Source organism: Achromobacter spanius (genome assembly GCF_029637605.1).
In the GTDB taxonomy this organism is placed as follows: Bacteria; Pseudomonadota; Gammaproteobacteria; order Burkholderiales; family Burkholderiaceae_B; genus Achromobacter; species Achromobacter spanius_E.
Map to the genome: position 1 here is coordinate 1942378 of NZ_CP121261.1, position 226247 is coordinate 2168624.

Annotated in this window: 213 protein-coding genes and 1 tRNA gene (2 of these 214 only partly in view); 91 read left to right on the plus strand and 123 right to left on the minus strand. The window is 64.1% G+C overall.

Translation table 11 applies throughout. The annotated features are described in order from the left end of the window. The 6 genes from P8T11_RS08410 to P8T11_RS08435 all read left to right on the plus strand — a co-directional run. Window positions 1-837, plus strand: partial view of a hypothetical protein gene (locus P8T11_RS08410; protein WP_268077376.1) — the 3' portion only. The gene continues 108 nt to the left of window position 1, outside the view; the window shows 837 of its 945 coding nt (coding positions 109-945); the start codon falls outside the window, past its left edge; the stop codon is at window positions 835-837. Continuing rightward, window positions 819-2519, plus strand: coding sequence for a single-stranded-DNA-specific exonuclease RecJ (gene recJ / locus P8T11_RS08415; protein ID WP_268077375.1), 1701 nt, complete (start codon window positions 819-821; stop codon window positions 2517-2519). The genes P8T11_RS08410 and recJ overlap by 19 nt, the downstream gene beginning before the upstream one ends. Window positions 2520-2849: 330 nt before the next feature. Then, a protein-coding gene (gene prfB / locus P8T11_RS08420; protein WP_100856261.1) for a peptide chain release factor 2 occupies window positions 2850-3954 on the plus strand; the annotation gives its coding sequence in 2 pieces (ribosomal slippage) (window positions 2850-2930 and window positions 2932-3954; 1104 coding nt in all). A gap of 43 nt (window positions 3955-3997) precedes the next feature. Continuing rightward, a complete protein-coding gene (locus P8T11_RS08425) occupies window positions 3998-4753 on the plus strand; it encodes an SDR family oxidoreductase (protein ID WP_268077374.1) in 756 nt (251 codons plus the stop codon). A gap of 10 nt (window positions 4754-4763) precedes the next feature. Then, window positions 4764-6287, plus strand: a complete 1524-nt coding sequence (gene lysS / locus P8T11_RS08430; RefSeq protein ID WP_268077373.1) for a lysine--tRNA ligase — start codon at window positions 4764-4766, stop codon at window positions 6285-6287. A 24-nt stretch (window positions 6288-6311) separates the two neighbouring features. After that, complete coding sequence (locus P8T11_RS08435; RefSeq protein ID WP_268077372.1) at window positions 6312-6629, plus strand: preprotein translocase subunit TatB; 318 nt, start codon at window positions 6312-6314, stop codon at window positions 6627-6629. Here the strand turns inward: P8T11_RS08435 and P8T11_RS08440 are convergent. From P8T11_RS08440 to P8T11_RS08475, 8 genes are all read right to left on the minus strand, one after another. Then, window positions 6616-7269 carry a TetR/AcrR family transcriptional regulator gene (locus P8T11_RS08440; RefSeq protein ID WP_268077371.1) on the minus strand — a complete coding sequence of 218 codons (654 nt, stop codon included), beginning with the start codon at window positions 7267-7269 and terminating at the stop codon, window positions 6616-6618. The two genes, P8T11_RS08435 and P8T11_RS08440, sit on opposite strands and share 14 nt — an antisense overlap. 6 nt (window positions 7270-7275) lie before the next feature. Next, window positions 7276-8430, minus strand: a complete 1155-nt coding sequence (locus tag P8T11_RS08445) for a thiolase family protein (protein WP_268077370.1) — start codon at window positions 8428-8430, stop codon at window positions 7276-7278. Next, window positions 8427-10268 (minus strand): AMP-dependent synthetase/ligase, encoded by a 1842-nt coding sequence (locus P8T11_RS08450; RefSeq protein ID WP_418910240.1) that lies wholly within the window; start codon window positions 10266-10268, stop codon window positions 8427-8429. Before P8T11_RS08450 ends, P8T11_RS08445 begins: the two co-directional genes overlap by 4 nt. A gap of 11 nt (window positions 10269-10279) precedes the next feature. Further along, window positions 10280-11074 (minus strand): ABC transporter ATP-binding protein, encoded by a 795-nt coding sequence (locus P8T11_RS08455; RefSeq protein ID WP_230695378.1) that lies wholly within the window; start codon window positions 11072-11074, stop codon window positions 10280-10282. Window positions 11075-11150: 76 nt separating this feature from the next. Then, window positions 11151-12332, minus strand: coding sequence for an ABC transporter substrate-binding protein (locus P8T11_RS08460; RefSeq protein ID WP_050445304.1), 1182 nt, complete (start codon window positions 12330-12332; stop codon window positions 11151-11153). Between the two features lie 60 nt (window positions 12333-12392). Beyond that, complete coding sequence (locus tag P8T11_RS08465) at window positions 12393-13430, minus strand: branched-chain amino acid ABC transporter permease (RefSeq protein WP_268077368.1); 1038 nt, start codon at window positions 13428-13430, stop codon at window positions 12393-12395. A 3-nt stretch (window positions 13431-13433) separates the two neighbouring features. Beyond that, window positions 13434-14312 (minus strand): branched-chain amino acid ABC transporter permease, encoded by an 879-nt coding sequence (locus P8T11_RS08470; protein ID WP_277550902.1) that lies wholly within the window; start codon window positions 14310-14312, stop codon window positions 13434-13436. Further along, window positions 14312-15136: an ABC transporter ATP-binding protein gene (locus tag P8T11_RS08475; RefSeq protein WP_268077367.1), complete on the minus strand. Its 825-nt coding sequence runs from the start codon at window positions 15134-15136 to the stop codon at window positions 14312-14314. Before P8T11_RS08475 ends, P8T11_RS08470 begins: the two co-directional genes overlap by 1 nt. A 266-nt stretch (window positions 15137-15402) precedes the next feature. On the opposite strand from P8T11_RS08475, the gene P8T11_RS08480 reads away from it, so the two are divergent. Continuing rightward, window positions 15403-16206, plus strand: a complete 804-nt coding sequence (locus P8T11_RS08480; RefSeq protein ID WP_268077366.1) for an enoyl-CoA hydratase/isomerase family protein — start codon at window positions 15403-15405, stop codon at window positions 16204-16206. A gap of 12 nt (window positions 16207-16218) precedes the next feature. Here the strand turns inward: P8T11_RS08480 and P8T11_RS08485 are convergent, their stop codons facing one another. The 3 genes from P8T11_RS08485 to P8T11_RS08495 all read right to left on the minus strand — a co-directional run bounded on the left by P8T11_RS08485 (window position 16219) and on the right by P8T11_RS08495 (window position 19255). Next, on the minus strand, window positions 16219-16998 hold the full coding sequence (locus P8T11_RS08485; protein ID WP_268077365.1) for an enoyl-CoA hydratase/isomerase family protein: 780 nt from the start codon (window positions 16996-16998) through the stop codon (window positions 16219-16221). Beyond that, window positions 16995-18215, minus strand: coding sequence for a CaiB/BaiF CoA transferase family protein (locus P8T11_RS08490; RefSeq protein ID WP_268077364.1), 1221 nt, complete (start codon window positions 18213-18215; stop codon window positions 16995-16997). The genes P8T11_RS08485 and P8T11_RS08490 overlap by 4 nt, the downstream gene beginning before the upstream one ends. Before the next feature lie 68 nt (window positions 18216-18283). After that, window positions 18284-19255 (minus strand): Bug family tripartite tricarboxylate transporter substrate binding protein, encoded by a 972-nt coding sequence (locus P8T11_RS08495; protein ID WP_268077363.1) that lies wholly within the window; start codon window positions 19253-19255, stop codon window positions 18284-18286. Window positions 19256-19381: 126 nt separating this feature from the next. Between P8T11_RS08495 and P8T11_RS08500 the strand changes: the two genes are divergently transcribed. Continuing rightward, window positions 19382-20353, plus strand: coding sequence for a LysR family transcriptional regulator (locus tag P8T11_RS08500; RefSeq protein WP_278072169.1), 972 nt, complete (start codon window positions 19382-19384; stop codon window positions 20351-20353). Window positions 20354-20361: 8 nt separating this feature from the next. Here the strand turns inward: P8T11_RS08500 and P8T11_RS08505 are convergent, their stop codons facing one another. From P8T11_RS08505 to uvrB, 11 genes are all read right to left on the minus strand, one after another. Next, complete coding sequence (locus tag P8T11_RS08505; protein ID WP_268077360.1) at window positions 20362-21252, minus strand: methylglyoxal synthase; 891 nt, start codon at window positions 21250-21252, stop codon at window positions 20362-20364. Window positions 21253-21381: 129 nt separating this feature from the next. Then, window positions 21382-21576, minus strand: coding sequence for a Fe-S cluster assembly protein IscX (iscX, locus tag P8T11_RS08510; protein ID WP_100856274.1), 195 nt, complete (start codon window positions 21574-21576; stop codon window positions 21382-21384). Further along, window positions 21576-21917: an ISC system 2Fe-2S type ferredoxin gene (fdx, locus tag P8T11_RS08515; RefSeq protein WP_006225293.1), complete on the minus strand. Its 342-nt coding sequence runs from the start codon at window positions 21915-21917 to the stop codon at window positions 21576-21578. Before fdx ends, iscX begins: the two co-directional genes overlap by 1 nt. 9 nt (window positions 21918-21926) lie before the next feature. Beyond that, window positions 21927-23789 (minus strand): Fe-S protein assembly chaperone HscA, encoded by a 1863-nt coding sequence (gene hscA / locus P8T11_RS08520; protein WP_268077359.1) that lies wholly within the window; start codon window positions 23787-23789, stop codon window positions 21927-21929. Window positions 23790-23862: 73 nt separating this feature from the next. Continuing rightward, the gene (hscB, locus tag P8T11_RS08525) at window positions 23863-24375 is read right to left on the minus strand and encodes a Fe-S protein assembly co-chaperone HscB (protein ID WP_268077358.1); all 513 of its coding nucleotides are present in this window, start codon (window positions 24373-24375) and stop codon (window positions 23863-23865) included. 3 nt (window positions 24376-24378) lie between these two features. Then, a complete protein-coding gene (gene iscA / locus P8T11_RS08530; RefSeq protein ID WP_050445294.1) occupies window positions 24379-24702 on the minus strand; it encodes an iron-sulfur cluster assembly protein IscA in 324 nt (107 codons plus the stop codon). Between the two features lie 2 nt (window positions 24703-24704). Further along, the gene (gene iscU, locus P8T11_RS08535; RefSeq protein WP_006220174.1) at window positions 24705-25109 is read right to left on the minus strand and encodes a Fe-S cluster assembly scaffold IscU; all 405 of its coding nucleotides are present in this window, start codon (window positions 25107-25109) and stop codon (window positions 24705-24707) included. A 33-nt stretch (window positions 25110-25142) separates the two neighbouring features. Then, window positions 25143-26354, minus strand: a complete 1212-nt coding sequence (locus P8T11_RS08540) for an IscS subfamily cysteine desulfurase (protein WP_268077357.1) — start codon at window positions 26352-26354, stop codon at window positions 25143-25145. Between the two features lie 21 nt (window positions 26355-26375). Next, the gene (iscR, locus tag P8T11_RS08545; RefSeq protein ID WP_050445292.1) at window positions 26376-26918 is read right to left on the minus strand and encodes a Fe-S cluster assembly transcriptional regulator IscR; all 543 of its coding nucleotides are present in this window, start codon (window positions 26916-26918) and stop codon (window positions 26376-26378) included. 191 nt (window positions 26919-27109) lie between these two features. Then, window positions 27110-27601, minus strand: coding sequence for a low molecular weight protein-tyrosine-phosphatase (locus P8T11_RS08550; RefSeq protein ID WP_006225301.1), 492 nt, complete (start codon window positions 27599-27601; stop codon window positions 27110-27112). A 249-nt stretch (window positions 27602-27850) separates the two neighbouring features. Then, window positions 27851-29980, minus strand: a complete 2130-nt coding sequence (gene uvrB, locus P8T11_RS08555) for an excinuclease ABC subunit UvrB (protein WP_268077356.1) — start codon at window positions 29978-29980, stop codon at window positions 27851-27853. A gap of 76 nt (window positions 29981-30056) precedes the next feature. On the opposite strand from uvrB, the gene P8T11_RS08560 reads away from it, so the two are divergent. Together P8T11_RS08560 and lexA are read left to right on the plus strand one after the other, a co-directional pair. Continuing rightward, complete coding sequence (locus P8T11_RS08560) at window positions 30057-31256, plus strand: amino acid aminotransferase (RefSeq protein ID WP_268077355.1); 1200 nt, start codon at window positions 30057-30059, stop codon at window positions 31254-31256. A 156-nt stretch (window positions 31257-31412) separates the two neighbouring features. Then, the gene (gene lexA / locus P8T11_RS08565; RefSeq protein WP_268077354.1) at window positions 31413-32066 is read left to right on the plus strand and encodes a transcriptional repressor LexA; all 654 of its coding nucleotides are present in this window, start codon (window positions 31413-31415) and stop codon (window positions 32064-32066) included. A 113-nt stretch (window positions 32067-32179) separates the two neighbouring features. Here lexA and lon read toward each other — a convergent pair whose 3' ends face one another. From lon to P8T11_RS08590, 5 genes are all read right to left on the minus strand, one after another. Beyond that, window positions 32180-34630 (minus strand): endopeptidase La, encoded by a 2451-nt coding sequence (lon, locus tag P8T11_RS08570; RefSeq protein ID WP_268077353.1) that lies wholly within the window; start codon window positions 34628-34630, stop codon window positions 32180-32182. Window positions 34631-34836: 206 nt separating this feature from the next. After that, the gene (gene clpX, locus P8T11_RS08575) at window positions 34837-36135 is read right to left on the minus strand and encodes an ATP-dependent Clp protease ATP-binding subunit ClpX (RefSeq protein ID WP_268077352.1); all 1299 of its coding nucleotides are present in this window, start codon (window positions 36133-36135) and stop codon (window positions 34837-34839) included. A 101-nt stretch (window positions 36136-36236) separates the two neighbouring features. After that, a complete protein-coding gene (gene clpP / locus P8T11_RS08580) occupies window positions 36237-36890 on the minus strand; it encodes an ATP-dependent Clp endopeptidase proteolytic subunit ClpP (protein ID WP_050445287.1) in 654 nt (217 codons plus the stop codon). 4 nt (window positions 36891-36894) lie between these two features. Then, window positions 36895-38205, minus strand: coding sequence for a trigger factor (tig, locus tag P8T11_RS08585; RefSeq protein ID WP_100856284.1), 1311 nt, complete (start codon window positions 38203-38205; stop codon window positions 36895-36897). Window positions 38206-38369: 164 nt separating this feature from the next. Then, complete coding sequence (locus tag P8T11_RS08590) at window positions 38370-39125, minus strand: M48 family metalloprotease (protein ID WP_268077351.1); 756 nt, start codon at window positions 39123-39125, stop codon at window positions 38370-38372. 265 nt (window positions 39126-39390) lie between these two features. Here P8T11_RS08590 and P8T11_RS08595 point away from each other — a divergent pair, with 265 nt between their 5' ends. Beyond that, window positions 39391-39936, plus strand: coding sequence for a TIGR00645 family protein (locus tag P8T11_RS08595; protein ID WP_268077350.1), 546 nt, complete (start codon window positions 39391-39393; stop codon window positions 39934-39936). Between the two features lie 114 nt (window positions 39937-40050). Here the strand turns inward: P8T11_RS08595 and P8T11_RS08600 are convergent, their stop codons facing one another. The 5 genes from P8T11_RS08600 to P8T11_RS08620 all read right to left on the minus strand — a co-directional run bounded on the left by P8T11_RS08600 (window position 40051) and on the right by P8T11_RS08620 (window position 42650). Then, entirely contained in the window at window positions 40051-40257 is a 207-nt protein-coding gene (locus P8T11_RS08600; RefSeq protein ID WP_006225311.1) for a cold-shock protein, read from the minus strand. 304 nt (window positions 40258-40561) lie between these two features. Beyond that, the gene (locus P8T11_RS08605) at window positions 40562-41125 is read right to left on the minus strand and encodes a DUF924 family protein (RefSeq protein ID WP_268077349.1); all 564 of its coding nucleotides are present in this window, start codon (window positions 41123-41125) and stop codon (window positions 40562-40564) included. 135 nt (window positions 41126-41260) lie between these two features. Continuing rightward, entirely contained in the window at window positions 41261-41464 is a 204-nt protein-coding gene (locus P8T11_RS08610; protein ID WP_006220190.1) for a cold-shock protein, read from the minus strand. 371 nt (window positions 41465-41835) lie between these two features. Further along, window positions 41836-42156, minus strand: coding sequence for a hypothetical protein (locus P8T11_RS08615; protein WP_050445282.1), 321 nt, complete (start codon window positions 42154-42156; stop codon window positions 41836-41838). A 95-nt stretch (window positions 42157-42251) separates the two neighbouring features. Next, entirely contained in the window at window positions 42252-42650 is a 399-nt protein-coding gene (locus P8T11_RS08620) for a hypothetical protein (protein WP_268077348.1), read from the minus strand. 124 nt (window positions 42651-42774) lie between these two features. Between P8T11_RS08620 and P8T11_RS08625 the strand changes: the two genes are divergently transcribed. Next, window positions 42775-43077, plus strand: coding sequence for a DUF2513 domain-containing protein (locus tag P8T11_RS08625; protein ID WP_268077347.1), 303 nt, complete (start codon window positions 42775-42777; stop codon window positions 43075-43077). A 15-nt stretch (window positions 43078-43092) separates the two neighbouring features. On the opposite strand, the gene P8T11_RS08630 is transcribed toward P8T11_RS08625, so the two are convergent. Together P8T11_RS08630 and P8T11_RS08635 are read right to left on the minus strand one after the other, a co-directional pair. Continuing rightward, a complete protein-coding gene (locus P8T11_RS08630; protein WP_268077346.1) occupies window positions 43093-43365 on the minus strand; it encodes a hypothetical protein in 273 nt (90 codons plus the stop codon). Between the two features lie 115 nt (window positions 43366-43480). Next, entirely contained in the window at window positions 43481-44635 is a 1155-nt protein-coding gene (locus P8T11_RS08635; protein ID WP_268077345.1) for a DSD1 family PLP-dependent enzyme, read from the minus strand. Window positions 44636-44756: 121 nt separating this feature from the next. Between P8T11_RS08635 and P8T11_RS08640 the strand changes: the two genes are divergently transcribed. After that, complete coding sequence (locus P8T11_RS08640) at window positions 44757-45668, plus strand: LysR family transcriptional regulator (protein ID WP_268077344.1); 912 nt, start codon at window positions 44757-44759, stop codon at window positions 45666-45668. A 23-nt stretch (window positions 45669-45691) separates the two neighbouring features. Here the strand turns inward: P8T11_RS08640 and P8T11_RS08645 are convergent, their stop codons facing one another. After that, window positions 45692-46090, minus strand: a complete 399-nt coding sequence (locus P8T11_RS08645) for a RidA family protein (protein WP_268077343.1) — start codon at window positions 46088-46090, stop codon at window positions 45692-45694. Between the two features lie 67 nt (window positions 46091-46157). Beyond that, window positions 46158-47345: an MFS transporter gene (locus tag P8T11_RS08650; protein ID WP_418910337.1), complete on the minus strand. Its 1188-nt coding sequence runs from the start codon at window positions 47343-47345 to the stop codon at window positions 46158-46160. A gap of 96 nt (window positions 47346-47441) precedes the next feature. Here P8T11_RS08650 and P8T11_RS08655 point away from each other — a divergent pair, with 96 nt between their 5' ends. The 3 genes from P8T11_RS08655 to P8T11_RS08665 all read left to right on the plus strand — a co-directional run bounded on the left by P8T11_RS08655 (window position 47442) and on the right by P8T11_RS08665 (window position 49963). Further along, window positions 47442-48035 (plus strand): TetR/AcrR family transcriptional regulator, encoded by a 594-nt coding sequence (locus P8T11_RS08655; RefSeq protein ID WP_268077341.1) that lies wholly within the window; start codon window positions 47442-47444, stop codon window positions 48033-48035. 48 nt (window positions 48036-48083) lie between these two features. Further along, window positions 48084-49505, plus strand: a complete 1422-nt coding sequence (locus tag P8T11_RS08660) for an MFS transporter (protein WP_268077340.1) — start codon at window positions 48084-48086, stop codon at window positions 49503-49505. Window positions 49506-49654: 149 nt separating this feature from the next. Then, window positions 49655-49963, plus strand: a complete 309-nt coding sequence (locus P8T11_RS08665; RefSeq protein ID WP_268077339.1) for a hypothetical protein — start codon at window positions 49655-49657, stop codon at window positions 49961-49963. Window positions 49964-50079: 116 nt separating this feature from the next. Here the strand turns inward: P8T11_RS08665 and P8T11_RS08670 are convergent, their stop codons facing one another. Then, complete coding sequence (locus tag P8T11_RS08670) at window positions 50080-50328, minus strand: hypothetical protein (RefSeq protein WP_268077338.1); 249 nt, start codon at window positions 50326-50328, stop codon at window positions 50080-50082. 129 nt (window positions 50329-50457) lie between these two features. Next, entirely contained in the window at window positions 50458-52089 is a 1632-nt protein-coding gene (locus P8T11_RS08675; protein ID WP_268077337.1) for an intermembrane transport protein PqiB, read from the minus strand. Window positions 52090-52187: 98 nt separating this feature from the next. On the opposite strand from P8T11_RS08675, the gene P8T11_RS08680 reads away from it, so the two are divergent. Next, window positions 52188-52682, plus strand: coding sequence for a GNAT family N-acetyltransferase (locus P8T11_RS08680; protein ID WP_268077336.1), 495 nt, complete (start codon window positions 52188-52190; stop codon window positions 52680-52682). Here the strand turns inward: P8T11_RS08680 and P8T11_RS08685 are convergent. Beyond that, window positions 52679-52987: a carbohydrate isomerase gene (locus tag P8T11_RS08685; RefSeq protein ID WP_268077335.1), complete on the minus strand. Its 309-nt coding sequence runs from the start codon at window positions 52985-52987 to the stop codon at window positions 52679-52681. The genes P8T11_RS08680 and P8T11_RS08685 overlap by 4 nt on opposite strands. A 69-nt stretch (window positions 52988-53056) precedes the next feature. Continuing rightward, window positions 53057-53914, minus strand: coding sequence for a 3-deoxy-8-phosphooctulonate synthase (gene kdsA / locus P8T11_RS08690; RefSeq protein WP_050445270.1), 858 nt, complete (start codon window positions 53912-53914; stop codon window positions 53057-53059). A 221-nt stretch (window positions 53915-54135) separates the two neighbouring features. Between kdsA and P8T11_RS08695 the strand changes: the two genes are divergently transcribed. Then, window positions 54136-55353, plus strand: a complete 1218-nt coding sequence (locus P8T11_RS08695; RefSeq protein ID WP_268077334.1) for a hypothetical protein — start codon at window positions 54136-54138, stop codon at window positions 55351-55353. 77 nt (window positions 55354-55430) lie between these two features. On the opposite strand, the gene P8T11_RS08700 is transcribed toward P8T11_RS08695, so the two are convergent. From P8T11_RS08700 to P8T11_RS08720, 5 genes are read right to left on the minus strand one after another with little or no spacing between them, the layout of a single operon-like run. Next, the gene (locus P8T11_RS08700; protein WP_268077333.1) at window positions 55431-56015 is read right to left on the minus strand and encodes a glycerol-3-phosphate responsive antiterminator; all 585 of its coding nucleotides are present in this window, start codon (window positions 56013-56015) and stop codon (window positions 55431-55433) included. Between the two features lie 2 nt (window positions 56016-56017). Continuing rightward, window positions 56018-57574 (minus strand): FAD-binding oxidoreductase, encoded by a 1557-nt coding sequence (locus tag P8T11_RS08705; RefSeq protein WP_268077332.1) that lies wholly within the window; start codon window positions 57572-57574, stop codon window positions 56018-56020. Further along, window positions 57571-59250 carry a glycerol-3-phosphate dehydrogenase/oxidase gene (locus P8T11_RS08710; RefSeq protein ID WP_268077331.1) on the minus strand — a complete coding sequence of 560 codons (1680 nt, stop codon included), beginning with the start codon at window positions 59248-59250 and terminating at the stop codon, window positions 57571-57573. Before P8T11_RS08710 ends, P8T11_RS08705 begins: the two co-directional genes overlap by 4 nt. Next, entirely contained in the window at window positions 59247-60788 is a 1542-nt protein-coding gene (locus P8T11_RS08715) for an FGGY family carbohydrate kinase (RefSeq protein WP_268077330.1), read from the minus strand. Before P8T11_RS08715 ends, P8T11_RS08710 begins: the two co-directional genes overlap by 4 nt. Further along, complete coding sequence (locus P8T11_RS08720; RefSeq protein WP_268077329.1) at window positions 60785-62242, minus strand: MFS transporter; 1458 nt, start codon at window positions 62240-62242, stop codon at window positions 60785-60787. Before P8T11_RS08720 ends, P8T11_RS08715 begins: the two co-directional genes overlap by 4 nt. Window positions 62243-62572: 330 nt before the next feature. On the opposite strand from P8T11_RS08720, the gene P8T11_RS08725 reads away from it, so the two are divergent. Continuing rightward, window positions 62573-62809: a toluene tolerance protein gene (locus P8T11_RS08725; RefSeq protein ID WP_268077328.1), complete on the plus strand. Its 237-nt coding sequence runs from the start codon at window positions 62573-62575 to the stop codon at window positions 62807-62809. Window positions 62810-62975: 166 nt separating this feature from the next. On the opposite strand, the gene P8T11_RS08730 is transcribed toward P8T11_RS08725, so the two are convergent. After that, a tRNA-Leu gene (locus tag P8T11_RS08730) sits at window positions 62976-63062 on the minus strand. 47 nt (window positions 63063-63109) lie between these two features. On the opposite strand from P8T11_RS08730, the gene dapC reads away from it, so the two are divergent. The 5 genes from dapC (at window position 63110) to P8T11_RS08755 (ending at window position 69208) form a co-directional block, all read left to right on the plus strand. Then, window positions 63110-64306: a succinyldiaminopimelate transaminase gene (gene dapC / locus P8T11_RS08735; RefSeq protein WP_268077327.1), complete on the plus strand. Its 1197-nt coding sequence runs from the start codon at window positions 63110-63112 to the stop codon at window positions 64304-64306. Window positions 64307-64330: 24 nt separating this feature from the next. Next, window positions 64331-65152, plus strand: a complete 822-nt coding sequence (gene dapD, locus P8T11_RS08740; protein ID WP_268077326.1) for a 2,3,4,5-tetrahydropyridine-2,6-dicarboxylate N-succinyltransferase — start codon at window positions 64331-64333, stop codon at window positions 65150-65152. Beyond that, entirely contained in the window at window positions 65152-66291 is a 1140-nt protein-coding gene (gene dapE, locus P8T11_RS08745) for a succinyl-diaminopimelate desuccinylase (protein ID WP_268077325.1), read from the plus strand. The genes dapD and dapE overlap by 1 nt, the downstream gene beginning before the upstream one ends. 89 nt (window positions 66292-66380) lie before the next feature. Next, a complete protein-coding gene (gene prmB / locus P8T11_RS08750; protein WP_268077324.1) occupies window positions 66381-67277 on the plus strand; it encodes a 50S ribosomal protein L3 N(5)-glutamine methyltransferase in 897 nt (298 codons plus the stop codon). After that, on the plus strand, window positions 67274-69208 hold the full coding sequence (locus tag P8T11_RS08755) for an ABC-F family ATP-binding cassette domain-containing protein (RefSeq protein ID WP_268077323.1): 1935 nt from the start codon (window positions 67274-67276) through the stop codon (window positions 69206-69208). The genes prmB and P8T11_RS08755 overlap by 4 nt, the downstream gene beginning before the upstream one ends. A 43-nt stretch (window positions 69209-69251) precedes the next feature. Here the strand turns inward: P8T11_RS08755 and P8T11_RS08760 are convergent, their stop codons facing one another. From P8T11_RS08760 to P8T11_RS08770, 3 genes are read right to left on the minus strand one after another with little or no spacing between them, the layout of a single operon-like run. Then, complete coding sequence (locus tag P8T11_RS08760) at window positions 69252-69557, minus strand: chorismate mutase (RefSeq protein WP_259246280.1); 306 nt, start codon at window positions 69555-69557, stop codon at window positions 69252-69254. Window positions 69558-69559: 2 nt separating this feature from the next. Then, window positions 69560-71854, minus strand: a complete 2295-nt coding sequence (locus P8T11_RS08765) for a UvrD-helicase domain-containing protein (RefSeq protein WP_268077322.1) — start codon at window positions 71852-71854, stop codon at window positions 69560-69562. After that, window positions 71851-73059: a DesA family fatty acid desaturase gene (locus P8T11_RS08770; protein ID WP_050445253.1), complete on the minus strand. Its 1209-nt coding sequence runs from the start codon at window positions 73057-73059 to the stop codon at window positions 71851-71853. Before P8T11_RS08770 ends, P8T11_RS08765 begins: the two co-directional genes overlap by 4 nt. A gap of 386 nt (window positions 73060-73445) precedes the next feature. On the opposite strand from P8T11_RS08770, the gene P8T11_RS08775 reads away from it, so the two are divergent. Continuing rightward, entirely contained in the window at window positions 73446-73841 is a 396-nt protein-coding gene (locus P8T11_RS08775; RefSeq protein WP_268077321.1) for a hypothetical protein, read from the plus strand. Window positions 73842-73863: 22 nt separating this feature from the next. Here the strand turns inward: P8T11_RS08775 and P8T11_RS29135 are convergent, their stop codons facing one another. Together P8T11_RS29135 and purN are read right to left on the minus strand one after the other, a co-directional pair. Next, window positions 73864-75321, minus strand: coding sequence for an RsmB/NOP family class I SAM-dependent RNA methyltransferase (locus P8T11_RS29135; RefSeq protein WP_326494533.1), 1458 nt, complete (start codon window positions 75319-75321; stop codon window positions 73864-73866). A gap of 1081 nt (window positions 75322-76402) precedes the next feature. Further along, window positions 76403-77068 carry a phosphoribosylglycinamide formyltransferase gene (gene purN / locus P8T11_RS08785; RefSeq protein WP_268077319.1) on the minus strand — a complete coding sequence of 222 codons (666 nt, stop codon included), beginning with the start codon at window positions 77066-77068 and terminating at the stop codon, window positions 76403-76405. Between the two features lie 164 nt (window positions 77069-77232). On the opposite strand from purN, the gene P8T11_RS08790 reads away from it, so the two are divergent. The 4 genes from P8T11_RS08790 (at window position 77233) to coaBC (ending at window position 82946) form a co-directional block, all read left to right on the plus strand. Further along, window positions 77233-78198, plus strand: a complete 966-nt coding sequence (locus P8T11_RS08790; RefSeq protein ID WP_268077318.1) for a bifunctional riboflavin kinase/FAD synthetase — start codon at window positions 77233-77235, stop codon at window positions 78196-78198. Next, on the plus strand, window positions 78188-81049 hold the full coding sequence (gene ileS / locus P8T11_RS08795; RefSeq protein ID WP_268082285.1) for an isoleucine--tRNA ligase: 2862 nt from the start codon (window positions 78188-78190) through the stop codon (window positions 81047-81049). The genes P8T11_RS08790 and ileS overlap by 11 nt, the downstream gene beginning before the upstream one ends. Before the next feature lie 2 nt (window positions 81050-81051). Beyond that, window positions 81052-81585, plus strand: a complete 534-nt coding sequence (gene lspA, locus P8T11_RS08800; RefSeq protein ID WP_259246274.1) for a signal peptidase II — start codon at window positions 81052-81054, stop codon at window positions 81583-81585. A gap of 164 nt (window positions 81586-81749) precedes the next feature. Further along, window positions 81750-82946 (plus strand): bifunctional phosphopantothenoylcysteine decarboxylase/phosphopantothenate--cysteine ligase CoaBC, encoded by a 1197-nt coding sequence (gene coaBC, locus P8T11_RS08805; protein ID WP_100856331.1) that lies wholly within the window; start codon window positions 81750-81752, stop codon window positions 82944-82946. Between the two features lie 202 nt (window positions 82947-83148). Here the strand turns inward: coaBC and P8T11_RS08810 are convergent, their stop codons facing one another. From P8T11_RS08810 to P8T11_RS08825, 4 genes are all read right to left on the minus strand, one after another. Further along, window positions 83149-84066 (minus strand): DUF1177 domain-containing protein, encoded by a 918-nt coding sequence (locus P8T11_RS08810; RefSeq protein WP_268082284.1) that lies wholly within the window; start codon window positions 84064-84066, stop codon window positions 83149-83151. Further along, window positions 84063-84767 carry a dipeptidase PepE gene (gene pepE, locus P8T11_RS08815; RefSeq protein ID WP_268082283.1) on the minus strand — a complete coding sequence of 235 codons (705 nt, stop codon included), beginning with the start codon at window positions 84765-84767 and terminating at the stop codon, window positions 84063-84065. The genes P8T11_RS08810 and pepE overlap by 4 nt, the downstream gene beginning before the upstream one ends. Window positions 84768-84801: 34 nt before the next feature. Next, window positions 84802-85569, minus strand: coding sequence for an IclR family transcriptional regulator (locus P8T11_RS08820; protein ID WP_268082282.1), 768 nt, complete (start codon window positions 85567-85569; stop codon window positions 84802-84804). Between the two features lie 156 nt (window positions 85570-85725). After that, a complete protein-coding gene (locus tag P8T11_RS08825) occupies window positions 85726-86766 on the minus strand; it encodes a metal-dependent hydrolase (RefSeq protein WP_268082281.1) in 1041 nt (346 codons plus the stop codon). Between the two features lie 119 nt (window positions 86767-86885). Here P8T11_RS08825 and P8T11_RS08830 point away from each other — a divergent pair, with 119 nt between their 5' ends. The 3 genes from P8T11_RS08830 to P8T11_RS08840 all read left to right on the plus strand — a co-directional run bounded on the left by P8T11_RS08830 (window position 86886) and on the right by P8T11_RS08840 (window position 88804). Beyond that, complete coding sequence (locus P8T11_RS08830) at window positions 86886-87524, plus strand: DedA family protein (RefSeq protein ID WP_268082280.1); 639 nt, start codon at window positions 86886-86888, stop codon at window positions 87522-87524. Between the two features lie 13 nt (window positions 87525-87537). Beyond that, window positions 87538-88059 carry a hypothetical protein gene (locus tag P8T11_RS08835; protein WP_268082279.1) on the plus strand — a complete coding sequence of 174 codons (522 nt, stop codon included), beginning with the start codon at window positions 87538-87540 and terminating at the stop codon, window positions 88057-88059. Between the two features lie 94 nt (window positions 88060-88153). Further along, window positions 88154-88804 (plus strand): dUTPase, encoded by a 651-nt coding sequence (locus P8T11_RS08840; RefSeq protein ID WP_268082412.1) that lies wholly within the window; start codon window positions 88154-88156, stop codon window positions 88802-88804. Between the two features lie 91 nt (window positions 88805-88895). Here the strand turns inward: P8T11_RS08840 and P8T11_RS08845 are convergent, their stop codons facing one another. The 6 genes from P8T11_RS08845 to P8T11_RS08870 form a co-directional block, all read right to left on the minus strand. Further along, entirely contained in the window at window positions 88896-90008 is a 1113-nt protein-coding gene (locus tag P8T11_RS08845; RefSeq protein WP_050445231.1) for an NADH:flavin oxidoreductase/NADH oxidase, read from the minus strand. A gap of 91 nt (window positions 90009-90099) precedes the next feature. Next, window positions 90100-90870, minus strand: coding sequence for an ectoine/hydroxyectoine ABC transporter ATP-binding protein EhuA (gene ehuA / locus P8T11_RS08850; protein ID WP_268082278.1), 771 nt, complete (start codon window positions 90868-90870; stop codon window positions 90100-90102). Next, complete coding sequence (gene ehuD, locus P8T11_RS08855) at window positions 90867-91538, minus strand: ectoine/hydroxyectoine ABC transporter permease subunit EhuD (protein WP_268082277.1); 672 nt, start codon at window positions 91536-91538, stop codon at window positions 90867-90869. Before ehuD ends, ehuA begins: the two co-directional genes overlap by 4 nt. After that, window positions 91535-92188, minus strand: coding sequence for an ectoine/hydroxyectoine ABC transporter permease subunit EhuC (gene ehuC, locus P8T11_RS08860; RefSeq protein ID WP_268082276.1), 654 nt, complete (start codon window positions 92186-92188; stop codon window positions 91535-91537). The genes ehuD and ehuC overlap by 4 nt, the downstream gene beginning before the upstream one ends. 9 nt (window positions 92189-92197) lie before the next feature. Continuing rightward, window positions 92198-93112, minus strand: a complete 915-nt coding sequence (gene ehuB / locus P8T11_RS08865) for an ectoine/hydroxyectoine ABC transporter substrate-binding protein EhuB (protein ID WP_268082275.1) — start codon at window positions 93110-93112, stop codon at window positions 92198-92200. A 177-nt stretch (window positions 93113-93289) separates the two neighbouring features. After that, a complete protein-coding gene (locus P8T11_RS08870; protein WP_268082274.1) occupies window positions 93290-94444 on the minus strand; it encodes an ABC transporter substrate-binding protein in 1155 nt (384 codons plus the stop codon). Between the two features lie 259 nt (window positions 94445-94703). Here P8T11_RS08870 and P8T11_RS08875 point away from each other — a divergent pair, with 259 nt between their 5' ends. Together P8T11_RS08875 and P8T11_RS08880 are read left to right on the plus strand one after the other, a co-directional pair. After that, complete coding sequence (locus P8T11_RS08875) at window positions 94704-95129, plus strand: OsmC family protein (protein WP_268082273.1); 426 nt, start codon at window positions 94704-94706, stop codon at window positions 95127-95129. Window positions 95130-95258: 129 nt separating this feature from the next. Further along, the gene (locus P8T11_RS08880) at window positions 95259-96548 is read left to right on the plus strand and encodes an Nramp family divalent metal transporter (protein WP_268082272.1); all 1290 of its coding nucleotides are present in this window, start codon (window positions 95259-95261) and stop codon (window positions 96546-96548) included. Window positions 96549-96627: 79 nt separating this feature from the next. On the opposite strand, the gene P8T11_RS08885 is transcribed toward P8T11_RS08880, so the two are convergent. Further along, window positions 96628-96849, minus strand: coding sequence for an XRE family transcriptional regulator (locus P8T11_RS08885; protein WP_268082271.1), 222 nt, complete (start codon window positions 96847-96849; stop codon window positions 96628-96630). Here P8T11_RS08885 and P8T11_RS08890 point away from each other — a divergent pair. Next, window positions 96848-97000, plus strand: a complete 153-nt coding sequence (locus P8T11_RS08890) for a hypothetical protein (protein ID WP_164741270.1) — start codon at window positions 96848-96850, stop codon at window positions 96998-97000. The genes P8T11_RS08885 and P8T11_RS08890 overlap by 2 nt on opposite strands. 31 nt (window positions 97001-97031) lie before the next feature. On the opposite strand, the gene P8T11_RS08895 is transcribed toward P8T11_RS08890, so the two are convergent. Then, window positions 97032-97673 carry a TetR/AcrR family transcriptional regulator gene (locus tag P8T11_RS08895; protein ID WP_268082270.1) on the minus strand — a complete coding sequence of 214 codons (642 nt, stop codon included), beginning with the start codon at window positions 97671-97673 and terminating at the stop codon, window positions 97032-97034. 116 nt (window positions 97674-97789) lie between these two features. Between P8T11_RS08895 and P8T11_RS08900 the strand changes: the two genes are divergently transcribed. Continuing rightward, window positions 97790-99073, plus strand: coding sequence for an MFS transporter (locus P8T11_RS08900; RefSeq protein WP_268082269.1), 1284 nt, complete (start codon window positions 97790-97792; stop codon window positions 99071-99073). 84 nt (window positions 99074-99157) lie between these two features. On the opposite strand, the gene P8T11_RS08905 is transcribed toward P8T11_RS08900, so the two are convergent. The 13 genes from P8T11_RS08905 to clpS all read right to left on the minus strand — a co-directional run bounded on the left by P8T11_RS08905 (window position 99158) and on the right by clpS (window position 122232). Next, window positions 99158-99898 (minus strand): ABC transporter ATP-binding protein, encoded by a 741-nt coding sequence (locus tag P8T11_RS08905; RefSeq protein ID WP_268082268.1) that lies wholly within the window; start codon window positions 99896-99898, stop codon window positions 99158-99160. Then, window positions 99895-100698 carry an ABC transporter ATP-binding protein gene (locus P8T11_RS08910; protein ID WP_050445217.1) on the minus strand — a complete coding sequence of 268 codons (804 nt, stop codon included), beginning with the start codon at window positions 100696-100698 and terminating at the stop codon, window positions 99895-99897. The genes P8T11_RS08905 and P8T11_RS08910 overlap by 4 nt, the downstream gene beginning before the upstream one ends. Continuing rightward, window positions 100695-101783 (minus strand): ABC transporter permease subunit, encoded by a 1089-nt coding sequence (locus tag P8T11_RS08915; protein ID WP_127185008.1) that lies wholly within the window; start codon window positions 101781-101783, stop codon window positions 100695-100697. Before P8T11_RS08915 ends, P8T11_RS08910 begins: the two co-directional genes overlap by 4 nt. Continuing rightward, window positions 101780-102709: a branched-chain amino acid ABC transporter permease gene (locus P8T11_RS08920; protein ID WP_050445214.1), complete on the minus strand. Its 930-nt coding sequence runs from the start codon at window positions 102707-102709 to the stop codon at window positions 101780-101782. Before P8T11_RS08920 ends, P8T11_RS08915 begins: the two co-directional genes overlap by 4 nt. 156 nt (window positions 102710-102865) lie before the next feature. After that, window positions 102866-104011, minus strand: a complete 1146-nt coding sequence (locus tag P8T11_RS08925) for a branched-chain amino acid ABC transporter substrate-binding protein (RefSeq protein ID WP_268082267.1) — start codon at window positions 104009-104011, stop codon at window positions 102866-102868. A 274-nt stretch (window positions 104012-104285) separates the two neighbouring features. Next, the gene (gene putA / locus P8T11_RS08930) at window positions 104286-108107 is read right to left on the minus strand and encodes a trifunctional transcriptional regulator/proline dehydrogenase/L-glutamate gamma-semialdehyde dehydrogenase (protein WP_268082266.1); all 3822 of its coding nucleotides are present in this window, start codon (window positions 108105-108107) and stop codon (window positions 104286-104288) included. Window positions 108108-108251: 144 nt separating this feature from the next. Further along, on the minus strand, window positions 108252-108899 hold the full coding sequence (locus P8T11_RS08935; protein WP_268082265.1) for a PqiC family protein: 648 nt from the start codon (window positions 108897-108899) through the stop codon (window positions 108252-108254). 6 nt (window positions 108900-108905) lie between these two features. Next, window positions 108906-110570: an intermembrane transport protein PqiB gene (locus P8T11_RS08940; RefSeq protein WP_268082264.1), complete on the minus strand. Its 1665-nt coding sequence runs from the start codon at window positions 110568-110570 to the stop codon at window positions 108906-108908. 42 nt (window positions 110571-110612) lie between these two features. Continuing rightward, a complete protein-coding gene (locus tag P8T11_RS08945; RefSeq protein ID WP_268082263.1) occupies window positions 110613-111950 on the minus strand; it encodes a paraquat-inducible protein A in 1338 nt (445 codons plus the stop codon). Further along, complete coding sequence (gene clpA / locus P8T11_RS08950) at window positions 111950-114262, minus strand: ATP-dependent Clp protease ATP-binding subunit ClpA (protein ID WP_268082262.1); 2313 nt, start codon at window positions 114260-114262, stop codon at window positions 111950-111952. Before clpA ends, P8T11_RS08945 begins: the two co-directional genes overlap by 1 nt. A gap of 55 nt (window positions 114263-114317) precedes the next feature. Next, window positions 114318-116537 carry a penicillin-binding protein 1C gene (gene pbpC, locus P8T11_RS08955; protein ID WP_418910317.1) on the minus strand — a complete coding sequence of 740 codons (2220 nt, stop codon included), beginning with the start codon at window positions 116535-116537 and terminating at the stop codon, window positions 114318-114320. Next, window positions 116534-121771 (minus strand): alpha-2-macroglobulin family protein, encoded by a 5238-nt coding sequence (locus tag P8T11_RS08960; protein WP_418910316.1) that lies wholly within the window; start codon window positions 121769-121771, stop codon window positions 116534-116536. Before P8T11_RS08960 ends, pbpC begins: the two co-directional genes overlap by 4 nt. 146 nt (window positions 121772-121917) lie before the next feature. Beyond that, a complete protein-coding gene (clpS, locus tag P8T11_RS08965; RefSeq protein WP_006383989.1) occupies window positions 121918-122232 on the minus strand; it encodes an ATP-dependent Clp protease adapter ClpS in 315 nt (104 codons plus the stop codon). Between the two features lie 227 nt (window positions 122233-122459). Between clpS and P8T11_RS08970 the strand changes: the two genes are divergently transcribed. Further along, window positions 122460-122705, plus strand: coding sequence for a cold-shock protein (locus tag P8T11_RS08970; protein ID WP_006220277.1), 246 nt, complete (start codon window positions 122460-122462; stop codon window positions 122703-122705). Between the two features lie 90 nt (window positions 122706-122795). After that, window positions 122796-123308: a DUF192 domain-containing protein gene (locus P8T11_RS08975; protein ID WP_268082261.1), complete on the plus strand. Its 513-nt coding sequence runs from the start codon at window positions 122796-122798 to the stop codon at window positions 123306-123308. 111 nt (window positions 123309-123419) lie between these two features. Here P8T11_RS08975 and pcaF read toward each other — a convergent pair whose 3' ends face one another. The 5 genes from pcaF to xseA all read right to left on the minus strand — a co-directional run bounded on the left by pcaF (window position 123420) and on the right by xseA (window position 130339). Further along, a complete protein-coding gene (pcaF, locus tag P8T11_RS08980) occupies window positions 123420-124625 on the minus strand; it encodes a 3-oxoadipyl-CoA thiolase (protein WP_268082260.1) in 1206 nt (401 codons plus the stop codon). A 159-nt stretch (window positions 124626-124784) separates the two neighbouring features. Next, window positions 124785-126209 carry a chloride channel protein gene (locus tag P8T11_RS08985; RefSeq protein WP_268082259.1) on the minus strand — a complete coding sequence of 475 codons (1425 nt, stop codon included), beginning with the start codon at window positions 126207-126209 and terminating at the stop codon, window positions 124785-124787. A gap of 78 nt (window positions 126210-126287) precedes the next feature. Next, entirely contained in the window at window positions 126288-127922 is a 1635-nt protein-coding gene (locus P8T11_RS08990; protein ID WP_268082258.1) for a methyl-accepting chemotaxis protein, read from the minus strand. 283 nt (window positions 127923-128205) lie between these two features. Next, window positions 128206-128784: a superoxide dismutase [Fe] gene (gene sodB / locus P8T11_RS08995; protein WP_050445200.1), complete on the minus strand. Its 579-nt coding sequence runs from the start codon at window positions 128782-128784 to the stop codon at window positions 128206-128208. A gap of 187 nt (window positions 128785-128971) precedes the next feature. Next, window positions 128972-130339, minus strand: coding sequence for an exodeoxyribonuclease VII large subunit (gene xseA, locus P8T11_RS09000; protein WP_268082257.1), 1368 nt, complete (start codon window positions 130337-130339; stop codon window positions 128972-128974). 351 nt (window positions 130340-130690) lie between these two features. Here xseA and P8T11_RS09005 point away from each other — a divergent pair, with 351 nt between their 5' ends. From P8T11_RS09005 to lpxK, 3 genes are read left to right on the plus strand one after another with little or no spacing between them, the layout of a single operon-like run. After that, on the plus strand, window positions 130691-131314 hold the full coding sequence (locus tag P8T11_RS09005; RefSeq protein WP_268082256.1) for a MotA/TolQ/ExbB proton channel family protein: 624 nt from the start codon (window positions 130691-130693) through the stop codon (window positions 131312-131314). Beyond that, the gene (locus P8T11_RS09010; RefSeq protein WP_268082255.1) at window positions 131311-131736 is read left to right on the plus strand and encodes an ExbD/TolR family protein; all 426 of its coding nucleotides are present in this window, start codon (window positions 131311-131313) and stop codon (window positions 131734-131736) included. Before P8T11_RS09005 ends, P8T11_RS09010 begins: the two co-directional genes overlap by 4 nt. Beyond that, window positions 131733-132776 carry a tetraacyldisaccharide 4'-kinase gene (gene lpxK / locus P8T11_RS09015; protein WP_268082254.1) on the plus strand — a complete coding sequence of 348 codons (1044 nt, stop codon included), beginning with the start codon at window positions 131733-131735 and terminating at the stop codon, window positions 132774-132776. The genes P8T11_RS09010 and lpxK overlap by 4 nt, the downstream gene beginning before the upstream one ends. On the opposite strand, the gene P8T11_RS09020 is transcribed toward lpxK, so the two are convergent. Beyond that, window positions 132773-135004: an IgaA/UmoB family intracellular growth attenuator gene (locus tag P8T11_RS09020; RefSeq protein ID WP_268082253.1), complete on the minus strand. Its 2232-nt coding sequence runs from the start codon at window positions 135002-135004 to the stop codon at window positions 132773-132775. The genes lpxK and P8T11_RS09020 overlap by 4 nt on opposite strands. A 190-nt stretch (window positions 135005-135194) precedes the next feature. Between P8T11_RS09020 and P8T11_RS09025 the strand changes: the two genes are divergently transcribed. The 7 genes from P8T11_RS09025 (at window position 135195) to rpsT (ending at window position 141204) form a co-directional block, all read left to right on the plus strand. After that, on the plus strand, window positions 135195-135374 hold the full coding sequence (locus P8T11_RS09025) for a Trm112 family protein (RefSeq protein ID WP_100857804.1): 180 nt from the start codon (window positions 135195-135197) through the stop codon (window positions 135372-135374). Between the two features lie 10 nt (window positions 135375-135384). Beyond that, entirely contained in the window at window positions 135385-136149 is a 765-nt protein-coding gene (gene kdsB, locus P8T11_RS09030) for a 3-deoxy-manno-octulosonate cytidylyltransferase (protein WP_268082252.1), read from the plus strand. A 90-nt stretch (window positions 136150-136239) separates the two neighbouring features. Next, window positions 136240-136896 carry an adenylate kinase gene (adk, locus tag P8T11_RS09035; protein ID WP_268082251.1) on the plus strand — a complete coding sequence of 219 codons (657 nt, stop codon included), beginning with the start codon at window positions 136240-136242 and terminating at the stop codon, window positions 136894-136896. A gap of 134 nt (window positions 136897-137030) precedes the next feature. Further along, on the plus strand, window positions 137031-137789 hold the full coding sequence (locus P8T11_RS09040; RefSeq protein WP_268082250.1) for a 3-hydroxyacyl-CoA dehydrogenase: 759 nt from the start codon (window positions 137031-137033) through the stop codon (window positions 137787-137789). 108 nt (window positions 137790-137897) lie between these two features. Beyond that, window positions 137898-139457 (plus strand): murein biosynthesis integral membrane protein MurJ, encoded by a 1560-nt coding sequence (murJ, locus tag P8T11_RS09045; protein WP_268082249.1) that lies wholly within the window; start codon window positions 137898-137900, stop codon window positions 139455-139457. Between the two features lie 192 nt (window positions 139458-139649). Continuing rightward, window positions 139650-140621, plus strand: coding sequence for a FecR domain-containing protein (locus tag P8T11_RS09050; protein ID WP_268082248.1), 972 nt, complete (start codon window positions 139650-139652; stop codon window positions 140619-140621). A 319-nt stretch (window positions 140622-140940) separates the two neighbouring features. After that, on the plus strand, window positions 140941-141204 hold the full coding sequence (gene rpsT, locus P8T11_RS09055; RefSeq protein WP_025135824.1) for a 30S ribosomal protein S20: 264 nt from the start codon (window positions 140941-140943) through the stop codon (window positions 141202-141204). 127 nt (window positions 141205-141331) lie between these two features. Here rpsT and P8T11_RS09060 read toward each other — a convergent pair whose 3' ends face one another. Next, window positions 141332-142255, minus strand: coding sequence for a LysR family transcriptional regulator (locus P8T11_RS09060; RefSeq protein WP_268082247.1), 924 nt, complete (start codon window positions 142253-142255; stop codon window positions 141332-141334). A gap of 117 nt (window positions 142256-142372) precedes the next feature. Between P8T11_RS09060 and lysA the strand changes: the two genes are divergently transcribed. Beyond that, on the plus strand, window positions 142373-143605 hold the full coding sequence (lysA, locus tag P8T11_RS09065) for a diaminopimelate decarboxylase (protein ID WP_268082246.1): 1233 nt from the start codon (window positions 142373-142375) through the stop codon (window positions 143603-143605). Between the two features lie 100 nt (window positions 143606-143705). Here the strand turns inward: lysA and garL are convergent, their stop codons facing one another. From garL to P8T11_RS09090, 5 genes are all read right to left on the minus strand, one after another. Beyond that, entirely contained in the window at window positions 143706-144473 is a 768-nt protein-coding gene (gene garL, locus P8T11_RS09070) for a 2-dehydro-3-deoxyglucarate aldolase (protein ID WP_268082245.1), read from the minus strand. A 76-nt stretch (window positions 144474-144549) separates the two neighbouring features. Continuing rightward, window positions 144550-145551, minus strand: a complete 1002-nt coding sequence (locus tag P8T11_RS09075; protein ID WP_268082244.1) for a Bug family tripartite tricarboxylate transporter substrate binding protein — start codon at window positions 145549-145551, stop codon at window positions 144550-144552. Window positions 145552-145661: 110 nt separating this feature from the next. Beyond that, window positions 145662-146774 (minus strand): Ldh family oxidoreductase, encoded by a 1113-nt coding sequence (locus tag P8T11_RS09080; RefSeq protein ID WP_268082243.1) that lies wholly within the window; start codon window positions 146772-146774, stop codon window positions 145662-145664. 53 nt (window positions 146775-146827) lie between these two features. Continuing rightward, window positions 146828-147559, minus strand: coding sequence for a FadR/GntR family transcriptional regulator (locus tag P8T11_RS09085; protein WP_268082409.1), 732 nt, complete (start codon window positions 147557-147559; stop codon window positions 146828-146830). Between the two features lie 146 nt (window positions 147560-147705). Continuing rightward, window positions 147706-148635 (minus strand): dihydrodipicolinate synthase family protein, encoded by a 930-nt coding sequence (locus P8T11_RS09090; protein ID WP_268082242.1) that lies wholly within the window; start codon window positions 148633-148635, stop codon window positions 147706-147708. Window positions 148636-148824: 189 nt separating this feature from the next. Here P8T11_RS09090 and P8T11_RS09095 point away from each other — a divergent pair, with 189 nt between their 5' ends. The 3 genes from P8T11_RS09095 to P8T11_RS09105 all read left to right on the plus strand — a co-directional run bounded on the left by P8T11_RS09095 (window position 148825) and on the right by P8T11_RS09105 (window position 151941). Continuing rightward, window positions 148825-149826: a Bug family tripartite tricarboxylate transporter substrate binding protein gene (locus P8T11_RS09095; RefSeq protein ID WP_268082241.1), complete on the plus strand. Its 1002-nt coding sequence runs from the start codon at window positions 148825-148827 to the stop codon at window positions 149824-149826. Between the two features lie 73 nt (window positions 149827-149899). After that, window positions 149900-150871 (plus strand): Bug family tripartite tricarboxylate transporter substrate binding protein, encoded by a 972-nt coding sequence (locus P8T11_RS09100; protein WP_268082240.1) that lies wholly within the window; start codon window positions 149900-149902, stop codon window positions 150869-150871. A 113-nt stretch (window positions 150872-150984) separates the two neighbouring features. Then, the gene (locus P8T11_RS09105) at window positions 150985-151941 is read left to right on the plus strand and encodes a 2-hydroxyacid dehydrogenase (protein WP_268082408.1); all 957 of its coding nucleotides are present in this window, start codon (window positions 150985-150987) and stop codon (window positions 151939-151941) included. A 151-nt stretch (window positions 151942-152092) separates the two neighbouring features. On the opposite strand, the gene P8T11_RS09110 is transcribed toward P8T11_RS09105, so the two are convergent. The 3 genes from P8T11_RS09110 to radA form a co-directional block, all read right to left on the minus strand. Continuing rightward, window positions 152093-152329: a hypothetical protein gene (locus P8T11_RS09110; protein WP_268082407.1), complete on the minus strand. Its 237-nt coding sequence runs from the start codon at window positions 152327-152329 to the stop codon at window positions 152093-152095. Window positions 152330-152559: 230 nt separating this feature from the next. After that, entirely contained in the window at window positions 152560-153387 is an 828-nt protein-coding gene (locus P8T11_RS09115; RefSeq protein ID WP_268082239.1) for a sulfite exporter TauE/SafE family protein, read from the minus strand. A gap of 49 nt (window positions 153388-153436) precedes the next feature. Next, entirely contained in the window at window positions 153437-154798 is a 1362-nt protein-coding gene (gene radA, locus P8T11_RS09120) for a DNA repair protein RadA (RefSeq protein WP_259246228.1), read from the minus strand. A 181-nt stretch (window positions 154799-154979) separates the two neighbouring features. Here radA and P8T11_RS09125 point away from each other — a divergent pair, with 181 nt between their 5' ends. Then, complete coding sequence (locus P8T11_RS09125; RefSeq protein WP_268082238.1) at window positions 154980-155531, plus strand: hypothetical protein; 552 nt, start codon at window positions 154980-154982, stop codon at window positions 155529-155531. A gap of 121 nt (window positions 155532-155652) precedes the next feature. Further along, the gene (gene hpaR / locus P8T11_RS09130) at window positions 155653-156129 is read left to right on the plus strand and encodes a homoprotocatechuate degradation operon regulator HpaR (protein WP_268082237.1); all 477 of its coding nucleotides are present in this window, start codon (window positions 155653-155655) and stop codon (window positions 156127-156129) included. Between the two features lie 7 nt (window positions 156130-156136). Here hpaR and hpaD read toward each other — a convergent pair whose 3' ends face one another. Together hpaD and hpaE are read right to left on the minus strand one after the other, a co-directional pair. Beyond that, window positions 156137-156988 carry a 3,4-dihydroxyphenylacetate 2,3-dioxygenase gene (gene hpaD, locus P8T11_RS09135; protein ID WP_268082236.1) on the minus strand — a complete coding sequence of 284 codons (852 nt, stop codon included), beginning with the start codon at window positions 156986-156988 and terminating at the stop codon, window positions 156137-156139. 22 nt (window positions 156989-157010) lie between these two features. Then, on the minus strand, window positions 157011-158477 hold the full coding sequence (gene hpaE / locus P8T11_RS09140; RefSeq protein WP_268082235.1) for a 5-carboxymethyl-2-hydroxymuconate semialdehyde dehydrogenase: 1467 nt from the start codon (window positions 158475-158477) through the stop codon (window positions 157011-157013). 197 nt (window positions 158478-158674) lie between these two features. Here hpaE and P8T11_RS09145 point away from each other — a divergent pair, with 197 nt between their 5' ends. The 4 genes from P8T11_RS09145 to hpaI are packed head-to-tail and all read left to right on the plus strand — an operon-like array spanning window position 158675 to window position 162148. Beyond that, complete coding sequence (locus P8T11_RS09145; RefSeq protein ID WP_268082234.1) at window positions 158675-159727, plus strand: fumarylacetoacetate hydrolase family protein; 1053 nt, start codon at window positions 158675-158677, stop codon at window positions 159725-159727. A gap of 25 nt (window positions 159728-159752) precedes the next feature. Beyond that, complete coding sequence (locus P8T11_RS09150) at window positions 159753-160508, plus strand: fumarylacetoacetate hydrolase family protein (RefSeq protein WP_268082406.1); 756 nt, start codon at window positions 159753-159755, stop codon at window positions 160506-160508. A gap of 20 nt (window positions 160509-160528) precedes the next feature. Then, a complete protein-coding gene (hpaH, locus tag P8T11_RS09155; RefSeq protein ID WP_268082233.1) occupies window positions 160529-161332 on the plus strand; it encodes a 2-oxo-hept-4-ene-1,7-dioate hydratase in 804 nt (267 codons plus the stop codon). Between the two features lie 15 nt (window positions 161333-161347). Continuing rightward, complete coding sequence (gene hpaI, locus P8T11_RS09160; protein ID WP_268082232.1) at window positions 161348-162148, plus strand: 4-hydroxy-2-oxoheptanedioate aldolase; 801 nt, start codon at window positions 161348-161350, stop codon at window positions 162146-162148. Window positions 162149-162203: 55 nt separating this feature from the next. On the opposite strand, the gene P8T11_RS09165 is transcribed toward hpaI, so the two are convergent. Next, complete coding sequence (locus P8T11_RS09165) at window positions 162204-162923, minus strand: SDR family oxidoreductase (RefSeq protein ID WP_259246220.1); 720 nt, start codon at window positions 162921-162923, stop codon at window positions 162204-162206. 174 nt (window positions 162924-163097) lie between these two features. Further along, the gene (alr, locus tag P8T11_RS09170; RefSeq protein WP_268082231.1) at window positions 163098-164225 is read right to left on the minus strand and encodes an alanine racemase; all 1128 of its coding nucleotides are present in this window, start codon (window positions 164223-164225) and stop codon (window positions 163098-163100) included. Window positions 164226-164353: 128 nt separating this feature from the next. Here alr and hpnC point away from each other — a divergent pair, with 128 nt between their 5' ends. From hpnC to hpnE, 3 genes are read left to right on the plus strand one after another with little or no spacing between them, the layout of a single operon-like run. Further along, the gene (gene hpnC, locus P8T11_RS09175) at window positions 164354-165184 is read left to right on the plus strand and encodes a squalene synthase HpnC (RefSeq protein WP_268082230.1); all 831 of its coding nucleotides are present in this window, start codon (window positions 164354-164356) and stop codon (window positions 165182-165184) included. A 16-nt stretch (window positions 165185-165200) separates the two neighbouring features. After that, window positions 165201-166064: a presqualene diphosphate synthase HpnD gene (gene hpnD / locus P8T11_RS09180; RefSeq protein WP_268082229.1), complete on the plus strand. Its 864-nt coding sequence runs from the start codon at window positions 165201-165203 to the stop codon at window positions 166062-166064. Then, complete coding sequence (gene hpnE / locus P8T11_RS09185) at window positions 166061-167383, plus strand: hydroxysqualene dehydroxylase HpnE (protein ID WP_268082405.1); 1323 nt, start codon at window positions 166061-166063, stop codon at window positions 167381-167383. The genes hpnD and hpnE overlap by 4 nt, the downstream gene beginning before the upstream one ends. A 15-nt stretch (window positions 167384-167398) precedes the next feature. On the opposite strand, the gene crcB is transcribed toward hpnE, so the two are convergent. Then, window positions 167399-167791, minus strand: coding sequence for a fluoride efflux transporter CrcB (gene crcB / locus P8T11_RS09190; RefSeq protein WP_268082228.1), 393 nt, complete (start codon window positions 167789-167791; stop codon window positions 167399-167401). A 243-nt stretch (window positions 167792-168034) separates the two neighbouring features. On the opposite strand from crcB, the gene P8T11_RS09195 reads away from it, so the two are divergent. From P8T11_RS09195 to P8T11_RS09215, 5 genes are all read left to right on the plus strand, one after another. Continuing rightward, the gene (locus P8T11_RS09195) at window positions 168035-168661 is read left to right on the plus strand and encodes a PepSY-associated TM helix domain-containing protein (protein WP_268082227.1); all 627 of its coding nucleotides are present in this window, start codon (window positions 168035-168037) and stop codon (window positions 168659-168661) included. A 28-nt stretch (window positions 168662-168689) separates the two neighbouring features. Further along, on the plus strand, window positions 168690-169205 hold the full coding sequence (locus P8T11_RS09200; protein WP_259246213.1) for a DUF2271 domain-containing protein: 516 nt from the start codon (window positions 168690-168692) through the stop codon (window positions 169203-169205). 31 nt (window positions 169206-169236) lie between these two features. Further along, window positions 169237-170037: a DUF4198 domain-containing protein gene (locus P8T11_RS09205; protein ID WP_268082226.1), complete on the plus strand. Its 801-nt coding sequence runs from the start codon at window positions 169237-169239 to the stop codon at window positions 170035-170037. A gap of 82 nt (window positions 170038-170119) precedes the next feature. Beyond that, on the plus strand, window positions 170120-171124 hold the full coding sequence (locus P8T11_RS09210) for an FAD:protein FMN transferase (protein WP_418910336.1): 1005 nt from the start codon (window positions 170120-170122) through the stop codon (window positions 171122-171124). A gap of 4 nt (window positions 171125-171128) precedes the next feature. Continuing rightward, a complete protein-coding gene (locus tag P8T11_RS09215; protein WP_268082224.1) occupies window positions 171129-172502 on the plus strand; it encodes a sulfite reductase subunit alpha in 1374 nt (457 codons plus the stop codon). A gap of 34 nt (window positions 172503-172536) precedes the next feature. Here the strand turns inward: P8T11_RS09215 and P8T11_RS09220 are convergent, their stop codons facing one another. Further along, window positions 172537-173496, minus strand: a complete 960-nt coding sequence (locus P8T11_RS09220) for a tripartite tricarboxylate transporter substrate binding protein BugE (protein WP_268082223.1) — start codon at window positions 173494-173496, stop codon at window positions 172537-172539. Next, window positions 173493-174968 carry an N-acyl-D-amino-acid deacylase family protein gene (locus P8T11_RS09225; RefSeq protein WP_268082222.1) on the minus strand — a complete coding sequence of 492 codons (1476 nt, stop codon included), beginning with the start codon at window positions 174966-174968 and terminating at the stop codon, window positions 173493-173495. Before P8T11_RS09225 ends, P8T11_RS09220 begins: the two co-directional genes overlap by 4 nt. Window positions 174969-175057: 89 nt before the next feature. Here P8T11_RS09225 and P8T11_RS09230 point away from each other — a divergent pair, with 89 nt between their 5' ends. Further along, complete coding sequence (locus P8T11_RS09230) at window positions 175058-176065, plus strand: LysR family transcriptional regulator (RefSeq protein ID WP_268082221.1); 1008 nt, start codon at window positions 175058-175060, stop codon at window positions 176063-176065. A 14-nt stretch (window positions 176066-176079) separates the two neighbouring features. Here P8T11_RS09230 and P8T11_RS09235 read toward each other — a convergent pair whose 3' ends face one another. Then, window positions 176080-176910 carry a phosphoenolpyruvate hydrolase family protein gene (locus P8T11_RS09235; RefSeq protein ID WP_268082220.1) on the minus strand — a complete coding sequence of 277 codons (831 nt, stop codon included), beginning with the start codon at window positions 176908-176910 and terminating at the stop codon, window positions 176080-176082. An 11-nt stretch (window positions 176911-176921) separates the two neighbouring features. Continuing rightward, on the minus strand, window positions 176922-178142 hold the full coding sequence (locus P8T11_RS09240) for a Tm-1-like ATP-binding domain-containing protein (RefSeq protein WP_268082219.1): 1221 nt from the start codon (window positions 178140-178142) through the stop codon (window positions 176922-176924). A 177-nt stretch (window positions 178143-178319) separates the two neighbouring features. On the opposite strand from P8T11_RS09240, the gene P8T11_RS09245 reads away from it, so the two are divergent. Then, window positions 178320-178967, plus strand: a complete 648-nt coding sequence (locus P8T11_RS09245) for a TetR/AcrR family transcriptional regulator (RefSeq protein WP_268082404.1) — start codon at window positions 178320-178322, stop codon at window positions 178965-178967. A 162-nt stretch (window positions 178968-179129) separates the two neighbouring features. Then, on the plus strand, window positions 179130-180788 hold the full coding sequence (locus P8T11_RS09250) for an S-layer protein (protein WP_268082218.1): 1659 nt from the start codon (window positions 179130-179132) through the stop codon (window positions 180786-180788). Window positions 180789-180897: 109 nt separating this feature from the next. Here P8T11_RS09250 and clpB read toward each other — a convergent pair whose 3' ends face one another. Next, on the minus strand, window positions 180898-183504 hold the full coding sequence (gene clpB / locus P8T11_RS09255) for an ATP-dependent chaperone ClpB (protein ID WP_268082217.1): 2607 nt from the start codon (window positions 183502-183504) through the stop codon (window positions 180898-180900). Between the two features lie 101 nt (window positions 183505-183605). On the opposite strand from clpB, the gene P8T11_RS09260 reads away from it, so the two are divergent. From P8T11_RS09260 to P8T11_RS09290, 7 genes are all read left to right on the plus strand, one after another. Continuing rightward, window positions 183606-184121: a gamma-glutamylcyclotransferase family protein gene (locus tag P8T11_RS09260; protein ID WP_326494527.1), complete on the plus strand. Its 516-nt coding sequence runs from the start codon at window positions 183606-183608 to the stop codon at window positions 184119-184121. Window positions 184122-184220: 99 nt separating this feature from the next. Beyond that, a complete protein-coding gene (locus P8T11_RS09265; protein ID WP_268082216.1) occupies window positions 184221-184949 on the plus strand; it encodes a helix-turn-helix domain-containing protein in 729 nt (242 codons plus the stop codon). 113 nt (window positions 184950-185062) lie between these two features. Beyond that, window positions 185063-186178, plus strand: coding sequence for a hypothetical protein (locus P8T11_RS09270; RefSeq protein ID WP_268082402.1), 1116 nt, complete (start codon window positions 185063-185065; stop codon window positions 186176-186178). 65 nt (window positions 186179-186243) lie between these two features. Then, window positions 186244-186717: an ArsR/SmtB family transcription factor gene (locus P8T11_RS09275; RefSeq protein WP_268082215.1), complete on the plus strand. Its 474-nt coding sequence runs from the start codon at window positions 186244-186246 to the stop codon at window positions 186715-186717. Then, window positions 186639-187067 carry an SRPBCC family protein gene (locus P8T11_RS09280; RefSeq protein WP_268082401.1) on the plus strand — a complete coding sequence of 143 codons (429 nt, stop codon included), beginning with the start codon at window positions 186639-186641 and terminating at the stop codon, window positions 187065-187067. Before P8T11_RS09275 ends, P8T11_RS09280 begins: the two co-directional genes overlap by 79 nt. A 116-nt stretch (window positions 187068-187183) precedes the next feature. Next, complete coding sequence (locus tag P8T11_RS09285; RefSeq protein ID WP_268082214.1) at window positions 187184-187885, plus strand: DUF899 domain-containing protein; 702 nt, start codon at window positions 187184-187186, stop codon at window positions 187883-187885. Window positions 187886-187931: 46 nt separating this feature from the next. Beyond that, on the plus strand, window positions 187932-188300 hold the full coding sequence (locus tag P8T11_RS09290; RefSeq protein ID WP_268082213.1) for a hypothetical protein: 369 nt from the start codon (window positions 187932-187934) through the stop codon (window positions 188298-188300). A gap of 92 nt (window positions 188301-188392) precedes the next feature. Here the strand turns inward: P8T11_RS09290 and P8T11_RS09295 are convergent, their stop codons facing one another. From P8T11_RS09295 to P8T11_RS09305, 3 genes are all read right to left on the minus strand, one after another. Further along, window positions 188393-188725, minus strand: a complete 333-nt coding sequence (locus P8T11_RS09295; protein WP_268082212.1) for a 2Fe-2S iron-sulfur cluster-binding protein — start codon at window positions 188723-188725, stop codon at window positions 188393-188395. A gap of 24 nt (window positions 188726-188749) precedes the next feature. Further along, window positions 188750-189346, minus strand: a complete 597-nt coding sequence (locus P8T11_RS09300) for an NUDIX domain-containing protein (RefSeq protein WP_268082211.1) — start codon at window positions 189344-189346, stop codon at window positions 188750-188752. Window positions 189347-189438: 92 nt separating this feature from the next. Continuing rightward, the gene (locus P8T11_RS09305; RefSeq protein WP_268082210.1) at window positions 189439-190692 is read right to left on the minus strand and encodes an Hsp70 family protein; all 1254 of its coding nucleotides are present in this window, start codon (window positions 190690-190692) and stop codon (window positions 189439-189441) included. 389 nt (window positions 190693-191081) lie between these two features. Here P8T11_RS09305 and P8T11_RS09310 point away from each other — a divergent pair, with 389 nt between their 5' ends. Together P8T11_RS09310 and P8T11_RS09315 are read left to right on the plus strand one after the other, a co-directional pair. Beyond that, on the plus strand, window positions 191082-191702 hold the full coding sequence (locus P8T11_RS09310) for a type VI secretion system-associated protein TagO (RefSeq protein WP_268082209.1): 621 nt from the start codon (window positions 191082-191084) through the stop codon (window positions 191700-191702). Next, window positions 191690-194014, plus strand: coding sequence for an ImcF-related family protein (locus P8T11_RS09315; RefSeq protein ID WP_268082208.1), 2325 nt, complete (start codon window positions 191690-191692; stop codon window positions 194012-194014). The genes P8T11_RS09310 and P8T11_RS09315 overlap by 13 nt, the downstream gene beginning before the upstream one ends. Before the next feature lie 9 nt (window positions 194015-194023). Here the strand turns inward: P8T11_RS09315 and P8T11_RS09320 are convergent, their stop codons facing one another. Then, the gene (locus tag P8T11_RS09320; RefSeq protein WP_418910315.1) at window positions 194024-194362 is read right to left on the minus strand and encodes a hypothetical protein; all 339 of its coding nucleotides are present in this window, start codon (window positions 194360-194362) and stop codon (window positions 194024-194026) included. Window positions 194363-194572: 210 nt separating this feature from the next. Further along, window positions 194573-194809, minus strand: coding sequence for a DUF3820 family protein (locus P8T11_RS09325; protein WP_268082207.1), 237 nt, complete (start codon window positions 194807-194809; stop codon window positions 194573-194575). 134 nt (window positions 194810-194943) lie between these two features. Between P8T11_RS09325 and P8T11_RS09330 the strand changes: the two genes are divergently transcribed. After that, window positions 194944-195369: a copper resistance protein NlpE gene (locus P8T11_RS09330; RefSeq protein ID WP_268082206.1), complete on the plus strand. Its 426-nt coding sequence runs from the start codon at window positions 194944-194946 to the stop codon at window positions 195367-195369. 72 nt (window positions 195370-195441) lie between these two features. Then, window positions 195442-196179 (plus strand): ABC transporter substrate-binding protein, encoded by a 738-nt coding sequence (locus P8T11_RS09335; RefSeq protein ID WP_268082205.1) that lies wholly within the window; start codon window positions 195442-195444, stop codon window positions 196177-196179. 75 nt (window positions 196180-196254) lie between these two features. On the opposite strand, the gene P8T11_RS09340 is transcribed toward P8T11_RS09335, so the two are convergent. Beyond that, window positions 196255-196587, minus strand: a complete 333-nt coding sequence (locus P8T11_RS09340; RefSeq protein ID WP_268082204.1) for a zinc ribbon domain-containing protein — start codon at window positions 196585-196587, stop codon at window positions 196255-196257. Between the two features lie 11 nt (window positions 196588-196598). Continuing rightward, on the minus strand, window positions 196599-197828 hold the full coding sequence (gene fmdA / locus P8T11_RS09345) for a formamidase (protein WP_268082203.1): 1230 nt from the start codon (window positions 197826-197828) through the stop codon (window positions 196599-196601). A 235-nt stretch (window positions 197829-198063) separates the two neighbouring features. On the opposite strand from fmdA, the gene P8T11_RS09350 reads away from it, so the two are divergent. Next, the gene (locus P8T11_RS09350; RefSeq protein ID WP_268082202.1) at window positions 198064-198432 is read left to right on the plus strand and encodes a hypothetical protein; all 369 of its coding nucleotides are present in this window, start codon (window positions 198064-198066) and stop codon (window positions 198430-198432) included. Between the two features lie 49 nt (window positions 198433-198481). On the opposite strand, the gene P8T11_RS09355 is transcribed toward P8T11_RS09350, so the two are convergent. Continuing rightward, complete coding sequence (locus P8T11_RS09355) at window positions 198482-199969, minus strand: aminotransferase class V-fold PLP-dependent enzyme (protein ID WP_268082201.1); 1488 nt, start codon at window positions 199967-199969, stop codon at window positions 198482-198484. Between the two features lie 92 nt (window positions 199970-200061). Between P8T11_RS09355 and P8T11_RS09360 the strand changes: the two genes are divergently transcribed. After that, complete coding sequence (locus P8T11_RS09360; RefSeq protein ID WP_268082200.1) at window positions 200062-200547, plus strand: Lrp/AsnC family transcriptional regulator; 486 nt, start codon at window positions 200062-200064, stop codon at window positions 200545-200547. A 177-nt stretch (window positions 200548-200724) separates the two neighbouring features. Further along, entirely contained in the window at window positions 200725-202467 is a 1743-nt protein-coding gene (locus P8T11_RS09365; protein ID WP_268082199.1) for an ATP-binding cassette domain-containing protein, read from the plus strand. Between the two features lie 929 nt (window positions 202468-203396). On the opposite strand, the gene P8T11_RS09370 is transcribed toward P8T11_RS09365, so the two are convergent. The 7 genes from P8T11_RS09370 to P8T11_RS09400 form a co-directional block, all read right to left on the minus strand. Next, window positions 203397-203834: an acetyltransferase gene (locus P8T11_RS09370; RefSeq protein ID WP_268082198.1), complete on the minus strand. Its 438-nt coding sequence runs from the start codon at window positions 203832-203834 to the stop codon at window positions 203397-203399. A 14-nt stretch (window positions 203835-203848) separates the two neighbouring features. Next, on the minus strand, window positions 203849-205588 hold the full coding sequence (locus P8T11_RS09375) for a peptidase M14 (RefSeq protein WP_268082197.1): 1740 nt from the start codon (window positions 205586-205588) through the stop codon (window positions 203849-203851). 72 nt (window positions 205589-205660) lie between these two features. Then, on the minus strand, window positions 205661-206530 hold the full coding sequence (locus P8T11_RS09380; RefSeq protein WP_268082196.1) for an ABC transporter permease: 870 nt from the start codon (window positions 206528-206530) through the stop codon (window positions 205661-205663). A 5-nt stretch (window positions 206531-206535) separates the two neighbouring features. Beyond that, window positions 206536-207459, minus strand: a complete 924-nt coding sequence (locus tag P8T11_RS09385; RefSeq protein ID WP_268082195.1) for an ABC transporter permease — start codon at window positions 207457-207459, stop codon at window positions 206536-206538. A 46-nt stretch (window positions 207460-207505) separates the two neighbouring features. Further along, complete coding sequence (locus P8T11_RS09390; protein WP_268082194.1) at window positions 207506-209038, minus strand: ABC transporter substrate-binding protein; 1533 nt, start codon at window positions 209036-209038, stop codon at window positions 207506-207508. A gap of 54 nt (window positions 209039-209092) precedes the next feature. After that, the gene (locus tag P8T11_RS09395; protein WP_268082193.1) at window positions 209093-210946 is read right to left on the minus strand and encodes an ABC transporter ATP-binding protein; all 1854 of its coding nucleotides are present in this window, start codon (window positions 210944-210946) and stop codon (window positions 209093-209095) included. A 9-nt stretch (window positions 210947-210955) separates the two neighbouring features. Next, the gene (locus tag P8T11_RS09400; RefSeq protein ID WP_268082192.1) at window positions 210956-211468 is read right to left on the minus strand and encodes a winged helix DNA-binding protein; all 513 of its coding nucleotides are present in this window, start codon (window positions 211466-211468) and stop codon (window positions 210956-210958) included. Window positions 211469-211750: 282 nt separating this feature from the next. Between P8T11_RS09400 and P8T11_RS09405 the strand changes: the two genes are divergently transcribed. Next, the gene (locus tag P8T11_RS09405) at window positions 211751-212419 is read left to right on the plus strand and encodes a class I SAM-dependent methyltransferase (RefSeq protein WP_268082191.1); all 669 of its coding nucleotides are present in this window, start codon (window positions 211751-211753) and stop codon (window positions 212417-212419) included. A 646-nt stretch (window positions 212420-213065) separates the two neighbouring features. Here the strand turns inward: P8T11_RS09405 and P8T11_RS09410 are convergent. The 5 genes from P8T11_RS09410 to P8T11_RS09430 all read right to left on the minus strand — a co-directional run bounded on the left by P8T11_RS09410 (window position 213066) and on the right by P8T11_RS09430 (window position 216744). Then, window positions 213066-213248 carry an oxidoreductase-like domain-containing protein gene (locus P8T11_RS09410; protein ID WP_268082190.1) on the minus strand — a complete coding sequence of 61 codons (183 nt, stop codon included), beginning with the start codon at window positions 213246-213248 and terminating at the stop codon, window positions 213066-213068. Window positions 213249-213257: 9 nt separating this feature from the next. Further along, window positions 213258-213908 (minus strand): GNAT family N-acetyltransferase, encoded by a 651-nt coding sequence (locus P8T11_RS09415; protein WP_347404735.1) that lies wholly within the window; start codon window positions 213906-213908, stop codon window positions 213258-213260. Window positions 213909-214008: 100 nt separating this feature from the next. Continuing rightward, window positions 214009-215352 carry a lytic murein transglycosylase gene (locus P8T11_RS09420; RefSeq protein ID WP_268082188.1) on the minus strand — a complete coding sequence of 448 codons (1344 nt, stop codon included), beginning with the start codon at window positions 215350-215352 and terminating at the stop codon, window positions 214009-214011. A 288-nt stretch (window positions 215353-215640) separates the two neighbouring features. Further along, window positions 215641-216003, minus strand: a complete 363-nt coding sequence (locus tag P8T11_RS09425) for a sel1 repeat family protein (protein ID WP_268082187.1) — start codon at window positions 216001-216003, stop codon at window positions 215641-215643. Between the two features lie 93 nt (window positions 216004-216096). Beyond that, window positions 216097-216744 (minus strand): hypothetical protein, encoded by a 648-nt coding sequence (locus P8T11_RS09430; RefSeq protein WP_268082186.1) that lies wholly within the window; start codon window positions 216742-216744, stop codon window positions 216097-216099. Between the two features lie 230 nt (window positions 216745-216974). Here P8T11_RS09430 and P8T11_RS09435 point away from each other — a divergent pair, with 230 nt between their 5' ends. The 5 genes from P8T11_RS09435 (at window position 216975) to P8T11_RS09455 (ending at window position 222383) form a co-directional block, all read left to right on the plus strand. Continuing rightward, a complete protein-coding gene (locus P8T11_RS09435) occupies window positions 216975-217910 on the plus strand; it encodes a LysR family transcriptional regulator (RefSeq protein ID WP_268082185.1) in 936 nt (311 codons plus the stop codon). Between the two features lie 76 nt (window positions 217911-217986). Then, entirely contained in the window at window positions 217987-218937 is a 951-nt protein-coding gene (locus P8T11_RS09440) for an adenosine deaminase (protein ID WP_268082184.1), read from the plus strand. A 136-nt stretch (window positions 218938-219073) separates the two neighbouring features. Next, window positions 219074-220345, plus strand: coding sequence for a carboxylesterase family protein (locus P8T11_RS09445; protein ID WP_268082183.1), 1272 nt, complete (start codon window positions 219074-219076; stop codon window positions 220343-220345). A 75-nt stretch (window positions 220346-220420) separates the two neighbouring features. Further along, window positions 220421-221380 carry a Bug family tripartite tricarboxylate transporter substrate binding protein gene (locus P8T11_RS09450; RefSeq protein WP_268082182.1) on the plus strand — a complete coding sequence of 320 codons (960 nt, stop codon included), beginning with the start codon at window positions 220421-220423 and terminating at the stop codon, window positions 221378-221380. Window positions 221381-221579: 199 nt separating this feature from the next. Then, window positions 221580-222383 carry an aspartate dehydrogenase gene (locus P8T11_RS09455; protein ID WP_268082181.1) on the plus strand — a complete coding sequence of 268 codons (804 nt, stop codon included), beginning with the start codon at window positions 221580-221582 and terminating at the stop codon, window positions 222381-222383. 6 nt (window positions 222384-222389) lie between these two features. Here P8T11_RS09455 and P8T11_RS09460 read toward each other — a convergent pair whose 3' ends face one another. Beyond that, window positions 222390-224222, minus strand: coding sequence for an ABC transporter ATP-binding protein/permease (locus P8T11_RS09460; RefSeq protein WP_268082180.1), 1833 nt, complete (start codon window positions 224220-224222; stop codon window positions 222390-222392). A gap of 159 nt (window positions 224223-224381) precedes the next feature. Here P8T11_RS09460 and P8T11_RS09465 point away from each other — a divergent pair, with 159 nt between their 5' ends. Beyond that, window positions 224382-225119 carry an immunity 52 family protein gene (locus tag P8T11_RS09465; protein WP_268082179.1) on the plus strand — a complete coding sequence of 246 codons (738 nt, stop codon included), beginning with the start codon at window positions 224382-224384 and terminating at the stop codon, window positions 225117-225119. A 29-nt stretch (window positions 225120-225148) separates the two neighbouring features. On the opposite strand, the gene P8T11_RS09470 is transcribed toward P8T11_RS09465, so the two are convergent. Then, window positions 225149-226036, minus strand: coding sequence for a LysR family transcriptional regulator (locus P8T11_RS09470; RefSeq protein WP_268082178.1), 888 nt, complete (start codon window positions 226034-226036; stop codon window positions 225149-225151). A 116-nt stretch (window positions 226037-226152) separates the two neighbouring features. Between P8T11_RS09470 and P8T11_RS09475 the strand changes: the two genes are divergently transcribed. After that, window positions 226153-226247: the 5' end (the start) of an amidohydrolase family protein gene (locus P8T11_RS09475; RefSeq protein WP_268082177.1), read on the plus strand. 742 nt of this gene lie beyond the right edge of the window; 95 of the gene's 837 nt are visible here — the first part of the coding sequence; it begins with the start codon at window positions 226153-226155; its stop codon lies off the right edge, out of view.

Genomic DNA, 226247 nt, shown 5'->3' on the forward strand with positions numbered 1-226247 from the left:
ACCGCACGCGCCACGCCGTTTGATGTGCGCGCCCACGGCTGTACCGCATTTGAATCCTGGCAACTGAACCGCGCGGGCTACCAGGCCGAACCCGGCCTGCTGCAAGGCGCGGGGCTGGGGCCGCTGCTGGCGGGCGACCACGCCCCGGCTGGCCAGGCCGTGTGGCTGGCCGAGTTGGTCCACCTGGCATTGGGCGCCGACCAGGCCAATCTGCTGGACCCCGGCCAAATGGAATTGCGCGCGCAGGAATCCGACGCCTTGCTGGACACGGCGCGCCCGCTGTTTGACGGCACGGGCTTCGCCGTCCACGCGCTGTCACCCCAACGCTGGCGCCTGAGCTTGCCCGAGGGCTTGCGTCCGCAGACCGCGTCGCCGCTGGTGGTGGCTGGCCACCGGCTGAACGAATGGTGGCGCCAAGACGCCGAAACCCGTCCCTGGCGCAAGCTGCTCAATGAAATTCAGATGGCGTGGCACGAACACCCCGTCAACGACGAGCGCGCCGCGCGCGGCCTGCCCCCGGTCAATGCCTTGTGGCTTTATGGCGGCGGCACGCCGTGGGCGGCCGCGCCTGCCGGTGCCGAGTACGTGCTGACCGGGCTGGACGCCCCGCAACGGACGGGCGACTGGTCCGGCTGGCTGGACGCCTTGGCCGAACTGGATGCGCAGCACCTGCGCCCGCTGGCCGGCAAGCATGGCCTGCCACCCGCCCCCACCGAACTGCTGCTGCTGGGCGACGACCGCCAAGCCGCGCTGACCCTGAAACCGCGCGGGGGCCTGCTAGGCTTGCTGCCCGCGCCCAAGAAAAACTGGAGCGCCTGGTGGTCTCACCCCGCTTAACGACCCGACCCGCCGCCCTGGAAGCCTGCCGCATCCTGGAAGCGTCCGGCATCCACCCGCTGCTGGCCCGCCTGTGGGCCGCGCGCGGCGTCACGCATCCTGATCAAACCAAGCTGGCCTGGCCGTCGCTGCTGCCGCCCGCCGGCCTGACCCATTCCGCGCACGCGGCCGGCGTGCTGGCCGACGCCATCCAGGCCGGCAAGAAGCTCTTGATCGTGGCCGACTACGATTGCGACGGCGCCACCGCCTGCGCGGTCGGCCTGCGCGCCCTGTCCGCCATGGGCGCTGACGTTGACTTCCTGGTGCCGAACCGCTTTGAAACCGGCTATGGCCTGTCGCCCGCCGTGGTCGACCTGGCCGTGCGCCACCGCAGCGGCAAGCCCGACATCATCATCACCGTGGACAACGGCATCGCCAGCGTCGACGGCGTGGCCGCCGCCAACGATGCCGGCATCGGCGTGGTCATCACCGACCACCACTTGCCCGGCGACACCCTACCCGACGCGCTGGCCATCGTGAACCCGAACCAGCCCGGCTGCGGTTTCCCGTCAAAGAATCTGGCGGGCGTGGGCGTGATCTTCTACATGATGCTGGCCTTGCGCGCCGAGCTGCGCCGCCGTGGCGTCTACCCGGCCGATGGCGGCCCGCGCCTGGATGCGCTGTCAGACCTGGTGGCCTTGGGCACCGTGGCCGACGTGGTCAAGCTGGACGCCAACAACCGCCTGCTGGTCACGCAAGGCCTGCAACGCATGCGCAGCGGCCGCCTGCAACCGGGCCTGCGCGCGCTGTTCGCCGTGGCCGGCCGCGAGCCGCGCAGCGCCAATGGTTTCGACCTGGGCTTTGCCCTGGGCCCGCGCATCAACGCCGCGGGCCGCCTGGCCGACATGAGCCTGGGCATCGCCTGCCTGACCACCGACGATGAGGCCCAAGCGCTGGAAATGGCGCGAGAGCTCGACAACATCAACCGCGAACGCCGCACCATCGAAGCCGAAATGCGCGAGCAGGCGCTGGCCGCCATGGAAGAACCCAACGCATCGGCGGGCGCCACGGTCTGCGTGTTCGACCCCGGTTGGCACCAGGGCGTGGTGGGCCTGGTGGCCTCGCGCCTGAAAGAGAAATTCTGGCGCCCCACATTGGCCTTCGCCCCCGCGGGCGACGACGAAATCCGGGGCTCGGGCCGTTCGATTCCCGATGTGCACCTGCGCGACGCACTGGACCTCGTGTCCAAGCGCCACCCCAACCTGATCCGCAAATTCGGTGGCCACGCCATGGCCGCCGGCCTGACGCTGGGCCGCGCCGACTTCCCCGCCTTCGCCCCCGCGTTCGACGCGGCAGTGCGTGAACTGACCGGCCGCGACACGTTTGAACCCGTCATCGAAACCGATGGGTCACTGGAATCCGGCTATGCCAACGCCGAAGTCGCGGGCATGTTGCAGCAGCAAGTCTGGGGCGCGGGCTTTGCCGCCCCCTTGTTCCTGGACGAATTCACCGTGCGCAACCAGCGTTTGGTTGGTGAAAAGCACTTGAAGCTGTCATTGGAACGCGGCCACCAGCGCTTTGACGCCATCTGGTTCGGCCACGATCAATCGTTGCCGGAACATATACAGGCGGCGTACCGGCTGGAACAGAACGTGTGGAACGGGATGGTGTCGGTACAGTTGGTAATCGAACACGCGGGGTAAAGCTGCCGCGCAGATCGTAGGATGGGTGAAGCGCGGCAAAGTCCGGGCAAGAACGCAGGTGTAGAACGCGCGCAACCCATCAAACAACGCCGAATTCTCATGGGCAGTACCTAAATCCTCATGGGCCGTACCTATACGGTGGCGGCCGGCTGATGGGTTACGCGCGTTCCGCACCTGAATTCTTGCCGACGCCTTCCCGCGCTTCACCCATCCTACGAGCTGCGCATCCGCTCTATCCCTTCCGTCCCCCCGTCTTACAAACCCCGCCCGCGCTATTGCCTCATCCACGCTAAAATGCCAGGTTTCGCACAAAAGTCATCAGGAATCATCATGGAAGCCGAACGTCAGAACCAGCTCGCAGCCCGCCTCGCCGATTACGCGGAGCGCGAACAGGCTCTACGGAGGTATCTTTGACTACGATGCCAAAGCTGAACGCCTGCACGTTGTAAACGCCGAGCTTGAAGACCCGGCGGTCTGGAACGACCCGAAGCACGCCCAGGACCTGGGCCGTGAAAAGAAAGCCCTGGAAGACGTGGTGGAAACGCTCACCGGTCTTGGCACGGGCTTGGCCGACGCCAACGAATTGTTCGAACTGGCCGAGGCCGACGACGACGATTCCACGCTTGAATCCATCGAAAAAGACGCCGACGCATTCCAGGAAAAGCTCGAAAACCTGGAATTCCGCCGCATGTTCTCGAATCCGGCCGATCCGCTGAACTGCTTCCTGGACATCCAGGCGGGCGCGGGCGGCACGGAAGCGCAGGACTGGGCCTCGATGCTGCTGCGCCAGTACCTCAAGTACGCCGAGCGCAAGGGCTTCAAGGTTGAAGTGCTGGAAGAATCCGAAGGCGACGTCGCCGGCATCAAGTCGGCCACCATCAAGATGGAAGGCGAATACGCCTTCGGCTACCTGCGCACCGAAACCGGCGTGCATCGCCTGGTCCGCAAGAGCCCGTTCGATTCCTCCGGCGGCCGCCACACGTCATTTGCCAGCGTGTTCGTGTACCCCGAAGTCGACGAATCATTTGAAGTTGAAGTGAACCCCGCCGACCTGCGCGTGGACACCTACCGCGCGTCCGGCGCGGGCGGTCAGCACATCAACAAGACCGATTCCGCCGTGCGCCTGACCCACATCCCCACGGGCATCGTGGTGCAGTGCCAGAACGACCGGTCGCAGCACCGCAACCGCGCCGAAGCCATGCAGATGCTGAAGTCCAAGCTCTACGAACTGGAAATGCGCAACCGCATGGCCGAACAGCAGAAGCTGGAAGACTCCAAGACCGATGTGGGTTGGGGCCACCAGATCCGTTCCTACGTGCTGGACCAGAGCCGCATCAAGGACCTGCGCACGAACGTTGAAATCTCCAACACGCAAAAAGTGCTGGACGGCGACCTGGATCCCTTCATCCAGGCCAGCCTGAAGCAAGGCGTTTAAGTTTGTCGCAGTACTTCCGCTAACCGCACCCAGAGGTCCACGAATGTCTGACACCATCGCAATCCTTACCGGCGCTTCGCGCGGCATCGGCGCCGCCATGGCGCGCGGCCTGCTCAAACCGGGCACCCGCCTGATCACGCTGGCGCGCCGCGAAGACCCTGAACTGGCCGCCTACGCGCGGTCGCAGGATGTGCAACTGGAACAACTGTCCGTGGACCTCTCGGACCTGAAGGCGGCGGAAGCCGCGGCCGAACGCATCTGCTCGGCCCTGCCGCGCGATGCCAAGCGCTACCTGTTGATCAACAACGCGGGCACGGTGCACCCCGTGACCGGCACCGACGCCCTGATCGACAGCGCGGCCATTACCGCCGCGTTCAATCTGAACGTCACCGCCGTCATGCTGCTGACCGCGCGCTTCCTGGCCGCCGTAGAAGACCTGAAGGCCGACCGCCGCGTGCTGAACATCTCGTCCGGCGCGGGCCGCAATCCGAACGCCGGCTGGGGCGTCTACTGCGCCACCAAGGCCGCGCTGGATATGTATTCGCGCGTGGTCAAGCAGGAACAAGGCGATGACGGCGCGCGCATCGTTGCGCTGGCCCCCGGCATCGTCGACACCGACATGCAGGTCGCCATCCGTTCCAGCGACCCCGACAGCTTCCCGGCGCTGGCCAAGTTCCAGGACTTCCACGCCACCGGCAAGCTCGCTTCGCCCGCCAACGTGGCCGCCCGCATCCTTGCCTACCTGGATCGCGAAGATTTCGGCACGACCGAAATCGACGACATCCGCAATTACGACTGATCCCCTTACCATGACCGACCACTCGACCACTCCGGCACCCGCCCAGGATGAAAACCGCTTGATCGCCGAACGGCGCGCCAAGCTGGCCAAACTGCGCGAAGCCGGGGTCGCGTACCCCAACGATTTCGTTCCGGACGCCCGCGCCGCCGCGCTGCACGACAAGTACGACGGCGAAGAACAGGAAGCCCTGGCCGCCGCCGCCGTCACCGTCAAGGTCGCCGGCCGCATGATGCTCAAGCGCGTCATGGGCAAGGCCAGCTTCGCCACGCTGCAAGACAGCACCGGCCGCATCCAGATCTACCTGGACCGTGGCACGCTGGGCGAAGACCACTACGCCGCGTTCAAGCAATGGGACATCGGCGACATCATCGCGATCGAAGGGTCGGTCTTCAAGACCAACAAGGGCGAACTGTCGGTGCACGCCGCCACGGCTCGCCTGCTGTCGAAGTCGCTGCGCCCGCTGCCGGACAAGTTCCACGGCGTGGCCGACCAGGAACTGCGCTACCGTCAGCGCTACGTTGACCTGATCATGACGGACGCCACGCGCCGCACGTTCGAAGCGCGCAGCAAGGCCGTGGGCAGCATCCGCCAGTTCATGCTGAACGCCGGCTTTCTGGAAGTGGAAACGCCCATGCTGCATCCGATTCCGGGCGGCGCGGCGGCCAAGCCCTTCGTCACGCACCACAATGCGCTGGACATGGAAATGTACCTGCGCATTGCGCCCGAGCTCTACCTGAAGCGCCTGATCGTCGGCGGCTTCGAGCGCGTGTTCGAAGTCAACCGCAACTTCCGCAACGAAGGCGTCAGCCCGCGTCACAACCCTGAATTCACGATGATGGAGTTCTATGCGGCCTTTGCGGAATACCGCTGGCTGATGGACTTCACGGAAGAACTGATCCGCCAGGCCGCCATCTCGGCCACCGGCAGCGCCGTGCTGACGTATCAGGAACGCGAGCTGGACCTGTCCAAGCCGTTCGACCGCCTGACCATCTGCGAAGCCATCCTGAAGTACGCGCCGGGCTACACCCAGGAACAACTGGACGACCCCGCCTTCGTACGCGCCGAATTGAAGAAGCTGGGCGCGGATGCCGACGGCCCCGTGCTGTCGCGCGCCGGCCTGGGCGCGCTGCAACTGGCGCTGTTCGAAGAGACGGCCGAAGCCAAGCTCTGGAACCCCACCTACATCATCGATTACCCGGTTGAAGTGTCGCCGCTGGCGCGCGCTTCCGACACGCGCGAGGGCATCACCGAGCGCTTCGAACTGTTCATGACGGGCCGCGAAATCGCCAACGGCTTCTCGGAATTGAACGACCCCGAAGACCAGGCCGAACGCTTCCGCTCGCAAGTGGAAGCCAAGGACGCCGGCGACGAAGAAGCCATGTTCTACGACGCGGACTACATCCGCGCGCTGGAATACGGCATGCCTCCGACGGGCGGCTGCGGCATCGGCATCGACCGCCTGGTCATGCTGCTGACCGACAGCCCCAGCATCCGCGACGTCATCCTGTTCCCGCACCTGCGTCGTGAAGACTAAAGGCGGCTTGCCCAAGGCGGCATCATGATCTTCAAGATCCTGATGCTGCTGCTGATCGCGGCGGGGCTGATCTACTGGATCAAGCAACCGCGCCGCGCTCTGCCGGCTTCGCCCTACGTCTCCGCGCGACCGCGCCGGCCGGTGTTCATTGCGCTTTGCATCGCCGCGGCGATCTCAGCGGTGGCATCGCTGCTGTCCGCGCTGCTGTGGATGGGTGGTGTGGCGGGCGGCGTCACCGGAGGCGGGTATCACGGCGAAGCCGACTTCCTGCTGCCCGTGGCCGGTTGTTTGCTGGCGCTGGCCGTGGCCTGCGCCGTGGGCGCCTATCTCAAGCGTCGGTAGCCTGACCCGGCAAGGGCCAAGCGCCCGCGCCCGTGGGCAAGGCCGGCAACGACGCCAGCAACATCGCATCAATGAACTCGGCGGGCGCCAGGCGCCCGCCCGGTTTGTACCACTGCACCGTCAGGTTCATCGCCCCCAGCACGCAACGCTTGATGACGCGCGCATCGCCCTTGATCATGCCCGCCTCCACCGCGCCGGCCACCACGGACTGCCACATCGCCTCGTAGCGATCACTTAACGCCTTGACCGCCGACTGGCTGGGCGCGGACAGGCTGCGCCATTCGTACACCAGCGCGTTCATGGCGTCGCCCCCCGCCCCTTGCAGCATGCTCCACATGTGGACGCGAAACAGCGCGGCCAGCCGGTCGGCCGGCGCGTCGTAATGCGCCAGCGCCCGTTCGCCGCCGTCGATCACTTCCTGGATGCCGTTGTTCATCACGGCCACCAGTATTTCTTCCTTGCTGCGGAAATGGTGGAACAGGCTGCCGGACTGCAAGCCCACGGCGCGGGCCAGTTCGCGCACGGTCGTGCGCTCGTAGCCATGCTTGCAGAACAGCCGGCCGGCCGTCAGCACCAGCTCGCGGCGGCGCTCGGACTCCGTGCCTTCATCGCGCGGCGCGACGACCGCGGTCTTGTTCATGGCGCTTCACAGTCTCTGGATGATGGTCGCCGTGGCCATGCCATGGCCGATGCACATCAGTTGCATGCCAATCTCGCCCTCGGTCGCTTCAAGGCCGGCCAGCATCTTGGCCATCAAGCCCGCGCCGGTCGCGCCCAGGGGATGGCCGTGCGCAATCGCGCCGCCCCAAGGATTGACGCGCGACGGTTTGGCGTCCAGCTCGCGTTGCCAGGCCAGCACCACGCTGGCGAAGGCCTCGTTGATTTCGATCCAATCGATGTCTTCCAGGGCCAGGCCGGCGCGCGCCAAGGCCATGCGCGCAGCCGGAATCACGCCCGTCAACTGCATCACGGGGTCCGACCCGACCACCACCCGCGCCAGGAATCGGGCGCGCGGACGCAGCCCGTCTGACAGCGCCGTATCGTGGTCGGCCAGCAATACCGCCGCCGCGCCGTCGGCCAATTGGCTGGCGTTGGCGGCGGTAACACCACCCTGCCCTGCCGGCCGCATCGCCGGCGCCATGGCCGCCATGCGCGCCGGGTCGGTGGTCTCGCGGATGCCTTCATCGCGATGCACGGCCGCCTGCGGCCCCGGCAGCAGTTCCGCGTGCAGCCCGGCGCGCGCGGCGACCCAGGCGCGTGCATGACTTTCGCGCGCCCACTCATCCATCTCGGCCTGCGACAAACGCCAGTGGTCGGCAATGCGTTCCGCGCTTTCAATCTGGTGGATCAGGGCATGGCGTTCCAGCAGCGCAGGGTTCAGCGATTCAAAGCCCTTGAATTCGCTTTGCCCCAAGGTCACGTCCAGGAACATCGGCACGCGGCTCATGCTTTCAACGCCGCCCGCCACCACATAGCGCATGTCGCCCGCGGCGATCGCCTGCGCGCCGAAATGCACCGCCTGCTGGCTGGATCCGCACATCCGGTTCAGCGTCACACCTGGCACGCTTTCCGGCAAGGTCGACAGCATGGCCGCCAAGCGCCCCACGTTCGCCCCCTGCTCGCCCGCCTGGCTGACGCAGCCCGCGATCAGGTCCTCGACCTTCTCGCCCGGCAAGCCGGCACGCGCCAGCAAGCCGTCTACGGTTTGCGCCAGCAGCGTATCGGGCCGCGTGTCGGACCACCATCCGCCGCGCCGGCCGAACGGCGTGCGCACCGCTTCCACGATCACGGCTTCGTTCATGCCATCGTCTCCTCAACGTAGAGCATTTCAATTTCCTTGGCGTAGGTGCGATAGATGCTGGCACGGCGCACTTTCATCGTGGCCGTCACCTCGCCATCGTCATGATCCAGTTCCTTGGTCAGCAGGTGAAAGCGCTTGATCTGGGACACGGGCGCAAGCCCGGCGTTGGCGCGCGACACTTCCTGCTGCACCAGTTCGCGCACCTCCGCCGTTTCGGCCAACGACCGGAAATGCGTGAACGCAATGCGGCGCGACTCGGCCCACTTGCCCACCGTGTCGAACTCAAGCTGGATAAGCGCCGACACGAACTTGCGGCCATCGGCAATAACGATGCATTCCTTCACATACGGGCTGCCCTTGACGGCGTTTTCAATTTCGGACGGCGTCAGGTTCTTGCCGCCCGCGGTGATCATGATGTCTTTCAGGCGGTCTACGATGCGCACGCGCCCGTCTTGTTCCGCCACCACGTCGCCCGTGTACAGCCAGCCATCACGCACCGTATCGGCCGTGGCGTCCGCGTTCTTGTAGTAGCCCTGGAACACCATGTCGCCGCGCACCAGCAGTTCGCCGGCGTCACCCATCTTCCATTCCACGCCCAGAATCGGTTCGCCCACCGTGCCTACTTTCACGCGGTCGGGATGCTGGCCGAAGATCATGCCGGCCGATTCCGTCAGGCCATACACCTCCAGCAGCGGCACGCCCAGGTTGCGGAAATAGCGCACTACGTCGGGCGGGATGGGCGCGGCGCCGGTCATGGCCACGCGCACGCGCCGCAAGCCAATGAAGTTCTGCAAGGCGCGCAACACCAGCCAATACCACAGCGCATGTGTCAGTCGTTCGCCCATGCTGTACTGCGCGGGCGACTTTTCCAGGAAGGGTGCGCAGCGCGCCAATGCCTGCCGGTACAGCCACTGTTGCAGCCGCCCCGCTTCCTGCATCTTGATCGAAATCGATGCGTGCAGCTTTTCCCAGATGCGCGGCACGCCCAGGAAGATCGTCGGCGCGACTTCGCGCAGGTCTTCCTGCACCGTGCGGATGGATTCGCCAAAATTCACCTGCGAACCCAGGTATAGCGGCACGAAGGTGGACAGCATTTGCTCGGCCACGTGGCACAGCGGCAGGTACGACAGATGCACGCTATGCGCATCCATCGACAGCCGGTCGGCAATACCCGGCGCCACGCCCCGCATGTTGCGGTAGCTGAGCATCGCGCCCTTGGGCTTGCCGGTGGAGCCGGATGTATAAATCATCAAGCCGGTTTCATCCAGGCGCTGCGTATCCAGGGCAGCATTCAAGGCCGCGAACTCCGCGGACTCGCGGCGCGCGCCGTCGGCTTCTACCTCGGCAAAGCTCACGATGCGCTCGCGCTCGGCCGGCGCGTAGGAACGCAGGCCCTTGGTTTCGATCATCACAATGCGGCGCAACAGCGGCAAGCGGTGCGCCACCTGCAGCACCTTGTCGGTCTGCTCCTGGTCTTCACACACCACCAGTTCAACGTCGGCGTGCTCCAGCACATAGCCCATTTCCTCAGCCGGGCTGGTGGGGTACACGCCCACCGCCACGCCGCCCACGGTGCCCGCGCCCAGTTGGGTCAGTAGCCACTCCACGCGGTTCTCGGACACGATGGCAACCCGGCCGCCCACACTCAAGCCCAGGGCGCGCAGCCCCAGCCCTACGCGGCATGCCCGCTGCCAGTAGCCCGCCCAGGTCAGCGGCTTCCAGATGCCAAAGTCTTTTTGCCGGATGGCTATGGCCTCGGGCTGCCGCCGCGCCTGCTCGCGCAGCATCTGCGGCAAGGTCAGTTCGGGCCAAACGGCGGGGTCAATCAACGCAACCATGGCCTTGTCCTTCATGACAGCCAGCGCTTGCGGCGCTTGTAATGCTTGATGTCGCGAAAGCCGCGCGCGTCACCCGTGCCGCCCACGCCCAGATAGAACTCGCGCACGTCGGGGTCGGCGGCCAGCTTGTCGGCCGAACCGTCGATCACCACCTTGCCGGTTTCCATGATGTAGCCGTAGTGCGCCACGGCCAGCGCCACCGATGCATTCTGCTCAACCAGCAGCATCGACACGCCCTGCTCGGCGTTGATGCGCGCGATGATGGAAAAGATATTCTCCACCAGCATTGGCGACAAGCCCAGCGACGGCTCGTCCAGCAGCATCAGCCTGGGTTGCGCGATCAGCGCACGGCCAATGGCCAGCATCTGCTGTTCGCCCCCGGACAAGTAGCCCGCCAAGCCGCGCCGCCGTTCGAACAGGCGCGGAAAATAGCCGTACACCAGGTCGAAGTCCACGCGCGCGTCGGGCCGCCCCGTCAGCGCGTAGGTGGCCGCCACCAGATTTTCTTCCACGGTCAGGTCTTCGAACACGCGGCGGCCCTCCATGACATGCGCCAGGCCGGCGCGCACCAAGTTCTGCGGCTTGGTGCCCGCGGTGTCACCGCCGTTGAAGGCAATATGCCCGCGCACCAATTCCCCGTCCTCCAGGTCCAGCAATCCGGACACGGCCTTAAGCGTGGTGGACTTGCCCGCGCCGTTGCTGCCCAGGAGCGCCACGATGCTGCCGGCCGGCACCGACAGGGACAAGCCGCGCAGCACCTGCACCGCCTTGTTGTAGACGACCTCGATATTGTTGATGTCCAACACCGCCGCGGGCGCGGCGGCGGTGGTCGATGCCGATGTCTGTGCCAACCGCGCGTCTTGTCCCAGGTTCACGGCCGCCTCACTTCAGCACGATCCAGTCTGACGCCGGCACCATCTGCTTTTGCTTCACATCGGCGCGGTAGATGCGGCCCACCGGAATGGAATTGCCCTTGATCGTGACCGGCACGCCGATCAGACCGCCCGTGTCAAAGTCCTTGATGCCGTCCAGCGCGGCCTTCATGTTGGCGCTGGTCAGTTCCTTGCCGGCGTCCAGCGTGCGCTTGGCCACTTCCGAAAACAGCATCGCCGCCAGGAAGCCCTGCATGTAGCCGGTGCTTTGGTATTGCGGACGCATTTCACGGATCTTCTTCAACATCGGCGCATCACCCTCGGTGTCGTAGTAGTAGCGATAAGGCATCACGCCCATGAAGCCCTCCGCGTCTTCACCCATCTGCATCACGGTGGAGTTATCCATGGTCCAGAACGTGCCCATGTAGCGGGTCTTCAGGCCCATGCGCTTGCCCTGTCCGACGAATTCCGGAATAGGCGCCAGCACATAGCCGTGGAAGATCGTGAAGTCCGGATCGGCCCGGCGCAGCTTGATCACTTCGGTCGACACGTCCACGCTGCCCGGTGGCGTCATGATTTCGGTGGCGACTTTCAGCCCCAGCTTTTCCGCCACGGCGCGCGAGCTGGCGATGGGATCGCGGCCGAACTCGGTGTCGGAATACACAAACGCCACTTTCGCGCCCGGTTGCTCCTTGGCGATGTAGCGCAGCAGGATGCCGAACATCTCGGTGTAGTCCGGCCCCAGCATGAACTGCGCCGGATACTTGGCGGGGTCGTTCAGTTCAGTGGCGAACGACGCGCCGGTCATCAGGATGTCGCCGGTGCGGTTCAATTCCGCGTTGATGGTCTTCGAAAACCCGGTTGAATCGCCGTAGTAGAAGTTCACCTTGTTCTGGCTGGTGATTTTCTTGAAGGCGGCCACCGATGCATCCACCTTGTAGGCCGTGTCTTCCGGCACATACCGCAGCTTGCGGCCCTTGATGCCGCCTTGCTCATTGATGATCTTCACGTAATCGGAAATGCCGGCGTGGATGCCCTGCCCGGCAAAGGCGAACACGCCGCTTAAGGGAATGGACCCGCCCAGCACCAGGTCGTCCGCGGCCTGCGCGGCAGGCGCCGCCGCCAATGCCGCCGCCAGGCCCAACGGGGCCAACAACTTCGATAAACCGCTGCCTATCCGGATGCGCTTCATGATGTGTCTCCTTGGGTCTTGTAGGTGTTGCAATGCGTTTTGCAATCGGCCAGTCAGCGTTCAGGTCCGGAATGGCCACAGGTGGAAGAAGCGGCGCACGCGCCGCCAGATTTCCGCGAGCCCATGCGGCTCGAAGATCAAAAAGCCCACGATCAGCAGGCCGAAAACAATGGTGCGCACGGGCGACACGAGGCGCAGCGCGTCGCCGCCCACGGGCAGCCAGCCCACGATGAGCTTGAGCAGTTCGGGCACCATGGTCATGAACACCGCGCCCAGAATGGCCCCCAGGATCGAGCCCATGCCGCCCACGATGATGGCGGCCAGGAAGAAGATGGACATGATCAGCGGAAAACTCTCGGGCGTGACCACGCGAAAGAAGTACGCCCACAGCCCGCCCGCCACACCCGCATAGAACGACGACAGGCCGAACGACAGCAGCTTGTAGCGCAGCAAGTGGATGCCCAGCACTTCGGCCGAAATGTCGCGGTCGCGGATGGCGATGAAGGCGCGCCCGATGCGGGTGCGAAACAGGTTCGCCGCGCCCAGCACCATCAGCACCGTCACCGGCACGATCAGCCAATAGATCTTGAAGGATGTATCCAGGTCCACGCCCAGCACGCGCGCGGGCGGCACCTGCAAGCCGCTGGTCCCGCCGGTGAATTCCCAGTTCGCAAAAATGAAGTGCGCGATGAACGAGGCGGCAATGGTCGAAATCGCGAGGTACAAGCCCTTGACCCGCAGCGACGGAATGCCCACCAGCAGGCCGCCCAGCATCGCCACCACGCCGCCACCCAACAGGTTGACCACCACCGGCGTGCCCAGCCGCAGCTCCATCACCGCCACGGTGTACGCGCCCAGCCCCATGAATGCCGCCTGCCCCAGGCTGACCAGTCCGGTGTAGCCCGTCAGGATGTTCAAGCCGGTGGCGCTCGCGATGTTGATGGCGACCAGGCACGCCAGGTACAGCCAATAGGCGTCCGCCACGAAGGGAAACAGCACCAGCGACGCCGCCAGCAAGGCCAGCCACACATGCTGGGTGCGCGTGTCGAATAGGGCTTCGTCGGCCAGGTAAGTCTGCTTCGCGGTTGCGATACGCATGGGTCAAAGCCTCTCGATTTCACGGGTGCCGAACAGGCCATAGGGCCTGACCATCAGCACCACGACCAGCACGATGAAAGTGGCCAGCAGCTTGTATTCACCGCCCAGGTAGGCGCCCGCCCAAGCCTCCAGCAATCCGATGAACACGCCGCCCACCAGTGCGCCCGCCACGCTGTCCAGCCCCCCCACGATCACCACCACCAGCACCGACAGGCCAAACACGCCCATCGACGAGGAAATGCCGCCGATGGCGCCCACGATCACCCCAGATACGGCGGCCAATGCGCCGGCAGCGACCCACGCCAGCGAGAACACGCGCGGCACGTTAATGCCCATTGCGTAGGCCGCGCCCTGGTCGGATGCTGTCGCCCGCAGCGCGACGCCGCCGCGCCAGTAGCGAAACACCACCAGCACCAGCAGCGCCAGCACCACCGCCACCCAGAATCCGTAGAACACCTTGGGCGCGACGAACGCCTCGCCGATGATCACGGGCGAACGCGGCATGAACTCCGGCAGGCGGCGCTGATCGGCAGTCCAGATCAGTTCCACCGCGCCCACCAGAATCGACGCCAGCCCCACCGTCACCATGAAGACCGAGATCGGGGCCTCGCCCAGCATTGGCCGTATGGTCAAGCGCTCAACCAGCGCGCCCAACACACCCGACACCACCACCGCGCCAACGATGGCCAGCCATATCGGCCACGCCATGCTCGTTGCGAAGGCATAGAACACGTACGCGCCCAACATCAGGAATTCGCCGATGGCGATGTTCACGACCCGCGTCGCCTTGTAGACGATGACGAAAGCCAAGGCCGCCAGCGCATACAGGCCGCCGCTGCCCAAACCCGCCAGGCTGACTTCCACAAAGAACAGCACGTCCATCACGCGGCCTCCCGCAGGCGGCGGCGCAGGTCACCCACGTCGCCCGCGCCCAGATAGGCCTTGATGACGTCTGGGTTCGCTTGAACCTGGGCGGGCGTGCCGTCAGCGATCACCTGACCGAAGTTCAGCACCACAACGTGATCGGACAGGTCCATCACCATGCCCATGTCGTGCTCCACCATCAGCACCGTCACGCCCCATTCGGATCGCGCATCCAGGATGAAGCGCGCCATGTCGTCCGTTTCTTCCCGGTTCATGCCGGCCACGGGCTCGTCCAGCATCAGCACCTTGGGCTGCATCGCCAACGCGCGCGCCAGCTCAACGCGCTTGCGCAAGCCATACGACAAGGCCGCCACCGGGGCGTGCCGGATATGGTCGATTTCAAGAAAGTCGATGATGCGTTCTTCGATGTCGGCCCGCAGCGCCATCTCTTCGCGGCGCGCCCGGCCCAGGTAGAACAGGGCGTCCAGCACATTGGTGCGCAGGTGCGCGTGCCGCCCCAGCTTGATGTTGTCCAGCACCGTCATGCCGCGAAACAGCGCGATGTTCTGGAAGCTGCGCGCCAGGCCCAGCCGGGCGCGCTCAGGCGCCGCCACGCGAGTGATGTCCTGGCCTTCAAAGCGGATCTGGCCCGCGGCCGGTTTGTAGAAGCCGGAAATGGTGTTGAACAGCGAGGTCTTGCCCGCACCGTTCGGGCCGATGACCGTGGTAATGGTGCCGGGCGCCACGCGGAGCCCTACGCCGGTCAGCGCCTTGACGCCACCAAACGCCAAGGTAACCCCATCCACCTCCAGTAAAGGAGCGTGCTTGGACTGATCCACCATTTGTCTCCTCGCTGATTGATCGCGAAGTTTTTTTGCCGCCTTGGGCGGACATTTTTTAAACGATGAATCGGCGACCCGCGAGCCAGGAGATGCAACGAACCTGTCTTTACCTACGCCAATCCAGCGCTGGAAAATCGTTCTATGCGGTAGCACTATGCGTTACGCTAGGTCTGCTTAAAACAAAACCAAGCAAGCGCTCGGTTCAGACCATAGCATCGCGGTTTTTGGATCGACAGTTGGTACTTACCCGATAACGGAGACACGCCATGACCCAGGAACTTCCCGCGTTTCAAACGCTGCTGTTGACTGCCGATGACGCCATCGCCACGCTGACGCTGAACCGCGCTGACACCCTCAACGCCATCGATGTTGCCATGGCGCGCGACCTGCAACGCGCCGCGCAGTGGATCGAAACGCAGCCCGCTATCCGTGTCGTGCGCCTGTGCGCGGCGGGCAAGGCATTCTGCGCGGGTGGCGACATCAGCATGTTTACCGGCGAGCCCGCGCAGGTGCGCGCCACCTTGCAGGATCTGTTCACGTCGCTTAACGATTTTGTCGCGCGTATCGCCCGCATGAACAAGCTGTGGCTGGCGCAGGCACACGGCGTGGCGGCGGGCGCGGGATTGTCGTTGGTGCTGGCGTGCGACTTGGCCATTGCCGAGGACGACACCCGTTTCATGACGGCTTATCTGAAGTTGGGAGCCACGCCCGACGCAGGCATGACTCACGGTCTGGCCCGCGTGTTGGGGCCCAAGCGCGCCCTGGACCTGCTGCTGCGTCACGACGCTTTCACCGCGCGCGACGCGCTGGCCTGGGGCATCATCACCCGCAGCGCGCCGGCCAGCGAGTTTTCCCAGGCCGCGGAACGCTATGCCGAGGATTTGGCGCGCCACGCGCCTCACGGCATCGCGGGCGCGAAAGACCTGCTGCGCTCAGCCGAGCATGCCTCGCTGGAAACGCAGTTGGCCAATGAAACGGCGCGCTTTCTGGACTCGGCAGGGCGCGCGGACTTTGCCGAAGGGGTGCAGGCATTTCGTGAAAAACGCGCGCCCGTGTTCAAGGGGCAATAACGCAATCGCGGGCTACCCTTGCGGATCGCTCCAGACCGGCGCACGCTTGTTCACAAAGGCCGCCAGGCCCTCGGCAGCGTCAGGCGTGGCGGCGGCGTTGCAGAACACCTCGACCGCTGTGGCAAGTTTGCGGCGGTAGTCGTTATCGTTGGCGAAGACAAAGGCGCGCCGCCCCATCGCCAGCACCTGTGGCGGTTTGCCCGCCAAGGACTGCGCCAGCAGTCGCGCGCGCTCCAATAATTGCCCTTCGTTTTCCACGCGCGCCACCAGACCCAGGCCGTGCGCTTCCTGCGCACTGAATGTCCTGCCGGTGAAGAGCAGGTCAAACGCACGGTGCTTGCCCACGATGGCAGGCAGATGGGCATAGTGGATCGCCGGCAACACGCCCACATCGATTTCGGGATAGCCGAAAGAGGCGGTGTCCGCGGCGACGATCATGTCACTGGAAATGGCGACCGTCATGCCGCCGCCCCGCACCGCGCCGGCCACCACCGATATCGATGGCTTCGTCAGATTGAACTGCGCGTCGTAAAGCTTGATGTACAGCCGGGTCAGCAGCGCATGCACTTGTACCGGCGAACTCGCCAGCAGCTTCTTCATGTCCAGCCCGGCGCAGAACCTGCCGGGCAAGTCGCTGGCCAACAGCACCGCGCGTACTTGCGTGTCGGCGTTGGCGCGATCAAGCGCGGCGATCAGCGCGTCCAGCATGTCCACGTCCAACGCATTGACTGGCGCGTGGCACAGATGAATTTCCGCGACCCGGTCGCGGACGTCGTAGCGTAGATAGGTCAAGACGATTCTCCTGCTGCGGATGGACGCGTCGTCGCCTGCACGCAGCCGGCGGCAAGCATGGCTTCGATCTCTTCGGACGCGTAGCCCAAGTCGGCCAGAATCTCGCTGCTATGCTCGCCCAGCAGCGGTGCGGGCAACATCGCTTGCCGCGCCTGCTTGCCGAACCGCACCGGCAGCCCGACATTGCGCACTTCTCCCAACACCGGATGCTGGCTGGTCACGATCAGGTTGCGCGCCGCCACTTGCGGATGCGCCAGCGCTTGGTCCAGGGTATGAATGGCCGAGCAGGCGATGCCAGCGGGTTTCAAAGTGGCGATCCATTCATCCACCGTCCGCGTTTCGATCCGTGCCTGCACCAACGCCACCGTGGCGTCAAAGTTGCGTACCCGGGAGGCATTGCTGGCAAACGAGGCTGCATCGGCTTGGTCTTGCAAGCCCGCCACCGCGCAAAACCGTTGCCATTGCGCGTCGTTGCCCACCCCCAGCATCAGGTCACCGTCCGCCGCGCGAAACGCCTGATACGGGCACATCGCCGGGTGCCCCGTGCCCATGCGCTGCGGAACCTGCCCGGTACGCCAGTAATTCTGCGCCATGTACGACATCAGGCCCAGCGACGTATCCAGTAGCGATACGTCCAGGTACTGGCCTTGCCCGGTTTGGCTGCGCGCCAGCAGCGCCGCCAGAATGCCACTTAGCGCAAAAGAACCGGTGCCCAGATCAACAGGCGAAAAGCTGGCTCGGGCAAATTTGCCGCCGGGTTCGCCCATGGTGCTGATCATGCCGCTGAACGCTTGCAGCATCACGTCGTACCCGGGTTCGTCACCCATGGGGCCTTCACGGCCGTAACCCGAAATCTCGCAATAGATCAACGCGGGATTCAAGCGGCTGAGCGTATCGTAATCGACCCCCAGCCGAGCAGCCGTCTTGCCGCCGAAGCCCTGCAACACCACATCAGCCTGCTTGGCCAAGCGGTGCACCACCGCCCTGCCCGCCTCGGTTTTCAGGTCCACGGCCAGGCTGCGCTTGTTGTGATTCACCGCCAGGAAGGTGGCGGACTGGCCGGCATCCTGCGGCAACCAGGCACGCGTATCGTCACCCGTGCCAACAGGTTCCACCTTGATCACCCGCGCACCCAGTTCACCCAGATATTGCCCGCACAAGGGGCCCGCCAGAACCTTGCTAAGGTCCAGAACCGTTATGTGCTTAAGCGGCGTCATGTTGGCAAAAGTCGTATTTGCCGAAGGCGTGGTGGTGGAAGGCGTGGTCGCAAAAGTCGGCAAGTTCATCATTCAGCCTTCAAGCCCACGGTGTTCGCGGCATCGGTCCATTGGGCTGTTTCGCGCTTGAAGAAGGCGTCCAGTTCAGCCGGCGCAACGGATAGCGCTTCCGCACCACGCTCTTGCATGGCCTTGCGGTAAGCCTGGCTTGCCACCACGTTCGCCACGGCCGAACGCAGCTTGGCCACCACCTCGGGCGGTGTGCCCGCCGGTGTCTGTAGCGCAAACCAGAACTTCAGGTCCAGCCCGGCGTAACCGGCTTCCTTCAATGTGGGTACGTCAGGCAGCATCGGCGAACGCGCAGTTGAGGTGATCGCCAGTGCGCGGAGCCTGCCGGCCTGCACTTGGCCAAGACTGGTGGACATGCTGTCGAACAAGAAGTCGACCTGCCCGCCGATAACGTCGGTCACGGCATTGGCGCTGCCCTTGTAGGCCACGCCCACCGCTTGGAACTTGGCCAACTTTTGCAGCAACGCGCCATACACATGCGGCGAACTGCCCGGCCCAAACGTCGCAAAGCTCAAGCCGTGGGGCGCCTCGCGGCCTTGCTTGACCAGCTCTGCCAAGGTCTTGGCCGGCGTACGCTCAGGATTCACGACCAGCAGGTTCGGCATGGCGCCGGTGGTGCCGATCGGTACATAGTCCGTCAGGGGATGCATCTTCGCGTTGGGATACATCAGCGGGTTGATGGCCTGCATGCCCACCGTGTTGTGCATCAACGTGTAGCCGTCGGCGGGTCCATTCAGCACGCTCTGATAGCCGACATTGCCACTGGCCCCAGGCTTGTTCTGCACGATGACCTGCTGGCCCAGTTCCCGCGATAGCGGCTCGGCGACCAGGCGCGCAATGAAATCCGTCGGCCCGCCGGCCGAGAACGGCACCAGCAAGGTAATCGGTTTAGTGGGCCAGGTGTCCGCGACCGCGGGCGATCCCAGAACGGCCGCGGCAATCGCGGTGGCCAGTGCTTTCATGAGCGCCATGATGTCTCCTTGTGTTTTTCGGTGGTGGCGGCTGCATTATGCAAATCGGTCTGATATATGAGAAATACCGTTTTTGTATGCCGGCTATCATAAAATTGTTATATCAAGCTTTGATCAGGATCCGTCATGTCAATGTCGATTCGTGCCATGCAGTGCTTTATCGCCGTGGTGTCCACCGGCTCGATCAGCCGCGCCGCGGCTGCACTACACGTGGCCCAGCCCGCGCTGAGCCTGTTGATTCGCAACTTGGAAGAAGACCTGGACGTAGTGCTGCTGCACAGAACGTCGCGAGGCGTCACGCCAACCACGGCGGGTACGCGGCTGCTGGCGCACGCTCGCGAAATCCTTGGTCGCATCGATGCGGCGCGCGCCGACGTGCGCGAGGACCAGGCCGCGCCACGCGGCACGGTGTCCCTGGCAATGTCGATGTCCATGGCCAAGCTCGTGGCGGTGCCCTTGCTACGTTTCAGCTTGCGGAACTGGCCGGGTGTCTATCTGAAGATCGTTGAATCCAGCACCGGATACATCCCGGGCTTCGTCAGCTCGGGCCATGCCGATCTGGGCCTGACCTTCAGTGACGATGCAGCCGTTGACCTGCGGTTTCAGCATCTGATCGACGAGGAATTGGTGCTGGTGTCGCCCCCGGGAAAACCGGGGGGGCTGCCGGCCGAAGGGCAAGCCAGGCTGCAGGGTGGCCTGCCGGCCAAGGCGGCGGAATTGAACGCTCTGCCCACGATCGGGCTTGGCGCGCTGGCCAAGCTGCCCCTGGTGCTGCCGGGCAATCCCCACAGCCTGCGGCGCCTGCTTGACCACTATCAACAACAAGAAGGCGCGGCGTTCCGGGTCATTGCCGAAGCCAACGCCATTCCGCAGTTAATAGAACTGGTTCAGGCAGGCCTGGCCCATACGATTCTCTCGTATGAGGCCGTACGGGGGGAAGCGATGCGGGGCGATGTGGCGCTGCGCCGCATCAAGAAGCCCCGCATGACCCGTCCGGTATTCCTGTGCCGCTCGGATGTGCTGCCGCTGTCCATGGCGGCAACCGCGGTCGCGGATCGCGTAAGCCGAATCATCATTGACGGCCGATTATCCGCGTAGTCAGCGCATCAGATAAGCCCCATTCGCTTTTCCACCGCCTGCGCCCAGCGCCGCGCCACGGTGGGCGATGTCGCGCAGGTAGCCGATTCCGTCACCACGCGCACGGCGCGCTCCAGCAATTGGATGTCGGCCTCGTGTTGGCGCGCGACATGTGGGTCTTCGAAGAAGATCACGCGCTGGCATTGATGCTCAAGCACCAGCTCGGCAATCTGGGCGTCGCCGCCCAGCGGTCCGCTCAGGTAGCGATGCACCCAAGGCTTGTCTTTCGGCCACCCGCGTGACCAGGCCAGGTCATTCAGCCTCCCGCCCGTCGTGCCCGTCGCCACGCGGCGTGCAAATTGCGACAGCACATCGAAATGCTCGCTCGCAAACGCAACCATCTCGTCCTTGAGCGCATCGTGGGCAATCATGGCCAGGGTCTGACCAGAGAAATTGAAGAAGCGCGACACGGACGCATCCGGCGCCAGTCCGGCATGCAGGCGTTCGACTTCCATCCATTCGATCGCGCCCGCCAAGGTCGAGATGAACGGTCGGCCGTGGGTGATGCACTGCCGCTTCAACGCCAGCGCCTCGGGAAAAATCGACGACGGATCCACGGGGTCGATCAGATAGATTGCCCCGTCAAAAGGAGCTTGCCCATCACGCCCTTCGGTCACGCGGGCTACCAGCTTCATCAGCCCGCCTTCGCGTCCGTAGGGGTAGCGAACCAGGCCGCTATAGCCTTGCAGCATGCCTTCGCGAACGATGGCGTCATGCGTGCGGCCAACGGTGTGCAGTTGCACGCCAAGCTCGCGTATGGTGGACGAACACGCGCGTAGCCAGGTGAACAAGGCGGCGTCGGGGGTTTCGTGGTGCAGACGGTTGGCGGCCAGGCCAAAGCGCAGTTGGGCAGCGGGCATCAGTAGACTCGAACAGTAGGATGGTCACAACGTGCGGACCCTTGATGATACCGTGGCCGCCCTTGCCGCGGCATGACGGCCGCGCAAACAAAAACGCTCCCATTTGGGAGCGTTGTTCGTGTCGGCGGGTCAGTCCGCTTCGTCGATCCAGGCCATCTGGATGGCCTCAAGGATTTTCTCGCCACAGTGGGCGGGGTCATCGTTGAATTCAGGCAATGCCATGACCCATTCGCGTAGCTGCGTAAAACGCAGCGTCTTGGGGTCGACGTCGGGGTGCGCGTCGACCAGGGCGGCGGCTATGTCGTAGGTATCGGTCCACTTCATCAATGGCCCTCTTTGGCGTGGTTGATGGTGTACTTCGGAATTTCTACCGTCAGGTCCGTGTCGGTCACCAACGCCTGGCACGACAAGCGCGACGTGGGCGTCAGGCCCCAGGCCTTGTCCAGCAGGTCTTCTTCGTCGTCCGTTGCGTCTTCCAGCGCGGAATAGCCTTGCTTGATGACCACGTGACAGGTCGTGCACGCGCACGACAATTCGCAGGCGTGCTCGATGTCGATGTGGTTATCCAGCAATACGCGGCAGATCGACACGCCCTTGGGCGCGTCTTCAATCACGGCACCTTCCGGGCAGTAGTCGGGATGAGGCAATACAGTCAGTTTCGGCATAACGTCTTTTCAGGCAATCTCATCAAGTTTGCGGCCCGCCAACGCAGCGCGAATGCTGCGATCCATGCGGCGCGCGGCAAAGTCGTCGGTGGCGGCCGACAAGGCTTGCACCGCAGCTTTCACCGCTTCCACATCGTCGACAGTCTGTGCACCGATGGCAGCCTGCAGGCATTCGTCGACGCGCTTGCGTTCGTCAGCGTCCAGCAAGTCACCATCCACAGCCAGCGCGGCCTGCACCGATTCCACCAGTTGGCGGGCGTCCACTTGCTGCTCGCGCAACATGCGCGCGCGGGCATCCGTATCCGCCTGCGACACACTGTCGGCCAGCATCTGCGCAATTTCGTCGTCGCTCAGTCCGTAGGACGGTTTGACGGAGACCGCGGCCTCGACACCCGTGCTTTGCTCACGAGCGGTCACGCTGAGCAGTCCGTCGGCATCAACCTGGAACGTCACGCGGATACGTGCCGCGCCAGCCACCATGGGGGGAATGCCGCGCAATTCAAACCGCGCCAACGAACGGGAGTCCGCCACCAGGTCACGTTCGCCCTGCACCACATGAATGCTCATGGCCGTCTGGCCGTCCTTGAACGTGGTGAACTCTTGTGCGCGTGCCACGGGGATGGTGCTGTTGCGAGGAATCACGCGCTCAACCAGCCCGCCCATGGTTTCCAGGCCCAACGACAGCGGAATCACGTCCAGCAGCAACCAGTCTTCGCCCGGCGCACGGTTGCCCGCCAGCAAATTCGCCTGCAACGCGGCGCCCAGCGCCACCACTTGGTCGGGGTCCAGATCGGTCAGCGGCTCGGTACCAAACACCTGGCCGACCGCGGCGCGCACTACGGGCATGCGCGTTGCGCCGCCCACCATCACCACGCCGCGCACGTCGGCCGGCTTCAGCGACGCATCGCGCAAGGCTCGGCGCGCGCAATCCAAGGTGCGTTCAATCAGCGGCTGCGCCAACGCTTCGAACTCAGCGCGCGTCAACACCAGGTCAACGTCACGGCCGTCCGACAGCGCCAGCTTCAGCGTGGCGCTATCGGCAGTCGACAAGGCTTCACGCGCGGTGCGTGCGGCCATCAACAGGCCACGGCGGTCGGCGGGTGAAAATTCACCAGCGGCCAGCTTGGCCACCGCGTGGTCGGCGATCAAGGCATCGAAGTCATCCCCACCCAGCGCCGTGTCGCCGCCAGTCGAAATCACTTCAAACACGCCCTGCGTCAGACGCAAAATGGAAATGTCGAACGTGCCGCCGCCCAGGTCGTAAACGGCATACACCCCTTCCGAGGCATGATCCAGGCCATAGGCAATGGCCGCGGCCGTCGGCTCATTCAGCAAGCGCAGCACGTTCAGGCCAGCCAGGCGGGCGGCATCGCGCGTCGCCTGGCGTTGTGCGTCGTCAAAATAAGCGGGCACGGTAATCACCGCACCGACCAGATCGTCGCCCAGTACGTCTTCGGCACGCTGGCGCAACACCGCCAGAATCTGCGCCGACACTTCAACCGGGCTCAAGTCGCCCTGCACCGTGCGGATACGCACCATGCCGGGCGCCTCCACAAATTCGTAAGGCGCCCGCGTGGCGCGCGCCTCTTCCAACGAGCGGCCCATGAATCGCTTCACGGACACCACGGTGTTCAAGGGGTCTTCAGCCTGCTGCGCAAGCGGCTCGCGGCCGGTCGTGACTTTGCCACCAGCAAAATAGCGCACCGCCGACGGCAGCAAGGCGTGGCCTTGCGCATCAGGCAGCACTTCAGCCACGCTGCTGCGCACAGCGGCAACAAGGGAATTGGTCGTGCCCAGATCAATGCCCACCGCCAGCTTGCGCTGGTGCGGCGCGGGCGACTCACCGGGCTCGGATATCTGCAATAAGGCCATGATTGTGTTCTTCTGGTCAGTGAGCGGCGGTGTGCTGGCGCCCGCTATGGCGGGTGCCCCAACACAGGGTTCGCTATCCGGCGGGCTGGGCGTCTGCCAGCTCTTGAGCCAGCTTTTCCACGAACATCCATTCCCGCACTTTCAGGCCCGCGGCCGCGTAATCGCGCTCGTCGTCAAGCAGGCGCTTCAGCGTGGCGCGCATCGACACACGCGCCTCTTCCAACTCTGCACGCAAGGCCACCAAGGCATCAGTATCGTCGCGCGCTTCATCCAACATCTCGCGCCACGTCATCTGCTGCATCAGGAAAGCCGTGTCCATGGACGTGTTGCTCTCGGTCTGCAAATCCACGCCTGCCTGTTCGCACAAGTAGCGCGCCCGCAGCAAGGGGTCTCGCAATACGCGGTAAGCCTCGTTGGCGCGCGCCGCCCATTGCATGGCGACGCGACGTTCCGCGGCGCTCGCTGTGGCGTAGCGATCAGGATGCACCTGCGCGGCGACAGCGCGCCACGCGGTGTCCAAGGCTTGCGCGTCCAGGTCAAAACGAGCGGGCAGGCCGAACAGCGTGAAATGGTCGTCTACAGCCAAGACTTACACCGTGAACGACTCGCCGCAGCCGCAGGTCGCCTTCTCGTTGGGGTTGCGGAACTTGAAACCTTCATTCAGGCCTTCGCGGGCATAGTCCAGCTCGGTGCCATCCAGGTAAGCCAGGCTTTTCGGGTCAATGAAGACCTTTACGCCAAAGCTCTCGAACACGACGTCTTCCGGCGCCGAGTCGTCCACGTATTCCAACTTGTAAGCCATGCCGGAGCAGCCCGTCGTCCTAACGCCGAGCCGCAGGCCAATCCCCTTTCCGCGCTTTTGCAAGTAGCGGCCGATGTGGTTGGCTGCCTGTTGGGTCAGGGTGACGGACATGATCAGCCTGCCACCGCTTCAGCCGGCGCCGAGTGCTTTTCTTTGTAGTTCTGCACCGCGGCCTTGATCGCGTCTTCGGCCAGGATGGAACAGTGCACCTTCACCGGCGGCAGGGCCAGCTCTTCGGCAATCTGCGTGTTGCGGATATTCATGGCTTGGTCCAGCGTCTTGCCCTTGACCCATTCGGTCACGAGCGAGCTGGACGCGATGGCCGAGCCGCAACCGTAGGTCTTGAAGCGCGCGTCTTCGATCACGCCAGCTTCATTCACCTTGATCTGCAGCTTCATGACGTCGCCACAGGCGGGCGCGCCGACCATGCCGGTGCCCACCGACTCGTCCGACTTGTCGAACGAACCAACATTGCGCGGGTTTTCGTAGTGATCCAGAACTTTGGTGCTGTAAGACATGTTATTTCTCCACGAATTTCTTGGCGCGGGCGCTTAGTGCGCGGCCCACTGCACGGTGTTCAAGTCAATGCCTTCCTTGGCCATTTCCCACAGCGGCGACATATCGCGCAGCTTGCCAACGCGGCTCTTGAGCAATTCAATCGCGTAATCCACTTCCTTTTCGGTCGTGAAACGGCCCAGGGTAAAACGGATGGAACTGTGCGCCAACTCGTCGTTTCGGCCCAATGCGCGCAGCACGTAAGACGGCTCCAGGCTGGCCGACGTGCAAGCCGAACCGCTGGACACGGCCAGTTCCTTGATCGCCATGATCAGGGACTCGCCTTCGACGTAGTTGAAGCTGACATTCAGGTTGTGGGGCACGCGCTGGTCCATGTCGCCGTTCAAATAGACCTCTTCGATCTGCGACAGACCGTTCCAGAGACGGTCACGCAGCATGCGGATCCGTTCGTTCTCGGTACCCATTTCTTCGCGAGCCAGGCGGAACGCCTCACCCATGCCCACGATCTGATGCGTGGCCAGCGTGCCAGAACGGAAACCACGTTCGTGACCACCGCCGTGCATTTGCGCTTCGATGCGGATACGCGGCTTGCGACGCACGTACAACGCGCCGATACCCTTGGGACCGTAGGTCTTGTGCGCCGAAAACGACATCAAATCGACTTTCAGCTTTTGCAGATCGATTTCCACCTTACCGGTCGCCTGAGCAGCGTCCACATGGAAAATGATGCCCTTCTCGCGGCAGATCTCGCCCAGCGTTTCGATATCCTGGACGACGCCGATCTCGTTGTTCACCATCATGACCGATACCAGCACCGTGTCGGGGCGCAGTGCCGCCTTGAAGGTGTCCAGATCAATCAGCCCGTCGTCCTTTACGTTCAAGTAAGTGACTTCGAAGCCTTGGCGCTCCAATTCACGACAGGTATCAAGCACGGCTTTGTGCTCGGTCTTGACGGTGATGATGTGCTTGCCGCGTTCCGCGTAGAAATTCGCGGCGCCTTTGATTGCCAGATTGTCGGATTCCGTTGCGCCGGAAGTCCAGACGATCTCACGCGGGTCGGCGTTGACAAGTTTGGCGACTTCTTCGCGGGCGCGCTCAACGGCTTCTTCGGAATCCCAGCCAAACGCGTGGCTGCGCGACGCCGGATTGCCGAAATTCTCGTACAGCCAAGGCACCATCTTGTCCACGACGCGCGGATCAACGGGTGTCGTGGCCGAATAATCAAAATAAATTGGACGGGTGGTCATTTCTACAACTCCTGATACTGCTTATACGGTGGCGTTGGCCGCAACGGCCGTGGTCGGGGAATTGGCGGCGGCATTGGCGCCCCCCACCCGATTGACACGCACCGCGCAGGCCTGCGCTTGATTGCTGGCTTCCTGCAATTGGCGCACGCGCTGCTGATCCACCAGATCTTGCAGGGACACCGAATCCAGGTAATCGACCATCTTGCGATTCAACGTCGCCCAAAGCTCATGCGTCATGCACTTGCCCGGCTTGCCGTCATTGCCGCTCGTACAGTCCCGTTTGCCACCACAACTGGTGGCGTCCAGCGGTTCATCGACCGCAAAGATAATGTCAGCAACGGTCACGTTGCGCGCAAGACGCGCAAGCGAGTATCCGCCGCCCGGGCCGCGCACGCTGTCCACGAGCTCGTGGCGACGCAGTTTCCCGAAGAGCTGTTCCAAATAGGAAAGCGAAATGTTCTGACGCTGGCTGATGGCCGCAAGAGTGACCGGGCCGCTATGCTGGCGCATAGCGAGATCGATCATGGCAGTCACGGCGAAACGCCCTTTGGTAGTTAGCCGCATGGTGGGTTCCCTGTGATTCGGCAATGGCCGCCAGCGAATCCAGCGGTCAATACCCGAGTAATTGGGTCAAGTATAGCCTATTCCCGACTAATTTGGTATGGCTCCAGGCCAGAAAAAACCGCGCTGTTGCGCGGTTTTTTCACTGCCATGCACCCCAAGAGCCGCACTGCTGGCGGCTCTATAAAAAGCGATCAAGCCGCCTGGTACTGGGTAGCGCGCTTGCGGACCAATTCCAAGACCCCCTGGCAGGCGTCTTCCAAATAATCGAGCACCTTGCCAAAGCCATCAGCGCCGCCGTAGTAAGGATCCGGCACAGTGGCCTCCTCGAACTCATTGGCGAAACGCATCAACAACATCAACTTGTGCTGATAGGTTTTGGGGCACTGTTGCTGCATGGCGGACAGATTATCCCAATCCATGGCAAGGATAAGATCAAAGTCGCGGAAATCTTCCGCGGTGACCTGACGCGCCTCACAGTGCGTGATCTCGTAGCCGCGCTTACGCGCCGCAGCCTGCGCCCGGGCATCAGGCGCCTCGCCAATGTGAAACGCGTGCGTGCCCGCGGAGTCGATGCGAACCACATCGCCCAAACCCGCGTCGTTCACCAAATGGCGAAACACGCCCTCTGCGCTCGGCGAGCGACAGATATTGCCCATGCAAACGAAAAGTACCTTGGTCATCATGGAAGTAAGTGTGCGGGAAAACCCGAGATAAGGCAAGCTTTTTTTGCAAATGAACAATTGGCCACAGGCAACTATTCATTTGCATTTTATTCAGCATAATCAATCAGTTACGCAGAATACTCAAAGTCAAAGCTCACCAATGAAACACACTGGCCGTGTGCATTGCGAAACTGTCGCCATCTGGCCGCCGGGTTTCATCCTTTTCAGCTTTTCGTAAGCAAAAAGAGCGCTCGCGTTGGGGCCAAATGGTCATACCGCCCCATCCAGAAGTACCCGCTGCTTCAGCGCGGTAAGCGCATCGCGCGCGGCGGCAGCCTGCTCGAATTCCAAGTTTCGGGCATGGTCCATCATCAGCTTTTCAAGGCGCTTGAGTTCGCGAGCCAGCGCCTTTTCGTCCTTCAGAAACTCGGCCGGAACCGCCGCTTCCAACGCATCATGCTGCACGGGCGCTACGATGCCATCAATCAGCTCACGCACTGCCTTGCGAACGCCCCGCGCCGTAATGCCGTTGTCGATGTTGAACTGTAGTTGCTTGGCGCGCCGGCGACTGGTTTCCTCCATGGCGCGCTGCATCGAATCCGTGATGCGATCCGCATACAGAATCGCGTGGCCATTCAGGTTGCGCGCCGCCCGGCCGATGGTTTGAATCAGGCTGCGCTCGGACCGCAGGAAGCCTTCCTTGTCCGCGTCCAGAATCGCCACCAACGACACCTCAGGAATATCCAGGCCTTCACGCAACAGGTTGATCCCAACCAGCACGTCGAATGTCCCGAGCCGCAAATCGCGCAGAATCTCCACGCGCTCCACCGTGTCAATGTCGGAATGCAGATACCGAACCTTGACGCCATGCTCGCTCAGGAAGTCAGTCAGATCTTCGGCCATGCGCTTGGTAAGCGTTGTCACCAGAACACGCTCGCCTAGCGATACCCGAGCCTTGATCTGGCCCAGCAAATCGTCCACCTGCGTGCGGGCTGGCAACACTTCCACCAACGGATCGACCAGGCCGGTGGGCCGCACAACCTGCTCGACCACATTGTCGGCATGCTCTTTCTCGTACGCAGCGGGAGTGGCGGACACGAACACGCACTGGCGCATCCGCACCTCGAATTCCTCGAGTTTGAGCGGCCGGTTGTCCAGCGCGGACGGTAGCCGAAACCCATACTGCACCAGCGTTTCCTTGCGCGACCTGTCCCCACGATACATGCCGCTGAGCTGGCCGATGGTCACGTGACTTTCATCAATGAACATCAAGGCATCGGAAGGCAGGTAGTCAATCAGCGTGGGCGGAGGCTCCCCCGCTGCCGCGCCCGACAAATGGCGGGAGTAGTTTTCGATGCCCTTGCAAAAACCCAGTTCCTGCAGCATTTCCAGGTCGAACCGCGTCCGCTGTTCCAGCCGCTGCGCCTCGACAAGATGACCATCGTCGACAAACCGTTTTACCCGTTCGCGCAGCTCTTCCTTGATGGTTTCAATCGCACGCAACACGGTGTCGCGGGGGGTGACATAGTGCGAACCGGGGTAGACGGTGAAACGGGGCAACTTCTGGCGGATGCGCCCGGTCAGCGGATCAAAAAGCTCCAGACTTTCGATCTCGTCATCAAACAGGGTCAGGCGCAGCGCCAACTCGGCACTTTCCGCGGGAAAAATATCGATGGACTCGCCCCGCACCCGGAATACGCCACGGGTGAACTCAGCGTCGTTACGCGTATATTGCATCGCCACCAGGCGCGCGAGGATTTCCCGCCGCGAGATCTGATCCCCGCTGCGCAGAATCAACACCATTGCATGGTAGTCGCCCGGGTTACCGATACCGTAGATGCACGACACCGTACCCACGATGATCGTATCGCGCCGTTCGAGCAGGCTCTTGGTGGCCGACAGCCGCATTTGCTCGATGTGTTCGTTGATGGACGAATCCTTCTCAATGAACAGATCGCGCGTGGGCACATAGGCCTCAGGCTGGTAATAGTCGTAGTAGGAAACGAAATACTCGACCGCATTCTTGGGGAAGAACTCACGCATTTCAGCGTAGAGCTGTGCCGCAAGGGTCTTATTTGGTGCCAGCACCAATGCGGGACGCCCCAGACGGGCGATCACGTTGGCCATGGTGTAGGTTTTACCCGAGCCCGTGACGCCCAAAAGCGTCTGGAACATCAGGCCGTCTTCTATCCCTTGTTGCAGACCATCAATGGCGGCAGGCTGGTCGCCCGCTGGGGGATAGGGTTGGAACAGCTGATACGGGCTGCCCGGATACTCGACGAAACGCGGTTCAACGCTTGTTCCGGGCACGGATTCAGCCGCTGCCGGCGCCGCAGAATCCGTAGCGAGATTCTGAGCCAGATCTCCCGCGCCGCTTGGGTCTATTGGGCTGTTTGGCATGCTAGACTGTTCCAGGGTAAACCCCCCATTATCCACAGCACCTCGTACTGCGTCCACCCATCCTCATCAGAGTCCCATGAGCAACCTTTTCGATTCCGTCGAACTCGCGCCGCGCGACCCCATTCTTGGTCTGAACGAACAATTCAACGCGGATACGCGTCCGGGTAAAGTCAACCTGGGCGTGGGCGTGTACTACGACGATCAGGGACGGATCCCCTTGTTGGGCGCCGTTCGCAAAGCCGAAACCGCCCGCATTGAAGCCGCCGCCGCTCGCGGCTATCTGCCTATTGAAGGTATCGCTGGCTACAACCAGGGCGCGCAAGCGCTGCTGCTGGGCAAAGACTCCGCGCTGGCCGCCGCCGGGCGCGTGTTGACCACCCAAGCGCTGGGTGGCACCGGCGCGCTGAAGATCGGCGCCGACTTTCTGCGCCACCTGCTGCCCTCCTCCAAGGTGCTGATCAGCAACCCCAGCTGGGAAAACCACCGCGCGCTGTTCGAGCGCGCCGGCTTCGAAGTCGGTACGTACTCGTACTACGACGCCGCCACCCGCGGCCTGAATTTCGATGCCATGTTGGCCGATCTGAAGGCAGCGCCGGCGCAGACCGTCGTCGTGCTGCACGCATGCTGCCACAACCCCACCGGCGTGGACCCCACGACCGAACAGTGGAAGCAAATCGCTGCGGTCGTGAAAGAAAACAACCTGGTCCCGTTCCTCGACATCGCCTATCAGGGTTTTGGCGAAGGCCTGACCGAAGACGCTGCCGTCGTGCGCATGTTCGCCGATCTGGACATGACCATGTTCATCAGCTCGTCATTCTCGAAGTCGTTCTCGCTGTACGGCGAGCGCGTCGGCGCGCTGACAGTCGTCGCCGGCAGCAAGGATGAAGCGGTCCGCGTGCTGAGCCAACTGAAGCGCGTCATTCGCACCAACTACTCCAACCCGCCCACCCATGGTGGCACGGTGGTGTCGACGGTTCTGAATACGCCTGAACTCTTCGCCATGTGGGAAGAAGAACTCGCGGGCATGCGCGACCGCATCCGCCTGATGCGCAAGCAGTTGGTCGAGAAAATCAAGGAACACGGCGGCAAGCAGGACTTCAGCTTTGTTCTGCAACAGCGTGGCATGTTCTCGTATTCGGGCCTGACGTCGGCACAAGTCGACCGGCTGCGCGAGGAACATGGCGTGTACGCCGTGTCCAGCGGCCGCATCTGCGTGGCCGCGCTGAATAGCGGCAACATTGACAAGGTCGCCGCGGGCATCGCTGCTGTGCTGTAACCTCGCCCACCAGCGGGTTCCTGCGACCCCTGCGTGACAAGACGGAGCCCTCGGGCTCCGTTTTGCATTACGGCAGGCATCGGCTTGCTTTTTTGCGCTGCGTCCCCCAGAATGGCGCTGTATATATGTACAGTCCGCTCGCACCGGATCATCGCCATGGCCAGCAAACTTACAGATCGCCAGCAACAAATTCTGGACCTCATCCGGCAAACCGTCACGCGCACGGGGTTCCCACCCACACGCGCCGAAATTGCACAGGCATTGGGTTTCCGCTCGCCCAATGCCGCGGAAGACCACCTCAAGGCACTGGCCCGCAAGGGCGCCATCGAACTCACCGCTGGCGCTTCCCGTGGCATCCGCCTGAAAGATAGTGGCTCAGAGTCCCCACAAACCTCTTCACCTCTGCTGCCATCGCTGTCGCAATTGCTACTGCCATTGGTAGGACGCGTAGCGGCAGGCAGCCCTATTCTTGCGGCCGAGCACGTGGAACGTGAAGTTGGCGTTGACCCTCACCTGTTCGCGCAAACGCCTGACTACCTGTTGAAGGTGCGCGGCATGAGCATGCGCGACGCCGGCATCCTGGAAGGCGACTTGCTCGCCGTAAAGAAAGCGTCCGAAGCCCGCAACGGTCAAATTGTGGTGGCCCGGATTGGCGATGAGGTCACGGTCAAGCGTCTGCAGCGCATTAACGGTCATATCGAGCTTCTGCCCGAGAACCCCGACTTTCAAACCATCGTGGTTGAAGCCGACCAGGAATTTGCGCTGGAAGGAATAGCCGTCGGCTTGATTCGTACGCACGCATTGCACTGAGCAAGCGCCGAGCATCCGTCTGCTCAATAAAAAACCCCGACACTCTGAACGTGTCGGGGTTTTTGTTTGGCCGCCCTCGTCTACATCCAAGGGCGGCCAAATCCAAGCAGCAATCAATGCTTGAGGACAGGGTCGGTCGAGCCCGGCTCCGCCGGTTTCGCCACCAGCGGCTCCTTCACCGCTTCTTCCTCTGACAGCGGCTCCGGCAGACGCTCCAAGGCCAGTTCCAGAACCTTGTCGATCCAGCGGACCGGAACGATCTCAAGATGGTTTTTGACGTTGTCCGGGATCTCCGCCAAGTCCTTGACGTTTTCCTCCGGGATCAAGACCGTCTTGATGCCGCCACGATGGGCCGCGAGCAGCTTTTCCTTCAAGCCGCCGATCGGCAACACTTCACCGCGCAGCGTGATCTCACCGGTCATGGCGACATCGGCACGCACGGGAATGCGTGACAACGCCGAAACCATGGCCGTGGTGATCGCGATACCGGCAGACGGCCCGTCCTTCGGCGTCGCCCCTTCCGGGACGTGCACGTGCATATCGTGCTTTTCAAATACGCTATCGGCAAAGCCCAGACGACGTGCCCGTGAACGGACAACCGTGCGAGCAGCCTCAACGGACTCCTTCATCACATCGCCGAGCGAACCCGTGCGCTGGATGACGCCTTTACCCGGCATGTCCGCGACTTCGATGGTCAGCAAGTCGCCACCCACCTCAGTCCACGCAAGTCCAGTCACTTGGCCGATCTGGTTTTCCTTTTCGGCCATACCGAAGGTGTAACGGCGCACACCCAGGTAGTCGCTCAGGTTGTCGCCCGTGACATTGACCGGCTTGGCCTCAAGGGTTTTACCTTCGGCCTTGGCGCGATCATTCTGGGTCAGCAATTGCTTGATGACCTTGCGGCAGATCTTGCCCACTTCGCGTTCGAGAGCCCGCACACCGGCTTCCCGGGTGTAGTAGCGCACGATGTCACGCAATGCGCTGTCGTCAACGGTCAGCTCGCTATCTTTCACGCCGTTGTTCTGCATCAACTTGGGCAGCAGATGGTCGCGGGCGATATGGATCTTTTCCTCTTCCGTGTACCCGGACAGGCGGATCACTTCCATGCGGTCCAACAGAGCCGGCGGAATATTCAGCGTGTTGCTGGTCGCCACGAACATGACGTCGGAGAGGTCGAAGTCGACTTCGATGTAGTGGTCCTGGAACGTGTGGTTTTGTTCCGGATCCAGCACTTCGAGCAACGCCGACGAGGGGTCACCGCGGAAATCCATGCCCAGCTTGTCGATTTCATCGAGAAGGAACAGAGGATTACGCACGCCGACCTTCGACATGTTCTGGACTATCTTGCCTGGCATCGAACCGATATACGTACGACGGTGGCCGCGGATCTCGGCTTCGTCGCGCACACCGCCCAGCGCCATGCGCACGAACTTGCGGTTCGTGGCCTTCGCGATGGACTGGCCGAGCGAGGTCTTGCCCACACCCGGAGGGCCGACCAGGCACAGGATCGGCGCCTTCACCTTGTCTACGCGCTGTTGCACGGCAAGATATTCAAGGATGCGTTCCTTGACCTTTTCCAGACCGTAATGGTCGTTGTCCAGCACCGTCTCGGCGTTGGAGATCGAGTTGTTGATCTTGCTCTTCTTCCTCCAGGGGAGGTTGATAAGCGTATCGATATAGTTGCGCACCACCGTGGCTTCGGCGGACATCGGCGACATGAGCTTGAGCTTCTTGAGCTCGGCGTCGGCCTTTTTGCGCGCCTCTTTAGGCATGTGCGCAGCGATGATCTTCTTTTCAAGCTCTTCGATGTCCGCGCCTTCTTCGCCCTCGCCCAACTCTTTCTGAATGGCCTTGACCTGCTCATTCAGGTAGTAGTCGCGCTGGCTCTTTTCCATCTGCTTCTTCACGCGGCCACGAATCCGCTTTTCGACCTGAAGAATGTCGATCTCGGTTTCGAGCTGAGTAAGCAGACCTTCAAGGCGCTCGGAAGTGCCAACGATCTCGAGCATCTTTTGCTTTTGCTCGAGCTTCAGCGGAAGATGCGCGGCGATCGTGTCAGCCAGGCGGCCCGCATCATCGATGCCAGCCAACGAGGTCAGGATCTCAGGGGGGATCTTCTTGTTGAGCTTTACGTACTGTTCGAACTGGGCGACGATCGCGCGGCGCAGGGCCTCGGTCTCGGAGCCTTGCATGGCGTCCGGCTCGATAGGCGTCACCTGGCAGGTGAAGTGCGAGTCGGCATCTTCAATGCTGTTGATGCGGGCACGCTGGGTGCCTTCGACCAGCACCTTTACGGTGCCGTCGGGCAGCTTGAGCATCTGCAGGATGCCGGCAACGCAGCCGATCTCGTAGACGTCTTCAGGGGTGGGGTCATCCTTGCCGGCGGACTTTTGGGCCACGAGCATGATGCTTTTGCCCGCTTCCATCGCAACCTCGAGCGCGCGAATAGAGCGCGGACGGCCGACGAACAGCGGGATGACCATATGCGGAAACACCACGACATCACGAAGTGGGAGCAGGGGCAGGTCGATCGGGTCGGAAGGCAGGGTCTGGCTGGCAGACATAGGAGGTTCCTCGGTATGACTCGGCGTATCGGGGACAGGGTGCCCGGGGTGTCCCCGAGCTATCCACGTCAGTTACGTCTGTTATGGGAACAATAGCCGAAAATTCAAGATCCCGGCTGCCGGATAGTCTAAAGGCCAAAAAAAATGCCCCGAAGGGCAGTCCTACGGCAAAAAAACCCGTTACAGGAACGGGCTTTTTTGAAATATCAGGCGGCTGCGTCGCGGACTTCACCACGTTCGGGCTTGTCCTTTTCGCCGGCTTCGTCAGCGTATATCAGCAAGGGCTTGCCCTCGCCTTCAATCGCGCCCTCATCAACGACGACGCGCTTGACGTTACCTTGCGACGGCAATTCGTACATGGTGTCCAGCAGCGTTTGTTCGATGATCGAACGCAAGCCTCGAGCACCCGTCTTGCGCTTGAGCGCCTTGCGAGCAATGGCCTTCAATGCCGCCGGCCGCAAGTCCAGCTCGGCGCCTTCCATGGCGAACAGCTTCTGGAACTGTTTGAGCAAGGCGTTCTTGGGCTCAGTCAGGATCTGCACCAGGGCCGCTTCGTCCAGTTCGTCCAGCGTGGCAACCACGGGCAGACGTCCGACGAGTTCGGGGATCAAGCCAAACTTGATCAGATCCTCGGGTTCGACTTCAGAGAACAGTTCGCCCACGCCGCGCTCGGACTTGGCTCGCACCGACGCCGAGAAACCGATGCCCGATTTCTCGGTACGGTCGCGGATGACCTTTTCCAATCCGTCGAAGGCGCCGCCCACGATGAACAGGATATTGGTCGTATCGACCTGGACGAAGTCCTGGTTGGGATGCTTGCGACCACCCTGCGGCGGCACGGAAGCCACCGTGCCTTCGATCAGCTTCAACAAAGCCTGCTGCACGCCCTCGCCCGACACATCACGGGTGATGGACGGGTTGTCGGACTTGCGGGAAATCTTGTCGATTTCGTCGATGTAGATGATGGCGCGCTGCGCCTTATCGACTTCGTAGTTGCAGTTCTGCAGCAACTTCTGAATGATGTTCTCGACGTCTTCACCGACATAGCCGGCTTCGGTCAGCGTCGTGGCGTCAGCCATGACGAAAGGCACATTCAGCATGCGCGCCAGCGTCTGCGCCAAAAGCGTCTTGCCGGAGCCCGTGGGGCCGATCAGCATGATGTTGCTCTTGGAGAGTTCGACTTCGTCACCCTTGATCTCGCCGTGACGAATGCGCTTGTAATGGTTGTAGACCGCCACGGCCAGCATGCGCTTGGGCGAATTTTGCCCAATGACGTACTGATCGAGGAAAGTCTTGATTTCGGCCGGAGTGGGCAGTTCGGAACGAATCGCCGCGCGCGCGGTAGCCTGCGCTTCTTCGCGGATGATGTCGTTGCACAGATCTATGCACTCATCGCAGATGAATACCGACGGACCCGCGATCAGCTTGCGGACTTCATGCTGGCTTTTATTGCAAAACGAGCAATGCAGCACTTTTGCGTCTGCCGATCCCTTTTTTTCAGGCATATTTGTTTCGTATCTCAGGTAAAGATGCGCCAGACCGGTAACGAGTCCGGCGCATGCGCTTACTCAAACTTGATGGCAGCGGGTTCAGATCAACCGGGAAGTCAGCCTTCCGAACGGGAGTTCATTACCTTGTCCACCAATCCATACGATACCGCATCTTCGGCGGACATGAAGTTGTCACGTTCCGTGTCCAGGCCGATTCGCTCCATCGACTGACCGGTGTTGTCGGCCAGAATCCGGTTAAGACGTTCGCGCAGGTCCAGGATCTCGCGAGCCTGAATCTGGATATCGGACGCCTGCCCCTGGGCGCCACCGGACGGCTGGTGGATCATGATCCGCGAGTTGGGCAACGTGAAACGCTTGCCCTTCTTGCCAGCCGCCAGCAGGAAAGCACCCATGCTGGCCGCAAGGCCGGTGCACAGGGTGGATACGTCCGGCTTGATGAACTGCATGGTGTCGAAAATGGCCATCCCCGCGTACACCGACCCGCCGGGCGAGTTGATGTACAGGGAAATGTCCTTGTCAGGATTCTCCGATTCCAGGAACAGCAACTGCGCCACAACCAAGTTGGCCGTTGCGTCATTGACCGGACCCACCAGGAAAATGAGCCGTTCGCGGAGCAGACGCGAATAGATGTCGTAGGCGCGCTCGCCGCGCCCCGACTGCTCGATAACCATGGGAATGTAGCCCAGGCCGGTGGGGGTCACCGAAGACCCGCCATTCATTGCCGCATAGAAATCGGTGAATCTCTGCATAGTGTTACGCCATCCCCATCAACTGATCGAAAGGCACCTTTTCGTCGGTGACCTTGGCCTTTTCCAGCACGTGCGCGACGACATTGTCTTCCAGCACGATAGCCTCGATTTCAGCACGACGCTGGCGGTCAGCCAGGTAATAGCTGACAACCTGAGCGGGTTGTTCGTAGTTTTCCGCGAATTCTTCAATGCGCGCACGAACTTGCTCGGGCTTGGCTTGCAGTTGAGCTTGCTTGACCAGTTCCGACACCAAGAGGCCCAGGCGGACACGGCGTTCGGATTCGGTCGAGAAGGCTTCAGCCGGGATCGGCACGGATTCAGCGTTGGGAATACCACGCTGCTTGAGTTCTTCGCGGGCGGCGGCGACACGGCCTTGGACGTCGTTGTCGACCAGTGCCTTCGGCACGTCGAACTTGCCGGCTTCGACCAGGGCGTCCATGACGCTGGACTTGGTACGGCCAGCCGAACGGACCTTGACTTCGCGCTCGATGTTGCTGCGGATGTCGGCCTTCAGCTTTTCAACGTCGCCTTCGGCTTGGCCGAGCGACTGGGCGAATTCGCTGTTCAGTTCGGGCAGGACGCCTTCAGCCACTTCCTTGACGGTGATGGTGAATTCGGCGGTCTTGCCGGCCACTTCCACGCCTTGGTAGTCATCCGGGAACTTCAGTTCGAAGACCTTGGTTTCGCCAGCCTTCAAGCCGCGAGCAGCTTCTTCGAATTCCGGCAGCATGCGGCCTTGGCCGAGCACGAACGGGAAGTCTTCGGCCTTGCCGCCTTCGAACGGCACGCCGTCGATGGTGCCGGCGAAGTCCAGCGTGACGCGGTCGCCGTCTTGCGAGGCGCGGCCTTCACGGGCTTCGAACGTGGCGCGCTGCTTGCGCAGGACGTCCAGGGTTTGTTGAACTTCGGCGTCGGTGACGGCGGTTTCGTAGCGGGTGACGGCAAGCGCCGACAGGTCCGGCACGGCGACTTCGGGGTACACCTCGAACGTGGCGGTGAACGCCAGCGTGTCGTCGGTGACGCCTTCAGTCTTGGGTTCCAGGTTCGGGGCGCCAGCGACGCGCAGCTTCGCGCCGTCGATAGCTTGTTCGAACGCACGGCCAACTTGGCTGTTGATCACGTCGTAGCGGATGCTGGGGCCATGGCTGCGCTCGAGCATGGCGAGCGGAGCTTTACCCGGGCGGAAGCCGGGGACCTTGGCGGTGCGAGCCACGCGCTTCAATTGCGCCTGGACTTCCTTTTCGACGTCGGCCACCGAGACGGCCAGATCAACACGGCGCTCCAGGCCGGAGAGGGTTTCAACCACAGGCTGCATTAAAAGACCTATTTTCCGAGAGATGAGATTACGGGCGGATAAACGCGCCATTTTACCGGAAACTTCCGGAACCCTGACGCAAAGGGGCGCGAGCCCCGGATTTGCCCGGATACTCGCGCCCCGTTTTCCACCCGAAAAGGGAGGGCAAACGTCGTTTCGACGCCTTATTTCGCCTTGGCGATGCGGTCTTCGATGTGTTGAGCGCGCTTGGCCGAGGACGGGTGCGAGCTCATCATATCGCTCTTGCCGCCATCCAGCTCGGCAAGCTTCTGGAATGCCGTCACCAAACCACGGGTATTGAGCTTCTTGGCCTGCAGTTGGTCGAACGAATAGTCGTCCGCCGCGCTTTCCTGCGATTGCGAGAACTGGGCGTTGATGAACTTCTCGGTCAGGTCACCCAACTGCGACGAATTCAACGCGGCAACCGTGGCACCACCCGCAGCACCTGCCGCATCGCGCGCGGCCGACACCGTATAGGCGGTCTGCATGGCCTTCTTGCTATGGCCCAGCGCGACGTGGCCGATCTCATGGCCCACCACGCCCATGACTTCGTCGTCCGTCATCATATCCATGAGGCCGCTGTAGACACGGATGCAGCCGTTGGCCATGGCCCAGGCATTGACGTCCTTGGTGACGTAGACCTTGTAGCTTGCCTTCTGGCCGTTAATAGTGCCACCCAGTGCCTTGGCGATCTTCTGCAGGCGCGCGTCGTACTTGCTGCCCGGCGCGGCGATCTTTTCCTGTGCATCGCTTTGCGCGCAGGCCTTGTCAGACAGCGTCTTGATTTCGGCATCGCTCAGCGTGGCGGCTTGCACGACCTTGCTGCCGGCGCCCACCAGGCCGCCGATGTCGAAGGCGTGCGATGTGGAAAAAGGGGCAAGCGCAACGGCCAACGCGGCAACGGTGTAGCGGATCTTCATGGAAACAAACTCCTCTTGGGTGACTCTATGCGAGCAAGGCGGCAATTCTATATATGCCGAAAGCGCTCAAAGCGTTTCGCCACAGAGTTTCGCAAATGCCAGTTTCGCTTACATAAAAGCCAGGCAAGCGTGGCGCGGGCGTGCTAACGGCGCTGTCATGCGCGGCGGCGAACCGTCATAAAAATCTGCTGCCTGGCGGGCGTCGGGATTGTTAGAATTGCCGCCGCACTTTTTATTGCACAACAACATACGGCTCGCACCCAAAATGATTGAAAATCCCCCTCCCCGCTTGGGCATGCTGCCCAGTCTGATCTTCAGTTCCCGCTGGCTGCAACTGCCGCTGTACCTGGGCCTGATCGTGGCGCAAGGCGTCTACGTCATGCTCTTTCTGAAAGAGCTGTGGCACCTTGTGACGCATGCCAGTAGCTTCGGCGAAATGGAGATCATGCTGCTGGTGCTGGGACTGATCGACGTGGTCATGATCTCGAATCTGCTTGTCATGGTGATCGTTGGCGGCTACGAGACGTTCGTGTCGCGACTGCGCCTGCAGAATCATCCGGATCAGCCGGAGTGGCTGAGCCATGTCAATGCCAGTGTGCTCAAGGTGAAACTGGCGATGGCGATCATCGGCATTTCGTCGATCCATCTTCTACGTACTTTCATCGAGGCAGGCACGATCGGCACTCCCAACGCACGCTTCACCGAAGCGGGCGTGATGTGGCAGACCATCATCCACGCGCTGTTCATCCTGTCCGCGCTGGGCATCGCGCTGGTGGACAAACTGTCGACCTCGCCAACCCAGAAGCACTAGGACGCTTGAGACGGCGCCTGGCGCCGATTGCAAAAAAAGCCTCCACACGTTGCGTGTGGAGGCTTTTTCATGGGTCGAACACCGGGGTGCGCCCGGAACGCCACCCCAAAATTATCAGGCGGCGACCTTGATGTTCTTGGCGCTTGGACCCTTGGGACCGGTACCGACCTCGAAGGTGACGCGCTGATTTTCCTGCAGCGACTTATAGCCTTCGCTGCGGATTTCGGAGTAATGGGCGAAAAGGTCTTTGCTGCCGTCGTCGGGCATGATGAAGCCGTAACCCTTTTCGGCGTTGAACCACTTAACGATGCCGGTTGCCATGGAGTGTCCTTGAACCTAAAGATGCGATTGCTCGCGGGGCGCCAGATCATCAAGGATGGGAGAGGAAGCAACCGCAGCACCACTGACGGCGACAAGTTGACGCAGACCGCGTCGCTTGAAAATCTCGCTAAACCCAGTGTATTGGTGAACCCTGAAAAACGTCAAACACGCGAATGGTCGACACGCGATGGCGTCATGGCCTCCACCGATCGCAAAAAATTGACGAATATTTTCACCTTGGCAGGATTGGATACACGTGGCTACCGGACTGGGCGACAGAAGCGGGACTATGCCCCGGTTTGCGTCAACCGGCGAAGCCGCCCGAGGCAAGGAACTCTTGTTCGGCCTGGGTCGTCTGCCTGCCCAGCGCGGCATTGCGATGCGGAAAGCGGCCAAAGCGCTTGATGATGTCGCGATGCAGAATGGCCCAGCGCAGCGTATCCGCGTCCAGCGGTTCCATCAAAGCCACGCCGCGATTTTGCATGGCAAGGCTTTCCGAGTGTTCAAACGGCATATAGAAGAACTGACGCAGCGGACGAGCCACCGCCAGATCGTGGCCCGCGGCGATTGCGCGCTCCGCGAAGTACTGGGCTAAAGGATCGGTGGCAAACATATGCGCCGTGCCACGAAAGGCATTGCGCGGAAACTGATCCAGCAAGATCATCAAAGCCAGCGCGCCGTCGGCATCTTCCTGCCAGGCATCCAACTTCCGAGAAGCGGCCGCCCAATGCGCGGATTCGAAGCGCTGACGAAACTCCGCATCAAACGCATCGCTCTTGCTGTACCACTGCTGGGGGCCCGCGTCGGTCCAGAAAGCCACCACATCTTGGGGCTGCGGCATAAGGGGCATCGGCGTGGAAGATGTCATGAGGAACGATCCTGGAGGGTCTACGGCGCGGCACTGGTCACACGGGCGCGGGCCTGCTGCTTGAACGTGCAAAGCATAGCGCGCGCAAAAACAAAAAAAGCCCCCGAAGGGGCTTTTTTGCGAAAAATCAGACCTTTACAGGACCTGAATCTTCGTGGCTTGCGGGCCCTTGGGGCCATTGGCCGTCACAAAGCTGACGCGCTGGTTCTCTTCCAGAGATTTGAAGCCAGAACCCTGGATTTCGGAGAAGTGAGCGAACAGATCCTTACCACCCGCTTCCGGGGTGATGAAGCCATAGCCTTTTTCCGAATTGAACCACTTAACGACGCCGGTTTCCATACTGTATTTCCTAGAGATAATGGGCAAATGCCCGGAGGTCACGAATCAATCAAGGAGGGGACAGTAGAACAATAACGCTGAGCCGGAAAAGGCACGGCACTGAACGAAAATCGCAACGCTTGTGATCGTGTGCCGACACTATCGTTATGTTCCCCTCACAAGTCAACATAATCCTAAAAAATACGTGCCAATAATGCAACAAAGAGAAACTGCGTTGAAAATTTGCACGTTTTCATAGGCAAAACTTGTCCCTGCATAGGTGTAAACACCCATACAACATAAAAAAACAATCGGGGCTTATTTAAATGCTGTCTTTAACGCGCATGTCATTCATACGCCTTTTAGATCAGCACTTTGGTTTGCCATCAGGCTTACTGATCGATAGGTAAACCCAACAGATCGAGAGCCGCGCCAAAAGCATCGGAACCCGAGCAAAGGAAAACCGCCACGTCGCCGGGATTCATATTCTCCAGGACCTGGTCGATTTGTTCTTGCGCATTATCAACATTGTCGACATTTGAAGCGTGTATGTCCGCTCCTGCCTCGACTTTTTCGATGGGGACGATGTCAGCGATCGCATTGAGATCGGTTACGCCCACCACTACATAGACGCTGATGGGCTCGCCATCCAGCGTCGTGAGCAGCTCGACGCCGCCCGCTACGTCGGCAAGGTGCCGACTTACTATTTCCATGTTCACTCTTCCTTGATCAGCGGGCCAGGCCCGCTTGGACGCACGCACCGTGAAGGTGCAATCTCACGCCCAGGCGCGACTATAACAGCCTTAGCCTAATGTTTTTTGACATTCGGGCCCAGCGACTGCCGCGCAGCCCCGGACGTGGCGGCCACGCGACGGCAGCGCACCCCGGCGCTGGTCAGCACGGCGATGAGCGGCTTCTGGGCAGCCAGGAAGGCGTCTTTTTCGTCGCCAGCCAGCTTGCAGATAAACATCTGCGCCTGCAACTGGGTCCGGCGCGCACGCCGGTTGTCGGCCTCTTGGGCCAGCCAGTCGCCGATCCAGGCGGAAGCGGCCTCGGGGTCGGCCTGCAGTTTGACGTGGCCCAGCAGGTCGAAAATTGTCACGCCGTCGATGCGTTCGTCTTCACCGCGCGTAAGGTAAAGCTTGGCAGCCTGGCCCGAGTAACCGGGGACCACGGCAAGGCAATCGCGTTCAGCGGGTTTCTTCATAAAGTTCTGTACTTAGGTGTCGGTTGTCTAGAACCATGGACTGTAACCCGGCCTTGCGCCCCGTCGCATTGGCGCCAAGGAACTCTGCTATCGTCGGCCTACTATTTTCCTTACGGTGAACATCATGCAACGCGATTTCGATCTGGTCGTCACGATTTTGGGCGCCCTGCGCGACGCGCCTGGCCCCAACCTGAGCACGCACGACATCAAGAACGCCGCACTGGCCCCGCACCCGGAAGAACAGGGCTTGCAGGTCATTGCGCATCACCTGGACCTTTTGGCCGATGCCGGCCTGGTCAAGCAGGTGAGCGAAACGGCAGCCAATGCGGGTGCGGCGCGGTGGCGCATTACCTGGAAGGGTTACGACGCGCTTGAGCAGGACGAAGATGACGAGGACGACGGCGAGATTTTCGACGCCGAAGAGTAAGCAGAAAGCCTGGGCTCAGCGGCGCTGCAAGATGCGCCGCGTGAGCAAGGATGCGGCCGTGCCGATCACCAGGCTGAACATGAAGGCGGCAATGGCCAGCATGACCGCCAGGTCGCTGAAGCCGCCTTGGCGCGCCAGCACCACCACGGCGATGCAGACCGTCGTGGCCAGCGCGATCACCCCCAGAAGCACCTGCTTGACCGAGCGCAAGCGGCCGCAGAGCGAGCCGCCCACCAGCGCGGCCGCCACCATCGCGGCCATGAACCAGAACAAATATTCGTACTGCATCAGGCGACTCCCCTGGGACGTTGAGGCGCCCGCATTATAGGCGCGCGCCTTGCGCCCCGACGGCCCTCAGGGACCCATGCTGACTTCCCTGCCCTGCACCTGGCCAAGCCAAGGCTTACCAGCCACGAAAGCGGTCCCAGCGGGCCACCACACCCTGCTCGCCGGCCCGCACGACGTGGTAGGCGTCATGTTGGGCGCACGTGGCGCAGGCGTGATTCGGAACGATACGCAGCTTGGTGCCCAAGGGTAGGTCCGGCAAGCTGGCGCCGCTGCCCGCGCGCAGCTTGATAATGCCCTGCTCCTGGTTGGTTTCCGCCAACAGCAGATCAGGATAGACCTTGCCCTGCGCATCGCACACCAAGCCGTACAACTGATCGACCGGCTGTTTGGCGGTGCCACGATCGCGGGACATGGCCATCCAGCCTGCGTCGACCAGAATCCAGCCTTTGTCTGGCTGGTGTCCGATGACGGTGGTCAGCACGGTGGCCGCGATGTCATCCACGGAACAGACGCCCAGGCCGGCCATCACCAGGTCGAAAAAGACGTAGACGCCCGCGCGCACTTCCGTCACGCCCGCCAGGCTGCGGGCAAAATGCGCGGTGGGCGTGGACCCTACGCTGACGACGGGGCACGGCAGCCCGGCTGCGCGGATGGCGTCGGCGCAACCGACCGCCGCGGCGCGCTCCTGCTCGGCCATGTCGGCGATCGCCTCAAGGCTGCGGCAGCCATAGGACTCGCCGGCGTGGGTCATCACGCCGCGCAGGCAATCCGCCTGGGCAAGCACCTGGGCAATCGCCAACAGGTGTTCGTGGTTGTCGGGTTGCACGCCGGCGCGATGGCCGTCACAGTCGATTTCGATCAGCGCGGGCAGACGCACGCCGGACGCCTTGGTTTGCGCGGCCACCATCTCGGCCGCATCGATGCTGTCGACCACAATCGTCACATCCACGCCGCGCCCGCGCAGAGCCAGCACTCGTGCAAGCTTGCCCGGCGACACGCCCACCGCATAGAGCAGATCAGTAACACCGGCGGCGGCGAACTGCTCGGCTTCCTGGAGCGTGGACACCGCGGCCGGCCCCTGCGGGCTGCTCATGACGCGGCGCGCCACGTCGATGGACTTGGGTGTTTTCAGATGTGGCCGCAGTTGCACGCCGTGCTTGGCCATCAGCGCCTTCAAGCGCTGAATGTTGTGCGTCATACGCGTTTCGTCCAGCAGCAGGCACGGGGTGTCCAGGCTGTCGAGCGGAGTTGGATTGCTGGCGGAAGTCATGGGCGAGCCTCGGAGAATGCGCAGAAGATTCGGAAAGTTCTGAATTGATGTCTCGAAGTATGGCGCGCTACTGGCTCAGCATGTTTAATGAGATCTTAATTTTTAATTAATTTAAAACTAAATGATTACCAGCGACGACCTGCGCTTTTTCCTGAGCTTGGCCGCCACCCAGTCGCTTGCGCAGGCTGCGCGCGCCCTGGACGTGACGCCCCCCGCCGTTACGCAACGGTTGCATGCCCTGGAGAAGCGTCTGGGCGTCCGGTTGGTGAACCGTTCCGGGCGGGGCACCGCCCTGACCGACGAGGGTCGATTGCTGGCGTTGCGCGCGGGGCAGATTTGCGGCGAACTCGGCAATTTGGCCGATGAGTTGGCAGGCCGGCGCGGTGTTGTGGCGGGACATTTGCGCGTCGTTGCGCCCTTGGGCTTCGGCCAGCGTTACATGGCGGGCCTGGTGGCCAGTTTTCGCACCAACAGCGAAAACATCACGGCCAGCCTGGTGTTGTCGGACGGCCCGCCCAGGTTGGCCACCGACAACTGGGATGTCATGGTGCACATCGGCGAACTGCGCGATTCCACGCTGGTGGCCTACCCCTTGGCGCCCAACCGCCGCATTTTGTGCGCGTCACCCGCCTATCTGGGCCGCCACGGCGCCCCCGCGAAACCGGAAGACCTGCGGGACCATGATTGCATCGCCTTGCGCGAAAACGATGAAGACGTAACGCTGTGGCGCTTCAAACGCGGCCGAGGCCCGGCCGTTGGCGTTCGCATTACCCCTGTCCTGTCCAGCAATACGGGTGCCGCCGCCCTGGAATGGGCCTTGGCTGGCCACGGCATCGTGGCGCGGTCTGAATGGGATGTCGCCCAGCACTTGAAGGCGCGTACGCTGGTGCCGCTATTGGCGGGTTGGAATTTGCCGGATGCCAATGTGGTGGCGCTGGTGAAGTCGCGCCAGGAACAGTCGGCCCGAACCGCGGGCTTCTTGGCGTATCTGCGCGAGGCCTTCGCCACGGTTCCCTGGCGCGACCAGCCCTAAGGGCTGCAAAGCACCGCGCAAAGCTAATCCAGCATGGCTTCCGCTTCGATTTCGATCAGCCATTCCGGCAGCGACAAGCCGCTGACGATCACCCACGACGACGGCGGCGGGTCGGCCGGAAAGCGGTCGCGCAGCGCTTGGGCAATGACTTCCTGATCCTCGCGCGCTGTTTCGCAAATGTAGATGCGCAGCATGATCACCTGCGCCATCGTGCCGCCCGCGGCCGCCAGCACGCGCGCGATATTGTCGAGCGCGGCCTCGGTTTGCTCTTGCAGGCCGGGGCCGACGGTGCGTTCATTGATGTCAACGCCGACCTGACCCGACAGCAGCATCCTGCGCTGCCCGGTGACGATCACCGCCTGGCTGAACCCGTATTGAACGGTGTTGAAAACGGTATCGGGATTGACGACGGTTCTGGACATGCTGCGCTCCTGTGAACGGCGCGCCCCGCAGCGCGCCAAAGCGGCCATTCTAGCGATAGGCCTGTCGCTACGCCGCGCTTGCCGCCGCGCGCGCACGCCCGCCAGGCAGCGCCACCAACAGCACGACCGCCCCCGCCCCGACCGCCGTCCAAAAGCCCGCTTGCACGCCGTAGTGGTCGACCACCCAACCCGCCATCGCCGCGCCGGCCGCCACACCCGCCCCCAGCCCTGTCACCAGCCAGGTCAGCCCTTCGGTCAGGCGCTGGCCCGGCACGCTGGTTTCGACAAGTGCCATGGCGATGATCATGGTCGGTGCAAATGACAAGCCGGCCAGCAACACGCCCAACGACAACGTGATCAGGTCGTCCACCCACAGTAGCGGCACGGTCGTGAACGCCGTTACCGCCGCCGCGATCGACAGCATGCGGGCAAGCGGCATCTGGAACTTCATGACGCCGAACACCAGCCCCGCCACGCAAGACCCCAGCGCATAGGCCGACAGCACAAGGCTGGCGCCCGCCGGCACGCCTTGTGCGCGCGCGAAGGCAACACTCAACACGTCTATGGTGCCGACGATGACGCCCATGGCCGACATCATGGCCACCAGCGCGCGCATGGATGGCATGCGCAGCACCGATGCCTCGCGCCCTGCCTGCCGGACCTGCACCGACGGGGCCGTGGCGCGCTGCAGCACGAAGGCCGTCACGCCCAGGGCCAGCAGCAAGGCGGCTGCAAGCGGCCCTGCCTGCGGAAAGAGCGCCACGCTAAGCCCCACGGCCAAGGGCGGCCCCAGGATGAAGCTGAGTTCGTCCGCCACCGACTCCAGCGCATAGGCCGTGCGCAGTTGAGGTTGATCGCGGAAGATTTCGGTCCAGCGCGCGCGGATCATGGCGGGCATGCTGGGCAAGGTGCCGGCCAAGGCGGCGAATAGGAACAGCGTCCAGTCGGGTGCACTCCATTGCACGCAAGCGGCCAGGCAGATCAATGCGGCAACGCAGATGGTCGCCGCGATTGGCAGCACCCGGCCTTGCCCGTGGCGATCTACCAAGCGTGAAATACGGGGCGCCAGCAAGGCGGTGGCCAAGGCGAAGGTCGCGGCCACGGCGCCGGCCAGCGCATAAGAACCGCGAACCTCGGAGAGCATCGTGATGATGCCAATGCCGATCATTGGCAAGGGCAGACGCGCAATGGCGCCCGCCAGAACAAAACCGGTTGCGCCAGGCGCTTTGAACAACTCGCGATACGGATTGGGCACCGATAACCTTTTGAACATTGAGTAGACGGGCAGATCGTATTCACATACATTGCGTATGTCAATTAAGATACGCGCCGTATGTCACTGGAGATCCGCATGCCCCGCACCCGCGCAGAAATGATCGAGTCCACTCGCAGCAAGCTGCTGGCCACCGCCAGACGGGCGTTTGAGCGTGAGGGCTATGCCGCGACGTCCATGGATGACTTCACCGCGGCGGCAGGATTGACGCGGGGAGCGTTGTATCACCATTTTGGTGACAAACAGGGCTTGCTTGCGGCCGTGGTCGAACAGATTGACGATGAAATGGACCAGCGGCTGAACGCCATTTCCGACAAGGCTCCCGATGCCTGGACTGCGTTGCGCGAACGCTGCAGGGCCTATCTGCGGATGGCCGCGGAGCCCGACATCCGGCGCATCGTACTGCAGGATGCCCGGGCAGTCCTGGGCGTGGCCCCCTACGCGGCGCAACAGCACTGCGCCACGTCTTTGGCTGCGTTGCTGCAGCGCTTGATCGACGAATCCGTGATCGAACCTGCCGATCCGCACGCGCTGGCGCAACTGATCAACGGCGGCCTGACGGAAAGCGCGTTGTGGATTGCCGACGCGGATGCAACATCGGGTTCGCAGCGACTGGATCGCGCGTTGCACGCGTTGGACCTGCTCTTGCGTGGCTTGCTGGGGCGCACCTAAAGCACTTATTATCCAAGCTTAAACTTGTTTAAATAATCCGGAGAGCCTGTGACCACCACCCCGACCCTAGAGTCCAGCGCGTCCTGGGGCGACTTGCTGCACGGCGCCAATGCGCTGCGATCGATCGCCCTGGCGGGTGGCGTGGCCTTGCATGCCATCAACGTCTACATCGTCACCACCATCCTGCCCAGCGTCATCAAGGACATTGGGGGGCTGGAGTACTACGCCTGGAACACGACCCTGTTCGTGGTGACCTCCATCATCGGGTCGGCACTGTCCGCCAAGCTGATCGAAACGCTGGGGCCGCGCAATGCCTATCTCTTTGCGGTTGCCGTGTTCAGCGCGGGCGCGATCATCTGCGCGCTGGCGCCCGGCATGCCGGTGCTGTTGGCGGGGCGCAGCGTGCAGGGATTGGGCGGCGGCATACTTTTCGCCTTGAGCTATGCGCTGATCCGGTTGGTATTCGACGCCCCGCTTTGGTCGCGCGCCATGGCACTGGTGTCATGCATGTGGGGCGTGGCAACGCTGTCCGGCCCCGCAATCGGCGGCATTTTTGCGCAAGCGGGGTACTGGCGGCTGGCATTCTGGGCACTGCTGCCGGTGGCGGCCGCGCTGGCCTTGATCGTCGCCTTCAAAGTCGGCGGACGGGCCTCGGTGCCACCTGCGCCTCCCTCGTCCTTGCCGCTGCGCACGTTGGCGTTGCTGGTGGCTTCGGTGCTGGCCGTCACGCTGGCCAGCCTGTCGACACAGTGGGGCTGGAACGCGGCGGGCATCGCGGTGGGGTTGGCCATCGCCGCGGCGGTCGCTCGCGTCGATTCGCGCGCCCGCAACCGCTTGCTGCCCACGGGCGCCTATTCAATCGGTGCGCAGCTAGGCGCCTTGTATGCCGTGATGTGCCTGGTGGTGGCGGCCATCGCCACCGAGATATTCGTGCCCTACTTTCTGCAGGTCATCCACGGCATGACACCCTTGACCGCCGGCTACATGACGGCGGCAATGGGCGCGGGCTGGACACTTGCCGCCATGCCCAGCGCCACCCGCTCGGGACCGGCCGCCGACCGCCTGGTTCGCGTCAGCCCCGTCGTGATCCTGGCTGCGTTGATCGGCTTGTCGGTGATGACGCCGCAAGCGTCCATCCTGGCGTCCACCGCCGGCCTCGCCGCCTACATCGTTGCCCTGATGGGCGTGGGTTTCGGCATTGGCCTTGCCTGGCCGCATCTGCTGACAAAAGTGTTCACGGTCGCCCCCAAGGGCGAAGAAACGCTGACGTCGTCGTCAATTACCACCGTGCAGCTTTACGCCGCCGCGCTGACCGCGGCGCTGGCGGGAGTGGTGGTCAATAGCGCCGGCCTGGTCGACCCGGGTGGCGTCGAGGGGGCTCGGCACGCGGCACGCTGGCTGTTTGCCGCCTTTGCGCTGGCGCCCGCGTTGGCGCTGACGCTGTTGCCCAGAGTGACTCGCGTGGCCTGACGCGCCCCAAAGCGGCGCCCCAAGCGGCGCCCCGCGACCGCCATCACCGTCAAATTTTGGACTATTCGGACCGGAAATACAGCAAAGGCGGTATGGAACGTCACACGGGTCTTTGCTACGCTCACAGGCACCTGAAGAAGGTGGCGCCCATGAGCAACAAGATCCGAGTCCTTTGCGTTCAACCGTCGTCTGTATCCGCGCGATTCGCATTCCTGGCGATCGCGCTGCGATGGTCTTTAGGCGCTACCCCGCGCCCTGCTCGACTGATGATCGGGCCGCACGACCTTGAACTGATCGGGTCGGAATCGGCCTTCTGGCGTTTCGCGGCGCGGCATGCGCTGTTGGGCCAGTCGTTCCTGGTAACGCGCGGCGGCCACTGGGATGTGGCGGCGTCGGTGGACGGTGACGAAGTCCACGCTTTTGGGCGCAAATTTGCCCTTAGCCAATGCCTGTATTAGGCATTTTTGAATGACGCGGCCCGGATTCGATTGATGCTCGGGATTGAAGCCCGGCGTTGATGGCTGACGTTGATATCTGGCATTGATGGCCCGGGCCTATGCCTTGTTCTCAACCATCAGCCTGGCTTGCGTTGAAAGGTCGCCATTTCCTCAGCGGTCCAACGCTGCCGGGCCTCGTCCTGGCAGCACGAGCGAAAAACCAGAGCGCCTACGCCCAGGAACCGGTCGACGTCCGCATCCGTCAGCTTGCCCTGCACCTCCAACAGGCAATCCGCATACGCGGACAACACCCCATCCCAGCCGTCCAGTCGGTCGGGCGCTACGGGCTGAGAAATCATGCGCGCCATCATTTCACTATGGTCCATTCGATGTCTCCCCTCGGATACCGCACTGACGCCGCAATGCGGCAACTTTGTCCGCGCGATATCCAGCAAGTGGCATGCCCAAGCACCGCCCACCCTAGTAGGCATCGGGTCAGGAAGATATTCCGGCGCCTACCGTCGTGGCGTTACATCCGGCGCCCTGCCTCGCAATAGCGCGTCGGGGTTCGTCTGAAGATAATCGGACAATTCCCGCAATGAGCGGGCCGCGCGGCCAAGCTCACGCAGGGCGGTATCGGTGCTTAATGGCAAGCGCGAATCCGGAGCCAGCAGCGCGCTCAAGGCAACCAGCGACCGGTTGGCTTGGCGCAGCATGGCCTGCGCCTCGGGAGCCAGTTGCGTATCCAGCCGCTTGACCAGGCGGGACGCGCCACGCAGCGCGCCCGCCAGCTCCGAGCCGATGGCATCAAACGGCACCTTGTCCAGCTTCGTCAAAATGCTGTTCAACTGCTGCTGCAACTGGTCCAGATTATTTGGCACGGTGGGGATGAACGGTCGATCTTCCATCTTGAACGTCACCGGCGGTGCGTCGGGAAACTCGGCCAGCGCCACATACAGTTGCCCCGTCAACAGATTGCCGATGCGCAACTGCGCCCGCGTGCCGCGCGCCACCATCGCCGTCAGCAATCTGCCGCTGGGGTGGGCGGTGTCGGCGCCCGAGAATTCCCTGATACGTCGGAATGTCTGTCCGCCCAGGCGTTCGGGATACACCGTGGCGGAAACTTCCGCAAAGAACTGTTTGGTGGCGTCGTCGAAATCCAGGTTGATCGCATCGACCTGCCCGATGAGCACCCCGTAGGCGTCAATGGGCGCGCCGACCGCCAAGCCGCGCACCGACTGATCAAAACGCATGCGAATACGCAGTGGGACGCCATCTGGCTGGGCACGGGCAGCCGCTTCATTGGGAAAAATGGTGTAGGTTGCGCCGTCCGCGGCGGCCTGGGGGCCGTCCTGGTCCAAGGTATCAAAGGCCACACCGCCGATGAACACCGACACCAGGGATTGCGACCGCATTTGCAGGCCGCGCGAGTCGACGCTGAAATCCACGCCGCTTGCATTCCAGAAGCGCGTGCTGGGGTTGACGTAGGCGTCATTGGGCGCGTCGATAAAAACTTGCACGTCGACGCCACCGCCGCCCTTGGATAGCCCGTAGTTCACCACCTGCCCCACGGGAATGCGGCGGTAATAAACGGGCGAGCCGATATCCAGGGACCCCAGATCCGTCGCGTGCAGCGTGAAACGCTTGCCGGCGCGGTCCTGAGCCACTTCAGGCGGCACTTCCAGGCCCGTGAATTCGGTTTTCCGTTCGCCCTGCGCGCCTTTTTTTTCCTGGTCACCAACCGGGTCCAGGCCAATGTAGGAACCGGACAGCAGCGTGCCCAGGCCGGAGACGCCGCTGAGGGTCAGGCGCGGCCGTACCACCCAGAACACGGTGCCCTCCCGCAGCAGGCTGGCGGCGTCATTGTCAACGCGGATCGTCACCACCACGCCGTTGCGTTCCGGATTCAGGCTGACGCGCTCCACCAGTCCCACCGTGACTTCCTTGTACCGGACCTGCGTCTTGCCGGCCTCCAGCCCCTCGGCGGTCTGGAAGTGGATGGTAGCCGTGGGGCCGGCGTTGAGCCAGGCCTGCACCACCAGCAGCAATCCACCGATCACGGCAATCACGGGCACCAGCCATATCCAGGATATGCGGCGTGCCTTGCGCGGCGGAATTGTGGGTGCTGCGGAACCAGACTCGGCCATCGAGGATATCTCCTTCGTGTACGCAGCAGACCCGAACGCCCGCCAGCAAGCGCCTGGAATAGCAGGTAGCATGGCCCTCCTATTTGGAGGAAGTCAACGTGAATATCGCCATCCGCCCCGCAGCCCCTTCGGACGCGGCCCAGATCTACGCCTTCATCACTGAACTGGCCGTCTACGAACGCGCCGCGCATGAAGTGATCGCGAGCGCCGACGACGTCGCCCGCACCCTGTTCGCCCCCGGGGCGCCAGCCAAGGCCTTGATGTGCCTGGCGGACGGCAAACCCATCGGGTACGCCGTCTATTTCTACAGCTATTCCACCTGGCTAGGCAAGAACGGTATTTACCTGGAAGACCTGTACATCACCCCCGAGCACCGCGGCATTGGCGCCGGGCGCGACCTGTTGCGCCACCTGGCACAGGAAGCCGTGGCCAACGATTGCGGCCGGCTGGAATGGAGCGTGCTGGACTGGAACCAGCCGGCTATCGACTTCTATGTGTCGATCGGCGCGCGGCCGCTGGATGAATGGGTGCGCTACCGCCTGACCGACGATGCGCTGAAGCAGTTCGCCGAAGGCCGTCGCCAGCCCGCCTAGAATTCGGGCAGATCGAACAGTGTGTGCAGCGTAGAGCTGGGGGCGGGCACGGACGCAAGCAGCTCGCGTCCGTCGTCAGCCACCAACACCCGGACGGGTCGCAGCGCCACGCTGGTGCCGTCCACACTGATGGCGGTTTCCACGTCCACCCCCGCCTTGATCGCGTCGATCACCTCGGATGCCGACGCGGTGCCGGGTTCGGTGACCCAGCCCGGTACGCCGCGCTCGGCCTGGCCCCAGCGTACATAGGTGATGTGCCCGCTGACGGGCTCTTTTCGAACGGCGACGATCACGTAAAAAGACATCCAGGCCTCCCTGAAGTGGTGTGGCCAGGATCGTATAGCAAGTTGCCGGTGATGGCATACCCGCCCGCGTCAGGGTTCGATATCGATGGCCGCAAAGGATTTCACCAGATCGTCCAGTTGCTTAAGCTGGGTCAGGAAAGGTTCAAGCTTGTCCAGCGGCAACGCGCTGGGGCCGTCGCACTTGGCGTTCTTGGGGTCGGGATGGGCTTCCAGGAACAAGCCCGCCAGGCCAACCGCCATGCCGGCGCGCGCCAACTCGGCCACCTGTGCGCGTCGGCCGCCGGACGCCGCGTCCAGCGCCGAGCGCTGCTGCAAGGCGTGGGTCACGTCGAAAATCAGCGGACGGTTGTTCGTCACCTTTTTCATGACGCCGAAACCCAGCATGTCGACCACCAGGTTGTCGTAGCCGAAGCTGGTGCCACGGTCGCAGAGAATCAGCTTGTCGTTGCCAGCCTCGGTGAACTTTTCAACAATGTTCAGCATCTGGGTCGGGCTGAGGAACTGCGGCTTCTTGATGTTGACCACGCGCTGGGTCTGCGCCAGCGCCACCACCAGATCGGTCTGACGAGCAAGGAAGGCCGGCAACTGCAGGATGTCGGCCACTTCCGCGACCGGCGCGGCCTGCCAGGGTTCGTGCACATCGGTAATAACGGGCACGCCGAATTCCTTCTTTACCGCTTCGAAGATCTTCATGCCCTCTTCCAGGCCCGGCCCCCGGTAGGAATGGATGGAGGAGCGGTTGGCCTTGTCGAACGAGGCCTTGAACACGTACGGGATGCCCAGCTTGCGGGTTACGCGTTGATATTCCTCGCACGCGCGCAGCGCCAGATCCAGGGATTCCAGTACGTTGATACCGCCAAATAGCACGAAGGGGCGATCATTGGCGCAGTGGATCGACGAGGAAATAGCAACTTCTGGGGCGGTCATGATGGGCGAATCCTGTAAAAATTTTGCGGGTGACAGTGCGTAATGTACAACTAGCCCAAGCCGAAAAACGCGCTTGCGGCCCAAGCCGGCCGTGCCGCGCTGGTCATCGCCCTGCCAGCCATGTGTGGCGTTATCGCTGGACGCGGTGGATATCCCTGTCCACAATGACCCGTCGCGGCCCGGCCATTGCGCCGGCCAGCATTTGAATCAAAGGCGGGCTCATGGGTTTCTTAGACACACTGTTCCGGCGCACGCCCTCGCCGGACCAGTTCGCCAAGCTGTTCGTGGCGGCGGCGCGCAAACAAGGCTTCGAGGGCGATGTGGCGTACAAGGCCGACGAATTTCGGTTATTGCTGGGTGAAGGCTCGTACTTCAACCTGCATAACGCCTACCACGCCTACTGCAACACGCAGGGGGCGCAGCAAAAGCGCGCCTTACAGGGTTTCGTGTCGGCCTTGGCAGGCAGCAAGCAGGCAACGCCGCAGCAGGCCACGGTGATCAGGCCGATGCTACGCGCCGTGATCCGCAGCCGTACCGCGCTGGAAGACGTGCGCCTGCATCACGTTCGCACCGAAGGCGACGACAGCTCCTTCCACCCCGCCTTTCAGCCGTTTGGCGACGATTGCGTGGTGCTGCTGGCGCTGGACCACCCGGACGCGATCTCCACCCTGACCAACGGCCCCGAGGCCGCCTGGCAACTGACGTACGACGAGGCCCTGGCCATTGCCATCGACAACCTGCGCGACACCCCCGACAACTTTACCGAGCTTGCGCCAGGCGTCTACCGTGGCGGATGGGGCGACGGCTACGACATCAGCCGCGCCCTGCTGCCCGACATGATCGAGCGCGTACCGGTGCGCGGCCGGCCGGTCTTCATGATGCCCACGCGCGACGTGCTGCTTGTTAGCGGTGACAACGACCACAACGGCATGACCATGATGGTTGAACTGTGCCACCAGGCGCTGACGCAAGGCCGTTCGGTCAGCGCGCACATGTACCACTACGAAGAGCGGCAAGCACTGCGCTATGTGCCCAAGGATTCATCGCTTGCGCAACGCCAGGCGCATCTTGCCCGCCTGCTCGACAAGTCCGACTACGACGCGCAGAAGGCCACGCTGGACCATATCCACGAAGAACAGGGCATGGATATCTATGTGGCCAACTACAACCTGTTCACGGCGGACGACGACCCGGTCATGTCGTTCTCGTTGGCGTCATGGACGCGCGGGGTCGACACGTCGCTGCCCAAGGTTGACCGCCTGGCCCTGGTGCGCCCCGAGGCCGAAGACGAGCTCGGCGAAGTGAGGGTGGTGTCATGGGAACAGTCGGCGCATCTGCTGGAGCCCTTGCTGACCAAAGAACCGGGGTACCCGGTCCGGTATCGCACTCGCGGCTTTCCCGAAGACTCCCAGCTTGCCGAATTGGACGAAGTGCCGTAATCGGCAGTGAAGGCTCTGATCAGTAACGCCCGAGGACGCTGCCTACGCAAGGACGGCGGCGGTCCCCCGGGCATATCTCAACCCTTGAGCTGCCGAGCCTCCAGGCTCCACAACACCGGATCGCTTGTGGATACCCCCACCGCCCCGTGCTTCATGGCGATGCCGATGTCCGTCTGGTTGCAGACGAACCCCGAGGCAACGATGGGCGGCAGCGCTTGCAAGTCTTGCTTGGCCATGTGCGTCAGCATGGGTGCGGGCATCAACTGAACCAGGTTGGGGTCGCTTTGCTCCAGCGCCTTGACGCTGCGCGGCCAGGTCGAACGGTCGGTCACGAACACCTTTTGCATGGTGACCATGCCCGCCCGGTTGGCACGTTGAATGGTGGCCACGCGGGTGGATACCAGGCTGGCCACGCCGATATCGGCCAGGTATTCCACCCCGCCCTTGTCCTGCGACAGGCCCTCGCAACTGTCGATGTTGACGATGGCGAACTTGCCCGCGCGCTTCAAGGTGGCGATGACGGGCGCCAGCTTGCGCAGTTCGACGTTGGCGACGATACCGATTTCGGCCACGCTGCCCACGAAGGTGTTGATCTGCTCAAGCCCGTACAAGGTCGCAATGACCGGGTGACGCGCCAGACATGCCCCAAATGACCTATCCATGGTTATCGATCTTCCTGACCGTAAAAGCGCTGATCGCTCAAGCCCAGCTTGCCCGGGTTCAGCAGGTTTTGGGGATCCAGCTGGCGCTTGACGGCAAGCATCAGATTGAACGCGCCGCCCAGCGATTCCTGCATGTACGGCGCCCGCAACAAGCCCACGCCATGATGGTGGCTGAGCGCGGCATTATATTTAATCAGCACGGCGTTGGCGGCATCCCAGGCGGTGCGATACCACGTGGCGCGCTGCTCCACCGCGACGTCGCCGCGCAACGAAAAATACAGGCAGGCGCCGTCCACGTAAGCATGCGACTGGTGCGCGGACCCCGCCAGCGTGCCGGGCACCGCATTCACCGCCGCCACCACCTCGTCGTAGATGGCGGACAGGTCGCTCCAGCGCCCCGACATTTCCAGCGTATCGGCCACGAAGCCCGGGCTGCGCTTGAAGCCTTCGGCGCTTTTTCCGGTCAGGTAGCGCGTTTCCAGCCAGCGTTCGAAGATGGCCTCGCCGTCGAGCTTTTCGCCCAGTTCCTCGCAGACGCCTTCGCTGATCTGCATGACGGCGTCCACCATCTGGCGCGCGCCCTCATCGGCCACCAGCAACACGTTCAGGTCAGGCCGGTTGAACTGCACGCCGCTTTCCAATTCGTCGTACAGGCGCAGCGCCGCGGGGTTTGCGCCGCGCTGCATGATCTCGCGGCAGGCATCCAGGCCGATGGCAAAGGTCTTGAAACCGTAGGCGATGGCGCGGCCATAGTCGGGCAGCCTATGCAGCTTCAAACGCAGCCGCACGATCACGCCCAGCGTGCCTTCCGACCCGATGAACAACTGCTGCAGGTCCGGCCCCACCGCCGCGCGCGAGTAGCCGCCCACCGTGACCAAGCTGCCGTCCGCCAGCACCACGTCCATGCCGAACACCATGTCTTCGATCTTGCCGTAGCGCGTGGACAGTTGCCCTGCCCCGCGGCAGGCAGCCCAGCCGCCCACGGTGCTGATGCCGAACGACGACGGCCAATGACCCATCGTCAACCCGTATTCCTTCTGGATGGTCTCTTCGAAGACATCGCCGAACATGCCGGCTTCCACGTCCACGATCTGGCTGTCGCGGTCCACGCCGATCAGCTTGTTCAATTGGCAAACGTCCAGCACGATGCCACCGCGCACGGGCAAGGCCGCGCCCGTGACGTTGCTGCGTCCGGCGGACACGGTGACCGGAATCGCCGCGGCATGCGCGATGCGCATGACCGCCTGCACCTGCTCCACCGACGACACCGCCACGATAACCGCGTGCGGCGTGGCGGGCTTGCCGCCCGTCTCCGACACCATCGATCCGGCCCACCAGTCGCGGGTCCAGGCCACCACATCGCCCGTGGCGGTCAACACGTTGTCGGCCACATGGCGCAAGGAGTCCAGCTGCGCGTCAGACACGCGCACGGGGTCGCGCTGCAAGCCGGCTTCACCGCCGGTGCCTGTCAAGGTGGCGGCATAGGCCGGCGGCGTGTGTGCGCCCACCACGTAATTGCCCCGGTTATAGCCGCGCTTGATGGCTTCTTTACTGATCATTGTTCATCTCCCATGAGTATGGATTTTTCGTGCTTGATAGCAGCCAGGTATTCGTTGACCTGCTGCGCGATGGTGGCGGGCGGCACTCCGAGTTCCGCCTGCAAGATCTGTCCCACGCGGACGGCTGCTTGCGCCGAAGCGTCGCGCGCCATCAGGCGGGAGCGCATGCGCCGGGCCAGTACGTCTTCGACGGTGCCCGCCATTTCATGGCGCACTGCGTAAAGCACTTCGGCTTCGGTGTACGGCAGGCCGTGAACAATGGGCGCCAGCAAGGCCGGCGATGCCTGCATCAGGTCACTGACAAAGCGCGCCTCGGTGCCGTAGCGTTCGCCCAGATGCGCCGACATGCCGCCAGACGCCACGATGGCTTGCGGGTCGTAGCCCGCCGCCCCCAGCAGATAGGCCTTCTTGGTCTGGCAGGCGTTGCGCTGCCCCAGCACCTGCTGCGCGGCGTCGATGGTTTGCTCGGCCATATGCCGCGACGTGGTGAGCTTGCCGCCCACGATCGTGACCAAGCCGTCGGCCGACACGCGGATCTCGTGGTTGCGTTTGATCTCCAGCGTCTTGCCGCCCGGCGGCGCCACCAGCGGCCGGCAGCCCGCGATGCTGCCCACCACGTCTTCGGCTTGCAGGTCGGTCTTCAGTGCCGAGCGCGCGCCTTCCAGCAGGAAGTCGAGCTCTCGCCGCGTGCAGTACACGTCATCCAGATTGCCGTCGTAGTCTTCATCCGTCGTGCCCAGGTAAGACACGTCGCCCCAGCGCGTGATGGTGGCGCGGCGGCTGCGGCCAGGTACGGGAATGGTGACGGTACAGTCGTTGCGAATCTTCATCCACGGCACGGCCACGTGCACGCCCTTGGCCGGACGTACATGCAAGGCGGGCTCGTCGCCTTTTTTCGCGCCGGTCCAGTCGCGCAGCCACACCCCCGTAGCCATGATGACCACACGGGCGCGGGCGCGGATTTCGCGCCCGTCCGCGTGCACGATCACGCCATCGACCTTGCCTTGCGCGTCGCGCGTTACCGCGACCGCCTTGGCGTGGTTGGCCACCGCCGCGCCGTGAAAGGCGGCGGTGCGCGCAACCGTCAACGTCAGGCGCGCGTCGTCCACCCGCGCGTCGTAGTAAAGAAAGCCGCCCAGCAGGCCGTCGGCTTTGAAGGTTGGGCAATGCGACAGGACTTCCGCCGCCGTCAGCTTCTGGTGCAGGATGCCTTCGCGCCAGCCGCCGGCCATGTCGTAGGTCCAGAGCAGGCTTTCAAAGGCCTTGGACAAGCGCTTGTCAAACACCCCGTCGCGTTCCAGGATGGGAAACAGAAACGGCAGGCGCTGCACCAGATGCCGCGCATTGCGCCGCAAGCGCTGGCGCTCGTGCAGCGAATGGCGCACCAGGCCCAGGTTGCCCTGCTCGATGTAGCGCAAGCCACCATGCACCATCTTCGAAGATTTGGACGAGGTGCCCGAAGCGAAGTCGTCTTTCTCGATGACAGCGACACGGTATCCGCGCAAGGCCGCATCCAAGGCGGCATAAGCGCCGGTAATCCCGCCCCCCACGATCAACATGTCGAATTGTTCACTGCCCAACCGGTCCAAGTGTTCCTGCCGATTCAGGCGTAATGGCTCGGTGCTGGTCATGTCGGCCCGATCCTTTCTGGGCTTTCTGGATAGCCACCCGATCATTTCTGCAATGCCTCCTGGTTGTCTTGCTTGAACTGTTTTACGTGCCCCAATTCCGACCCGACCCGGGCGTGCCATAGGGCGCGGCGGCGCGCGCGTTCGTCGGCATCCACGGCGGGTTCGAACACGGCGTCGGTCACGATGGTCTTGCGGGCGTCGTGCAGCGAGGGCCATAGCAAACCGGACGCGCCCGCCAGGTAGGCGATACCGCGCAGGCTGGCGCGGTCCGCCTCTTGCATGCGGCGTATGGGAATGCCGATCAGATCGGCCTGGATCTGCAGCAAGGGGTCGCTGCGCGACAAGCCTCCGCCTACCACCAATTCCGAAACCCGAACGCCCGACGCTTCCTCATCCGCCTCGATGCAACTGGCGACCGAGTGCGCAATGCCTTCCAGAATGGCGTAGGCCACTTCGGCTTGCGTGGTGGCCATCGACACGCCGGTCAGCGAGGCGCGCGCGGCGGCTTCCATGCGCGGCACGCGCAGGCCGGTCAGGGCCGGCACGAACGTCACGCCGTTTGACGAGTCCACGGTTTGCGCCAGCGCGCTGATCTCGTGCGCGTCCTTGAACCACTTCAGCTTTTCGCACACCCAGTTCAGCGCCGACCCGGTCGTCGCCACAAAGGTCTCCACCGCAAAGTGCGACACCCCGCCCTGGCGGCGCGCCGTCATCGTCAGCGACCCGTCGGACATGCCTGCATTCGCGGGCGGCTCCGTGCCGATGATCAAGTCCACAAAGCTGCCCGTTCCATGCACACACATCGCCTGTCCCCGGTCCAGGCAGCCCAGGCCGATGGCGCCCGCGTGCTGGTCGCCGGCCGATGCCAGGATCGGCACGTCGATGCCAAGGACCTCGGGGCGGGTGCGCCCGAAATCATCCGCGTCCTGACGCAGCGTGGGCAGCAGTTCGTGCGGGAAGCCCAGTTCCTGCGTCCATTCCAGGTAATAGCGATGGTCGGCCAGCACGTAGGCGCCGGCGGACGTGGCGTTGGTGGGCGTGGTCACGCATTCGCGCCGTTGCGAAAAGTGCCACAGCAACCAGGTGTCCACGGTGCCGAACGCCAGCCGCTTGTCGCGCCACGCCTCCGCTACCTGTCGTGTATCCCGCAGATGACGCGCAGCCCACAGATACAGCGATCGCACGCCCACCGGCCGGCCGACGCGCTCGCGCAGCCGCGCATCCCATTCCGGCGCCAGCAGCTCCAATTCATCCACAAAGCGGGTGTCTTGCCAGACCATGGCCGGCACCAGCGCGCGACCCGTGTGCGTATCCCACAACACCGCGGTGGCGCGCTGCGTGGCCAGCGCCAGCGCAACGATTTCCTGGCCGGCGCGCTGGGCCTCCGCGATAGTGGCGCGGCAGACGTCGATGGTGCGGTCCAGGATGTCGTTGGCATCCTGCTCCACGACGCCCGGCCTGGGCGAGTCCACCTGCAAGGCCGCGTACTGCAGGCAAGACACCTGCCCATCGGCAGACACCGTGGCGGCGCGCGTGCCGGACGTGCCCTCGTCTATGGCCAGAATCACATTCTTGTTTGTCATCGCGAGGCTTTCCCAATGGCGGGGTCCAGGGCGGGAAGCACGACGTCGTCCTTGAACTGCGGCGCGCCGGCTTCGTTGTCGGGGTTGATGGCGGTGCGGGTGGGATCCCACTTGATCACGAAGCAGATGATGCTGGCGACAAGCGGCACGATCGACAGGATCAGGAAGGTGTTTTCCAAGCCGTAGTTTTCGCGAAACAGCGGAAACACCAACAGCCCGATTGCGGCGCCCGTCGAACCCAGCGCGCCGATGATGCCGTTGGCGCCCGCCCGCAATTCGCTGCGAAACGACAGCGACGACAGGCTCTTGCCATTGGCGCCCGGCCCGCCGGAGTGAAACAGGATGAACAGCGACGGCACGATGACGGCCACCCACAGCGGCATCTTGCCGTGGAAGGTACCCAGGATCAGCAGCATCAGGAACACCGCGGCGAAACCGAACGCCGACGCGCGCCGCAGCCCCAGCTTGCGGCCGATGTACGGCGACAAGAAGCCGCCAAAGATGCCGAACACGTTGAACACCAGGGCGCCGATGGTGGCGAAGATGAAGTCCTTGCCGAACAAGGCAGCGCTGATCAACGGCAAGTACCAGCCCACGGCGAAATACTGGATGGACTGACCAATCTGGACCGTGGCCGCCAGGATCGTGCGCGGCAGGTAGACGCCGCGAAAGATCAGCAACACGTTGGCCATGCCGCGCCTGGCCTGGTTGGTCACCGGCACCCGTTCATGCACCGGCGCGGCGACGAAGGCTTGCCCATAAATGCGGGTCATGGCGCGCGCCGCCTGTTCGACTCGCTCTTTGCGCGCCAGCCAGATCGGGCTTTCGATCATGTAGCGCAGTTGCAGCACCAGGATGACGACGGCGAAGACAGCGGTGGCTGCCACGGAATAGCGCCAGATCGAATCGCCCACGTCCCAAGAGAAGAACAGCATGGCCAGCAACAGGTTCGTGCACACGGCCGTGTACCACATGCCTTGCCACGTGTTCAGCCGGCTTTTGAATTTCAGCGGCGTGAACTCGGCCAACACGGCCATCGCAATGGCGAAGTCGATGCCGTAAGCCGCGCCGACAAAGAAGCGGCCAACCAGGATGACTTCGAAACTGGGCGCAAACATCACCAGCAGCGCGCCGATGACGGCCAGGAACTTCGCGATGATCAAGGGCCGGATGCGGCCCCAGCGGTCAGCCATCCACCCGCCGATGGGGTTGAAGGCGATAGCGACCCACGCCGCGAACGACGTCATCAGCGCTACCTGACCGGCGGTCAAACCCAGGTCGCGCGTCATGGGGCCTAATGCCGCGCTCAGGGCGGAATTGGCGAAGGCATCCAGAAACAGTCCGCCCAGCGCCAGCCACCAGATAAGGCCGGCCCGGCCAGTAATACCGGGGCGTGAATCGATATAAGCGATGACATCGTCGATGCCACGTATTTTTACAGTCGATGATTGCACAGTCGTCTCCTCTTGGAATTATTTCTGTAAGAGGTCGACGCAAACTGCGCGCAATAAAAGACCACCCTACAGATGGTCTTTTATCTAAATCTGTGCGGTGACTTTATGGGCTGCGCAAAAGGGTGTCAAGAAGAAGGCGTATCGGGATAAACCCTATTTTCCGACGTTTTCGCGGGCTAAAAGAAAGTATCCAAAGCGCCAGAAAAGTATAAGGAACGCGATTAATTTATATGTTTTTTTCTTTATTTTTCAATGACTTGCATTAATATTTCAAGCAGGCAAACTACGCGCATTCTGAAATTCCACCCACCAAGCAGAAAGAGGAATCCCATGCGCTTAATTACCGATCAAGAACTCAGCAATATGTCGACCGAGAACAAGCGTCGTCGCCATTTGGAACTGGACAAGAAGCTTGAAGTGGCGGCCAGCCGTGGCTGGGCCTGCGCCCACCGCATTGAAGCCACCCGCGCCAAGGTGCATGCGGCGATTCAGTCGGACGTGGAATTGGGCCGCGATGTTGAGCAGCGCACGGAAAAGCGGCGCGACCGCGTGAAGATCAAGAACTGAGCGGCTGAATCCAGAGGATTCGCGTTTGCTCCAGAGGATTCGCGACAGCTCCGCAGGATTCGCAACAGCTCCGCAGGATTCGCGACAGCTCCACCGGGTCAGCGCCAAGCTGGCCCAAAAGCAAAAAACCCCCTGGCTCAACAGCCAGGGGGTTTTGTCATATTAGTGGTGCGAAGGAGGGGACTCGAACCCCTACACCTGTTACGGCGTCAGGACCTAAACCTGGTGCGTCTACCAATTTCGCCACCTTCGCTAAAGGTCAAGCCCGCTATTGTAGCTTGCTTGTTAAAATCTTGCGTCATGAATCCGCGCCTTGATGCTTTACACCCCTACCCGTTCGAAAAATTGCGCGCGTTGCTGGCCTCTGCCAGCTCGCAGCCGAACGGCCTGACGCCCATCAATTTGTCGATTGGCGAGCCCAAGCACGCCGCGCCCGAGCGCGTGGCGGAGGCGATCCGCAACCATATGGACGGCTTGTCGGTCTACCCGTCGACCAAGGGCGACCCGGCGCTGCGCCAGGCGATATCCGCCTGGTTGGCGCGCCGCTACAGCATTCCCGCACCCGACGCCGACACCCAGGTGCTGCCAGCGCTGGGTTCGCGCGAAGCGCTGTTCGCCTTCACCCAGACTGTGATCGACCCGTCGGCCGGTTCGGTGGTGATCTGCCCCAACCCGTTCTACCAGATCTACGAAGGCGCCACCCTGCTGGCCGGCGCCACGCCCTACTTCGTCAATGCCGACCCGCTGCGCAACTTCGCCAGCGACTGGAACCAGGTGCCCGACGCCGTCTGGAAGAAGACGCGGCTGGTGTTCGTGTGCTCGCCGGGCAACCCGGCCGGCAACGTCATGTCGCTCGACGAATGGGAAACGCTGTTCAAGCTGTCTGACCGCCACGGTTTCGTCATCGCATCGGACGAGTGCTATTCCGAGATCTACCTGGACGAAGGTGACGCCCCGCTGGGCGGCCTGCAGGCGGCTCGCCGCCTGGGCCGGGACGACTACCGCAACCTGGTGTGCTTTTCCAGCCTGTCCAAGCGGTCCAACGTGCCGGGCCTGCGTTCCGGCTTCGTGGCGGGTGACGCCGCGCTTATCGGCCGCTTCCTGCTGTATCGCACGTATCATGGCAGTGCCATGAGCCCGCTGGTGTCCGCCGCCAGTATCGCCGCCTGGACGGACGAGGCGCACGTGAAAGACAACCGGCGCCTGTACCGTGAAAAGTTCGACGCGGTCGTGCCCATTCTGGAAAACGTGCTGGATGTGTCACGGCCCCAGGCCTCTTTCTACCTGTGGGCGGCCACACCGGGCTCGGATACGGCGTTCGCGCGCGACCTTTACGGCCGCACGGGTGTTACCGTTCTGCCGGGCAGCTTTCTGGCGCGGGAGGCACATGGCGTGAATCCCGGCCAGGGCCGCATTCGTATTGCGTTGGTGGCGCCCTTGGCTGACTGCGTGCAGGCAGCCGAGCGCATCGCCCATTTTGTACACACTTCTGTTTGATCAACCTTTAAAAGCTGAGCCGCTATGACTCTCGACCTGCAGACCACCATCGAAAAAGCCTGGGACGACCGGGCCAACCTGACGCCCGCCGACGCCAGCGCCGAGGTGCGCGAAGCGGTGGAACACACCATCGACGGACTGGATCTGGGCCGCCTGCGCGTGGCTGAAAAAATCAACGACGACTGGGTTGTGCACCAGTGGATCAAGAAGGCCGTGCTGCTGTCGTTCCGCCTGAGCGACAACGCCATCATGGGCCAGGCCCCGCTGCAGTTCTACGACAAGGTGCCGCTCAAGTTCTCGGAATACGGCGACAACGCCTTCAAGCAAGGCGGCTACCGCGTGGTGCCGCCCGCCGTCGCCCGCCGTGGCGCCTTCATCGGCCGCAACGTGGTGCTGATGCCGTCCTACGTGAACATCGGCGCCTACGTCGACGAAGGCACCATGGTCGACACCTGGGCTACCGTCGGTTCGTGCGCCCAGATCGGCAAGAACGTCCACCTGTCGGGCGGCGTGGGCATCGGCGGCGTGCTGGAACCGCTGCAAGCCAATCCCACCATCATCGAAGACAACTGCTTCATCGGCGCCCGCTCGGAAGTCGTTGAAGGCGTGGTCGTGGAAGAAAACTCGGTGCTGGCCATGGGTGTGTTCCTGTCGCAAAGCACCAAGATCTTTGACCGCGCCACGGGCAAGATCACGTACGGCCGCGTGCCCTCGGGTTCGGTCGTGGTGCCGGGATCGCTGCCGTCGGCTGATGGCTCGCACAGCCTGGCTTGCGCCGTCATCGTCAAGCGTGTCGATGCACAAACGCGCGCCAAGACCAGCATCAATGATCTGCTGAGGGCGTAATGAGCACGTCTGCCGTACTGGATCTGGTCAAGGACCTGATCGCCCGTCCGTCGGTCACACCGGCGGATGAAGATTGCCAGGCGGCGCTTGCCGCCCGGCTGGAGCGCATCGGCTTTACGTGCGAGACCATCGCACAAGGCGGTGTCACCAACCTGTGGGCCCGGCGCGGCAGCGCCGCGCCGTTGACCGTGTTCGCCGGTCACACGGATGTGGTGCCTCCGGGTCCGCGCGAAAAGTGGGATAGCGACCCGTTCGTGCCCACCGAACGCGACGGCTGGCTGTACGGCCGTGGGGCAGCCGACATGAAAAGCTCGATCGCCGCCTTCGTGGTGGCGGCCGAGGAATTCGTGGCGGCCCACCCCCAGCATGGCGGTTCGATCGCGCTGTTGATCACGTCGGACGAAGAAGGCCCGTCCATCGACGGTACCGCCATCGTTTGCGACGCCCTGAAGGCGCGCGGCGAAAAGCTGGATTACTGCATCGTGGGCGAGCCGACTTCCGGCGACGTGCTGGGCGACACCTGCAAGAATGGCCGCCGTGGCTCCTTGTCGGGCAAATTAACGGTAAAGGGCATCCAGGGCCACGTGGCGTACCCACACCTGGCACGCAACCCGGTGCATCAGTTGGCGCCAGCGCTGGCCGAGATCGTCAGCATCGAATGGGACCAGGGCAACGAGTACTTTCCGCCCACGACGTTCCAGGTGTCGAACCTGAATTCGGGCACGGGTGCTACCAACGTAGTGCCGGGCGAAGCCGTGGCGCTGTTCAACTTCCGCTTCTCGACGGCCAGCACGCCGGAAAGCCTGAAGGCGCGCGTGCATGCGGTGCTGGACAAGCACGGCCTGGAATATGAACTGGACTGGGATTTGGGCGGCGAACCGTTCCTGACCCCGCGCGGTTCGTTGAGCGAGGCACTGGTTCAAGCCATTCATGCTGAAACTGGCGTCACCGCCGAATTGTCCACCACTGGTGGCACGTCCGACGGCCGCTTCATCGCCAAGATCTGCCCGCAGGTGATTGAGTTTGGTCCCGGCAACGCCACGATCCACAAGGTGAATGAACGCATCGAAGTGGCCTCGCTGGAGCCGCTGAAGAACATCTATCGCCGCACGCTGGAAAACCTGCTCTTACCAAAGTAAAACGCCGCTACGCGGACGCTCTGCCCCCCTTCAGAGGGGGGTGTTTTTTCCCCGATTCGGCACACTGAACGGGGAATACAAGGCCTGTTATGTATCAATCCGCCCGCCAAGAATTGCTGACCCTGCGCGACCTCATCCGTTACGGGGTATCGCGCCTGAACAGCGCCCAGGTGGCGCTGGGGCACGGCAGCGACAACGCCTGGGACGAGGCGGTCTACCTGACGCTGCACGCCCTGCATCTGCCGCTGGACACGCTGGAACCGTTCCTGGATGCGCGCGTGGTCCGTGAAGAACGTGACCGCGTGCTGGACCTGCTGGAACGGCGCGTTACCGAGCGCGTGCCCGCCGCCTACCTCACCAACGAGGCCTGGCTGCGCGGTCACCGCTTCTACGTGGACAAGCGCGTCATCGTGCCGCGCTCGCCCATCGCCGAACTGCTGGACCAGGGGATTTCACCCTGGGTACAGGACGCGACCGCCGTGGAAAACGTGCTGGACATGTGTACCGGTTCGGGCTGCCTGGCCATCCTGTCGGCCATGGCCTTCCCCTACGCCCATGTGGATGCGGTGGACGTGTCCGCCGACGCGCTGCAAGTGGCCCGCCGCAATGTGGACGACTACGGCCTGCAAGACCGGCTGGACCTGCACGAAAGCAATCTGTTCGACGCCCTGCCCGCACGCCAGTACGACGTCATCATCTGCAATCCGCCTTATGTGAACAGCGGCTCCATGGATGTGCTGCCGCAGGAATACCGCCATGAACCGCATCTGGCGCTGGCCGGTGGCGAAGACGGCATGGACCTCGTGCGGCGCATTCTGGCGGCGGCCCCCCAGTACCTCACGCCCGACGGCGTGATCGTGCTGGAGATAGGCCACGAGCGCGACTTCTTTGAAGCCGCCTTCCCGCAGTTGTCGCCCGTCTGGCTGGATACGGAAGAAGCGTCGGACCAGCTTCTGCTGCTTACCCGAGAGCAACTCAGCCTGTGATACGCGCTACTGGATTGACCCTGCGCCGTGGCACGAAAGTGCTGTTGGATAGCGCTGAATTTGTCGTGCACCCGGGCGAGCGCGTTGGCATCGTCGGCAAGAACGGCGCAGGCAAGTCGTCGCTGTTCGCGCTGCTGACCGGCGCGCTGGATCTGGACGCCGGCACAGTGAACCTGCCCGCGGGATGGCGTATCGCCAGCGTCAAGCAGGAACTGGACGCCGACGACCGCCCTGCCCGCGAATTCGTCATTGACGGCGACACGCAGCTGCGCGAATTGCAGGCGCGCCGCGCCGAGCTCACGGACGACCAAGGCACGCAGATCGCCGAAGTGGAAGCCGCGTTGATCGAAGCCGGCGCCTGGAGCGCCGCATCGCGTGCCGAGCAGTTGCTGGCCGGGCTGGGCTTCAAGCCCAGCGAATGGATGCTGCCGGTCGAGAGTTTTTCCGGCGGCTGGCGCATGCGCCTGGCCTTGGCCAGCGCGCTGATGGCGCCGTCCGAACTGCTGCTGCTGGACGAACCCACCAACCACCTGGATCTGGACGCAATGCTGTGGCTGGAGAAATGGCTGGGCGCCTATCCGGGCACCGTCATGCTGATCTCCCACGACACCGAGTTCCTGGACGCGGTGGCCAAGTCCATCCTGCATTTTGACCACGCCAAGCTGGTGCGCTATCGCGGTGGTTATGGTGATTTCCTGACGCAACGCGCCGAGCGCCTGCGCCAGACCAACATTGCCTACGAACGCCAGACCCGCGAAACCGCGCGCCTGCAAGGTTTCATCGACCGCTTCAAAGCCAAAGCATCCAAGGCCAAGCAGGCGCAAAGCCGGGTCAAGGCGCTGGCGCGCATGCAGGTGCTGGCGCCGCTGCATGCGGAAGCGGGCATCGACATCCGCATCCCCTCGCCTGACCAGGTGCCCGACCCGCTGCTGACGCTGGAGCACCTGTCCGCCGGCTATACGGACGCGGACGGCAATGCCATTCCCATTTTGCGCGACGTCACGCTGATGGTGCGCGCGGGCAGCCGTGTGGGGGTGCTGGGCGCCAATGGCGCGGGCAAGAGCACGCTGATCAAGACCCTGGCGGAAGAAATTCCCGTGCAAGCCGGCGAACGCCGCGCCTCGCGCGGCTTGGCCATCGGCTACTTTCACCAGCATCAGCTGGACATGCTGGACGTGGACAGCACGCCTATCGCACACTTGGCGCGCCTGGCGCCGGAGACCCGCGAACAGGAACTGCGCAACTACCTGGGCGGTTTCGGCTTTTCCGGCGACACCGTCACCAGTAAGGTCGGCCCGATGTCCGGCGGCGAAAAAGCGCGCCTGGCGCTGTCCCTGATCGTCTGGCAAAAGCCCAACCTGTTGCTGCTGGATGAACCCAGCAACCACTTGGATGTGGAAACCCGCGAGGCCCTGGCCGCCGCGCTGGCCGACTTCGGCGGCAGCATGCTGCTGGTGTCGCACGACCGACACCTGCTGCGCACCACCGTGGACAGCTTCTGGATCGTGGCGGACGGCGCGGTACGCGAGTTCGACGGCGACCTTGAAGACTATCGGGATTGGCTGGCTGCCCGCAATGCCGGCGAACGGGCGGAGGCCGCGCGAGAAAGCGCCGAAGGCAGCGAACCCGTCGTGGACCGCAAGGCGCAACGCCGGGCCGAGGCCGAACAGCGTCAACGCCTGTCGGCGCTGCGCAAACCGCTGGAATCGAAGCTGGCCAAGGTCGAGGCCGAGATGGAAAAACTGCGCACCAAGCTGCACGCGCTAGACGCCATCATCGCCGACGCGGACCTGTATTCCGATGCGCGCCGCGCGGAACGCCAGAAGGTCATGGCCGAGCACGGTGAACACGGCAAGCGCATGGACGAGCTCGAAGAGCAGTGGCTGGAGATCCAGGGTTCCCTGGAAGAAATCGACCAAAGCGAAGCCTGACGCAATAAAAAGCGGGGGGCCAACAGGCCCCCCGCTAATCCGTTTACGAGTACGGGCGCTCGCGCAGGCGGGTGTGGTTATCGACCACGGTGTCGATCACTTCACGCAGGATGGTTTCGGCCAAGGCGGGCGGCACGCCCGCTTCTTCGGCCAAACGGCGGATGCGCTCGACCTGCTGGGATTCCCTGACAGGGTCCACCAGGTCCATACCGTGATTGGTCTTCAATTCGCCAAGCATGTCCGTGCAGCGGAAGCGCACGCCAAGCAGCAGCATGATTTGCTGATCGATTTCATCGATCTCGGCACGCAGCGACGCCAGCTCGGCTTTTGGGGACTCATTCGTGGCCATGTTTAACCCTGAACAATATCAAGCTTCGCAATGCCCAGCGCCAAAGTCTTGGCGCCCACATCGCGAAACTGAATTTCTGCCTGGGCGTCCTGACCGGCCCCGCTCAAGCCAATAATCGTGCCATCGCCAAACCGCGCGTGATGCACGCCCTGACCCACACGATACTGCTTGTCGCCCACCGTGACACCGCTTGCAATGCCACGGGGTTGACGCGGCGCAATGGTATTGGTGGCCTTGCGGCCAAATGCGTCGCCACGGTTGCCGCCGCCCCAACCCGCGCCCGTGCTGCTGATCGGTGCCAGACCGGCCTTGGGAGACAACCACTTCAGGTGCTCTTCGGGAATCTCGTCCAAAAAGCGCGAGCGCATGGCGTAGCGCGTCTGGCCATGCAGCATCCGGCTTTGGGCCAGGCTGATGTACAGACGCTGCCGAGCGCGCGTGATCGCCACATACATCAGGCGGCGCTCTTCTTCCAACCCGGACTGCTCCAGGATGCTGTTCTCGTGCGGAAACAGCCCCTCTTCCAGGCCGGTGATGAAGACCGCGTCAAACTCCAGGCCCTTGGCGGCATGCACCGTCATGAGCTGGACGGCGTCCTGGCCTTGTTGGGCCTGGTTGTCGCCGGCTTCCAGCGCGGCGTGCGACAGAAAGCCCGCCAGCGGAGTCAAGCCGTCGGAGGCCACGATGGGCGCGTCGACCACGCCGGGCATCAGCGTCGACGAGGTGGCCTGCTCGGGCACCACACCGGCGGGCATGCCGTCGTAGTTTTCTTCCGACGCGAACACGGCAGCCGCCGTGATCAGTTCGTTCAAGTTTTCGAGCCGCTCGGCGCCTTCGCGTTCCGCCTTGTAATGGGCGTTCAGGCCGCTGGCCTCGAGCATGTGCTCAACCATTTCCGGCAACGGAAGGTCGCGCGTTTCTTCGATCAGGCGATGGATCAGTTGGGCAAACTGGGCCAGGTTCGACCCGCCCTTGCCGCCCACCAACGCCACCGCGCCGTACAGGCTGGTGTCGTGCGCGCGGGCCGCGTCGGCCAGTTGTTCCAGCGTGCGCGCGCCGATGCCGCGCGTCGGGAAATTGACGACCCGCATCCACGAGGTATCGTCGTGCGGGTTGGCCATCAGGCGCAGATACGCCAGCGCGTGCTTGATTTCCTGACGTTCGAAGAAGCGCAGGCCGCCATACACCTTGTACGGAATGCCGGCCGAGAAGATGGCGTGCTCGATCACGCGCGATTGCGCGTTGCTGCGGTACAGCACGGCGATCTCGCGGCGCAGGCTGCCGTCATGGATGAGCGAACGGATTTCGTCCACGATCCATTGGGCTTCCATGCCGTCGGAAGGCTGTTCGATGACGCGCACCGGCTCGCCTTCGCCCTGGTCCGTCCACAGGTTCTTGCCCAGGCGGCCGCTGTTGTGGCCGATCAGCGCGTTGGCCGAATCCAGGATGTGGCCGAACGAACGGTAGTTCTGTTCCAGGCGGATCACGGTGCCATGCGCGTAATCGCGCTCAAAGTCGGACATGTTGCCGACGTTCGCACCGCGAAAAGCGTAGATGGACTGGTCATCGTCGCCCACGGCGAACATGGCCGCGCCGCCACCGGCCAGCAGGCGCAGCCACTTGTATTGCAGCGTGTTGGTGTCCTGGAACTCGTCCACCAGAATGTGGCGAAAGCGGCGCTGGTAATGCTCGCGCACCGGCGCATTGCGCGACAGCAGTTCATAAGCGCGCAGCAGCAGTTCGGCGAAGTCGACCACGCCTTCGCGCTGGCACTGGGCTTCGTAAAGCTGATAGATCTCGATCAGGCGGCGCCGATGGGCATCGTAGGCCTCGACGTCTTGCGGACGAAGGCCTTCTTCCTTGGCGCCGTTGATGAAGCGCTGCACGTCACGCGGCGGGTACTTTTCGTCGTCGACGCCATTGGCCTTCATCAGGCGCTTGATGGCGGCAAGCTGATCGGTGACATCCAGGATCTGGAAGCTTTGCGGCAAGCCGGCATCACGGTGATGCGCGCGCAGCATGCGGTTGCACAGGCCGTGAAACGTGCCGATCCACAAGCCGCGCGTATCGATCGGCAGAATCGCCGACATACGCGCCAGCATTTCGCGGGCAGCCTTATTGGTGAACGTGACTGCCAGCAGCCCAAAAGGCGAGGCCTGGCCGGTTTGAATCAGCCAGGCCATGCGGGTAGTGAGTACCCGGGTCTTCCCGCTGCCCGCCCCGGCCAAGACCAGGGCGTGCTGCGGTTCTAACGTTACTGCGGCGCGTTGTTCAGGGTTGAGCTTCTCTAGCATCATGCCGCGTAGCGGCGCAGATGTTGAGCAAATTGCTCGAGCCCGGCGATGCCGCTTTGCTGGGCGCGCTGGCACCAGGCCTGCAGGTCATGAAGAAGCTGTTCGCTGCTGGCGCTGGAGCTTTCCCAGATGCGGCCGAGTTCACGACGCATTTGCACCAGCGTCGACAGCGACTTGTTCTGGGCAATGGCGCTGTCCACGGCAGCCAGGGTTTCCGGCTGGAGGATGTCCTCGTTGCGGTGGAGGGCACTACGCACCTGACGCAGCTTGGTATAGCCGCAATCCGCGTTGCCTTCCTGACGCGAGGCCTTCAACTTGTTCATTTCTTCACGAGCGGCGCTCTTGATCACGTCCGCGTAGCGGGCCATGACTTCGTAGCGGTGCGTGATCACGCCTTGCAGCGTGCGCAGATCAATGCCCGTGCGGGTATCGTCCAGCTTCAGCTTGGGCGCAACCTTCTTGATCTTGGCCAGGCCAAAGAACTTCAGGATGTTGATATAGGCCCAGCCGATGTCGAATTCGTACCACTTGGCCGAGAACTTGGCCGACGTGCCGTGGGCGTGGTGGTTGTTGTGCAGCTCTTCGCCGCCAATCACGATGCCCCAGGGGAACACGTTGGTGCTGGTGTCCGGGCTGTTGTAGTTGCGGTAGCCCCAATAGTGGCCGATACCGTTGACGACGCCGGCTGCCCAGAAGGGAATCCAGGCCATCTGAACCGCCCACACCGTGACACCGACAGCGCCGAACAGGGCGACGTCAATGGCAAGCATGGACAAGACGCCCCACAAGCTGTGCTTGCTGTAGACGTTGCGTTCGAGCCAGTCGTCAGGCGTACCGTGGCCGAACTTGGCCATGGTTTCCTTGTTGTTCGATTCTTCACGGTACAGTTCCGCGCCGCGGAACAGCACCTTCCAGATGCCGAACAGCATGGGCGAGTGAGGATCGCCTTCCTTTTCGCACTTGGCGTGATGCTTGCGGTGAATGGCGACCCATTCCTTGGTGACCATGCCGGTCGTCATCCAGAGCCAGAAGCGGAAGAAATGCATGACGGCTGGATGGAGATCCAGGCCACGGTGCGCTTGGCTGCGATGGAGGAAGACGGTGACCGCAACAATCGTGATGTGCGTCACGACCAAGGTGAAAACGACAATCTGCCACCAAGTGGCTTGGGTCAGACCGCCGGCAATGAAGGAGAGGATGTAATCCATAAAGCTGTTATGAGCCTCGCTTGTTAAGTGCCTGAAGTTTAGCTTACCTTTGCCGTCTTATGACAAGGTAGTTTCAAAATAGTTTTTGAGCGAAATCAAGGACTAAGCCCTGCTTTTAGAGCAAAAAAAGACACTCTCGCGATCACTTCGGGCAGATCGCGAGGCGAGCCTTGCGGGCATGCGGCGCTTTGGGCCAGCTACCCCTGGTATTGGGGGGTATTCGCAAAGACACCAGGTTTTGGCCACATCCAGCAATTAAAGTTCCTGTCAGCAAAGGCGTTAGGGGAATACATGGGGCTGTCTCCCCGACTGTTTTTCCCAAGATATACGCACCGGGCAAAATATCACCCCTAAAATGCCGACGAACTGTCTCATTTGCCCCACTGATGCTGCTGACAAAAACCCGTCCCTTATTGTTTTCGGCCCTTGCCTTCCTTGCGCTGGCGCTACACGCCCCCGTGTCCGCCCAGGCAATGAAGTCGGGAGACGTGGCAGTGTTGGCGTCGTACTACGAAATTCGAGGGTCGGACTGCCTGGCGCTGCGGGCACCTTACGTGGTGATCACGGAAAAACCGCGTCTGGGCAAGGCCAGCATCGTGCAGACTCGGGGGCAATCCAGCGATTCTGGCCGCTGCGCCTATAAGTCCGTGGCGGTGTCCCAGGTGGTCTATATCGCCGACCAGCCAGGCTCGGATACCCTGGCCTGGCAGGTGAAATACCAGAACAAGACCTTGGGCACCCGTCGTTACAGCGCCACGGTGGGCGTCACGCCGGCCAAATAGCCCGCGCGCGCCGCACAGGGGGTCAGGCCGGCTTGCCCGGTGCCTCGGTGTCAGCCCCGGTGTCTACCTCGGTGCCAGCCTCGGCATCAGCCATGGGTTCCGTCACCGGTTTACCCTCAGCCGCCTCGGCTTCGACCGACATGGCCTCGACCCCGCTTTCCGCCAGCACTTCCTGGCTGCCGTCTTCCGACAGGTCAGCGTCAACCGCTACGGCTGCCGCCGCCGGCTCCGCTGCCGCGCCCTTCTTTTTGCGCTCGAACACCGCCGCGAAGAAGCCGTCGGTGCCATGCACGTCGGGGCGCAATTGCAGGTATGGACCTTCCAGCTTCAGCGTTTCGCAACGCGAGGCCAGGATTTCGGCGGCATCCAGGCGTTCGAAATCGGGGTGGCTGGCCAGGAAACGTTCGGCCTGCACTTCGTTTTCTTCCGCCAACAGGCTGCAGGTGGCATAGACCAGGCGTCCGCCCGGCGCCACACAACGCGCGGCGCTGTTCAGGATGCGCTCTTGCAACTGCCCCAATTCGGCCAGCGCCTGGGGGTGCTGACGCCACTTCAGGTCGGGATTGCGGCGCAAGGTGCCGATACCGCTGCACGGGGCATCGACCAGCACACGCTGGGCCTTGCCGGCCAGGCGCTTCACGCGGGAATCGTTTTCGCTGTCGATCACGACAGGCACCACGTTCGACAAGCCACTACGCGCGAAACGGGGCTTGGCGCGCGCCAAGCGCGCAGCCGAGACATCAAAGGCGTACAGGCGGCCGGTAGAGCGCATCAGCGCGCCCAGCAGCAGCGTCTTGCCGCCAGCACCCGCGCAGAAATCGATGATCATTTCGCCACGGCGCGGGGCGACCAGCAGCGCCAGCAACTGGCTGCCTTCGTCCTGCACTTCGATGCTGCCGTTTTCAAATTGCGGCCAGCGGTTGATCGCCGGGCGCCCTTCCATGCGGATGCCCCACGGCGAATACGGCATGGCGACGGGTTCGTAGCGGCCGGCGCTTTGCTGCAGCTCGGTCAGCATGGCGTCGCGTTCGACCTTGAGGGGATTCACGCGCAGATCCAGGCTGGCCTGACGGTTCAGCGCTTCGACGAGGGTGTCCGGGCTGTCCATCAGCGCCAGGCGCTCGTCCAGCCAATCGGGAATGCTGCCGCGAATGGCGCGCGGCAAGGTCGCCAGGTCAATCTGCGACACGCGCTTGAGCCATTCGGCTTCGGCCGCATCCATGCCCTCTTCCAGTGCCTCGGCACCCAGCGTCGCGTTCAGGCCCAGGATGGCCAGGCGACGCGATGCGGGACCCACGCCGCTTTCGCCGAACTGGCGATAACGGCGAAGGTGGCGCAGCACGTCATAGACGGCCTCGGCTACCTCGGAGCGATCGCGCGCGCCCAGGTTGGGGTGGTGACGCAGCCAATGCGACAGCGCCGCATCGGCCGGATAGGTCCATTGAAGTATTTCGCCCAGAACGCGCTGGACCTGATCGATGCGGATGGCCGCATAGGACTGGCGGGGACGATTGAACTGCGGCTTTGGCGCGCCCTGTTCGCGACTGCCCTGATAGGCGTCGCCACCACGCTGGCCGGCATATTGGCCGCGTTCGCCACGGTCGTCGCCACGCGGGCCGTCATAGGACGGACGCGAATCCGGACGGCCCTGGCTTTCGCGGCGCTCCGAGCCATAGGAACCGCGTTCACCGCCACGGCTGTCGCCACGCGGGCCATTGCCATACGACGGGCGCGAATCCGGACGGCCCGAGCCTTCACGGCGCTCCGAGCCATAGGAACCGCGCTCACCGCCACGGTTTTCACCGCGCGGGCCATTGCCATACGACGGGCGCGAATCCGGACGGCCCGAGCCTTCACGGCGCTCCGAGCCATAGGAACCGCGCTCACCGCCACGGTTTTCACCGCGCGGGGCGTTGCCGTAGGACGGACGCGAATCCGGGCGGCCCGAGCCTTCACGGCGCTCCGAGCCATAGGAACCGCGTTCACCACCACGGCTGTCGCCACGCGGGGCATTGCCATATGACGGGCGCGAATCCGGACGACCCGAACCTTCACGGCGCTCCGAACCATAGGAACCGCGTTCACCGCCACGGCTGTCGCCACGCGGGGCATTGCCATATGACGGACGCGAATCCGGGCGGCCTGAGCCTTCGCGGCGCTCCGAGCCATAGGAACCGCGTTCACCACCACGGCTTTCTCCGCGCGGGGCGTCGTAGGACGGGCGCGGCGCCGGGCGGCCCTGGCCTTGGCCTTCGCGGCGGTCGCCGCCGAAGCCGCCGCGTTCGCCACGGCCTTCGCCACGCGGGGCGTCGAACGACGGACGGGGCGCCGGGCGACCGGCATCGCGGCTGGGGCGCTCTTCACGCCCCCGTTCGGCGCGTTCGCGCACCGGCGCCTCGCGGGCTTCGCCCTTGGGACGCGAAAAGAAGGACCGACCGTCGCGCCCTTCGGAGGCTGCCCTCGGGGAGCCAGCCGGACGAGAACGCGGAGATTGGGGTTTAGTCATGGTGTGTTCCAGTGGGGCGGAGGAGTTCCGCCCGATAAAAGCGATTCAGGGCCGCTCAGGCGGCCGGCGACCAGGTGAAAAGGCGTGCGGGATCCCCCTGCACGTCCACCCGGTGGTCGGTTGTCAGGGTAACCCGGCCTTCGGCCAACCAGCGCACGGCAGCCGGAAAAGCCTGATGCTCCACGGCCAGCACGCGGTTGGCCAGCAGTTCCGGCGTATCCCCGGCCAGAACCGGCACACAGCCCTGGGCAATGATGGGGCCGTGGTCCAGGACCGGAGTCACGAAATGCACGGTGCAGCCGTGCACGCGCACGCCTGTCGCCAAAGCTTGGGCATGCGTGTGCAGGCCAGGGAACGCCGGCAACAGCGACGGGTGGATATTGACCAGCCGGCCGGCGTAATGGTTGACGAAGCCTGGCGTCAGCACACGCATGAAACCGGCCAGGATGACGTAATCAGGCGCATAGCGATCGATTTCGGCGGCCAGGGCAGCATCGAAAGCCTCGCGGCTGGGGTAGTCCTTGTGGTAAAGCGCTGCCGTGGGTATGCCTTGGGCGGCGGCCCACTCCAGGCCGCCAGCGTCCGGGCGGCTGGCGATGACGGCGGCGATATCGGCCGGCCAGCCCTCGTTGCGGCAGGCTTCGGCCAGCGCCTGCATGTTGCTGCCTCGTCCAGAGATCAGGATGACAAGGCGGCGCTTGGTAAGTTGTGTGTCCGGCAAGATAAAGAATCCAAAGATTGCCCCCACGCGCCCCAGAAAGGACGCGGTTCGCGTGTGCCCGCGGGCTTGTCCGTCATCATTCAAGCGCCATGAAAACCCGCTGGCGCACAACTGATTGGGGGGATTGGAACAAACCCGTAATCCAAAATTGTAAACTCTCGCTCGTGAAACCATCGCTGCGTATCTACCGATCCCTGCCTCCGCCCGACCGGCGCGCTCCTTGCGCGCTGACGATCGGCAATTTCGACGGCGTCCATCGCGGGCATCAAGCCATGCTGGCTCGCGTCTGCCAAGCCGCCCGCGAGCGCGGTCTTACCCCTTCCGTGATGACGTTCGAGCCGCATCCCCGGGAGTATTTCGCCACGCTGAACCAACGCCCCGAATTGGCGCCCACCCGAGTGTCGGGCTTGCGCGACAAGCTGTCGGCGCTGGCGCGCTATGGCGTGTCTCAGGTGGTGGTGCAGCGCTTCAATGCCCGGCTGGCTGAAATGTCGGCCAATGCGTTCATCGAAAACCTGCTGGTGCAGGGCCTGCAAACCAAATGGCTGCTGGTGGGTGAAGACTTTCGCTTTGGCCACAAGCGCAGCGGCGACATCGATCTGCTGCGCGAAGCCGGCATGCACCACGGCTTCGAGGTGCAGACGCTGGCGGACGTGACCGACCAGCAGGGCCATCGCATTTCCAGTTCCGAGGTGCGCACTGCGCTGGCCGTGGGCGACCTGGACCGCGCCCGTCACCTGCTGGGCCATCCCTACCATATCAGCGGCCACGTGATCCACGGCCAGAAGCTGGGCCGCACCCTGGGCTACCCCACCATGAACCTGCGCGTGGCCGAACGCTGCGCCGCGCGCTCGGGCATTTACGTGGTGCAGGTCTACGGGCTGGCCGACCGGCCCCTGCCCGCCGTGGCCAGCCTGGGGGTACGCCCGACCGTCGAAGACCGCGGCCGAGTGCTACTTGAGTCACACCTGCTCGAAGACACGATCAATGCTTACGGTAAACTCGTACGCGTCGAATTCCTGCACAAGCTGCGGGACGAAGAAAAATTTCCTGACCTCCCTTCCCTGACTGCCGCCATCGCCGAAGACGCGCGAAACGCGCGCGCTTATTTTGCCGTTCATGGACTATAAAAAGACCCTCAACCTGCCCGATACCCCCTTCCCCATGCGGGGCGACCTTGCCAAGCGCGAGCCCGCCTGGATTTCGCAATGGGAGGAAAACCACGTCTATCAGGCGATCCGTGCGGCCAGCCGCGGCCGGCCCCGTTTCGTGCTGCATGACGGCCCGCCCTATGCCAACGGCGACATTCACATCGGCCACGCGGTCAACAAGATCCTGAAGGACATCATCGTCAAGAGCCGCAACATGGCCGGCTATGACGCGCATTACGTGCCGGGCTGGGACTGTCACGGCATGCCGATCGAAATCCAGATCGAAAAGAAATTCGGCAAGCATCTGCCCGTGGCGGAAGTGCAGTCGAAAGCTCGCGCCTACGCGCTTGAGCAGATCGACCGCCAGCGCAAGGATTTCAAGCGCCTGGGTGTGCTGGGCGAATGGGATCGCCCGTACATGACCATGAACTTCAGCAATGAAGCCGACGAGATCCGCGCGCTGGGCCGCATCCTGGACAAGGGCTATGTGTTCCGCGGCCTGAAGCCCGTGAACTGGTGCTTTGACTGTGGTTCCGCCTTGGCCGAAGCCGAAGTCGAATACGCCGACCGCGTCGACCCCGCCGTTGACGTCGCCTTCCCGTTCGCCGAACCCGCCAAGCTGGCCGCCGCCTTCGGGCTGGACTCGGTAGACGATGGCGCCATCGTCATCTGGACCACCACGCCCTGGACCATCCCGTCCAACCAGGCGTTGAACGTGCATCCGGAAATCGAATACGCGCTGGTGCGTGTGTCGCCCGTGCCCAAGTTCGGCCCGCTGCTGCTTGTCGCGAAAGACCGCGTCGAAGCCTGCCTGAAGTCGTGGAACCTGGAAGGCGAAATCATCGCCACGGCACCCGGCGAAGTGCTGTCCGGAATCGAATTCCGCCATCCGCTGGCGCAGTTCAACAGCGCCTACGACCGCCGCGCGCCCGTCTACCTGGGCGACTACGTCACGGCCGACTCGGGCACGGGCGTGGTGCACTCGGCGCCGGCCTATGGCATTGAAGACTTTGTGTCGTGCAAGGCGCACGGCATGCAAGACACCGATTTCATCAGCCCCGTCATGGGCGACGGCAAGTACGTGGACAGCCTGGCGCTGTTCGGCGGCTTGTCCATCTGGGACGCCAACCCCAAGATCGTCGAAGCGCTGACCGAAGCCGGCGCGCTGATGCACGTTGAAAAGCACAAGCACAGCTACATGCACTGCTGGCGCCACAAGACGCCAATCATCTACCGCGCCACCAGCCAGTGGTTCGCCGGCATGGACGTGGCCCCGAAAGACGGCGGCCCGACCCTGCGCGAATCGGCCTTGGCCGGCATCGACGCCACAGCCTTCTACCCGGCCTGGGGCCGTGCCCGCTTGCACGCCATGATCGCCAACCGCCCGGATTGGACCCTGTCGCGCCAGCGTCAGTGGGGCGTGCCGATGGCCTTCTTCGTACACAAGGAAACCGGCGAGCTGCATCCGCGCACGTCTGAACTGCTGGAACAAGTGGCGCGGCGCGTGGAGAAAGACGGCATCGAAGCCTGGCAAGCCATTGAACCGCGCGACCTGCTCGGCGATGAAGCCGACCAATACGAAAAGAACCGCGACACGCTCGACGTGTGGTTCGATTCCGGCAGCACGCACGCAACGGTGTTGGGCGGCAAGGACGGCGAGTTCGCCGGTTCCCACGGCGCTGAACTCGGCTGGCCCGCCGACCTGTACCTGGAAGGCTCGGACCAGCATCGCGGCTGGTTCCATTCGTCGCTGCTGACCGGCTGCATGCTGTACGGCCAACCGCCCTACAAGGCGCTGCTGACGCACGGCTTCGTCGTGGACGGCCAGGGCCGCAAGATGAGCAAGTCGGTCGGCAACGTGATCGCGCCGCAAAAGGTGTCGGACTCGCTGGGCGCCGAAATCCTGCGCTTGTGGGTTGCTTCCACCGACTATTCGGGCGAGCTTTCCATCTCGGACGAGATCCTGAAGCGCGTGGTCGAAGGCTACCGCCGCATCCGCAACACGCTGCGCTTCCTGCTGGCCAACGTGGCCGACTTCGACGCGGTGTCGCAAGCGGTGCCGTATGGTGATCTGTTCGAAATCGACCGCTACGCGCTGGCGATGACGGCGCAGATGCAGTCCGAAGTGCAGGCCAACTACGAACGCTACGACTTCCACCCGGCGGTCTCGCGTTTGCAGACGTTCTGCTCGGAAGACCTGGGCGCCTTCTACCTGGACATCCTGAAAGACCGCCTGTACACGTCGGCGCCCAATAGCGTGGCGCGCCGCTCGGCGCAGACGGCGCTGCTGGACATCACGCAGACGCTGCTCAAGCTGATGGCCCCGATCCTGTCCTTCACGGCCGAAGAAGCCTGGAAGGAACTGGTGGGCTCGGCGTTGAAGCATCAAGCCGACGCCGCCCGCACGACGATCTTCACCGAGGTCTATCACGCGCTGCCGCCGTTTGCCGACGCTGATGCGCTGTCGGCCAAGTGGACGCGCCTGCGCGCCATCCGTGCCGAGGTCCAGCGCAAGCTGGAAGAAGTGCGGACGGCGGGCGACATCGGTTCGTCGTTGCAAGCCGAAGTGGATCTTTACGCCAGCGGCGACGATCAGCAATTGCTGGCCAGCCTGGGCGACGACCTGCGCTTCGTGCTGATCGTGTCGCGCGCCACCGTGCATGCCGGCGAAGGCGACACCCGCATCGAGGTCACGCCGTCGACGCACAAGAAGTGCGAACGCTGCTGGCACTGGCGCCTTGACGTGGGCCAGGACGCGGACCATCCCGAAATCTGCGGCCGCTGCGTGTCCAACCTGTTCGGCTCGGGCGAAGCCCGCGACAAGGCGTGAACATGGCCCGCCCCTCCGATTCGGGAGTGACGGGCACGGCGCCCGCCCGCGCCGCCCCGGCGCGCGTGGGAGGCTGGCTGGCGCTGGCCTTGCTGATCATCGTGCTGGACCAACTGACCAAGGTGTACTTCAACACCTCGTTCCAGTATGGCGAGCGCGTCAACGTGTTGCCGGTGTTCGACTTCACGCTGATGTACAACCGGGGGGCCGCGTTCAGCTTCCTGGCGTCCGAGGAAGGCTGGCAGCGTTGGCTGTTCACGGGCTTGGGAATCGTGGCGGCCGTGGTCATCACGATCATCCTGCGGCGCACACATGGCCAACCGCGCTTCAGCCTGGCGCTGACGCTGATTCTGGGCGGCGCCGTCGGCAACGTCATTGACCGCGTGGCCTATGGCCACGTGGTGGACTTCCTGCTGTTCTACTGGAACGAGTCCTACTTTCCCGCCTTCAACCTGGCGGACGTAGGCATCAGTTGTGGCGCCGTGCTGCTGGTGCTGGACGAGCTTTTGCGCGCCCGCAAGAAGCCGCAGGCCTGACGTCTTCGCGCCGGGGCGATCCGCCCCGGCCACCCCTGCCCTCCCTGGCTTTTGCCCTGTTTGATACCCCCTGAATGCATGGCGAACGGCGCAATGCCGCAATGCAGAATAAAATCACCCTCCATTCCTCGTTTTCACGGCGCTGAACCCGCCGCCACGCCCTCATGCTCGATCTCGCCCGCAAACGCATCGTCCTCGGTCTGACCGGCGGCATCGCCTGCTACAAAATCGCCGAGCTGGTGCGGCGCATGACCGAACAAGGCGCCACCGTCGACGTGGTAATGACCGAGGCGGCCACGCACTTCATCACGCCCGTGACGATGCAAGCCCTGTCGGGCCGGCCGGTATTCGTGGACGCCTGGGACGCGCGCGTGCCCAACAACATGGCGCACATCGACCTGACGCGCGGCGCCGACGCCGTGCTGATCGCACCCGCCAGCGCCGATTTCATGGCCAAGCTGGCGCACGGCATGGCCGACGACCTGCTGTCCACGCTGTGCCTGGCGCGCGCCTGTCCCTTGCTGGTGGCGCCCGCCATGAACCGCGAGATGTGGGCCAACCCGGCAACCCAACGCAATGTTGAACAACTGCGCGCGGACGGCATCAGCGTGCTGGGCCCGTCGGCGGGCGAGCAGGCCTGCGGTGAGACCGGCGACGGCCGCATGCTGGAATCGCATGAACTGCTGAGCGACCTGATTGCGTTTTTCCAGCCCAAGCTGCTGGCGGGTCGCCACGTGCTGCTGACCGCCGGCCCCACGTCCGAGCCGGTTGACCCCGTGCGCGTGTTGAGCAACCGCTCGTCGGGCAAGACCGGCTACGCCCTGGCCCGCGCCGCGCGCGAAGCCGGTGCGCGCGTGACCTTGATTACCGGCGCCACCTTCCTGCCCGTGCCGCGCGGCGTGACGGCACTATCGGTCATGACCGCGCGCCAGATGCATGACGCCGTGATGGCCAGCGCGGCCGATGCCGACATCTTCATTGCCGTGGCCGCCGTGGCCGACTGGCGCGTGAAGAACGTCAGCACGCAAAAGCTGAAGAAGACGAGCGAAGGCGGCGGCGCGCCGCTGATGGAATTTGAACCGAATCCAGACATCCTGGCCGAAGTGGCCAAGCTGGAAAACGGCCCATGGTGTGTTGGCTTCGCGGCCGAAACCGAGAAGCTGGCCGAACATGCCGAAGCCAAGCGCCAGCGCAAGGGCATCCCGCTGCTGGTGGGCAACCTGGCGCACAAGGTCATGGACGCGGACACCACCGAATTGGTCCTGTTCGACGAACAAGGCGCCCACCCGCTGCCCGCGGGCGACAAGCTGGAAGCCGCCCGCCGCCTGATCGCGGAAATTGCCGCACGCTTTCCCACGTAGGATGGGTGCAGCGCGGGAAGGCCAGGGCAAGAAAAACAACGGCGAACGCGCGAAACCCATCACGCAACGCCAGCCCCAAAGCAATTTCAGCCACAGCACCAACACAACTTAAGCCACAGCACCAAAATCGCAGCGCCATGCGATGGGTTACGCGCGTTCAGTGGCGGGGTTCTTGTCTTTGTTATCGCGCGCTTCACCCATCCTACGGGATGCAGCCCACGGTCTGTAGGTGCGCCATCGAGCCATAGCGGGCTTGCAGCGCGTGCCACTCCGCTTCATCGAAGAACGTCATCGCGCCTTGGCCATACAGCTTGGCAATTTCTATGCAGAAACGCATCGCGACGTCGGCGTCCACGGCGTTGGTGACGCCGGTGGCGCAACCGGGCACGGTGGTTTGCGCGGTCAACGCCACGCCCACGACGGGTGCATCGGTGGCCGTGGCCGGCTGCATCAGCGAATTCACATGCCACAGGCCGTTATCAAAGGGCGTGATGTCTTGCGTCGTCAGCGGCAGAGTCACGGGAAGTTCACCACTTACCCACCCCATCACGTCCAGCATCGTTTCGGGGATGCGCAGCAAATAGCCTTGCTTGGCCACCGGCGTCAGCGCGATGCCACGCTTGTTCACCAGGCGGTTGCCGCGCGTGGTGTCCACGGACAGGATCGCGTCCATGCGCGGGTCCACCTCGTGCGACATCATTTCGCGCATGGGGAAAGGCGAACGCATCATTGGCACGGGATGATGCGGGCGCGTGCCGGCACGCGGGCAGATGTGTGTGCGGATGCGCACGGTGCCCGGCATCAAGTCGCCCTGGCGCGCCATCGCCAGCAGCTTGAGCGCCGCGGCAATTGCCACAACGGCCCCATCGCTATCGGACACCAGACCCGTCACGGCGGGCCGCGCGCCGATGCCGCCCAGGCGGCCGATGATGCCCAGTTGCGGCGCGGCGGCATCCAGGCCGGGAATGACGATGGACAGGAAATCGGTGGCGGCGCCGTCGTGTTCCAGGCGGGTGACTTCCACCTCGCAATCGCCGGCGTCGCGCAGCACCTTGGCCACCGCGTCGCCGTTAATGTGCGCTGACGACAGCAGCTCGATGGTGTCGATCACCTGCTTCATGCCGGAATCTTCAGTGGACCTGGCCGGAACACGCGCGGCTCTTCGTGGCCCAGGAACAACGGGGCGTCGTAGGGGCCGATCAGTTCGAGCTGCTGACCGCGCACGCGCAGGCCCGATCCTTCGGGCAGGCCAAGCACCGGCATCGCGGGGTTCAACGCGCAGAACTCGGCCAGACGCTGGGCGCGCGTTTCGCCACGGTGTCCGGGCGGATGCGCGTTGGTGTAGTGCGGGTTGATCTGAAACGTGATCAGGTCCAGGGCATCGAAGCCGCCGGGGTCGGTAATGGGCATGTCATTGGTGGTGCAGATGGTGGGGCACGTCAGGTTGGAACCGGCGCTCCAGCCCAGATACGCCGCGCCCGCGCGCACGCGGCGCTTCACCACGTCCAGCAGGCCTTGGCGACGCAATTGCCCCAACAGGTTGAACGTGTTGCCGCCCCCCACGATGATGACGGCGGCGTTTTCCAGCGCCACCACGGGGTCCTCTGCGCAATGCAGACCCTCAATGGACAAGCCCGTGTCCGCCAGGGCCGAGGCCACCAGCGCGGTGTAGTCGTCCCAGCCGCGCGTGACGCCGGCAAACGGCACGAACACGGCCGGCGAACCAGGCGGCAGGGTGTCGATCAGTTCGCGGATGTCCGGCAGGGCGTGCACCAGGTAGCCGGCGTCGCTGCTGGAGTTGCTGAGTAGCAAAAGGTTCATGGAAAGATTCCGTCAACAAAGCAAAAGGAAGAATTCAGGGTAGCCAGTAGGGATCGTTCAATTGGCGCCCCAGTCCGGCCACCTGCGTAAGCACCGTTTCGCGCAGGCGCGCCACGCGTGCGGCATCGGCCTGGAACGACACGAACGACAGGCACAGGCCGCGCAATTCACCCGTGGCCGGATCGCGCACGGCGGCGGCCACGGCGCCGATGCCGGGCATGGCCTGGTCAATGGCGAGGCCGCAGCGATCGGCGCGCGACTGCTCGACCAGCCGAGCCAGGTCGCCCACCGTGGCAGGGCAATCGCGGCCTTCCATGGGCAAGGGCTGCGTGGGGTCAGCGCCATACAAGGCCTGGAATTCGGTATCGCTCAAGCGCGACAGCAGGGCACGGCCCATCGCGGTGCCCGAGGCATTGCGACGCGAACCGGGCGGCGACAGCACCTGTACGGGATTCGAGCCGTTCAAGCGCTGCAACACCACGGTTTCGCGCTGGTTCAAGGTGGACAGATAGGCGGTCAGGCCGCTGTCTTCGGACAGCCTTGCCAGCACGTCGCGGCAGGCTTCGTCCAGCGGCGTGGCGGCCATGCCGGCGCGCACCGCCTGTGCCAACAAGGCACCGGGACGGTATCGGCGGGAGGCCGGGTCCTGGTCCAGCATGCCGTAGCGCTGCATCTGGTTCAGCAGGCGCGATGCGGTGCTCTTGGGCATCGCCAGGCGCGCCGCGACATCGGTGAAGCTCAGTTCCATGGCGCCGTCCGCGTAGAGCGACAGAACGCGCTGGACTCCGTCTAGAATACTCATGGCTGTTCCATAAAATGGAACAAAAGTTCCTTAATAAAGAACAAGCATAATCCAGCGCCTGGAACGCGGTCAATATGCATCGTTCCGACAAAAAGCCCCCGGTTTATCGGGGCCTGGACCACGTCAGGATGATTAACGCAATTCAGCAGTTGTGAATTACCGGTCGGCCATCGTGGACCATTGCGCCAGCGGCAACGGCGGTTGCGCATGCAGGATGCGCGCCAGCACGAGCTTCAATTCCTCCCAGCCACCGCGCTCGCTTGGCCAGCTGGACGGCGTGACCGGCTTCCAGCCCCCCTCCGGCGTGCGCTCGGCCATCTTGAAGCGGAAGGTGTAATGCCCCGCCATGCCCATGCGCAAATCGCTCACGACCAAGGCGTCACCGATGGCGTCGTAACGCAGCCAATCGTCCGTGAACCATTGCAGGCGCTGGTGCAGCGGCGCGTCGGCCAGCGCACGCGCCAGGTCCAGGTGCAAGGGTTGTCGCAGCCATTCCGGGGGCCCGCGGTCGAACAGGCTGCTGACGGCTTCGTAGTAGTCGCCATCCGGCGTCTTGGCAATCACACGCCAGACCAGCGTATTGAACGGCATCGACACAGCCCGCAGTTCGGTCACGGCGATACCCTGTTCGCGCATCGCATCGCGCACCCGGTCTTCAGCCGCCATGCGGCTGGCCAGCCCGAAGCCCAGGTACGCCGTGCTGAAAACGAGCACGCCCGCCAAGAAGCGACGCGCGCGCTGCGTCATCCCGACGGCGATGGCGTAGAACACGGCGAGCAACATCGGCACCGTGTAGACGGGATCAATAATGAAAATAGCCGACCAGCTTTCGGGTATGGAGGTCATCGGCCAAAAAAGCTGCGTGCCGTAGACGGTGAACGAATCCAGTATCGGATGCGTCACCAGCACCAGCCATATCGTCAGGAACAGCCGTCGTCCGCCATAGGGTGCCTGGGGCCAGTATTTGCGTATCAGCCAGGCCAGCAGCATGGCCAGGCCGGTCAGCACGAACACCGAATGGGAGAACCCCCGGTGGTAGGTCATTAGCGACACTGGATCGGGGTACCGCACCAATACGTCCAGATCGGGCAGGCTGCCCAGCACCGCTCCGTAGATCAGCGCCCGGCGCCCCTGGAAGCGCCCCAACAGCGCGCCTTGTATGCCCGCGCCCAGCACGGCTTGTGTTACCGAATCCATAGTTTCCCAGTCGAACCTTCCATCAACCGCATCAATCAGACAGCCTAGATAACATTTGGCCACCAAGCCAGGCGTTAAGATACCCGATTGCTTTCAGCTAATTTTCAGACTTGGCATTCATGGATCAATATATCGACAAGATCGGTCTCTTCATCGAGGCCAACCAGGTGTGGGCGGGCCCCATCACGTTCCTGCTTACCCTGGGGGAATCGATGGTGCTGGTGGGCCTGTTCATTCCCGCGACGGCGTTGATGCTGCTGACGGGCGGCTTGATCGGCGCGGGCACGCTGGACCCCTGGGGCGTGGTCGCCTGGGGTATCGCCGGCGCCATTGTGGGCGATGCGCTGTCGTACTGGCTGGGCCGCTGGGCGGGCCCGGGCGTCTTGCGCCGCTGGCCGCTCAAGCAGCAACGCACTGGCGTGGCGCGCGCGCGGCTGTTCTTTTACCGCTATGGCTTCGCCTCGGTCCTGATCGGCCGTTTTCTGGGCCCCATCCGCTCAACCATTCCCACCGTGGCGGGGGTGATGGGCATGGGACACAACCGTTTCCAACTGGCCAACGTGATATCGGCGCTGCTGTGGATGCCGTTGATGCTGGCGCCGGGCTACATCACCGCGCGCAGCCTGGGCACGGCGGAAAACGCGCAGCAAATCGCCATGATGATCGGCGCGGGCCTCTCAGTGCTGCTAGGATGCGGGCTTCTGCTGGCCATGGTGCGCAAGCGCCGTCAACCGGCCAGGCAACGGCGCGGCAACTGATCGGAGAATGGGCATGGCGATTGACCTGGAGCCAAAAGACGGCGATTTCGCGCGCTACATCGAAAACCTGTCCACCGCCGGCGGCGTCACGCCCGGCAAGGTGCCCGAAAAGCGCCGCGCGTCGCGCCAGGCCAGCGTCGCCGTGCCGGTCCCGGTACCAGCCCCCGCCTCGGGCGACTCCTTGTCCACCGCCCCCTGGGGCAACACGGCTTCGTCTCCACGCAGCACCGGCTCCCCTGGCGCCACCGCCCCTTCCGACGCGGCCGAAATTTCCATGGCCCAGCGCGCGCGCCAGCGCAAATTTGGCGTCATCCTCACTGTAGGCGGCGTGCTGGCGGGCTGGGCGGCCGCCAGTATCGCCTTCCGCGTGATGCGCACGCCCCATTTCGAACTGGACGAGTTGATGCCCGCGGCATTTCTGGGGTTCTTCGCGGTCATGCTGCTTAAGGCCGCCAGCAGCGCGCGCAAGTCAAGCGGCACCTTGCCGGGCAAGCTTCCGCCACTGAAAACGTCGTCCTACCGCAAGGACAACTGAAGCCGCGGGGCGGCCGGCCAATGGTGCTAACATTTCCGCCGCCGTCGCAAAGACCCTCAAGAATTACGGAGTAAAAGTGAATAACGTTGTCGGATTGAACCAGGCCCAAGCGGCCACGATGCTGAAGCTGCAGGACCACTTGAACAGCATGATCAATCCCGACTGGGTCAACGGTGGATCGCGTTTCCTGCGTGCCGCTTTTGTTGAGTCCGCCGAAGCGTTGGAGCACTACGGCTGGAAATGGTGGAAGAAGCAAACCATCGACCTGCCCCAGGTGCAGATGGAACTGGTGGACATCCTGCACTTCTACCTGTCGCACACCATCGTCCAAGCCGGCGGCCAGCAAGCCGATGCCGCGCGCGCCCTGATGGCCGACCTGGCCACGCCCGCTTCCGTCACGCTGGACGGCAAGACCTATTCCCTGGGCGCCCTGCCCGTGCCGGAACTGCTGGAATTGATCGGCGGCCTGGCCGTCTGCGGCCGCGCCAGCTACAAGGTGCTGGAACAGACCATGACCGCCTGCGACATGAGCTGGAACGACGCCTACACGCAGTACGTATCGAAGAACGTACTGAACATCTTCCGCCAGCAGCACGGCTACAAGGAAGGCACCTACATCAAGATCTGGAACGGCGAAGAAGACAACGTCGTGCTGGCTCGCCTGCTGTCGCAACTGGACCCCGCCAGCGCGGATTTCGCCGACGCGATGGCGCGCGAACTGGAACAGGCCTACGCACGCCTGTAAGGCTGCGGCAAACGCATCCGGGCAAAAACGCCGCTTCAAAAAAATCGCCGCTTCAAGCGGCGATTTTCATTGCAGGCCCTGCTGTTCAGATTCAACGCTGGCCGAAGCGTGTCTCGCCAAACAGTTCCTTCAGTTCGCGCGGTTGCGAGCGCCAGTATTGGTGGGGCGCAGCCACTTGCCCGCCCAACTGCGCCGCCGCGTGCCAGGGCCAGCGCGGGTCGTACAGCATGCCACGCGCCAGCGCGACCATATCCGCCTGGCCTTCGGCCAGGATGTCCTCGGCCTGCTGCGCTTCGGTGATCAGGCCCACCGTGATGGTCGGCATGCCCACCTGCCGCTTGATCTCGGCCGCGAACGGCACCTGGTAGTTCGGCCCCACCGGAATTTTCTGCTGCGACGAAACACCGCCACTGGAAACGTCAATGAACTCGCAGCCGCGATCCTTCAACTGCTGCGCGAAGACCAGCGTCTGCTCAAGATCCCAGCCGCCCTCCACCCAATCCGTGGCCGACACGCGCACACCCAGCGCAACCGAAGCCGGCGTGGCTTCACGCAGCGCCTGGAACACTTCCAGCGGAAAGCGCATGCGGTTTTCAAGCGAGCCGCCATAGGCATCCGTGCGCTGGTTCGCCACGGGCGACAAGAACTGATGCAGCAGGTAGCCGTGCGCGGCGTGCAGCTCGATGGCGTCAAAGCCCAGGCGGATGGCACGGCGTGCGCTGTCCACGAAGGCATCGCGCACACGCGCCAGGCCGGCTTCATCCAACGCCAGCGGCGGCGGTTCGGAGGCTTTGTGCGCAATGGGCGACGGCGCCCAGCCTTGCCAGCCGCCTTCGGACGGCGGCACCAGTTGGCCACCGTTCCAGGGCGCGTCGCTGGACGCCTTGCGGCCGGCATGGCCTAACTGGATACCCAGCTTGATGGGCGAATAGCGACGTACCGCGGCGACCACGCGGCCCAACGCCGCCTCGGTCTCGTCGGACCACAGCCCCAGGTCTCCCGGCGATATGCGGCCATCGGGCTCCACCGAGGTCGCTTCGGTAAAGAGCAACGCCGCGCCGGACAAGGCCAGATGTCCCAGATGGATCATGTGCCAATCGGTGGCACAGCCGTTTTCGGCCGAGTATTCGCACATGGGTGCGATGACGATGCGATTGGCCAGTGGGACGTTGCCGACCGACGTGGGACTGAACAGGTGACTCATGGGCGCCTCCGGGCATGGGATGCGAAAGCATAGCGCCCGCGCTTGACGCCAAGCGCAATCCCATCGCCCCCGTCAGGGTTAAACGCCCCGGCTATTGGCCTTCAATCACCGAATCCAGGAACTGCCGCGTGCGCGCTTCTTTCGGCTCGCTGAACAGCACGGACGATTCCGCGTCCTCGACGATATTGCCCTGGTCGAAGAACAGCGTGCGGTCAGAGCTGCGTTCGGCGAATTTCATCTGGTGGGTCACGATGATCATCGTCATGCTGCGGCGGGCCGACAGCTTGCGCAGAATTTCCAGAATGCCGCCGACCAACTCCGGATCAAGCGCCGACGTCACTTCGTCGAACAGCATGATTTCCGGGCACATGGCCAGCGCGCGCGCAATGCCCACGCGCTGCTTCTGGCCGCCGGACAACTGGGCGGGGTAAACATCCAGCTTGTCGCCCAGCCCGACCATGTCCAGGTATTCCACGGCGCGCTCGCGCGCCTGGTCCTTGGACATACCCAGCACGTGTATAGGCGCTTCCATGGCATTGCCCAGCGCGGTCATGTGCGGGAACAGGTTGAAATGCTGGAACACCATGCCGATCTTGCCGCGCACCCGGCGCAGATACTCGGAATTGACGCCCACCGGCCGGCCCTGTTCGTCCGTCCACATCGTCTGGCCATCGATTTCGATATCGCCGCTGGTGGGCTGATCCAGCGTCATCAGGACACGCAGCAAGGTGGACTTGCCCGAACCGGACGGGCCGATCACGGCCACCGTCTGGCCCGCCGGGATTTCCAGGTTGATGCCGCGCAGCACCTCCAGATCTCCGTAACGCTTGTGCAGATTCTTGATGGTCAAGCTGGCGCTCATCGCTTTCCTCCATATCGTTGCAGGCGGGCCTCCAGGCCGCGCACACCCCACGCCGCCACCAGGCTCAAGGCCAGGAACAGCACGCCCACGAGCGTCAGGGGTTCGGTGTACCGGAACGTGGCCGATCCGATCATCTTGCTTTGCTGCAGCAGTTCAACCACCGTAATGGCCGACAGCAACGGCGTGTCCTTGAACATCGCCACCAGATAGTTGCCCAGCGCGGGCACCACCGGCGGAATCGCCTGCGGCAGCACCACGCCAACCGCCGTGCGCCAGCGCGACATGTTCAACGCCGTGGCGGCTTCCCACTGCCCGCGCGGCACCGCTTCAATGCCAGCGCGATAGACCTCGGCGCAGTACGTGGCGTAATGCACGCCCAGCGCGACGATGCCGGTCGCCAACGGCGACATCTGCACGCCCGTCAGCGGCAGCACGTAGAACAGGAAGTACATCTGCACCAGCAAGGGCGTGCTGCGGACGAACTCGATCACGAACGCCGTGGGCAGCGACACAATGTGCAAGCTCGAGCGCCGCAGCATGGCCAGGACCAGGCCCAGCGTAATGGCCACCAGCATGCCCAGCACCGTCGCCTGAATCGTGATGACCAGCGCCGAGCCCAGCGTGGGCAAGATTTCCAGGGCGAAAGACCAATCGAATATCGGTGTCATCGGACGCGGACCCTCCGCTCAAGCAGGCGTACGCAGGCAGTAATGACCAAGGCCACCGCGAAGTACATCAACAGCATCAAAGTGAAAATCTCGGTGGTGCGCAGGGTTTCGCTGCGCAGCAGTTGGCCGCGGAAAGTCAGGTCGGTAATCGTGATCAGCGACACCAGCGCCGTGTTCTTCATCAGTTCGATCAGCAGGTTGCCCGCGGGCGGCAGCATGGCCGGTATCGCTTGCGGCACCACGATTCGCCGCATGATCTGCGTGCGCGTCAGGTTCAGGGCGATACCCGCCTCGCGCTGGCCGGGCGGCACGGCCCGGATCGCGCCGCGCACCACCTCCGCGCCGTAAGCCCCGGCATTCAAGGCCAGCACCACGATACCCACCAGCATGGCCGGCAACTGGACGCCAAACAGCGGCAGCACGAAATAGAACCAAAACAGTTGCACCAGGGCCGACGTACCCCGGAAGACCTCGACGTAGACCGATGACAGCCAGCGCACTGGTCGCATGGGCGACAGGCGGCCGATACCCGAGGCCAGCGCCAGGGGCACCGCCAGCACGACGGCCCCCGCCATGATCTGAAGCGTGACCCCCAGACCCTCAAGCAGGGGCGGCACCAGCGCCGCGATGTGTTCCGACAGAAGTTGCATCGGCGCTCCTTACTCGCCGGCGCAGAGCTTGGCAGCCGTTACGCCTTGGGGCAGTTCGTCTTCGGTAAAGCCAAAGGGCGCCACCAGCTTCTTGTGTTCGTCCGTGCCGATGAATTTCGTCAGTTCGGCATTAAACGCGGTGGCAAAGTCCTTGTCTTCGGTGCGGAAGGCATACGCACCGTAGCCGCGTACGTTCTTGCCGTCGATCACCGGGTCGGTGAACGGCTCTGCTTTTTCAAGGTCGCTGCCCGCCTGCGTCTTGCCCATCAGGTCGTTGACCGTCAAACCGGTGGCGGCGTAGGCGTCTGCGCGGCCCGCCTGCACGCCCGACAAGGCGCTGACGGCGTCCGGAAACACCACGATCTGGCCCGATGGAATCTTCACTTTTTCAGCGTATTCGCCCTCGATGGCGCCTACCACCACACCCAGCTTGGCGTCCGGGTTCTTCACCACATCTTCGTAGCTGTGCAGGTTCTTGGGGTTGCCCTGCTTCACCAGGAAAGCCTGGCCCACGCCATAGGTGGGGTCCGAGAACACCACCTGTTTGCAGCGCTCGGGCGTCACATACATGCCGGCGGCGATGATGTCGAAACGCTTGGCGGCCAGGCCGGGAATCAAGGAGCCGAATTCGGTCAGCACCCCTTCCACTTCGTTGATGCCCATGCGCTTGAGCACCACGCGCGCAATTTCCACGGATTCACCCGTGACCTTGGCTTCCTTGCTGTCCATGTAAGCAAACGGCGCCTCGTTCGCGTAGCCGATGCGGATTTTGCCCGCCGCCTTGGCGGCTTCCAGCGTACTGGTAGCGGAGGTGGACGCCCCCTCGCCGGCGGCCTGGGGCTTGTCGCCTCCCGAGTCGGAACACGCGGCCAACACGCCCAGGCCCAGGGCCAACAGCACGCGTTTGGATTGAAGCAAGGTCATGGATTCTTTCTCCCAAATTTATTTCTAGGTACATGGCTTCGCTAAAAATAATACGCTATTAAATGATTTCGACACTAATCATGTAGGCGTAAAAAAGCAGGCCTAAGCCTGCTTTTGGAACCCGATGCCCTATGAAGCGTCAGCAAACGTTACAAAACGTAGGAAAACATGGCCGCGCTATTGTGCGTACGAAAAGCGGCCGTTTTTGACGGTACCCATCACCCGGGCGCGCTCATCAAAGCCTTGATGGTTGTCCTTCGAAATGTTCAGCACCCCGTTGGGCACGACCAGATCGCGCGTGTTTTCCAAGGCATCGCGCAACGCGGCACGGAACTCCGGCGTGCCGGGCTTGGCGCCTGTTTTCAGCGCGCGGGCCACCGCCGAGTCCAGCAACATCCAGGCGCCATAGGCGTCGCCCGCAAACTGCGTCAGCGTGTGGGCGCCGTACTGGCCTTCGTACTTGTCGGCAAACGCCACGGCCACTTTCTTCACCGGATTGCTGTCGGGCAGTTCGCGCGCCACCACGCCCGGGCCAGTCGGGAACAGGGTGCCTTCCACATCCCGGCCACCAACCTGCAGGAATTCCAGCGTGCCGATGCCGTGGGTTTGATAGATGGCGCCGGTGTAGCCGCGTTCCAGCAAGGTCTTTTGCGGCAGGGCCGAGGGCGTGCCCGCGCCGGCAATCAGCACGGCGTCCGGCTTGGCCGAGATCACCTTCAGCACCTGCCCCACCACCGACGCATCGGTACGCTGGAAGCGTTCCTGCGCCACGATCTTCAGGTCGTTGCCGGCCGCGGCGTTGAACTCCTTCCACCAGCTATCGCCATAGGAATCCGCGAATCCGATGAAGGCCACGTTTTTCAGGCCCTTCTTCTTCATGTCCTCGACCAGCACAGCAGCCATCAGGGAATCATTCTGCGGCATCTTGAACGCCCAGGCCCGCTTGGGGTCGGACAGGGGTTCCACGATGACGCTGGAGGCCGCCAGGGCAATCATGGGCGTCTTGGTTTCGGCCAGCACGTCCAGCGCGGCCAGGGCGGCCGCCGTGGTGTTGGGGCCGACGATGGCGTCCACCTTGTCTTCGGACGTCAGCTTGCGCAGGTTCTTCACCGCGCGGCTGACGTCGGTGCCATCGTCCAGCACCACATAGCGCGCCGGCTCGCCGCCCAGCGTGTCGGGCCACAGGCGAATCGCGTTGTTGGTCTGGATACCAATGGAGGCGGCGGGGCCGGTGGTGGACACGTCCACGCCGATCACGATTTCGGCTTGGGAGGTCAAGGTGGGCAGCATCAGCGCGACGGCGCAGGCATAGCGAAGAAAATGGCGAGGCATGACAGCAGCTCTTGGGGTGGTTGAACAGATGCCGCTATTTTGCCTGATGGACCACGGCGTACCGCGGATGATCAAGTCGAGATACCCGACGCCGTTACATCGGCTTGCCGTTGCGCACCGGTGGATTCCGCGCCCGCCCCCCGGCCTCGTCTTATCATCGTTCATGCCTTGCACGGCAAGGCACGCCGCCTTGCCGGCGGTCGTCTTTTTGCACCGGGCGCGTCCGCGACGCACGCGCCCTTCCCTTAAAGGAGTCACTATGAAGAAAACCGCATCCGCCGCCTGGTCGGGCGATCTGAAGACTGGCAAGGGCACGATCTCCACCCAAAGCGGCGCACTCAAGGATCAGCCTTATGGGTTCAACACGCGCTTTGGCGACACGCCGGGCACGAACCCCGAGGAATTGCTGGGCGCCGCGCACGCCGGCTGCTTCACGATGGCGCTATCGAACATCCTGTCCGAATCCGGCATGGTCGCCACCAGCCTGGACACCAAGGCCGAAGTCACGCTCGACAAGGTGGACGATGGCTTTTCCATCACCGCCGTCCACTTGAGCGTGGAAGCCGTCATTCCGGGCGCCACCGCCCAGGCCTTCGAAGAGGCGGCGCGCAAGGCGGAAACCGGCTGCCCGGTTTCCAAGGTGCTGAACGCCAAGATCACCATGGAAGCAAAGCTCAAGTCCTAAGCGCGAGACCGGCTGATGGGGCTGGCCCAGGCCGGCGCCATTGGCCCACCCTATCCCAAGCTTTTCCAAAATCAATTTGACGGCCGAGAGGCGCTTCTAGAAAATGAGAACCATTCTCAGGAGCGCCGCATGACCGGTTTCATCTACGCGATCTCAGGCGGCAAGGCCGCCCTGGCCCAGGACGCCCAAGTGTCGGCGAACCTGCGCCGCATGGTGGGTTCGGGCATTCTCGTGGCCGTGGGCTACATCGACCCGGGCAACTGGGCGACCGACATCGCGGGCGGCAGCGGCTTCGGCTACGGCCTGCTGATGGTCGTCATCACCTCGGCATTCCTGGCGCTGGGCTTTCAGATATTGGTGTCGCGCCTGGCGCTGGCCACCGGCCAAGACCTGGCCACCCTGACTGCCCGCCACCTGCCCGCGCGCTGGTCCAAGGCCGCCTGGCTGGCGGGCGAGGCCGCCATTCTGGCCACGGCCCTGGCCGAACTGATCGGTGGCGCCATTGCGTTGCGACTGTTGTTTGACCTGCCCCTGATCGCGGGCGTGGCCGTTACCGGCGTGGGCACGTTTGCCGTGCTGGCCTTGACGCGCGGCAACGCCGACCGCCATGAACGGGTGATTGCCGTACTGCTGGGCGTGGTGGCCGCATCGTTCGTGTTCCTGCTGTTCAAGGCGAACCCCGCCTGGACGGCCGTGGCGCACGGCGTGACGGAAACCGGTGAGGCATTGCGCAATCCCCAGGGTTTTCTGATTGCGCTGGGCATCCTGGGCGCCACCTTGATGCCGCACAATCTGTACCTGCATTCCGGCTCGCTGGCGGAACGCGCGCAGTCGCTGCCGTCGTCCGCGCGCGGCATGGCGATGCGCGTGGCCCGCAACGACACCATCGTGTCGCTGGGCGTGGCCATGCTGATCAACTCGGCAATCATGATCGTGGCGGCGGCATCGCTGTCCGGCTCGGGCCTGATCGTGTCCAGCCTGGATGACGCGCACGCCGTCATCGGCCACAACTTGGGAATCGGCGCCGCGGTCGTCTTCGCGGTGGCACTGTATGCCGCCGGCCAAAGCTCCACGATCACGGGGGCGCTGGCCGGGCGTATTCTCTCCAAGGGATTCCAGATCCGCAGCAACTGGTCGGATCGGCGCCGCGCGCTGGCCACCCGCTTGATTGCGGGCGCGGCGGCCGTTGGCCTGCTGATCTTCACGGGCGGCAAGGATCCCGACGAATTGCTCGTCCTGAGCCAGGTCGTCCTGAGCCTGGCCCTGCCCTTCGCACTGGGCCCGCTGGTGGTGTTGGCCTGCCGCAAGGGCGTGATGGGCCAATATGCGCTGCGCGGTGCCTGGGCATGGGCCGCCATCAGCGCCACGGTGGGCATCGTGATCCTGGACGGCTACCTGCTTGTCGACATGCTGGTCTAGGCCAAAAAAAACGCCAGCATGTGCTGGCGTTTTTTTGGCTTGCCGCTTGCGCCGGCGGGGCGGCGGGCGGGTTGGCGCCTTAGTGGTAGGCGGAGACGACCGGATGCTGCTTTCGTCCGACATCCATGTCGTGCAGGACTTCGCCGACGGCGCCGCCAAACGAGGACACGCGCACCTTCAGGCGCAACCACAGGTCACGGTTGAAGGGACCGGACAGGGTTTCCGCTTTGACGGCCTCGCGGATCAAGGACCGCTCCAGCGCATCCGACATACGGGCATTTTTCAACGCGGTATCGCTCATGATTCTCTCCTTGAGAAAGCGCGATGTGGAACAACATGACTTCATGTTAGATCCGCGTTTGCTGCGTCGCAATAAAAACTTCAAGCATTTTTTCAACCGTTGCGCAATGGGGACAAACACCACCAAAGCGGTGCAAGCGGCACCACGTTAAGCACTAGTCTTGTGCAACTCCGCCCCCCCATTCAGGCGACCCGATGCGCCTGAATCAACTTATCGGCCATGTCCGCCACGCGCCCTGCCGGGCCACCCTCGCCAAATAGCTGGCTGGACACAAAGGCGCCTTCAATCAACAGCAGCAAGCCGTCGGCCAGGGCCTCGGGATCGCGCACGCCCATGCCCGCCGCCATCTCGTTCAAGCGGCGCCGCAACTCCAGCTTGTGCTCTACGGCAACCGCGCGAGCCGGGTGCTGGGGTTCGGGGTATTCGACCGCGGCGTTGGTCAGCCCGCAACCGCGATAGCCATTTACCACCGCGCGCTTGCTCAGGCCCGACAGGTAATCCAGCAACTGCGCGCGCGGGTCGCCCGGATGCGCATCGCAAGCGGCATCGAAACGTGCCCAGAATTCGGCCTCGTAATCCCGCAGATAGGCCGCGGCCAATTCGTCCTTGGACGAAAAACTGCGGTACAGGCTGGGCTTGGTCACGCCGGCTTGATTGACGATGGCGTCCACGCCCACGGCGCGGATGCCATCGCGGTAGAACATTTCGCGCGCCGTCTTGCGGATGCGGTCGGCCGCAAGCAGCGGCTTGGAAGCGGGCTGCGCCGCTTTATCGGGTGCGATGTCGGGCGCGATGTCGAACCCCGGATTGGGCTTGGTGGCCATGCTGGACTCCTGAAAACGGCGCGAAAAACACATCCATCAAAAAGCGCTTGACGATGTTACTGACCGGTACGTACCATTCACAGACTCGCAAACTTAGATACGTACCGGTCAGTAACATGAGTATAGCTCACCCCCCAATTCCCTTCCGCCGCGCCGGGCAAAAGTACGCTTTTGTCGTCGTGGCAGTGATATTCCTGGCCTTGCTGGTATCTGCCGGGCTGCGCTCCACGCCCAGCGTACTACTGGTACCGCTAGAAGAAGCCTTTGGCTGGAGCCGAAGTTCGATTTCATTCGCCGCCGCCGCGGGCATCTTCCTATATGGGCTGGTCGGCCCTTTCGCCGCCGCCGCCATGGAACGCTTTGGCTTGCGCCGCGTGCTGATTACCGCACTGGTCCTGATGTCCGCCTCCAGCGCCGTCAGCGCGTACATGACGGAGCCCTGGCACCTGCTGATGAGCTGGGGCGTGTTCTCGGGCTTGAGCTCCGGCGCCGTCGCCTCGGTGCTGGGCGCCACGATCGTGAACCGTTGGTTCACCAAGCATCGCGGCCTGATGATGGGCCTGCTGACCGCCAGTACCGCCAGCGGCACCCTGGTCTTCCTGCCCATTCTTGCCACCTTGGCGTCTTCCGGCGACTGGACGCGCGTGGTCTGGACGGTGGCGGCGGCCGCCGCCGCGATGGTGCCGCTAGCCTGGTGGCTGGTGCCCGACCGCCCGGCCAACGTCGGCCTGGTGCCGTTCGGTAGCGACCCGCATGCGCCGCCCGCCCCCGTCGCGCCGCGCACCGGCATGTTGGCCGCCACGTTCGGCGCCCTGGCGCGCGCATCCAAGACCCCCACCTTCTGGTTCCTGTTCGCCACGTTCTTCATTTGCGGCTTCACCACCAATGGCCTGGTCGGCACGCACCTGATCGCGCTGTGTGGCGACCACGGCATGCTGGAAGTGCAAGCCGCGGGCCTGCTGGCCTTGATGGGCATCTTTGACCTGGTCGGCACCACGGCATCCGGCTGGCTGACCGACCGCTACGACCCGCGCAAGCTGCTGTTCGTCTACTACGCCTTGCGCGGCCTGTCGCTGATCTACCTGCCCTATTCCGATTTCTCGTTCTACAGCCTGTCGATCTTCGCCATCTTCTTCGGGCTGGACTGGATCGCCACGGTGCCACCCACGCTGCGCCTGACCACCGAAGCCTTCGGCGAACGCGACGCCGGCATCGTGTTCGGCTGGATCGTCGCGGGCCACCAGTTGGGCGCGGCCAGCGCCGCCTGGATGGCGGGCGCCATCCGCGAAGCGCAAGGCAGCTACCTGATGGCTTTTGTGATTTCCGGCATCACGGGCTTGATCGCCGCGTTCATTGCCTTGCGGATCGGCAAAAAACGCGTGGTGCCCCAGCCCGCCTGAGCACGTTCCTGACGCGCATGAAAATGCCCGGCATCCGAACTGAACCGGATGCCGGGCATTTTGCTTTGCAACGCAAAGGGTTTGCTAGGCCGAGGCTTCCTCGACTTCGCCCAGATACGCCGCCCTGACCTTCGGGTCATGCAGCATCTGCCTGGCGGGGCCGGACAGGATGATCTCGCCCGACTCCATCACGTAGCCCCGATGGCTGTTTTCCAGGGCCAGGCGCGCGTTCTGTTCGATCAGCAAAATGGTCACGCCCTCGCTGGCAATGGTGCGTACCACCTCGAACACCTTTTCGACCATCAGCGGCGCCAAGCCCATCGAGGGCTCATCAAGCAAAAGCAGCTTGGGGCGCGCAATCATGGCGCGGCCCATCGCCACCATCTGCTGCTCACCGCCCGACAAGGTGCCGGCCGCCTGCTTGCGGCGTTCGGCCAGCCGGGGAAACAGCGTGAACACGCGGTCGGTATCCTGGCGAACCTGTGCGGCATCGCGCCGGATGTACGCGCCCATCGCCAGGTTCTCTTCGATGGTGAGTTGGCCGAAGATGCCCCGACCTTCAGGCACCATGACCAGGCCACGGCGAACCAGTTCATGCGACTTGGTGCCACCGATCGACTGCCCGCCGTAGACGATTTCACCGCCCGCCAGCGGCACCAGGCCGCAAATGGCGCGTAGCGTCGTGCTCTTGCCCGCGCCGTTGGCGCCGATCAGGCACACGAGTTCACCCGAGTCCACGCGCAGGTCGATACCGCGCACCGCGCGGATGCCACCATACGCCACTTGCAGGCCGCGCAATTCCAATAAGGGTTGGGATGCCGTCATGATGCCGGGCTCTCCTTGTGAATCAGCGGGTCTTGCGCCGCGCCGGCGCCCAGATACGCTTCGATAACCTTCGGGTCGCGCTGCACCTGGGCGGGCTTGCCCATGGCCAGCACCTTGCCGTATTCCAGCACCAGCACCCGGTCGCACAGGCCCATCACCAGCTTCATGTCGTGCTCGATGAGCAGCACCGTGACGCCATCGTCGCGGATCTTTTCGACCAGCTTGCGCAGCACCACCGTTTCCGATGCATTCATGCCGGCCGCGGGCTCGTCCAGCGCCAGCAACTTCGGGTCCGTGGCCAAGGCGCGCGCAATCTCCAGGCGGCGCTGATCGCCATAAGGCAAGGAGCGCGCAACGTCATTGGCGCGATGGCCGATGCCCACGTAATCCAGCAGTTCCTGCGCCCGCGCCTCGATGGCCGCTTCTTCCGCCCGCGTGGCGCGCGTGCGCAGCACCGCGCCCAAGACGCCAGCCTTGGTGCGCAGGTGGCGCCCGATCATCACGTTTTCAATGGCCGACAAATTGGCGAACAGGCGGATGTTCTGGAACGTGCGCGCCAGCCCCGCGTAGGCGACCTCATGCGGCTTCTTGCCGGACAGGGATGCACCGTTGAACGTGCAACTGCCGTCTTCCGGGATGTACAAGCCGGTCAACACATTGAACAGCGTAGTCTTGCCCGCGCCGTTCGGGCCGATCAGGCCATAGATTTCGCCCTGCTCAATATCGAAACTGACGTCGGACAAGGCTTGCAGGCCGCCAAAGCGTTTGCCCAGCCCCTGCGCTTGCAGCAGCTTGCTCATGCCGCACCCCCTTGCGCCTTCGACGACAGCTCGCGCTTGCGCACGGCCGACGGCCACAGGCCCGCCGGTCGGAACAGCATGACGCACACCATGGCCAGGCCGAACAGCAGCATGCGGATGCCTTCGGGGTCCAGCACCACGGCGCCAAACACCATGTGCTGGAAGGGTTCCACCACCGCGCGCAGGAACTCCGGCAAGGCCGCCAGGATCAGCGCGCCCAGGATGACGCCCGGGATATGCCCCATACCGCCCAGCACCACCATGCACAGGATGGAAATCGACTCCATCAGCGAGAAGCTCTCGGGGCTGACAAAGCCCTGCATCGATGCGAACAAGGCGCCCGCCACGCCACCGAAAGACGCGCCCATGGCGAACGCCAGCAGCTTGATGTTGCGGGTGTTGATGCCCATTGCCTTGGCCGCGATCTCGTCTTCGCGGATGGCTTCCCACGCACGGCCAATGCGGGAATTCTGCAGGCGCACGCACACCACGATGATGATCAGCGTGATGGCCAGCAGCAGGTAGTAGTACTTTTCAGGCCCCGTGAAACGCATGCCCAGCAAGCTTTCCGTGCGCCCGAACGAGAACTCGCCCACCTTGAAGGTATCGATGCGGTTGATGCCCTGCGGCCCGTTGGTGATGTTGATCGGCGCATTAAGGTTGTTCAGGAAGATGCGAATGATCTCCCCGAAGCCCAAGGTCACGATAGCCAGGTAGTCGCCCCGCAATTTCAGCGTGGGCGCCCCCAGCAGCACGCCAAACAGGCAGGCCACGGCCAGCGCGATCGGCAAGATCGCCCAGAATGGCAGGTGCAACCCGAAATGCGGCGACGCCAAAAGTGCCCAGGTATACGCGCCCACCGCGTAGAACGCGATGTAGCCCAGATCCAGCAGGCCGGCAAAGCCCACCACGATGTTCAGGCCCAGCGACAGCATCACGTACAGCAGGGCAAAGTTCAGGATGCGCACCCAGCTCTGCCCGGCCATGCCGATCACAAAGGGCAGCACGGCCAGCACGATGCCGATCAGCGCAATGCCGATCAGGTTGCGGGTCGACAGCCCGCTGTTTTTCAGGGATACGTTCATGCGCGGTCTCCCACACGTTCGCCCAAGAGGCCGGAGGGGCGGAAGATCAGCACCAGCACCAGCACGAAGAACGCAAACACGTCCTGATAATGGCTGCCCAGAAAGCCGCCCGTGATGTCGCCGATATAACCCGCGCCCAGCGCTTCGATCACGCCCAGCAGCAAGCCGCCGACCATGGCGCCCACCATGCTGCCGATGCCGCCTAGCACCGCGGCGGTAAAGGCCTTCAGGCCCAGCATGAAGCCCATGGTGTATTGCGACACGCCGTAATACGTGGCGACCATCATGCCCGCCACGGCGGCGAGCGCCGAGCCGATCAGGAATGCCGCCGAAATCACCGTGTTGATGTTCACGCCCATCAGCCCCGCCACTTCGCGGTTCTGCGCGGTGGCGCGCATGGCCGTACCCAGGCGGGTCTTGTGGACGATGGCCAGCAAGCCGCCCATGATCAGCGCCGCAATCACCACAATGGCAATCTGCAGCGTGCTCATGCGCGCGCCGGCAAACTCGAACACGCGCGGCGACAGCACTTGCGGAAAGTTCAGGTAGTTGCGGCCCCAGGCCATCATGGCCACGTTCTGCAAGATGATGGACACGCCGATCGCGGTGATCAGCGCCGCCAGGCGCGGCGCACGGCGCAGCGGCCGGTAGGCCACGCGCTCGGCCGTCCAGCCCACCGCCATGCACAGCGGCACGGACACCAGCAGGCCCACGCCGATCACCACGAAGGCCGACACGCCGGGGTCGCCGCCCACCAGCGAAATGGCGACCGTCGTGGCCGCCATGGCGCCGATCATGACGACATCGCCATGCGCGAAGTTGATCAGCCCGATGATGCCGTACACCATGGTGTAGCCAAGGGCGACCAGGGCGTACACGCTGCCTAGCGTGACGCCGTTAATCAGTTGTTGAATGAAGATATCCATAGGGGCCGCGGAAATAAGCCTGGAAAAAGTCGCGCAATGCAGCGGCCCTGGTCTTGACGGACGGGACGCTGCGGGCACGGCGCCACGCCGAGCGGCGCAAGCGCAAAGAGTGGGCGGACACCGGCGCAGCCGGCCCCGCCCGGGGTTCAGCCCGCCTTAGTTGGCTTGGCTGACCATCGTTTCAACCATCTCCCACTTGCCGTTCTTGACTTCGTAGATGGTGACCGAAATTTCCTTGAGATCGCCGTTCGCGTCGTAGGAAATGTGCTCGCTGGTGGCGCCCTTGCGGTTCAGCTTGGCCAGCACCGGCAGGTACTTCTCGGGGTCGGACGACCCGGCTTTTTCAATGGCCGTGATCATGTTCCAGGCGCCGTCATAGGCGTACGGCGCATAGACGCCGGGGGCTTTCTTGAAACGCGCCTCGTAGCGCTGGGCAAAGTCCTTGCCCGCCGTCATCTTGTCCAGCGGCACGCCGGCCAGGGACGCAAACGTGCCGTCGGCGGCATCGCCCGCCAGCTTGATGAACGTGTCGCTGCGCGTCATTTCGCCCGACACCAGCGGGGCCTTCAGGCCCAGCGTGGCCAGTTGGCGTTTCATGGGACCGGACTGCGCGTCCAGGCCGCCGTAGAAAATCGCGTCGGGCGCGGCGCCCTTGATGTTGGTCAGGATGGCGGTGAAGTCGTTGGCCTTGTCGGTGGTGTATTCGCGGCGGACGATCTCGCCACCCGCGGCCTTCACGGCCTTTTCCACTTCGTCGGCCAGACCTTGGCCGTAGGCCGTGCGGTCGTCGATGATGGCGACCTTCTTGGCCTTCAGATTCTGCACCATGAACTTGCCGACCGCCGCACCCTGCTGGGTGTCGCTGGTCATCATGCGGAACGTGGTTTCGTAGCCCTGCTTGGTGTATTCCGGCGACGTCGCCATGGCGATCTGGGGCAGACCGGCTTCATGGTAGACACGCGACGCGGGGATGGTGGTGCCCGAATTGAAGTGGCCCAGAATGCCCACGACTTCCTGGTCAACCAATTGCTGCGCCACCTGCACGCCCACGCGCGGATCGGCCTGGTCATCGCGCGACACCAGCACGAACTTGGCCGGTTCGCCGTCGACCTTGATGCCCTTCTTATTGGCTTCTTCCAAAGCCAGGTTCAGCCCGTTCTGCATGTCTTCACCGTAGTGCGATTGCGGGCCGGTCAACGGGGCGGCAAAGCCGAGTTTGATGTCGGCGGCCGACGCGGCGGCCGTCATGCCCACAGCGGCGATGCTGGCGGCGAGTAGCTTCAAAGTCGTGCGGAACTTCATGGGGAATCCTCCGGGGTCTCGGATGGCCGTGTACTGATAGCGGTACTTAAGGCCTTGTTATACCTGAGCTTTTAGCCAGGCTTTTGGTTTTTCTACTACCGCGGGTCCGGCGGTGGCCGGGTCCCGCGCATGCATGTTCTGCAAGGTCTGGATGCCGGGTTGCGACATCCAGACTTGAGGTGCGACCGGATTTTCGTTCCAGTGCAACCTTGCCCGATATTGGAGATAACCCTCGGTCATCGAGGGTGACTTCGTGGTCACCCTCGCCGTTCGGTCAACCGATAGTCATGAGGCTGGCGTTGCCGCCGGCGGCGGCCGTATTGACGCTGATGGATCGTTCGGTCAGCAGGCGCTCGGGCACATAGGAGGCGCCCGCGGCCAAGGCGTCGGACGTCAGCCCATGCACCGACAGGATGGCCCCCGGACGCTGCGCGATACGCTGGTTTAGCGCCTGCAGCGCGTCGCCATCACCTTCGAACAGCACGGCCTGGTAGTCAGCCTGGTCGACCTCGTCATCGGCAAGAATGCCCGCCTGGCCTTGCTGCTCGGCGTCCAGCGTGGCCAACAGCGCCTGCGCGGCTGGCGTATCCGCGAACCAGGCATGGTTGCCGGTCAAGCGTGCCACCGACCACTGCGCCCGCGCACCCGCTTCGGTAGCCGCCACGCAATACACGGCGCCGCGCGGTTCGACCATATAGGTGTTGGTTTCGCCCGTGGGGCCGGGCAGCGCAATGCGTTGCGGCAGCGGCGCGGCGGCATCCAGCGCGGGCGGCAGACCAGCCGGACGCGTACCCAGCAAGCGGTACATGTACAACGGACCGCCCGCTTTAGGGCCCGTGCCCGACAGGCATTCGCCGCCAAACGGCTGCACGCCCACTACCGCGCCCACGATGTTGCGATTGACGTAGACGTTGCCGGCATGCACTTGCCCGGTCACGTGTGCAATGGTTTCGTCGATGCGGGTATGCACGCCAAAGGTCAGGCCGTAGCCCGTACCGTTGATGGCATCCAGCAGGCCGTCCAGCTCGTCGCGCTTGTAGCGCACCACGTGCAGCACGGGACCGAACACTTCGCGCGTCAGTTCGCTGATGTGATCGATTTCGATGATGGTGGGCGCCACGAAGGTGCCGTGGCGGCATTCGCCGTTCAGTTCAACCTGATCGACGCGGTGGCCCGCCGTGCGCAGGGTTTCGATGTGGCGCTGGATGCCGTTGCGGGCTTCCGTGTCGATGACGGGGCCCACGTCCACCGAGAGGCGGTCCGGGTTGCCCACGGTCAGCTCGCGCATGGCGCCGCGCAGCATCGTCAGCACGTGATCGGCGTTGTCTTCCTGCACGCACAGCACGCGCAGCGCCGAACAGCGCTGGCCGGCCGAATCGAAGGCCGAGCTCAACACGTCGAACACCACTTGTTCGGACAGCGCGGACGAATCCACCACCATCGCGTTCTGGCCGCCCGTTTCGGCGATCAGCGGAATGGTGTGGCCGTCGTCATCCAGGCGATCGGCCAGCGTGCGCGCGATGATGCGCGCCACGTCGGTGGAGCCGGTGAACATCACGCCGCGCACGGCGGGGCTGGCCACCAACTGGGCGCCAACGGTTTCGCCACGGCCGGGCAGCAATTGCACGGCGCCAGCAGGCACGCCGGCCGCGCGCAGCACCGCCACGGCTTGCGCCGCGATCAACGGCGTTTGTTCAGCAGGCTTGGCCACCACGGTGTTGCCGGCAGCCAGCGCGGCCGCGACCTGGCCGGTGAAGATGGCCAGCGGGAAGTTCCAGGGGCTGATGCACAACACGGTGCCCAAGGGGCGATGCGTGTCGTTGCTGAATTCCTGTTCGGCCTGGTCTGCGTAGTAGCGCAGGAAGTCCACGGCTTCGCGCACTTCGGCAATGGCGTTGGGCAGCGACTTGCCGGCTTCGCGCACGATCAGGCCCAACAGGGTCTGCATCTGCTCTTCCAGCAACTGCGCCGCGCGGCGCAGGCATTGCGCCCGTTCCGCCACGGGCGTCGACTGCCAGATGGGTGCGGTATTGGCGGCGGCGCGCAAGGCGATGTCAGCTTCTTCCGACTGCGCCTCAATCACGTGGCCCACCACATCGCGCAGGTTGGCGGGGTTGCGCACTTCAATGGCGCGCGCCGCGTCCCAGGCTTGCTCGCCCTCGCCCAGCATCGGGCCGGCGCGCCACGGCGTGCCGGCGCTGGCCAACAGCGCCGCCGACAACGAGCCCAAGCGATGTTCGTTGGTCAGGTCCAACCCGGCCGAGTTGGCGCGGGCGCCCTGCTGCAGATTGCCGTACAGCTCGCGCGGCAGCGCAATCTTTTCGTGCGGCGCGCCCAGCGGCACAATCCGCGACGCGGCTTCCACCGGGTCGGCCACCAGCGATTCAACCGGAATGGTGTCGTCGCCGATCAGGTTCACGAATGAGGTGTTGGCGCCGTTTTCCAGCAGGCGGCGCACCAGGTACGCCAGCAGCGTTTCGTGCGTGCCGACCGGCGCGTAGATGCGGCACGGACGGTTCAGCTTGCCCTGGGCCAGCGGGCCGACCACTTCGTCGTACAAGGGTTCGCCCATGCCGTGCAGGCACTGGAATTCATATTGGCCGGGGTAGTAGTTCTGACCCGCCAATTGATAGATGGCGGCCAGCGTATAGGCGTTGTGGGTGGCAAACTGGGGGTACACGGCCTCGGGCGCGTTCAGCAGCTTGCGCGCGCAAGCCAGGTAGGCCACATCGGTGTACAGCTTGCGGGTGTAGACGGGATAGCCTTCCAGGCCATCGACCTGGGCACGCTTGATCTCGGTGTCCCAGTACGCGCCCTTGACCAGGCGCACCATCACGCGGTGGCGGCTGCGGCGGGCCAGGTCGATGACGTAGTCGATGACGAACGGCGCGCGCTTCTGATAAGCCTGGATGACAAAGCCGATGCCGTTCCAGCCTTCCAGTTCCGGCGCAAAGCAAAGCGCTTCCAGCAGGTCCAGCGAGATTTCCAGACGGTCGGCTTCTTCGGCGTCGATGTTCAAGCCGATGTCGTAGCTGCGTGCCAGCGCCGTCAGCGCCTTCACGCGCGGCAGCAGTTCGGCAATGACCCGTTCGCGCTGACTGCGCGAATAGCGCGGATGCAGCGCCGACAGCTTGATCGAAATCCCCGGGCCTTCGTAGATGCCACGGCCGGCCGCGGCCTTGCCGATGGCGTGAATGGCCTGCTCATACGAGGCGTAATAGCGATCGGCGTCTTCGGCCGTGGTGGCGGCCTCGCCCAGCATGTCGTAGGAATAGCGGAAGCCGCGTGCTTCCATCTTGCGGTTGTTGGCCAGCGCCTCGGAGATGGTCTGGCCGGACACGAATTGTTCGCCCATCATGCGCATGGCCATGTTCACGCCCTTGCGCACCAGGGGCTCGCCGCCCTTGCCGATCAGGCGCGTCAGCGCCTTGGACAAGGACTGTTCGCTGCTGACGGCAACCAGCTTGCCCGTGATCATCAGGCCCCACGTGGCAGCGTTGACGAACAGCGATTGCGAACCGCCCATGTGCGACTTCCAGTCGCCGCGGGCGACCTTGTCGCGGATCAGCGCGTCGCGGGTGGCGCGGTCGGGAATGCGCAGCAGCGCTTCGGCCAGGCACATCAGCGCCACGCCTTCCTGGCTGGACAACGAGAATTCCTGGATCAGCCCTTCCACGCCGCCACCGCTGCGCTTGCCGCGCAACTTCTTGACGAGATCCGCCGCCATGGCGTGCACCTTTTCAAGATTGGGCACGCGGGCCTGGCCCAGCAACAGCGGCACGCATTCCGGTTCGGGGCGACGATAAGCGGCGGTAATCGCCGCACGCAGCACGGACTGCGGCTGCACGTCCTGGCCAAACTCATAGAACGGCGGGGTGGGCGCGGCGGGCGCGTCGCCCGACTCGTCGTCGGCGCCGGCGTCCATGCCCAGATGCGACATCTCGGCGGGCAAGTGGCCCCGCTCGATTTTGTCCAGATAAGAAAGAATGGCCTGCTTATGCAGCCAGTGAGGCGTGCAGTTGAGCTTGTTCGCGGCGGCCTTGAGGCGGTCGCGCAGTGCGTCATCAACTTTGACGCCGAGGGTCGTGCTGGCCATAAGAGATTGCTTCCTGTCGCATGGCAAAGGTGTTACTGGGTCCGAACGAAACCCAGTATGGGTAGGACCGTATGCTAGACAGGTTGCAACCTTGTTTGTATTAAGGTTAACCCTAGGTTAACCGCTTGAGTTCATGCAGGTTTGTCATTCCTTGAGCGGTGAGCAGCCCAACATCTGCACGGAAGCAGACCCTGTGGGCACTTGCCCACGTATGGCGGACGCCATCACACCCGCCAAGCCCGCCACCGCCCGCTGCTGCGCGGCGATCAGCGCGGGGATACCGGTTTCGGACACGGTTTCCGTCACCACGCTGCGGCACAGAAGCCCGGTGCCCTTGGCGTTGACGGGTCGCACGCGCCAGGTTGCGTCCAACTGCGCCATGCTGCCCGACACCATCTCAAAGCGCTGCACGTCCGTCTGCACCCGCCACACCGGCGCTGCCGGCCCTGGCTTGACCATCTGCACGTCCAGGGCGCCCAGTTCGCGCTTGAGCCCATCCGACAAGGCGCCGCGCAATTCGTCACCCAATGGCGAGCTCCAGCGTTCGGAATACAGGGCCGATACACTGCCGTCACCGGTACGCACCATCAACTGCGGCTGGTCGGCCTGTGTGGACAGGCTGACGGCTTGCACCTCGATCAGAAAATCGGCGGATCCGGCAGGCGCGGCCGATGACGGGGCGGTCGGCCCTTGCAGGGTGTAGTAGTGCACGGGCGGCGACGAACCGCAGCCCGCCAAGGCGGCGCCTAACGCCAGCAGGGACAAGACGGGACGCATCGAATAGAGAGTCATGGTTGTTTAGTTCCTGACAGGGCCTGCGCCGGGAATCGGGTCATCGCCACGGCCGCGCAACAAGGCTTCGGGGTTGGCTTGCAGGAAGTCGGCCAGCGCGCGCAACGAACGGGCCGCGCGGCTCAGTTCCTGCATCGCCTTTTCGGTATTGACCGGCAGCGATGCGTCCGACGCCAGCATCGCGTTGATATTCGCCATCGACTGACGGGCCTGCTTCAGCATGCTTTGGGCCTCTGGCGCCACCTGCTTGTCGAGCCGGTTCATCAGCTTGGACGTGCTGGCCAGCGTGGTGCGCAGGTCTTCGCCGATCTTGTCGAACGGAATCTTCTCGATCTTGGCGACGATATTGCTGACCTGCTGCTGCAACTGATCCAGGTTGCCCGGCACCGTCGGAATCACCGCCGGGTCGGTGGCCTTGAACCCCACCGGCTTGGCATTCGGGAAGTTGTCCAACACCACATACAACTGGCCGGTCAGCAGGTTGGACGTGCGCAATTGGGCGCGCAGGCCGTACTTGATCATCACGCCCAGCAGCCGCGTGCCCGCCTCGTCTCCCTCTTTGAGTGCGCGCTCGCGCACCTCTTCATAGACGCGGCCCAGGCGTTCCGGATAAAGCGTGGCGTCCACCACCGAGAAGAAGCGCTTGGTGGCCGGATCGAAGTCCAGCGTGATCTGCGTGACGTTGCCCAGCGTAATGCCGTTGAAATCGATGGGCGCGCCCACAGCCAGGCCACGGATGGACTGGTCATAGCGCATACGGATCGGGAACGCTTCACCGTCCGGATTGGCCTTGGCGGCGGCTTCGGTCGGGTACAGGTCAAAGTTGGCATCGGCCTCGGCCGGGGTGCTGCCGTCGCGCGCGCTTTGCACGGATTCAAACGCCACCCCGCCCACCGCCATGGACACCAGTGACTGCGTGCGCACCTTCAGGCCGTCGGCATTGACGCTGAAGTCCACGCCGCTGGCATTCCAGAAGCGTGTGCCGTTGGTGACGAACTTGTCGTTGGGCGAATCCACGAACACTTCAACATTCACGGCCGTGCCGGTCTTGTCGAGTTCATAGCCGATGACGCGCCCCACGTTGATGCGGCGGAAGTAGACGGGCGAACCGATGTCCAGCGACCCCAGGTCCGACGCCTTCAGCATGAAGCGCTTGCCCGCGCGGTCGTGCGTGACCGCGGGCGGAATCTCCAGGCCTTCGAAGTCCAGCTTGGTGGCCTTGGCGGACCCGTTCTTGCCCTCGGCCGCATCCACGCCAATGTAGGCGCCCGACAACAAGGTGCCCAGCCCCGATACGCCGCTGACGTCCAGGCGCGGCCGCACCACCCAGAAATTGGTGCCCTCGCGGGCCAGATCGGACACTTCCTTGGCAAGCTCGGCTCGCACCACGACCTTGCTGCGGTCGCTGTTGAAGCCGATGGACTTCACCGTGCCGATGTTCACGTCCTTGTAGCGCAGTTGCGTCTTGCCCACCTCCAGCCCTTCGGCCGTATTGAACGAGATGGAGATATCCGGGCCAGCCTGCATCCAGGTCCGGATGACGAGCGACATGCCCATCAGCGCGGCCACGATGGGCACCAGCCAGATCCATGAAATCCGGCTCTTCTGCTTGCGCGAGATGGTCGGTGACTTGTACTTCTCTTCACCGGCATCGGGTGCTTGGTCGGACATCTACTTTCCTTTTTTCTTCTTCCGCGGGACCCGCTATTGTTGCTAACCCACTTCCCTGCTGGTCTGGGCCGGCGCCTGCTGCGCCGCATGGGCCGGGTGAGCCCGGCCTTCTATCTCGGGTGCGTCGATTTCGCTCTCGCCTTCCAGATCCCAGCTACGGCGCAAATCGAAGCTCATGGCCGCCAGCATGGTCAAGATCACCACCACGCCGAAGGCCGCCGCCCCGGCACCCGCGCTGATCTCCATCAGGCCTTGGAAATCAGCCAGCGCCGCCAGCAATATAACGACAAAAACATCCAGCATCGACCATTGGCCAATGAACTCGACCATCTGATACAAGCGGGTACGCGGCCGCAGGTTGGTGGTGCTGCGCCATTGCTCGGTCAGCAACAGCAAGATCAATGCCATCAGCTTGGTCAGGGGCACGGCCACGCTGGCGATGAACACAATCAACGCAATGTCCCATGAGCCCATCTGCCACAGTTCGACCACGCCGCCCAGAATGGTGTGGGCGCTGTCGCCCAAGACGGAACTGACCTGCATGACGGGCAGCACATTGGCCGGGATGTAGAACACGACCGCCGCGAGCAGCAGCGCCCAGGTGCGCGCCACGTGGTCGGGCTTGCGGTAATGCACCACGGCATGACAACGCACGCAGTGGTGTTCTTCTTCGGGATCGGCGTCGCACGGCAAGGCCTGCACCTGGCCGCACACATGGCAGCCGGCCAACACGCTATTGGGACTGCTTTCCGGAATATGCACGGGCGCCACGCCCGCGGTTTCGGCGTAGCGCCACAGCACATGCGGCGACAGGCGCCCCAATATGGTCAGGAAGATGGTCAGCAAGCCAAAGGCGCCCAGCCCGATACCGGGTTGCACCGCCGCCATGCCGGCCAGCTTCACCACCGCCACCAGCACGCCCAACAGGAACACGGGCACCATGCACCAGGGTCGCAACACACCCAGCAAACGCATGGTGCCACGGAAGCCCACGGGTTCGCGGCCTTGGGACAGCGGGCCCAGCACCCATAGCAGCACGGTCAATTGCAGCAGCGGCAGCGCAAAACCAGCCAGCCCCGTCATGACGGCGACCACCCAGTGGCCTTGGCGCCACGTAATGGAAATGGCGTCCAGCAAGGACGCCTCTTGCACCATGCCCTGCACGGACATGGAAGCGACCGGGTAGGCGTTGGCCACCCCGAAGACGATCAGAGCTGTGATGGCAAGCGCCAGCCAATTGGACAAAGTAAGCCCGCTGTAGCGCCACAGTGTGGCCCCGCAGCGGGCGCAATTGGCGGTCTCGCCAGGTTCAAGCTGATGTCGGCGATAAACGCTTGCGCAATGTTCGCACTCAATCAGCGGCTGGCTGTCCGCGGTCATTAATCGATCAGTTCGACTTCCTGCTTGTCCGGCGCAGCAGACGAAGGCGGTTTCCCGTTGTCTTCGAAGTCCAGCGTCACCTTGCCCGACTCGTCCAGGTCCACCGTGACCGAGCCGCCGTCGACCAGCTTGCCAAATAGCAGCTCGTCGGCCAGCGCGCGGCGGATGGTGTCTTGAATAAGACGTTGCATGGGACGCGCGCCCATCAGCGGGTCGAACCCCTCCTTGGCAAGGTGTTCGCGCAGTTTCGTGGTGAATACGGCTTCCACGCGGCGCTCGTGCAACTGATCTTCCAGTTGCATGAGGAACTTGTCCACCACGCGCAGGATGACCTCGCGGTCCAACGCGGCGAACGGAATGATGGCGTCAAGGCGGTTACGGAATTCAGGCGTGAACATGCGGCGGATTTCCGCCATTTCGTCGCCCAGCATCCGCGAATTGGCAAACCCGATCGACGGACGGTTCAAGGTTTCGGCGCCCGCGTTCGTCGTCATGATGAGGATGACGTTACGGAAGTCCGCCTTGCGGCCGTTGTTGTCGGTCAGCGTGCCGTGGTCCATGACCTGCAGCAGGATGTTGAACACATCCGGGTGGGCCTTTTCGATTTCGTCCAGCAGCAGCACGCAATGCGGCTGCTTGGTGATGGCTTCGGTCAAGAGGCCGCCCTGGTCAAACCCGACATACCCCGGTGGCGCGCCGATCAAGCGCGACACCGCGTGGCGTTCCATGTATTCCGACATATCGAAACGCAGCAGCTCAACACCCAGCGTGAACGCCAGTTGCCGCGCCACTTCGGTCTTGCCCACGCCCGTGGGGCCGGACAAGAGGAACGCGCCGATGGGTTTTTCCGGCTTGCCCAGGCCCGAGCGCGCCATCTTGATGGCGGCCGCCAGGGCATCGATGGCGCCGTCCTGGCCGAACACCACGGTTTTCAAATCGCGGTCCAGCGTGGCCAGCTTGCTGCGGTCATCGTTGGAGACCGACTGCGGCGGAATGCGGGCGATCTTGGACACGATGTTTTCGATGTCCACCTTGCCGATCACCTTCTTCTGGCGCGAACGCGGCAGCAGACGCTGAGCGGCGCCGGCTTCGTCGATGACGTCGATGGCCTTGTCGGGCAGATGACGGTCATTGATGAAGCGTGCCGACAATTCAGCGGCCGCCGACAGCGCAGCCGCTGAATAACGAACGCTGTGATGTTCTTCAAAGCGGCTCTTCAGCCCGCGCAGAATCTGCACGGTTTGCTCAACGCTGGGTTCCGGCACGTCGATCTTCTGGAAGCGACGCGACAGCGCGTGGTCTTTTTCAAAGACGCCGCGATATTCCGTGTAGGTGGTCGCGCCAATGCACTTCAGTTGGCCCGACGACAAGGCGGGCTTCAACAGATTGGACGCATCCAGCGTGCCGCCCGAAGCCGAACCGGCGCCGATCAGCGTGTGAATTTCGTCAATGAACAGGATGGCGTCGGGGTTGCCGCGAATCTGCTTCAGCACGCCCTTCAGACGCTGCTCGAAATCACCGCGGTACTTGGTGCCGGCCAACAACGCGCCCATGTCCAGCGAGAACACTTGCGCGGCTTGCAGTATTTCAGGCACTTCGCCGCGCGTGATGCGCCAGGCCAAGCCTTCCGCGATAGCGGTCTTGCCCACGCCGGCCTCGCCCACCAGCAGCGGATTGTTTTTGCGGCGGCGGCACAACACCTGAATGACGCGCTCGACTTCGTGCTCGCGTCCGATCAGGGGATCGATGCGGCCCGCCAGCGCGGCGGCGTTCAGGTCGGTGGCGTATTGGTCAAGCGGCGACTGACGCGATTCGCCCTGCTCTTCACCGTTGGTCTGCTGCTCTTTCTGCACGGCGGCGGACTCCACCTGGGGCTGTTTGGTAATGCCATGCGACAGGAAATTGACGACATCCAGACGCGTGACGCCCTGCTGTTGCAGGTAGTACACGGCGTGCGAGTCCTTTTCCCCGAAGATGGCCACCAGCACGTTCGCGCCGGTCACCGGCTTCTTGCCGGTGCCGCCCGCGGATACGTGCATGATTGCGCGTTGAATCACGCGCTGAAAGCCCAGCGTCGGCTGCGTATCGACCTCGGCGCCGCTTGGAATCACCGGAGTGTTTTCCGAAACGAACTGGCGGAGGTTGCGACGCAAGTCATCCAGGTTCGCCGCGCAGGCGCGCAGAACCTCGACTGCCGAAGCGTTGTCAAGCAACGACAACAGCAGATGCTCGACGGTAATAAATTCATGCCGGGCCGAACGGGCCTCGACGAAAGCCATATGCAGGCTGACTTCAAGCTCTTGAGAAATCACGCTTCCTCCGTATTGCATCGAAGCGGTCAAATACACGATTCATATTCTATGCCGATCATGGCGTAACGCCAGCGATTTCAAAAACCACTCTATCGTGGCGGCCTTGTGCGTCCATGACGGTAAGCGTATACCGGCCGTCTTGCGCCAGCACTAATTTAAACGGATGACTCGACGCGCCATGATTCACCACGCGCCCGTCAAGCATCCACCATACTTCGCCTTCGGCGCCCTGCACATCTACATCAAGCGCCACTTCCCGGCTGCCCGGCACGGGCCGAAGCACCGAACCGGTGGCCACGCCACCCACGCGCAAAGGCCCCTGCGTGGCGTCGGCATAGCCGGCAAATGACGGCGGCGCCGTGTCGTTCAGCAGCCACGCCGCGCGCTGTTCAGGGCATTCCCCCGACGGCACGCTGCCCAGCCGATAACCCAGTGGCCAACACGTGACCGCCGCCTGCACCGTTTCGGGCCGGCTACGGACCTGCTGCGCGCCTTCCGGCAACGCGGCCACAATATCTTGCAGTAACGGCGCCGCCACGTTCGCCCCGAAAAAACCGGGGTTGGGCGTACCGTCCGGACGACCGACCCAGACGCCTAACGTCCATCTGTCGGTCACCCCAATCGCCCAGGCGTCCCGGAATCCGAAACTGGTTCCGGTCTTCCAGGCCAGTCGCCGGGCCGGGCTGCCCGACTGGTAAAAAGGCCGGTCGGGATGCCCGCCGCCTTCAAGGATATCGCGAACGATCCAGGCGGCTCCAGGGCTCATCATACGGGACTCGATTCGAGGCTGCTCCGTCCGAAGGCGGGGCCGTCCCGAGACGCCGTCACGGGCCAAAGCCCGATAAGCGCCCACCAGTTCTTCCAATGTGGTGCCACCCCCGCCCAAAATCAAGCTTAAATTTGGGACGGCGCCGTCCGGCAAACGTAACCGGACGCCGCCAGTCAGCATAACCGACGCGAAACTGGCCGGCCCGACACGGTCCAACAGGTCTACCGCAGGCACATTCAACGACCGTTGCAACGCTTGCGCGACGCTGACAGGCCCGGAAAACGCTGCCTGGAAATTACCCGGTGCGTAGCCGCCAAACGACAGCGGCGCATCGATCAGCAGGCTTTCGGAATGGATCAACCCTTCGTCCAGCGCCTGCGCATAAAGAAACGGTTTCAGAGTAGAACCCGGCGAGCGCACGCCACGCACCATATCCACGTGGGCGTAACGGGTATCGTCGGAAAAATCGGCGGAACCCGCGTAAGCCTTGACCTCCAGGCTATCGTTATCCATTACCAGCACCGCCATGGACACCTTGGGCGGCAGGCTGTCCACGCGGTCCAGCAACATTTGTTCCACCGACGCCTGCATATCGGCATCCAGCGTGGATGAGACCAACGGCGGCCGTTGGCCCGCGCGGCGCGCGGCGGGCGAGGCACCCGCTTCCTGCAACAGACGCTGCGCGGCCAGCGGCGCCAGCCAGCGCGCGCGCAATGGCGGCGCGATCACGTTTTCAATCTTGGCGTCGGCGACCTCAGCCGGGGTCCAGCGGCCCAATTCGGCCATGCGGTCCAGCACCTTGTCGCGCGCGGCCCGGGCCGCCTCGGGATGGCGGTCGGGGCGCAGGCGCGACGGCGCTTGCGGCAAGGCGGTCAGCATGGCGGATTCAGCGGGGCCGAGGTCGCGCGCGGACTTGCCCAGCCAGAGCCGCGATCCCATTTCCACGCCTTCCACAATGCCCCCCATCGGGGCAAGGGTCAGGTACATGGAAAGAATCTCGTCCTTGCTGTAGTGCATTTCCAGTTGCACCGCGCGCCAGGCCTGCCGCAATTTTGCGGACATCGTGCGCGACGGCTTGCCGGTCAGTTGCGGGTCGATCAAGCGCGCGACCTGCATGGTCAATGTGGACCCGCCCGACACGATGCGGCGGTTCGTGGCCCATTGCCAGCCGGCGCGCGCCATCGCCACGGGATTGACGCCGGGATGCCAGTAGAACCAGCGGTCTTCGTACGTGAGCAAGGTGTCCAGATAGCGCGGCGAGACCTGGTCCGGCGTGACCGGATAGCGCCAGATGCCGTCGCGGCTGGGGTAGTTGCGCAGCGGCGTGCCGTCGGCGGCAACAATCACGGCGGCGCCGCCCGAGTCGATGGGGGGCAGCGGAAACAGGCGGTCAAGCACGAATAACAACGCGGCCAGCGCAAACAGCACGCTGGCCGCGATGATGCCGCGCCGCCGCCAGCGGCGGGCGCGCGTGGCGCCCGCCGTGGAGGAGGCGGCGGCGGTCAAGGACGCTTGGCGCCGCGATCGCGGATTTCGACCGTGCTCCACTGCTCACCCACGCCACGAATTTCCGGGCGGTACATGTCTTCCGCCACGGTCGACGGCACCGCGTAACGGCCCGGCGTCACGACGCGCACCAGATAGAACACGTCGACCTTGCCGCGCCCCAGGGACACGGCGGCCACATAACGGTCATCACGGAATTCACGATGCTTGATGTTGGAGTCAGCCATGGCTTCGGCCACGCGGCGTCCGCCGATCGTCCATTCCTGCATCTCGGGGCTTTGCGACAGGTTCAGGTTTTCGACTTCAAAACCCGCCGGTACGCGGTCCTCGATCAGCGCATCGGGAATGTTCTGGTTGGCGCTGGCCTGCACCCACACCACCAGCATGTCGCCGCTTTGCAGCGTGCCGCCATCCCACGGTTTGCCGTCCGGACGATACCAGCCACGCTTGAGCTGGATCACGTCGTTGCGCGGCTTGGGCGCAACCGTCGGGCTGCCCTGGATGTCGTACTCCAGGAACAGGGACTGCGCGCCGGTGTTGACGATCTGCGTGTTGGCCAGATCAGCCGCCGACAAGCCCACCGTCTGGTCGCTCTTGCCGCCGTCCAGCGACTTGCGCGCGCCATTGACCGTCAGCGCGGCTTGCCAGGGCGTGCCCTTGTCGCCACCGATGGCGCGTGCCGCCATCAACAGCGCCATGCGTTCCTGCGTGGACAGGTACGAACGGTTGCCCAGGCGCGAAGTCAGTTGCGTCAGCAGATTTTCCAGGCGCTCGTGCTTCAGCCCGTACTGGTTGGCCAGCGCGTACGACAAGGCGTAATCGCGCACGCTGCTGCCGTAGTCGCCCAGCCATTCGTCGTAGTAGCCGTTGTAATTGCGACGCGGGAAACCGTATTCGCGCGTCATCGCGGCGTCCAGCGCGGACTGCATGCGCCCTTCGTCGCCCATCAGCTTGAACGCGGCCGCCAACTGGATCAGGGGCAACGGCGAACGCGCGCGCTCTTGATAGTTGTCGAACAGTTGGCGCACCGTCGACAGCGGCGCCTTCTTGTCGCGAGCCAGCGCCAGCACGGCGGTCGACAAGCCAGCAAAACGGCGGTGGTCTTCGCGCAGGACGTTGGCATCGCTGCCGTCGATGCGGCCGGCTTCAACGTTGCGGCGCAGATTCACCGACCATGTGCCGAACGTGTTCGCAGTCTGCTGCACTTGCTCCAGCAGCCATTGGCGCGAACGGTCCAGCGTGGCTTCAGGCACTTCAAAGCCCTGGTCGCGCGCGTCTTGCAGGAAGCCGACGGCATAGGCCGTCAGCCACACATCGCGCGAGCTGGAACCGCTCCAGAGGTTGTACGAACCCACCGCGTTGCGCATGCCGGACAGTCGGCCGATGGCGCCGGACACCTGAGCGGCGCGCTCCACCTGCGAGTGCGGCTTCAGGCCGAACTGCTTGGCGACGGCGTCATCGATCAACACCCACGGCAAGGCGCGGCTGATGGTCTGTTCGGCGCAGCCATACGGATACGCCAGCAAACCTTCGACCAACTTGTTCACGTTGAACGGCGGGCGATTCGACACGGTCAGGCTGACCAGCGCGGAATCCGGGTAGTAAGACGACACCCACGAGGCCTGCGCCACGTTGGTTTCACCCGGGTTCAGGCGCAGGCGGCGCACCTGGCGTTCGCCCGCATAGGCCGGCTGCACTTGCAACACCGATTCACGCACGATGTGCACGGGCTTGGCGCCGCCCTGCCCGTCGATGGTCAGGCGCATCAGGCCCAAGCCATACGAACCGGTCGTGGTGGCGTTGAAACGCAAGGTGGTGCGCTGCTTGTCTTTCAGCGTCACCGTGCGCACGCCGTCGGTAATAGCCAGCGGGTCCAGCGCTTCCAGCTTGATGCTGATCTTTTGCTCGGCGCCGCTCAGGTTGGTCAGGTCCAACGCAATGGCGGCCTGGTCACCCGGCGTGATGAAACGCGGCGTATTCAGTTCAGCGACAATCGGCGCGGCCACCACCATTTCGGTGTCGGTGCTGCCGTAGTTGTCGGCCGTGAACGCCACGGCCATCAGGCGCAGCGTGCCGTTGAAGTCGGGCAGGTCCAGCGCAATATCCGCTTCGCCCTGCGCGTTCAAGGTGACCGGACCCGAGAACAGGTCGACCAGCTTGACCTTCTTGGGCAGGCTCTGGCTGTCGCCGCGCATGGCGGCGTCACCGCCCCACTTCAGCTTGCCCTTGGTGCCGTCCATTTTCTCGATCAGCTTGCCGTACATGTCCAGCAGTTCGGGCGCGTAGCGGTGCTTGCCGAAGAAATAATCCAGCGGATCCGGCGTGGCGTATTGGTTGATGTTAAGAATGCCCACGTCCACCGCGGACAGCGTCACCGTGGCTTGCTTGCCCTGCGCGCCGTCGACCTTGACGCGCACGGTGGTCTTGGTTTCGGGCTCGGTCTTGGCGGCCGCGCTCAGCGTCACATCCAGCTTGCGGTCGGCGCTGGCAATCGGCAGGAACGCCAGGCCCAGCGCACGGGCCGGCGTCACGCGGTCGCCTTCGCTACCCGGGCGGAACACGGCGGCGGCCACATACAGGTCGTGGCGCTTCCAGTCCTTGCTGATCGGAATTTCAACTTCGGTGCCCGTCGCCTTCACGGCCACCCAGGTGGACCACAGCATGCGGTCGCCTTCCACCGTGACCAGCGCCTGACCGTCGTGCGGCGGTGTCAGCGTGACCTTGACGGTGTCGCCCGGCTTGGCCGGCACGCCTTCCAGCTTCATCTGCACGCGGTCGGGGCGGTTACCCATCGCGTCGGCGTCCTGCGCGTTCCAGCCCGCATAGAAGCGGTAGCGCATCGTTTCGCCGGTTTCCGGGTCGGTAATTTCAAGACGGTAACGGCCCCACTTGACCGGCACGGTCAGTTGCGCGCGGTCGTTCAAGGCGATTTCGCGCGAGTCCACCAGTTCTTCGGTTTCGGTATAGCCGCTGTTCCAACCGCGCTGGTCGTCAAAGCGCCAATAGTATTGGCGTTCTTCGCGGAACAAGCGCATCTGGGCCTGGGCCAGCGGAACGATCTCGCCTTGCGCGTTGGCACGGATCACTTCAAACGCGGCGGGTGCGCGTTCGCGCGCCACATCGCTGTCAAACTGCGGGCGCACGGCGATCAGTTTGTCGGCGGGCCAAACGCTGCGCTCAATGGAACGCACCACCGGGCGGCCGCCAGATTCCAGCAGGCTGGCCGACACGCGTACCTTCATGGGCGAGTGCGTGCCTGCCACGTTGGGATTCACGCTGACTTGCACGCTACCCTTGTCGTCCAGCGCCGCCTCGGGCAGTTCGCTGAACGCGCGGCGCGTGTCATCGGCCACGTCGCCGAAGATGAAGCCAGGCCACTGCTGGGCCAAGGCGAATCGGTCGCGCTTGACCTGGAAGCTGGACAGCAGGCGGTTGCCGGCGGCGGGCGCGCCGTAGAGGTAATCGCCCTGCACGTCCACCTTCAGTTCCTCGTCCGGCGACAACACGTCTTGATCAGACGTGAGCACCATCTTCATGCGTTCAGGCAGGAATTCCTCGACCTGGAACTTCCACGACGCATCCGGCGCGCGCGACGCGGGGTCCACGCGCAGTTCAAGCAGCCAGGAACCCGTCTGGGCGTCCAGCGGCAGGTCAATCGCGCGCTCGACATAGCCGACCAGGTCTTTCTTGGGCTGCCACAGGGTGGTCTGCACCACCCGGCCATCGGGGCGCTTGATCGTCGCCGTCAGCGGCGCGGGCGTCAGCATGCGGCCGTCCAGGTCGCGCGGCAGCACCGATACGTTGAACGTCTCGCCCGGGCGATACAAATTGCGGCCGGCGTAGACGAACAGATTATTGGGGCGCGACACATGGCCGCCGGTATCGAACTCAGACAGGTCCAGCGCCGGCTCGCCCAAGGCCAGCACGGTCATTTCCTTGTCACGCGAGGCGCGGATGACGCGCGCATTGGTGAAGCTGCCGTCAAAGCGCACATGGCCCTGCGCATCGGCAGCGGCCTTGGCCAGCGTCTTGCCCACGCCGTCCACCAGTTCAAACACGGCTCCCGGAATGGCCTGGCCCGACTTCAGCGACACGGAATAGGCTTCCACGCGGTCGCTGTAACGGCGCGCATGCAGGCCGATATCGCTGACGTAGAAGTACGTAACCTGGTATTCGTAGCGGAAGCGGCCCGGTTGGCTCATGACCGCGATATAGATGCCGGGCTCTTGCAATTCCTTCACGCCTTCAACGGGCAGGAAGGTGACGTGGCGGCGGTTCGGCTTGTCGTCGGTGATGAAACGGCCCTGATAGACGCTGGTCGTCAGCGAATTCAGGCGGTCCAGATCCCAGTTGCTGACCGAACCCTTCAGGCTGCGGTTGTCGGAATAACGCCAGTTGTCGTCGTCGTAGCCGGCTTCGTCATCGTCGGAGGCCGACGCGGTGTTGCGGCCGATGCCCAGCACCGTTTCGAACAATTCCGGCACGCGGTCCGGCGCCACGCGCAGGAACTGCACGTCAACCTCGGGCACGTTTACGGTGGCCACGGGCAAACCGCCGTTCTGGCCGGCCGGCAGCACCACGCCACGGCTGGCGAAATAAAACGACGGCGGCATGGCCTGCGTATTCACTTCACAATTCGAGGTTTCGGCCAGCACGACCTTGTCGCCCACACCGGGCAACCCCTTACGCACCGTGATGGCGTATTTGCGCTGCGGCTGGATGTACGGGAAATACACCATGCGCGGGTTCTCGCCCACGACCCAACTGCCTTTCAGTATCTTGCCTTGGGGCGCGGAATCGCCCGGCTTGACCGAGGCCGGCTGGTCGCCCGCATTGGCGGGGGTCTCGTTGTCTTCGTCGGCCTTGCCGGACGAGGCGCCCAGGTCGGTGACCTGGAGGAAATCATCCAGCTTGGCCTTGGCGTCCACCGGCTGGGTAAACGTGACCGAGAGCGACAGCGCGTCATTGAACTGGCGCGGCTGGCAGGTCAGCGCCGCAAAGGGGTCGGGTGCGCCCACCGTGGCACTGGCGCCTAACGCCGGCTTGCCGTCAGTCGTCGCCGCGGCGGTCGGAGCCGCGGCAGGGGTTTGAGTCGCGGTGGAAACCGCCGGCGCCTGGACAGGGGCCGCGGCCTGCTTGTCCTTACCGCCCATCCACCAGCCCACGCCGATGGCACCCGCCAACACCACAACGCCGGCAACCGCCAGCCAGGTCTTGCTAACCTTTCCACTCACGGCAAACCCCTCCGCCTACTCGAATACAACGCTCCTTTGCGGCGGAGCTGCCGACCCACTGCGCCGCGCGCTTCCCCACACGCGGAACCTGCCGTGCCTTGCACAGCACAACGCCGCCTTCGAGGGCGGCGTCTTCATTCTTGGTATTAAACGGGTTCCATTACACATTGGAGCGGGTGCTGACGCGCCCGCGCATACTGTGCTACCTGAGCTATGCGGGTCGCCGCGAGGTCTCGGGGATACACCCCGCATACTCCGCGACCTTCGTGATGCACTTGCAACATGATCCGCGTGGCCTCTTCATGGTTTTTATTGAAGAATTTTTGCAGGACTTTCACGACGAATTCCATCGGCGTGTAGTCGTCATTCAGCAGCAAAACCTGATACATCGGAGGCGGCGCGGCGCGTGCCGGTGCCTTCTCGACGGCCAAATCATGCTGGGTATCCAAGGTAGAACTCATAGGGCGGCTATTCTATTTAAACTGGGGACGCCTAACGCGCAACTTACTCAAAATTACACGCAGAAATACGTAGTTTCCATACTTGACGACACGAAGAAAAGCAGCGCATTATCAGCGCATTCTGGGGTTTTCAACTCATCGAAAATCTGACAGGAATTCGGAGGGGGGGACAGAGGTCTAGACCGCGATGCCCTTCTGTCAACATACGATTCAATGAGGCAGTCCGCATGTCTGATACGACCGCAACCGCCGTCCAAGGGGACAATCCCAAATCGACGGGTACCGTCAAGTGGTTCAACGATGCAAAGGGGTTTGGCTTCATTACGCCCGACGACGGCGGTGAAGATCTGTTCGCCCACTTTTCGTCCATACAGATGAATGGTTTTAAAACCCTGAAGGAAGGCCAGAAAGTGGCTTTCGAAATCATTCAGGGGCCTAAAGGCAAACAGGCGCTTAATATCACGGCGGCCTGAGTATCCCTTAAAGTGCAGCGGTAAGGCTGCACCATTATCCAGGCGGGGCTTTCGGGCCCCGCCTTGTTATTTTCTTTTTAAGTGCCAGTCATGCTGAAGAATGCAAAGTTATTGCCTGTCAACCCTACGTTGTCCAAGACAGCGCTCTTTAAACCAGCATTTCTGAAAGCACTGTCGGCGGCGCTGGCCGCCACGGCGCTTGCGCTGACCGCGGGGGCCCAAGCGCAAACTGGTCCGCAACCGCCCTTGCCCACCACACAGCTTTCGGCGGGCATCCATATTATCCGCGCGGAAGTCGCCGCTACCGACGCCACCCGCCAAAGCGGCCTGATGTTCCGCACGGAACTCCAGGGCAACGACGGCATGCTGTTCGTGTTCGAGCGGCCTGACGTGCAGTGCTTCTGGATGCGCAACACGCTCTTGCCGCTCTCGATAGCCTTTATCGCCGACGACGGCACGATCGTCAATATCGACGACATGGCCCCCCAGACCGAAGACCCGCACTGCGCAAGAAAGCCGGTGCGCTACGCCCTGGAAATGGCCCAAGGCTGGTTTGACGAGCACGGCATCAAGGCCGGCCGGAAAGTCGACGGGCTGCCCTGATCGGCCGCCCCAGGGCGCCAGCGCCCCCTTCAGATGCAGCAAGGGAGCCCCTCGGGGCTCCCTTTTCATTTCCGCCACCGGCAAAGCGGCGGAAAAAACAACACTTCAGGCTTAGACGCGCTCGATGATCAGCGCGATGCCCTGGCCCACGCCGATGCACATCGTGCACAGCGCGTAACGGCCGCCCGTGCGGTGCAGTTGGTTGATGGCCGTGGTGGCCAGGCGCGCACCCGACGCACCCAAGGGGTGGCCCAGGGCGATCGCGCCGCCGTTGGGGTTCACGCGCGGATCGTTGTCGGCAATGCCCAATTGACGCAGCACGGCCAGGCCCTGGGCGGCGAACGCTTCATTCAGTTCGATCACGTCCATCTGGTCCAGCGTCAGGCCGGTTTGCGCCAACACTTTCAGCGTGGCAGGTGCCGGGCCGATACCCATGATGCGCGGCGCAACGCCGGCGGTGGCCATGCCGACCACGCGAGCGCGCGGGGTCAAGCCGTGGCGGGCTGCTGCCTTTTCATCGGCCAGCAACAGGGCGGCGGCGCCGTCGTTCACGCCCGACGCATTGCCGGCCGTGACGGTGCCGCCTTCGCGAACCACGCCCTTCAGCTTGGCCAGCGATTCCAGGCTGGTTTCACGCGGGTGTTCGTCTTTGGAGACGACGATGGGATCGCCCTTTTTCTGGGCAATCGACACCGGCACGATTTCGGCGTCGAACACGCCTTCTTGCTGCGCACGCGCCGTCTTTTGCTGGCTGGCCAGCGCGAACAGGTCTTGGTCTTCGCGGCTGATCTTGAAATCATCAGCGACGTTTTCGGCCGTTTCCGGCATGGAGTCCACGCCGTACTGAGCCTTCATCAGCTTGTTGACGAAGCGCCAGCCGATGGTCGTGTCGAAGATGGCGGCGCTGCGCGAGAACGCGCTGTCGGCCTTGCCCATGACGAAGGGAGCGCGGCTCATGCTTTCCACGCCGCCGGCCAGCATCAAGCCGGCTTCACCGGCGCGGATGGCGCGGGCGGCGGTACCGATGGCGTCCAGGCCCGAACCGCACAGGCGGTTGAGGGTGGCGCCGGGCACTTCAATCGGCAGGCCAGCCAACAGCGTAGCCATGCGGGCCACGTTGCGGTTGTCTTCACCGGCCTGGTTCGCGCAGCCCATGATGGCGTCGTCCAGCTCTTCCCAGCGCACGCCGGGGTTGCGCGCAATCAGCGCCTTGATGGCAACGGCAGCCAGGTCGTCGGGGCGCACGCTGGCCAGCGCACCGCCGTAGCGGCCGAAGGGGGTGCGGATCGCATCACAAATAAAGGCATTCACGGTCATGGGAAGCTCGAAGTGAAGTGAAAAATTCGGGATCGGACGATCTTAGCGCACCACATTTCGCGCCAAGTTGGTGCAGCGGCGACCTGTCCGCCACACGGACGGTGTCCGGTAGGTGTTCACCCTGATTGCGCCGGGCGCGGTCGAGAACGCCCGATGCGATCAGGACGAAGCGGCCTTGGCCGGTGCGGCGCCTGCCTCGGCTTGTTGCGCGGCGCGGCGCGTATCGACGATGGCCTGACGACGGAAACGCCCGGCCGCCAAATGGTAGAACGGCTGCGGGCAGAACTGGCGCGACACGCCAGAGGCCAGCAAAGACCCCACCAGCAACCAGAACAACATTGGCTGGCTACCCGTCATTTCCATGACCACCACGCTGGCCGTCAACGGCGCCTGCGTGGCCGCCGCCAGGAATGCCGCCATCGACACGAGCACCAGCACGCGTTGGTCCACGCCCTCGCCCGCCAGCTCCCAGATGTGCTGGCCGATGCCGGCGCCCGTGGTCAGCGCGGGCGTGAAGATGCCGCCGGGTATGCCCGCCCAATACGAGGCGACGGTAGCCGTCAGCTTGGCCAGGCCGAAGCCGGCCGGCGCGCTGTCTTGGCCCGACAGCAGATCGGCCGCCACGCCGTAGCCCGTGCCGTAGACACTGCCAGCCGTGCAGAGACCGATCACGGCCAGCACCAAGCCCATGATGAAGGCCGTCCAGATGGGATGCGCGCGGATCCAGGCGCGCCAGGCGGCTGGCGCGGCGCCGGAAGCGCCCTTGCCAAGCAGCCGCGCGAAGATGCCGCCCAGCGCGCCGTTGATGGCGCCGCAAATGACGATCCACATCACCATGCCATGGGCCAGCGGCGCCCCGCCGAACACACCGAAGTACGGGTTGTTGCCCTGCACCGCCACCACCAGGAAGCCCGCGGCCAACACGCCGATCAGCACCAGGCGCTGCCAACGCAGGACCGTGCCGCGGCCCAGTTCTTCGATGGCGAAGATGACGCCGGCAAGCGGCGCATTGAAAGCGGCGGCAAGACCACCGGCCGCGCCAGCGGCGATCAACTCATTGGAATGGAAGCCGCGCAATTGCACGCCACGACGCTTCCAGAAATCGCCCCAGGCCAACATGAGCGCGGCGCCCACTTGCACCGACGGGCCTTCACGCCCGATCGACGCGCCCGCCAGCATGCCGAAGAACGACAGCGGAATCTTCCATAGCGTTTGCGCCAGCGACACCAGGCTGCTTTGGCTGGCGCCGGGCGGCAAGGACAGCGCGCCGATCACTTGAGGAATGCCGCTGCCAGCCGCGTTCGGCGCAAAGCGCAGCGTCAGCCAACGCAACGCGGCCAGGCTGAATGGAAGCACCAGCAAGGCAAGCCAGCCGTTGTGGCCGACCCATTCGCGGTTCCAGTCCAGCGCCTTGTCGGCCAGATACGCAAACCCCAGCGACATCATCGCAACCAGGCCCGCGCCGCCGAGCAGCAGCGCCATTTGCAGGCTCTTACGCGACAAGCGGTTGATCTGGCGCACCTTGCGCCGCGTCAGGCGGCGGGCTGCGGTGGTGGTTCGGCGGAAAGGTTCGGGAAGGCTCATGGGCTGCTGGCGTGCGGCGCAAAGTGAGTAACCTTACCACTCTCACCTGACCGGCAGCCCACAAACTTCAGCAGACAATCACGCTGCCGGCAGCAGCCGGGCCGACGAATGGCGTGCCGAACCCGTGCCCGCGTCGAGTCCCGTGCCAACACCGGCGTGGACCTTGAAGCGGCGTACTTCCTGCGCCAGACGACCGGCCTGCTCCTGCATGCTGGCGGCCGCTGCCGCCGCTTCTTCGACCAGCGCGGCGTTCTGCTGCGTCACGGCGTCCATCTGCGACACGGCCTGGTTGACCTGGCCAATGCCCGCCGACTGCTCTTCCGACGCGCTCGCGATGTCGCGCACCAACACCGCCACCTGGCGCACGCTGTCGACCACTTCGCGCATGGTGCGGCCGGCTTCGTCGACCTGGCGCGTGCCGCCTTCGACTCGCGCGGCCGACTCGTCGATCAAGGCCTTGATTTCCTTGGCGGCCACGGCCGAACGCTGCGCCAAGGTTCGCACTTCACCCGCCACCACGGCAAAACCACGGCCCTGCTCGCCCGCGCGCGCCGCTTCCACGGCGGCGTTGAGCGCCAGGATATTGGTCTGGAACGCAATACCGTCGATCACACCCGTGATATCGGCGATGCGGCGCGAACTATCCGAAATGGCACTCATGGTCTGGACCACGCCATCCACCACTTCACCGCCGCGCACCGCCACGGTGGACGCCTGCGTCACCAGACGGTCGGCCTCGCTGGCGTTGTTGGCGTTTTGTTGCACGGTGCTGGTCAGCTCTTCCATCGACGCGGCGGTTTCCTCCAACGACGAGGCCTGTTCTTCGGTGCGTTGCGACAGGTCGGAGTTGCCCTGCGCAATTTGCGACGACGCCGATGCGATGCTTTCACAGCCATCGCGCACGTCCGCCACAATGCGGCCCAGGCTGTCGTTCATGGCCTTGAGCGCGGCCATCAGTTCACCCGTTTCGTCGCGCGTGGCAACCTGGATGTTGGTGGTCAGGTCGCCGGCGGCGACCTGGCGCGCGGCCTTCACGGCCTGCTCCAGCGGGCGCACGATGCCGCGCGTGACGAGCCAGCCCAACAGCATGCCGATCACCACGCCGGCCACGGCAAGGATGATCATCACCCCGCGCACGGTGCGGTACAGGTCCGTGGCGACATCAACGGATGCAGCGGTGGCCTTTTCCTTGCCCACGGCCAGGTCGGTCATCAGGTCGTCAAGCTTTTGCGACGACGCGATGACGCGCTTTTCGATCTCGGCAACCCGCGGATCCGATTGCGTCAGCGACTGCGATTTCGCGGCCGCGAAGAACGCTTCCGATTCCCGCTTCCAGACCTGCTCGGTTTCGACGAACTGCGCCAACAGGCGTTTGCCTTCTTCTTCGTGGAAATTTTTGGCGGCCTTCTCGCGCAGCACGTCCAGATTCTTGACGGCCTCGTCGAACTGCTTCTTCAACGCTACACGATCCTGGTCGGTGCTGGCGGCCAGATAGCCGCTGCGGGCGCGGCCCGCGTAGATCAGGTGCAGATTGGACTCTTTCAGATCCGAGATGCCACGCAGCTCGGTGTCGTACAGCCGGTCATTCAATTCATTGATGCGAGACAGCCCCCACACGCCAAAGGCCCCGATCGCGCCACCAATTACCGCCACGAGCAAAAACGCGCCCGACAGGCGCGCCCCGATGCGCAAGCCTGAAAATAAGCGAAACATGCTTCCCTTCCCTGTAGTTACCCCGGTTGTGAGCGGGCATGCCGCGATCCGTAGGCCCCGTGGTTCAGCCCCCCGACCGCTGGCAACAATAGTGGCAGGCAACCCTAGGGATAACCCTAGATAAAAGCATGTTTCGTCGTCATTTCCCTGGAATGAAATCGACAATCGACAGGGTTTTGTAAGCTGAATATTTCCTGAATGGAAATAAAAAACCCCTTGGCGATGCGCAAGGGGTTTTTGGTGCAAGCCAGCGGCGTGAAAGCCGCGGTTGCCTCTTTACCGATCAGGCAAAGTTCTTGGCGGCGAACTCCCAGTTCACCAGGGCCCAGAAGTTTTCCAGATACTTGGGACGCGCGTTGCGGTAGTCGATGTAGTACGCGTGTTCCCAGACATCACAGGTGAGCAGCGGCGTGTCGGCCGTGGTCAGCGGGGTGGCGGCGTTGCTGGTGTTGACGATGTCGACCGAACCGTCAGCCTTCTTGACCAGCCAGGTCCAGCCCGAACCGAAGTTACCGGCGGCCGACTTGTTGAATGCTTCCTTGAAAGCGTCGAAGCTGCCCCACTTGGCGTTGATGGCGTCAGCCAGCTTGCCCGAGGGTGCGCCACCGGCCTTGGGGGCCAGGCTGTTCCAGTAGAACGTGTGGTTCCAGATCTGGGCGGCGTTGTTGAAAATGCCACCCGAGGACTTCTTCACGATGTCTTCCAGCGACAGCGTTTCGAATTCCGTACCTGGGATCAGGTTGTTCAGGTTCGTGACGTAAGTCTGGTGATGCTTGCCGTAGTGGAACTCCAGCGTTTCCTTGGAAATGTGCGGAGCCAGGGCGTCGAGTTCGTAAGGCAGGGGGGGAAGAGTATGTGCCATGTGTGGGTTCCTTCTGTTGAGTGCACGATCAAGCCGTTCAATTGTATCGGCAACTAATGAGGATACCGCGTTAACCCCGTGCCCGCGCGGGGTTAACGCGGCGCATCCGCTATAGAGCAATGATCTGCGTGGGAATGTCGTTGACCGGCATGCCGCGCCGGCCAGGTTCAGCCGAGTTCAGTTGAATTCAGCCGGCCTCGCGCGTCTTGCGGGTCTGGCGCACATCCACCTGCGCGCCGCCTTGCGCAAAGCTCAGGTCCAGCGTCTGCCCCGCTTCCAGCGCGGCGGCGTCGCGCACGATGCGGCCGTCTGCATCACGCGCAATGGCGTAGCCGCGCGCCAGCGTGTTGCCGGGATCCAGCGCGCGCAATTGCGCCGTGGCCGAGGCCAGGCGGTTGCGGCCCTGCACCAGCAAGCGGGCATGCGCCTGGCCTAATTGGCGCGCCGCGCTGGCCAGGCGGTCAGCCGCGCGGCGGGTGTCGGGCACCCGATGCGTCAGGCGCTGCGCGAGCAGATTGACGCGCGCGGTACGGCGGTCCTGCGGGCCGGACCAGGCGGACGCCAGGCGAAAGCGCAAGCTGTTCAAGCGTTCGCGCTGATGCTCCAGCCGTTGCGCGGGCGAGACCAACTGGCCCGCCGCACGGTCCAGGCGCTGCGCGGCGCGCTCCAGGCGGCGTTGCTGGCCGCGCGCCATGGCCTGGGCACACTGCATGACCTGACCCAGCAATTCAGAGCGCGGTACGCAGGCCAGTTCCGCCGCTGCCGTGGGCGTCGGGGCGCGTACATCAGCCACGAAGTCCACGATGGTGAAGTCGGTTTCGTGGCCCACGCCGCTGATCACGGGGATTTCACTGACCGCCACCTGGCGCGCCAGGTCCTCGTCATTGAAGCTCCAGAGGTCTTCGATGCTGCCACCGCCACGCACCAGCAGCAGCGTGTCCACTTCGGCGCGCGCGTTGGCAAGGCGTACCTGGGCCGCCAGGCGGCTGGCGGCGTCCGCCCCCTGAACCGGGGCCGGATAGATGATGACCGGCACCTGCGGTGCCCGCCGCGCCAGCGCCGACAGCACATCTCGCAACGCCGCCGCGTGCAACGACGTGACGACGCCGATCGCGCGCGGCAGCCGGACGGGCTCGCGCTTGCGGGCCGGGTCGAACAGGCCTTCCGAGGCCAGTTGCTCTTTCAGCCGCAGAAACGCTTCATACAGGTTGCCCAGCCCGGCGCGGCGCATGGCGTCGGCCTGCAACTGGTAGTCGCCCCGGGGCTCGTAGAGGGAAACCCGGGCGCGGATTTCGACCTGGTCGCCCGCGCGCGGCACAAAACCCACCGCGTTGGCGCGGCTTCGGAACATGACGGCGCGCACGGAGGCCCGGCTGTCCTTGAGTGTGAAGTACCAATGCCCGGATGCCGCCTGCGTGAAGTTGGAAATCTCGCCGCGCACCCACAACGCCGGAATGTTGCGCTCCAACAATTGCCCCACTGCTTGGTTTAGCTGGGCAACTGTCAGGATATCCCGCGTGAATGCGTTGTTTGTGACTGCAAGTTCAATTGTCATGAGGCTTTCCGATGCGTATCTGTCCACAGGCCATACGGAGCGGGCCGCCATGATACCGTTTCCAGCGAATTTTGCAGCGACCGCCCCGAAAGCCAATAAAATTCGCGCAATCCATTGATTTATATACGGTTTTTTATTAAACCGCCTTGCGCGATTTTGAAGCAAACAAGCGCAAGCCCTGTGCCCACAAGCGTTCCAGGGAAGTTCTGCACAGAATTATCCACAATTTCTGTGGATAATTCCGGGGGTTCCCCGCCTTGCCACAAACTCGCCGCACCGTTACAGTTTCGGCTTGATCTGATTCCATGGCGCGAGTGCTTTCGCTGCCCTGCCCCCCGGGAGTTGAACGCTTTGCTTTCCATTTTGCGCGAGGCCGGCTGGCCTATCTGGCCCCTGCTGGCGACATCCGTGCTGGGACTGGCGCTGATCTTCGAGCGCTTCTTCTCCCTGCGCCGCAGCCTGATCCTGCCGCGAGGGCTGAACGATCAGGTTGTCGACATGCTGCGCAACCGCCAAGACACCCCTGAAGCCATCAACCGGCTGGAACGCAATTCGCCGCTTGGCCGCGTACTGGCCGAGGTGATGCGCCACCGTCATCTGCCGCGCGAAGAACTCCGCAGCGTGGTCGAAGACACCGGGCGCGCCGTCGCCCACGACCTCAGCCGCTACATTCCCGCCATTGGCACCATTGCCGTCGTGGCCCCGCTGATGGGCCTGTTTGGCACCGTGGTCGGCATGATCGAAATTTTCGGTTCGTACACACCAGGCGGTGGCGACCCCGCCCAGCTGGCGCGCGGCATCTCAATTGCCCTGTACAACACCGGCTTCGGCATCCTGATCGCCATTCCCGCCATGATCGCGCATCGCTACCTGCGCAGCAGGGTCGACAACTACCTCAGCGTCATGGAGCAATCGGCCTCGCGGCTTGTCCGCGCCTTGTCGCCGATCCCCCCCGTGCGCGAGGGGCGTTCATGAATTTCCGCGGGTCAGGGGGTGGGCGCTGGGGTGAGCGCGACGAGCTGGACATCAACCTGATTCCGCTTATCGACGTGTTGCTGGTCATCCTGATCTTCCTGGCCGCCACCACGTCGTTCACACGGTTCACCCAGTTGCAGGTGACGCTGCCCGAGGCCTCTTCGGAACAGGACACGCCCCCCGCGCTGGAAGTGGCGGTCAGCCAGGACGGACGCTACGCGCTGAACGGCACGCTCATCGACGTATCCACGTCGCCCGAGATCGCCGATGCGCTGCGCCAGGCCGCGGCAGGCAAACCCGACGCGCTTGTCATCATCAACGCCGACGCCCAAGCCACCCACCAATCCGTGATCAACGTCATGGAAGCCGCCCGGATGGCCGGCATCGGCCGCGTCAATTTCGCCGCCCAGACTTCACGGTGAGCACCCCGCGTTCGTCCCCTTCGTTGCTGGCGCGCCAGTGGCAGCACGGCGGCTGGCTGTCGGCCCTGCTGCTGCCTTTGTCCGCCTTGACGGCGTGGGCGGTGGCCAGAAAGCGCGCCGCCTACCAGAGCGGCGCCAAACGCAGCTACCGCGCACCGGTACCGGTGGTGGTGGTGGGCAACATCTATGTCGGTGGCACCGGCAAGACCCCCGTGGTGATTGCCACCGTGCAAGGGCTGCGCGCACGCGGATTCACGCCCGGCGTGGTCAGCCGGGGCTACGGCGTAAAGATTGGCGCACAGGCCAGGGTGGGCGTCGGCGCACTGGAGGCCGCCCGCTTTGGCGACGAACCCGCATTGATTGCGCGCGCCACGGACGCCCCGGTATCCGTGCACCCCAAACGCGCGCTGGCGGCCCAGGCCTTGCTGCAGGCCCACCCCGAGGTGGACGTGATCGTCTCGGACGACGGCCTGCAACACCTGGCCCTGGCCCGTGATGTGGAAATCGTGGTGCAAGATGAGCGCGGCGTGGGCAACGGCCGGCTGCTGCCCGCCGGCCCCTTGCGCGAACCCGCCAGCCGCTTGCGCGAGGTGGATGTGGTGGTCACCAACATCGGCACGCCCGACGGCCGCCCGGCCGACACGGGCAATGCCCGCCCCCGCCCGGTGCGCATGTGGCTGGAGCCTGCCGACACCCGCAACATCGAAAACGGTGCGACGCGCCCGCTGTCCGCGTATGCGGGGCAAGCGCGCATCGTGGCGGCGGCCGGCATTGGCAACCCGGAACGCTTTTTCAGCACACTGCGCGCGGCCGGCATCACGCTGGACGCAACGCTGCCCTTGCCGGATCACCATGACTACGCCGAGTCTCCTTTCCAGGCGATGACGGCAGACACCATCCTGGTCACGTCCAAGGATGCGATCAAGTGCGCCGCGTTGCACGACGCGCGCCTGTGGGAAGTGCCGGTGCAGGCCAGTTTTTCAGACCCCCGGCTATTCGATTGGCTGGCGCAGGCTTTGCGCCAGCCCGCCCAGGCCTAAAAGAACGCGGGCTTGGCGGCGCCACGGCGCTGGGCATACTCCCGCAGCGCCTTGCTGCGCGATGCGGCGGCGCGCTGGCGGATCACGGCAAGCGGCGCATGCACCAGAACCAGCAGCGCGGCCAGCAGCAGCCATGCCATTCGGGCGGCGGACGGCCAGGGGTCATCCAGGCTGCGCGTGGCATCCACGATGATCCGCGGCACACCGGACGCATCCGCGCCCACGTCCAGCACCATGCCGTCGACCTTGAACGACATGGCGCCCTCTGGCAGGAACATACGCACTTGCTGGTGCCATTCGGCCAGGGCGTCCGCCATGCGGGTCCGCTTGAGCTCGGGCAATGCGGCATACGGACCCGGCAGCACATCAAGCACCACCCCGCCTTTTTGCGTGCCCATCGCAAGGTCCGATGCGCGGTTCAGCGCAGCCCGGACGGCGGGTTCAGCGCTGGCACGGGCCAGGCGCCGAGCCTCATCAACGGAACGGGACAACATCAAGCCTTCGTCACCGCGGCCTTTCGCCGTCAAGGCGCCCGCTTCCACCAACTTGAGCAATTCGAGCCATTCGCGCGGCTCTTCCCGGGCCAACGTAACGTTATCGACGAAGGCGCGCTTAAGCCGATCGCAAGCGGCGATCGCCTCGCCGGACACGGCCTCGCAGGCCGTCTCGATACCGAGCACCGTCTTGCTCAGCCCGACCACGTTCACCACCGACACCGACCGCGAGTTGTACACCCCCATCGGGTTATTGCGCATTTGGCCCAGGACCTGACCCCGGACCAGCATATCCATCATCGGGTTGGGTTTGGTCTTGAGGAAATCACCCGAATACAAGCGCAACAGCGGCTCGCCGATCTCCAACTGCGCGGCTTGGGGTTGATCGCCGTCCCAGCGCAGCCGGTTGCAATCGAATGCCGCGCTGCCCCCGCTGAAGTCGTCGGTTTGGACCAACTCGCAACGTGCGCGGCCTTGCAGCGACACCAAGGTACCGAAGGCCGGAAGATCTTTCGCCAACTCGGCGGCCGAGCCATACGGGCGCGGCTGCGCGCCGCTGACCCAGGCGGTGCTCAATGCCGCATCCCCTTTCAGGTTGTCGGCCGTGATCCACAACGCCGCGCCGGCCAGCAGCCCCACCAGCGTCAACGTCACATGCCGCCCCCAGTAAACGCGCGGGAACAGGCGCTGCTCTTCGTCCAGCGAGTGACTGCCGCCCAGGCGCACGACGGAGTAGTCCTGCACCCGCATGTCCACGTCGACGCGGCCGTCGTCCGGCAGCACCAGGTTGCCGCGCCAGTGTTCCGGCAGTTTGATCGGCAGTTTGTCGCCCAGGAAAAGCTGGGTGGACACGGCCTGCGTGTTGTCCGGGTTGGTCAGCACGATGGCGTTCAGTTCACCGCGCGCACGGTTGACCTTCTGCGGTTCGCCAGGCGCGCGGCGGCGCCATGTCAGCCACAAGGCCAGCACCGCCAGCACGCTCGCCGCGCCGGCAAACCCCACGCCGCCGCCGGCCCCTGTCACGGCCAGGCAGATGAAGGCCAGCAACCACACCATTGACACCCAGAAGGCAATGCCGGGTTGCTGGCGCTCGGCAACTTCAGCCGGCGTTTCGTCGCGTTGGCTCAGAATTTCCACCCTTACCACGTCGGCCAGGCTGGGTTCGCCGGGCTGCTCGGACGGCTGGCCTGGCAAGACGGCGTCGGGCTCAGGCGAGACCACGTCCTGCAATGCCCCAAGCTTGCCGCTGGACCATTGTTGGTCCTGCTTCTGCCGACGCTGATCACGTTCGCGGCCGCTGGCGATGTCGAACTCACCATTCAAGGCCACGACGACGGCGAATTTTTCGGTCATCACGACTTCGGCAACGTTATCCTCGCGCAGATAATTCCGGGCGTCGTACGGCAACACCACGTCAACGCCGCCCAGCGTGTCATGCATGGTCGAGCCGCCCTGGCTGGTTTCAAGGCCGTGCCGTACGAATGCGCCTTTTAGCGGGAACACGCGGTCATTGACCAGCGCGGCCGTCTTCTTGGGGTTCGCGGGGAACACCAGAAAGGGCTGCACCAGGGCGGCCTCTTCCGCTGTCATGGCCCGCAGCGCCTGGCCATCGTGCTTGAGCTCGCGCAGCGCGCCTTTGTTGTCGCTGCGCCGCATCATGTATGTGACCCAGCTGATCAAAGACCAAACCAGAATGATCAGCATCAAGCCCAGCTTGAGGGTATTGGAATCCATCTCGCGACCTTCCTCCGCATAGAACGCGGCGGATGATAGCGCTGATGCGTCCCATATTTCGAGACGCATGATTCAAACCATGACATTAATTAACAAAGCGCATGCTCATGGATTTCCGGCGTCGCGAAAATCGGACTTCTCCCAGGGCAAGCAAGTCTGGGCCGACCCAAACTGTTTTAGAATCGCGGTCATGGAATCCCGCCTTCTCGACATCCTCGTCTGCCCCTTGTGCAAGGGCCGCCTCGAACACGACCGGCAGCAAGCCGAACTGGTTTGCCGCGCCGACCGCCTGGCTTTCCCGATTCGTGACGGCATTCCCGTCATGCTGGAATCGGAAGCCCGCGTGCTGGACGAAACCGTCTCTTCCTGACCGCCGCACCGTGAGTTTCATCGCCCTGATTCCGGCGCGCGCCGCCTCGACCCGCCTGCCCGACAAACCGCTTGCCGACATCGCCGGCAAGCCGATGGTCGTGCGTACCGCCGACCGCGCCGCCCTCTCGGGCGCGTCGCAATTGTTCATTGCCACCGACGATGTCCGCGTCCAGGCGGCCGCGCAGGCGCATGGCCTGACGGCCCTGATGACGCGCGGCGACCACCCCACCGGCACCGACCGGCTGGCTGAAGCCGTGGAACAGTTGGGCCTGCCCGATGACGCCATCGTGGTGAACGTGCAGGGTGACGAACCGCTGATCGAACCCGAACTCATTGACGCCGTCGCGGCCAAGCTGCTGGCGTGCCCCCAGGCCGACATCGCCACCTGCGCCTGCCCGCTGGCCGACGCCGACGCGCTGTTCAACCCGAATGTGGTGAAGCTGGTGTGCACCGCGGACGACCGCGCCATGTACTTCTCGCGCGCTCCTATTCCGTGGGCGCGCGACGCGCTCGCTTCGGGCGAACGGGTATTGGCCGACGGCCTGCCCGCCTGGCATCACATTGGTCTTTACGCCTACCGCGTGTCGTTCCTGCGCCGCTTCCCGATGCTGCCGCAAGGCATGCTGGAACGCTTCGAGTCCTTGGAACAGCTGCGCGCCATGGAACATGGCCATCAAATCGTCGTACACCGCACGTTCAACCCTCCTGCCGCTGGCGTAGATACCCCGGCCGATCTGGAGCGCGTGCGGCAGTTCTACAGCAAACAGATGTAAGGGTTATTCCCATGGCGCAGCCCCGCATTGGCTGCTGCGTTGCGGCATAATTCCCCGGATCACAAAAAATAAACCCCATCAGGAGCACTCATGCGTCTCATCTTGCTCGGACCTCCCGGCGCCGGCAAAGGCACCCAGGCCGCGTTTCTCACCCAACACTTCGGCATCCCTCAAATCTCCACCGGCGACATGCTGCGAGCCGCCGTGAAGGCAGGCACGCCCTTGGGTATTGAAGCCAAGAAGGTCATGGATGCCGGCGGTCTGGTTTCCGACGAGATCATCATCGGCCTGGTCCAGGATCGCCTGAAGCAGCCCGACTGCGCCGGCGGCTACTTGTTCGACGGATTCCCCCGCACCATTCCGCAGGCCGACGCGCTGAAAAGCGCCGGGGTCAAGCTGGACTTCGTGGTGGAAATTGAAGTGCCCGAAGAAGACATCATCGAACGCATGAGCGGGCGCCGCGTGCACCAGCCCAGCGGCCGCAGCTACCACGTGCGCTTCAACCCGCCCAAGGTCGAAGGCCGTGACGACGTCACCGGCGAAGAACTGATCCAGCGCGACGATGATCGCGAGGAAACGGTGCGCCATCGCCTGTCCGTGTATCGCGAACAGACCCGTCCCCTGGTCGATTACTACTCGACCTGGGCGCAGCAAGGCGCCGCCGAGGCGCCGAAGTACCGCAAGATCTCGGGCGTGGGCGCCGTCGACGAAATCAAGTCGCGCCTGTTCGAAGCCGTCCAGAGCTGATTGGCGCTTTGATGGCCCGAAGGCCTTCGGCGCCGGCTGGACGCAATGCGCTCCGGCATCGGCCCGAAGGCCTTGTCGCATTCGGCGCCTGCCGCGCCGCTTTCATCCCCTTGAATTGAACTGGTGGTAGAGACATGGAAATCGCGAACAAGGTATTCATCGTTACGGGTGGCGCGTCCGGATTGGGCGCGGGCACCGTGCGCATGCTGGTGGAAAACGGCGCCAAGGTCGTCATTGCCGACGTGCAGGACGAACCCGGCGAAGCCCTGGCCAAGGAATTGGGCCAGCGCTACGTGCATTGCGACGTCACCCAGGAAGCCGACGGCAAGAGCGCCGTGGCCGCCGCGCAAGAACTGGGCGCCCTGTTTGGCCTCGTGAACTGCGCGGGCGTGGCGCCCGCAGCAAAGATCGTGGGCAAGAACGGCGCGCATCCGCTGGACCTGTTCCAGAAGGTCGTGTCGATCAACCTGATCGGCAGCTTCAACATGATGCGCCTGGCCGCCGAAGCCATGAGCGCCAACACGCCCGAGCCCACCGGCGAACGCGGCGTCATGATCAACACCGCATCGGTCGCCGCGTTCGATGGCCAGATCGGCCAGGCGGCCTACGCCGCCTCGAAGGCCGGCGTGGCCGGCATGACCCTGCCGATCGCCCGCGACCTGGCCAAGACCGGCATCCGCTGCATGACCATTGCCCCGGGCATTTTCGGCACGCCGATGATCTTCGGCATGCCGCAGGAAGTGCAGGATTCGCTGGCCGCCAGCATCCCCTTCCCCGCTCGCCTGGGCCGCCCGGAAGACTACGCCAAGCTGGTCTACAGCATCGTCACCAACGACATGTTGAACGGCGAGACCATTCGTCTTGACGGCGCTATCCGCATGCCGCCGAAGTGATGTAGTACAAAGGCCGGCCCACGACGTGGGCCGCCTTTTTATCTGACAGTCTTCACGTTTCACGCAGTCGTTTCGGGCCGGCCCGCACTTTTTACGTAGTACCCATCCATGAGCCTGTTTCGTTCGGCGGCCACCGTCAGCAGCTTTACCCTGCTGTCCCGCATTTCCGGCCTGATCCGCGACATCCTCGTCGCCCGCGCGTTTGGCGCCGGCCCCATCACTGACGCCTTCTGGGTCGCGTTCCGTATTCCCAACCTGCTGCGGCGCCTGTTCGCCGAAGGCGCGTTCGCCCAGGCGTTCGTGCCCATTCTGGGCGCCGCGCGCAATCAGCGGTCGGAAGAAGAGGTTCGTGTCCTGCTGGATCGCGTGGCGTTGCTGCTGACCGCCGCGTTGATGCTGATTACCTTGATCGGTATCTTGGCCGCGCCCTGGGTCGTGTCGGCCATGGCCAGCGGCCTGCGCGGCGCCGCTCGTGATACCGAATTCGGCGCTGCCGTGTGGATGACGCGGATGATGTTTCCCTACATCTTCTGCATGTCCCTGATTGCCTTCGCCTCGGGCGTGCTCAACACCTGGCGGCGGTTCGCCGTGCCGGCTTTCACGCCCGTGTTGCTGAACCTGTCGATGATCGCCGCCTGCATCTGGCTGGCACCGCGCATGGATATCCCCGTCTACGCACTGGCGATCGGGGTGATGATCGGCGGCGTGGCGCAACTGGCCGTGCAGTGGGCTGCCTTGGCGCGACTGGGCCTGACGCCGCGCTTTTCGCTGCGTTTTCGCCAAGCCTGGGGCGACCCCACGGTGCAGCGCATCCTCAAGCAAATGGCGCCCGCCACGCTAGGCGTATCGGTGGCGCAGATTTCTTTGCTGATCAACACCAATATCGCAACGTGGCTGACGCCGGGCAGTGTGACCTGGCTGTCTTTCGCCGACCGGCTGATGGAATTTCCCACGGCCTTGCTAGGCGTCGCACTGGGCACGGTGCTGCTGCCAAGCCTGTCGGCCGCCCACGCGCGTGACGACCAGGGTGGCTACAGCGCCCTGTTGGACTGGGGCCTGCGCCTGGTGCTGTTGCTGGGCCTGCCCGCCGCAGTGGGCATGGCGCTGCTGTCGGACGGCCTGGTGGCCACCCTGTTCCATTACGGCGCATTCGCCGCGGACGACGTGCTGCAAACCCGCCTGGCCGTGATTTCCTATTCGGCTGGCCTGATCGGCCTGCTGTCGGTGAAAATCCTGGCGCCAGGCTTCTACGCCAAGCAGGACATTCGCACCCCGGTCAAAATCGCCATCGGCGTGCTGATTTTGACGCAGTTGATGAACCTGGTGCTGGTGCCGCTGATGGCCCATGCCGGCTTGGCGCTGGCGATTGGGCTGGGTGCCTGCCTGAACGCGTTGGCCCTGCTGATCGGCCTGCGCCGCCGTGGTGTATATCAGCCCGGCCCTGGCTGGACGGTGTTTGCGCTGCGCCTGCTGCCGGCGCTGGCAGGGCTGGCAGCCCTGCTCTGGTATGCCGATGGCAAGATCGACTGGATCGGCTTGCAGGCCCATCCGGGCTTGCGCGCGGCCTGGCTGGGCGGCGTCCTGGCAGCCAGCGGCGTGGTCTACTTCGGAATGTTGTTACTCTTTGGGTTCCGACTTAAAGACTTTGGACGTCGTCCAAAAGCCTGATTTCATCCGTGCGGGTGACATTCCCACCAAAAAGCCGGCTTTCCGCCGGCTTTTTGCATTAGATTCGTCAAGAATTGACAAGCGGCCCGTAATCTTTGGTAAAAAACCTTTATTATTTACAAATTGCCATCGAAAGGATTCCCGCCGGCTTGCGTGCGGGAAGATGAAGTGAAGTACGCCCAAGGACAACCCATGGCGGACCAGGTGATCAATTGGTTGCTCTTGCTGCGCTCGGGCAAGGCAACCGCGCAGGACTACAACGACTTCCTGGCGTGGCGTGCGGCTGACCCTCTCCACGAGAATGCCTGGCAGCAACTGACCGGCACGCTCGCAGGGTCGACGTTTGGACGGCTTGGTGACGCCTACCCCGCAGCGGATTACGCCACCGGAGCCGCGCCTGCCGCGCCGTCGCTGATCCCTCCGCCCCCGGCCATCGTGCCGCCCCGCCGCCGTTTTCTGACCGGCGCGTTGGCGCTCGCCAGTACCGGCGCCTGCGCCGCCTACGTCGGCAACGCCTTCTACCCGCTCAACAACGTGGCCGCTGACGCCGCCACGGCAACCGGCGAACGCCGCCGCTACCTGCTTTCGGACGGCAGCCAACTGTTGCTGGACGCCCGCAGCCGCGTCGACCTGGACTTCACCCCCGCCTACCGCCAAGTTCGTTTGCTGGACGGCGCTGTGACGGTTTCGGTCGCCCCGGACGCCCGCCGCCCGTTCCTGGTACAGACGGCGGAAGGCACCGTTCGCGCGCTTGGCACCCGCTACATGGTGCGCCAGCAGGCACAGCGCACGGTGGTGGTGGTGCACGAGCATGAAGTCGAGGTCGAAACCATGGCGGGTGCCCACGGCACCGTCCGCGCCGGCACCGGCGCCCGATTCGATGTATCCCGCATGGACATCCCGCGTGCCGAATTGATGGCCGAAGCGGCCTGGGAATCCGGCTGGGTCGACGCTCGAGGCCGCCCGCTTGCGGAAGTGATTGCCGCGCTGCGCCCCTATCGCACCGGTGCGCTGCGTGTGTCCATGGCCGCGGGCGGTTTGCCTGTGTCGGGGCATTTTCCGCTGGATGACACCAATGCCGCGCTCGACGCGCTGCAAGAGATGATGCCCATCAACGTGCGTCGTTTTACGCCCTGGTTCGTGTCCATCAACGTCGCCACCTGACAACGCTATCCCGCGTGCCTGTGCCTCGCGCCCGCTTCGTTGTATACTCGGTACCGTATTTTTATCCAGTAGGCGCCGCGGGTTTTCCTCAAGGCTTTGGTTCTAGGCTTTAGCAGGGGATTATCCGAAAGGGTTAACTAGCTAAAACTCTTTAGCTAAAACTCTTTAGCTAGAACTTTTTAGCCCAGGGACTTTTCTCCCCCAGCGCCCCCCGCCCGGTTGACGGGCGCTCCATCGACAGATCTGACATTAAAAGCTTGCAATCCCACAGGGACTTGCTAAAATGTTGGACTTTGCCGAATTCAACTTATATAGCAACATGGCCAATACCGCCCAAGCCCGCAAGCGCGCTCGCCAATCCGTTGAGCGCAACAAGCACAATTCCAGCCTGCGCTCGATGCTGCGCACCGCCATCAAGCGCGTTCGCCAATCTATCGCCGCTGGCGACAAAGCTGCGGCTGGCGACGTGTTCCAGAAGGCCTCGAGCGTGATCGATCGCGTGGCTGACAAGAACATCATCCACAAGAACAAGGCTGCTCGCCACAAGAGCCGCCTGGCTGCCGCCATCAAGGCGCTGGCCTAAGATTCTGCCGCCCCGCTTTTTGGGGCGTCATGAATACGGCAAATGAAGAAGGATGCCCCCGGGCATCCTTTTTTGTTGCCTGCTGGTTTTGCCAAGGGTTTTGTCAAAAACCAATTTGACCTGACGCCTACCGCGCGCCGGCATACGTATCCGCCAGCCTGGCCTTGATGGCGGCAGCGGCATCGGATAACGATGCCATGAACCCATCCACCAGCGGATTGGCCGGGCGATGCTCGGGAAAAACCGCGTTGACGCGGAACGGCAATGATCGGCGCAGCGGTCGGATGTGCAAGCCGCGGCCCGCGAAATCCAATGCCGTCAGCGGGTTCACGATAGCCAAGCCCAGCCCTAATCGCACGAACGTGCAGACGGACACCGCGGTCGGCGTTTCCACGATGGACCGTCGCAATACCCCCGCTTCCGCAAACGCTTCGTCGATCTGTATCCGATAAGGGTCGTTGGCCGACAGGCTGACAAAAGCCTGCCCTTCGAAATCCGCCAGATCGATTTCCGCGCGCGCCAGCAGCGGATGCCCGTCCGGCAGCACACATACCTCATCCACCTGCAGCAGCAGCCGCACCCGCGTGCCCGCCGGGGCGGCGTCGTGTTCCGTCAGGCCCAGATCGTAGCGTTGGGCCGTCAACCACTCTTCCAGAAACGGCGATTCCTGAGTTTCCACCGACAGACTTACCCCCGGATGCAGGGCATGAAAGCGCCGAAATGCGTCGGGCAGGATGGAATGCGAGAAAGCGGGCAAGGCGATCACCGACAATTGCCCGCCCCGAAACTCGCGCAGGCGCGCCGCGGCCGACACCACGCGCTCCAGGCCCGCATAGGACTGCCTGATCTCGTCGTAGAGCGCCAGGGCGGGCATGGTGGGCCGCAGGCGGCCGTGTACGCGTTCGAACAGCGCAAAGCCAATGCCCTGCTCCATGCGCGCCAGTTCGCGGCTGACCGTGGGCTGCGAGGTGCTAAGGAGCTCGGCGGCCCGTGTCACGCTGCCGGCGATCATCACCGCCCGGAACACTTCGATATGCCGATGCGTCAGCATGCCATGCCCCATATCAAAAATGAATGGATATTCAACATATAAGCATTTTACTGGATGCCTTGAAACCGGCATCATTCCGCCTGCTTTCAACTCATCATTTCAAGGTCAGCCCCCGTCATGGCATTCGATCCTCGCCAACTCACCCAACTCGCCACGCAACACGGCACGCCGCTGTGGGTGTATGACGCCGCCGTCATCCGCGAACGCATTGCGCAACTGCGCCGCTTCGACACCATCCGCTATGCGCAAAAGGCGTGCTCCAACCTGCACATCTTGCGTCTGATGCGCGAGGAAGGCGCGGTGGTCGACGCGGTATCGCTGGGTGAAATCGAACGCAGCCTGGCCGCCGGCTTCGACCCCAAGGGGGAGCCTGAAGGCATGGTCTTCACGGCCGACCTGATCGACCACGCCACCTTGGCCACCGTGCTCAAGCACGGCATCACCGTGAACGCCGGCTCGCTGGACATGCTGGACCGCGTGGGCCAGGCCTCGCCCGGCCATCGCGTGTGGTTGCGCATCAACCCTGGCTTTGGCCACGGCCACAGCAACAAGACCAACACCGGCGGCCCGCAAAGCAAGCACGGCATCTGGATCGACGACGTGGCGCAAGCCGTGTCCATCGTGCGCCGCCACGGGATGAAGCTGGTCGGCATCCACATGCACATCGGCTCGGGCGTAGACTACGGCCACCTGTCCAGCGTCTGCGACGCCATGGTTGACGTGGTGCGCTCGCTGGACCACGACATCGAGGCCATCTCGGCCGGCGGCGGCCTGTCCATTCCTTACCGCGATGGCGAACCGCGCATTGACTGCGACCATTATTTTGAACAGTGGGATTCGGCCCGCAAGCGCATTGAACAGTTGCTGGGCCATGACGTCCGGCTGGAGATCGAACCGGGCCGCTTCCTGGTGGCCGAGGCCGGCGTACTGGTCACGGAAGTGCATGCCGTCAACCACCGCCCCGAGCGCGACTTTGCACTGGTGGACGCGGGCTTCAACGATTTGATGCGTCCGGCCATGTACGGCAGCTTTCACCGCATCTCGGTCCATGCGCGCGACGGTTCAGATCCGCAGGGCGTGGCCGAAACACGCATCGCCGTTGCCGGACCGCTGTGCGAATCGGGTGACGTGTTCACCCAGGAAGAAGGCGGCGTGATGACCGACCAGTTGTTGCCGCAGCCGCGCATTGGCGACTTCATGGTCATGCACAACGCGGGCGCGTATGGCTCGTCGATGTCATCGAACTACAACAGCCGGCCGCTGGCGCCCGAGGTCTTGCTGGACAAGGGCGCAGCGCGCCTGATTCGCCGCCGCCAGACCGTCAGCGAATTGCTGGCGCTGGAGGACTGAGCACTAAGACTCAGCAATAAGACCCGGCAATAAGCCCCAGCAGAACCAGACCACACGCCCCGCCTTATTCGCGGGGCGTGTTGCATGACACCCAACGCAATCAAGTCGGGAATGCGTCCCGCAATGCGAACGTGGCCTGCTTGAACACGCCCAGGTCCGTGCCCACCGCAACAAAGTGCATGCCCATGTCCAGATAACGCCGCGCATCCGCATGCACGGGCGCCAGTATCCCTACGGCCTTGCCTTGGGCCGTCACGCGCTGATGCAGGTGGCGGATGACGTCTTGCACTTCCGGGTGGCCGGGGTTGCCGATGTGGCCCAGCGCGGCAGCCAGGTCAGACGGGCCGATGAACACGCCATCCACCCCTTCCACGGCGGCAATCTCATCCACCGCCTCGATGCCCGGACGGCTTTCAATCTGCAGCAGCACGCAGATGTTGTCGTTGATGGTCTGCAGGTAGTCCGGCACCGTGCCATAGCGGTTGCTGCGCTGCGCGCCCGCCACGCCGCGCATGCCCTGCGGGGGATAACGGGTAGCCGCCACCGCCAGGCGCGCGTCGGCTTCGGACTCGATGAACGGAATCAGCAGGTTGTAGAAGCCGATATCCAGCAGGCGCTTGATCTGCACCGGATCATTCCACGACGGCCGCCCGACGGCGGCGCTGGCGCTGCCCTGCAACGCCTGCAACTGTTGCAGGAACATCGGCACTTCATTGGGCGAATGCTCGCCGTCCAGAAGCAGCCAGTCGAAGTCCGCCAGCCCGACAAGCTCGGCCGTGATGTGGCTGGACATGCACATCCAGAATCCGATGAGCCGTTCGCGGGCAAGGATGCGTTGCCGGAAACGGTTGGGTAAGGGAGAGTTCATTGCCACCTTCGTCTGTGCAAGATAAAAATCCGAAAACGGGAACGCGCAAGCCGGGCCACAGCCCGGCCGCCCCGCGTCAATCCATGCGCGCGCCCGAGGCCTTGGCCGCCTTGCCCCACTTGCTGATCTCGTTATCGACAAACGCCGAGAACGACTTCGGGTCGTCGCCCACCACGACAAAGCCCACGCTTTCCAGTTTTTGCCGGATGTCGGGCGACGACAGCGCCTTGACCGTGGCCTGGTTCAAACGCTGGATCACGGCAGGCGGCGTCTTGGCGGGTGCGGACAAGCCAAACCAGGATTCCGCCGAGAAGCCCGGGTAGCCCGACTCCGCCACCGTGGGCGTGTCGGGATAGGCCGGGTTGCGCTTGGCGCTGGCCACGGCCAAGGCGCGCAATTTGCCGGACGTGACTTGCGGCAGCAGCGTGTCCTGGTTCAGGAACATGACCGAGACGCGCCCGCCGATCATGTCGGTGATGGCGGCGGCGCCGCCCTTGTACGGCACATGCACCAGGTCGATCTTGGCGTCCTGCTTCAGCATTTCCATGGCCAGGTGGCCCGACGAGCCACTGCCCGAGCTGGCGTGCGTGTACTTGCCCGGGTTCTCGCGCGCCAGCTTGATGAAGTCGGCGAAGGTCTTGCCGGGAAAGTCCATATTGGCGACCAGCACGTTGGGGCCGGTGGCCAGCAGCGAGATATGCGCGAAGTCGCTGTTGCGGTACGGCATGTTCTGGTAGATGGCGTAGCTGATGGCGTTGGAGCCCACGCCCGACAGCAGCAAGGTGTAGCCGTCCGGTTCGGCCTTGGCCACCACATCGGAACCGATGTTGCCGTTGGCGCCGCCCTTGTTTTCGACGATGACGCTCTGGCCCAGTTCTTTGGAAAGTTCGGCGGCCAGCAGGCGGCCCACCGAGTCGGTGCTGCCGCCGGCCGGGAAAGGTACGACCAGCTTGACCGGCTTGCTTGGCCAGGCGCCGGATTGCGCCATGGCCACGGCGGGCAGCAGCGCCATGGCGCCCAGGGTGGCCGCGGCCAGCACGGCAAGGCGTCTGCGCGCCGAAGGTTTGGGTTGTTGCATGCTTGTCTCTTCCGTATGGTTTTTTTAGAGGGTTAGCCCGGTGACCGGGTCTGCTGTTATGGGTAAAACAATTCGGGCAAAACAAATACAGAACAACAAACGTCTGGCGATCAGATGTCGTCCAGCAAATAGGGCGTGCCCGCGCGTTCACAAATGCCACGCAGGCGCTCGGCCAAGGCGGCCGAAATGGGAATGCCGGCGCGCAAGCGGCGCGCGCGCTCGGCCGCTTCGGGTTCGCCCGCCACCAGCACGGGCTCGTCGGGGTTGGCGGGCGGCGTGTCGTGCAGCGAGTCGATCATGTCGTCCATATCGGATTCGAATGAGCCTGCAGCGCGGAACGCATCGGGATTCAGGGCCAGGAAGAAATGGCCCACGTCATCGGGCTCGCCCGGCTTGCGCGTCGGCGCGCGGCGCGCGGCAAACGCGCTGCCGCTCAGCGTGCCGCCAAGAATCTGCGCCATCATCGCCAGGCCGTAGCCCTTGTGGCTGCTCATGGCGGGCGTGCCGCCCAAGGGCGTCAGCCCGCCTTCGGGATGCTTGAAGATGAACTGCATCGCGGCATCGGCGTCCGTCACCGCGCCGCCCTGCCCGTCCACCGCCCAGCCGGGCGGCAACGGTTTGCCCAGGAAGTCATACACCTTGACCTTGTTCGCGGCGACGGTGGTGGTGGCCATGTCCAGCACGAAAGGCTCGTTGTGCGCGGCCGGTGCGCCGAACGCAATGGGGTTGGTGCCCAGCATGGGCATGGCGCCGCGCGTGGGCACCATGATGATGCCGTTGGCGCTGCTGGTCACCAGCCCGACCACGCCGCGCTGCACGGCAATGCGCGCATAGACGCCGGCCGCGCCGAAGTGATGCGAGTTGCATACCGACACCGCGCCCACCCCGTGTTCCAAGGCTTTGTCCACGGCCAGGTGCATGGCTTGCGCGGCCACCGGATACCCCAGCCCGCCCATGCCGTCGATCAGCGCGCTGGCGCCGCCGTCGCGCACCACCTTGGCGCGCGCATCCAGCCGCAAGGAGCCCGCGCGCCATTTTTCCTCGTAGGAAGGCAGCATCGAAATGCCATGCGAATCGATGCCCAGCAGATCCGTCTGCGCCATCAGGCCGGCGGTGGTGTGCGCCAGGTCCTCATCCATGCCCCACGCTTGCAGCACCTGCAAGATTTGCTCAAGAACCTGCTCTACCGGCACGTCCCTGGCTGTTGCTCCGTTGCCTTGCACTGGTTTGTCTCCGTTTGATGTTGTGTGGCTGGCCCACGCCGGCGCGCAAGCGATCAGTCTCGCTCGCGGTCCACCAGCCGATGGCGCGCCTGCCCCAGGTGAAACTGCATGGCCACGCGGGCGCGCTCGCTGTCCTGTTCGCGGATGGCATCCAGGATGGTGGCGTGTTCGTCCACCACGCGCTGCGCGCGCTGGCGCGAACCTGTGCGCGTCAGGCTCAAGGTGAGCCGCATGAAACCGTTGATGGATTCGTGGATGCTTTCCAGCACGCCTAGATAGAAGTCGTTGCCGCTGGCCTCGGCGATGCTGGCATGAAACGCCAGGTCCGCTTCGGGCGACACTTGGCCGTGCGTCAGGCTGTCGGCAAACGCGGCATGCGCATCGGTGATTTTCTTGAGTTGGTCGTCGGTGCGGCGCAGTGCCGCCAGCCGCGCGGCATCGCCTTCCAACGCCACGCGCACCTCTTGCGCGCGCAGATAGGCGCTGACGTTCTGCACATCGTTGAAGGTCTTCAGGCGCGGCGCGGGCTGATGGCTCACAAACGTGCCCAGGCCCTGATGCGCGGTGATGAGCCCATCGGCGCGCAAGCGCAGCAGCGCTTCACGCACCACCGGCCGCGACACCCCGAAGCGCTCCGAGATCTCGTTCTCGGACGGCAGCTTGTCGCCCACGTTCAAGCCGCCCGACACGATCTGTTCAAAGATCTGCCCGTAGACCTGGTCCGCCAGCCGCACCCGGTGTCCACGTTCCAGCACAGGGGAACCGGATGCCTCGGCCGGTTCCAGGGCTTGCGGTTCGGATGATGTTGTTGCTTTGGATCGGGCCACGAAACCTCCTGAATGCGTAAGGCCTGTCCGCCTTTACGCGGACAGCGCCCATCGTACCGCCAACACGCGAAACGATGAGCGAAGCGCGGCCACGCGGTTCACGTTCAGGCCGCCACGGCTTCCTTGTCCCACGCCGCCAAGGCGCGCGCCACCGGCGCCACGCGCTCGCGCTCGGCGCTGGAAATGCCGGTCAGCAGCGGCAACATGGGGCCCATGTCGGCCACGCCGGACAAGGTCACGGCGTCGTGCAGCACGCGGATGGGGCTGATGCCGTCGCGGCAGTCTTCCAGGCCCATGTAGTGTTGGCGCACGGCCTCGGCCTCGTCGTAGCGGCCTTCGCGCAACAGATGCAACAGGCGCATCGATCCGCGCGGCGCCACGCAGACGGAACCCGACGTAAAGCTCTTCAAGCCGAAGTCGCGATAGTGCACGATGGCCGGGCGTTCGCCGATGCCACTGACGACCCAGCGTGAATCCACGGATTCCAGCAGCGACGACAGATACGCATCCTTTGCCGGGTTGTCGCGAACCACGGCGTACTTGAACGCCACGATGCGGCCTTCTTCGATCAGCCGGGCGGCGGTTTCCGGCGCCAGGTAGTCGGCCGACTTGATGTACATGACGGCGGGCTTGCCCAGCGCGTCGGTGAAACGGCGCACGCCATCGGCCAGGCCCGCGTCCGTGTACGGGAACGACATCGGCAGCAGCATCGCAGTGGGAAACGCACGCGATCGCAGGATGGCCGCCTGATCCATCATCTTGCCGTAGTCAGGCCCCACCGAAGGCAGGATCCACGTGTCCGAACCGGCCAGGCCAGCCAGCATGTCCACGATGCGCGCGTATTCGCTCACGCCCACGTTGTAGAAATTGGCGTTGCCGCCGTACATCACGTTGCGCACGCCGCCCGCTTCCAGATGGCCCAGCAGCGTCTTGTTGGCGGCCTCGTTTAGGGAAAGATCGTCATGGCGGGCCAGGGGCGGCACGGCGATGACCGAACGCTGCAAGTCCTGCGCGGTGACCGGGGAAGTTTTCATGGACGGGGCTCCTGGCTGATCCAGTTGTCAGATAAGTAAGGTGAAAAAAGTATACTTGGTTGACAAGCATAATCTCAATACCTATATTTGTTTGACAAGTGAAACGGCATCACAAAGCGGGGTGCGTTGCGGCACCTTGCGGTTGAAAAAAGAAAGCGCGGTCACGCGCACACCCAAGGAGACAAGACCATGCACGCCCCCATCGCGCGACGCCGGCTGATCGCGGCCGCCACCTTGACGGCCATCGCCTTGGCGCTACCCGCCGCCCAGGCCCAGGCCGACTACCCCGAACGCGACGTGAAGATCATCGTGCCCTTTCCCGCCGGCGGCACAACAGACATCGCCGCGCGCGTCGTGGCCGCCGAGCTGGGCAAAACCTGGAACAAGCCGGTGGTGGTGGACAACAAGGCGGGCGCGGGCGGCAACGTCGGCACGGCGGAAGCCGCGCGCGCCACCGCCGACGGCTACACCTTGTTGATGGGCACCGTCAGCACGCATGCCATCAACCAGTCCGTCTACAGCAAGCTGCCCTACGACCCCGTGAAGGATTTCGTGCCCGTGACGCTGGTGATCCCCGTGCCGAACATTCTTGAGGTGAATCCCAAGTTCGCGGACAAGCACGGCATCCGCACCGTGGCCGACCTGATCAAGTACCTGAAGGCCAACCCGGATAGCGTCAACATGGCTTCCACCGGCAACGGCACGTCCACGCACCTGTCGGGCGAACTATTCCAGACCATGACGGGCACGCGCATGACGCATGTGCCGTACAAGGGCAGCAGCCCCGCGTTGACCGACGTGATGGGCGGTTCGGCCGACCTGATCTTCGACAACCTGCCCTCGTCCATGGGCTATATCAAGGGCGGCAAGCTGCGCCCGCTGGCCGTGACCACGGCCGCGCGCTCGCCCGCCTTGCCCGACGTGCCAACCATGGCCGAAGCCGGCGTGAAGGGCTACGAGGCATCCAGCTGGTTCGGCTTGCTGGCGCCGGCGGGCACGCCGCCCGCCATCGTCGAGAAGATCCAGCGAGATGTGGCCGCCGCCCTGCAACAGGCCCCGGTGCGCGCGCAATTGCAGGCGCAAGGCGCCACGCCGTCGGGCAACACACCCGCGCAGTTCAAACAATTCATGGCGCAAGAAACCGCCAAGTGGGCCAAGGTGGTGCAAGCCTCGGGCGCCAAAGTCGACTGAACCTACGCATATTCGGCCCGTGCGCAACGCGTGAGCGCCGGGCTTTTCATCACCACGCGAACCAGGAGACAACATGAATAAACTGTTCTGCGCGGCCGCCGCGGCGGGCGCTGTGCTACTAGCCGGGCCCACCGCCCAGGCTGCCGGTTACCCGGAAAAGCCGGTCACCATGATTGTGCCGTTCGTGCCGGGCGGTTCGTCCGACATCACGGCGCGCTCGGTCACCCCGATGCTGACCCAGACGCTGGGCCAGACCTTCGTGGTCGAGAACAAACCCGGCGCCAACAGCGCCATCGGCGCGCAGGCGCTGGCCCGCAGCACGCCCGATGGCTACACGATGATGGTTGGCTCCATCGGCACCTTCGCCATCAACGAAGCCCTCTACAAGAACCTGGCCTACAACCCCAGCAAGGACTTCGCTTACCTGACGCAGGCGGTGCGCAACCCGAATGTGCTGGTAGCCGCTACCAAGTTCCCGGCCAACACCGTTGCCGAACTGGTTGCCTATGCGAAGAAGAATCCGGGCAGCGTGTCTTATGCCTCGTCCGGCACGGGTTCGTCGGACCACCTGTCCGCCGTGCTGTTTCGCCAGCGCACGGACAGCACCGGTGTAGACGTGCCCTACAAGGGCGGCGGTGCCGCCATTGCCGACCTGCTCGGCGGACAGGTCAACGTGTCGTTCCAGAATCTGGGCGCGGTGCAAAACCACATCAAGGCCGGCAAGCTCAAGGCCCTGGCCATCACCGGGGATACGCGCGCGACCGATCTGCCCGACGTGCCGACGCTGGCCGAAGCCGGCATCAAGGACATGGTGGTGTATTCGTGGCAGGGGTTCGCCGTGCCCAAGGCCACGCCGCCCGACGTCGTGGAAAAGCTGTCCAAGGCCTTGCAGGACGCGCTGCGCGACCCGAAGACCAAGCAGACGCTGCAAGGGCTGGGCTTTGAAGTCGTGGCCAACACGCCGCAGCAGTTCGCGGCGTTCCAGCAGGCCGAAGTGAAACGGTGGAAAGACGTCATCCAGAAGGCCAACATCCAACTGGAGTAAACGCCGGGCCGCCGGGCCGCTATAAGAGGGGGTGCCTTCGGGCATCCCCTGAAGCGGCGTTCAAGCCTGAATCAAGTAGCATGACCGTTTTCGCCACCCACTCGTACGACAACATGACCACCAAGCATCGCATCATCCAGGTCGGCTCGCTGGCCGGCTCCCCCTCCGCCAACAAGAACCTTGCCGACGGCTATGACGTCGTTGAACTGTGGAAATTTCCCGACCGCAAGGCGGCGCTGGCTGAGCACGGCAAGGGCATCACCGCCGTCGTCACGTCGGCCAATTTCGGCGCAGACGCCGAATTGATCAACGCGCTGCCCGACCTCAAGGCCATTTGCAGTTGGGGCGTGGGTTACGAAACGATAGACGTAGAAGCCGCCAAGAAGCGTGGCGTGCAGGTCAGCAACACGCCCGACGTGCTGACGGATTGCGTGGCGGATCTGGCCTGGGGCCTGCTGATCGCGGGCGCGCGCCGCATGGGCCAGGGCGAACGCTTCGTACGCGCTGGCCAATGGGGCCAGGTGCATGGCAGCATCCCGTTGGGTCAGCGCGTCAGCGGCAAGAAGCTGGGCATTGTGGGCCTGGGCCGCATCGGCGAAGCCATCGCCAAGCGCGGCACGGGTTTCGACATGGACGTGCGCTATCACAACCGCAGAAAGCGCGACGACATCCCTTATGGCTACGAAGCGTCGCTGGTCGACCTGGCCACCTGGGCCGACTTCCTGGTGGTTGCGACCGTGGGCGGACCCAGCACGCGCCATCTGGTGAACCAGCCCGTGCTGGAAGCGTTGGGCCCCAAGGGCATCATCGTCAACATCGCGCGCGGCCCGGTCATTGACGAAGCCGCGCTGGTGGCGGCGCTGGAAGCCGGCAAGCTGGGCTGCGCCGCACTGGACGTGTTCGAACACGAACCCAAGGTGCCGCAAGCGCTGATCGACAGCGACAACGCCGTGCTGCTGCCGCACATCGGCAGCGCCACGCTGGAGACGCGCCTGGACATGGAAAACCTGATGCTGGACAACCTGAAGTCCTACTTCGACACCGGACGCGTGATCACGCCGGTGGAGTAAGCGGTGGAGTAAGCGTCACGTGCATGGCGCACATGGCGTGCAAATGAAAAAGCCTCTCGGCGCCCATACCGAGAGGCTTTCGACTTTCCGGCCCACAACGGGGTCGGCAGTCTTCCTGCAAAGGAACTGGCAGGGCTTTACCGCCCCTGCCTTACTTCGCCGGCGTGGTGCCGGATTGGCCCATACTTGAAGCCGTGCCTGATTTCGCGCCCGCGTGTTTGGCGGATGCCTTGTCAGACTTGTGATGCTTGTGCTGCGCGTGGGTTTTGGAATCACCCTTGTTGGCCTGCGCATCGGCGCCGGCCGCAAACGCCGAAGGCGCTGCGGCAAGGCCAAGGCACAAGGCCGACGTGGATAAGAACGCAGCGATACGGGAGTGTGTCGTCATTGCATGTACTCCTGGATAAACAAGGCCGAAGCCTGTGCGGCAGTGGGCGGCAACATCGCCGCTTATGCCGTACTCCGTTTGAAGACCGGACATGCAGAAGGTTCAATGCGGAACCAGAAAATTTCGGCTGCTAACGCCTGGAAATATCGCTGTCGATGCGCTGTCAGGGCACTATCGGCGGGCTGTCGACGCGTTGTCGATGCGTTGTCGACGTCCGATCAACATGCCCTCTACGACTCGAACACCAACAACGCGACGGTGGCGAACAGCAGCAGCGCGAAGCAGACTCTCAGCTTGCGTTCGGGCAGCTTGTACGCCAAGCGCACGCCGACAGGAACGAACAGCAAACTGCCAATGGCCATCGGCAGGCCCACCATCCAGTTCGCCTGCCCGGCCCAGGCATAGGTGATCAGCGCAATGGTCGAGCCGGGAATCACCATGCAAAGCGCCAGGGCCTGCGCCGTGGTCTGCGACAAGCGGAACACCGTCGTGATGATGGGCACGGCCAGCACCGCGCCGCCCACGCCGAAGAAGCCGCCCAAGGTGCCACACAGCATGCCCAGCACGCTTGCGCGACGTGGCGTGAGGATGGGGACCGGGCGTGATGGCGCGGGCTTTTCCAAAGGATGTTCCGACCGTTGTTCCGACGCCTGCTCCGGCCGCTGACGACGAGCCGCCAGGCGGCCGGCACGCCAGGTCTGCCAGACGTAGAACAACGCGACAAAGAACAGGAACACGGCGAAGCTCTGGCGCAGCACGCTGGACTCAATACCCAGCGCCAAGCGCGCACCCACCCAGGTGAACACCACCGCGCCCGCCGCGCCTGCCGCGGCCACACGCCTGTCGATACGCGCTTGCTGGTTGTACTTGCGCACCGCCACGGTAATGGCGGGCAACACCATGATCAGCGCGGTGCCCTGCGCCAACTGCTGCGACATGCCCATCAACAACACCAGCGCGGGAATGGCGATGAGCCCGCCGCCGATGCCCAGTGCGCCGCCCATGAAACCGATGAGGCTACCCGCGGCCAGGCAGACGGCAATAATCAACAGACTCACTTCGTGCTTGCTCCAGCAGCCCTAGTCTTCATGACCAGGAATCAGCGCGTCAGCGCAATTTGTCCAACGCGGCATCCAGGCGGTCCACCGCCCAGATCTCCAGCCCGTCGATGGGTTGACGCGGGGCGTTGGCCTTCGGAATCAGCGCAATCGAAAAGCCCAGCTTGGCCGCTTCACGCAGGCGTTCCTGCCCGCGCGGCGCGGGCCGGATCTCGCCGGCCAGGCCGACTTCGCCAAAGGCGATCAGGCCGCGCGGCAGCGGCTTGTCGCGCAGCGATGACATGATGGCCAGCAGCACCGGCAAGTCCGCCGCGGGCTCGGTGATGCGCACGCCGCCCACCGCGTTGACGAACACGTCCTGATCAAAGGTGGTGACGCCGGCGTGCCGGTGCAACACGGCCAGCAGCATGGCCAAGCGGTTGCCTTCCAGGCCCACCGTCAGCCGGCGCGGGTTGGGCGCGTGCGAACTGTCGACCAGCGCCTGGATCTCGACCAGCAGCGGACGCGTGCCTTCCTGCGTGGCCATCACACAGGAACCCGCCACCTGTTGTTCATGCTGCGACAGGAACAGCGCTGACGGGTTGGCCACGCCGCGCAGGCCGCGGTCGGTCATGGCGAATACGCCCAATTCGTTGACCGCGCCAAAGCGGTTCTTGAACGCACGCACCAGCCGGAACGAGGAATGCGTATCGCCTTCGAAATACAGCACCGTGTCGACGATGTGTTCCAGCACGCGGGGGCCGGCCAACGCGCCGTCTTTCGTGACGTGGCCGATCATGACGATGGCGATGCCGGTCTGCTTGGCCAGGCGCGTGAGTTGCGCCGCGCATTCGCGCACCTGAGACACCGACCCCGGGGCAGCGCTCAGTTCGCCGCTGTACACGGTCTGGATGGAGTCGATCACGGCCACGGTCGGCTTTTGTTCCGACACCGCCGCCTGGATGGCTTCCAGCCGGATCTCGGCCAGCAAGTTGACGTTGCCGGTTTGCAGGTCCAGCCGGCGGGCACGCAAGGCCACCTGTTCAGCCGATTCCTCGCCGGTGACATACAGCACGTTGGTGCTTGCCGACAACGACGCAAGCGCCTGCAGCAGCAGCGTGGACTTGCCAATACCCGGGTCGCCCCCGATCAGCACGACCGCGCCGGCCACCAGGCCACCGCCCAGCACGCGGTCGAACTCGTCCAGCCCGGTGGGCTGGCGCGGCGTTTCGCGGGCTTCGATTTCGGACAGGCTGCGAACCGGGCTGGCCGAGGCCAGCGGCGCGTAGCGGTGCGCGGCGGCGGCGGGGGTGGATGACTCCACCGTCTCTTCCAGCGTGTTCCAGGCATTGCAGTGCGGGCATTTGCCCTGCCACTTGGGGGTGGTGCCGCCGCAGTCGGCGCACACATATACGGTTCGGGATTTAGCCATGCGCGAAAGTGTACCGGCAACGCACTTTGGCCGGGGCCAGGGCCAGAAGTTACATCACGGCAATCGGCGAAATTTAGCTGCCGGAAGTGCCGCGAATCGCGCATAATCGTCGAGTACAGCGCCCGGCAAGGGTCCAACGCGTAGGCGTTTTGCCACCGGACGCCACCGTGAGGAGCAGCGCATGAGCATTACCTATCGCCCCCCTTTCGACGAAGACGATGCACGGGAACTGCGCGCCCTGTACCGCAAGCACGAGCCCGGCAGCAGCCCCGAACTGGACGCCGCGGTTCGCCGCAGTTGGCACCCCGGACATAGTTGGCACCCCGGGTGGGCCGCCGCCGCGTGCGCCATGCTGGTTGCCGGCCTGTTCGCCTGGACCAATATGCGCGAAGCCGTCCCCCAAAACGAAACCGAAACCGAAACGCAGACTGTGACGCAGGCTGCCAGCGGTCACGCCGGATCTTCTTCGGCCATGACGCCGGCCATGGCCCAGTCCGCCCCCGCCGTGGAAGCCGTGCCCGTCGTAGCCACTCAGGCAAGCGATCCCCCTGCCGTGGAAGTGGCGGCATTCAATGAACAGGACATCGAGGCCCGCGTGGCCCACATCCGGCAACTGATGCAGGACGACCAGCAAGACGCCGCCGTGCTCGCGCTGCGTGAACTGCAACAGGGCGCCCCGGACCTGGTCTTGCCGGATGATCTCCAGGAACTGGCTCAGCAAAATCCCGCCTGACGGTGCTTACCCAGCCCTGCGCGGTGGCCGCCTGCATGGCAGTGCCCACAGCGCTGTTGCGCGCATGACGCACTGAAATTTGTGGTCAAAAAATGGGCGGCTTCTTGCTAACATAGCCGCCATGAGTCCGAGCTTCCACCACCGCAATCTTCCCCACCTGCTGCTATACGCGCGCGAAACCCTGATGGCGCATTTCCGTCCTGTTTTGCACGCGGCCGGGGTCACCGAACAACAATGGCGGGTATTGCGCACCCTGAGCGAAACGGGCGCGATGGAACCCAACCAGATCGCGCGCAGTTGCCAGATTCTCAGCCCCAGCCTGACCCGCATGCTGGCCGGCATGGAAGAACAAGGCCTGATCAAGCGTGTGCGGTCCAGCGCCGACCAGCGCCGCCAGGAAATATCCCTGACCCCCAAAAGCCACAAGCTGATCGACCGCATGCGCCCGCATGTAGATGCGAAATACCAGGAAATCGAAGCGAAGATCGGCAAGGAATTGCTGGACCGCCTGTACCACGACGTCGACACCATGGTGGCGCTGATCAAGCGCGATTCGCCGGCGTCGGCGGAAGCCGCCGATTCCGGCGATCGCGCCTGAGGCGAACTCAGTCAGGCACCGGAAAGATCGCGTTGATCTGGCCCGTGCCGGAACTGGTGAAGTAGTCGGTCACCACCTCCACCGGCTTGTCGTAGCCGTCCCACCCCAGCAGGCCCAGCAGCATGGCCGTGTCGTGCATGCCGCCCTCGCCCACGCAAAGCTCGGCGTAGTCGGGCAGCATGGCGCAGAAGGTTTTCCAGTCGCCCTGGCGCCAGAGGTCCACCACGCGCAAATCCACCTGCCGGAAGAACTCGCGGCTGATCTGATGCATGGCGGATTCAGGGCTGTTGTTGTCGTTGAAGCGATGCGACAAGGACCCGCTGGCCAGCACCGCCACGCGGCCGTCGCCAGCGTCGATGGCCTGGCGCAAGGCCGCGCCGAAGCGCCTGCTGTCATCCAGTGCGTGCCAGGCGCACCACGCGGCCACCGACACCACCTTGAAGCGGCCGTCGCCGTTCATGTAGCGCATGGGCACCAGTGTGCCGTATTCAAGTTCCAGGCTGTCGATTTCATGGCTGCGCGTGCCCACGCCCGCCGCATTGGCGTATTCGGCGATGCGGCGGCCCAGGTCGGGATTGCCGCCGTAGGCGTAGTCCATGTCCTTGATGAAATGCGGCAGTTCGTTGCTGGTGTAGCGTCCCTTGAAGGCGTGGTTGGCGTTCACGTGATAGCCACCGTTCACCAGCCAATGCACGTCCAGCACCACAATCGTGTCCACGTCCAGGTCCCGGCAACGCTGGCCGATCACGCGGTGGCCCTCGATGGCGGCCTCGCGGCAGCCATGGTGCCTGCCCGGAAGCTCCGACAGGTACATCGACGGCACGTGCGTCACCTTGGCCGCCAGTGCAAGCTTACCCATGATGCTTGTCTCCTTTACGCATTCACACACCCCACTTGGGGATGTGGTGGCTGCCCATCGACACACACACGTTTTTGATTTCGGCGAATACCTCGTAGCTGTATTCCCCGCCCTCGCGTCCCGTGCCCGATTCCTTGGTGCCGCCGAACGGCTGGCGCAGGTCGCGCACGTTCTGGCTGTTGATGAACACCATGCCTGCCTCAATGCCGCGCGCCAGGCGGTGCGCCCGGCCGATGTCGCTGGTCCAGATATAGGACGCCAGCCCGTACTTGACGTCGTTGGCCAGCGCCAGGCCTTCGGCTTCGTCCTTGAACGGGATCAGGCAGGCCACCGGCCCGAAGATTTCTTCCTGCGCGCAACGCATGCGGTTGTCCACGTTGGCCAGCACCGTGGGCCGCACGAAATTGCCGCCCGCCAGGTGGGCCGGCAAGCCCGCCGGCTTGCCCGCGCCGCCCGCAAGGATACGCGCCCCTTCCTGTTCGGCAAGCTGGATGTAGCCGGTGACCTTTTCCCAATGCTGGCGCGTGATCATCGCGCCCACGTGCGTGGCCTCGTCGGTGGGGTCGCCCACCACCAGACGTTGCGCGCGTTTGGCGAATTTGCGCACGAAATCATCGTAGATGCTTTGCTGGACAAAAATGCGCGAACCCGCCGTGCAGCGCTCGCCGTTCAGCGAAAAAATCGTGAACAAGGCGGCGTCCAGCGCGCGTTCGACATCGGCGTCGTCAAAAATCAGCACGGGCGATTTGCCGCCCAGTTCCATCGAATATTTCTTGATGCCGCCCGCGCTGGCCAGAATCTTCTTGCCGGTCACCGTGCCGCCCGTGAACGAGATGGCGCGCACGCCCGGGTGACGCACCAGCGCATCGCCCGCCAGCGCGCCGTAGCCCTGCACTACGTTCAGGACACCCGCGGGGATGCCGGCTTCAAGAGCCAGGCGGCCCAACTGGTCGGCCGTCAGCGGTGACAGTTCCGACATCTTCAACACGGCCGTGTTACCCAAGGCCAGGCACGGCGCCGTTTTCCAGGTAGCCGTCATGAACGGCACGTTCCAGGGCGACACCAAGGCGCATACGCCCACCGGCTGGTACAGCGTGTAGTTCAGCATCTGATCGTCCACGGGATAGGTGTGGCCGTTCATGCGGGTGCAGACTTCGGCAAAGAAATTGAAGTTCTCGGACGCGCGCGGAATCAGTTGCTTGCGGGTTTGTGAAATGGGCAGGCCCGTGTCCCGCGTTTCAAGTTCGGCCAATTGGGGGACGTTGGCGTCGATCAGTTCGCCCAGGCGGCGCATGAGGCGGGCGCGCTCCTTGGCGGGCGTGTTGGCCCATTTGGGAAAAGCCTCGGCGGCGGCGGACACGGCGGCGTCGATCTCTGCCTGCCCGCCCGCGGCGACCTCGTCGATGGCTTCACCCGTGGCGGGGTTATAGGTGACGAAGCGGTCGGCGCTGTCGACCTGCTTGCCGTTGATCCAATGCTTGATGCTCACGTGCGGCTCCTCGTTTTGATCGTGGTCCACGGCGTTGTTGGTCACCGCCATTTTTAATTAACACGTTAACTTTATGCCGGCAAGATGATGCTGTCAACGACGCTGTGTTTGCCCCACGCAGCCCTACGCATTCGTTGCCGCCAATCCTCTTTCCCGTTATTCTAATTAACATGCTAACAATTTTGGCGGATGACTCCATGCCCCACATCTGGATTGAGTATTCGGGCAATCTGGCCCTGGATTCGCACGCGCTGATGCGCACGGTGCAGGACGCCGCCGTTGGCGACGGCAGCCTGTTTCCCCTGGCCGGCGCGCGCACCCGTGCCGTGCGGGTGGACGATTGCCTGATCGTCGACGGCCACCCCGACAACGCCTTCGTCCACGTCGTGCTGCGCATCGGCCACGGACGCAGTGGCGCGCAAAAATCGGCTTTGGGCGACCGGGTGTTCCAGGCGCTGAGCGCCGCGCTGGCGCCGCACATGGCCATGCGGCCGCTGGGCATTTCGATGCAGATCGAAGAAGCGGACCCGGTGCTGAACTACAAGCAGAACAATTACCGCGACTACCTGGCCGCGCGTGCCGCGCAGGCCAACGCCGCCCTGGCCGGACCACCCCGCACCGTGGTCGGCGCCGCGCTCAATACGCACCAGTCGCTGGACGCACTGGGCGACAGCGTCAACGCGCCGCCCTACAAGGCGGCGCCCCGCGCGCCCGTGCTCTACATCAAACCGGCCAACACCTATGCGCGCGACGGCGACACCATCACCCTGCCCGCCGACGTGGATGAAGTGGAGGTCGGCGCGTGCCTGGGCGTGGTGTTCTCGCGCCGCGCCACACGCGTGAGCGAAGCGCGCGCGCTGGATCATGTGGCGGGCTACCGCGTCGTGGCGGACTTGTCGGTGCCGCACGCCAGCTACTTCCGCCCCGCGCTCAAACAGAAATGCCGCGACGGCTTTTGCCCCATGGGCGACACGCTGACGCCCGCCTCGGCCGTGGCGGATCCCAATGCGCTGGATATCGAAGTGCGCGTGGACGGCGTGGTGGTGCAACGCGCCAGCACGGCCGATCTGGTGCGCCCCGTGGCGCGGCTGATTGCCGACGTGACCCAGTTCATGAGCTTCGAGGCCGGCGACATGCTGCTGGTGGGCGCGCCCCACGACGCACCGCGTGTGCGCGCCGGGCAACGCTACGACATCCGCATCGTGCAGGTGGGCATGCTGGGCAACACGCTGGCCGCGGCCGCAACCTGATGAATCTGCCATGAAACACGCCACCATGAAACACGCACGCATCGCCTACGAAGGCGCCATCCACCGCGTCACCGAGGCGGACATCGCCCCCGGCCACGTCCTGCTGCCGGATGGGCGCGTCCTGGCCGAAGACGCCGTCACCTGGCTGCCACCCATCGAGCCCCGCACGACGTTCACGCTGGCCATCAACTACGCGGACCACGCCAAGGAACTGGCGTTCAAGGCGCCCGACGAACCGCTGGGTTTTTTGAAAGCCGCCAACACCTTCGTCGGCCATCGCGCGCGCACGCTGCGCCCGGCCGACGTCGCGTTCATGCACTACGAATGCGAATTGGCGGTGGTCATCGGCAAGACGGCGCAGCGCGTCACGCGCGCGCACGCCTATGACTATGTGGCGGGCTACACCGTCGCCAACGACTACGCGCTGCGCGACTACCTGGAAAACTGGTATCGGCCAAACCTGCGCGTGAAAAGCCGCGACACCTGCACGCCGCTGGGGCCTTGGCTGGTGGATCGCGACGACGTGCCCGAACCCATGAACCTGAACCTGCGCACCACCGTCAACGGCGTTGAAACGCAGCGCGGCAACACGCGCGACATGGTGTTCGACGTGCCCGCGCTAATCGAATATTTCAGCAGCTTCATGACCTTGTCGCCCGGTGACCTGATCCTGACCGGCACGCCGGACGGCATCGTCAACGTGATGCCCGGCGACGAGGTCGTGACTGAAATCGAAGGAATCGGAAGACTGGTCAATACCTTGGCTGCCTTCCCGTCGTAACACCCACTTCCGGACTCTCCATGCTAGACACCCAAACCGTACGCACCATTGCCGCGCGTCTGCACGAGGCCGAGCGCACGCGCTCGCAAATCCGCCAGATATCGCTGGACCATCCCGACATCGACATTGCCGACGCCTACGCCATCCAGCGCGCCTGGATGGACATCAAACTCGCCGCGGGCCGCGTAAAGCGCGGCCACAAGATCGGCCTGACCTCACGCGCCATGCAGCAGTCATCGCAAATCGACGAACCCGATTTCGGCATGCTGCTGGACGACATGTTCTTTGAAGACGGCGGCGCCATTCCGGCCGGCCGCTTCATCCTGCCGCGCCTGGAAGTAGAGCTGGCCTTCGTGCTGGCCAAGCGGCTGCAAGGCCCGAACGTGACGCTGTTCCAGGTGTATGACGCCGTTGAATACGTGATCCCCGCGCTGGAGATCATCGATGCGCGCTCGCACGGCATCGACCCCGACACCCAGCGGCCGCGCAAGGTGTTCGACACCATTGCCGACAACGCCGCGAACGCCGGCGTGGTGCTGGGCGGACGGCCGGTGAAGATGGGCGATATCGACCTGCGCTGGGCCGGCGCGATCCTGTCGCGCAATGCCGTCATCGAAGAAACCGGCGTGGCCGCGGGCGTCTTGAATCACCCGGCCAATGGCGTAGTATGGCTGGCTAACAAGCTGGCCGCCCACGACGTGGCGCTTGAGGCGGGCGAGATCATTCTGTCGGGCTCGTTCACTCGCCCCGTGGCCGCCCGGCCGGGCGACACCTTCCACGTCGATTACGGCGTGCTGGGTTCCGTCAACTGTCATTTCAACTAACACGGCACGCCGTCCATGGACATCCTGACCAATACCTTCAAGCAAGCCCTGCGCAACCGCGAGCCCCAGATCGGCCTGTGGGCCGGACTGGCCAGCGCCTATACCTCTGAAATCATTGCGGGCGCCGGCTTCGACTGGCTGCTGATCGACGGCGAGCATGCGCCGAACACCTTGCAGACCACACTGTCGCAACTGCAATCGGTGGCGGCGTACCCGGTGGCGCCCGTGGTGCGGCCGGCCTGGAATGACCCGGTGCAGATCAAGCAGATTCTTGACACCGGCGCGCAGACCTTGCTGGTGCCCATGATCCAGTCGGCCGAGGAAGCCACCGCCGCCGTGGCCGCGGTGCGCTATCCGCCCGCCGGCATCCGGGGCGTGGGCAGCGCGTTGGCGCGGTCGTCGCGCTGGAACCGCATCCCCAACTACCTGGAACGCGCGAACGACCAGATGTGCGTGCTGGTGCAGATTGAAACCCCGGCCGGCATCGACGCACTGGACGACATCCTGGCCGTGGACGGCGTGGACGGCGCCTTCATCGGGCCGGCCGATTTGTCGGCGGGCATGGGGTATCTGGCGCAACCGGACCACCCCGAAGTGCTGGCCACCATCGACCAGGCCATCGCGCGCATCGTGCGCTCCGGCAAGGCGGCCGGCATCTTGCATAGCGGCGTGGCGCAGGCCAAGCACTACCTGTCGCTGGGCGCAACGTTCGTGGCGGTCGGCGTGGACGCCGTGCTGCTGGCGCGCGCGGCGGAAAGGCTGGCGGGGGAATTCAAGGATGTGAAGCGCGTGGCGGCGGGCTTGGGACCTTACTGAAAAAAAAATGGCGCACCGTCAAAACGTGCGCCATTTTGTTTTCACTTCAGTGCTATCAGGAGCGTCCGGCCAGGCTGCCGCCGCCGTCCACGCCCAGCACCTGCCCGGTAATGAATCCGGCATCGTCCGACAACAGGAAGGCAATGGCAGCCGCCACTTCGGCCGGTGTGCCCAGGCGCTTCATGGGCACCGAGGCCAGCGCGCGCTTTTCACCTTCGCTGCCGGCGGGGCGGGTGGCGCGGAACATTTCCGTTTCGATCGGGCCGGGTGCCACCGCGTTGGCGGTGACGCCGTATTCCGCCAGCTCTAGCGCCCAGGTGCGGGTGCAGCCCACCAGCGCATTCTTGGCGGCCGAATAGGCCGTGCGGTCCAGGCCGCCGTAGATGGCGCGGCTGACCACGTTCACGATGCGGCCGGCGCGGCGTACCTTCATCGATTCGATAAAGGCCTGCGTGACCTGCACCGCCACGCGCACGTTCAGGTCCAGCACGTTGTACAGCGTGGCCAGGTCGATTTCGCCCAACGGCTGGGGCGACGCGATGCCCACATTGTTGACGACCGCGTCCACGGGAAACTTGTCGCGGATTTCTCGCAAGACCTCTTCAGTGCGACCGGCATCCGCCAGATCACAGGGGTAGAGGTAGCCGGGAAAATCGACGTCGTTGGTGTTGCGCGCAATGCCAACCACATGACAGCCCATGTCGGACAGTCGCTGCGTGAGCGCCCAGCCTATGCCCTTGGTGGCGCCCGTTATGAGCACGCATTTGTCCTTCATGGATTGAAACCTCGTAGTCAGATTGCTCGGTCAAAAACGGGCGCGTGGGCGCCCGGTGTTCCAAGTAGACACCATCCTGAGATGGCTGTCTTGTAAATTGCGTAGCAATTCTTGCGCACCGGACACCCGCCGAAAAAGAGCGGTAGGCGACGCGTGCAATGCCAAAAGCGCCCGTCAGGCGTCGCGGCTGACCGGCACGCGCGGCGCCAGCGCACACAGCAATTCGTAGCCGATGGTGCCCGCGGCCTGGGCCACTTCGTCCACCGAGGGGCCATCTTCGCCCCACAGCACCACGGGCGCGCCGACACCGGCGGCGGGAATCGGGTCCAGGTCGACGATCAGCATGTCCATCGACACGCGGCCAACCAGTTGGGTGCGGATGCCGGCCACGACGACGGGCGTGCCGGTGGTGGCGTGGCGCGGATAGCCGTCGGCGTAGCCGCAGGCCACGACGCCCACGCGCATGGCGCGTTCGGCGCGGAAGATGGCGCCATAGCCCACCGAATCGCCCGCCTTGAGTTCCTGCACGGCGATGATCTCGGAACTGAGCGTCATGGCCGGGCGCAGGCCAAAGGACGTGGCCTCGGCGTCGGCGAAGGGCGAGGCGCCGTACAGGCAGATACCCGGGCGCACCCAATGCGTCTGCGTGGGCGAGCCCACCGCGATGTCGGCAAACCGCAGCGTGGCGGCCGAGTTGCAAACGCTGATGGCGCCCGGCATCTTATGCGTCACCGAATTAAACAGCGCCAATTGCTCGGTCACCCCCTGGGGGCCGTCCGCGCAGGCGAAATGCGTCATCTTGCCCACCGACCCCAGCGTGCCTTGCTGCTGCAACAACATGGCGCGTTCGAACGCGGCGGGATAAGACGCCGGGCTGAAGCCCAGCCGGTTCATGCCGCTGTTGAGCTTGACCATGACGTCCACGCGCCGGGTGAAGCGGGCGCGCGCCAGCATGTCGAGTTGTTCGCGGTTATGCACCGTGGTGCTCAGGTGGTAGCGGTCGATCAGATCCAGGTCAGCGGGTTTGAAAAACCCTTCCAGCAGCAGGATCGGGCCGCCCCAGCCCGCTTCGCGGCAGCGCACGGCTTCGTCCAGATCCAGCATGGCCAGCCCCTGCGCCTTGGAAAACCCCGTCACGGCCTGCTCGATGCCGTGGCCGTAGGCGTTGGCCTTGATGACCGCCCAGATGGAAGGCGGCAGCCCCGACGCGGCCTGCGCGGTCTGCTCAAGGTGGCGGTGCACGGTGGCAAGATTGTGCGCAAGCGCGGAAACGGAGACGGTGGCGGATATGGGGCGCGGCATGGTGTGAGATCCTGTGGCGCTTAAGTCTAACTGATCGCCGCAGGCATCGGCACGGCAACGCGCCCCGAAAGGCGACTACTCTAAAATGGTGCGAACCCGCTCCGGGGCCGCCCTCTGCACCACGACCCATGTCCATCGATCACTACGAGAATTTTCCCGTCGCCTCGCTGCTGCTGCCGCGCAGGCTGCGCGGCGCCGTGACCGATATCTACCGCTTCGCCCGCGCCGCGGACGATATCGCCGACGAAGGCAGCGCCACCGACGAAGAACGCCTGACGCAATTGGCGGCCTATCGCACCGAGCTGCATCGCATCGGTGCCGAACCCGGCCACACGCCTGCGCCGGGCCTGCCGCCGCTGGCCGACATCTTCACGCCGCTGGCACGCACCATTGCCCGGCATCAACTGCCCATCACCCCGTTCTACGACCTGCTGTCCGCTTTCGAGCAGGACATCACCGTCAAGCGCTACGCAGACTACGCCACGCTTGCCGACTACTGCACCCGTTCGGCCAACCCGGTCGGCCGCCTGATGCTGCACCTGTTCGACGCTTCCAGCCCGCAAGACGTGGCCGAAAGCGACGCCATCTGCACCGGTTTGCAACTGGTGAATTTCTGGCAGGATGTGCGGGTCGACTGGCACAAGCAGCGCGTCTACCTGCCCCAGGAAGACCTGCGCCGCCACGGCGTCACTGAAGAAGACCTGGCCGCCTGCCGCCTGACGCCGCAGTGGCGCGAGCTGATGGCCTTCCAGGTGGAACGCACGCGGGCACTGCTACACTTCGGCGCTCCGCTGGCGCGCCGCCTGCCCGGCCGCATCGGCCTGGAGCTGCGCCTGGTGGTGCAAGGCGGGCTGCGCGTGCTGGAGCGTATCGAGGCAAGCAGCTACGATGTATTCATGAACCGCCCCGAATTGGGCGCCAAAGACTGGGCCATCATGCTGTGGCGCTCTATCAAGTAACAGGCCCTGCCTATCTATGACCCCTGACGAATACTGCCAGGAGAAAGCCGCCAAAAGCGGTTCCAGCTTCTACTACTCATTCCTTTTCCTGCCGCCCGAACGCCGCCGCGCGATCACGGCGCTATACGCCTACTGCCGCGAAGTGGACGATGTGGTCGACGAGTGCACCGACCCGTCGCTGGCCCGCATCAAGCTGGCGTGGTGGCGCACGCAGGTTGACCAGATGTACGACGGCAAGCCCGACCACCCGGTCACGCGCGCGCTGCAACCGCACCTGGAAAGCTGTTCGATCACCCGCGAGCGCCTGCTGGCCGTGGTGGACGGCATGGAAATGGACCTGGACCAGACGCGCTACCTGGACTGGCCCGGCCTGCGCAAATACTGCTGGCACGCGGCCGGCGTGGTGGGCGAGCTGTCCGCCGGCGTGTTCGGCTACAGCGATCCCAAGACGCTGGTCTATGCCGAAAAGCTGGGCCTGGCGTTCCAGATGACCAACATCATCCGCGACGTCGGCGACGATGCGCGCCGGGGCCGTATCTATATTCCGGTCAACGACATGCAGCAGTTCGAGGTCAAGGCGTCGGACATCCTGAATGGCGAATACTCCGAGCGCTTCAGCGCCTTGATGAAGTTCCAGGCCGACCGCGCCCGCGAACTCTATCGCGAGGCCATGAGCAACCTGCCCGAGGTGGATCGCCGTTCGCAACGCCCGGGCCTGATGATGGCCGCGATCTACCACGCGCTGCTTGATGAAATTGAACGCGACAACTGGCAGGTGCTGCATCAGCGCATCTCGCTGACGCCACTGCGCAAGCTGTGGCTGGCCTGGAGAACCTGGGTGGGCGGTGGACGCGGACTGGTCCGCCGGTTGGCGCGGTGAAGGCGGCGGTTATTGGTGCGGGCTGGGCCGGCTTGGCGGCCAGCATCGCCCTGCGTGAAGCCGGCGCCAAGGTCACGGTGTTTGAAGCCGGCCACACACCGGGCGGCCGCGCCCGCCGCGTATTCCATGAATCATTCGACGCCCCGCTGGACAACGGCCAGCACCTGCTGGCGGGCGCCTACCGGCAAACGCTGGCGCTGATGCGCCGCGTGGGCCGCAACCCCGACGCCCTGCTGATGCGCCGGCCGCTGCGGCTGGCCAGCCTGGATGGCCGCTTCCGCTTGTCCGCCCCCCGGCTGCCCGCGCCCTTGCACATGGCGGTTGCCATCCTGCGTGCACGCGGCCTGACCTGGGCCGACCGCTATGCCGCGCTGCGCCTGATGCGCGGCCTGAAAGCCATGTCGTGGTCGCCTCCGCGCGACTGGACCGTGCTGCAACTGCTGCACTATCACGTGCAATCCGATGTACTGATCCGCCAGCTCTGGGAACCGCTGTGCCTGGCCGCGCTGAACACGCCTTGCGCCACCGCCAGCGCCGCGCTGTTTGCGCGTGTGCTGCGCGATAGCCTGGCGGGCGCCCGTGAAGACAGCGACCTTCTTCTGCCCTGCACCGATTTGTCGGCGCTCTGGCCAGACGCTGCCGCGCGCCAAGTCACCATGCGCTATGGCAACACAGTGCGCCAACTGCATCCCTCGGCTGACGGCATCGTCGTCAACCAGGAACGCTTTGATGCCGCCGTGCTGGCCGTGCCGCCCACCTATGCCGCCCGGCTACTGGACGCGCCCTTGCGCGAGGCCGGCGCCATCGGCTTGCTGGAAGCGCTGAAGGCATTCGACTACCTGCCGATCGCCACGCTGAACGTGCGCCTGGCCGAGCCCTGGCGCTTGCCGGAACCCATGATGATGCTGCGCGAGGAAACCGCGCGCGGGCACGTCGGGCAGTGGGTGTTCGACCGCGCGCAATTGGCGGGCGACACCAAGGCCGGCGAACTGGCCGTGGTGGCCAGCGCCGCCACCCGCATCGCGGAACGCAACCGGCGCCAGGTCATCGAAGCGTTGATCGATCAGGTTGCCGAACAGGCGGCGCGCCACCCCGCGCGCCTGCCCGCCATGCCGGAAGTGACGGCCGCCGAACTCTTGATTGAAAAGCGCGCCACCTTTGCCGCGGTGCCGGGCCTGACGCGGCCGCTGAACACCACGCCGTGGCCCACCCTGGCGCTGGCGGGCGACTGGACCGACACGGGCTACCCCGGGGTATTGGAAGGCGCCGTGCAAAGCGGCCTGCAGGCGGCTCGCGTATTGAATCCCCGCGCGAATTGAGTCGCTGCTGTTCTTTCAGCGCAATACATGCACGGTGGCGATGCCCGCCGCCGTCAACGCCAACGACCCCACCAGGCTGATGCCCGCATAGCCCAACGCGGTGCCGTAGGCGCCGCGCTCCAGCATGGACACGGTTTCGGCCGAGAACGTGGAGAACGTGGTCAAGGCGCCCATGAAACCCGTAATGACCCCCAGCCGAATCCACGTCGGCCATTCGGGATGGCCCGCCACCAGCGCCAGCGCCACACCCACCAGATAGCCCCCCGCCAGATTCACGGTGAACGTGCCCCAGGGCCAGGATTCAACGTTCAACCACATGCTGACCAGCCAGCGTGTCCACGCGCCCAACACGGCACCCAGGCCCACGGCCAGGAAATTCAGCGGAATCAAGGTTTGGTATACGGACATGAGCGTTGGGGCGTCAGGCCAAGCCGGACGCCAAGCAAAAGACCAGCAGCAGCATAACCCGCGCCTCCTCAAATCTGGCTGAAAAACTCAAGCCGCTCGACCCTGCCCGGCCCTTGATGCCCACGTTCTACGCGGCCGCGAAACGTCGAAATCAATTGAAATCACCTTGCGCGCGCGACCCTGCCTTTTATAAGAGTAATTCTCATTAAATGTTAGAATCCGCCGCTTCAAACCGAATCCCGCATGGACAGTCAACCCACTCCGAAGCGTCGGGCCTACTGGCTCAAGACCTTGCATCAATGGCACTGGATCAGCTCCGCGCTATGCCTGCTGGGCATGCTGCTGTTTGCCATTACCGGCCTTACGCTGAACAACGCTTCGCACATTGAATCCAAGGCGGTGGTCACCACCCGCCAGGCGCAATTGCCCGAACCTGTGCGGAAGCAGTTGACAGCGCCGCCCAAGCAGAAGAAGGCGGCCTTGCCGCCCCCCGTGGCGCAATGGCTGGACGACACCTTCGATGCCGGGGCAGCGGGCAAAACGGCCGAATGGTCGGCCGACGAGATCTATCTGTCCTTGCCCCGCGCGGGCGGCGACGCCTGGTTGTCCATCGACCTGGCCAGCGGCGACGTCGAATACGAACGCACCGATCGCGGCTGGATTTCCTACCTGAACGATTTGCACAAGGGCCGCAATACGGGCCTTGCCTGGAGCTGGTTCCTGGACATCTTCGCCGTTGCCTGTCTGGTCTTTTCGCTGACCGGTCTGGTGCTGTTGAAGATGCATGCCGGCAACCGTGGCGCGACCTGGCCCATGGTGGGGCTGGGCGTCGTGATCCCCGTCGTCCTGGCGCTGCTCTTCATCCACTGATTCCTTCGATCCGCCCCTGGAGATTTCCATGCGCAAACTGTTGTTGTCGGCCTTGCTGGCCGGCGCCATCGCCCGAACGGCCAATGCAGCCGACATCGGCCTGTCCATCGAGGTGCCGCGCCTGGATGTGGCCGAATACCACCGCCCCTACGTGGCGATCTGGATCGAAAACGCCGACCAGAGCGTGGCCGCCGACCTGGCCGTCTGGTACGACGTGGCCAAGAAGAACAACGAAGGCACCGAGTGGCTCAAGGACATGCGCCAGTGGTGGCGCCGCAGCGGCCGCAACCAGCAGTTTCCGGTGGATGGCGTCAGCGGCGCGACCAAGCCCGTGGGCAAGCATGCGCTGAACTTCGACGCATCCTCCAAGCCGTTGGCCTCGCTCAAGCCCGGCCAATACGCCGTGGTGGTGGAAGCGGCGCGCGAAGTTGGCGGCCGCGAATTGCTGCGCATTCCTTTCCAGTGGCCGCCGCAAAAGGCTGAGCAACTGACAGCGCAAGGCGAACACGAACTGGGCGCCATCGCGCTCAACCTCAAACCCTGATGCCCACCCCTTGCCTTCAAGGAACACGAACATGAAATCCGCCGCCAAACTGGCCGCCGCCCTGGCGCTGTGCCTGCCTTTCGCCGCCCACGCGCATGATGTGTGGATGGTGCCGTCGTCGACCGTGCTGTCGGGAACCGATAGCTGGATCACCGTCGACGCCGCCGTCGGCAACGACAAGTTCTATTTCAACCACGCGCCGCTGCGCCTGGACGGCCTGGCCATCGTCGCGCCGGATGGCAGCACCGCCGACGCCGAAAACATCAACCGCGGCAAGCTGCGCAGCACCTTCGACCTGCAGCTCAAGCAAAGCGGCACGTACCGCGTGGCGGTCGTCAACGACGGCGTGTTCGCGCGCTGGAAAGAAGACGGCAAGAACAAGCGCTACTTCGGCAAGGTGGAAGGCATGGCGCAAGCCGTGCCCGCCAACGCGCAAGAGCTTGAGGTATCGCAAAGCCTGGGCCGCGTGGAAACCTTCGTCACGGCGGGCAAGCCCAGCACCGTCAAGCCCGTAGGCCGTGGCCTGGAACTGGCGCCTGTCACGCACCCGAACGACTTGTTCACGGACGAGGCGGCCACCTTCCAGATGCTCCTGGATGGCCAGCCCGCCGCCAACCTGGAAGTGAACGTGGTGCCCGGCGGCAGCCGCTATCGCGACAAGGTCGGCGAGATCAAGCTCAGCACCGACAAGGACGGCAAGTTCTCGGTCAAGTGGCCGCAGCCTGGCTTGTACTGGATTGAAGCCGGCATGGAAGACGCCAAGGTCAGCGTGCCGCAGGCGAAGAAGCGCCGCCTGTCCTACGCCGGCACCGTCGAAGTGCTGCAACCCTAAGCAGGACGATCGCGTGCCGGTTGCTCCGTCCTATGCGCCTGGCGGCACGGCGGCCCCCGTCGTGCGCGTGGCCTATGGCGCCATGCCCGCGCCGTTGCCCGCCCTGGCGGCGTTGGCGGGTGCGACCATGGGCACCACCTGGTCCGCGCGCATGGCCTTGCCCGCCGGGTGCCGCGAGGACGCAGCGCGGCGCGCCGTCCAGGCCGCGTTGGACGAGGTGGTGGCGCAGATGAGCACCTGGGAATCGGTGTCCGACATCACGCGCTTCAACCAGGCGGCGCCCGGTTGGCTGGCACTGCCGGATGGCTTCTTCCATGTGCTGCGCCATGCCATGGCGTTGGCCGAGGACAGCGGCGGCGCCTACGATCCCACGGTGGGCCCGCTGGTCAATGCCTGGGGCTTCGGCCCGCATCAGCGCGCCTTCGAGCCGCCCTCGCCCGCCGCCATCGACACTGCCCGCGCGCGCTGCGGATGGCAGCGCGTGCGGCTGGATACCGCGCGGCAGGCGGCGTATCAGCCGGGCGGCGCGTATCTGGACCTGTCATCCATTGCCAAGGGCTATGGCGTCGACCGCGCCGCGCTGGCGTTGGACGCGCTGGGCATCACGCAGTACCTGGTGGAAGTGGGCGGCGAACTACGTGCGCGGGGCAAGCGGCCCGACGGCCAGCCCTGGCGCGTGGCGATTGAAGTGCCCGATGCCAGCGACGACCACGCGCTGGCCTTGCCACTGCACGACCACAGCATCGCCACGTCGGGCGATTATCGGCGCCACGCCGGTAGCGGCGACGCGCGCTATGCCCACACCATCGACCCGCGCACCGGGCGCCCGGTGCGCAATAACGTGGCGTCGGTGACGGTGCTGCACCGCGAATGCATGCAGGCCGACGCGCTGGCCACCGTGCTGACGGTGCTGGGCGAAGCGGACGGCCTGGCCTATGCTCGCCGCCAAAACCTGGCGGCCCTGTTCATCCTGCGCGACGCCCACGACTACCGCGTCGTTGCGACCCCGGCATTCGAGGCACTGGCCCAGCCCCAGGCCCAGGTCCAGACCCGGCCCCAGCCCCTGCCGCAGGCACAGGCGCGCTGATCCGATGAGCACTACCCGCCTGATCGCCGCCGCATGCGTCATCACGCTATGGCTGCTGCTGTGCCTGTGGGCATGGCGCCGGGCACAGCGGCATAAGGCGCGGCAGGCCCAGGCCCTGCAAACCCTGAACGCGCCCGCCGCCGACGATGCGCTGCTGGTCGCGTATGCAAGCCAGACGGGCTATGCCGAAACCCTCGCGGCGCAAACCGCCGAATCCCTGCGGGCGGGCGGCCTGACGGTGCGCGTGGCCGAGCTTGGCCAGTTGGATCTGACCCGCCTGTCCGGCTACCGCCGCATGCTGTTCGTGGTCAGCACCTATGGCGAAGGTGATCCGCCCGACTCGGCCGCCGCGTTCGCCAGCCAGATGCAGGCCGTGCACACACGCGCGCTGGCCGGCGCGCAAACCGCCGTGCTGGCGCTGGGCGACAGCGAATACGCGCAGTTCTGCGGCTTCGGGCATCAGCTTGATGACTGGCTGCATGCGCAAGGCGCCACGCCGCTGTTCGACCTGGTGGAAGTGGACAACGACGACCCCGCCGCGCTGCGCCACTGGCAACATCATCTGGGCCTGCTGGCGGGCCGAAGCGACCTGCCCGATTGGCAGGCCCCGGTCTACGAACCCTGGCGGCTGGCGGCGCGCACGCTGCTGAACCCCGGCAGCCAGGGCAACCCGTGCTACTTGCTGACGCTTGCGCCGCCAACCGGCCAACCCGCGCGCTGGCAGGCCGGCGATATCGCGGAAATTGGGCCGCGCCTGATACGCGGCGGCCCGCTGCAAACGCACCGCGAATATTCCATTGCGTCGCTGCCGCAAGACGGCGCCATCGACCTGCTGGTGCGCCTGATGCGCAGCGCGGACGGCGGCCTGGGCGTGGGCAGCGGCTGGTTGACGCACGTGGCGCAGGTCGGCGAGCAGATTGACCTGCGCGTGCGAAGCAACCGCAACTTCCATGCGCCCGAGGATGCGCGCCCGATGATCCTGGTGGGCAACGGCACCGGGCTGGCCGGGCTGCGTGCGCTGATCAAGGCCCGCCGCGCGGCGGGCCATCGGCGCAACTGGCTGATATTCGGCGAGCGCAACGCCGCGCATGACGACTTCTGCCGCGACGACATCACCGCCTGGCGCGAAGACGGCACGCTGGAACGGGTGGACACGGTCTATTCGCGCGACCAGCCCCAACGCCGCTACGTGCAGCACGTGCTGCGCGAAGAAGCCGCCACCTTACGGCAATGGGTGGCGGCGGGCGCCGCGATCTATGTCTGCGGCAGCCTGCAAGGCATGGCCGCCGGCGTGGACGCCGCACTGGAAGACATCCTGGGCATCGAGCCCCTGCAGGCAATGCTGCACGCCGGCCGTTACCGGCGCGACGTGTACTAGCCCCGCTTTACCGGGTACTCCAGGCCGGCTGTTCTTACTGCAGCTTGATCTGCGCGCGGTCGATCACCGTCTTCCAGCGGTCGCGCTCGTTGCGGATCTGCTCGCCGAATTCAGCCGGGGTATTACCCAGCGGAAATGCGCCCGTCTCTTCCATCTTGGCGGCCGTGGCCGGGTCCCGCATGGCTTGTGCGAAGGCTTGCGCCAACTTGTCGCGCACGTCGGCCGGCATGCCCGCTGGACCCACCACGCCATACCAGGCGGTAACGTCGTAGTCCTTGTAGCCTTGCTCGGCAAACGTCGGCACATCCGGCAGGCGCGGGTTGCGCTGCGCGCCCGTGATGGCCAGCGCGTGCAGATGCTTGCTCTTGATGTAGGGCAGCGACGACGGGAAGTTGTCGAAGATCACCGGCACCACACCGCCCACCGCGTCGGTCAGCGCGGGCGCCGAACCCCGGTAAGAAATGCTGTTCATCTTGCCGCCGATCAGTTGCAGAAACCAGATCATGCCCAGGTCATTCACACCGCCCGCGCCGGCGTTGGCGTAGCCGTCCTTGTTCGGATTGGCGCGCACGTGCTCAACGAACTCGGCCAGGGTCTTCGCCGGGTAGCTCGGGTTGACGCTAAGGATGTTGGGGCTGGTGACCAGGTTGCTGATGGGCGTGAAGTCCTTGATCGGGTCATACCCCAGCTTGGGGAACAGGTGCGGCGCGGTGCCGTGGGTGCTGACGGTGGCCAGCCCCACGGTGTAGCCGTCCGGCTTGGCCCGCGCGGTAGCCATCATGCCGATGGTGCCGGACGCGCCCGTGCGGTTTTCCACCACGATCTGCTGGCCCAGGATCTCGCCCGCTTTCGCCGCCGCCACCCGCCCGACGATGTCGGTGGGGCCGCCGGCCGAAAACGGCACGATCAAGGTAATGGGATGGTCCGGAAACGCGGCGTGGGCGGTGGGCAGCACGGCGGCCAGCGCCATGGCAATCAGAGTCTTGCGCATCATGATGGGTTGATCTCCTTGGGGGTGTTGTTGTGAGCGGCCTCGCGCCGCAGTATCTTGCCGGGCCGCGTCATGCCCGGCGTCGCGGGAAACACCGGCTGGCCATTGACCAGCACGTGCTCAACGCCGATAGAAGGCAGCGTGGGCGCGTCCCAGGTGGCGCGGTCGGCCACGGTATCCGCGTCGAACACCACCACATCCGCCCAAGCGCCCACGCTGAGTTGTCCGCGTCCGGCCAGGCCGAATACGCGCGCGGGCAAGGCCGTCATCTTGGCCACGGCTGCTTCCAGCGTCAGCAGTTGGGCTTCGCGCACATAGCGGCCCAGCACCCGCGTGAAGCTGCCCCACAGGCGGGGATGCGGATGCGCGTCGTTGGGCAGGCCGTCCGAACCAACCATGCAGCATTCGTGTTTGAAGATGCGCTGCACCTCGGCTTCGTCCATCGCGAAATAAATCGCGCCGGCAGGGCAAAGGCGCTGCGCGGCCTCGGTCTTGTCGCAGCCCCAGCGCGCGGCGATATCGGTCAGTGTTTCGCCGCTGCATTCGGGATGCGGCACCGACCACGTGATGCGGATGTCGTCGATGCTGTCGGCGCGTTCGGGGATCAGGATCGTTGAGCTGCCCGGATACGGATAGATGTCCAGCGCCACGTCGATGCCCTCGGCGCGAGCCCGGTCGATGTTGGCCAGCGTGGCGCGGCTTTTTCCCCAGTTGCGCGGCATCATGCATTTGTGGTGCGACAGCACCGTGGCGCAACCCGTGTTGCGGCCCACGGACAGCACTTCGTCCACCGCGGCCTCGACCTCGTCGCCCTCGTTGCGGATGTGGCTGGTGTGCAGCGCGCCATGGACCGCGGCCACACGCGCCAGGCCGTCCAGTTCCGCTTGTTCGGCCACGCCGCCCGGCTGGTAGGCCAGCCCCGTGCTGAAGCCCACCGCGCCGGCCGTCAGCGCATCGGCCAGCATGCGCTGCATGGCGTCCTGCTCGGCCGGGGTGGGCGCGGCGGAGGGATCGCGCATGGCGGCCAGGCGCAGGTTGGCGTGGCCGACCAGCGCCGCCACGTTGATCATGGGCTGCTGCGCGCGCAAGGTGTCAAAGTAGGCGTGCATGTCGGCGAACAAGGGCGTTTCGCCCAGCAGCGCCAGCGCCGCCGCCGTGTTGCCGGGCAAGGGCGCGGGCGCGCCGCTGACCCCGCAATTGCCCACCACCACCGACGTGATGCCCTGGCTGGTCTTCCATTCCAGGCCCGGCTTTTCCACGAACATCAGGTCATCGTGGCCGTGCGAATCAATAAAGCCCGGCGCCACGATCTTGCCGTGCGCCGCCACTCGGCGCGCGGCGCTTGCGCCCGACAGGTCGCCAATGGCTGCGATGCGTTCGCCCGCCACGCCCACGTCCGCGCGTAGCCTGGGGCCGCCCAGGCCATCGATGACCCAGCCGCCTTCAATGATCAGATCCAACTGTTCCTGCCGCATGATTGTCCCGCCTGGATGAAGCCCCTAGTATCGTCGGCGCGATCAATCTGGAAAAATTGTTTTTATTGATCTATCTATCGTGATTTGAAATGAATCGTCTGCCCAAGCATGTCACGTTGAAGCACCTGACCGCGTTCGTCGCGGTAGCGCAGGAATCCAGTTTTACGCACGCGGCCAAGCGCTTGTTTCAGACCCAATCGTCCGTGACCAGCCTGGTGCGGCAATTGGAAGACGCATTGGCCACGCAGCTTTTTGCGCGCACCAGTCGGCGCGTGCTGCTGACGGCAGCGGGCGAAGAATTCCTGCCGCGCGTGATGCGCTTGCTGGCGGATTTTGATGGCGTGATCGAAGACGTGGTGCGCTTTGGCGCGCTGGAGCGCGGGCGCGTGGGCGTCGCGGCCGCGCCGTCCGCCATCACGCAGATCATCGCGCCCGCCGCCACCGCCTTCGCGGCGCAGTACCCCGCCGTGCGCCTTTACCTTAGCGACGACAATTCCGGCCGCATTCAGCGCAAGGTGGCCGCCCGCGAGGTGGACTTCGGCCTGACCAGCCGCTGGGCCGATGCGCCCGGGCTGCGCTTTGACCCCTTGCTGGAAGACCGCTTCGGCGTGCTCTACCGTGCCGATGACGACAGCCTGCGCCCGGGCCGCGACGGCACCATGCGATGGTCGGACCTGGCGGGGCGCAAGCTGGTGGGGGTGGTGGACGAAACCGGCATCATGGCGCTGCTGCGCGCCCGCGCCGACTTGCCGATTGAGGCGGGCGCGCCGTTCTATGAAGCGTCCAGCACCACCTCGCAGGCGGCGCTGGTCAAGGCGGGGTTGGGCGTGGCCCTGCTGCCCGCGCTGGCCGCTGAACGTGTACGGGAGCCCGGGCTGGCCTATGCGCTGCTGGCGCGCCCGACCGTCGTGCGCACCGTGTGCATCATCCGGCACAAGGAATATCCGTTAAGCCCGGCAAGCCAGGCGTTGATCCGCGCTATTCACGATTACCTGCGCACGGCGACGCTGCCGGCCGGCTGCAAGCGGGTGCGCGCCGGTCCCGCCGGGCCAAAGCCCGAGCCGGGTCTACATCAACGGCCTGAATCAACAGCCTGACTCAACAACCCGAATCAAAAGCTCAGGTTCTTGAACTCGCGCGTGGCAGCGGTCAGCGCCTGTTCGGTGGGCAGGCGTTCCATGGAGCTGGCGCCGTAGAAGCCGTGGCAATGCTTGCAGGCGCGCAGCACGTGGGCGGCGTCTTCGGGCGTGGCGATGGGGCCGCCATGGCACAGCACGATGATGTCGGGCCGCACCGCCAGCGCGGCGGCGGCGATGCGGTCGATGGCCGCCACGCAGCCGTCCAGCGTCTGCGCGGTTTCCGCCCCGATGGACCCGCCCGTCGTCAGGCCCATATGCGCCACGATGATGTCCGCGCCCGCCTGCGCCATGGCCACCGCATCGTCCTCGTTGAACACGTAGGGCGTGGTCAGCATGCCCTTCTGGTGCGCCAGGCGGATCATGTCGACCTCCAGCGCGTAGCCCATGCCGGTCTCTTCAAGATTGGCGCGGAAGGTGCCGTCGATAAGGCCCACGGTGGGAAAGTTCTGCACGCCCGAGAAACCCTGGCGCTTCAGGTCATCCAGGAATACGTCGAAATCGCAGAACGGATCCGTGCCGTTCACGCCCGCCAGCACCGGCGTCTTCTTCACCACGGGCAGCACTTCGCGGCCCATGTCGACCACGATCTCGTTGGCGTTGCCGTACGCCAGCAGGCCGGCCAGCGAACCCCGACCCGCCATGCGGTAACGGCCCGAGTTATAGATGACGATCAGGTCGATACCGCCCGCTTCCTCGCACTTGGCCGACAAGCCCGTGCCCGCGCCGCCGCCCACGATGGGCGTGCGCGCGCGCACCATGGCGCGAAACTTTTCCAGCAGTTCATTACGGTCAAAACGCGGCATGGTGGCAGTCCTTAGCGGGTAGCGATGTCAAGAAATTGGTCGACCGCCGTCTGGGCGAACAAGGGGTCGTTGATATGGCAGGGCACGCGCACCAGGCGGCGGTCCGGCGTCTGCACCACGTGCTTTTCCAGCGCGGCAAACAGCGCGGCATCCGCCTCGGGGTCCCAGAATGCCTGGCCCGGTGCGTCCAGCGCCGACACGCCGCCTTCCGGTATCAAAAAGCGCACCGGCCCGTTGCATTGGTTCAGTTTCGCCGCAATCCATTCGCCCTGCCGGGTGTTCTCTTCGGCCGTGGTGCGCATCAGCGTCACCTGCGGGTTATGCGGGTAGAACGTACGGCCCTGATAGCGTTCGGGCACCGTGTCCATGCCGCCGAAGTTCACCATGTCCAAGGCGCCGCAAGAGCCCACATACGGCGCACCGGTGCGAGCCACGGCGCCCAGGCGGTCTTCGGTGCAGGCCAGCACGCCGCCAAACAGGAAGTCGCAGACTTCGGTGGTGGTCAGGTCCAGCACACCGGCAAGCAGGCCGCTGTCCAACAGCTTTTCCATCGACTGCCCACCCGTGCCCGTGGCATGGAACACCAGGCAGTCGTAGCGCGCGTCCAGCAGCGGCGTCACTTGCTGCACGCAAGCCGTGGTGACACCGAACATGGTGATGCCCACGGCCGGGCGGCTGTCGTCGTCGCCGGCGGCAGCGCTGGCGGCGGCCATGCGATGCGCCCCCGCGATGGCGCCCGCCGCGTTGGCCAGCACGCGGCGCGATATGCGGTTCAGGCCGGCCACGTCCGTCACGGAATACATCATGGCGATATCCGACGGGCCGACATAGGGCGCGACATTGCCCGAGGCCATCGTGGACACCATCACCTTGGGCGTGCCGATCGGCAGCGCGCGCATGGCGGGCGTGATCAGCGCGGTGCCGCCCGAGCCGCCCAGGCCCAACAGGGCGCCAATGCCCGCGTGGCTGGCCACGTAGCGTTCAAAGGCCAGCGCCATGGCCGCGATGGCCGTGCCCCGGTCGCCGGTGAACACGGCGTCCACCCCGCCCGGGTGGCTGGCCGCCACGTCGCGCGCCTGGACCCGCGCCGCGCTGGCAGCGCCTGTGGTGGACACGTCCACCGACACCACGTCCACGCCTTCGCGCTTGAGCAGGTCCACCACGTACTCGGCTTCCTGGCCCTTGGTGTCATAGGTGGCGGCAACAAAGACCTGCTGATTTGAATGCGTCATGGCTCCTCCGCGGGCGGCTACACTCGGTGCGCGCCTCAATATGTGAGGCCAGAATGGAAGATCCAAAGAAAGGTCCAATCAGGCCTGTAGAATCAAGAAATGAGACGAAAGAATCATACTGAGACACCAGTCTCACGTCAAACCTCGACCCCTGCCCGCCCGCCCTTGGCAGCGCGCCTGATCGCGCCCGCCAGCCCGCAGGCCGCGGCCAGCGGCGAGCCGCCGCACGGCCCGCGCGCGCGCATGCGCAAAACCTTGCTCGACGCCGCCCAACAGTTGATGGCGCAAGGCATCACGCCGTCTGTCGCGGAACTGGCTGAACACGCCCAGGTGTCGCGGGCCACGGCGTATCGCTACTTTCCCAGCCAAAGCGCGTTGATCGCGGCGGTGGTGGACGAAAGCCTGGGCCCCATCCTGGCTTGGGATTCCGACGCGCCCGACGCCGCCACCCGCGTCGACGAACTGCTGCGGTTTGCCTACCCCCGGCTGGCCTCGCACGAGGCGCCCTTGCGCGCGGCCATCATGGTGTCGCTACAGCAGCACGCCGAAGCCAGCGCAGGCAAGCCCGCCGCCGACCCCAGGCTGGTGCGGGGCCACCGCGTCGACATCCTGAAGCGCGCCATCGCGCCCTTGGCCAGCGAGCTGACACCGGCGCAGCAAGAGCGCGTGGCGCAAGCGCTGTCGCTGGTCTACGGCACCGAAGTGTTCCTGGTCTTGAAAGACATCTGGCACCTGGACCTGCCCGCCGTCACGGACGTGGTGCGCTGGACCGCCAACGCCATCATCCAGCAAGCGCTGGCCGAGGCGCGCACACCGACTGCATAGCAACGACACGTAGCGCCTGCGCATGGCAAGCACGCATAGCAATGGCACACAGCAAGTGCGTGCAGGCTGACGGCTTGCTGTCACGGCCGCGTCACCCGCCACGGGCATAGTTCGGCGTTTTGCGGCCAGCCTTCGCCGGCCGCGCGACGTTGGAGTGTGTCCATGCAGTTCGAAGTATCCCGCTTGCGCCGGGCCATCATGCCCTTGTCCCTGGCTTGCGTCACCCTGTTGAGCGCCTGCGGCGGTAGCGATGACGACGATGACGCCGTCGTCGAACCCACGCCCCCGGTCGTCACCGAACCCGCCCCGCCCGTGGACCCCAAGCCCGTCGAAACCGGCGCCTGGACCACGGGTGACCTGCACGTGCACACCTACCAATCGGACGACGCGCAAGTCAGCCTGGAAAGCGCGCTGGACCAGGCGTTTGACCGCTACAAGCTGGACTGGGCCGCGCTCTCGAACCATCTGAGGCTGTCGGGTCGCGACCATACCGGCACGGCGCTGGCCGGCGGCGCCATTCCGTTTTCCACCGGCATGGCCTTGTATGAAGTGCCCTTCATCAAGACCGCGCAGGCTGCCGGCCGCTATGCCGGCAAGATCATTTTCTCGTCCTTCGAATGGGACATGCCGACGCATGACCACGTCAACATCGGCATCGGCACGGACGACCCGCAGTCGGCCAAGTCGCTCACGGCCGTGGCTGAATTCGAATACCTGTTCACCAACCGCGACCCCGCCTTGTTCGACCCATTGCTGGTGTCGCGCCTGTCTGGCGAAACGCGCGCCTACACCACGCATGCCGATTCGCTGGCGGCGTTGAAGTGGCTGCGCGACAAGCATCCCGACAGCTACATGTTGTTGAACCACCCGTCGCGTTACGCGGGCAAGTACACCGTGGCGCAACTGCGCGAGATGAACGACCTGGCGCCCAACGTCTTCTTCGCCATCGAAGGCATGGTCGGCAACCAGATGGAGCCGGACCGCGGCGGTTACGCCTCGGCCTACACCAACGCCTTCCTGCCCAACCGCACCTATGGCGGCGTGGACTACCTGGTGGCGCATCTGGGCGGCACCTGGGACGCGCTGCTGGGCGAAGGCCGGCGCATCTGGACGGTGGCCGATTCCGACTACCATTTCCGCACCGCCTCGGGCCTCTACAGCTCGGGCTATGCGCCTGGCGAATATGCCAAGACACATGTGTGGAAAGACGGCGACAACATGGCGGCCGTGGTGGCCGGCTTGAAGAGCGGCCGCGTGTTCGGCGTGTTCGGCGACCTGATCGACGCCCTGGACTTCCAGGCGCAAGGCGCGTCCGGCACCGTGCACATGGGCGGCGAACTGCAAGCCACCAAGGGCGAAAAGGTGGAAGTCACCATCCGCTTTCGCAGCCCGGACAGCAACAACTATGAATACCCCATCGAAAGCGGCAACCCCACCTACGTCAAGCCCACCGTCAACCACGTGGACCTGATCGTGGGTGACGTGGGCGCGCGCGCCGCCGCCGGCACGCCCGACTATGATGCCGACACCAACCCGTCCACGCGCGTGCTGGCCCGCTTTACGCGTGCCGACTGGACGGTGGATGCCGACGGCTACAACGTCATCAAGACCACGGTGACGGCGGACAAGAGCCAGTATCTGCGCCTGCGTGGCACCAACCTGGGCGTGGACGTGGCCGGCGAAACCGCCGCCGGCGAACCGCTGCCTGACGCCAAGGTGGATCTGGCCGATAACGTTGCGCGCTTCAACGCCATCAACGCGCGCAACTACAACGACCTGTGGTTCTATTCGAATCCGGTGTTCGTGACCGTGGCACAGTGAAGTAAACCCCGTCGGTAAAGCCCGCCGGTAAACCCGGCGGGCCGAACGCGGCACGAAAAAAAGCCTGGCATCTTTCAATGCCAGGCTTTTTGCTTACTGCAGGTTTTGCTTACTGCAAGGTTCGGGTGAAGATGAATTCGCCGTCTTGCCAATCCACCGGCACCACATCGCGTGGCCCGAACTTGCCTTCCAGGATCATGCGCGCCACCGGGTTTTCGATCTGCTGCTGGATCGCGCGCTTCAAGGGGCGTGCGCCAAACACCGGATCGAAGCCGGAGCGGGCCAGTTCGGCCACCGCGGCCTCGGTGACTTCCAGCCGCATTTCCTGCTTTTCCAGACGCGCGGCCAGGCGGCGCAACTGGATGCGGGCGATGGACTCGATGTGCTGCGCTTCCAGTCCGTGGAACACCACCACTTCGTCGATACGGTTCAGAAATTCGGGGCGCAGGGTTTCCTTGAGTTCCCCCCACACCACTTCCTTGACCACGTCATACGGCTGGCCCGCCAGGCTCTGGATGTGATGCGAGCCCAGGTTGGACGTCATCACGATCACCGTGTTGCGGAAGTCCACCGTGCGGCCCTGGCCATCGGTCAGGCGACCGTCGTCCAGCACTTGCAGCAGCACGTTGAACACGTCCGGATGCGCCTTTTCAACTTCATCCAGCAGCACCACGCTGTACGGCTTGCGGCGCACGGCTTCGGTCAGGTAACCGCCCTCTTCGTAGCCCACGTATCCCGGCGGCGCGCCAATCAGCCGCGCCACCGAATGCTTCTCCATGAACTCGCTCATGTCGATGCGGATCATGTGGTCTTCGGAGTCGAACATGAACTCAGCCAGCGCACGCGTCAGCTCGGTCTTGCCCACGCCGGTGGGGCCCAGGAACAGGAACGAACCGTAGGGCCGCGCCGGGTCCGCCAGACCCGCGCGTGAACGCCGGATGGCGTCGGACACCAGGCGCACCGCCTCGTCCTGGCCCACCACGCGCTTGTGCAGGAAGTCCTCCATCTGCAGCAGCTTTTCACGTTCGCCCTGCATCATCTTGGACACCGGAATACCGGTGGCGCGCGACACCACTTCCGCGATCTCTTCCGCGCCCACGCGGGTGCGCAACAGACGCGGGCGGCTGCCGTCGCCCTCGGCGTTTTCAGCGGCCTGCGCGGCGCCCACTTCGGCGGCCTTCAGACGCGACTCCAGATCCGGCAGCTTGCCGTATTGCAGTTCGGCCAGCTTGTCGAATTGACCCTTGCGTTGCAGTTCCGCCATCTCGGCGCGCACGCTGTCGATCTCTTCCTTGATGGCCTGGGTGCCTTGCACGGCGGCCTTCTCGGCCTTCCAGATTTCCTCGAAGTCGTTGTATTCGCGTTGCAGCTTTTCCAGCTCGTCTTCGATGACGCCCAGGCGACGCTTGGAGGCGTCGTCGGTTTCCTTCTTGACGGCTTCGCGCTCGATCTTCAACTGGATGATGCGGCGGTCCAGCTTGTCCATCACTTCCGGCTTGGAATCGATTTCCATGCGGATGCGCGCACCGGCTTCGTCGATCAGGTCGATGGCCTTGTCGGGCAGGAAGCGGTCGGTGATGTAGCGGTGCGACAGTTCCGCCGCCGCGACGATGGCCGGGTCGGTGATTTCAACGCCGTGGTGGATTTCATAGCGCTCCTGCAAGCCGCGCAGGATGGCGATGGTGGATTCCACATCGGGTTCGTCGACCAGCACCTTCTGGAAGCGACGTTCAAGGGCCGCGTCTTTCTCGATGTACTTGCGGTATTCGTCCAGCGTGGTCGCGCCGATGCAGTGCAGTTCGCCGCGCGCAAGCGCCGGCTTGAGCATGTTGCCCGCGTCCATCGCGCCCTCGGCCTTGCCCGCGCCCACCATGGTGTGCAGCTCGTCGATGAAGACGATGTTGCTGCCGTCGTCCTGGCCCAGTTCTTTCAGCACGGCCTTCAGGCGCTCTTCGAACTCACCACGGAACTTGGCGCCGGCCAAAAGCGCGGCCAGGTCCAAGGACAGCACGCGCTTGCCGCGCAGGGTTTCGGGCACTTCGTCGTTGACAATGCGCTGCGCCAGGCCTTCGACGATGGCGGTCTTGCCCACGCCCGGCTCACCGATCAGGACCGGGTTGTTCTTGGTGCGGCGCTGCAGGATCTGGATGGTGCGGCGGATTTCGTCGTCGCGGCCGATGACCGGGTCCAGCTTGCCCTGGCGGGCGCGCTCGGTCAGGTCCAGGGTGTACTTGGACAAGGCCTCGCGGTTGGACTCGCCTTCGGCGCCCGACACGTTTTCGCCGCCGCGCACGGCGTCGACGGCGGCTTCCAGGGCTTTCTTCTGCAAGCCCGCTTCACGCAGGATGCGGCCGGCCTCGCCTTTGTCGTCGGCCAGCGCCAGCAGGAAGAGTTCGCTGGCAATATAGGTGTCACCCCGGCGCGCGGCTTCCTTGTCGGTGCGGGTCAGCACCGCGTTCAAGTCGCGGCCAACCTGCACGTTGTCGTCGCCCTGCACTTGCGGCAAGGACTTCATGGCGGCTTCCAGCGCGGGCTGCAGGCGGTTCACCGCCACGCCGGCGCGCGCCAGCAGACTGCCTGCGCCGCTGTCCGGGTCGGACAGCAATGCCGACAGCACGTGCACGGGCTCGATGTAGGGATGATCGTTACGGGCGGCCAGACTTTGAGCGTCGGCCAGGGCTTGCTGGAACTTGGTGGTTAGTTTGTCGAATCGCATAATGGTCGTTTGGCTTGTTGAAGAGCCTGACCGATACGTGCCGGCTGGCTCGATATCCTGAATATGCGGCCGGATGAGAAAATTTCAACACCTGCCGCCCCATGGTTTGCTTCGACGTGCTGGGCTTCGACGTGCTGGGCTTTGACGTGCTGGGCTTCGACGGCTTGAATAACCGATCTATGAGCATATACGTTTTTATCTACGGTACCCTACGCGCGGGCGAAATCAATGATCTGGCGCAAGCCGCCGCTCAGCGCGGCCTGCCCGCGGCCCAATGGGTGGGACACGCCACGGTGCCCGGCATGCTGGTGGATTTCGGCCAGTGGCCGGGGCTGATCCCCGTGGCTGACGGGCGCCGGGTGCGCGGCGATGTCTATCGCGTGGACCCGGCCCTGATCGCCCTGATGGACGAGATCGAGGAATACGTCCCCGGGCAGCCAGGCTGCTTTGTGCGCCGCGAAATCACCGCGCGGCTGGAAGCGCCGCTTGGCGGGTCTCTGGACCTGCCCTGCCAGTACTATCCGATTGATCCGGCACACCGGGCGTCGGCCGTGGACGTATTCGAAGAAGACTGGATCGCCTACCGGCAAGCGCGTCTGTCGCCCCCCGGCGCGTAAGACACCCGTAGTAACAACCGACTACAATGAATTTTGTCTTCACGCTTGTACACCCGTACTCGCCCTTCCCGGCGCGACGGGCACTATAAAGGTCATCGTATGCAAAAACGGGTTCCTGTTGCCCCGGATGCCGCCCACTGTTCCACGTGTATGTTGGGTCACGTGTGTGTGCCCGTGGGCATGGCCGCCGCCGAAGTGGAAAAGCTGGACGAGCTGGTGCAAGAGCGCGTGCGCCTTGAAAAAGGCAAGATGCTGTACTCGCTGGACCACCCGCTTGACGCCGTCTACGGCGTGCGCTTTGGCAGCATCAAGACGCAACTGGAAGACGCCACCGGCCAGATCCAGATCACCGGTTTTCACCTGCCCGGCGAGATCGTCGGCATGGACGGCATGCTGGAAGGCAAGCACGTGTCGGCGGCCGTGGCGCTGGAAGACTCCGAGGTGTGCGTCATCCGCCTGAACGAAGTGGACCGCGTGGCCGCGCACCTGCCTTCGTTGCAACAACAATTCCGCCGCCTGATGAGCCGCGAAATCACCCGCTCGCATCAAATGCTGGCGTCGCTGGGTTCGATGCGCTCGGAACAGCGCCTGGCGGCTTTCCTGCTGAACCTGTCGCAGCGCTATGCCTCGCTGGGTTATTCGTCGACCGAGTTCGTGCTGCGCATGAGCCGCGAAGAAATCGGCAATTTCCTGGGCCTCACCCTTGAGACCGTCAGCCGATTGTTCTCTCGTTTTGCGCGCGAGGGCCTGATCAAGATCAATCAGCGCGAGGTCCGCATCCTGGATCTGCCCGCCCTGAAGCAACTGCTGGGTCAAGAGAACTGCTGAACGCCCGTTGCGCCATGCTTTGCTCGCCCGCTCCTTGCTTGCCCCAGGTGGCGCCTGGCTCCACGCGCCCGGCGCGTGAGCGTCGGCTGGGCGCGGCCTGGGTGCTGACCGCGATGCTGGCCGCGATACAGATCCCCGGGGCCGTGCATGCCCAGACGCCGCTGCCCCCGCCCTACGACTACGACGAGCCCGTCCCCACCCCCCAGCGCGCCGCGCCCCTGCGTTGGCAGACCGTTGAGCTGGGCAAACCGGGCCACCGCTACAACATGCCGGTCTACGCCAATCGCAACCTGGCCCGGGATGACCTGCGCGACATCAAGCAGGTCGTGATCGTCGTACACGGCGTCAAGCGGGATGCCGACAGCTACTACGAAACCGTTGCCCAACTGCTTACGCACAACCCAGACCGGGCGCGCAACACGCTGATCCTGGCGCCGCGCTTCTCAGGCTCGATTGATTCCGGGTTCGGCGGCATGGTGGCATGGCGTAAAGCCGGCTGGGAAGACGGCGGCGAGAGCGTCAAGGCCAGCGGCCGGCCCGCCCCGGTCACGTCCTTCCAGGTGCTGGACGATCTGCTGGGCAGCCTGGACGACCGCAAGCGCCTGCCCACCCTGGCCGGCATCGTGCTGGCGGGCCATTCGGCCGGCGCCCAGTTGGTACACCGCTACGCCATCTTGAACACGATCGACGGCACGCTGCGGCGCGACGGCCTGGCGCTGCGCTACGTGGTCGCCAACCCCTCGTCCTACCTGTACCTGACCAACGAGCGGCCACGCGCCGACGGCAAGGGCTACGCCCGCTACGAACGCGGCATCTGCCCCACCTACAACCAGTACAAGTACGGCACCGACAAGCTGCCCGCCTACGCGCGCGACACCGACGACAGCAGCCTGTTCGTGCGCTACGCCGCGCGCGAGGTCATCTACCTGTTGGGCGGCGCGGACAACAACCCCGAACACCGTCTGCTGGACAAGACCTGCGGCGCCGAGGCGCAAGGCGCCACCCGCCTGGCCCGTGGCACCGGCTACGTGCAATACGAACATGTGCTGGCCGCTCGTGGCGCCAAGCCCGTGCCGCTGCATCACAGCAGCTTTGAGGTGGGCGGCGTGGGGCACGACAGCAAGCGCATGTTCGGCTCGGTCTGCGGCGCCCAGGCGCTGCTGGGCTTCGGCGCCCAGACGGGCGAGCGCGCAGCCGCCTGCGACATCATCAAGCCGCGCGGCAAATAGACCTAGGGAAATTCCTGACGGCGTCGACTTGACGCCGGCTTTGTGGCGGGCGGATACTTAACCTTATGGTTAACTTAAACAACGACACGCTGGATAGCGTTTTCTCCGCCCTGGCCGACGGCACCCGCCGCCGCGTCCTGGCGGACCTGGAACAAGGCACCGCGACGGTGAGCGAATTGGCGCGCCCGCACGCCATGTCGCTGCCGGCCTTCCTGAAGCACCTGCGCGTGCTGGAAGACGCGGGCCTGATCGCCCGCGCCAAGGACGGCCGCGTGGTCAGTTGCACGTTATCGCCCGAACCCATGCAGGCGGCATCCGACTGGCTTGCGCGTTACGAGAAGTTCTGGACCGGCCAACTGGATTCGCTGGCCCGCTACCTGTATCACGACGAGGAGATCCACCCATGTCCACCGCCCCCAGCAACAACCGCCCCCCCAACTCCGCCCCCGGCAACACCCCCATCGAGCTCCGGCTTACCCGACGCTTCACCGCCACCGCCGACCGGCTCTGGCGCGCGTGGACCGACCTGCAAGCGCTGATGAAATGGTTTGGCCCCGCCGGCACCCAGCGGGTGCTGCAGGCCGACACCGACGTGCGCGTGGGCGGCGCCTATCAGGTGGGCTTTGTGACTGAAGACGGCCAGGCGCACTACGCCAGCGGCGAGTACCAGGAGGTCGAGCCGCAGCGCCGGCTGGTGTTCACCTGGGCCTGGCGCGATACCCCGGACGACACCTCGCTGATCACCCTTGAATTCACCCCCGTGCAGGGCGGCACCGAGCTGACCTTCCTGCAAACCCCGTTTGTCGACCAAGCCACCCGCGACGGCCACGAAACCGGCTGGGCGGGCGCCATGGACCGGCTCGCGGATCACCTGGCAAGCCCGGTCTGACTTGCCGCTTGCCCCCCCGTGGGTCGCAAGGTCCCCTCGGGCCGAGCGGCCCCCATGCGGATCGCACGCCCCCCCCTTTTCGCGGGCCGCCCGGCCCGTTACCCAGGAGACGCATCATGCACACTGAGCACGCCGTTGTATCCCGCCCCGAATGGGAAGCCGCCCGCGAAGCCCTGCTGGCCCGCGAGAAAGCCCTGACCCACAGCCAGGACGCGCTGGCGCGCGACCGGCTCGCCCTGCCCTGGATGCGGGTCGAAAAACGCTACCAGTTTCAAGGCGAACACGGGCCGCTGGGCCTGGCCGACCTGTTCGGCGGCAACAGCCAGTTGATCATCTATCACTTCATGTATGCGCCCGAATGGGACGAAGGTTGCGTGGGGTGCTCATTCCTGGCCGACCACCTGGACGCCGCGCTGGTGCACCTGCGCCATCACGACGTGACCGTGGTGGCTGTATCGCGCGCGCCGCTGGCCAAATTGAACGCCTTCAAGCGGCGCATGGGCTGGCGCTTCGCCTGGCTGTCTTCCGAAGGCTGCGACTTCAATGGCGACATGCACGCATCGGTGCCCCAAGCCGACGGCAGCATCGAAGACCGGCCCGGCGCCAGCGCCTTTTTCCGTGATCCGGATGGCGACATCTTCCTGACGTATTCCGCCTTTGAACGTGGCGTGGAAAGGTTGGTGGGGGCCTATAACTATCTGGACTTCGCGCCGATGGGCCGCAATGAAAACGGTCCGAACTTCAACTTGGGCGATTGGGTGCGTCATCATGACCAGTACGATCACGCCACCAGCGCGAACTGCCACGCCTGCGGCTAGGCGGCTGCGGGAGATAGCCGGCCCATGGCTTGCCTGTGTAGCGGCCATGCTGATCGGCCTGCTGGTCGACACCCGCCACACGCCCGCCGCCTTGCTGGCCAGCGAATGCGGCGCGCCGGGCGGCTTGCTGGACATGGCGTGGCGGCATGCCGTGCTGATGCCCGCCACCAGCGCCGCCATGGCGCTGGCCGCCCTGGCGCCCTGGCCCGGCGCGCCGCCGTTGACCGAGCGGGTGCTCTGCGCCGGGTTCATGGTCGTCGGCATGATTCTGGGTGCGAGGTTGGGCGTGGCGATGGCGCTGGGCTTGGGCGCGCCGATAGTTGCCGGCCTGGTGCTGGGCATGGCGGCTGGGATGGCGCTTGGATCGGCGGCCGCGCTTTTGCCCCTGGCCCCACTTGGCCGCCGCCGTGATTAGTGGTGCGCTTGGTGGCCCAGGAGGTGGCCCATCCAGTAACGCATCTAGTAACGCATCTAGTGACGCATCTGGTGGCGCATCTACTGACGCTGCTAGCGGCGCGCCCCAGTCAGCGGGCGCACGACCGGCGCGGCGGGTTCTATCGGCGCGGCTAGCGGCGCCTGGATCGTCAGCGCGGACGTGGCCTGCGCCACGCAGGGCAAGATCCAGCCCTCTTCCTTTTCATCCCGCGACAACCCCGGCCAATCCACGCAATACGTCACGGAACCCTCCAGCATCAAGCACATGCAGGCCCGGCAGGTACCGTTGCGGCAAGAACTGGGCAGCTTGATGCCGGCTGCCTGCGCCGCAAGCAACACCGAACTGCCGGCTTCCGCGTCAAAACGCAGGCCCGCTGGTTCGATCAGAATGGAAAATGCGGCCATGACGACGGATGTCCGAACGACGCCCTAGCCGGCGTTGTCCTGCCAGTCCAGCTTCCAGGCGCCCGACAGCACGTTCTGCATCCACAGCACGCAGGTCAGCGTCTTGGCGTCGGTGACTTCGCCCTTGCTGCATGCAGCAAGAAGCTCGGCGGGGTCCGCGCTGATCACATCCAGGAACTCGTCCTGATCCAACTGCCGTGGCCCGGCCCGCAAACCGCGTGCGAAGAAGATGTGGATGATCTCGGTGGAATAGGCGATGGCCAGGTGCAAGGCGCCGGCATGCGCCCACTGGTCGGCGGTGTAGCCGGTTTCTTCAAGCAGTTCGCGCTTGCCGCACACCAGCGGGTCTTCGCCCGGATCCAGCTTGCCCGCGGGAAACTCCGTCATCACGCGGCCAATGGGATAGCGGAACTGGCGTTCAAGCAGCACCCTGCCGTCGTCCAGCAACGGGATCACCACGACAGCGCCCGGATGCACGATGTACTCGCGCGTGGCGGTGTTGCCGTTGGGCAGGCTGACGATGTCGCGGCGAACCTTCAGGAAACTGCCTTCAAACGGCGCTTCGCGGGTCACCAGCGTTTCAACAAGATGCTTATCGCTTTCAGCGGAGGGGCGGGTCATGACGGCGTCTTAGTCTATTGAAAGAGGCAAGCGGCAGGCCGCCCCGGGCAAGCCTTGCAGCTTACCATCGCCGACCGATGCCGGCCGGTGGCTCAATCGAACTTGCGCCTGGCGTCCAGCGCCAGGCCGGCGCCAATGCTGCCGAACAGGTCACCTTCCACACTACGCGCGCCCGGCACCAGCGCCGATACGGTCTCGCGCAAGCGCGGCACGCGGCTGGAGCCGCCCGTGAAGAACACCGTGTCCACATCCGCCGTGGCCACGCCCGCATCGCGCAGCAACGCGCCCACCGTGGTCTCGACCTTTTCGATCAAGCGGCCCACGCAGGCATCGAACGACGGGCGCGTCACGTCCACCGCCAATTCCGGCGCAATCCGCGACAGATCAATGCGTGCCGACGGGTTTTCCGACAGCGCGATCTTGGCCTCTTCCACTTGCACCGCCACCCAGTGGCCGGCGCGCTGCTTCACCAGGTTCAGCAACAGGTCGATCTTGTCGCGGTCGCCGGCTTCGGCACGGATATAGGCGAAATGTTCCGCAGCCTTGCGGGTGTACGCCTGGTTGATGGTGTGCCAGCACGCCAGGTTGCCGTATTGCGTTGACGGCACATCCTTACCGCTGCGCAACTGGCTGCCCAAGCCCAGCAGCGGCATGACGTGCGCCAGGCTCAGTTGCTTGTCAAAGTCCACCCCGCCGATGTGCACCCCGCCATAAGCCAGGATGTCGTCGCGCCGATCGGCCTTGGCGGCGCGGCCCGGCCCCAGGCGGATCAAGGAAAAGTCCGACGTGCCCCCGCCGATGTCGATGACCAGCACCAACTCTTCGCGGTCAATCTGCGATTCATAGTCAAAGGCCGCAGCCAAGGGTTCAAACTGGAATTCGATGTCGGTGAACCCCACGCTGCGCGCGATTTCACCCAGCGTGTCTTGCGCGGTCTGGTCGGCGGCCGTGTTGTCGTCGACGAAGAACACCGGCCGGCCCAGCACCGCCCGCGTGAAATCGCGACCAGCGGCCGTTTCGGCGCGACGCTTCAGTTCGGCGATGAAACGGGTCAAGAGCACGCGAAACGGAATCGAGCGCCCCTGGACTTCGGTGGACCCATCGATCAACGAACTGCCCAGCAGGCTTTTCATCGACCGCATCAAGCGCCCGTCATAACCCGCCAGATAGTCGGAAATCGCGGCGCGGCCATAGCTGACCTCCGCGTCTTCATCGTGGAAAAAAATGGCCGACGGCAAGGTGGTCTTGCCGTCTTCCAGGGCGAGAAGCGCGCGCTGGTCGGGACGGCTCCAGCCTACGGTGGAGTTGGACGTGCCGAAGTCGACGCCGCATGCGGAGGAGATCATGGAGAATTCTGGGGCTGAAAGCAAAACGGCGGACAAGTGTACTCGCTTCGCCAAGGCGGAGGCGTCATGCGCGCTTCAAGGGCATCCGTCCCTTCCACGAAGCGCGTTGCTGCGCTTGACTTGCCGCGCCGTCGCAATAGGACGAATTCGAAAATCGAAAAACATTCGTCAACACGCGCAATGGCGCTTGGAATTTGCCGCAGTTCACACCGCTTTCTGATTCTTCCTATGGATAAAAACGAAGTGGCATGGTCTTGTTGCTGATTACCACTTTGTTCGAAAGTGTGCGAATCATGATCGCAGGATGTCTTTCACTGCCTGAACATCCTCAAAAGTACGTAGGCGCGCCGCTGCCAGGCGTGAAATCTGGACGGGGAGGAACACACTTCATGAAACCCGCAGCTACCCTGCTTATGCTGTTGATGACCGCGCCAGCCAGCCACGCCGCGCTGGCCGCCGATACCGCTTTGCGCCACTGCACACAACTCATCTCCAACGTCGAGCGGCTGGCATGCTTTGACGCCGCCATGGGCACACCCCCATCAGCGCGCCCGTCGGACCTCATCCGGCAGAACGAATCGTCGCGGCCCGAGGGCGACTCGACGTTCATGCTGACCGAGTCAAACGAGCCTCCTGCCGGGCAACAGCGCGTTGTGATGTCGGCGCCGGCGCTGAACACGCAGCCGCCCATCTATTTGGCAATCACCTGCCTGTCCAACATCTCTCGCCTGCAGTTGCTGGCGGATCGGCCCTTCGCGCGCCACCAGATGACGGTCCAGCTTTATATGGATGATCGGCCTTTGTCCGCCGCCCGCCCGTGGCGCGTGCTGCCCGAAGGCAACGTGGCCGACGCCGGACGCGGCCTGGTCGCCATTGATCAGTTGCGGCCTTTCGTGGCAGGGGAGCGCCTGCGGGTGGAGAGCGACTACGCGCTGTTCAACGGCTTGACCTTCAACGCCAGCGGCTTGCAAGTGCTGTTGTCGCGCCAACGCGAGGCATGCCATTGGTGACCCGCCATGTCATGCGCAACATTGAAGCCTTGCTGGCGCCGTTGCGGCGCAGGCGCAGGGTGCGCTTCGGCATCGCCGCGCTGGTTGGCCTGCTGATGGCCGGGTGCTGGTATCACACCCATCGCGTGAACCGACCGCTAGCAATGCCGGTGCCGGAAAAGAACCCGGGGTTCAGCCTTGGCAAGATCGACGGCGGCGACGCATCCGGCCGCAAGCTCTTGCAGCCGCTGGACCAGATTCGCGGCGCCGTCGCCGCGGTCAGAGACTACCGCCTGGCTTGGCCCGTCCTCTCGGAACTGGGCTTCTACCAAGGCCACAAGATCGAGTCGACAGTGGACGACGCGTACGTGCAGTGGTTGTCCAGGCGCTTTCTGCCGGAACTGGCAAACGGCGTCATGAACGCCATCAATGGCGCGCCTTCCGGCAGCAACCAGCAACTGGCGGCGCTGCGCGTCTACCGCATGATCGAAGACCGTCAGAACCGCCGCCCCCCCATTGTGGAAGACTGGATGAAGCAGCAATGGCAAGCGGCTTTTCCCGGCCAACGGTGGGTGCAGAACGCGCTGATGCGCCACCTGGACTACGCCATGAAGCATGCCGATGCCGAACTGCCGCGCAACCAGGCACGCATTGCCGAGGTGCAGCAGCGCCTGCGGCAGGTTCCCATGCCGCAGCGCGTCTACATGACGATGCGCGAGCAGGCCGGCAAGATCCTGCATTCGCCGTTGGACCTGCGCAATGAAGTCGGCCCCGCGTTCGACATCGTCTACAAGGATCCCAGTGCAACATCGGGGCAGAGCGGTGCATCAACCCGCATCGATCCCTTATTGACGGCGGCCGGGTATCACGGCTATTTCGTGGCGCATGGCAAGGAATACGTCGACCTGGCCATGATCGACCGCTGGACGCTGGGCGAACGCCAGAGGATTGATCCCTCAGAGGCAGACAAACAGGTGTTGGCCGAGCGGGTGCGCGCGCTGTACCGCAGCGACTACATCAATACCTGGCAACGGGGCCTGAACCAGCTTGAGGTCGTCGACTTCAACGACCTGAACCAGGCCCTAACCGTATTGGGCACGGTGATCAGCCCCGCGGCGCCGCTGCGCCGGCTGGTCGAAACCGTGCGCGACAACGCCGGACCCATGGCGGCCATCGCCCGGCCCTTCGCGCCCTTGGCCGATCTGCTGGTGGCCAAGGGCGACAAGCCGTCCTACCTGGACGAAAGCATGGCCGCCATCGGCCGTGTCCACGACACCCTGAAGACCGTGCACGACAGCCCCGATCCCGGCAAGGCCGCGCTTGCGCTGGTGCTGGACCGCTTTGCGCTCAAGGGCGTGGACCCGATCAGCAACTTGCAGCGCATGGCCGTCGGCTTGCCCGAGCCCTTGAACCGGCAGGTGAAGAAACTGGCCGACGAATCATCGCAAGTGCTGTTGATCGAAGCCCTGAAAGAGCTTGAGCGTCGCTGGGAGACGGACGTGTACCGCTACTACCAGGAACGCCTGGCCGGCCGTTACCCGTTCAACCCGAATAGCCGCATCGACGCATCGCTTGAGGATTTCACCGCGCTGTTCGGGCCGCAAGGCAGGCTGGCGCAGTTCAAGGAGCAATACCTGAAACTGTTCTTCGACGACAACCTCGAGGCCCTGTATTCAGAGCGCCGCGGCGGTTATCTGGTACGGATGGATGTGCTGGCGCAGCTTGAGGCCGCCGACCGCATCCGCGACGCCTTCTTCAACAACCGGGGCGCACTGGGCGTGCAGTTCAGTATCCAGCCCCTGGGGCTGACGTCCAGCCGCCGCAGCAGCGTCCTCAGCGTGGAAGGCCAGTTGATCAGCTACAGCCATGGCGCCAGCAACAGCGTGGGGCTGATCTGGCCGAACAACCTGGGCGACTCCACGGAAAGCCGCATCACGCTGGTCAGCGCGACCGGCACCAGCAGCGGCCTGGCGTATCGCGGATCGTGGTCGATGTTTCGCTTGCTGAGCCAGGCGCGGCTGGACAGCGCAACGGCCAATAGCGTTGATTTGAGTTTCTCGGCAAACGACGGCGCCATGCGCTACCGGATCACCGCCGAAAAAGCCAACAACCCGTTCACGCAAGCCAGCTTCAACGGCTTTGCGCTGCCCGACACCTTGCTGGCCGAAGCGTCCAAACCCAAGCCCGCCAAGCCCGAACCGGCCGCGGCGCCCCCGGCTCGTCCCCAAGCGCCGGCCTTCAAGGGCCCGCCCCGATCGCCACCGAAGGCCGGCGCGGCGGAACCCAGGCTGGCTGATGAGCCAAACGTCTTGCCGCACCATGCGCCCGCCTGACGCGCCGCGCTACTGCTGGCGGCGCTGCTCCAGCTCTTTCAGGCACTGCGCCACGCCGGCCTGCATCTGCGCGTTGGACACCGCGGCGCGGTCGGACACTTCGCGGCAGCGGACGTATTGGGCCTGGCTTTCCGCCGAATCGCGAATCACCACGGGGCCGGAGCCTGGCGCGGGGGTGACCGTCATGCGCAGAGTCGACGGCGGCGACTGGCTGCCATCCTTGGACGGCTGGCTGGGAAACTGCATTTCCTGCGTGGCCGGCACGGCATTCTGCGCATGCGAAACGCTCATGACTCCCAAGGCGCACACCGCGGCAAGCAGGCAAGCCGGAACGGAATATTTCTTCATAAAGACCTCTCTCTTGAATGGGCTGGCGCCCAAGGGCGGCGAGCTTTCCGCGCCAGGCATCTGGAAGCGCGTAGCGTGGCATGCCCCCAGGGGCGCGCCGCTTATCGTAGCGCCGCCCACCCCCACCCGGCGTGCCAAGACGCAACCACCAACAGCAGAGATGTTTCTCGCGGTTTCTTGCGGCCTGCCTGCGTGGCCAAGGCGGGCAGGCTATCGCTTGGGCGCCACGCCCGGCCGCGAGGCACGCAGCGGCGCCAACAAGGACGACAGACCGTTGTGGTCCAGTTCATGCATCAACGCCAGCAGGCGGCCCAGTTCCCCGGGCGGAAAGCCCTTGCGCGCAAACCATGCCAGGTACGGGCCGGGCAGATCGGCGATCAGGCGCCCCTTGTACTTGCCGAACGGCATGTCGCGGGTCACCAGCAGATTGAGCAGTTCGGGATCCATGGCGCGCAGTCTACCTCAGCCCATTACCAGAGTGCCGCCCGCATGCCAAGGCGTCGCTGCGCACCTTACATCCCGTTTCAGCAGACCCCATTTACTGTCCGTATCGTGAACCCGTTTATCAACAGGAGCTCGCCATGATGAAAACCACCCTGACCTGCACCCTGAGCCTTGCCTTGCTTGCCGGCTGCGCCCCCTTCTCGTCGCCTGACGCGCGCGACACGCCGGCCGATGGCCACACGGCGCGCAATGCGCTGGACTGGCCAGGCAGCTATGAAGGCACCCTGCCCTGCGCCGATTGCCCCGGCATCAAGACGCGGCTGACCTTGATGAAGGACGACCGCTATGAACGCCAGACCCAGTACCTGGACCGCGAGCCGCAACCGGAAATCGTTACCGGCACGTTCAGCTGGGAATCAGACGGCAGCACCATCCGGCTGGACGCCTCGGGCGATAGCCAGCGCTACTTCGTCGCCGAAAACCAGGTGATCATGCTGTACCGCGACGGCACCCGCCCCACCGGCCCCTTGGCCTCTTACTACGTCCTGCGCCGCGCGCAATGATTCCGTTCCGGCTATTCTTGAGGCGAACCGCGCCCTGGCACCCCACCCCGGCGCCCCACCCTCAAGGAAGCCATGAAGACCGACCACGAGTTGCTTTCCGCTTTTGCCCCCACCGGCACGCTTCGCGCGTCCATCAATCTGGGCAACCCCATCCTGGCGAACACCGACCCGGCCACTGGCCAGCCCGGCGGCGTGTCGGTCGACCTGGCCACCGAACTGGCGCGGCGCCTGGACGTCAAGCTGGATCTGGTGGTGTTCAAGTCAGCCGGCGAATCCGTCAATGCCGTGGCCACGGAACAGGCGGACGTGGGCTTTTTTGCCATCGACCCGCTGCGTGGCGAGCAGATCGCATTCACCGCCCCCTATGTCGTCATCGAAGGCGCGTACCTGGTGCGCCAGGACTCGCCGGTCACGGCCATGGACCAGGTCGATAACGAGGGCGTGCGCGTGGTGGTCGGCAAAGGCAGCGCCTACGACCTGTACCTGACGCGCGAGTTGAAGCAAGCCGAGATTTTCCGCGCCCCGACCTCGCCTGCCGTCGTCGACACTTTCCTGCAGCAAAACCTGGAAGTGGCGGCAGGCGTAAAGCAACAACTGGAAGCCGATGCCGCGCGCCTGGGCGGGCTGCGCCTCTTGGACGGCCACTTCATGCTGATCCGCCAGGCCATGGGCGTGCCCAAGAGCCGTGGCGACAAGGCCAGCGCGTACTTGGCCGCCTTTGTTGAAGCCATGAAGAAATCCGGGTTCGTGGCTGAGGCCCTGGCGCGCCACAAGATCCAAGGCGCTGCCGTGGCGCCAGCCCAAGCCTGAAGCCAGCCACGCGCAAACAAAAAGCGCCGGCCGATGTCGCCATCGGCCGGCGCGTTGTCCGTCACCCAAACTTCCTCAATGGCTGATCATCCAGGGTCTTGCGCCCGCGAATGATTTCGCGCCGTCGGCACTGGTGCGCGTCTTGCCTGATGCGCGCCCGCCCCCACAACAACCGCAGTTCATGCCATGCCCCGACCGCGAACTGCGCGGCTCGTTCGCGCTGCGTTCGTTCACGGCACGCGCCCGGTTCACGGCGGACGACAGCGCCGAGATCGCCGGCGCCCCGCTGATGATGCGGCCCGACGCGGCGCCGCATTGCGGGCAGGCCGCCGGATCGCGCCAGTGCGCCAGCGGCCGCAAGGCGGCAAATTCGCCGCATGCGCCGCAGGAATAGTCATACATGGGCATCGCGGCTCTCCTTAGCGATCGCGCGAGAGCGGCATGTCCACCCCGCCCTGGATGTGCTTGACCGGCCCCGACGCCGAGGGCTGGATGTCAAAGTCGAAGATCTCGGTGGGCAGCCACAGCGTGGCGCAAGAATTGGGAATGTCCACCACCCCGCTGATATGGCCCTGCACCGGCGCGCAGCCCAAGAGCGAATACGCCTGTGCGCCGGAATAGCCGAATTTCTTCAGGTATTCGATGGCGTTCAGGCACGCCTGCCGATAGGCCACGTTCACGTCCAGGTAGTGCTGCTTGCCTTCTTCGTCGACCGAGATGCCTTCGAAGATCAGGTAGTCCTTGTAGGCGGGCGTGATGGGGCTGGGCTTGAAGATGGGATTCTTGATGGCGTATTTTTCCATGCCGCCCTTGATGAGCGACACGCGCATATGCACCCAGCCCGCCATTTCGATGGCGCCGCAGAAGGTGATCTCGCCATCGCCTTGCGAGAAGTGCAGGTCACCCACCGACAGGCCGCCACCCTGGACGTAGACCGGAAAGAACACGCGCGCCCCGCGTGACAGGTCCTTGATGTCGCAGTTGCCGCCGTGCTCGCGGGGCGGCACGGTACGTGCGCCTTCGGCTGCTGCACGGTCACGGTCTGCGCCTTGCAAGGCGCCCATGTGGGCCGTCTTGGGCGCGGGCGGATTGGCCAGCGGCGGCACGCGATTGGGGTTGGTGTCGATCAGCGCCTGTTCGCGCCGGTTCCAGGTATCCAGCAGCTTTTTATCGGGCAGGCAGCCGATCAGGCCGGGATGGATCAGGCCCGCGAAATTGACGCCCGGAATATGGCGTGACGACGTGAACATGCCGTGGAAATCCCAGATGGATTTTTGCGCATGCGGGAAGTGCTCGGTCAGGAAGCCGCCACCGTTGTTGCGGCTGAAAAAGCCATTGAACCCCCACAGGCTGTCGGGCTTGGCGCCGATGTCCAGCAGGTCAACCACCAGCAAGTCACCGGGCTCCGCGCCTTCCACGCCCACCGGGCCGGAAAGAAAGTGGACGGTGGACAGATCCACGTCGCGCACATCGTCGGCGCTGTCGTCGTTCTTGATCGCGCCGCCCGTCCAGTCATAGGTTTCCAATACGAAATCGTCGCCGGGCTTGACCCACACGGCCATCGGAATATCCGGGTGCCAACGGTTGTGGATGTGCGTGTTTTCGTAAGGGGACTGGTCCAGATCGACCTTGATGAGGGGTGTGGTCATTCTCTTTCATCTCCAACGTGACGTGTTGATAAAACAGAACTTCAGCCGGAAGGCAGGCGCCCGATACCGTTGCGGCTCGGGTCTTTTGAATCAGGGAACCGTGGTCGATGGTAGACCGGTTCCCGCGAATCGCCATACTGGTTTTCCATGCAGTGTCAGGCACGCGGCGCAACATGTCCGCGCACGCTTTTCGCACCAGTTATGATGCACGCCACGCCACACCAGAGTTTTTCGCATGGCAGCAAAGCACCGTCGGCCACTGGCCATTTGTTTGATCCTCGCGGCCTGCGCCGCCGCGCCTGCGCGCGCCGACAGCGACTGTGTTGCCCGCATCGACGCGGCAGAGGCCAGCTTGAAGCGCAAGCAAGACGTACAGCGCACGCATGAAGCGGCCAACAATCTGGAGCTGAACCGGGATCTTTGCCAGGGCCGCCTGGACTTGCTGGATGCGCGCTACGCGCTTAGCGATGATTTCGAAGCGTGCCGCCGCCAGGGTGCGGCCTTTTCGGACGCCGTCGTGCGCAGGCTGACCCAGGCGTCCGAGGAACTCGCCGACATGAAAACCGCCTGGATCCGGACCTGCGCCAGGCAGATGCAAGACTGAGGACTGGCGCCGCCACGCCACGGACAGGCGTGGCAACACCCTGCCCTCATCAGATGGACATTTCCATCTCGCTGTGTTGCGGGAAGAAGATGGCGCGGCTGGGATCGAAGCCATAGCGCGTTTCGAATTGGCAGGCGTCATTCGCCAGCGCCAGGACCGACTCAAGAATGAAGTCGGCCTTTTCATCCGACAGCAACACGCTGAAGTTCAGCCTGACAAAACCGGGCTTTTCGATTTCGCGGCCATCCAGAATGGCTTGGCGCATCTGCCGCGACTGGGCGGGGTCAATGTCCAGCAGCCGATGCACGTACGGCCCCGCGCATGCGCAGCCGCCACGCGCCTGGATGCCGAAGCGGTCGCTGAGCAGGCGGGTCACCAGTTGCTGATGCACGAATCCGCCCTGGCTATTGCGCACGCGGAACGAAAAGATGGGCAAACGATTGGCGCTAAGCGAGCCCAGCAATTCCAACTGCTCTGAACCCTTCCAAGCGGCCAGCGCGCGCTGGACGAAGTGCGCGTTGCGCTGGCGCATGAAATCGGCGCCCAGCGCGTCCTTCACCAACAAGACCAGCGCCGCGCGGATATCGCCCACCACGTTCGGCGTACCCGCTTCTTCGCGCGATTCCAGGCTGCCGCTGTAATCATGGCCCTCGGGCGACACGAATTTGACGGTGCCACCGCCCGGCCAGGTCGGCGTGGTGTCGAGCACCGCGTCGCGCCGTACGATCAGCACACCCGATGCGCCCGGCCCGCCGATGAACTTGTGCGGTGAAAAAACAATGGCGTCGATCTGCGCGTCCGTGGCGGGCGACATCTGGATGGGCAAGTAAGGCGCGCCGCCCGCGTAGTCCCACAGCATTTTCGCACCCGCCGCCTTGACCTGCCGGGTGATGCCGGCCACGTCCGCCACGATGCCGGTCACGTTGGACGCGGCCGACAAGGCGCAGATCACCAGCGTGCCGGCGGGCGCGGCCAGCGCCGCATCCAACGCCGCCAGATCCGGGCCGCCTTGCGCGCTTTCAGGCACTTCGACGATGTCCGCGCCGCATTCGCGCCACGGCAGAATATTCGAGTGATGTTCGTACGGGCCGATGATGACGCGAACGTTCTTGCCCGCCGCCACCGCCGCATCCACGCCGAACAGATGTACCAGGCGATTGATGCCCGCCGTTGCGCCCGACCCCGCAAAAATCACCGCGTGCGCGTCGCTGGCGCCACAGCACCGGGCGATCACGGCGCGGGCCTCACGGCGCAAGCGCGTGATGAAGCCGCCGCAGTAGGACGCTTCGGTGTGGGAATTGGCGTAGTACGGCAGCACCTGTTCCAGGACAAAGCGCTCGACCTGCATCAGCGCGCGGCCGGATGCAACGTAGTCGGCGTAGACCAGGGGCTTGCGGCCAAAGGGGCCGTCGATAAAGGCATCCTTGCCGATCAGGCCGTCGGCAAGCGCAGCGGCGATATCGCCGGTTTTCAAGCTGTCTTGAAACTGCTGCAACGGTCCTGCGGAGTCGGAGGCCGTGGCGGTAAACGTAGTCATGATGGTCTTCCAAGTGATCCGAAATATCATACGATGGAAGCCAACAACGAACATCACCGTAATTTTGCGTAAATTAACGAATATTGGTTCATATGAACGATCAATTGGAAAAAATAGACAAGCTTGATCTAAGCATCATTGCTTGCCTGCAAAAAGACGGTTCGCTGTCGCAGCGCGAGCTGGCCGATCGGGTGGGCCTTTCGCAAAATGCCTGCTGGCGCCGGCTTCAGCGCCTGAATGCCTGCGGCATCATTCGCGGCACCCGGGCGGAAGTCAGCCTGGTGGCACTGGGGCTGGACCTGACCGTTTTCGTCATGATCCGCACCAGCCATCACGCCAAGGCCTGGGCCGACGGCTTCCGCCAGCACGTAGAACGCCTGCCCGAAGTGACGGAGTTCTACCGCATCGGCGGCGACTGGGATTACCTGATCAAGGTAGTATGCCGAGGCATGGCCGGCTATGACCGCTTCTATCAAAAGCTGATCACGGATTTTGAACTGTCGACGGTCACGGGTTTCTTCAGCATGGAAGCCATTATCGAAAACCGCCCGCCGGATCTTCGTCTGCTGGACACCTGATGCTGCCCGTCCGAAAACCGTCTTGCCGCGACAGCCGGGAACTTTGAAGCCCGATTCGGTTCGAAACCCCTCACCCTCACCGTGGAGACCCGCAAGGCCATGATTCTTTAAGCCCTCCTTCTGATCCCCCTTTGCCGCCCGCCGCGCAAAGCGTTTCATTATTTCGGAGAGCTATCCATGGCCCGGTCTTCCAGCGCGCCGCCTTCGGCGCAATCCCCGACGCATCCGTCCTTCGCCACGTCCCATTCAGTGGCGTCCCATGCCGTTGCGTCCCACTCCGTCCCGTCTGCCTTCCTCAGCTTGCAGCGCGTCCGCGTGGCGCTGCCCGACGGCCGCGTGCTGCTTGACGACGTCAGCCACGACTTCACCACCGCCCGCCACGGCGTCATCGGGCGCAACGGCGCGGGGAAATCGGTGCTGCTGCGAGTGATGCTTGGCGCCCTGCCCCCGCAATCCGGCCGCGTCGTGCGCCACGGGCACATGGCCCACGTGCCGCAGACGCCAAGCTGCTTCCCCGGCACCACCCTGGCCGATGTCGCGGGCCTGGGTGCCGTCGTCCGCGCCCTGTCCAACATCGAAGCGGGCAGCACAGATCGCGCCGATTTCGATCTGGCCGAAGACCATTGGCTGATCCATCACGACTGGGCGCGTATGCTTGCCGACGCCGGCCTGCCGGATTGGTCGCTCGCGCACCCTGCCCACGTAGCTAGCGGCGGTGAACTGACCCGCGTGGCCTTGGCAGGCGCGCTACTGCAAGGCGGCGACGGCCTGCTGCTGGACGAACCCACCAACCATCTGGACACCCGTGCGCGTGATTGGCTGATCGAAAAAATCAGCGCATGGCGCGGCGCGCTGATCGTCGTCAGCCACGACCGCCGCCTGCTGGACGCCATGGGCAATATTGTTGAGCTGGACGGCGGCTCGCTGAGCGGGCACGCCGGCAACTACAGTGCCTGGCGCGCCCAGCGGGACAGACAGGACGCTGCGGCCGACGCCGCCCTGGAGCACGCCCGCAACGAACGCGCAGCGGGCTTGCGCGCATTGCGGCAACAGCACGACGCGCAACAACAACGCAGCGCGCGCAATAGCCGCAACGCCCGCGAGACCAATCAAGCCCCGATCCTGCTTGGCGCAAAAAAAGCCAGTGCACAAGCTCATGCCGGGCGCGACCGATTGCGCCGCCTGCAAGCGGGCGCCGCGTTGGAAGACGCCGTCAGACAGGCCGCCTTGCGGGCACCCACGGCGCCGGGCGTGGCCTTGGCATTGCCCGACACCACGGTGCCCGCCGGACGGCGCGTCCTGCATCTGGAAGACGCCCGGCTTCCCTTTCCGGAACAGGCGCAACCGTTCAACTTGAGCCTGGCCGGCCCTTTTCGGTTGGCGATCCAAGGGCCAAATGGCTGCGGTAAAAGCACGCTGCTGGCGATGCTGGCGGGCGATCTGCCCCTCCTTTCTGGCCGCTGCGATGTGCGCGTGCCCACCGCCATGCTGGACCAACGCGCAAGCGCATTGCCCGCGCATGCGTCGCTACTGCAAACCTTGGACGCCCTGGGCTCGCCGCTGTCGCAGGGTGAGCTGCGTAGCCGCCTGGCCCTGCTGGGACTGGGCCCGCCCCTGGTTCAGGCGCCCGCCGCCACCTTGAGCGGCGGCGAACGCATCAAGGCCGCGCTGGCCGCCGCGCTCTGGCGCAAGCAGCCCGCGCAATTGCTGCTGCTGGACGAACCCACCAACCATCTGGACATGGCGTCGACGCAGGCGCTGGAAGACGCGCTGGCGCAGTATCCCGGCGCCATGGTGGTGGTGTCGCACGATGCGGTGTTTCTGGAACGGATCGGCCCCACGCATTGGTTGACGTCCAACGACGATGGCACTTGGGTACTACGCGAAGGCGAATCGGAAGCGGATCGTTCACCGGCCTGACGCGGCGCTTGGCAGTTCGGCGTGAAAGGCCTTTCGTGCTGGCGCCGGCAGATGGGTTACGCGCGTTGTCCGGGCGTGTTCTATTGACCGGTCGTTCGCGCTGCACCCATCCTACGATTGACGTGCAGGAGGCCGTAGGATGGGTGCGGCGCGCACGGCTACATAGAAGAACACAGACGCTCAACGCGCAAACCCATCAAGCAGCGCATCACAATGGCCGGGATCGATCAGATACCAAGGCCGGCCGATGGGTTACGCGCGTTGTCCGGGCGTGTTCTATTGACCGGTCGTTCGCGCTGCACCCATCCTACGATTGACGTGCAGGAGGCCGTAGGATGGGTGTGGCGCGCAGGGCTACATAGAAGAACACAGACGCTCAACGCGCAAACCCATCAAGCAGCGCATCCCAATGGCCGGGATCGATCAGATGCCAAGGCCGGCCGATGGGTTACGCGCGTTGTCCGGGCGTGTTCTATTGACCGGTCGTTCGCGCTGCACCCATCCTACGATTGACGTGCAGGAGGCCGTAGGATGGGTGTGGCGCGCAGGGCTACATAGAAGAACACAGACGCTCAACGCGCAAACCCATCAAGCAGCGCATCCCAATGGCCGGGATCGATCAGATGCCAAGGCCGGCCGATGGGTTACGCGCGTTGTCCGGGCGTGTTCTATTGACCGATCATTCGCGCTGCACCCATCCTACGATTGACGTGCAGGAGGCCGTAGGATGGGTGTGGCGCGCAGGGCTACATAGAAGAACACAGACGCTCAACGCGCAAACCCATCAAGCAGCGCATCCCAATGGCCGGGGTCGATAAGATGCCAAGGCCGGCCGATGGGTCACACGCCGCTCAACCCGTCAGGTTCATGTACACACTCAACCCGCCAGCTTCATACCCACACTCAACCCGCCAGCTTCATACCCACACTCAACCCGCAAGCTTCATATGCACGATCGGAAACGGGCGGCCGGCGTCGTCGTGGGCCGAGCGGCCGGTGTCGACGAAACCATAGTGTTTGTAAAACCCGTGTGCTTGCGGATTCTGTTCGTTCACGTCCACCAGCAGGGTGCCGTGCAGCGAGCGCGCGAAATTCAGCAGGCGGCGGCCGGCGCCTTTGCCGCGCTTGCTGGCGTCCACGAACAGCATTTCGACCTTGTTGCCTGATAGCCCCATGAAGCCGGCGATCTCGCCGTCGCCGTCCTCACAGACCCACACCCGCACCGACGGCAGATAGGTGTTGAGGATCTGCGGGTACATGGCCTGGATTTCCTTTTCCGTCAGGAAGGAATGCGTGGCGCGCACCGAGCGGAGCCAGATGTCCGCCAAAGCCAGGTCGTCGCCGTGGTTGCGTTCTCGGATATTCATGTTCTTGTTGGTGTTTACAGTCCCGAGCGATACAGGTCGGTCGCGGCCAGGACGGTTTCCATTTGCACAGTATGCGCGAAGACAAAGCGGTCGCCGTAGACGGTTTCATCCGGAAACTCGGAGATCAAAGCCAGCGGCAAATCCTCGCGATCCGTCTCCGTGATCTGTACCGGAATGCCGTTCATGACCTCGAAGCCGGTTTCCAGCGCATGCGCGTGAAAGAGTTCCAGTTGGCGGGCGTTGAATTCCACCAGCCCGGCCACCTTGTCGGCCAGGCGCGCGGTGACGCCTTTGATCAGCCGGTGCGCGCGTTCACGCCAGCCCGGATGATGGCGCAACACCAGGAAGAATCCCTTGGGTATGGTCCACAGCTCGAAATTGCGCGGCAGATAACCCGACAGGGGACGCGTCCACTCATGCGCGGGGTAGCCGTGCAGGTTGATGTGCAACTGTGCGCCGCTGATCGCCTGCGCCTGATGACGCGCGTCGCGTTCAAAGAACGGTGCATGTTCGCGGTAGGCGATGTCGTCGCCCAGCGCGCTGTAGCGCGAGGCGTGCAGCATGTGGCGCGGATGATGTTCGCGCAGGCGGTTGAACAGCGCGTAGCCGTCAGGGTTTTCGGCGGCGACCAGCGCAAAGTGCGCGTTGCCGCGTTCGGCCAGCGTCTGCGCCGCGCGCAGCGCGCCCACAATGCCCGACGTTTCATTGGCGTGCTGCGCGCCCGAGATGAAGACGGCCGGTCCGGGGCCGCGCACATACGTGCCCAGCACGGGGCGACCCTGGCGCGATACCGCCTGAAAGGCGTCGCCGCCAAACGCCGCCACACAGCCGGCGATCTGGGCAGCCGTCAACGGCTCGCGGCGTTGCGCCAGCGGCCCATCGGGTCGCGCGGGCGTAACCGGAGCGACGGGGGCAAACGGCTCTAGCGACATCTGCACACGCGCCGCGCCGTCATGGCGGCGGATGTCGGGAATGATCTGGCCCGGCTGCAAGCCACGGTCGCCCGACGGCCGGCCGGAGTGATGCTGAAAATGTTCCAGCAGCGTGAAGTACACGTCTTCGTGCAGGGCTTCAAAGGTGCTGACGATTTCTTCGTCCACCGGCAGCGCGAAGTCCATGCCGGGCAGGTCCACCCGAATTTCCAGGCGGTCGAAATAAGGCTCGTGCGCGCCCCAGGCATGGTTGCGCACGGTGTCGACGATGCTGCGGAACACTTGCTGGTATTCGGTGGCTTGGGCGCCGTCGGTCTGCGTCACGCCGTCGGCATCGCGCACGCGCAGCCAGCCGGTGGGCGACAGTTCCGGTGTGCCGTCTTGCGCGGCGCCCAGCACGTTGGGCGCGAAAACGCGCGACTCGACCGTGCGGCCATCAGCGTAGTTCAGGGTGACGTCATAGTGCAGGTCGGACCCGCCTTCCTGCATCACGACGCGCACGCCTTCCAGCAGCGCGACCAGCGGGTAGGCTTCCAGCGTAAAGCGCTTGGCCAGCGCGTGTTCGTGCAGCGGATAGCGCACCAGCGCCGACACCAGGCCTTCGCGATCGACTTCTTCCAGGAAGTAATGCAGCAACGGCTTGTAGGCGCTGCGAAAGCGCGCCGTGACGCCGGCCTGCGCCAGCCGCGCCTCTGCCGCGCGGCGCGCATCAACGCCTTCAAACAGCCAGCCTTCCACCACCGCGCCACGCCACACGGGCGCCAGGTAGGAATGGGTCCAGGCGTCCAGCGTGCGGTCAAATGATTTTTCAAGCAAAGACATGCTTTGGTTTCCTTCGGGGTTCTTGCGGCATCTGGCAAAGAGACAAATGCCCCTTGCGGGGCATCTGATCTTTTACACCTTTCCAGTGGGGTCCAGGCGGTCTCGCAACCAATCTCCCAGCAGATTAAGGCCCAGCACGGTCAGCATGATCGCCAGGCCGGGGAAGACGCTGACCCACCACGCGGTCTGCATGTAGGTGCGGCCATCGGCCAGCATGCCGCCCCAACTGGGAATCATCGGGTCCACGCCCAGGCCCAGGAAGGTCAGACTGCTTTCCAGCAGGATGTTGTTGGCCACGTTCAAGGTCATCAGGATGACCAGCGGACCCAGCAGGTTGGGCACGATGTGATGGCGAATCATGGCCAGGTCGCGCACGCCGAAGGCGCGGGCGGCCAGCACGAATTCGCGCTCACGCAGCGCCAGCACCTGGGCGCGCACCAGCCGCGCATACTGCACCCACTGCGAAACGATCATGAAGAAGATCACGTTGAACAGGCCGCCCCCCAGGATGGCGATGAACGTGATGGCCACCAGGATGAACGGCAGCGCCAGTTGCACGTCGGCAAAGCGCATGACGACCATGTCCCAGAAGCCGCGGTAGTAGCCCGCGATCAGGCCCATGACGATGCCCAGCAGCGCGCCGCCGATAACGGACGCGAAGCCCACCATCAGCGAGATCTTGCCGCCCACGATCACGCGGGCCAGCACGTCGCGGCCCAAGGGGTCGGTGCCGAAGGGATGCGCGGCCGACGCGAACGGCGCCATCAGGCGCGAGGCCAGGTCCATGGATTCGCCGCCGTCGGGGAACAGCCAGCCAGATGTCAGCACCAGCAGGATCATGGCGCCGGTGAGAATGGCGCCCAGCACGAATTCCAGCGAACGGTAGCGGCTGCGCGGCTTGACGGGCTTGGGCGTGGCGGCGATGGGGGAAGTTGTCTGCATAAGGCTCACCGCGTGCGGATACGGGGATCGACGATGCCGTAGGCAATGTCGACGATCAGGTTGACCAGGACGATGACGGCGGCCAGCACGGTGACCGTGCCTTGCAGCACCGGGTAGTCGCGGCCCGAAATGGCGTCAAACGCCAGCGTGCCGAGTCCGGGCCAGTTGAAGACCATTTCAATCACGACGATGCCGCCGATCAGGCCGCCGAACTGCAGGCCCAGATAGGTGATGAGCGGAATCGCGCAATTGCGCAGCGCGTGCTTGTACAGCACCACGCGCTCTTTCAGGCCCTTGCTGCGCGCCACCATGATGTATTGCGCCGACAGCGTTTCCAGCATGGTGGTGCGCACCAGGCGGATGTTGGTGGCGCTAAGAATGATGGCCATCGTCAGGGACGGCAGCACCAGGCTGGCCGGGCCGCTCCAGCCCGAAGGCGGCAGCAGCGGGAAGGTGATCGACAGCAGCAACACCAGCATCAGCGCCAGCCAGAAGTTGGGGAACGACAACCCCACCAGCGACAGGATGCGGATGGCCTGGTCCATGGGCTTGCCGCGCTTGATGGCGGCCTGGATGCCCAGCGGCAGCGAAATCAGAATCGACACGATCAGCGACGTGAACGCCAGCATCAGCGTGGCGGGCAAGGCGTCGCCGATCAGCTTGGACACCGACGTGCCGCCCATGAAGCTGCGGCCGAAATCGCCATGCAACAGGCCTTGCATGTACGACAGGTATTGCTCGTAAAAGGGGCGGTTCAGCCCCAGCGCCTGGCGAATGTTGGCCAGGTCTTGTTCGGTGACGCTGCCCGAACCCTGGCTGAGCATCAGCGCGGGGTCGCCGGTCAGGCGCACGGCATAGGAAACCAGCAGTGTCACGGCGACGATCACGAAGACCGCCTGCAACACGCGTTTGATGAGAAATCCGGTCATGAGGCGCCGCCCCGGTTTTCACCGGGGCGGATCGTTGGGTTGATGCTTACTCGACGGTCGCGTTGAGGAAACGGAAGCGGATGTCGCCCGGGACTTCCAGATTCTTCACGCGCTTGTTCACGCCCACGATCGTGTTCAGGCTGTACAGCGGCATTTCCAGCGCCTGATCGGCAACGTAGGTGGCAATTTCCTGCAGCATGGCTTCGCGCTTCTTCACGTCGTAGACGGCGCGTTGCGCTTCCAACATGCCATTCAGCTTGGCGTCGTTGTCATACGGGTTCCACTTCTGGCCCGTGTGATACATCAGGTACGCGGTGTTGTCGTAGTCGTACGTCCAGCCGCCCCACTGGTTCTGCCACATCTCGCCCGTCTTGCCACCCGGGATGATGTCGTTCAACAGCACGCCGGTTTCATACGGCTTGATAGTGGCGCGCACGCCCACGCCTTGCAGGTAGCCCGACACGGCCTGGGCCACTTCGCGGAAGTTCGAATCGCTGCCGCGCACGTCGATCTGCACGGTGGCGCCCGGCTTCACGCCGGCGGCGGCCAGCAGCTTCTTGGCTTCAGCGGGGTTGAACGGAAGGGGCTTTTGCTCGGGGTTGAAGCCGAAGGATTGCGGGCCCTGGAAGCTGGCGATGACCTTGGCCTGGCCCAGCAGCAACTGCTTGACGATGGCTTCGCGGTCGACCGCCATGATCAGCGCGCGGCGCACGTCGCGGTTTTGCGTGATGCCGCCCTTGGTGTTGTAGCGCAGCGCGAAAGCGACCGGGCCACCCGTCGAGATGACGTCGGCGTTGCCGGACTTCTTCACGGTCTCGATCAGGCCCAGCGGGATCAGCGTGGCGATGTCGATGCGGCCGGCTTGCAGCTCGGCCACTTGCGTGCCGGGCTCGCTGATGAAGCGGTACACGACCTTGTCCAGCTTGGGCTTGCCGCCCCAGTAGTCGTCGTTACGCGCCAGCGTCACGTTGACCTTGGGCTGGTAGCTTTCAAACTTGAACGGGCCGGTGCCGACCGGGTGCGTGTTGAAGTAGTCCTCGCCCTTTTCCTTGATGTACTTGGGCGGCACGATCATGGCGCCGTAGCCGGCCAGCTTGGTCAGCAGCACCGGATCGGGCTGCTTCAGGATGAAGTCGACGGTGTATTCGTCCACCACCTTGATCTCGCCGATGGAGTCGTAGTTGGACTTTTGCGGGCCCTTGGCGCCTTCCGCGCCCAGCAGGCGTTCAAACGTGAACTTCACGGCTTCGGCGTTGAAGGGCTCGCCGTTGTGGAACTTGACGCCTTCACGCAGCTTGAAGCGCAGGCGCTTGTTCTCGTCCAGGTATTCCCAACTGGTGGCCAGGCCCGGTTGCAGCTTCAGGTCGGCGCCGCGCATCGTCAGGCCGTCATACAGGTTGCCGCCCACCGAACCCCAGAAGGTCACGAAGGTGTCGATGGGATCCCAGCTACCCGGGTCCTGGTTGATGGCCACGCTGAGCGTGCCCGCGGCATGCGCGGTCGACAAGACGGCGGGCAGTGCGCCGCCCAGCGCCAGGGTCAGGGCGGTGGCGGTGAAGGTGGTGCGGAAGAATTGCATGGTCGCTCCAGGGACGGGAACTCGGATCACACCGAGAAAAAAAGGGGGCTGTCTCTACGCGGCGCGGGCCACCTGATGGCCGGGCGCGAATTCAGTCAGCGGAATAATGGCCGGTTCGTCGCCGACGCGGCGTACCGGGCTGGGGATTTCACCTTCGATCAGCGACGTGTCGATATGGCGGCCGGGCTCGGCCACCGGCACGGCAGCCAGCAGCTTGCGCGTGTAGGCATGCTGCGGCGATTCAAAGATCTGCCGGCGCGTGCCCAGTTCCACGATCTGGCCCAGGTACAGCACCGCCACGCGATGGCTCACCTTTTCCACCACCGCCATGTCGTGCGTGATGAACAGGTACGACAGGCCACGGTCTTTTTGCAGGTCCATCAGCAGGTTCAAGATCTGTGCCTGAATGGACACGTCCAGCGCCGACACGGATTCGTCGGCAATGATCAGCTTGGGGTTGCTGGCCAAGGCGCGCGCGATGCACACGCGCTGGCGCTGACCGCCCGAGAACTCATGCGGATAGCGCCTGGCGTGCTCGGGCTTCAAGCCCACTTGTTCAAGCAGCTCGCCCACGCGGCGGGCGATGGCGTCTTCGCCATGCAACAGGCCGTGCGTGCGGATGGGCTCGGCGATGCTGAATGCCACCGTCTTGCGCGGGTCCAGCGATGCGTAGGGGTCTTGGAAGATGTATTGGATTTCCTGGCGCAGGCGCTGACGGCCGGCGGCGTCCATCGAAAAAATGTCCTGGCCGTTGTAGCGCACCGCGCCCGAGGTCGGCGCCACCAGTTGCTGCAAGGTCTTGCCGATGGTGGACTTACCGCTGCCCGATTCGCCCACCAGCGCCAGCGTTTCGCCGGGGTAGACGTCAAAGCTGACCTCTTCCACCGCATGCACGCGGTGCGTGACGCGGCCGAACAGGTTGTGGCCGACGTCAAAGCGAGTGGTCAGTTTTTCCACGCGCAGCACGGGTTCGTCGTAGGTGGCGGTGTCTTGTTCGCGGGTGTCGCCCACTTCGCGCAGCGTGTCGCCGTCCAGCACGGTTTGCGGCGTGCGCAGCGGCAGATCGCGGCCGGTCAGGCTGCCCAGGCGCGGCACGGCGGCCAGCAGCGCGCGCGTGTAGGGATGCTTGGGCGCGTTGAAGATCTCGTCGACAGTACCTTGCTCGACCTTCTTGCCGCGCAGCATCACGACCACGTCGTCGGCCATCTCGGCCACCACGCCCATGTCGTGCGTGATGAAGATGACGGCGGTGCCCAGGTCGCGTTGCAACTCGCGGATGGTGTTCAGAATCTGCGCCTGGATGGTGACGTCCAGCGCGGTGGTGGGCTCGTCGGCGATCAACAGGCGCGGCTGGCACGACAGCGCCATCGCGATCATCACGCGCTGGCGCATGCCGCCCGACAACTGGTGCGGGTAGCGGTCCAGCAGTTGCTCGGCGTCCGGCAGGCGCACTTTTTCAAGCAGTTTGCGGGCTGACTGGCGCGCGGCAGAGCGCGACAGTTGCTGGTGCAGCATGATGGCTTCCACGATCTGGTCGCCGATGGTGAACACCGGGTTCAGCGACGTCATCGGTTCCTGGAAGATCATGGCGATGTCGTTGCCGCGTATGGCGCGCATCTGCTCGTCGGAGGCCTGGGTCAGGTCGGTTTCGCGGCCATCGTTGTCGCGAAACAGGATCTGGCCGGTGGCGATGCGGCCGTTGGAATAATCCGTCAGCCGCATGATGGCCATGGACGTCACCGACTTGCCCGACCCGGACTCGCCCACGATGGCCAGCGTCCTGCCCGGCTTGACGTCGAAGTCCAGGTTGTCGACGGCGCGGAACACGCCATTGTCGGTATTGAAGTCAACCGATACGCCGCGCACGGACAACAGCGGGGCGGGTGTAGAAACGGTGGTGCTAGACAACGTGGATTCTCACAGCGAGGTGGCGGCGCGGGCGGCTTGGTCGTACAGGCCCGAGAGGGCGCGCAAGGTGTTGGCCAATTGGTGGCTGGCCTCGTCCGCCGCGGGGGAGTCGATGAACGATTGGACGAGGCATTGCTCGCGCACTTCGGCGTAGCGCGCAATGGCGGCGGCGCCGGCGTCGGTGGTGGTGTAGATCACTTCCTTGCCCGTCTTGGCGCTTTGCACCACACCCAGCCGTTCCAGCTTTTTCAGCGAGTAGTTCACCAGGTGGGTGTCTTCAACGTTCAACGTGAAGCAGATGTCGGCCAGCTTCTTGCCGCGTCCACGGTGGAACACGTGGTTCAGCACCAGGATGTCCAGCGAAGTCAGGTCGGGCAGGCCGGCGCACGCCATGCAGCGCACCATCCAGCGATTGAAGGCGTGGGACGCGATGATCAGGCCGAATTCCACCTCGGACAACTGCGGGGCGGACGTGGCGAGATGGGCGGAAGAAACGATGGCGTCCCGGATGGAAGCAGACATGACAGGCGTGGGTGGGCACGGTTCGATGACAAAACGTTGGCGAATTATTGACGATTTGTTGTTATGGAGGCATTCGGGATAACCCTGGGAAATAAGCTTATGTGGCCGCCAGGCGCGATGTTTGCTGCCGTTTCCTAATGCCATCGATTTAGTAATCGTCTGGTTCAGATCAGGAATCGTCTGATTCTTCCCGGTCAGGCGCTCCCTATCATTTTTCAATCGCTTTGCTTCCGTCCGCGTCGAGCCGATCAGGACGCCAAGCTCTTGAAAATGAACCTATCAATGGAACAAGGGATGCGGAATCTGAACACGCTATTCAAGCGGGCACTGTTCAAGTTGTCTCCCAGAATCGCTGAACGCCTGAATATCGATTTCAGGCTTCGGGTGCCGAACCGCGTATTTCTCGAGGAATCGGTATTCGGATATCTGAATGAACTGGCCGCGGAATCGGACCACGATATCAAGACCTTGTTCGTGGGCATCGACAAGCACAACTGGCATTACCCCAGGCTATTGCTCTGCCAGTTTCACTCGCTGGATATCGAGTCCCGCAAGGCGGTCTACGGGCCACCGGACAGGCATTGGACAGGTAGCGCCACCAGGATGGCCGATCACTATGGCCCGAACGCTTTTGATGTGGTGGTGGCCAATGGGTTGCTGGGCTTCGGCATCAACAGCGCGCCGGATTTCAGGCGCTTGATCACGCAATGCGAACGGGTACTGAAGCCCGGCGGCCTGCTGGTGCTGGGCTATAACGACCGTCCTGATCGCGCGCCCTTTCCGGTTTTGCCCGTGGTGAGCGAGTTCTTTGAATTGTTCGTGCCACCCATTGCCGGCGTTGATCATCATCTTCACCGGGTTGACGACGCTTTTCAGCACGTTTTTGTATTTCTTAGAAAGCCAAGGGCGTTGGCATCCGATCGATCTCAACTATCGCGATACGCGGTGTGATGGGTTTGCGCGTTGAGCGTCCGCTTTCTTTTATATAGCCGTGCGCGCCACACCCATCCTACGGCCATCTGCATGCCAATCGTAGGATGGGTGCAGCGCGAACGACCGGTCAACAGAACACGCCAGGACAACGCGCGTAACCCATCGGCCGGCCTTGGCATCTGGTCGATCCCAACCATAGTGATGCGCTGCTTGATGGGTTTGCGCGTTGAGCGTCCGCTTTCTTTTATATAGCCGTGTGCGCCACACCCATCCTACCGCCATCTGCATGCCAATCGTAGGATGGGTGCAGCGCGAACGACCGGTCAACAGAACACTCCAGGACAACGCGCGTAACCCATCGGCCGGCCTTGGCATCTGGTCGATCCCAACCATAGTGATGCGCTGCTTGATGGGTTTGCGCGTTGAGCGTCCGTGTTCTTTTATATAGCCGTGCGCGCCACACCCATCCTACGGCCATCTGCATGCCAATCGTAGGATGGGTGCAGCGCGAACGACCGGTCAACAGAACACCCCAGGACAACGCGCGTAACCCATCAGCCGGCCTTGGCATCTGGTCGATCCCAACCATAGTGATGCGCTGCTTGATGGGTTTGCGCGTTGAGCGTCCGTGTTCTTTTATATAGCCGTGCGCGCCACACCCATCCTACGAACCTTCCGCTTCATGCCGTTTCCGCCACGCTTTCAAAGCCTGGCGGTAATTGTCCATGGCTTCGTCGTACATGTCGTACACGCAGGGGATGCAGCCGCTGTTGCAGCACTCTTCCGGCGCGGGGCGTTCGGGAGGGACCGGCTGGGGGTCGTCGTCGGGAATCTTGGTGGTACTCATAGCCGAATGTTAACGCCGTGGCTGTCGCGTGTTGTCGTCTGCGAGCCCCTGACGCGCCGGCCTCGTGTCGTCGTGCGCGGGGTCCTGTAGCACCCGCCAATCCGCGCGTCGGATCTCGTAGCGCACTTTCACCGTGTCGCCGTTGCCCGCCGCTTTGCTCACATAACGCATGCCGCTCTTTTCCAGCACGCGGCGTGACGCGGTGTTGGATTGGATTGCCACCCCGCACAGCACGTCGACCGGCAGCAGCTTGAACCCCAGCGTGATCAGCGCCCCTGAAATCTCCATGGCATAACCACGGCCCCAGCATTCCGGTTCAAACGCATAGGCAAGCTCAATGGCGCCCTGCTCGTCAGACACCGTGTACTTCAACCCCGCGCGTCCGGCCAGCCTGCCCATTTCCCGATCTTCCAGCACATACATGCCGTAGCCGTGGTCCATCCAATGGGCCTCGTTCTGCGCCAGGTACAGCCGGCTGGCGGCCGCGTCGCGCGTACCGCCCATCGTGGCCATCACATCGGCATTGGCGTGCATCTTCTCGATGAACGGCAGGTGCGCTTGGCTCATGCGCTGGGCGCGCAGCCGAGGTGTCAGGAAAACATCAGGAAAACCAGCGGACGACATGACATTCTTTACGCGGAAAGGACGGGGATCCATCATAGCGGCGCTAGGCCGCGTATGGCATCCGCCGCCCCATCATTGGCGAATGCCGCGCCGGTCAGACGCTGACATTCGCCTTGCCCAGATGCAGGCGGCAGACTTAGTTGGACGGGCGCGCACGCAACGCGTCGGGCTTGTCGGCGCGCAAGGCATCCAGGATGCGCTTGCCCACGCGACCGTCTTGCGGCAAGCCGCGGCGCTCTTGTTCGGCGCGCACGGCATCGCGGGTTTTTGCGCCGGGAATGCCGTCTGCTTCGCCCACGTCGTAGCCCCGTCCGTAAAGCGCCTCTTGCAATTCCTTGATCTCGGCACGCGACAGCCCCGGGTCATCGGTAGGCCAGGCGGCGATGATGCCCGGACGGCCCTGCAAGCGGTTCAACAACAGCGACACCGCCAGGCCGTAACGGCGCGACTGGTTGTAATGCAGGATGGCGTCGAAGTTGACCGTAGCCAGAAACACCGGCCCCTTGGCGCCGGTAGGCGCAAACAGATAGGCTTTTTCGTCGTTGCCCGACGGCAGCTTCAAGACCGAACCGTCACCCTGCTTCAAGCCGGCTTGCGCCCATTGCGCAATGGTGCGGCGGTCTTGCGAGCCCACGTATTCCGCGTCGGGTTCAGGCGGGATCGCGGCGGCCACGTCAGCCGGCACCCGCACTTCCACGACGGCAGGCAGGCCGTGCGTCCACTTGGCGCGGCGCTTGCGCAGGTGATTGGCGGTGGAGGCCAGCGCGTCGGGCAGCGAATGATAAAGGTCGATGCGGCCATCGCCATCACCGTCTGCCGCCAATTCATAGAAAGACGTCGGGATGAACTGCGTCATGCCGAACGCACCGCTCCAGGAGCCAACGAAGCTGTCGGCCGGCACGGTACCGTCACGCAATAGGCGCACCGACGCGTAGGCGTTCTTTTCCCACAGGGTCTTGTTTTCAGTGCAGGCGCGCGTCAGCCAGGCGTTCAGCACGTCGGTCTTGCCGACCTGCCGGCCATAGTTGGTTTCGATACCGAAGATGGCGACCAGCGTCGCGGGGTCCACCTGGTATTGCCGGCCAATGGCGGACAGTTGCGGCCCCGCCTTCTTCATCACGGCCAGACCATCGTTGACGCGCTCATCGTCCACGGTCTTGGCAATGTAGTCCCACCAGCTTTCGCGTCCTTCCGGCTGGCCCTTGGCGGACGCCACGGTCGTGGGCAGCAGCTTGGCGTTGGCGGTGTACTTGTCCCAATCCGCAACGGTCAGGCCATTGGCGGTGGCGCCGTTGCGCAATTTGGCGATACACGCCTTGGTGTCAAGCTCGGTCGGAATGATGACGGTGGGGGCTGCGGCGGCAGGGGTAGCAGTGGGAGCCGCCGACTTTGCCGCTTCCTGCGCGGCGACCACATCGTCAAAGCTGCGCTTGGGAGTCAAAGCCGGTTGCGGCTGTGCCGGCGCGGGCGTTGTCTGCACGCGCGATCCCGTGGCGGACGCGGGCGATTGCGCCTGAGCGGCGCCTGCGGCCGCGGCCGTGATGCACGCCGCAAGCACAACACGGGAAAGGGAATCGATTCGAGGGCGTGATGAACGCTGACGCATGGTATTCCTGAAAAATCGAAGTCAGCCCGGATCGTACCGCGACCGGCTGCTGAAATCGAACGCGCAGGTTCGAACCTGCAGCCAGTCGTAACGTTGCGCTACCTCTCCCTACTCAAGGCGACGCGTCGGAAGAACTCAGCCCGCGCGCCATCCCACGCACGCCTACCGAGCCGCTGCTTGCCCGCGCAATTGCGTCAGGCGCTCGATGGAAGCCTCATGGCCCTGGGCTGCGGCCGTCTCGTACCAGCGCAGCGCCTCTTTCATGTCCACCTGTTCCAGCATCAGGCCCTGCATGAACTGCGCCTCGGGGTTGCCGCGTTGCGCGTCTGCCAGCAAGGCTCGCAGCGCCTGGGCGTCCTCGCGGGGTGACTCGCCGTAGACGTGCGCGTTGCTGCCCACGGGGTCTTCGATCATCCCGCGTAGTGATGGCGGCGTGTGGGCGAACTGGTGGCGCCAGAACAATGCCACAAGCGCCGTGAACAGGATCAGGAGCAGGGTCGAGATAAACAGGTTTTTACGTGTCATGAGTCACTAGGCGGTAAGAGGTATCAGCGCGGGTATCAGCGCAGGTATCCGTGCAGGTATCCGTGCAGATACCGCACAGATATCTACGAAATTTCAGCGGACGACCGGCGCGAACCAGTATTGCGACACGCTGCTGTCGTTGGAATACCAGGGCAACAGGCCGATGCTGTCCGACTCGCGCTGCACGGTCACCAGCAGGCCGCCCGCTTGCGGACGGAATATTGCCACGTGGCGCGTGACGCCCATGGATTCATGCTGGCGCCAGTCGTGCCGCACGCTGACCCACAGCCGGCCTTGCGTGCAACCCGTATAGCGGCGGATGTCGTCGGGTAGATAGAACCCACCATCGCCGGACATGGCCGCCGGATCCGGGCCACCATCCAGCATGGGCAAGCGCGCTGCGGAACGCGCGCCCTGCCCGTCCAGGGCCAGCACGTTCCACCCCTTGCCGTCTGCCGACAGCGACACCGTCGCGGCGGGCGTCGAGCGCCATTCCGGCAAGACCGTGTCACGCATGCCCGGCAGCGCCAAGGGGTATAGGAAAAACGTGCGCAGGTCCTTCAGGGAGTACGAGGGTTCGCCCGAGCGGAACTCGCCCTGGGCGCGGTAGATACCGCCCAAGCCCGGGCATTGAGCCGGGTCCGACGCCAGCACCACCGGCGCTGCGCTCTTGAAAGACGGCCATTTCACCGACACCTCATCCACGCGGGAAACGCCGCAGCCGCTCAGGGCAAGCGCCATCAGCCCGGCCCCCGCATACAGGGCCGGCCGCCGCGCACGGGGTGAGTGAATGGCAGATAAGAATGGATTCATGTTGTGCCTTTCTTGCCGCCGCACACGCGGTCAACGCAGTGCGCGGCGCGGTGGGTTCGAGGCCTCGCTTGGCGACGAACTATATCTGAATCCCGCATCGCCGTTGCCAAGCGTTGCGGGGCGGAGAATAATCGGCACATCGCCACCGGCCGCTTCCCATGACACCGTTTCGAGGCAAACTCCGCATCCGGCACCTGGAAATCGTGCTGACCGTCTCCGAATTGGGCAACCTGTCCAAAGCGGCGGCGCAGTTGCACAGCACGCAATCGGGCTTGTCGCGCGCCATCGCTGAAATCGAAGAGTTGGTCGGCGCGCGCCTGTTCGAGCGCACCGCCAAGGGCACGACCTGCACGCCGCTGGGCGACGCCATGTGCCGCCATGCCCGCCTGCTGCTGACCGATTTCCGCAAGGCCGAGATTGATCTGGCCGCCGTGTCGCGTGGCGACGAAGGCAGCCTGACGGTCGGCTGTTTTTCCATGTTCGCGGGCTGGCCGGTGGCCGAAGCCGCGCGTTCGTTCCGGCAGGCTTATCCGCGCATCACGCTTACCATCGAGATCGGCACGCACGAGCGCCTGATCGAAGACCTGGACGCGGGCGCGTTGGACGTGCTGATCAGCCGTTTTTCGTCCACCGTCAATCCGCAGGTATACCGGTCCACCACCTTGCTGGAAGATCCCGTCGTGCTGGGCTGCGCCACGGATCATCCCTTGGCGGGGCTGCCGGACACCACGCTGGCCGACTACGTGGCTTACCCCTGGATTACCGCGTTGCCCGGCAGCCGCATCCGTGGCGAACTGGAAATGTCGCTGCGCCAGGCGGGTTTGGCAATTCCGGATATGATCGGCGCCCTGTCCCTGGAGTTCGGCCGCGAAATGCTGCTGGACGGGCACTACTTGTGGATGCTGCCCGGCAGCGTGGCCGCCGTCCGCCAGGCGCGCGGCGAACTCGTCGTGCTGCCCGCGCGCCCCGCCATCAAGAAATCGCCCCTGGCCGCGATCTGGCGGCGCGACCGCCCCAGCACCCGCCAGGCGCGCGCCTTTGCGGCGCACCTGGAGCAAGCCATCCAGGCGGATCAGATCGCGCTGGCCGCTTAGGGCACACGCTTAACCTCCGCGCTGAAGCCCTAGCGCTTAATCCTCATTGATCACGCCCCTTTTTATCGGAGCACCTATGTACGACTGGCTCAACGCACTGCCCAAGGCGGAACTGCACCTGCACCTGGAAGGCTCATTGGAACCCGAGCTGCTGTTCCAGTTGGCGCAACGCAACGGCGTGGCGCTGCCCTGGCCCGACATTGATGCCCTGCGCGGCGCCTACAACTACGGCAATCTTCAGGAATTCCTGGACCTGTATTACATGGGCGCAAACGTGTTGCGCACCGAACAGGACTTCTACGACCTGACCTGGGCCTATCTCCTGAAGTGCCGCGAGCAGAACGTCGTGCACACCGAACCTTTCTTCGACCCGCAAACGCATACCGACCGCGGCATTCCCTTCGCCGTCGTGCTGGAGGGCATCAGCCGGGCGCTGGAAGACGGGCGCAAGCAACTGGGCGTCTCCAGCGGATTGATCCTGAGTTTTCTGCGGCACCTGCCTGAAGAACAGGCCATGCGCACCCTGGACGAGGCCCTGCCCTACCGCGACGCCTTTGTCGCCGTCGGCCTGGACAGCAGTGAAATGGGCTTTCCGCCGCGTCTGTTCCAGCGCGTATTCGACCGCGCCCGCGCCGAAGGCCTGCCCGCCGTGGCGCACGCGGGCGAGGAAGGCCCGCCCGAATACATCTGGGAAGCGCTGGACCTGCTGAAGGTGCTGCGCATTGACCACGGCGTACGCGCCGCCGAAGACCCGAACCTGATCGCGCGCCTGATCGACGAACAGATCCCCCTGACCGTCTGTCCGCTGTCCAACACACGGCTGCGCGTGTTCGAACACATGCGCGATCACAACATCCTGGAGCTGTTGGAGGCGGGCGTGAAAGTCACGGTGAACTCCGACGACCCGGCTTACTTTGGCGGCTATGTGAACGAGAACTTCCATGCGCTGTATGAACATCTGGGCATGACGCAAGAGCAGGCCAAGGCGCTGGCGGACAACAGCTTGGACGCGCGAATCATGAAGTGAGGCGGTAGCCATGCGTATTCCGCATGGCATTGATCAAATCCGGCATGCCCTTCCTGCCCCGATCGTCCCTACCATTAAGCCTTCCGGCGACAGCGCCCTACGCGCCAGCCGCATCACAACAAGGCAAGGGGCAGATATGGGTCAACCCGTCCAGGCGGTGCTGCAAGCGGGCACGCTGACCGGCGTGCAGGAAGCCAGCGGCGTGTGCCGCTACAGCGCCATTCCCTATGCGCAGGCGCCCGTGGGCAGCCTGCGCTTTGCGCCGCCGCAGCCGCCCACGTGGCGCGGTAAGCGCGACGCCACCCGGCCGGGGCCGGTATCGCCACAACTGCCTTCGCGGCTGCGCGAGGCCATGGGCGATTTCGACACCCCGCAATCCGAAGACTGCCTGCACCTGACGGTGTGGACGCCCGCCGCGGACCAACAGCGTCGGCCGGTGGTCGTGTGGTTGCATGGCGGCGCGTGGCAAAGCGGCGGCGGCGCGCTGGACTGGTACGACGGGGCAGGCCTGGCGGCGCGCGGTGACCTGGTGGTCGTGGCCGTCAACTATCGCCTGGCCGCGTTGGGCTGGCTGTATGTGCCGGGGCAGACCGCCAACGTGGGCCTGCTGGACCAGGAGGCCGCCATTGATTGGGTGCTGGACAACATCCAGGACCTGGGCGGCGACCCCGAACGCATCACGGTCATGGGCCAATCGGCCGGCGCGTCGTCCATCTGCGCGATGTTGGCGCGCCGTCCGCGCTTCTCGCGCGCCATTCTGCAAAGCGCCGCGCTGGGTCGGGGGTTTCGTACCGCGTCCCAAGCCGAGACGCTGGGACGTGCCTTTCTACAGGCAGCCGACGCCGATACCCTGGACGCCGCGCGCGCGCTTCCCGTGTCCGCATTGCTGGCCGCGCAGCAGGCGCCCGCCGTGGCCGACGCGCTACGCGCCGAGGGCAGCAGCCGCAGCCAATTCGGCCCCGTCCTGGACGGGCAAGTGTTGCCGGAAGACATTGCGCCGGCACTGCGCCAGGCCGCGTCTCGCGCGGATGTGCTGGTGGCGTACACCCGCGACGAAATGGCCGCGTTTCCTGGCCACGCCGTGGATGCGGCCAGCAACAAGATGGGTGACGAGGTCTTCGGCGCGCCTTCCCGCCAGTGGGCGCAAGAGGCGCTTGCGCAAGGCCGCCTGGCCTGGCTGGCGCGCTTTGACGTGGCGCCTTCCACGCGCTTTGGCGCCTGCCACTGCATTGAATTGCCCTTCGTGTTCGGCACGCTGTCGGCCTTTGCCGATGCGCCCATGCTTGCCGGGCTGAGCCGGGGCGACGCTGAACAACTGGCCGCGCAGACCCAGCGGGCATGGATAGCGTTCATACGCGGCGAGGCGCCCGACTGGCCGATGGCGCCGCACCAGCAACTGCTGGCCTGAAAACTTGGGCGACGCAGCCAGGCGAATCGGCAAAGCAAAGCAAACAAACCAAGCAACAACAACAAGGGGAATTCCATGTTCAAGCAAACCGTACTGGCGCTTGCGCTGCTGGCGCCATTGGCCGTACAGACCGCGCAGGCCACCTATCCCGACAAGGCGGTGAAGATCATCGTGTCCAATCCGCCGGGTGGGCCAGTGGACGTGATGCTGCGTGTCCTGGCCAGCAAGCTTGGCACCGCCTGGGGCCAGCCCGTGGTGGTGGAGAACCGCCCCGGCGCGTCCGGCATCATCAGCACCAGCGCGCTGGTCAAGTCCGCGCCCGACGGCTACACGCTGGGCATGGTGGTGGCCTCGTCCGTCACCATCGTGCCCTTCGCGGTGGAGAGCCTGCCCTTCGATACCGAGAAAGACCTGCAACCCATTTCATTGGTGGCGCGTACGCCGTTCATTTTCATCGTGCCCAAGGACAGCCCCATCAAGACCTGGGACGACTTCGTGCGCGAGAGCAAAACGCGCAGCTTGAGCGTGGGTTCGTTCTCGATCGGCACCGCATTTCACCTGGTGTGGGAACAGACCGCGCGGCGCGCGGGGATCACGGCGTTGTACGTGCCGTCGTCATCCTCGGGCAAGACGCAAAATGACCTGATCGGCGGCCAGCTCGATGTGGGGCTGGATGCCCCTTCCAGTTCCAAGGGATTGATCGACAGCGGCCGGCTGCGCGCCTTGGCCATCACCAGCCCGCAACGGTTTGGCGGCTTGCCCGACACGCCGACGCTGAAGGAATCCGGCTTGAAGGACTACGCGCCGCAACCCTGGATTGGTCTGATGGCGCCTGCCGGCGTGCCGAAGGATCGCGTGGCGCTGATTCAGAAAACCGTGTCCGACATCCTGAAGCAGCCCGAGATGCGCGCGCAAATGGAAACGTTGGGGATGATACCGATCGGCAGTACGCCGGAAGAACTCGCGGCCACGATCAAGGCGGATCGCGCCGACATGGCGCCCCTGATCAAGGAGTTGGGAATCAAATTGCAGTAGCGCTTTCCTTGCGATAGTGCCTTGCTGCCATCCCGCATTGACGCCCGGCCTGGGCCTGGATACATTGGCCGGCAACCCTGCGCCATCGACATCGATGGCGTTGCCTTTTTACCCCGTGTGCGTGTGCGTTTGCGTTTGCGTTTGCCTACGAGCGTGCGTTTGCGCCGCGGGGCCAATCCGCATCAACCCAGGAATTTCCATGAACAGCTACCGCGTCGGCATCGCCGGCTTCGGCGCCATCGGCCAGGCCGTGGCGCAATCCCTGGATGCCGGGCTACCCGGCCTGACCCTTGCCGCCGTTGCGGTGCGCGACCCCAAGGCCCCGCCCGACTTTGCGTGGACCCAGGCAGCACCGGTCTTCACCACCATCGACGCGCTGCACGAGCATTGCGATGTGGTGGTGGAATGCGCGCCCGCCTCGGTGTTTCGCAACATTGCCGAACCCGTGCTGCGCGCCGGCAAGAAGATGGTGGTGCTGAGTTCCGGCGCGCTGCTGCAAAACGATGACCTGATCGAACTCGCCCGCCAGCACCATGGGCAGATCCTGGTGCCGTCGGGCGCCATCCTGGGGCTGGACGCCATCACTGCCGCGGCCGAAGGTGTCATCCACTCCGTCACGATGATGACGCGCAAGCCGCCGCGCGGCCTGATGGGCGCCCCCTACCTGATCGACAACAACATCAATCTTGAAGGCCTTGCCGAACCGCGCCTGATCTTCCGGGGATCGCCGCGCGAAGCCGCCACGGGCTTTCCGGCCAATTTGAACGTGGCGGTCAGCGTGTCGTTGGCGGGCATCGGGCCCGACAAGACCACGCTGGAAATCTGGGCCGACCCGTCCTTGGAACGCAACGTGCACCGCGTGGAAGTCGTGTCCGATGCCGCCATGTTCTCGATGGAAATCCAGAACATTCCATCCGCCAACCCCAAGACCGGCCGCATCACCGCGCAAAGCGTCATCTCGGCCTTGCGCAAGCTGACCGGGCCGTTGCGCGTGGGGACCTGAGCCGAATCACGCCGCCTCGCGCAGCGCGGCCTCGTCCTGCGGCGGCGCAATCGGGCCCGTCGTCCACCCTCCGGCGCCATCCAGAGCCAGCCGATGCGTATGGAACGGGTCGAGCGTGCTGCGATGCCCCACGCTGACCAGCATGCACTCAGGCAAGGCGCTGCGCAGCAGACCGTACAGCATGTGCTCCAGCCCTTCGTCCGTGGCGGACGTGGCTTCATCCAGGAACACGATGGCCGGGCGGTTGAACAGCACGCGCGCGAAGGCCACGCGCTGCTGCTCACCAATCGACAGGATGCGCGACCAATCCGCTACCTCGTCCAGCCGTTGGCTCAGATGCCCCAGGTTGACCAGTCGCAGCGCATCCGCCACCCGCGCCTCGTCTTGCGGCAGCGCTTGGCCCGGATAGGCCACCGCGCTGCGCAGGTCACCCAGCGGCAGGTAGGGCCGCTGCGACAGGAACAAGGCCGACGTTCCCTCCGGCCGCCGCACGTGGCCTTGCGCATAGGGCCACAGCCCCGCTAGCGCACGCAACAAGGTGGTCTTGCCGCTACCGGACGGCCCCTTGATCAGCAGGGTCTGCCCCGGACGCAAACGCAGGTTCAAGCCCTGCAGCAAGGCGTGGCCGTCGGGCCGCCTGACCGTCACGCCATTGATGTCCAGGCCATCGGGCAAGGGTTCCGTATGCACCGAGGGCAGCGCACGGGCAGCTTCGTTGGCGTCCAGAAAGCCATTCAGCCGGTCCAGCGTGGCGCGGTACTGCGCGAAGCTGTCGTAAGACGTACGAAAGAACGACAGCGCGTCCTGCACCTGCCCGAACGCCTGTGAGGTTTGGATGACGTCGCCCAGCTTGATTGCCCCGCTGAAAAAACGCGGCGCTTGCAGGATGAAGGGAAACACCACCGCCACCTGGCTTACCGACAGGTTGAAGCCGTCGAACTTCAGGCCCCGATAGACGCGCGCCCACAGGTTGGCGATGTAGGCGGTAAAGCGCGTCCACAAGTTGCCGCGCTCAACCGCTTCGCCTTGGTAAAACGCCACGTTTTCAGCGTTCTCGCGCAGCCTCACCAGCGCATAGCGGAAGTTGGCGGTCAGCCGTTCAGACAGGAAATTCAGCTTGATCAGCGGCCGGCCGATCTTGAAGGCGAACCACGTGGCGACGATGACGTACAGGAACACCACGAACACCATGGCACGCGGAATTTCCACGCCCGCCACCATCAAGGGGCCGGACAAGCCCCACAAGATGCCGGTGAACGCCACCAAGGACACAATCGCGCTCAACGCGCCGATGGCAAGCGTGCGCGACCCGGTCACGAACATCGAGATGTCTTGTTCGATACGTTGGTCGGGGTTGTCCACGGGCTCATCCACGAAGTGGCCCCGGTAGTACGCGCCCGCGCCCAACCAGTCCCGCGTGAGGCGGTCGTTAAGCCACACGCGCCAATGGATGTCGAAGGCCTGTCCCACGTAGCTGTCGGCCAGCGTGCGCACCACGTGCACACAGGCCAGCACCGAAAAAATGCCCAGAAAGCGCCAGAACGCGGTCTGGTCCAGCGCTTGCAGCGCGCTGTAAAAGCCGTTGTACCAAAACGAGAACAGCACCGTCATGCGCACGGCGGCCATGGCCAACAGCAGCAGCAAGGCCAGCGTCAGCAAGGGCCGCCAACTGCGCCGGGGCGTCAGATACGGCCAGGCCAGGCGCCAGAATTTGCGCCCCCAATCGGTCGTGCGCGCCAGCACCACGGCCACCACCGCCAGCACCACCGCCGTGATGCCAAACGCGCTCGCCAGCCAGATGGCACTGTCCACCAATTGCTGCTGCCAGTTCAGATCCATCGACACGCCCCTATCAACACCGATCCTGGTTAGACGGGGACTTTGTGCCGGGTTCCACGAAAAATGCGGTCTTAAGCGTCGCTTAAGCGTTCTGGCTGGGTAAGTGAAGGCGGTTTGAAAGGATGGGGATCTTCGGGAATTGGTAAGGCACTGCCATGGATGAGCCGTTTAATATCGGACATGCTCATCACATGCCAATTTAAAGACCCAACGCATCAGTCTGGCGATTTTGCGGAAATGCTGCGTCGAATGCACATCATCACGAAGCTACTGGCGCAGAAGTCAGAGGGGTTGACGCAGTGGTTCTCGCAGGGTGAGTCCATTGACGATGCCAGGTTGTATCCAGCCTTCGACGGTGCCGAAGCATCGACCGCATTGCTCGCGGTTTTGAATCAGGAATATCGGCTTGATAAGTCGTTTACTGCTATTTCGATCTGGAATGGGGCTGACGAGCAACGCGACAGCGTGGTCCTGGAGCTGCAAGGCAACAATCGGAACAGACCATGTAGCCTTACCATCTCCTACCACAAACGCCGCGATGACCGCTTCGGCGGTGCGGACTCGGTAAAGGACATCGTGACAACGATGGCTCACTTATTTTCCGCCCAGTATATTTCCGTCTCTCCACGCTATTACGACGAGAAGCAAGTCTTCGACGACAAGCCTGGCGTAGGCTGGATGCTGTACCTGCCCCAAGTAATCACCGCCAATCAGGTTCCAGAAGCCCAGGCTCTGATCCCAGTCCCGGCTGCCGGAAAGAAGCAGACCGGGACCATCATCGTCAGCGTATCGGATGAAGTCTTTTCGCTGGATAATCCCCGTCACGTCGAGTCGGCGAACCATATCGAGATGCGCCTGGTGGACCAGGATTTGTTGCCACGCTACGCAGACCTATAGTTCTTGGTTCATGCGCGAACTTAACCGCATCAGCGCGTGCCCAGGTCCAGATTGGCGAACACATCGGCCAAGGTAGGCACCGAGCGCGCGGGCCAGATGGCGCTCAGGTCGAAGCTGGGTAGCGCCTGGCCGTCGCGCACTTCGCAAAAGCGCACGCCGCCAAAGTTCATCGTGCGGATCCAACTGGGCAGCAAGGCCACGCCGCATCCACCCGCCACGCAGGACAGCACCGTCAGCGTGCGGTTGGCCTCTTGCGCCACTTGCGCGTCGTGGCCGCCCTTGCGCATGGCGTCCAGGATGCCCGCATAGAACGCCGGCAGTTGCGCCTGCGGATACATCACCAGCCCGGCTTGCGCGATCTGCGCCATGGATACCGTGCCGTCGTCAGCCACGTCGAACTCATCCGGCACGGCGGCCACCAAGCGGTCGCGCAGCAGTTGCCGTTCGCGCATGCGCCCGCCCACCGCTACCGGCGTGTGCATCAGGCCGATATCGATCTCGCCCGTTTGCAGGGCATCGGCCTGTTCGGCGTTGCTCATCTCGCGCAAGATCACGCGCACGCCGGGCGCTTGCCGCCGCATTTCGCGCAGCGCGCGCGGCAAGGTGTCGAACAGTGCCGACGACACCAGGCCCACCGTCAGTTGCCCCGCGCTGCCGCGCCCAATCTCTTGCGCGCGGTGCGCCGCTGCGTCGATACGTGCCACGCTGATGCGCACGTCTTCCAGAATGGCCAGTGCGGCCGGCGTGGGTGCGGCCCCCAGGCGCGACCGTTCAAAGAGACGCACGCCCAGGTCTTTTTCCATGCGGCTTAGCGCCTGGCTCAGGGCGGGTTGGGCAATGCCCAGCCATTCAGAGGCGCGGCTCACGCTGCCGTGATCCACCACCGCCAGGAAATACCGCAGGTGCCGGGTTTCCATATTGATCCGATATATAAATAGCAGTTTTACACGATAGAAAACTATACCTCGACTCCCTAGAATCCGGCCTATAGAAGAGCGCGCGGCCATGCCCGCGCCACGGACAGGAGACTGCTTTGCCCCCGCTTTCGAACGGCGCCGCCGTCGACACCCATGCACACGTATTCCGGCAAGGCCTGGCGCTGGCCGGCACGCGCCGCCATACGCCGGA

Excerpts from the sequence above, each read along its gene's own strand:
- P8T11_RS08425 (WP_268077374.1), top strand. The coding sequence starts at position 3,998 with ATGTCTGACACCATCGCAATCCTTACCGGCGCTTCGCGCGGCATCGGC.
- lysS (WP_268077373.1), top strand. The coding sequence starts at position 4,764 with ATGACCGACCACTCGACCACTCCGGCACCCGCCCAGGATGAAAACCGC.
- P8T11_RS08435 (WP_268077372.1), top strand. The coding sequence starts at position 6,312 with ATGATCTTCAAGATCCTGATGCTGCTGCTGATCGCGGCGGGGCTGATC.
- P8T11_RS08440 (WP_268077371.1), bottom strand. The coding sequence starts at position 7,269 with ATGAACAAGACCGCGGTCGTCGCGCCGCGCGATGAAGGCACGGAGTCC.
- P8T11_RS08445 (WP_268077370.1), bottom strand. The coding sequence starts at position 8,430 with ATGAACGAAGCCGTGATCGTGGAAGCGGTGCGCACGCCGTTCGGCCGG.
- P8T11_RS08450 (WP_418910240.1), bottom strand. The coding sequence starts at position 10,268 with ATGGTTGCGTTGATTGACCCCGCCGTTTGGCCCGAACTGACCTTGCCG.
- P8T11_RS08460 (WP_050445304.1), bottom strand. The coding sequence starts at position 12,332 with ATGAAGCGCATCCGGATAGGCAGCGGTTTATCGAAGTTGTTGGCCCCG.
- P8T11_RS08465 (WP_268077368.1), bottom strand. The coding sequence starts at position 13,430 with ATGCGTATCGCAACCGCGAAGCAGACTTACCTGGCCGACGAAGCCCTA.
- P8T11_RS08470 (WP_277550902.1), bottom strand. The coding sequence starts at position 14,312 with ATGGACGTGCTGTTCTTTGTGGAAGTCAGCCTGGCGGGTTTGGGCAGC.
- P8T11_RS08475 (WP_268077367.1), bottom strand. The coding sequence starts at position 15,136 with ATGGTGGATCAGTCCAAGCACGCTCCTTTACTGGAGGTGGATGGGGTT.
- P8T11_RS08480 (WP_268077366.1), top strand. The coding sequence starts at position 15,403 with ATGACCCAGGAACTTCCCGCGTTTCAAACGCTGCTGTTGACTGCCGAT.
- P8T11_RS08490 (WP_268077364.1), bottom strand. The coding sequence starts at position 18,215 with ATGACGCCGCTTAAGCACATAACGGTTCTGGACCTTAGCAAGGTTCTG.
- P8T11_RS08495 (WP_268077363.1), bottom strand. The coding sequence starts at position 19,255 with ATGGCGCTCATGAAAGCACTGGCCACCGCGATTGCCGCGGCCGTTCTG.
- P8T11_RS08500 (WP_278072169.1), top strand. The coding sequence starts at position 19,382 with ATGTCAATGTCGATTCGTGCCATGCAGTGCTTTATCGCCGTGGTGTCC.
- P8T11_RS08505 (WP_268077360.1), bottom strand. The coding sequence starts at position 21,252 with ATGCCCGCTGCCCAACTGCGCTTTGGCCTGGCCGCCAACCGTCTGCAC.
- iscX (WP_100856274.1), bottom strand. The coding sequence starts at position 21,576 with ATGAAGTGGACCGATACCTACGACATAGCCGCCGCCCTGGTCGACGCG.
- fdx (WP_006225293.1), bottom strand. The coding sequence starts at position 21,917 with ATGCCGAAACTGACTGTATTGCCTCATCCCGACTACTGCCCGGAAGGT.
- hscA (WP_268077359.1), bottom strand. The coding sequence starts at position 23,789 with ATGGCCTTATTGCAGATATCCGAGCCCGGTGAGTCGCCCGCGCCGCAC.
- iscA (WP_050445294.1), bottom strand. The coding sequence starts at position 24,702 with ATGTCCGTCACCCTGACCCAACAGGCAGCCAACCACATCGGCCGCTAC.
- iscU (WP_006220174.1), bottom strand. The coding sequence starts at position 25,109 with ATGTCTTACAGCACCAAAGTTCTGGATCACTACGAAAACCCGCGCAAT.
- P8T11_RS08540 (WP_268077357.1), bottom strand. The coding sequence starts at position 26,354 with ATGACCACCCGTCCAATTTATTTTGATTATTCGGCCACGACACCCGTT.
- iscR (WP_050445292.1), bottom strand. The coding sequence starts at position 26,918 with ATGCGGCTAACTACCAAAGGGCGTTTCGCCGTGACTGCCATGATCGAT.
- P8T11_RS08550 (WP_006225301.1), bottom strand. The coding sequence starts at position 27,601 with ATGATGACCAAGGTACTTTTCGTTTGCATGGGCAATATCTGTCGCTCG.
- uvrB (WP_268077356.1), bottom strand. The coding sequence starts at position 29,980 with ATGCCAAACAGCCCAATAGACCCAAGCGGCGCGGGAGATCTGGCTCAG.
- P8T11_RS08560 (WP_268077355.1), top strand. The coding sequence starts at position 30,057 with ATGAGCAACCTTTTCGATTCCGTCGAACTCGCGCCGCGCGACCCCATT.
- lexA (WP_268077354.1), top strand. The coding sequence starts at position 31,413 with ATGGCCAGCAAACTTACAGATCGCCAGCAACAAATTCTGGACCTCATC.
- lon (WP_268077353.1), bottom strand. The coding sequence starts at position 34,630 with ATGTCTGCCAGCCAGACCCTGCCTTCCGACCCGATCGACCTGCCCCTG.
- clpX (WP_268077352.1), bottom strand. The coding sequence starts at position 36,135 with ATGCCTGAAAAAAAGGGATCGGCAGACGCAAAAGTGCTGCATTGCTCG.
- clpP (WP_050445287.1), bottom strand. The coding sequence starts at position 36,890 with ATGCAGAGATTCACCGATTTCTATGCGGCAATGAATGGCGGGTCTTCG.
- tig (WP_100856284.1), bottom strand. The coding sequence starts at position 38,205 with ATGCAGCCTGTGGTTGAAACCCTCTCCGGCCTGGAGCGCCGTGTTGAT.
- P8T11_RS08590 (WP_268077351.1), bottom strand. The coding sequence starts at position 39,125 with ATGAAGATCCGCTACACCGTTGCCGCGTTGGCCGTTGCGCTTGCCCCT.
- P8T11_RS08595 (WP_268077350.1), top strand. The coding sequence starts at position 39,391 with ATGATTGAAAATCCCCCTCCCCGCTTGGGCATGCTGCCCAGTCTGATC.
- P8T11_RS08600 (WP_006225311.1), bottom strand. The coding sequence starts at position 40,257 with ATGGCAACCGGCATCGTTAAGTGGTTCAACGCCGAAAAGGGTTACGGC.
- P8T11_RS08605 (WP_268077349.1), bottom strand. The coding sequence starts at position 41,125 with ATGACATCTTCCACGCCGATGCCCCTTATGCCGCAGCCCCAAGATGTG.
- P8T11_RS08610 (WP_006220190.1), bottom strand. The coding sequence starts at position 41,464 with ATGGAAACCGGCGTCGTTAAGTGGTTCAATTCGGAAAAAGGCTATGGC.
- P8T11_RS08615 (WP_050445282.1), bottom strand. The coding sequence starts at position 42,156 with ATGGAAATAGTAAGTCGGCACCTTGCCGACGTAGCGGGCGGCGTCGAG.
- P8T11_RS08620 (WP_268077348.1), bottom strand. The coding sequence starts at position 42,650 with ATGAAGAAACCCGCTGAACGCGATTGCCTTGCCGTGGTCCCCGGTTAC.
- P8T11_RS08625 (WP_268077347.1), top strand. The coding sequence starts at position 42,775 with ATGCAACGCGATTTCGATCTGGTCGTCACGATTTTGGGCGCCCTGCGC.
- P8T11_RS08630 (WP_268077346.1), bottom strand. The coding sequence starts at position 43,365 with ATGCAGTACGAATATTTGTTCTGGTTCATGGCCGCGATGGTGGCGGCC.
- P8T11_RS08635 (WP_268077345.1), bottom strand. The coding sequence starts at position 44,635 with ATGACTTCCGCCAGCAATCCAACTCCGCTCGACAGCCTGGACACCCCG.
- P8T11_RS08640 (WP_268077344.1), top strand. The coding sequence starts at position 44,757 with ATGATTACCAGCGACGACCTGCGCTTTTTCCTGAGCTTGGCCGCCACC.
- P8T11_RS08645 (WP_268077343.1), bottom strand. The coding sequence starts at position 46,090 with ATGTCCAGAACCGTCGTCAATCCCGATACCGTTTTCAACACCGTTCAA.
- P8T11_RS08655 (WP_268077341.1), top strand. The coding sequence starts at position 47,442 with ATGCCCCGCACCCGCGCAGAAATGATCGAGTCCACTCGCAGCAAGCTG.
- P8T11_RS08665 (WP_268077339.1), top strand. The coding sequence starts at position 49,655 with ATGAGCAACAAGATCCGAGTCCTTTGCGTTCAACCGTCGTCTGTATCC.
- P8T11_RS08670 (WP_268077338.1), bottom strand. The coding sequence starts at position 50,328 with ATGGACCATAGTGAAATGATGGCGCGCATGATTTCTCAGCCCGTAGCG.
- P8T11_RS08675 (WP_268077337.1), bottom strand. The coding sequence starts at position 52,089 with ATGGCCGAGTCTGGTTCCGCAGCACCCACAATTCCGCCGCGCAAGGCA.
- P8T11_RS08685 (WP_268077335.1), bottom strand. The coding sequence starts at position 52,987 with ATGTCTTTTTACGTGATCGTCGCCGTTCGAAAAGAGCCCGTCAGCGGG.
- kdsA (WP_050445270.1), bottom strand. The coding sequence starts at position 53,914 with ATGACCGCCCCAGAAGTTGCTATTTCCTCGTCGATCCACTGCGCCAAT.
- P8T11_RS08695 (WP_268077334.1), top strand. The coding sequence starts at position 54,136 with ATGGGTTTCTTAGACACACTGTTCCGGCGCACGCCCTCGCCGGACCAG.
- P8T11_RS08700 (WP_268077333.1), bottom strand. The coding sequence starts at position 56,015 with ATGGATAGGTCATTTGGGGCATGTCTGGCGCGTCACCCGGTCATTGCG.
- P8T11_RS08705 (WP_268077332.1), bottom strand. The coding sequence starts at position 57,574 with ATGATCAGTAAAGAAGCCATCAAGCGCGGCTATAACCGGGGCAATTAC.
- P8T11_RS08710 (WP_268077331.1), bottom strand. The coding sequence starts at position 59,250 with ATGATCGGGTGGCTATCCAGAAAGCCCAGAAAGGATCGGGCCGACATG.
- P8T11_RS08715 (WP_268077330.1), bottom strand. The coding sequence starts at position 60,788 with ATGACAAACAAGAATGTGATTCTGGCCATAGACGAGGGCACGTCCGGC.
- P8T11_RS08725 (WP_268077328.1), top strand. The coding sequence starts at position 62,573 with ATGCGCTTAATTACCGATCAAGAACTCAGCAATATGTCGACCGAGAAC.
- dapC (WP_268077327.1), top strand. The coding sequence starts at position 63,110 with ATGAATCCGCGCCTTGATGCTTTACACCCCTACCCGTTCGAAAAATTG.
- dapD (WP_268077326.1), top strand. The coding sequence starts at position 64,331 with ATGACTCTCGACCTGCAGACCACCATCGAAAAAGCCTGGGACGACCGG.
- dapE (WP_268077325.1), top strand. The coding sequence starts at position 65,152 with ATGAGCACGTCTGCCGTACTGGATCTGGTCAAGGACCTGATCGCCCGT.
- prmB (WP_268077324.1), top strand. The coding sequence starts at position 66,381 with ATGTATCAATCCGCCCGCCAAGAATTGCTGACCCTGCGCGACCTCATC.
- P8T11_RS08760 (WP_259246280.1), bottom strand. The coding sequence starts at position 69,557 with ATGGCCACGAATGAGTCCCCAAAAGCCGAGCTGGCGTCGCTGCGTGCC.
- P8T11_RS08765 (WP_268077322.1), bottom strand. The coding sequence starts at position 71,854 with ATGATGCTAGAGAAGCTCAACCCTGAACAACGCGCCGCAGTAACGTTA.
- P8T11_RS08770 (WP_050445253.1), bottom strand. The coding sequence starts at position 73,059 with ATGGATTACATCCTCTCCTTCATTGCCGGCGGTCTGACCCAAGCCACT.
- P8T11_RS08775 (WP_268077321.1), top strand. The coding sequence starts at position 73,446 with ATGCTGCTGACAAAAACCCGTCCCTTATTGTTTTCGGCCCTTGCCTTC.
- ileS (WP_268082285.1), top strand. The coding sequence starts at position 78,188 with ATGGACTATAAAAAGACCCTCAACCTGCCCGATACCCCCTTCCCCATG.
- lspA (WP_259246274.1), top strand. The coding sequence starts at position 81,052 with ATGGCCCGCCCCTCCGATTCGGGAGTGACGGGCACGGCGCCCGCCCGC.
- coaBC (WP_100856331.1), top strand. The coding sequence starts at position 81,750 with ATGCTCGATCTCGCCCGCAAACGCATCGTCCTCGGTCTGACCGGCGGC.
- P8T11_RS08810 (WP_268082284.1), bottom strand. The coding sequence starts at position 84,066 with ATGAAGCAGGTGATCGACACCATCGAGCTGCTGTCGTCAGCGCACATT.
- pepE (WP_268082283.1), bottom strand. The coding sequence starts at position 84,767 with ATGAACCTTTTGCTACTCAGCAACTCCAGCAGCGACGCCGGCTACCTG.
- P8T11_RS08820 (WP_268082282.1), bottom strand. The coding sequence starts at position 85,569 with ATGAGTATTCTAGACGGAGTCCAGCGCGTTCTGTCGCTCTACGCGGAC.
- P8T11_RS08825 (WP_268082281.1), bottom strand. The coding sequence starts at position 86,766 with ATGGATTCGGTAACACAAGCCGTGCTGGGCGCGGGCATACAAGGCGCG.
- P8T11_RS08830 (WP_268082280.1), top strand. The coding sequence starts at position 86,886 with ATGGATCAATATATCGACAAGATCGGTCTCTTCATCGAGGCCAACCAG.
- P8T11_RS08835 (WP_268082279.1), top strand. The coding sequence starts at position 87,538 with ATGGCGATTGACCTGGAGCCAAAAGACGGCGATTTCGCGCGCTACATC.
- P8T11_RS08845 (WP_050445231.1), bottom strand. The coding sequence starts at position 90,008 with ATGAGTCACCTGTTCAGTCCCACGTCGGTCGGCAACGTCCCACTGGCC.
- ehuA (WP_268082278.1), bottom strand. The coding sequence starts at position 90,870 with ATGAGCGCCAGCTTGACCATCAAGAATCTGCACAAGCGTTACGGAGAT.
- ehuD (WP_268082277.1), bottom strand. The coding sequence starts at position 91,538 with ATGACACCGATATTCGATTGGTCTTTCGCCCTGGAAATCTTGCCCACG.
- ehuC (WP_268082276.1), bottom strand. The coding sequence starts at position 92,188 with ATGCAACTTCTGTCGGAACACATCGCGGCGCTGGTGCCGCCCCTGCTT.
- ehuB (WP_268082275.1), bottom strand. The coding sequence starts at position 93,112 with ATGACCTTGCTTCAATCCAAACGCGTGCTGTTGGCCCTGGGCCTGGGC.
- P8T11_RS08870 (WP_268082274.1), bottom strand. The coding sequence starts at position 94,444 with ATGCCTCGCCATTTTCTTCGCTATGCCTGCGCCGTCGCGCTGATGCTG.
- P8T11_RS08875 (WP_268082273.1), top strand. The coding sequence starts at position 94,704 with ATGAAGAAAACCGCATCCGCCGCCTGGTCGGGCGATCTGAAGACTGGC.
- P8T11_RS08880 (WP_268082272.1), top strand. The coding sequence starts at position 95,259 with ATGACCGGTTTCATCTACGCGATCTCAGGCGGCAAGGCCGCCCTGGCC.
- P8T11_RS08890 (WP_164741270.1), top strand. The coding sequence starts at position 96,848 with ATGATTCTCTCCTTGAGAAAGCGCGATGTGGAACAACATGACTTCATG.
- P8T11_RS08885 (WP_268082271.1), bottom strand. The coding sequence starts at position 96,849 with ATGAGCGATACCGCGTTGAAAAATGCCCGTATGTCGGATGCGCTGGAG.
- P8T11_RS08895 (WP_268082270.1), bottom strand. The coding sequence starts at position 97,673 with ATGGCCACCAAGCCCAATCCGGGGTTCGACATCGCGCCCGACATCGCA.
- P8T11_RS08900 (WP_268082269.1), top strand. The coding sequence starts at position 97,790 with ATGAGTATAGCTCACCCCCCAATTCCCTTCCGCCGCGCCGGGCAAAAG.
- P8T11_RS08905 (WP_268082268.1), bottom strand. The coding sequence starts at position 99,898 with ATGACGGCATCCCAACCCTTATTGGAATTGCGCGGCCTGCAAGTGGCG.
- P8T11_RS08910 (WP_050445217.1), bottom strand. The coding sequence starts at position 100,698 with ATGAGCAAGCTGCTGCAAGCGCAGGGGCTGGGCAAACGCTTTGGCGGC.
- P8T11_RS08915 (WP_127185008.1), bottom strand. The coding sequence starts at position 101,783 with ATGAACGTATCCCTGAAAAACAGCGGGCTGTCGACCCGCAACCTGATC.
- P8T11_RS08920 (WP_050445214.1), bottom strand. The coding sequence starts at position 102,709 with ATGGATATCTTCATTCAACAACTGATTAACGGCGTCACGCTAGGCAGC.
- P8T11_RS08925 (WP_268082267.1), bottom strand. The coding sequence starts at position 104,011 with ATGAAGTTCCGCACGACTTTGAAGCTACTCGCCGCCAGCATCGCCGCT.
- putA (WP_268082266.1), bottom strand. The coding sequence starts at position 108,107 with ATGGCCAGCACGACCCTCGGCGTCAAAGTTGATGACGCACTGCGCGAC.
- P8T11_RS08935 (WP_268082265.1), bottom strand. The coding sequence starts at position 108,899 with ATGACTCTCTATTCGATGCGTCCCGTCTTGTCCCTGCTGGCGTTAGGC.
- P8T11_RS08940 (WP_268082264.1), bottom strand. The coding sequence starts at position 110,570 with ATGTCCGACCAAGCACCCGATGCCGGTGAAGAGAAGTACAAGTCACCG.
- P8T11_RS08945 (WP_268082263.1), bottom strand. The coding sequence starts at position 111,950 with ATGACCGCGGACAGCCAGCCGCTGATTGAGTGCGAACATTGCGCAAGC.
- clpS (WP_006383989.1), bottom strand. The coding sequence starts at position 122,232 with ATGAGTTCTACCTTGGATACCCAGCATGATTTGGCCGTCGAGAAGGCA.
- P8T11_RS08970 (WP_006220277.1), top strand. The coding sequence starts at position 122,460 with ATGTCTGATACGACCGCAACCGCCGTCCAAGGGGACAATCCCAAATCG.
- P8T11_RS08975 (WP_268082261.1), top strand. The coding sequence starts at position 122,796 with ATGCTGAAGAATGCAAAGTTATTGCCTGTCAACCCTACGTTGTCCAAG.
- pcaF (WP_268082260.1), bottom strand. The coding sequence starts at position 124,625 with ATGACCGTGAATGCCTTTATTTGTGATGCGATCCGCACCCCCTTCGGC.
- P8T11_RS08985 (WP_268082259.1), bottom strand. The coding sequence starts at position 126,209 with ATGAGCCTTCCCGAACCTTTCCGCCGAACCACCACCGCAGCCCGCCGC.
- P8T11_RS08990 (WP_268082258.1), bottom strand. The coding sequence starts at position 127,922 with ATGTTTCGCTTATTTTCAGGCTTGCGCATCGGGGCGCGCCTGTCGGGC.
- sodB (WP_050445200.1), bottom strand. The coding sequence starts at position 128,784 with ATGGCACATACTCTTCCCCCCCTGCCTTACGAACTCGACGCCCTGGCT.
- xseA (WP_268082257.1), bottom strand. The coding sequence starts at position 130,339 with ATGACAATTGAACTTGCAGTCACAAACAACGCATTCACGCGGGATATC.
- P8T11_RS09010 (WP_268082255.1), top strand. The coding sequence starts at position 131,311 with ATGAATTTCCGCGGGTCAGGGGGTGGGCGCTGGGGTGAGCGCGACGAG.
- P8T11_RS09020 (WP_268082253.1), bottom strand. The coding sequence starts at position 135,004 with ATGGATTCCAATACCCTCAAGCTGGGCTTGATGCTGATCATTCTGGTT.
- P8T11_RS09025 (WP_100857804.1), top strand. The coding sequence starts at position 135,195 with ATGGAATCCCGCCTTCTCGACATCCTCGTCTGCCCCTTGTGCAAGGGC.
- adk (WP_268082251.1), top strand. The coding sequence starts at position 136,240 with ATGCGTCTCATCTTGCTCGGACCTCCCGGCGCCGGCAAAGGCACCCAG.
- P8T11_RS09040 (WP_268082250.1), top strand. The coding sequence starts at position 137,031 with ATGGAAATCGCGAACAAGGTATTCATCGTTACGGGTGGCGCGTCCGGA.
- murJ (WP_268082249.1), top strand. The coding sequence starts at position 137,898 with ATGAGCCTGTTTCGTTCGGCGGCCACCGTCAGCAGCTTTACCCTGCTG.
- P8T11_RS09050 (WP_268082248.1), top strand. The coding sequence starts at position 139,650 with ATGGCGGACCAGGTGATCAATTGGTTGCTCTTGCTGCGCTCGGGCAAG.
- rpsT (WP_025135824.1), top strand. The coding sequence starts at position 140,941 with ATGGCCAATACCGCCCAAGCCCGCAAGCGCGCTCGCCAATCCGTTGAG.
- P8T11_RS09060 (WP_268082247.1), bottom strand. The coding sequence starts at position 142,255 with ATGCTGACGCATCGGCATATCGAAGTGTTCCGGGCGGTGATGATCGCC.
- lysA (WP_268082246.1), top strand. The coding sequence starts at position 142,373 with ATGGCATTCGATCCTCGCCAACTCACCCAACTCGCCACGCAACACGGC.
- garL (WP_268082245.1), bottom strand. The coding sequence starts at position 144,473 with ATGAACTCTCCCTTACCCAACCGTTTCCGGCAACGCATCCTTGCCCGC.
- P8T11_RS09075 (WP_268082244.1), bottom strand. The coding sequence starts at position 145,551 with ATGCAACAACCCAAACCTTCGGCGCGCAGACGCCTTGCCGTGCTGGCC.
- P8T11_RS09090 (WP_268082242.1), bottom strand. The coding sequence starts at position 148,635 with ATGAAAACTTCCCCGGTCACCGCGCAGGACTTGCAGCGTTCGGTCATC.
- P8T11_RS09095 (WP_268082241.1), top strand. The coding sequence starts at position 148,825 with ATGCACGCCCCCATCGCGCGACGCCGGCTGATCGCGGCCGCCACCTTG.
- P8T11_RS09100 (WP_268082240.1), top strand. The coding sequence starts at position 149,900 with ATGAATAAACTGTTCTGCGCGGCCGCCGCGGCGGGCGCTGTGCTACTA.
- P8T11_RS09105 (WP_268082408.1), top strand. The coding sequence starts at position 150,985 with ATGACCACCAAGCATCGCATCATCCAGGTCGGCTCGCTGGCCGGCTCC.
- P8T11_RS09110 (WP_268082407.1), bottom strand. The coding sequence starts at position 152,329 with ATGACGACACACTCCCGTATCGCTGCGTTCTTATCCACGTCGGCCTTG.
- radA (WP_259246228.1), bottom strand. The coding sequence starts at position 154,798 with ATGGCTAAATCCCGAACCGTATATGTGTGCGCCGACTGCGGCGGCACC.
- P8T11_RS09125 (WP_268082238.1), top strand. The coding sequence starts at position 154,980 with ATGAGCATTACCTATCGCCCCCCTTTCGACGAAGACGATGCACGGGAA.
- hpaR (WP_268082237.1), top strand. The coding sequence starts at position 155,653 with ATGAGTCCGAGCTTCCACCACCGCAATCTTCCCCACCTGCTGCTATAC.
- hpaD (WP_268082236.1), bottom strand. The coding sequence starts at position 156,988 with ATGGGTAAGCTTGCACTGGCGGCCAAGGTGACGCACGTGCCGTCGATG.
- P8T11_RS09145 (WP_268082234.1), top strand. The coding sequence starts at position 158,675 with ATGCCCCACATCTGGATTGAGTATTCGGGCAATCTGGCCCTGGATTCG.
- P8T11_RS09150 (WP_268082406.1), top strand. The coding sequence starts at position 159,753 with ATGAAACACGCACGCATCGCCTACGAAGGCGCCATCCACCGCGTCACC.
- hpaH (WP_268082233.1), top strand. The coding sequence starts at position 160,529 with ATGCTAGACACCCAAACCGTACGCACCATTGCCGCGCGTCTGCACGAG.
- hpaI (WP_268082232.1), top strand. The coding sequence starts at position 161,348 with ATGGACATCCTGACCAATACCTTCAAGCAAGCCCTGCGCAACCGCGAG.
- P8T11_RS09165 (WP_259246220.1), bottom strand. The coding sequence starts at position 162,923 with ATGAAGGACAAATGCGTGCTCATAACGGGCGCCACCAAGGGCATAGGC.
- alr (WP_268082231.1), bottom strand. The coding sequence starts at position 164,225 with ATGCCGCGCCCCATATCCGCCACCGTCTCCGTTTCCGCGCTTGCGCAC.
- hpnC (WP_268082230.1), top strand. The coding sequence starts at position 164,354 with ATGTCCATCGATCACTACGAGAATTTTCCCGTCGCCTCGCTGCTGCTG.
- hpnD (WP_268082229.1), top strand. The coding sequence starts at position 165,201 with ATGACCCCTGACGAATACTGCCAGGAGAAAGCCGCCAAAAGCGGTTCC.
- crcB (WP_268082228.1), bottom strand. The coding sequence starts at position 167,791 with ATGTCCGTATACCAAACCTTGATTCCGCTGAATTTCCTGGCCGTGGGC.
- P8T11_RS09195 (WP_268082227.1), top strand. The coding sequence starts at position 168,035 with ATGGACAGTCAACCCACTCCGAAGCGTCGGGCCTACTGGCTCAAGACC.
- P8T11_RS09200 (WP_259246213.1), top strand. The coding sequence starts at position 168,690 with ATGCGCAAACTGTTGTTGTCGGCCTTGCTGGCCGGCGCCATCGCCCGA.
- P8T11_RS09205 (WP_268082226.1), top strand. The coding sequence starts at position 169,237 with ATGAAATCCGCCGCCAAACTGGCCGCCGCCCTGGCGCTGTGCCTGCCT.
- P8T11_RS09210 (WP_418910336.1), top strand. The coding sequence starts at position 170,120 with ATGCCCGCGCCGTTGCCCGCCCTGGCGGCGTTGGCGGGTGCGACCATG.
- P8T11_RS09215 (WP_268082224.1), top strand. The coding sequence starts at position 171,129 with ATGAGCACTACCCGCCTGATCGCCGCCGCATGCGTCATCACGCTATGG.
- P8T11_RS09220 (WP_268082223.1), bottom strand. The coding sequence starts at position 173,496 with ATGATGCGCAAGACTCTGATTGCCATGGCGCTGGCCGCCGTGCTGCCC.
- P8T11_RS09225 (WP_268082222.1), bottom strand. The coding sequence starts at position 174,968 with ATGCGGCAGGAACAGTTGGATCTGATCATTGAAGGCGGCTGGGTCATC.
- P8T11_RS09230 (WP_268082221.1), top strand. The coding sequence starts at position 175,058 with ATGAATCGTCTGCCCAAGCATGTCACGTTGAAGCACCTGACCGCGTTC.
- P8T11_RS09235 (WP_268082220.1), bottom strand. The coding sequence starts at position 176,910 with ATGCCGCGTTTTGACCGTAATGAACTGCTGGAAAAGTTTCGCGCCATG.
- P8T11_RS09240 (WP_268082219.1), bottom strand. The coding sequence starts at position 178,142 with ATGACGCATTCAAATCAGCAGGTCTTTGTTGCCGCCACCTATGACACC.
- P8T11_RS09250 (WP_268082218.1), top strand. The coding sequence starts at position 179,130 with ATGCAGTTCGAAGTATCCCGCTTGCGCCGGGCCATCATGCCCTTGTCC.
- clpB (WP_268082217.1), bottom strand. The coding sequence starts at position 183,504 with ATGCGATTCGACAAACTAACCACCAAGTTCCAGCAAGCCCTGGCCGAC.
- P8T11_RS09260 (WP_326494527.1), top strand. The coding sequence starts at position 183,606 with ATGGTTTGCTTCGACGTGCTGGGCTTCGACGTGCTGGGCTTTGACGTG.
- P8T11_RS09265 (WP_268082216.1), top strand. The coding sequence starts at position 184,221 with ATGCAAAAACGGGTTCCTGTTGCCCCGGATGCCGCCCACTGTTCCACG.
- P8T11_RS09270 (WP_268082402.1), top strand. The coding sequence starts at position 185,063 with ATGCTGGCCGCGATACAGATCCCCGGGGCCGTGCATGCCCAGACGCCG.
- P8T11_RS09275 (WP_268082215.1), top strand. The coding sequence starts at position 186,244 with ATGGTTAACTTAAACAACGACACGCTGGATAGCGTTTTCTCCGCCCTG.
- P8T11_RS09285 (WP_268082214.1), top strand. The coding sequence starts at position 187,184 with ATGCACACTGAGCACGCCGTTGTATCCCGCCCCGAATGGGAAGCCGCC.
- P8T11_RS09290 (WP_268082213.1), top strand. The coding sequence starts at position 187,932 with ATGCTGATCGGCCTGCTGGTCGACACCCGCCACACGCCCGCCGCCTTG.
- P8T11_RS09295 (WP_268082212.1), bottom strand. The coding sequence starts at position 188,725 with ATGGCCGCATTTTCCATTCTGATCGAACCAGCGGGCCTGCGTTTTGAC.
- P8T11_RS09300 (WP_268082211.1), bottom strand. The coding sequence starts at position 189,346 with ATGACCCGCCCCTCCGCTGAAAGCGATAAGCATCTTGTTGAAACGCTG.
- P8T11_RS09305 (WP_268082210.1), bottom strand. The coding sequence starts at position 190,692 with ATGATCTCCTCCGCATGCGGCGTCGACTTCGGCACGTCCAACTCCACC.
- P8T11_RS09310 (WP_268082209.1), top strand. The coding sequence starts at position 191,082 with ATGAAACCCGCAGCTACCCTGCTTATGCTGTTGATGACCGCGCCAGCC.
- P8T11_RS09315 (WP_268082208.1), top strand. The coding sequence starts at position 191,690 with ATGCCATTGGTGACCCGCCATGTCATGCGCAACATTGAAGCCTTGCTG.
- P8T11_RS09320 (WP_418910315.1), bottom strand. The coding sequence starts at position 194,362 with ATGAAGAAATATTCCGTTCCGGCTTGCCTGCTTGCCGCGGTGTGCGCC.
- P8T11_RS09325 (WP_268082207.1), bottom strand. The coding sequence starts at position 194,809 with ATGGATCCCGAACTGCTCAATCTGCTGGTGACCCGCGACATGCCGTTC.
- P8T11_RS09330 (WP_268082206.1), top strand. The coding sequence starts at position 194,944 with ATGATGAAAACCACCCTGACCTGCACCCTGAGCCTTGCCTTGCTTGCC.
- P8T11_RS09335 (WP_268082205.1), top strand. The coding sequence starts at position 195,442 with ATGAAGACCGACCACGAGTTGCTTTCCGCTTTTGCCCCCACCGGCACG.
- P8T11_RS09340 (WP_268082204.1), bottom strand. The coding sequence starts at position 196,587 with ATGCCCATGTATGACTATTCCTGCGGCGCATGCGGCGAATTTGCCGCC.
- fmdA (WP_268082203.1), bottom strand. The coding sequence starts at position 197,828 with ATGACCACACCCCTCATCAAGGTCGATCTGGACCAGTCCCCTTACGAA.
- P8T11_RS09350 (WP_268082202.1), top strand. The coding sequence starts at position 198,064 with ATGGCAGCAAAGCACCGTCGGCCACTGGCCATTTGTTTGATCCTCGCG.
- P8T11_RS09355 (WP_268082201.1), bottom strand. The coding sequence starts at position 199,969 with ATGACTACGTTTACCGCCACGGCCTCCGACTCCGCAGGACCGTTGCAG.
- P8T11_RS09360 (WP_268082200.1), top strand. The coding sequence starts at position 200,062 with ATGAACGATCAATTGGAAAAAATAGACAAGCTTGATCTAAGCATCATT.
- P8T11_RS09365 (WP_268082199.1), top strand. The coding sequence starts at position 200,725 with ATGGCCCGGTCTTCCAGCGCGCCGCCTTCGGCGCAATCCCCGACGCAT.
- P8T11_RS09370 (WP_268082198.1), bottom strand. The coding sequence starts at position 203,834 with ATGAATATCCGAGAACGCAACCACGGCGACGACCTGGCTTTGGCGGAC.
- P8T11_RS09375 (WP_268082197.1), bottom strand. The coding sequence starts at position 205,588 with ATGTCTTTGCTTGAAAAATCATTTGACCGCACGCTGGACGCCTGGACC.
- P8T11_RS09380 (WP_268082196.1), bottom strand. The coding sequence starts at position 206,530 with ATGCAGACAACTTCCCCCATCGCCGCCACGCCCAAGCCCGTCAAGCCG.
- P8T11_RS09385 (WP_268082195.1), bottom strand. The coding sequence starts at position 207,459 with ATGACCGGATTTCTCATCAAACGCGTGTTGCAGGCGGTCTTCGTGATC.
- P8T11_RS09390 (WP_268082194.1), bottom strand. The coding sequence starts at position 209,038 with ATGCAATTCTTCCGCACCACCTTCACCGCCACCGCCCTGACCCTGGCG.
- P8T11_RS09400 (WP_268082192.1), bottom strand. The coding sequence starts at position 211,468 with ATGTCTGCTTCCATCCGGGACGCCATCGTTTCTTCCGCCCATCTCGCC.
- P8T11_RS09405 (WP_268082191.1), top strand. The coding sequence starts at position 211,751 with ATGGAACAAGGGATGCGGAATCTGAACACGCTATTCAAGCGGGCACTG.
- P8T11_RS09410 (WP_268082190.1), bottom strand. The coding sequence starts at position 213,248 with ATGAGTACCACCAAGATTCCCGACGACGACCCCCAGCCGGTCCCTCCC.
- P8T11_RS09415 (WP_347404735.1), bottom strand. The coding sequence starts at position 213,908 with ATGATGGATCCCCGTCCTTTCCGCGTAAAGAATGTCATGTCGTCCGCT.
- P8T11_RS09425 (WP_268082187.1), bottom strand. The coding sequence starts at position 216,003 with ATGACACGTAAAAACCTGTTTATCTCGACCCTGCTCCTGATCCTGTTC.
- P8T11_RS09430 (WP_268082186.1), bottom strand. The coding sequence starts at position 216,744 with ATGGCGCTTGCCCTGAGCGGCTGCGGCGTTTCCCGCGTGGATGAGGTG.
- P8T11_RS09435 (WP_268082185.1), top strand. The coding sequence starts at position 216,975 with ATGACACCGTTTCGAGGCAAACTCCGCATCCGGCACCTGGAAATCGTG.
- P8T11_RS09440 (WP_268082184.1), top strand. The coding sequence starts at position 217,987 with ATGTACGACTGGCTCAACGCACTGCCCAAGGCGGAACTGCACCTGCAC.
- P8T11_RS09445 (WP_268082183.1), top strand. The coding sequence starts at position 219,074 with ATGGGTCAACCCGTCCAGGCGGTGCTGCAAGCGGGCACGCTGACCGGC.
- P8T11_RS09450 (WP_268082182.1), top strand. The coding sequence starts at position 220,421 with ATGTTCAAGCAAACCGTACTGGCGCTTGCGCTGCTGGCGCCATTGGCC.
- P8T11_RS09455 (WP_268082181.1), top strand. The coding sequence starts at position 221,580 with ATGAACAGCTACCGCGTCGGCATCGCCGGCTTCGGCGCCATCGGCCAG.
- P8T11_RS09460 (WP_268082180.1), bottom strand. The coding sequence starts at position 224,222 with ATGGATCTGAACTGGCAGCAGCAATTGGTGGACAGTGCCATCTGGCTG.
- P8T11_RS09465 (WP_268082179.1), top strand. The coding sequence starts at position 224,382 with ATGAGCCGTTTAATATCGGACATGCTCATCACATGCCAATTTAAAGAC.
- P8T11_RS09470 (WP_268082178.1), bottom strand. The coding sequence starts at position 226,036 with ATGGAAACCCGGCACCTGCGGTATTTCCTGGCGGTGGTGGATCACGGC.